Here is a 193,782-nt window from a genome sequence, read left to right on the forward strand (position 1 = left end):
TTCGGCCGGCGATTCGACCGGGCCCGACTCTGTCGAGGCGACGAATCAGTGTGGGCTGAGCATTGGCATTCGAGACATGACGGTGTGATCCCTTAGGGTGGCCAGGTGCGCCTAGTGATTGCCCGATGCCGAGTCGACTACGTAGGTCGATTGACGGCACACCTGCCCTTCGCTCGTCGACTACTACTGATCAAGGCCGACGGATCCGTGAGCATCCATGCTGACGACCGCGCCTACAAGCCGTTGAACTGGATGAGCCCGCCGTGCTGGCTCGTCGAAGAGTCGACGGACGACGGCGGAACCCTGTGGCTGGTCACCAACAAAGCCGGAGAGGAACTGCGGATCACCATCGACGGGATCGAGCACGACTCGAGTCACGAACTAGGGATCGATCCAGGGCTCGTCAAAGATGGCGTCGAGGCCCACCTTCAGGAATTGCTCGCCGAGCACGTTGAAACCCTCGGTAGCGGTTACACACTCGTACGGCGGGAGTACATGACCGCGATCGGGCCCGTAGATCTGCTGTGCAGGAACGCGGACGGCGCCTCTGTTGCCGTCGAGATCAAACGCCGAGGCGACATCGACGGCGTCGAGCAACTCACGCGTTATCTCGAACTGCTCAACCGGGATCCACTGCTGGGGCCGGTGAGCGGCGTCTTCGCCGCCCAGCAGATCAAGCCGCAGGCCAAGACCCTAGCTAGTGATCGAGGGATTCGGTGCCTGGTGCTCGACTACGAGGCGCTGCGCGGCACCGACAGCGCCGAGTTCCGGCTCTTCTGAGGAATAGGCTGGATCCGTGCCCCGCCGTAAACCGCAGCGGAAGAACTCGCGCCGCAGTGAGCCCCCGAAAACCTCCGAGGGCTCACTGTTCGGCAGTGCGCTGATTCGCCAGGAGTCGGGTCCGGCCGGTGCCTCGGATGAGAGGTACATCGTCCGTAGTGTTCCTGGGGCGCGAGCGACCAAGTCGTACCGGTGCCCGGGCTGCGACCACGAGATTCGACCGGGCGTGGCTCATCTCGTCGCCTGGCCTGCGGAATACGGCAGTGGTGAAGACCGTCGGCACTGGCACAGCGGGTGCTGGTCGGGACGTGGTACCCGGGGCCTGACGCGCAGGTGGTCCTAGTTTCCGGTCCTGGCGTTTCGCTGGTCGATCGACCGGTCGCCTGAACTCCTCTCGACCGTGGACGGGTTCGTGGTGTTTGCTTCGGAGGTGTACTCCACGTTCCCGCCGCGAGCGTTACCCGAACCAGGCCCCGCGTCCGCCGAGGCCGACGTGGAACCGTTGTTCGACTGCCCGCTCGTCGAGGAATGTGACGGTGTGTCGTCGTTCTGCGCGCCGAGAAGTTCGCTTTCGCGGTTGACCGAGGCCAACATGGCGGGAACAGAATCGAGCTGGCCTCGGATTCCCAGGAGCTGAGCCAGAATCCGACCGCGGAGCACACGAAGTTCTTCTGTGAGTTCTTTCGCGTGGGTGATCTTGCGCTCCGACTGGTCGGTCGCCGTCTGCAGCCTGCGTTCCGCCTCGTGCGTGGCTTCCGAGAGACGGCGATGCGCGTTGGCCTTGCTGGTGCTCTCGAGTTCGTTGACCTCGGCGATCGCCTTCTGGCGCCGATCGGACATCGTACGGTCGAAGTCGTCTTGCACCTGCGACCGTCGCAGTTCGGCCTCGGCGGTCAGGCGATCGCGCTCGGACTGAGCCGCCGCTACGATCCGCGCGGCCTCTGTGCGGGCTTTCGTCATAGTCTGCTCGTGCTGAACCTCGAGAGAGCTCCGGCGGTCTTCGAGTTCCGCGATCAGTGACTCGTAGTGGCCGCGGAGTTGGGCGGCTTCCTGCTCAGCGACGGAGATCGTCTCGGCCGCTTCGGTCTCAGCATTTGCGCGCACCTCGGAAGCTTCGTCGGATGCAAGACGGAGCATCCGGGAGATGCGGTCACTCATTCCCTCAGCGGTAGTCGGTGGGACGGACAGACGGTCGACGTCCTTGCGGAGATCGTCGATGTCGTCGCGCGAATCATCGAGCTGCTTGGCGAGATCCCGTGCCTGCGCCGCCGCGGCATCGCGGTCGGCAGCAGTGACGCGGAGTTCTGCGTCGAATCGCTCGAAGTAGTTGCGTACCTCGTCCCGGTCGAACCCCTTGCGCACGGTGGCGAAAGGAAGGGGGATCGAATCACGGTCCAGCTCGTTTGACATGGATGCAAATCTACCTGGCAAAAGTGGAGCGTGTCTCCATGCCTAGGGTGAGGCAGCCCGCCCCACCTTCACTGGGTTGCCGATGGCTCCACAAGTTCGATGAGAACGCCGCCGGCGTCCTTCGGGTGGATGAAGTTGATCCGTGAGTCGGCGGTCCCGCGGCGGGGAGCGTCGTACAGCAGCCGGACACCCCGACCACGAAGCTGAGCGGTGAGAGCGTCGATGTCCGCGACGCGGTATGCGAACTGCTGGAGTCCGGGGCCGCTGCGGCCGATGAACTTGGCGATGGTCGAGTTCTCGTTCAACGGTGCGAGCAGTTGCAGTGAGGTGCTGCCTTCAGGAGAGCCGGCAACGCTCAGCATCGCCTCGCGCACACCCTGCTCCTCGTTCACCTCCTCGTGCGTGGACACCATGCCGAGGTGTTCGGCGTACCACGAGACGGCGACGTCGAGGTCGGGCACGGCAATGCCCACGTGGTCTATGGCGATCACAAGGTCCGAACACAGGGGCGGCGGAATCTGAGCCGCGGAGGACTGGGTCATGCTTCTGACGCTAGTGCTATCGTTTCGATAAATCTCATCAGGATGTGACTTCGGCCGCTCCACGCTCTCCGGGCGCAGTACTGCCACCGGAGAAGTACCGCACCCGGAGAAGTAGCGTGTGGCGTATAGCACTCTAGTGAGGACTGTCTGCGGACGGTCGGGCACAATGGCTGCCATGGCGAACGCTTTTGATCTCGGTACCACGGCCAAGCGCTTCCGATTTGTCGCGATTCTGGAAGCATTCACCTGGCTGGGCCTTCTCGTCGGCATGGCCTTCAAGTACCTTCCAGCCGACGGCAACGAGATCGGTGTGAAGATCTTCGGACCCATCCATGGCTGTGTGTTCATTCTGTACGTGCTGATCGCGGTGTGGACCGCCCGCAAACTGGGCTGGAACCGGCTCACAAGCTTCTGGGCGCTCTTCGCGAGTATCCCGCCCTTCGGCACCGTCGTGTTCGAGGTCTGGGCCGCGCACAACGGCCGCATGGCAGAGCTTTCGGAGCCGCGCACCGAGAAGAGCGAACCCGTAGCGGTGTTGGTTGTCGCTGAGGGTGAGGCCGATGACGTTGACTTCGTCTGAAGACCTGTACCGAAGCTAGCCCTACTGCGCCCGATTGTCCGGCCCGCAATCCGGTGCGCGCGCGAATCGTGACAAACTGGTGAGCGTGACTCGACCAGGTTCTCGTCCCTCAGCGCGTTCCTCCTCAGTGGCCGCAGCCATGACCGGGGCAGTTGACCTCTCCGTACTCAAGGAGCGCGCGACCACCCCGCCACCGCCACCGCCTCCGGCACCCACCGGCGAGGGTGCCGCGCCGGCTACCCCGGACGGCACCGGGCTCCCTGTGGTCATCGAGGTCACCGAGGCGACGTTCGAAGCCGAGGTCCTCGTCCGCTCCCAGCAGATCCCTGTCGTTGTAGACCTCTGGGCCACCTGGTGCGAGCCGTGCAAGCAACTCTCGCCACTGCTCGAGAAGTTGGCGCTCGAGGCGGGCGGCACCTGGGTGCTCGCGAAAGTCGACGTGGACGCCAACCCGCGAATCGCGCAGGCATTCGGCGTCCAGTCCGTTCCGACTGTGGTCGCGATCGCCGCTGGACAACCTCTCGCCGACTTCCAGGGCGCACAACCCGAGCCGCAGTTGCGTCAGTGGCTTGCCGCGGTCCAGCAGGCAGTCGCCGGGAAGTTGTCCGGGCCGCCGGTCGGTGCGGGCGATCCGGACGAACCCGAGCCCGAAGACCCGCGTTTCGTGGCTGCCGAGGCCGCACTCGACGGCGGCGACTTGGCCGGTGCGGAGGCCGAGTTCCAAAAGATCCTCGACGAGGAGCCCACCAATGCGGAAGCGCTGGGTGCGATCCGCCAGGTGCGTTTCCTCGCCCGCGTGCAGTCCATCGATCCCGGCGCCGTTGGCGCTGCGGACGCTGCCCCGGAAGATCTCGAGGCACAACTGCGCGCGGCCGACGTCGAGGTCTACTCGCAGGCCCCCGATGCGGCCTTCACCCGGCTCATCGCCTTTGTCGCTCGCAGCGCCGGAGACGACAAGACCCTAGTACGGACTCGTCTGCTGGACCTGTTCGACCTGTTCGATCCCGCCGAACCCGTCGTCATGACTGCACGCCGGAAGCTGGCCGCGGCGCTGTACTGAGGCGGAACCGGGGCTCAGGGGCAAGTCTGCACGCGCTCCACTCGTCCGACGAGGAAGATGTATGAGGCGATTCCGAGTGCGGTTACCACTGTCATGTACACGAATCCGGGCGCGAAACTCTCGTCGGTGACGAGCAGACCGATGACGATGGGCGTCGCGATCGACGACAGATTGCCGATGAAGTTGAACATTCCACCGGTAAGCCCGAGCAGTCGTTCCGGTGCGAGTGCCGACACCAGCGACCAGGTGATCGACGCGAGTCCGTTGCCGAAGAACGCGATGGACAGGAACACGATCACCATCGTCGTCGAGTCGGTGAAGTTTGCGCCGATCATGGCGACCGTCAGCAACAGTCCTACGATGATCGGACCTTTGCGAGCGACTCCCAGTGATACCCCGTGCCGAAGCAGGAAGTCGGAGAACACTCCCGAGAACAGCACGCCGACAAGTGCCGCGATGAATGGCAGCGAGGCCAGGAATCCGGACTCGATGTAGTCCATTCCCCGGTAGTCGACGAGGTACGTCGGGAACCAAGTGAGGAAAAACCACAGCGTCGATGTAAGGCAGAACTGCCCCAGATAGATCCCCCACAGCTTGCGCCTGCCGAGTACGGTGGCGACATCGCTCCGGGTCACGGCCGGGCGTTGGGGTTGCTGCTTCTGCTCGAGGTCCACGAGTCCGCCACCCTCGCGGATCAGTTCGATCTCGGCCTCGTTGGCCCGCGAGTCGGTCGGTTCGCGATAGAAGGCGTACCAGGCGACACCCCAAACCATCCCGATCACACCGGTCACGATGAATACCCAGTGCCAGGACAGAACGGACTGCAGCCAGGCCAGGAATGGAGTCAGCAGGGCCAGACCGATGAACTGCCCGGAGGTATAGAAGCCGATCACCGTGCCACGTTCGCGCTCGGGGTACCAGGAGGTCGCGACCCGGTTGTTGATGGGATACGCAGGCGCCTCGAACACGCCGACCAGCAGTCGCAGAGCAATGAGCGCCACGAAGCCGCCGAAGATCCCCATGAAGGCGGTCGCCACCGACCACATGATGAGGCACACGGGGTAGAGCACTCGCGGGGGTATGCGGTCGACGAGCCATCCCCCCGGAATCTGCAGCGCCGCATACGTCCAGCCGAAGGCGGACAGCAGCAGTCCCTGCTGGGCCGTGGAGAGATCCATTTCGTCGGTGATCGCGGGCAACGCGATCGATAGATTGGCCCGGTCCATGTAGTTGATCACCACGGTCACGAACAGCATCACTGCGATAAGTACTCGCGCCTTCGACGCCTGCGCGGCGACCGGGCTGGACCGATCGCCCTTCTGGATCTGCACCATCGCCCTCACCACTCCGCGAAGGATCCATCTTGGTGACGCCACACGGGGTTACGCCAACGGTGTCCTTCGGCCGCTCGTTCGACCACGTACTCCTCGTTCACCTCGATGCCCAGTCCGGGGCCGGTCGGGATTCGGACCTGGCCGTCCGCATAGGTGAATACGGAGGGGTCGACGAGGTAGTCGAGCAGATCGTTCGAGGTGTTGTAGTGAATGCCGAGGCTCTGTTCCTGGATCGTGGCGTTGTAGCAGCCGGCGTCGATCTGCAAGCAGGTAGCCAGGGCGATCGGTCCGAGGGGGCAGTGCAGAGCGAGTGCTACGTCATAGGCCTCGGCCATGTTCGCGATTTTCCGGGACTCCGTGAGGCCGCCACAGTGTGACGGATCCGGCTGGATGATGTCTACCGCCCCGGACGCGAGGACCGATTTGAAATCCCAACGGGAGTAAAGTCTTTCGCCCAGCGCGATCGGGATCGGCGACTGTCGCAGCACATCGACGAAACCGTCGACGTGCTCGGAGAGGACCGGCTCCTCCACGAACATCAGCCGGAACGGTTCGAGTTCGCGCAGCAACACCTTGGCCATCGGCTTGTGTACTCGGCCATGGAAGTCGACGCCGATGCCGATGTTCGGGCCGACTGCATCCCGCACCGCCGCGACATTGGCCAGAGACTGGTCGACCTTCTCCCAGGAGTCGAGGTACTGCAGTTCCTCGGTGCCGTTCATCTTCACCGCGGTGAACCCGCGGTCGACCACCTCGCGCGCTGCTTTCGCCGTCTCCGAGGGGCGATCACCGCCGATCCAGGAATAGATCTTGATCCGGTCCCGGACGCGGCCGCCCAGAAGTTCGTACGCCGGTACGCCGAGGGCCTTGCCCTTTATGTCCCACAGTGCCTGGTCGATGCCTGCCAGTGCGCTCATGTGGATGCCACCGCCACGATAGAAACCTGATCGGTACATGACCGTCCACAGGTCTTCGATCTGGTTCGGATCCTGCCCTATCAGGTAGTCGGACAGCTCCTCGACCGCGGCGGCGACCGAGGCCGCTCGACCTTCGAGGACCGGCTCGCCCCAGCCGACCACACCGTCGTCCGTCTCGATCCGCAGGAACAGCCACCTCGGTGGCACGGTGTAGGTGGTGAGTGATTTGATCTTCATTGGTCCTCCTGTGCGTGGCGAAGTTGTAGGCCCCGGTGGTCGTGTGGGTCGATTCAGGCGGTTTCGGCCGACCAGATGTTCATGAGGTCGAGTGCGCGGACGCGGACGGTGTCGGCACTGTCCCCGGGTCGGTACAGGCACGTTCCGAGTCCTGCGCCTCCGGCGCCTGCGGCGGCCCAGGTGGCCAGGTTGGTTCGGTCGACGCCGCCGACGGGAAGCAATTCGACTTCTGCGGGCAGGACGGCCTGCCACGCGTTCATCCCTGTTGGCCCGACGGAGTCGGATGGGAAGAGCTTGATGCTGCGCGCTCCCGCATCGACGGCACGAAATGCCTCGGTGGGTGTTGCTGCACCCGGATACGGACGCAGTTTTCGAGCGACGGCAGCGCCGATGACATCGGCGTCGGTGTTGGGCGAAACGATGATCCGGGACCCGGCGGCCTCGGATCGGATCACATCGTCGACACTCAGTACGGTCCCTGCGCCGACGACGCACACTTCGCCCACAGCAGTCGCCAACCGTTCGATCGATTCGAACGGTTCAGGAGAGTTCAGTGGGACCTCTATTGCAGTGAAGCCTGCCTCGACGAGGGCGGAACCGACCGCGACGATCTCCTGCGGAGTGACCCCGCGCAGAATTGCGATCAATCCGGTTTGCGTTGCAGTTGCCCTGACGCTCATGGGGTCTCTTTCTCGGCGTTCTTGTGTGGCGTCGGTCGGACCAGTCCCGCGGTGACCGCAACGTGCCACAATCCCTGTGCCGCAGCTTCTTCGGCGACAGTCTCGGTGGCTACACCGTGAACTTGCAGGCCCTTGGCGTAACGTCTGCAAAGATCGGCATTTCCGCACAACAGGATTCGCCCCTCGGCGGCATAGTCCGGCAGAAGATGCCGGACTTCGTCGGCAATGATCACTCCGGAGACGTAGTCGGGAAGCGAAGCCGGATCGAGCAGTCCGTCGAGCACGAGCACTCGTGCTCCGAACAGTTCTGCGAGTAATCCGCGAGACGGAACCGACGTTCCCGTGGCGAGTCCGCGCTCGAACGCGGCGTCGTTCCGCACACCAACGGTTGCCGTGCGGCCGAGGATGCCGTGCTGCATCATCAGGCCGTACATCTCGCCAGCCAACGATGTGACGAATGAGACGATCTTGTGGTTTTCGACTCGCGTCCACTTGCTGTGGGTTCCGGGGAGGACGATGGTCAGAGGGCGTTCGGTGGGGGGGCGCTCAGTCCGGGGGAGTAGGCCCAGCGCCCCGATGATCTGCGTCTCCTCGCCTCTCATGACGTCGCCGGCCACCGAGCCGTCGGCGGCGGGGGCGACGCGCAGGCCGGGTACGAGATGCAATACCCCGCGAGGGTGGGGGACCGCGGTCAGATCTGCGGCGCCGATGGCGAGATCCGTGGGGATGGTCAGGTAGCCCGCTTCACGCCAACCTTGAGCACTGCCGACCATGCCGCAGGCGATGGCCGGGAGATCAGGATCGGCCTCGAGCCAGTCGCCGCAGGCTTCGTCGAATGCGGCTTCGTAGCCGTGGGTTCGCGATCTGGGGTCGTCGCCGGTAGCGCCGAGTAAACCGAATTCCCTTCGGCGGAAGGCCAGAATGCGGCCTCCTTCGCCGAGGAGCCAGGCACGCTGCGACGACGTACCCCAGTCGAGGGCGACCAGACGCGGCGACGATTTGCCAGCGGTTTGCTGTTTCACCCAATCCACTATGTGTGAGAAATCCCATTGTGACGAACAGCGTCCCGATATGTGGGATTCGTATCGGGAGATGTGTTAAGGACGCCTCGTGTTCGATGGTCGGCGCGATCACTGTTGGAAAGGTGGAAGAACGCTATCGGTAGCGGCCCTCGCAGGTCTCCTCGCTGCCGAGCACCCCGGTGCGGAACGCATCGACCCGGGAGAACCCGCTCGGCACGGTCCGGCCGTTGACGTCGCTGGCCGCCAAACCGTCGGTGAGTAACCCTGACACCGCCTCGTCGAGGTCGCCAGGGGAGAGCCACACGCTGCCGGCCTCCAACGTGGAGGGGTTGTCCGGACTGAGAGCGGCGGTGATTACACCGGACAGGCAGGCGGCGCGTAGAGCGGTCTGCGGTGAGTGAAGGTCGTCCCCACGCGCACTCTGCAATGCGAGAGTGTATCGGGAAGCGAGCAGGACGTACGCGTTGTAATCGCCGGTGAGTTTGGTCTGGAAGAGTTCATTCCTGCCCGTATAGCCCGGTGTGCCGCGTTGGGCGAGGTCGTCGACACTGACCCCGATCGTGTTGGTGGCAGGGCAGTACGACACCGGTTCGGTGACATCCGCATCCGCGCAGGCGAGGTCGGCACCGTTCAGGTCCAGTTCGGGCGGGTTGCTCAGATCGAAGATCTGCCGGAACGAGCTGAAGAAGGCCTCGATGGACTCCTCGGTGACGGGAAGCTCGCCGTCGTCGGATTCGTCGGCGAACCGTTGAGGCAGATCTGCGCGACGCGCTTCGATCTCGCTCTCGTCGATGCGTGTACACGACGCGGGTCCATCCGTGAACCCGATCTGCGTGGCAGTGACCCGCTCGAACGCCGAGCCGTGCACGTTTTCCGGGTCGTTGGGGTCGGCGTCGCCGATCGCCACCGCCGACGCCAATACCTTGTTCAGGCCGTCCGAGGTGTTGAGCGTGAAGTGCGGCGACTTGTCCTCCGCGATGTGCCGCATGAACGATCCCGCGAAGCAGTCGGCCTGCTGTTCCCGCACGATGCCGCCACTCGTGTTCGCGTCGGCGATGCCGGCCTTGGTCTGGACCGCGTGCCCATACTCGTGTGCCAACACGAAGACGGCGGCCACGGTGCCGAACTTCTCGGCGACCTCCGGCACCAGCAGCGCCCGGTCCCAGCCGATCGTGTGGTCGATGCTGCAATAGCCTGCATTGAGAATTTCCGCGGTGCTGTCTCCGCAGAAGCGTGGGCCGTGGGAGTTGCGAGGATCCCAGGAGATGAGCTCCGCGACCGGTTCGAAGTCGCGGTGAAACAAGGCCGGAAACTCGATGCGCCAGTAGTCCTCGATGTCGCTGACCGCGTTCGCGACCATGCGGTCGATCTCACCGCCGTCGGTGCCGGTGACGGGAAGATCTGCGTCGGGCACCCCCTTCCGAGCGCCACTGGGCCCCGAGGTGACGTCCAGTCCCGCCACCTGGAACGGGTCGTTGTAGATGGACGTAGCCTCGCCATCGATCGAAAGGGTGCACCCCGACAGGACGACCGCAGTCGAGGCGAGAAGGGCCACACCTTCAGCCCACAGTCGATGTCCGGTCAGCAAGGTCCGTCCCCCATCAACGCTCCAGACTCATCCAGATCGCGCCGTTGGCCGGTAGCGCCACCTCTGCCGAGGCGGGACGGCCGTGCCACGGCTGCGACGTTGCCGTCACTGCACCGAGATTTCCCCAACCCGACCCGGAATAGATCGCCGCGTCGGTGTTGAGAATTTCACGCCATCTGCCGGGTTCTGGCAAGCCCACACGATAATTCGCGTGCGGGGAACCCGAGAAATTGAACAGGCACGCCACGATCGACCCGTCGGTGCCATAGCGCAGGAAGCTGAGCACGTTGTTCGCGGTGTCGTTGGCGTCGATCCAGGAATATCCGCCCGGCGATGTATCGAGGGTCCACAGCGCCGGGTGCTCACGGTAAGTGGTATTGAGGTCACCGACCAGTCGGAGAAGACCGCGGTGGAGGCCCCCGGTATGAGGATCGTTGAGGTGGTGCCAGTCGAGTCCACGTTCCTCGGACCACTCTCCGATCTGCCCGAATTCCTGGCCCATGAACAGCAGTTGCTTGCCGGGGTGCGACCACATGTACGCCAGCAGGGCGCGGACCCCTGCGGCCTTCATGTAGTCGTTTCCGGGCATCCGCGTCCACAGCGTGCCCTTGCCGTGGACCACCTCGTCGTGGCTGATGGGTAGCAGGTAGTTCTCACTCCACGCGTACATCAGCGAGAACGTGATCTCGTGATGGTGGTAGCTGCGGTGGACGGGGTCGTGGGCCAGGAATCCGAGGGTGTCGTGCATCCACCCCATGTTCCACTTCATGCTGAAACCGAGCCCCCCGACGCTGGTGGCACGGGTGACGCCCGGCCAAGCCGTCGACTCTTCGGCGATGGTGACTACTCCGCGGTGCTGCTTGTGCACGGTGGCGTTCATTTCCTGCAGGAACGCGACGGCCTCGAGGTTCTCCCGCCCGCCATGGATGTTGGGCGTCCAACCGCCCTCCGGTCGGGAATAGTCGAGATAGAGCATCGAGGCGACCGCGTCCACCCGCAGGCCGTCCACGTGAAATTCGTCGATCCAGAACAGGGCGTTGGCCACGAGGAAGTTGCGCACTTCCCGCCGACCGAAATCGAACACGTACGTTCCCCAGTCGAGTTGCTCGCCGCGTTGCGGGTCGCTGTGCTCGTACAGCGGTGTGCCGTCGAAGCGGGCTAGGGCCCACTCGTCCTTGGGGAAATGGGCGGGCACCCAATCTACGATCACTCCGATCCCGGCAGCGTGCAGATGGTCGACGAACCACCGGAAGTCGTCGGGGGAACCGAACCGCGAGGTGGGCGCGTAATACGAGGTGACCTGGTACCCCCATGACCCGCCGAACGGATGCTCGGCGACGGGGAGTAACTCGACGTGGGTGAACCCTGATCCGGAGACGTGGGTGGCGAGCTGTTCAGCGAGTTCGTGATAGTTCAGGCCGGGGCGCCACGAAGCGAGGTGGACCTCGTAAATGCTCATCGGGGACTGCGCAGGCTCGGTGGTCGCGCGTTGCTCGAGCCACTTGGCGTCCTGCCAGCGGTAGGTGCTGACCGACACCCGCGACGCGGTGGCGGGTGGTACCTCGGCGGCGAAAGCCATCGGATCGGCCTTGTCGCGCACGCTGCCGTTCGGACCGTGAACCCGGAACTTGTACACCTCGCCCACCTCGACACCGGGGATGAACAACTCCCAGACACCGCTGGAGCCGAGGACCCGCATAGGGAACCGGCGTCCGCTCCATGCGTCGAAATCGCCGATGACGCTCACGCCGCGTGCGGCGGGAGCCCAGACAGCGAAGGAGGTGCCGGTGACGGTTCCGTCCGGAGTTTCGTACCGCTGCCGGTGTGCGCCCAGGATCTCCCACAGGCGCTCGTGCCTGCCCTCGCCGAACAGGTGCAGGTCGAGTTCGCCGAGGGTCGGCAGGAAGCGGTATCCGTCTGCGAAGACTTCGTTGTGACCTCCAGGCCACGTTGTAGACAGTTGGTAGTCCGCCAGATCCTCGTAGGGGGCGAGGGTTCCCCACACACCGTGCGCGATGTGCTGCAACGAGAGGGTCGTCCGGCCGATGACGGCATCGACCGACTCGGCGTGGGGGCGCAGGGCGCGGATCACCGTTCCCCCTTGGTGAGGGTGAGCACCCAGGATCGAATGCGGGTTGTAGTGCACGCCTGCAGCCAGCAGGTTGAGGTCGGCGGCGTTGGGCGCGAGTGCGGCGGGTGGTTCAACGGTCACTATCTACCTCCGCGGTAGGCCAGCTTCGTTCTGGCGGGATAGGGGACAGACGGTAGTGCCAGGATGTGGGCCACGGCCCGCCATGGTTCGAGGCGCACGAAGTTTGTCTGCCCCCAGTGATATTGCTCGCCGGTGACCTCGTCGAGCACGGTGAGGTGATCTTGCCAGTCCCGTCCCAGTGCCGGCATGTCCAGCCACAGGTTGCCCTGCTCGGGGCCGTACGGGTTGAGGTTGATCACCATTAATACGGCATCGCCGGTGCTGGCGTCGAACTTGGAGTAAGCGATGAGCGCGTCGTTGTCTACTTGATGAAAATGGATGTTCCGCAGCTGCTGCAAGGCCGCATGCTGACGTCGGATGCGGTTGAGCGTGGTGATCCACGGTTCGAGCGATTCTCCGCGAGCGGCGGCGCCCTCGAAATCGCGGGGACGCAATTGGTACTTCTCCGAGTCGAGGTACTCCTCGCTGCCAGGCCGGACCGGAAGATGTTCGTAGAGTTCGTATCCTGAATACACTCCCCAGGTGGGCGACAGTGTCGCGGCCAATGCGGCGCGGAGCGCGAACATGCCCGGACCCCCGGTCTGCAGGCTCGCGTGCAGGATGTCCGGGGTGTTGACGAAGAGGTTGGGGCGCGCCTCGTCAGCCTTGGCTGCAATCTCGTTGCCGAACTCGGTCAGTTCCCACTTCGTGATTCGCCAGGTGAAATACGTGTACGACTGGCTGAATCCGCGCCGGGCGAGTCCGTACAACCGCGCGGGACGGGTGAAGGCCTCCGACAGAAAAAGCACGTCCGGGTTCGACTTCTCGACCTCGGCGATGAGCCACTCCCAGAAGTCCGGCGGCTTGGTGTGCGGGTTGTCGACCCGGAAGATCTTCACCCCCGCAGCCACCCAGTGGCGGACGACACGCAGGACCTCGACGTAGATTCCGTCCCGGTCCTCGTCGAAGTTGACCGGATAGATGTCCTGGTACTTCTTCGGCGGATTCTCCGCGTACGCGATGGTGCCATCAGGCAGGACGGTGAACCATTCGGGGTGCCCCTGCGCCCACGGGTGGTCTGGGGCGCACTGCAGCGCCAGGTCGATGGCCACCTCCAGGTTCAGCTTCCGGGCGGCGTCGACGAACGCCGTGAAATCACGCATAGTCCCGAGGTCGGGGTGGATTGCGTCGTGGCCGCCCTCGGCCGAGCCGATGGCCCACGGCGAACCGACGTCGTCGGGGCCGGGTGTCAGAGTGTTGTTGGGGCCCTTGCGGTTGACACTTCCGATCGGGTGGATCGGCGGCAGATAGACGACGTCGAATCCCATCGACGCGATCCGGGGGAGTGCGGCGGCGGCGGTGGCGAAGGTGCCGTGCCTGGGCTTGCCGTTCTCGTCCCAGCCGCCCGTGGACCGCGGAAAGAATTCATACCAGGAACCGAATAGTGCGCGGGTGCGGTCGACCAGGACGCTGTGCTGTTCGCTCTTCGTGACGAGGTCGCGTACGGGGTGTGCCCGCAACAGTTCAGTGACGTCGGAACCGAAGACCGGGGCGACCCGTTCGGTGAGATGGCGATCGGATCGCAGCGACGCTGCCACGCCGATCAGCCGCGGCTGATCCGCGCGGGGGACGCCGTTCGCGGCCCGTTCGAACAGGCGGGCCCCGATCTCGAGGTCGTTGGACAGTTCGGCCGCACCCTGCCCGACGCCCAACTTGGCCTCTACGGCGTGCTTCCAGGTGGTGACCGGGTCGCTCCAGGCCTCGATGCGGAATGTCCAGAGGCCTTCAGCGGTCGGGGTGAAGGAACCGTCGACGGTGTCCGGAAGAGGTCCTTCCACCATGGGTACACCGAACGTTGCAGAACCACCGGACCGGGCACTGCGAGGACCCCGGACTTCGAGGGTGGCGGCCACGGCGTCGTGACCTTCACGCCACACCGTTGCTCGGACTGGAAAAACCTCGCCGACAACCGCCTTTGCGGGAAATCGTCCGCCCCCGATGTCGGGTTCCACGTCGTCGATGCCGAGTCGACCTGTCACGCTGGGCTCCATTCCATAGCCGGAAGTTGCCGGCGGCTCCTGCACGGGCCACCGATTCAACCGTAATGGAGTGCCAGGCTTCCTGTCCGTATCGCAAGACTGTGTGGCGTCTCGCCTCGATCAATCGCAGTGGCGCACGTCGTGCGTTATCGTTCGGGAAGTGAAAGCCTTGCGTCGATTCACCGTCCGAGCCCACCTTCCGGAGCGGCTCGTGGCCCTCGGTCCGCTGTCCACCAATTTGCGGTGGTCGTGGCATCCGGCCACGCAGGAGTTGTTCTCACTACTCGACGAGGACCTGTGGCGGCGGGTGGAGTTCGACCCGGTCAGGATGCTGGGTGAAGTCGATCCGTCCAGGCTGGACGAACTGGCCGATGACGATCGGTTCCTCGGCCGCCTCGGTGCCGCGGCCGCAGATCTCGACGACTACCTGTCCCGGCCGCGCTGGTACCAAAATCAGCAGCGCAGGGGAGTGTCGTTAGGCGGCGGGATCGCCTATTTTTCAATGGAATTCGGGGTCAGTGAGGTGCTGCCCAACTACTCCGGTGGGCTGGGAATTCTAGCCGGAGATCATCTGAAGGCGGCCTCCGATCTGGGGTTGCCGCTGATCGGTGTCGGTCTGCTGTACCGCTCGGGCTACTTCCGGCAGTCGCTGACGGCTGACGGCTGGCAGTCCGAGCACTACCCTCCGCACGATCCACAAGGGCTGCCACTGCGGCTACTCACCGAATCCGGGCCGGAATCGGCCGGTAGTGCGCCTGTCCTCATCCACGTCGCGATGCCAGGTGGCCGGGTCCTGCGTGCCCGGGTGTGGATCGCACAGGTAGGCCGCGTCCCACTGCTGCTACTCGACTCTGACATCGCAGAGAACGACACGGAGTTGCGGGGCGTAACCGACCGCCTGTACGGGGGCGATCAGGATCACCGCATTAGGCAGGAAATCCTCGCAGGTATCGGCGGTGTCCGCGCTGTGCGCGCCTACACTCACGCCTTTGGGCTGCCCGATCCAGGCGTGTTCCACATGAATGAGGGACACGCCGGTTTCCTCGGTATCGAACGGATCCGCGAACTGGTGACAGCGGACGGACTCGACTTCGACGAGGCTCTGGCCGCGGTCCGCGCAGGCACGGTCTTCACCACGCACACCCCCGTTTCCGCCGGAATAGATCGGTTCCCGGTCGATCTCGTGCGGCACTACTTCGGCGGTGACAACGGGCAGAACGAATCTTCACTCCTTCCGGGACTGACGATGGACCGGATCCTCGGGCTCGGCCGTGAGCCGGATCCGTCGGTGTTCAACATGGCCCACATGGGCCTGCAGCTCGGTCAGCGGGCCAACGGCGTATCCAAGCTGCACGGGAGCGTGAGCCGCGACATGTTCCGGCCGCTGTGGCCGGGATTCGATGCAGATGAGGTGCCGATCGGATCGGTGACCAATGGTGTGCATGCGCCCACCTGGGCCGCACCGGAGTGGATCGATCTCGCCATCCGGATCATCGGTCCACAACTGGTGGAGGAAGCCCGCGGATGGGAGCGGCTGCAGGATCTTTCCGGGCACGAGTTGTGGTCCACCCGCAACGCGCTGCGCGCCAAGCTCGTGACTGAGGTGCGTAGGCGGGTGCGGGCGTCGTGGATCGAGCGCGGCGCGACCGCCGCGGAGCTGAGCTGGACGGACGAGGTGTTCGACCCTCGGATCCTGACCGTCGGCTTCGCCCGCCGAGTACCCACCTACAAGCGCCTCACCCTGATGCTGCGGGACCCCGACCGGTTGCGGGCGCTCCTCCTCGACGCGGAGCGCCCAGTGCAGTTGGTGGTCGCGGGTAAGAGCCACCCCGCCGATGATGGCGGCAAGGCACTCATCCAGCAGATCGTGCGTTTCTCCGACGCCGCGGACGTCCGGCGCCGGATTGTGTTTCTCCCGGACTACGACATGTCGATGGCTCGCTACCTGTACTGGGGCTGCGACGTGTGGCTCAACAACCCGCTTCGGCCTCTGGAAGCCTGCGGGACGTCGGGAATGAAGTCGTCGCTCAACGGGGGACTGAACCTGTCGATCCGCGATGGCTGGTGGGACGAGATGTTCGATGGCGAAAACGGCTGGGCCATCCCGACCGCGGACGGCGTCGTCGACGAGGCGCGCCGCGACGATCTCGAGGCGAGCGCCCTGTATGACCTGCTCGAGCGGTCCGTTCTGCCGCGGTTCTACGACCGCGACGATGACGGCCTACCGTTCCGTTGGGTGGAAATGGTGCGCCACACGCTGCAGAATCTCGGTCCCAAGGTGCTCGCTTCCCGGATGGTTCGCGACTACGCCGTCCAGTACTACGCGCCCGCAGCCGAATCTGCTCGCATGGTGGCGGTCGACAATTTCGCAGGTGCCCGCGAGCTGGCGGAGTTCCGTCGGCGCGTCGAGGCTGCGTGGCCGACGGTGTCGGTCCTGCAGGTCGACGGTGCGGGTTTGCCTGATACCCCGGAGATTGGGGCGACTTTGGCGCTTCGTGCGCGCATCAGGCTCGGCGATCTGACGGTTTCGGATGTCACCGTGCAGGCGGTGATCGGAAAAGTGGGTCCGGACGACGAACTCACCGATGTCGTCGCGGTTGACATGACGCACTCCGAATCGGACGAGTCGGGGGAACTGTTCGTGGCGGACACCGCTCTCCCGCTGTCGGGGTCGGTCGGATACACCGTGCGGGTGCTTCCGCGGCACACACTTCTCGTCGACCCGTCGGAACTGGGTCTGGTGGCTGTGCCGAACCCGTGAGGGACCTCGTCAGCTTTCGGGCATCGCCGAGGAGTGATGATTGACGATCAGCCAGTTGCCGTCGGTGCGTTCGTAGACGAACGCGAACCGGGCTTCGACCACCTCGGGGACACCGTCGTTCTGAATCGTGATCCGGTATCGGCCCGGGTCGATCGCATGGTCCGCATCGAGCATCTCGATCACGGATTCCTCGACGACCGCGCTTGGTTTGCCCGCGAGGAAATGCACGAAGTAGTCGACGATCCCGGCGCGATCCGTGCGGATCGCATCGGATACGGCCGGGACCAGCACGACATCCGGTGCGTAGAGTGCCGCGACCGCGTCGGGGTTCCCCGTTTTCAAGGCCGAATTCCATTCGGTCAGGAAGTGGGCAATCTCTGATTCAGTGGCAATCGCCGGAACACCCTCTGCAGCGTCGGAGGAACTGCAAGCACCGACGAGACCGATCGTCGCGGCGATGACAGCCGCAGACATGGCTTTTCCGCTAGGACGCATGGTCGATACGAGAATGCCCTGGGGTTCGAGTCGGTGTGACCGAACACCTATCGACTATCCCAGCCTTTCAGGGCCGTGAGTCGCGGATCCTCCCGAGTGCCTTGCGCACCACCTCCGGATCGGACGTCTCCCAGAACGGGGGCAGCGATGCGCGCAGGTAGCCGGCGTAGCGGGCGGTCGCGAGTCGTGGATCGAGAACTGCCACCACACCCTTGTCGTCGACGCTGCGCAGCAGGCGTCCCACCCCCTGCGAGAGCAGCAGCGCGGCGTGATTGGCTGCGATGGAAAGGAACCCGTTGCCACCGCGTGACTCGACCGCCTTCTGCCGGGCGACCAGCAGCGGGTCGTCGGGCCGAGGGAACGGGATGCGGTCGAGGATCACGAGGCTCAGCGACGCGCCCGGCACGTCGACCCCCTGCCACAGCGACAGAGTGCCGAACAGCGATGTCGACTCGTCGGCGGCGAAGGCCCGGACCAGGGCGCCGGTCGAATCGTCACCCTGGCACAGGACTGGGGTGTCGAGACGATCGCGCATGGCCTCGGACGCTGCCTTCGCGGCCCGCATCGACGAGAACAACCCGAGGGTGCGCCCGCCTGCAGCCTCGACGAGTTCGGCGATCTCGTCGAGGTACGAGGGGGCGAGACCGTCGCGACCCGGCGGGGGAAGATGCTTCGCGATATAGAAGATTCCGGCGCGGGCATGGTCGAAAGGGGACCCGACGTCCAGGGCGTTCCATTTGAGCGTGCCCGCGTCCGACGGCGGTTCGTGGCCGGTCGCCATCGTGGCGCGGGCGTCGCCGGGGGCGCCGGGCGGATCGATCACCGCGGAGGACTCGGCCGGAAGCCCCCAGTTGACCGCCAATCCGTCGAAGGCACCGCCGACGGTCAGCGTGGCGGACGTGAGGATCACCGTCGATTCCTCGAACAGTCGCGACCGGAGAAGTCCGCCCACTGACAACGGCGCCATCCGCACGACCCGCCGGACCGACCCGCGATTCTCGTCGGCGGCCAGCCATACGACGTCGTGCCGCTTGGCCGGATCAGGCTCGTCGAACGCACCGAGAACGCGGACCGCGGCGTCGTGAACGTCCTCGACAGAGGCGAGCGCCGTGTTACGTGCGGCCGCTGCCTCGGGGTCGCTCAGCGCCATGCCTGGACGGGACGGACCGATGGCCGTGCGCAGCGACCACGCGGCGTCGCGCAGGGTGGCGAGCGCGGGGGCCGCACCGGGCGGCAGCGCTTCCCACCGCTCGGGTCGCAGTTCCTCGAGTAGTGCGGCCCAGCCCTCGCCGGCGGCCTCGAGGCGGTCCGCATCCTGCTCTTCGACAAGTTTCGCGCAGCGCCGTGCAGCGGCACTGATCGCCGACGCGGCCAACTCCGCGGTGGCGACATTGGTGACTCGGTCGACCAGTTCGTGTGCCTCGTCGATGACCACGACATCGTGTTCGGGAAGGATCGCGATTCCCGTGATGGCGTCGATGGCGAGAAGGGCGTGGTTGGTGACGACTACGTCGACCTGCGATGCCTCCGCGCGGGCACGCTCGGCGAAACAGTCTTCACCGACCGGGCAGCGGGACTTGCCGAGGCACTCCCGGGCCGTCACGCTGACCTGGCGCCACGCCCTGTCACTGACTCCGGGGGTGAGGTCGTCGCGGTCGCCCGTCTCCGTGTCCGAGGACCACTCGGTGAGGCGCTGGACTTCACGTCCGAGCCGAGAGACCGCGAAAGGATCGAACAGTTCGTCCGTCGGCGGCTCCTCCGCTGCCCCGGTATGGATCTTGTTCAAGCACAGATAGTTGTTGCGACCCTTGAGGATCGCGAAGTGCGGCCGTCTTCCGAGCGAATCCTCGAGTGCGTCCGCGAGCCGAGGCATGTCGCGGTCGATCAGCTGACGTTGCAACGCGATGGTGGCCGTCGAGACGATGACCGTCTTCCCTGACTGGACCGCGTGCCGCACGCTCGGCACGAGGTAAGCGAGGGACTTGCCGGTGCCCGTCCCGGCTTGCACCGCGAGATGCTCCCCGGTGTCGATCGAATGCGCCACAGCCGAGGCCATCGTGAGTTGGTGCGGTCGCTCGGCGCCGCCCAGCGACCGCACCGCCGTGCGCAACAGTTCGGGGACGTTGGGGAGGTTTTCAGGCACCCGAGCAGGTTACTCGGGGCCCACGTCGGAAATCGTCACGCGGTCCGAGGGGGTGTCGGCGCTGCGTCCCAGAAGGTGCACGCCCGCGGCACGCATCCTGGTCATCGCGGCCTCGACCGTCGTGGGCGACACTCCGACGGTGAGCGGGAGGATGACCCTCGTCGGGAACCCTGCGCCTGCCGCGTCGAGCGCCGTCGCGAGCACGCAGTGGTCGGTGGCGATCCCGACGATGTCGACCTCGATGATTCCGGCCGCGCGCAACCAATTCTCCAGGCTCTGTCCGTTTGAGTCCTTGCCCTCGAAACCGGAGTACGCGGCAGAGAACTCTCCCTTGGAGAAGACCGATTCGATGCGGCTTCTCTCCAGAGCGGGGTGGAACGCAGCGCCCGGTGTTCCCGATATGCAGTGCTCAGGCCAACTGTCCACGTAGTTCGGCTCGTCGGAAAAGTGATCGCCGGGGTCGATGTGGTGATCGATGGTGGCCGCAACGGCGTCGTACTCACACGATTGCAGGAAGCGACTGATCGCAGCGGCGACCGAGGAACCGCCGTCGACGGCGAGGGATCCGCCCTCGCAGAAATCGTTCTGGACGTCGACTAAGAGCAGCGCCCGAGAATGGTCTGTCTTCTCGAGTTCCGTCATCAAGTCCTCCGGGAGCCTGAGTCGGTGAACCGCACCGGGATCGCCGGTTCGCCGCGGGAGAGCTTCAATCCCTCCCAGGGCAGACTCACGAAGCCCGCAGCGAGGAGGGATCTGCCGCCTTCCAGGTTAGTCGTCCCGGGGGCCGGCACGCCGCCACGAACCAGCGGGATCAGCAGTTCCCGCGCCTCGAGGCCGGCAGCGTCCGGCGGATCGGAGTGGGCCGAGTACACGACCTCTTCCACGAGGGTTCCGGTGTCGCGAGAGACCCGCACCGCTCGCTTGGCACCGCCCCGCGAAGCCTTGTTGCTGCTTCGTTTCTCGACGGGGATGCCGTCCACCTCGACGAGTTTGTAGACCATTCCTGCGGTGGGGGCGCCGGACCCGACGACCACTGATGTGCCGACGCCGTAGACGTCGACAGGTTCGGAGCGCAACGCGGCGATCGCGTACTCGTCGAGGTCGCCGGAGACGACAATCTTCGTCCGTGTCGCGCCGAGGTCGTCGAGTTGGCGGCGAACCTGCCGCGCCAGGACGCCTAGATCGCCCGAGTCGATTCGGACTCCACCGAGTTCAGGCCCCGCGATCTCGACGGCAGTCTTCACACCATCGGTGATGTCGTAGGTGTCGACGAGGAGCGTGGTTCCGACGCCGAGTGCCGCGACCTGACCGCGGAACGCCGCCGCCTCGTCCGGTCGGTCCGCGGTCGTGTGCAACAAGGTGAACGCATGCGCGGCGGTGCCCGCCCCGGGAACGCCGTGCCTGCGGACCGCCTCGAGATTGGACGTAGCGGTGAATCCGGCAAGATACGCAGCGCGGGATGCCGCTACCGCGGATTCCTCGTGGGTGCGCCGAGAGCCCATCTCTATCATGGGGCGTCCGTCGGCGGCGGTGACCATTCGCGCGGCCGCCGACGCGATTGCACTGTCGTGGTTGAGGATCGACAGGCTGAGCGTCTCGAGCAGGATGCATTCGGCAAACGTTCCCCGAACGGAGAGGATCGGCGAACCGGGGAAGTAGAAGTCGCCCTCGCGGTAACCGTCGATGTCACCGGTGAAGCGAAAATCGCGCAGCCATCCGATCGTCGCGTCGTCAAGGAAGCGTGAGACAACCTCGATCTCTGCGTCGCCGAAGCGGAAGTTCGACAGCGCGGACACCAACCGCGAAGCGCCGGCCACAACTCCATACCGGCGACCGTCGGGCAAACGACGCGCGAACACCTCGAAACTGCAGCGCCGGTGCGCCGAGTCGTCGGCGAGGGCCGCTCGCAGCATCGTCAGTTCGTACTGGTCGGTGAACAGTGCGCTGCTATCTGGGGACACTCGGTTACTCTAAGCCCGGTGTCTTTGGGTCCGGTGTCTCTAAGCCCCGGTGTCTCTAAGCCCCGGTGTCTCTAAGCCCCGGTGTCTCTAAGCCCCGGTGTCTCTAAGCCCCGGTGTCTCTAAGCCCCGGTGTCGTCCGGTGGCTGCGCGTCGTACCCTGGGGGCATGGCTTCTTGCTCGACGACAGCTCCACCGGTGGCCGCGATGCCGGCCTCGCCGCAGGTCACGCCTGCAGAGTCGGAGGTTGTCGAGGTCGGCGTGGTCGAGAACAGGCCGTGGGTAACTGTTGTATGGGACGATCCAGTTAATCTGATGCACTATGTGGCCTACATATTCCAGAAGCTCTTCGGATACAGCAAGGCCAAGGCCACGGAATTGATGATGCAGGTGCATTCCGAGGGGAAGGCCGTGGTGTCGAGCGGCTCTCGCGACAAGGTCGAGAACGATGTACGCAAACTGCACGCCGCTGGCCTATGGGCCACAATGCAGCGTGACGGCAACTAGCCTTGTCGTTCCGACAGTAAGGAACTCGGTACCTGACGTGCGAATGTGGACCAGGAAGAACTCGCTCGGCGGCGTGACGTTGCGTTCGGAGTTGGACGCGCACGAGGCCACGGTGCTGCGATCGCTGGTCGCCTCCGTCGTCGGTCTCCTTGAAGAGCGGGCCTCATCCGCGCCGGAGGACGAACTCGCGGCGCTCACCGGAATGCGCACCGGTAACACGAAGGCGCCGGAGGAGGAGGTTCTCGCCCGACTCCTGCCCGATTTCCACCGGACCGATCCGGGCGAATCGGGAGATGCCCGCGAATCGGGTGACGATGCCCGGGCGGAGTCGCAGGCCGACATCAACGGGGCTTTGCGCGGACTGCATGAACCGGAGATCATCGACGCGAAACTGGCGGCGGGAGCGGTCATTTTGCACACCATCCCCGAGACCGGCGGCAAGGTTCTTCTGACGCCCGAGCAGGCTGACGCCTGGCTCAACGGAATCAACGACGTCCGGTTGGCGCTCGGCACCAACCTGGGGATCGACGCCGACACTCCTGACGAATTGGACCCTTCGGATCCTCGCGCAGCCCAATTGGACATCTACCACTGGCTGACCTGGATACAGGATTCGCTCGTCCAGGTGCTCGCGCCGTGACGGCCACGACGCCGGGTCGCACGAACTCGCTCGTCGACGTGGCAGGCCTACGCGTCGGGCACCATCACGAACTCGACGACGACGCCACGTTCGGAGGCGGGGCCGCGACCGGATGCACGGTCGTCCTGGCGCCGAACGGCGTGACCGCCGCCGTCGACGTCCGCGGGGGAGGGCCGGGCACCCGGGAGACCGACCTCCTCGATCCCAGCCACAGTGTGCGGTGTGTTCATGCGATCCTGCTGACCGCAGGCAGCGCCTACGGCCTCGCCGCTGCGGACGGGGTGATGCGATGGCTGGAGGAACATGGCCACGGAATCCCGATGGGCACGCCGGGCCAGGTGGTCCCGATCGTTCCCGGTGCGGTGATATTCGACCTTCCGGTCGGAGACTGGTGCCGACGTCCCACCGCCGAATTTGGTTACCATGCTGCCGATTCCGCGTCGTCAAATGTGCTCTCGGGCTCGGTGGGAGCGGGAGTCGGCGCGCGTGCGGGGGCACTCAAAGGCGGTGTCGGTACGGCGAGCATAGTCATCGAGGACGGTCCCGCCCGCGGTGTGACGGTTGCGGCGTTGATGGTGGCGAACCCGGTGGGATCTGTGTTCGACCCGTCCACCGGACTGCCGTGGGGGGCCGCCGCCGAGAATGCCGCCGCGTTCGGGTTGTGCCGTCCCGAACCCGACGACCTGGCGGCAGCCAACGAGCTGGTAGCGAAGGCCACCGTCCTCAACACGACGATCGGCGTGGTTGCCACGGATGCTCCACTGAGCAAGGCGTCGTGTCGTCGGGTCGCCGTCGCCGGGCACGACGGCCTGGCCCGCGCGATCCGTCCGGCACATTCGCCTCTGGACGGCGACACGATCTTTGCCCTCGCGACGGGAAGTCGCGACATCGAAACCCCCGCAGGGGTTCCGGACGCGTTTGCCGCAGACCTGCCGATCCTGATGGCGGTGTGCACCGCTGCGGCCGACGTCGTAGAGAGGGCGATTGTCGATGCCGTCCTCGCGGCGACCTCGGTGGCGGGCATCCCCACCTACCGGGATCTGTTCCCGTCGGCATTCGAACCGGGCGGTCCTGACCGCTACCGGAGTTAGTGAGGGTGCCCCGTCCTTCAGGGTCGCGGCGTACACAGGGGGCAGACTATTAAGTTTCGGCAGAAGACCAGTTCTGGAAATGAACACATCGTGGACGAGGATCGGGTCCGGCGTTACATCAATTACACCCGTTGGGTGTGGTTTACAGGCTCGGCGATCGCACTCGTAGGCGCGTCGGTCATCCTGGCGACCGGTGCCGGGACCATTGTTGTGGTGATCGTCGCGCTGACGATGGTGCAGTGCGCTCTGGCGATTCCCGCGGCATGGCTGCTGCCGCAGCGCTTTCGGTGGGCACGACTCATGTTGATTGTGCTCGGCGCTCTCAGTTTCGGGGCACTGTATCAGGCATTCGTATCGCAGGCATGGGCGTCGTTGATCCTGAATCTGTTTCTGGCGTCGACTGTCTCGGTGCTCCAGAACCGCGACGTGAAGGAAGCCTTCGCAGCCGCAGCACGCGAGCGGAAATCGGCAAACCCACTCGATCTCACGCCGGTGACTTACTGAGGCGGCAGTTGGTCGTCGATGGAATATGGGGGCGTGAGGTGGCCGACCGGACCGCCCGCACCTAGGATGGCGCTCACGGAGGTGGATGGCGTGTTGGTGATCCGATCGAATCTCGTCGAGGCGATGGTTGCGCATGCGCGCGCCGACCACCCTGACGAGGCGTGCGGAATCATCGCCGGGCCGGAGGGCTCCGACCGCCCGGAACGGCACATTCCGATGCTGAACGCGGAACGTTCTCCGACGTTCTACCGATTCGACTCCGGTGAGCAGTTGAAAGTATGGCGTGCGATGGACGACGCCGACGAGGTTCCGGTGGTGATCTACCACTCGCATACCGCCACCGAGGCGTACCCCAGTCGGACCGATATCTCCTTCGCATCCGAACCGGGCGCCCATTACGTGCTGATCTCCACTAGGGACCCCGGCGCCCACGAACTGCGCAGTTACCGGATCGTCGACGGTGTCGTTACCGAAGAACCCGTCGACGTGGTCCAGAGCTATAAGTTCGCCCACACCTCCGTGGCAGACGTCCCCGACAAGTGACGCCGCCCGCCCTTCGTGGCGGGTTCCGTGCCGGATAGACACCCCACATCCACGAGGAGCCGACCATGGCTGTCACAGTTTCCATCCCCACAATCCTGCGCACCCACACCGGTGGTGAAAAGAGAGTGGAGGCAACGGGTCTTACCCTTTCCGCTGTCATCGACGACCTCGACGGCCGCTGCGTCGGCATCAAGGACCGGCTGATCAACGACGGCCGTCTGCACCGGTTCGTCAACGTGTACGTCAACGACGAGGACGTCCGCTTCTCGGGTGGACTCGACACCGAGGTGGCCGACGGTGATTCGGTGACGATCCTGCCCGCCGTCGCTGGAGGCTGATCGCTGCCGTGGCGCGGTTCGATTCGCTGCTCGACACCCTCGGAGACACCCCCCTCGTGGGGTTGCCGCGGTTGTCGCCGAGGTGGGACGGCGCGCTCCCCGTCCGGTTGTGGGCGAAACTCGAGGACCGCAACCCCACAGGTTCGGTGAAGGATCGACCCGCGCTACGCATGATCGAACAGGCAGAGGCGGACGGCGTCCTGACGCGTGGAGCGACGATCCTCGAACCGACCAGTGGTAATACCGGAATTTCGCTCGCGATGGCGGCGAGGCTGAAGGGATACCGACTGATCTGCGTAATGCCCGAGAACACGTCGGTGGAACGCCGTCAGTTGCTGACGATGTTCGGAGCGCAGATCGTCGACTCGCCTGCGAGAGGTGGCTCGAATCAGGCCGTGGCCATGGCCAAGGAACTGTCTGCGAACAATCCCGACTGGGTGATGCTCTATCAATATGGCAATCCCGCCAACGCTCTCGCCCACTACGAGACCACCGGCCCGGAGATCTTGCGCGACCTTCCGGAGATCACCCACTTCGTCGCCGGCCTCGGCACGACGGGGACGCTGATGGGTGTCGGACGCTATCTGCGCGAGCATGTCGACGGGATCGAGATTGTGGCGGCCGAACCGCGGTACGGGGAACTGGTGTACGGTCTCCGCAACATCGACGAGGGCTTCATTCCCGAGTTGTACGACGAAGCGGTGCTCACCTCGCGCTGGTCGGTCGGCTCAGCGGAGGCGGTTCGCCGAACCCGCGAACTGATCGACAACGAGGGGATCTTCGCGGGCATCTCCACGGGCGCCATCCTTCATGCGGCCCTCGGGGTCGCACGCAAGGCGGTCAAGGCGGAACGCGCGGCGGACATCGCGTTCGTCGTCGCCGACGGCGGCTGGAAATACCTGTCGACGGGCGCCTACGACGGTACCCTCGAAGAGGCGGAACAAGCGTTGGAAGGGCAACTGTGGGCATGACGAGAGCGGTGCGTGGATCTTGAGCTATTCGTTCGATTCTTCGCGATCTCATTCGCCGGTATCCAAGGGCGGCGCATTGCCCGCGCCTTCGCAGAAGTCGCGGCCGCTGTGGCTGAAATCCGCGGTCCTCGTCGGCGGATTCACGATGCTGCTGTATGTGATCGAAATCGTGGACCAGGTGTCGAACGACAGACTCCAGCGAGGCGGTGTCGAACCGCGCTCGCTCGACGGGTTGTGGGGGATTCTGTTCGCCCCGGTCCTGCACGGCGATTGGGCCCACCTCTTCGCGAACACCGTCCCACTGCTGGTGCTCGGATTCCTAGTCCTGCTGTCCGGAATTGCCAGAGGACTCGCGGCGACGGGAATAGTCTGGGTGGTCGGCGGTCTGGGCACGTGGCTGACCGGAGGGTCGTATACCAACCACATCGGCGCCTCCGTACTGATCTTCGGCTTGCTGGCCTACCTGCTGGTCCGGGGAGTCTTCACCCGAAACTTCGGTCAGATCCTCCTCGGCATCGTGGTGTTCGTCTTCTACGGTGGCCTGCTGTGGGGGGTTCTCCCGAGCACGCCGGGAGTGTCGTGGCAGGGACACTTGTTCGGAGCAGTGGGCGGCGTCGCCGCCGCCTGGCTTCTCTCCGCCGATGCCAGGAAACAGCGGAACCGGAAGTCGGTCGGTCCGCAATCGTTCGTCTGATATCGGAGATGAGGTCGACGCGCCGAATCCGGTGGGAGCTTTTTTCAAATCGGGTCGTCGTGGCAGCATGGCGGGTATGCGCATTACCGTCCTGGGGTGTTCAGGCAGCGTCTCCGGACCAGACTCGCCTGCATCGGGCTACTTGTTGACCGCGCCGGAAACGCCGCCGTTGGTACTCGACTTCGGCCCTGGTGTGCTCGGTGCGCTCCAACGATTCGCCGACCCCGGCAAGGTCTCCGTTCTCCTCAGCCATCTGCACGCCGACCACTGCCTGGATCTGCCCGGCCTGCTGGTGTGGCGGCGCTACCACCCCCGCCCGCCGACAGGCCGCGCCCTCGTCTACGGGCCCTCCGATACCGCCCGCCGGATAGGTGTGGCGTCCGCCGAGTGCGGAGCCGACATCGACGACATCTCCGACACGATCGACGTGCACAACTGGGCGGACGGCGAGCCCGTCAGGTTCGGTGACCTCACGATCATCGCGCGTCGGGTGAACCACCCCCCGGAGGCCTACGGTCTGCGCCTGACCGACGGAGCCGGGCGCGCCCTCGTCTACACAGGCGACACCGGTATGTGTGAAGAGATCGTCGAACTGTCTCGCGGTGCCGACGTTCTACTCGCGGAAGCGTCGTGGACGCACAGCCAGGACCGCCCCAAGGGAATCCATCTCTCGGGTACCGAGGCCGGTCAGGTCGCGCACCGGGCGGGTGCCGGCGAACTGTTGCTCACCCACATTCCGCCGTGGACGTCGCGTGAAGACGTCATCGCCGAGGCCAAGGCTGAGTTCTCCGGCCCCGTCCATGCGGTGTCCGCGGGCAGCGTTTACACCATCTGACGGCACGTGGTCGGACCTCGAGGAGGGCGACTAGGCTCTCGGAGGTGACCACACGAGAAGACGGTAGGGCGGACGACGAACTCCGCGAGGTCAAGATCACCAGGGGTTTCACCACGCACCCCGCGGGATCGGTGTTGGTGGAATTCGGAAAAACCAGGGTGATGTGCACGGCCAGCGTCGAAAGCGGTGTTCCCCGCTGGCGTCAGGGTTCCGGACTCGGCTGGCTGACAGCCGAATACGCCATGTTGCCAGCTGCGACCCACACCCGCAGCGGACGCGAATCGGTCAAGGGCAAGGTCGGCGGACGCACCCAGGAGATCAGTCGACTGGTCGGCCGTTCCTTGCGCGCCTGCATAGACCTTGCCGCGATCGGCGAAAATACGATCGCCCTCGATTGCGATGTCCTGCAGGCTGACGGCGGAACGCGAACCGCGGCCATCACCGGCGCGTATGTCGCCCTCGTGGACGCGGTGTCGTACCTGCGCGCCGCGGGCCGCCTCGCCGATCCTCAGCCGATCTCTTGCGGTATCGCCGCGGTGAGCGTCGGTGTGGTCGACGGTCGCGTGCGGCTCGACTTGCCGTACGAGGAGGATTCGCGGGCCGAGGTCGACATGAATGTGGTGGCCACCGACACGGGCACTCTCGTCGAGATCCAGGGCACCGGGGAGGGAGCGACGTTCCCGCGGAGCACGCTCGACAAACTCCTGGATTCGGCATTGACCGGCTGCGAGCGACTCTTCGAGATCCAGAAGGGAGCACTCGAGCTGCCCTACCCCGGTGGTCTGCCGGAACCGGAGGTCGCGGAGACATCGAAGAAGAAGTTCGGAGGTTAGGTCGGTGTCCAATGCCATGCGTGTGTTGGTTGCCAGTCGCAATGCGAAGAAACTCCACGAGTTGCATCGAGTGCTGGAGTCGGCCGGGGTCGACGGTATCGAACTGGTCGGGCTCGATTCGGTGCCGGAATATCCCGAGGCACCGGAGGCCGGCGCGACATTCGAGGAGAACGCTCTAGCCAAGGCACGTGATGGTGCGGAAGCCACCGGATTACCCTGCGTTGCAGATGATTCCGGACTTGAGGTGGACGCCCTGAACGGTATGCCGGGTGTCCTGTCCGCTCGGTGGTCGGGCGTGCACGGAGACGATCCCGCCAATACCTCCTTGGTCTTGGCGCAGATCAGAGATGTGCCGGACGGCAGGCGGGGAGCGACCTTCGTCTCGGCGTGCGCCCTCGTGGTGCCCGGCGGCGGCGAGTCGGTGGTCCGGGGTGAGTGGCGCGGCACGATCGCCCGTGAACCCGTGGGTGACAGCGGGTTCGGTTACGATCCGGTCTTCGTGCCGGAGGCTGATTCTCGATCAGCAGCCCAGCTTTCGCCGGAAGAGAAAGACGCGTCCTCCCATCGAGGACGCGCCCTGGTTCAACTCGTTTCCGCCCTCGCGGCGCTCGCCGAACGCTGACCCCCGCCGCGGGCGGAGACCGCAATCCCCCGCCGCGGGCGGCACTGAAGTCGTGGCCTCGGTCAGAGACCGAAAGCGGTTCGGACCTGCTTGGTTCGTTGGTGCTCTACGTAGAAGGACAGGAACGGGATGGTGCCTGCGAGGAGGGTTCCGACCGTTCGGCCTGCGGGCCAGCGCACTTTCACCGCCAGGTCCAGGGTCACCAGCAGGTAGACGAAGTACACCCAGCCGTGTACGACGGCGATCCAGGTGGGCAGATTGTCGACACCGAAGACGTACTTGGCGACCATCTCGGCCGTGAGGACCAACAGCCACACGCCGGTGGCGTAGGCGAGGACGCGGTAGCGGAGGAGCGCGGGGGCGACCTTCTGCTGCTTCGCGGTGTCCCCGACCGAACTGGCGGTCTTCTCGTCTTGGCCCGTGCTCACGTGGAACTCCTATCGCTCTCGCGAGCGGACAGCTCGGCGAGATACTGGTTGTACTGCGAAATCTGTCGGCTCTCGAGGTCGTCGGGATCCGCGTCTTCGACCACAGAGGGGCGAGGGGGGAGGAGGTCCGCCGGAATCTCGTGAGGTGCGGCCGAAGGATCAGCCGGGTTCCTTGGTTGCGAGTCCTCGAGGGTCGCGTCCTCGAGTTGCACGAAACGTCGGTACGCATAGACGAAAAATGCCGCGAACAATGGCCATTGGAAGGCGTAGCCGAGATTCTGTCCGGTTCCACCCACCGCCTCGAAGCGAGTCCACTGCCACCAGCCGAGTGCAAGGCACCCCGCAGCCCCGACCAACACAAGCAGAATCAGCGCGGGGCGACGTTGCTTGTGGTTTCCGGACACGTAGTGACGGTACCTGAGTCGCTGAATGCGCTGCTAGGAGCAAGTCGGCGCTATGGCGATGGTCACAGGGTCGGCGGGGCCTGCCGGACGGACGACAGATCGCGATGAAATGTGGTGCGGGTCGAACTCAGTCGGCCTAGGTACGTCGGAGTCAGGGACTCTGCATCGGCAAGGGCTGGAAGTGCGCGAGGGGGGACTCGAACCCCCACGTCCTTTCGGACACCAGGACCTAAACCTGGCGCGGCTGCCAATTACGCCACTCGCGCGCGAGAGACAGGTTACGCCATCGTCGAGGTCTGTCCGCACGCGGTCAACGGGCGGCGTTCATCCCCGTGGCAGTGTGAATGTCCGACAAGATCCGGGTCGGGAGAAACGGTACCCGCAACGAACTTCACCTCTACATGAGCCGGACGCATCATGAGCCGGACGCCTCGTCAAGTCGGTAACGAATCGATAACGATTAATGTGAGAATATCCTCAGGTTCTTGGACGTCCACGCACCGCCTGCGTCCTGCAGGGACGTGATCTACTCACCAGTCACTTCTGGTGGAATCTGTGAGTGACATCACGGTATATCCCTCCGATGTGCGGCCGCAGGGCCCGGCAGGCTCGCGAACATGAGTAAATCCTCATGATTCTGTGTCAATCTTGAACAGCCCTAGAGAGCTGATCAGAGCGGATACAGCCGGTACACGATGCCGAGGGCGGCAGACACAGCAATCCCCACCCCCGACCAGGGGGACCAGGAGAGGACACATGCGTGACGATTGACGACACGACACCCGCAGGAAGTGGAAGAGATTCGAAGGGTTCGCGGCGCGTCGGCGTAGAACGGGGCGACACTCGGTCGTCTGGTCGGGGAACCCTTGTGGATCGTCTGCACGCAGGTGAGCCCTACGCGCTGGCCTTCGGTGGGCAGGGAGCCCCCTGGCTGAACTCGCTCGAGGAACTGAGCCGCGACAACGGACTCGAGCCCGCACTAACCAAGATCGTCAACGACGCTGCCGCCTGCCTGGCCCCCGTCGCGCAGGAACTGCTGGTTGTACGGCCGGTCGGATTCGACCCCATTGCGTGGATCCTCGAACAGGAACTTGCAGACAGGGAAGACGGCGCTCCGGCTGCCGGCCCTTCCGGCGCGGCGCTCACCTCGGCAGCGGTGTCGCTCCCCGGTGTCTTCCTCACCCAGGTTGCTGCACTGCGTGCATTGGCAGCCCAGGGCCTCGACCCCGCGGTAACGGCTCCTGTGTCGGTGATCGGTCACTCACAGGGACTTCTCGCCGCGGAAGCTGTCGCTTACTCGGGTGACAAGGATGGCGAACTCCTTGCGCTCGCTCAGCTGATCGGTGCTGCCGCCGCGCTGGTCGGGCGTCGTCGTGGCGTGATCTCTGCTGCGGACTCCACCCCCATGCTGGCGGTCTCCAATATCGACCCGGAGCGCCTTCACCAGATCGTCGAGGAACTCGCGGAAGGCCTCGAGCCCGAGCGCGCAGCCGTCCTCAGTATCCGCAACGCCCGTCGACGTGTCGTGCTGTCCGGCCCGCCTGCCCAGTTGGCGCGTGTCCAGCAACGCTGCGAGCAGATCGCGGCCGCCGAGGCCCGCGAGCGCGATGTCAAGAAACGTGGCGGCTCAATCTTCTCGCCCGTCTTCGAGGCCCTCTCCGTGGAGATCGGCTTCCACCACCCAGCTCTCGCGGAGACGATCGACATCGTCGGTCAGTGGGCTGCGCGCTGTGGTCTCGACGAGGAGAAGGCCCGTGCCCTCACGAGCGGCACCCTGGTCGATCCCGTCGACTGGGTCGCCGCCGTGGACAGCACGATCGATGACGGTGCCGCGTGGATCCTGGATCTCGGCCCGGAGGACATCCTTACCCGAATGACCTCGGCAAGTATCCGCGGCCGGGGTGTCGGAATCGTCCCGGCCGCGACTCGCGGTGGTCACCGAAACCTGCTCACCCCCGGTGCGACCCCCGAGATCCCCGCAGCGTGGACCGAGTTCCTCCCGAAGCCGGTGACACTTCCCGGTGGCCGCATCGGAGTCGAGACCGCCTTCACGAAGCTGACCGGTCGTTCGCCGATCCTGCTTGCCGGTATGACTCCGACGACCGTCGATGCCAAGATTGTCGCCGCCGCCGCCAACGCAGGCCACTGGGCCGAGCTCGCCGGTGGAGGGCAGGTTACCGAGACAATCTTCGAAGACCGTGTCGCCGAACTGAAGACGCTGCTCGAGCCAGGTCGGGCCGTGCAGTTCAACTCGCTGTTCCTCGACCCCTACCTGTGGAAGCTGCAGCTCGGAGGCAAGCGCCTCGTTCAACGCGCGCGCGCTGCGGGTGCCCCGTTCGACGGCGTCGTCGTCAGCGCCGGTATTCCGGAACTCGAGGACGCGGTCGCGCTCATCGAGGAACTCGCCGAGCTCGGCATCACCAATATTGTGTTCAAACCGGGCACGGTCGCGCAGATCCGCTCGGTGATTCGCATCGCCAACGAGGTTCCCTCGTTCCCCGTCATCGTCCACATCGAGGGCGGCAGAGCCGGCGGTCACCACTCGTGGGAAGACCTCGACGACCTGCTGCTGGACACCTACTCGGAGCTGCGCGCGCGCCCCAACCTGGTGATCTGTGTCGGCGGCGGCATCGGCACCCCCGAACGGGCGGCCGAATACCTGACCGGTCGCTGGTCGATCGAAGCAGGGTTCCCGGCGATGCCCGTCGACGGCATCCTCGTCGGTACGGCTGCGATGGCCACCCTCGAGGCCACCACCTCTCCCGAGGTGAAGCGACTGCTCGTCGACACCCCCGGAACCCCGGACTGGGTCGCCGCGGGCACTGCAGAGGGCGGCATGGCTTCGGGCCGCAGCCAGCTTGGCGCCGACATCCACGAGATCGACAACGCTGCGTCGCGCACCGGTCGACTGCTCGACGAGGTCGCCGGCGATTCCGACGCTGTGGCCGAGCGCCGCGACGAGATCATTGCGGCACTGAACATCACGGCCAAGCCGTATTTCGGTGACATCGAGGCGATGACGTATGAGCAGTGGCTCCGCCGCTACCTCGAACTGGCTGTTGGAATCGACGCCGCAAAGGGATTCGACTGCGGCACCGACCTCCAGGACGCCATCAGCGAGGCCACCACCAGCCCGTGGCTCGATATCACGTGGCGCGACCGCTTCGGCGAGATGCTTCAGCGCACCGAGTCGCGTCTGCACCCGGTCGACCGGGGACCGATCCCCACCCTGTTCGCTGACACCGCGATTCTCGAGCGCCCCGAAGCTGCCATCTGCGCGCTGCAGGGGCAGTACCCCGATTTCGGTTCCACCGCACTACATCCCGCGGACGTGTCATTCTTCGTATCGCTGTGCAAGACGCCCGGCAAGCCGGTCAACTTCGTGCCCGTCGTGGACGGTGACGTCCGTCGCTGGTGGCGCTCCGACTCCCTGTGGCAGGCACATGACCCCCGCTACACCGCGGACCAGGTCTGCGTCATCCCGGGCACCGTCGCCGTTGCGGGTATCACCCGAGCCGACGAACCGGTCGGTGAGTTGCTCGACCGCTTCGAGAAGGCTACCTATGACGAACTGCTCGCCGAAGGCGTAGCGCCCGTCGCGCTGAGCGGCCGTCGTCATCAGGACGTCGCCGGCGGACTCATCGACACAGTTCTCTCGGCGCCCGACATCGCCTGGGCCACACGCCTGACTCAGAGCCCGGTCCGCCGCCTCGGCGACCTGGACAAGTGGTCGGTCGAGTCCGACGCGTTGGCGGTCCACGAAACTACCGGTGCCGAACTCTCCGTCATCGACGACGAGCACGTGCTGCTCGCTGTTCCAATGGTGGCAGGAAAGTCCGTGACCATCCCGATCACGGTGCCCGCGTCCGTCGCCGACGGTGGTGCCCCGGTAGTCACCGTGGCCGACGCGGAGCAGTCGATGACGGCTCTCCTCACGGTTGCGGCCGGCCATGAACTGCCCACCGTCAAGGACGGCGTCGCACGCCTCAACCTCGCCTGGATGCCCGACCTGGTCGCCGACCACGCCGGTGTCACCGGTTCGGGTCTGCCCGCGACGCTGAGCGTCAGTGGCAAGGCTGTCCCGGACGTGGTCGTCGGTGCTTGCTGGCCGGCCGTCTTCGCCGTGCTCGGCGGCGCGAAGACCGAAGATTCGTTGTCGGTCATCGAGGGAATGCTCGACCTGGTTCACCTGGACCACACGGTCGCGCTTGTCGGCGAACTACCTTCGGAGCCAAGCATTCTCGTAGTCAAGGCCGCGGTCGCCTCGGTTCTCGACACCGATCTGGGTCGCGTCGTCGAGATCAAGGTCGACGTCGGCGCCATGCTCGGTGAGGGCTTGGATGCGCCGGCTGTCGCTACCCTCTCGGAGCGATTTGCGATCCGTGGCCGCACCGGCAAGGGCGAACTGACCGACCCGGCCCGCGCAGGTGGCTCGCTCAGCGGCGAGGCCATTGACACTCCGCGCCGCCGTCGCCGCGACACCACGATCGCTGCTCCCCGCAACATGGGCTCGTTCGCACAGGTGTCGGGTGATCACAACCCGATCCACACCGCCGACAACGCGGCACTGCTCGCCGGCCTCGGTAGCCCGATCGTGCACGGTATGTGGCTGTCCGCCGCTGCCCAGCAGGTCGTCACCGCGGTGGACCGCGCCGAGACCAGGACGCCGCCGCGTCGTCTCACCGCCTGGACCGCTCGCTTCCTGGGCATGGTTCGGCCGGGCGCCGAGATCGAGGTCCGCGTCGACCGAGTCGCCGTCGACCGTGGCGCCGAGATCGTCGAGGTCGGTTGCCGTATCGACGGCGAACTGGTGATGGTTGCGACGGGTCGCACCGCCGCCCCGAAGACCGTCTACGCTTTCCCCGGACAGGGCATTCAGCAACCCGGCATGGGCCTCGACGCCCGCGCCCGGTCGAAGGCCGCACGCGAGATCTGGGACCGCGCCGACAAGCACACCCGCAAGGTTCTCGGTTTCTCGATCCTCGCTGTGGTCCGCGACAATCCCACGGTCGTCAGGGCCCGGGGCGTCGAGTACAAGCACCCCGAAGGTGTCCTGCATCTGACCCAGTTCACCCAGGCAGCCATGGCAACCCTCGGCGTGGCCCAGGTAGCTGAGTTGCGCGAGTCCGGTGCTTTCGTCGAAGGCGCGATGCTGGCAGGCCATTCGGTCGGTGAGTACAACGCTCTCGCCGCCGTCGCCGGTGTGCTGCCTCTCGAGGCTGTTCTCGAGGTCGTCTTCCAACGTGGATCCGCGATGCACGCACTCGTTCCCCGCGACGAGGCCGGCCGCTCCGACTACCGGATGGCCGCCATCCGTCCGTCTCAGATCGGACTGAGCGACGACGAAGTCGTGGCGTTCGTCGCCGGCATCGCCGAGCAGACCAGTGAGTTCCTGCAGGTCGTGAACCTGAACCTTCGCGGCTCACAGTACGTCATCGCAGGCACGGTCGACGGACTCGACTCGCTCGAGCAGGAAATCGACATCCGCCGGGAGGCTTTCGGCGGCAAGCGCGCTTACATCATGATCCCGGGTATCGATGTCCCGTTCCACTCGACGGTGCTGCGTAGAGGTGTCGACGATTTCCGCGGTCGCCTCGAGGGACTTCTTCCGCAGGACATCGACCCTGCCATCCTGATCGGGCGATACATCCCGAACCTGGTTCCCAAGCCATTCAGCTTGAAGAGGGAGTTCGTGCAGGAGATCGCCGACCTGGTTCCGTCGAAGCCTCTCAACAAGGTGCTCGAGGATTTTGACTCCTGGGCGAACAAGCCCGTGAATCTCACCCGTGTGGTCCTCATCGAACTCCTGGCCTGGCAGTTCGCCAGCCCGGTGCGGTGGATCGAGACGCAAGATCTGCTGTTCGCGGACGAGTCCGACGGCGGAATGGGTGTCGAGCGGTTCGTGGAGATCGGTTTGGGTGCTGTTCCGACGGTCGCGAATCTGGCGTCGCAGACGCTGAAATTGCCGGATCGCGTCGGTCACCCGGTCGAGGTTCTGAACATCGAGCGCGAAGCATCCATCGTCTACTCCACCGACGTCGATCCGGCGCCGATCGAGGACGACGAGCTCAGCGAAGCGTCGGACAACGGTGCCGCGCCGGAAACACCCGCCGCCCCGGTGCCCGCCGCAAGTGCTCCCCCAGCAGTGCCGTCCAGCGGGCCGCGTCCCGACGACATCGCGTTCAAGGCTGCCGACGCCACCCAGGTGCTGATCAGCCTGTGGACCAAGCTTCGTCCCGATCAGGTCGGCCCCGCCGACACTATCGAGGCGCTGTGCGACGGCGTGTCCTCGCGGCGTAACCAATTACTCGTCGACCTCGGCTCCGAACTCTCCCTCGGTGCCATCGACGGTGCCGCCGACGCCGACATGCGCTCGCTGGCCGGCACGGTCGACTCCTTGGCCCGCACCTACAAGCCGTTCGGCCCGGTGCTGTCCGATTCGATCACCGATCACCTCCGCAAGGTCTTCGGCCCTTCGGGTCGGCGGCCCATGGCCATCACGGACCGCGTGAAGAAGGTTTGGGAACTCGGCGACGGCTGGGCGCATCACGTGACCGCCGAGGTGGCGCTCGGAACTCGCGACGGCTCCAGCATCCGTGGCGGTGATCTCGGCGGCGTGGCAGGTGGCGGTCTCGCCGACGGCGCGGCAGTGGACGCCGTCATCGACAGTGCCGTGGCCGCGGTGGCCTCGCGTCGAGGGATCAGCGTCTCCCTCCCGTCCTCGGGCGGCGTTGCAGGTGGCACGGTGGACGCTGCTGCTCTCGACGAGTTCACCGAGCACATCACGGGCCGTGACGGCGTGCTGGCGTCGGCTGCCCGACTGGTGCTCGAGCAACTCGGTCTCGCCGACGACACAGCTACGGCAGTGCACCCCTCCGACACCGAACTCGTCGACCTGGTGTCCGCGGAACTCGGTTCCGACTGGCCGCGTCTGGTTGCTCCCGCGTTCGACAGCGCCAGGGCGGTGCTGCTCGACGACCGGTGGGCCAGCGCACGTGAAGATCTGGCTCGTCTGTGGGTCCGGTCGAGCGCAGCAAAGGGAGACGACGCCGCCTCGTCGGACTCGGATTCTCTCGGTGTCGAGAGCTTCGCCGGTGCAGGCAAGTCCGTCGCGGCACATGCCGAGTGGTGGCAGGCCCGCGCGACCGGCGAGGGCCGTGCGGCACTCGGCGAGAAGTACGGGCGCATCGCGCAGGTGGCGGTCGCCGTCGCCGATGAGACGAGCGAATGGGCCGACCAGGTTGCCGTCGTCACCGGTGCCAGCAAGGGTTCCATCGCGGCCGCGGTCGCTGGGAAACTTCTTGCGGGCGGTGCCACGGTCTTCGTGACCACGTCGCGACTCGACGACAAGCGTCTGAGCTTCTACCGTGACCTCTACCGCAGCAATGCGCGTGCCGGTGCCGCGCTCTGGGTGGTCCCCGCGAACATGGCCTCGTACACGGACATCGATGCGCTCATCGAGTGGATCGGCGGCGCCCAGTACGAAACTGCTGGTGGGTCGAAGAAGCTCGTCAAGGATGCCGTCACCCCGACGCTCCTGTTTCCGTTCGCCGCACCCCGTGTGGCAGGTGATCTCGCCGACGCCGGTGCTCGCGCCGAAATGGAAATGCGCGTTCTCCTGTGGTCGGTGGAACGCCTGATTAGTGGACTGTCGAAGATCGGTTACGACCGGGACGTCGACACCCACCTGCACGTGGTGCTGCCCGGTTCCCCGAACCGCGGTCTGTTCGGTGGTGACGGAGCGTACGGCGAGGCCAAGGCCGCGCTCGACGCCGTGGTCGGTCGCTGGAAGGTCGAGCGCAACTGGGCCGAACGCGTCACGCTGGTGCACGCTCTCATCGGCTGGGTCCGGGGAACCGGACTGATGGGCGGCAACGACCCACTGGTCGAGGCGGTCGAAAACGCAGGGGTGCGTACCTGGTCCACCCGGGAAATGGCAACCGAACTGTTGCAGTGGTGCGAGCCCGAGGCGCGTCGCCTCGCCTCCACCGAGCCGTTGGCGGCCGACCTGACCGGCGGGCTCGCCGAGGCGAATCTGGACTTGCCGGCTCTGGCGAAGCAAACTCAGGAAGCTGCCGGGGCAGACGACGTCGCCGACAGCGCCGCCGAGTTCGACACGATTTCGGCCCTGCCCGCGCCCCCGCGGATCGCCGAATCGGTGGCAACGCAGTGGTCGGGTGTCACGGCCGTCCCCGAGGACCTCGTCGTCGTCGTCGGCGCCGGTGAGCTCGGACCGTTCGGATCCGCGCGCACTCGCTTCGAGATGGAGGTCGACGAAGAACTTTCGGCCGCGGGCGTTCTCGAACTTGCCTGGAACACCGGGCTGGTCGTGTGGGAGACCACACCGTCCCCGGGTTGGTATGACGCCGAGACCGGGGAACTGGTTGCAGAGGCGGAGATAGCGGACCGCTACCACGACACGGTCGTCGAGCGCTGCGGCATCCGCCGCTACGAAGACGATGGCGCGATGATCGATAACACCGCGCCCCTCTTGACGTCGGTGTTCCTCGACAAGGATCTGAGCTTCGTCGTCAGTAGCGAGGCAGAAGCCCTGAGCTTTATCGAGGCCGACCCGGAGAACACGGTCGCGACTCCGGTGCCCGACAGCGGTGACTGGCAGGTCACGCGCCGTGCGGGCACCGAGATTCGCGTGCCGCGCAAGATGAAGCTCACGCGCAGCGTGGGTGGTCAGATCCCGACCGGATTCGACGTCACCAAGTGGGGTATTCCGGCCGATATGGCCGACTCCGTCGACCGGGTGGGCCTGTGGAACATCGTCGCCACCGTGGACGCATTCCTCACCGGAGGGTTCACACCCAGCGAATTGCTGCGGTGGGTGCACCCCTCGCTTGTTGCCAACACCCAGGGCACCGGCATGGGCGGCATGACCTCGATGAGGTCGCTGTATATCGACACGCTGCTCGGCGAGAACCGGCCGAATGACATCTTGCAGGAGGCGCTGCCAAATGTGATTGCGGCGCATGTTGTTCAGTCCTACGTCGGCGGTTACGGCGCCATGGTCCACCCGGTTGCGGCGTGTGCCACGGCCGCGGTCTCCGTGGAAGAGGGCGTCGACAAGATCACGCTCGGTAAGGCCCAACTCGTGGTCGCCGGCGGGTTCGACGATCTCGACATCGAGGGCATCATCGGATTCGGTGACATGTCCGCGACGGCCAAGACCGACGACATGCGGGCCAAGGGCATCGACGACCGCCGATTCTCGCGGGCCAACGACCGCCGCCGCGGCGGGTTCGTCGAGTCCCAGGGCGGCGGAACCATCTTGCTGGCCCGCGGTGACCTGGCGCTCGAGATGGGTCTGCCCGTCCTCGGTGTGGTCGCCTACGCCGGTTCGTTCGCGGACGGTGTCCACACGTCGATCCCGGCCCCCGGTATCGGTGCGCTCGGTGCCGGTCGAGGGGGAGCAGATTCTCGCCTCGCCCAGTCGCTCGGCAAGCTCGGGGTGAGCGCGGATGACATCTCGGTGATCTCAAAGCACGACACCTCCACCGCGGCAAACGACCCCAACGAGGCGGAGCTACACGAACGCCTGGCCGGGGCGCTCGGTCGCAGCGAGGGTGCCCCGCTGTTCGTCGTCTCGCAGAAGAGCCTCACCGGACACGCAAAGGGTGGAGCGGCGGCGTTCCAGCTGATCGGTCTCTGCCAGGTGCTCTCCCAGGGCGTCGTCCCGCCGAACCGCAGCCTGGACTGTGTCGACGAGAAAATGTCCGAGTTCGACCACCTCGTGTGGGCTCGGGAGCCGCTGCGCTTCGGCGAGCAGTTCCCGCTGCGGGCCGGTCTGCTGACCAGCCTCGGATTCGGGCACGTTTCCGGCATGATCGCGGTGGTACACGCGCAGGCGTTCGTCGAGTCGATCCCGGCCGACATGCGGGAGGGATACCTTGAGCAGGCCCGCAAGCGCACTGTCGAGGGTCAGCGTCGTCTGGCTCGCGCGATGTGCGGGGGCGGCAGCCTGTACGAGCGTCCGGCCGATCGCCGCTTCGGTGGCGACGGCGTCCCGGCCGCAGCGTCCCGTCAGCTCGAAGCGGATGTACTGCTCACCGAGGCCGCGCGCCTGGGAGCGGACGACGTATACAGCTCGGGCCTGCCCGGCTGAAAGTAGGCTGTGATGGGAGTTCTGGGGATCGGCTTCGACCTCGTGGCGGTGTCGGAGTTCGCCGAGCAGATGGACCGGCCAGGGACGGCCATGCTCGACAACTTCACACCGGGTGAGCGTCGAGACGCCGTGACCCGGAGTTCCGATCCGGCTAGACATTTCGCCGCCCGGTGGGCTGCGAAGGAGGCAGTGATAAAGGCTTGGTCCACTTCCCTCTTCGCCAGCCCACCGGTGCTGCCCGAGATGATCCACCACCTGATCGAGGTGGTGACCGACGCGTGGGGGCGACCCAGCATCCGCTTGCTCGGAGACGTCGCCAAGCATCTGACTGACGTGAAAATCCACATCTCCCTCACCCATGACGGAGACATGGCCGGCGCGTTCGCGGTCATCGAGTCATCCTGAAGTCGGCTACGACTTGGGTGCGGACGGCCGCGATTCCTTCTCGGCGACCAACAGGTACGCCACCATCAGCCGTTTGAGTTCGGCGACGGCGTCCGCGTGGCTCTGATTGTCCTGCACCGAGAAATTGAGCATCGAGTACACCACGTGGACCAGGACTTCCGCCATCATCGTGCGGCGCTCGCGCGACGTATGAGGAGTGAGCGGGGCAAGCATCCGAGAGACCTGTTCCGCGAACGCTTTTTCGTGGAGGGCCCCGGTGGCACGGGTCGAGGGCGTCGACTGCATCGCCAGCCAGACTTCTCGCCTCGACGGGTCGGATGTCCAAAGTCCCGCCATGTGGTCGACGAAGGAATTGAGGAACCGTAGCCAGTCGAGGGACGGGACTTCACCGTCGAACTGCGCGATCTCGTGTTGAACCCCAACGAGATCTTGCCTGTTGAGTTCGCACACGATCACGTACTTGTTCGCGAAGAACTGGTAGAGCGTGCCGATCGGGACGTCGGCCCGGGCCGCTACCTCCTCGCAGGTGAACGATTCGAATCCGACGTCCACCAGCAACTCCCGCGACGCCGCGAGCAGTGCGTCGAACTTGCGGCGACTACGTTCCTGGATCGGACGTTTGCGGGGCATTAACTCCTGCGGGTCCGACTGCACCTCCAACGCTGGGTCCACACGGCGTGGCACTTGCTTGCTGGCTGAAGACTCCACCGCCCCAGGCTATCTGTCTTCCGTCAGGATTCGGAAGTTCCCTCCCGGCGATGCGCGTCGTATTCACCTGGATCAGACGATGCGTCGGGTCGCCCTGCGCTGAGCGTGTGAGCGACCACAGATGGTTTTGGGCTGCCAGTGTGGTAGGCCACGAATTCGCGAGCAGCGTGAGTCGTCGACGGGCGTGCCCCCGGATGTGGGAGTCGATGCCCCGAGGGTGGCGACTTGATTAGATATCTGTCAATATTGATGAATGTCGAATCAGGAGTCGCTGGAGAGCGGCGCATGTTGTTCGCCGTTGGTGCGGGAACCGCTGACCGAAGATTGGGCTGGTGATCTGGCCCGGATGTTCAAGGCGCTAGGGGACCCGGTCCGACTGCGGTTGTTGAGCTTGGTTGCCAGCCACGCCGGCGGCGAAGCGTGTGTGTTCGATATTTCCGAGTCGTTCGATCTGTCCCAGCCGACGATCTCACACCACCTGAAGGTGCTGCGGGCGGCCGGATTACTGGACTGCGAACGCCGCGGAACCTGGGTGTACTACTGGGTGATTCCCTCGGCCCTGCAGCAACTCTGCGCGGTGCTGCTCACTGAGAGCGGCCCTGCGGTGCCGGCCGAGGCGTGCGCCGAGGTGTCGGCATGAGCGAGGCCACGACCACCGAGGGCCCTCCAGCCGTCGGCAAACTCTCCACCCTCGACCGGTTGTTGCCGGTATGGATCGGCGTCGCCATGGTCGCCGGTCTGCTTCTGGGCCGGATGGTCCCGGGACTCGGGGACGCCCTGAGCACCTTGGAGATCGACGGCATCTCGTTGCCGATCGCCCTCGGCCTGCTGATCATGATGTACCCGGTGCTCGCGAAGGTGCGCTACGACCGTCTCGACGCCGTCACCGGCGACCGCAGATTACTGATCGGGTCGCTGCTGCTGAACTGGGTCATGGGCCCAGCGCTGATGTTCGCACTGGCTTGGCTGCTGCTGCCGGACCTGCCCGAATACCGCACCGGTCTGATCATCGTCGGCCTCGCCCGGTGCATCGCGATGGTGATCATCTGGAACGACCTCGCCTGTGGCGACCGCGAGGCAGTCGCCGTCCTCGTGGCTTTGAACTCGATCTTCCAGGTGATCATGTTCGCCGTCCTCGGCTGGTTCTACCTGTCGATCCTGCCGGGTTGGCTCGGCCTCGAGCAGACTACCGTCGACACCTCGGCGTGGCAGATCGCGAAGTCGGTGCTCATCTTCCTCGGCATCCCACTGCTCGCCGGCTACTTGACCCGCCGCTACGGAGAAAGAGTCAAGGGCAGAACCTGGTACGAGTCGAAGTTCATTCCCAGAATCGGGCCGTGGGCGCTGTACGGGTTGCTCTTCACGATCGTGGTTCTCTTTGCGCTGCAGGGTGATCAGATCACTTCCCGGCCCTGGGACGTCGTCCGGATCTCGATCCCGCTGCTGGCGTACTTCGCAATCATGTGGGGCGGCGGCTACCTCCTCGGCGCCGTGATGGGACTCGGATACGAGCGCACCACCACCTTGGCGTTCACCGCCGCCGGCAACAACTTCGAACTGGCCATTGCCGTCGCGATCGCCACCTACGGCGCCTCCTCCGGGCAGGCACTGGCTGGGGTGGTGGGGCCGTTGATCGAGGTTCCCGTTCTGGTCGGCTTGGTCTACGTGTCCCTGGCGCTGCGCAAGCGCTTTGCCCACTCCGTCGGTTTCACGCCCGAATCTGCATCTCCCGTTCCTGCATCTGTGGCCAAGGAGCACTGATGCCAGAGCGCTCTGTTCGACGCGGACCTGCTGGTGCCCCCATCGAAAGGATTGCCATGTCCACGAACCCGAGCGTGTTGTTCGTGTGTGTCAAGAACGGCGGCAAGTCGCAAATGGCGGCCGGGTTGATGCGCAAGGCTGCCGGTGAGGCCGTCGACGTGTATTCGGCCGGTACCAAGCCCGGCGCCGCGGTCAACGGGCTGTCGGCCGATGTGCTGCTCGAGGTGGGCGTGGACATCACCGGCGAAGTCCCGACACTGATCGACCCTCAGATGATCCGTGATGTCGATCTGGTCGTCATACTCGGACGCGAGGCGCAGGTCGAACCAGTGCCGGGCACTCGGTTCGAGAACTGGGACACGGACGAACCATCAGACCGGGGCATCGGGGGTATCGAACGGATGCGCCTGGTCCGGGACGACATCGTCGCCCGCGTCAACCAAAGCGCCCTCGAGTTTCACACCACTTCCCAGTCCTGATCACCTCCTCGGCTTGCGCCCGCACCGGGCGTCCGCCGATGAGTTCGTGCGTGAAGCGCTGAGTCAGCTTTGTCGCGGCAATATCGAAATCGATTCTTTTGCAGTCGAATCCGATGAACACGTGCACCGAACCAGGTTTCGAGATTGATCGCGGCGTTGCAGCAGTCGTATATGGAGTTGATGGTCAGACGGAGAGATCCCGGCGCAGCTTTGCGACGTGGCCCGTGGCGCGGACGTTGTACTGGGTGACCTCGATCTTCCCGTCTTCGTCGACGAGAAATGTGGAGCGGATGACGCCCCGCACGGTCTTGCCATACATCTTTTTCTCGCCGAACGCGCCCCAAGCCTCGAGGGTCGCCTTCTCAGGGTCGGAGAGTAGCGGGAACGTCAGCTCCTCGGTATCGCGGAACTTTGCCAGCTTTGCCGGCTTGTCGGGGGAGATACCGATCACGTCCAGGCCGGCGCCGTTCAGGGCGGCGAGGTTGTCGCGGAAGTCACACGCTTGCTTGGTGCAACCCGGCGTGCTGGCCGCCGGGTAGAAGTACACGACGACCTTGCGTCCGCGGTAGTCGGCGAGTGACACGTCGTTGCCGTTGGCGTCGGGCAACGTGAAGTCGGGGGCGGTTTCTCCGGGGGCGAGTCTGCTGTTGTCGGTCACGAGAAGTCAGGCTACCGGGAATGGCTGGACGTCGGCCGAGTGCGATTGGGGGAGACGTAGTCGCAGGTCCTTTGCTCTCGTCTACGGTTGACGGAAGTGTGGGACCGCCGCGGTAGCGTCGTTCTTGCTGATCGAACAGTCGAACAAGTTGGAGGATACGTGCCCAGGGACACCGAGAGTATCGAGCGTGAGATCGAGAACGCGCGTAATCAGCTCGCGAGCACTCTCGACGAATTGACGGTCCGCACCAATCCGAAGGTTCTCCTGGAGAACACGAAGCGGACTCTGATCGCGAAGCTGAACGAGCCGGCAGTCAAATACGGACTGATTGTCGCTGGTGCGGTGGTGGGACTCATGGTGCTTCGCAAAGCGTTGCGCTGAACGGCCCTCGCATTGCCGCTGGGATGTGAAGTTCGCGGCGACCGAACATCCCGGCGGCCCGTTCGTTAGTCTGCGTGACCGCCGCCCGTGGTGGGATGGTGAGAAAGAGAAAGACCCTCATCTTCGTGAAAAGATGAGGGTCTTCTTACAAGTGCGCCCACAGGGACTCGAACCCCGGACCCAGTGATTAAGAGTCACTTGCTCTACCAACTGAGCTATAGGCGCTCGCTCTTGCGAGACAGAACACTAGCGGTTGGCTTCTCGAGAATGCAAATCGCCTGGTGACAGGTCCGAACGGCGTGCGATTCCACCACCTGACGGGAACAGCACCCCTACTGGTCACGATTGATATTCGAACGTTACTGGGAACTCCGACGCTTGTTTGGAACTGGCCTCCGACGGCTGGCATCATAAGGAATACACGGGCTCGACGTACCGATTCCTCCTGAAGGCGAAGGACTTGCCGGCGTGAACGTGAATTCGGAGAAAGAACGTGAACGGGGTGGTGTATGAGCGTTGGGCGCAGCCGCGCGCAAGCGGTGGGATCGGTCTCGAAGACGGCGACGATTGTGGCGACATCACTCGTATTTGCACTGTCGATCGTAGGATGCACCGTCTCTGGTGCTGGCAACGTCACGTCGGAAGGTGAAGCGCTGATCGACTCCAATCCGGTCACCGAACTCATCAAGCCGAAGTTGACGCCGTCGGCTACTGACGGTGCCGTGGGCATCTCGCCCGGACAGTCCGTGACGGTGACGGTGGCCGACGGCACGCTATCGCAGGTCACCATGGTCAATCCCGACGGCGAGCCGGTGGACGGCGCGTTCGCGCCCGACGGGTTGTCCTGGGTGAACACGGAACCGCTGGGCTACGACAGGAAGTACCGGCTCGAGGCGAAGGCGAATGGTTTGGGTGGCGCTACCACCTCGACGTCGGTATTCACAACCAGCGCGCCGGGTAACGTCACCAAGCCATATGTGTTGCCGTGGGAAGGTGACGTGGTCGGCATCGGTCAGCCCGTCGCAGTGCAGTTCGACGAGGACATTCCCGACCGTGAGGCGGCCGAGGACGCGATCACGGTGACGACGAATCCACCGGTTGAGGGTGCGTTCTATTGGGTGAACAATCGCGAGGTGCGCTGGCGTCCGCAGAACTTCTGGGCGCCCGGCACCACTGTGGACGTCAAGGTCGCCGCGTACGGACTGGATCTCGGTGACGGTCTGTTCGGCCAGGAGGACGGTCGCACGGCGTTCACGATCGGCGACGCAGTAATTGCCACGGTGGACGACAACACCAAGCAGGTGACCTTCGAGCGCAACGGCGAAGTGGTCATCACGATGCCCACGTCGATGGGTAAAGACGACGCACCGACCGACAACGGCTTCTACATCATCGGTGACCGCTTCGCGAAACTCGTTATGGACTCCTCGACGTACGGTGTGCCGATCAACTCTCCAGATGGGTACAAGACGCCGGTCGACTGGGCTACCCGAATGTCGTACAGCGGCATCTTCTTCCACTCGGCACCGTGGTCGGTGGCGCAGCAGGGCTACTCGAATGTGAGCCACGGCTGCCTGAACCTCAGCCCGTCCAACGCGAAGTGGGTTTATGACAACACGAAGCCCGGCGACATCGTCATCGTCAAGAACACGGTGGGCGGCACGCTTTCGGGTACCGATGGCCTCGGCGACTGGAACGTTCCGTGGGATGCCTGGAAGGCCGGCAACGCCATAGTTTGAGGGCGACAGTGAAGACCAATCGCACGAAATAGGAAAGCCCCCGGCCGAAGCCGGGGGCTTTCCTATTTGGGGTGAGTGACGGGACTCGAACTCCCGTTCCTGGGGAAACAATGAGCTACACAGAAGAGCTCGAAACAACCTCTGAGCTGCACATAGTCGATTCGCTGACCTATCGAACACACATTTGAATACACGTTCATGCAACAGTGGTATTGCATGAAACGTTGCATGGAACCTCTCGCACGTGCGCGGCATCTTGCCAACCAACGCGGCTGACAGAGGCAGACCGACCCGCGTTCACCATCCATCCCCCTTGTCTCTTCCCCTGACGCGCATGAGGGCGTGGGGTAGGTCCCAGCATCTCGGCTTCTCTGGGATGCGTGTGCCGCCTGGGGTGGTGAGGATCTTGCCCCGGTTGGGTCGGGGGTTGTCGGGTCGCCATGAGGTGAAGTTGCCTTCGACCGCGCACATGACCTGCATGAGTGCGTCGGCGAGGTCGTCATGTCCAGCGGCTTCGGGTACCTCGATGCGGACAGCCCCGGTGGGTGTCATCTCGTACGTGAGGGCGTGGAGCTGTTTGAGTAGTTCCGCGTGTCGGGGCAGGACGATCCTGCCCTGCTGAAGCAGGACCTTGAGTGCCCCGTATCCGCTGGTCTTGCGTCGGTTGTCGGTAGTGACCGGAGTGACGGGGGTCCATTGGCGCATGAGGTGGCATTGGTTCTCGATCCTCCGGAGGAGGACTTGAGAGGGCATCTGTCCGACACCGTTGGATTCGGAGATGAGGCGCACCAGGCCATACTCGCGGGCGACGGCGGCAATGCGGTCGATGAAGTCGGAGTAGGGCATTCGGTGGTGGGCTTCAAGCCAGGGCAGGAAGTAGACCAGTTCGTCGAGGTGCTTGCCCCGGTTGAGTTCCTGATCGTCGAGGACGCCGAGGAGAACGAGGGCGTTGCTGTCGTTGAATCCCCAGTCGATTCCGGCGACGGCGGTCTGTCCGTGCGCCTGCTCGGGCGGGATCAGCGCGTAGTCGGCGACGGCGTTGTCGAGTTCCTCCATCGTGAAGTACGCGCCGGTCTCGTCGGTCCATTCGGCCTCGATCTCGGTCTTGAACTTGATGGGGGACCAGGTGCGCCGCCACTCGTCTATCAGTTCGTGGTCGGCGATCGGTGACGCGGTGGAGGGCCAGTGCCATGACCGGACACGCGCCGAGGGTGAGCCCAGCCCTTCGAGGTACTTGCTGCGGAAGAAATGGCTGGACGATCCCCAGGGCGTCGAGGCGAGGATTACGCGGCTTTCAGTCCGGGCCAGGATCGACGGTTCGGCCGCCTGCCACAGGTTCATGCTGATGAATGCGGCTTCGTCGACGATCAGTAGGTCGATGCTGTTGCCGCGTGCCCTTGCCTCGGATGCGGGGATGGACTGGATGGTCGACCCGTTGGCGAAGGTCAGTAGTTGTTTCTGGTCGTCGAGTACCGAGCCGCGCAGGAGGGGACTTCGGCGGGCCATGCCTGCGCAGTCGTCGAGGACGCGTTTGGAGGAGTCTTCGCCGTTGGAGATGACGAGGACGTGGACGTTGCTCCGAATGAAGGCAGTATGCAGGGCGCACACGGCAAGGACTCGGGACTTGCCTACCTGTCGGCCGGCACACATGACGCGGTAGCGGGCGGGGCTGCGGGCGAAGTCGGTTTGATAGTCCCAGAGTGGTTCGCCGATGACCTTCTCGGCGAAGTAGGCCGGATCGTCGATGAGCTGATCGGGGTCGATCCCGGCGAGGGTGGCGCTCATGTATCGGTGCCTTTCTCGCGGCTTTCGTTGTGCTGGGACAGCAGGGTTGCGAGGTCGACCTCGGTGGCTGCGGCGTCGCGCTGGAGCTTGGCGCGGGCAACGGGGTCCATGCCGAGGGTGGCGCGCAGGCTCGCGGCGCGTCCCTCGTAGATGGGCAACAGTTTCGCGGCGGCGGTGGCCTGCCCCCCGTCGTCGATGATGCCGTGCGTGTCGATCCACTCGTGCAACAGGTCGCACTTGGCCTCGAATCGTGCCCACGCCAACAGGGCGGGCTCGTAGGAGGGGTCGTTGAGGTAGGCGCACTGTGCGAGTGCGGTTTCCACCCAGCGGGCGGCGATGGGGGCGATTTTGCGGTCTGAGTGTGCGCCGTGCCGTGTCGACAGTGTGTGACCCTTCTCGAAGGGTGGACGCTGCCAGGACGCTACGGGGGCGGGGGTGTGTTCCCCTGCCCCCGTAGCGTCCTTGCGGGCACGCGCTTTCGGGCGGCCCACCATGTCAGACCAGCTTTACGCCGCGCAGGATGACGATGCCCTGGGGGTTGACGGGGGTTGCGTCGTAGCGGCACACAACCCGGATGGCCTGCTGGTCGTAGTCGCCGAACGTTTGGTCGAGCAGTGTGACCGTGGGTGCCATGTCGCGGGCGACGGTGATCATGGACATGTCCGCGAGGACGATGGAACTCTCGTCGGTGTCGGTGCCTTCGTTGATGGGGATGCGGTTGGTGACGACCACCGGGTGCCCGAGGAGCTGGTAAGCGCCGGACTGGGTGATGTCGGGTTGCACGATGTAGCGGCCCGAGGTGTCCTTGATTTTGCGGATCGCCACGAAGTCGCGGGAGTGCATGAACCAGCGCAGCCGGGTCGGGTCGATCTCGGCACCGAGTGCGAGACCTTCCGCGTCGTGCAGGTCGTCGAGGGTGGGGACGCCAACGGCCGCGAGCTCCTGTGTGTCGGTGTAGTTGAGGATTCCCTTGGGCTGGGTACCGCCCGCGCCGGTTCCGGCGATGAGGGTGTCGTCGATCTTGCCCGCAACATCGGTGATCATGCGGGCCTGGATTCCGCTGATGGTTTCCGCGATGGACTGACGTGCCAACTCGTTCGAGTAGCGGTGCAACGACTTGATGGATTTGATTTTGGGATCCAGAAGCAGGACTTCACCGAAGGTGGGTTCCACCTCGTCGATGAGTTCGTTCTCACCGTGCCAGCTGGGGGAGGTGGACTCGGTGAACGTCGGAATCCTGACCGGGCCGTGCGCGTCGATGATGGTGGGGCCGGCGGCGAGGAAGACGGACGCCTTCTGCAAGGGGACGGTGATGATGTTGGTGATCTGTTCGGCGGAGAGAACGGATGCGGCGCCGGAAGTGGACAATGCCATGATGTGCTCCTGAAACGTGATGCCAGGAATTAGGGGAGACCCGGCGGGGAAAGGCGTTGAACGCCAGTGGGTTTGGGCTGCGAGCGTCAAGCTCAAGCGGGCCGTGAGGTGCCGGACCTCGGGTGGAACGGGTGACAGTGGGGCACCGGGCCGAACCGTCACGGTGACAATACACGACACCCCCGACAGGTTGGGGTACCTGCCGGGGGTTACGTACTTAGCTTGCGCCTTGCACCAGGCTCACGAAGTCGGCCGTGCCGTCCGCGATCTGCTGTGTCGGGTCGTTCGTCGACGGCGGGCGAGGGGCTGGACCGCCGATCTCGTTGCCGGACCTGCCGATCGACTTACCGAGGTGGGGTCGTTCGCCGACGAGTGCGCGAGCGGCCTCGGCGTACTTGTCGGCGTCAGGCTTGCCGTCGTCCCCGACGAGTTCGGTGGTGTCCACGTACCGGCCCAGGTCCTCGGGGTCCGCGAGGACACCCGTCAGGCCGTCGAGCGCGGTCTTGGTGTGGATGCTGGACAGTTCGTCGCGAAGGCCGTCACGTTCGGTCTCCGCGGACTTCGTGGACTGACGGTGCTCGGCGGCTTCGCTGCGCAGGTCGCCAATCATCTTCTGAGCCCACTCAGGCAGGGATGCAACAGTGTTGGTATCGGTCATGGTCAGTGCTCCTCGTTGTCGTTGCGGATCCTTTTGGACTTGCGGGCGAACTCGTCCAACAGGCTGGACATCAATGCCAGCTGTGTCGGGGTGAACGTTTCCGTCCGTCTACCCAGGCCCATCAGGCGGTGACGCATGCCCGTGCGGGCCAGGTCGAGGAGATCCTTCTCGGGGTTGTTCGTCATTGCCTTCTCCTATTCTTCGGTGATGCGGGGAAGTCCGAGGTGAACGGGGACGCCATAGTGGTCACGCAACCGGATTGCCAGGTTCCGGAGCATCCTGTCGGCTTGGAGTGCCGGCACACGGTCATCGGATGTGATGAATGCCCACTTCGAGTCCCCGTAGTGGGTTGTGGGCACGAATAGTTCGCGGAGCTTGACCTCTTCGACCCGCAACTCGTCTACACCGAGAACGTCCCGTTGTAGCGGCCCAGGTACTGAGAGGACCGCGCCCCGGACATCGACCCGACCCGACACGATCACCGGCCTCTGCGGGAACCGGAAGTCGGTAGCAGCACGGATATTGTGTAGGGCCGTTTGAGCGCCGATCAGGAACAGGAAGTCATCCAGCGACGGCACCACGGCGAACCCGCACAGGCACTTGGGGTTCGGTGCCCGATGGGTGGTGCCCGGCTCGTGGCAGACTGCGCGTGCTTGCGACGCAGGCCAGGACAGTGGATGCAGGAACGGGGAGAACAGTTCCTCGCTGTGGTCCGGGAACGCGAACCAGAACCGCCAAAGTCCCTGCCTGTTCACTGAGTCAGTCGGTGGGGTGCCCTCAATGCCGGTCATCGGTTCTCTCCTGGTGTTGAAAGTGTGGAAAGTGTTGAATTGGTGGAATCGTCAGTGGTGGGAGTGTCGGTATTGAGCTGGGCATTTACCGCGCTTTCAACACTTTCCACACTTTCCACACGTCCTACGTAGATGCCGCGACCGGACTTCTCGATGTTCCCGGCGTCATACAAGCGACCCAGCAGAGTTCCGGCGGTCTTGGAATCGATACCGAGGTGCTCCGCGACTTCGCCGGGTGTCGTCTGACTGCGACTCTCGACGAACCGCAGAATCTCGATGGACCTGTCACCCAAGGCCGTTTTCTGCTGCCTGTGTTCGACTGTTGCGGCAGCATCGGTGAGGTCCATACCGTCGAGCGACCACCGACCATCCGAGGTCGTCAGGGCGTACTCGTTCTCAGGCACGTCCCTACCTGTCACCGCGAGCACCGCATCATCGGATTTCCGCTTGCGTGCCAACACGAGAATGAAGTCAGCGGACCCGGCGATGCCCTGCGTACCGGACACCGCATCCACGAAGTCCGACGACTCAGCCTTACGGGTGTGGTGCACCACCAGCAGGCTCGAACCGGACACCGCATCCACGAGGTCTTTCAGCTTGGTTCCGATCGCGTAGTCGGCGGTGTACGAGTCCTCTCCGGCACGCTTGGGCGGTTTCACCTTCCCGAGCGTGTCCAGGATGATCAGCGGAGCCTTGGCGGAATGAAGATCCAGAAACTCGGAGATCATCGCCACCACCTCGAGCGGGCGGGCCCGGACGATCAGATGAATATCCTTCGGGATCGGAATACCCTCACCGAGGATCTGACGGAACCGGCCCTGCAAGCGTCGGTGCCCGTCCTCCAGCGCCATGTACAGCACAGGGCGGCGTGACACCGATATCTTCCCGAGTGCGAGACCACCTGTGGCGCAAGCGAGTCCGATACCCGCCACGAACCAAGACTTACCGGCTTTCGGCGGGGCGACAATGAGACCGAAGCCTTCGGGGACGATGCCTTGCACGCTCCACTGCAACGGCGGGAAGCTTTGCGCGTCAAGCCAAGCGCCGTCCGCCATTCCGTCGAGGACGTGCGGTTCCCGATCGGCGTACTTTTGGCTGATCGCGATCACCTCTGCAGGTGAATTGATAACTGTCATACGTTGATGCCTCCGCATCTGTTGATGAGTTCCGCAAGGTGTGCGTCGCCGCCACCACGCCGCCACAGGGACCGCACAGCACCGATGTCGTAGCCGGTGCCAGGCATGCCTATGGCTGAGACGAGATGACGGGCGGCGGCTGCGACGACATCGGCGTCTGGGGCTGGCTTCGTGTCGCTGCACGAGCAAATCCAGGGGTCACGGTGACCGCACGGGAAGGGTTCGAGCCGCTGGGAAGCGGTAGCCCGCCTGCGGAGATATTTGGTTGTGGACATTCGGTCACCCCGCCACTGCGTCGCGGGCCGCGAGGAGCGCGGTGATCATTACGGGAACGTCTTCGGCGCTGATCTCCGCATCATTGACCAGAATTAGTCGGTCGACCTCGCCGTTGTCGTGCTGGAACAGGTGCGCCGCCACCTGAACCTCGGAATGCCCGAACGTGAACTTGGGGCCGATGTTGCGGAAGAACGGCTCGGGTGCGATGCTGTGAGACATTGGAATCTCCTTGGTGGGTGATTTCTGCAGTGGCCCTCGGCGCCCTGATCGGTGCAAACGATCAGGGAATACGTCGGGGGCTTCACTCATTTGCGCCGAAGAGCGCGAGAAACGGCAGCCTCGGGATGAGTACGCGCCGAACGAGTTTGACGCTGGGAATGGTGCCGTTCTCGATGCCTGCCGTGATGGTGCGGGGGTCGACCCTCAGCGCCTTGGCTGCTTCCGCCCGTGTGATTGTGATCGAATCTGAGTGCTGTAAGTCGCTAAGCGTGACCTGGGTGGTACTCATTGCTACTCCTGTCGTAACCCTTTGACGGTGGGTTACGACTAGCAAAGCACAGGCATATTGGTACGTCAACCCGGCGTCAAAAGGTACCGATATGCCTAGACGCGGATAGCTACATTCAGGTACGTTGCAGGCATGACGGAAGTGAAGATTCACGCAGTCGACAAAGACTTCGAAGTGATTCCAGGTCTCACGATCTGCAGGAACGCACGTGTTCAGCTCATCGACTACCGCGGATACGACGTCGACGCCATGCTCACCGTGACGGAGGCAGGGAAGCCTGAGGTTCGATCTCTGACAGTCGTGCAACGCGACGGCGGACCGCCGGTGACTGGCACCGCATTGCGCTCAATCGCGATCCAATCCGTGGTCCGCCAGTTCGTGAAGCAACAAATCGAAATCGAGCACGGCATCGAGGCGGGTGCCGAGGTCGTAGCGCTTGGCCTCCTATCGACTTCAGAGGCGCGCCAGCTGAAGAAACTTGGACCTCAGCCGGAAACGATCGAACAAGTTGCCCGCGTCTACCGCCTCGCAGAGTTCATGAGTGATGCCCCCACTAAGGCGATCGAGGATGCTTTCGAGGTGTCTCGGAGCACTGCAGGTGCCTGGATCGGGCGGGCGCGGGCCGCAGGGCTGATCGCGCCCACCCCGATCGCAGAGGAGCAATCCGATGCCACGACGTAACCGCAGAGCGGGCAAAGGATCCATCACCAGCTACACCACCAAGGCCGGCACCCGCTGGCGCTACCAACTCTGGGTGCCCGTCGATCCCGAACACCCCGACGCCGGCCTACGTCAGATCGGCGGGGCCGGATACGCCACGGCGGCTAGCGCTGACGAAGCCCTCACCAAAGCCAAGAACGACACCACAGCAGGCCTACGCCCCAACACCACCAAGACCACCCTCGGCGACTACGCCCAAACGTGGCTCGACGGACACCGCATCGCCAAAACGACCCGCGAGCAATACCAACGACACATCACCCTCCACATCACACCCCACCTCGGCACCATTACAATCCGAGCCATCACCGCAACCCGCATCGCCAAGTTCTACCGCGAGCTCGAGGCGGCAGGGCTGGGCACCAACACCATCCGCAAAATCCACGTCACCCTCACCCAAATCCTCGACGCCGCAGTATCCGACCGGCACATCACCACTAACAGAGCCCGCGACAAGGCAGCAAAACCCCCCACCGGGAAACAAGTTCGAGAAGACACCCACGAACTCGAAGCATGGAACGCCCAGCAGCTCTCAGCGTTCCTCTCCTGGGACCGCGACACCTACCAAGACGAACTACACCCCCTATGGCACAGCCTCGCAGCAACAGGAATGCGCCGAGGCGAAGCCCTCGCACTGCGCTGGACCGACCTAGACCTCAAGGACGGGCGCATCACCATCCGTCGAGCACTGGACTCCTCACAGGCAGGCAAGGGGGAAGTGAAGGGCACCAAGACAGGCCGGACCCGGGTAGTGGACATCGACCCAGCAACCGTCGACGTACTCAAAGCACACCGGGCCGTGCGGGGCAGCCTGTCACTGTCGCTCGCTCGCGGGGATGCCCTCGTATTCGGCAACGACGCCGGAGAGCCGCGCAACGTGCGGTCGGTATCCAACTCCTGGGCGCACCGCGTTCGCAAGGCACAGGGCAAGCTGGGGGTCGAAATTGTGCCGACACTGAAGCTGCATGGTCTACGTCACACTCACGCAACCCTGTTGATCGGTGCGGGGGAGTCGATCAAGGTGGTGCAGGAACGTCTCGGTCACGCCTCCATTGCGGTGACGATGGACGTGTACGCGCACGTGCTACCGGGGGCACAGAAGGGTGCGGCGGACAGGTTCGCGGCCCTGCTCGGGTAGATCGGTATTGCATATTCTGTTGCATGAAGGCAAAAAGAAACCCCCTGTGTTGCTGGTTATCCCAGCTCACAGGGGGTTTCTCTTGGGGTGAGTGACGGGACTCGAACCCGCGACAGCCAGGATCACAACCTGGTGCTCTACCAACTGAACTACACCCACCATGCGCTCCGGTCACCGCCCGAGGGCAGTAACTTCGGCAAGGAAGATACTAGCGCGTCCGGTGCCCGAGACGCCAATCGATATCTCAGGCGGGTCCGAGTTCTGCGACGACTGCAGCGATGTCGCTGGTAGACGGACCAGGATCGGTTACGAAAGCGGTCTTCCGATAGTACTTCAATTCGCGGATCGACTCTTGAATGTCGGCCAAGGCGCGGTGAGCGAGACCCTTTTCGGGCTGACCGAAGTAGATTCGCGGGTACCAGCGGCGGCACAGTTCCTTGATGGAGCTGACGTCGATCATCCGGTAGTGCAGGTAGGTGTCGAGGTCGGGCATGTCACGGGTGATGAACCCGCGGTCCGTCGCGATCGAGTTGCCGGCCAGGGGAGCGGTGCCTGCCACCGGAACGTGCTTGCGAATATAAGCGAGCACTTGCTGCTCGGCCTCGGCGAGAGTGACCGTGGACTTCCGAACCTCCTCCGTCAGTCCAGAATTCTCATGCATCTTGGTCACCACATCCGGCATGGCGGCTAGCGATTCGTCGTCGGCATGAATGACGATGTCGACACCTTCACCCAGCACATTCAGTTCGCTGTCCGTAACCAGAGCGGCGATCTCGATCAGTTTGTCGGAACCGAGCCGAAGGCCGGTCATTTCACAGTCGATCCACACAAGTTTGTCCTGCACCAGGAACACAGTAGTCACGTCGATAGCGGACTAGGTCTGCGGTGGACACTTTCTTCCGACGTGCGTGATTGTAGGAGAAGCTTTTCGATCGAGAAGTCCCTGTGTGGTTGCGAAAGGCCATGCCGCACAGTGGCGCGCATGCGTACCACTGTGCGGCATGGCCAAGGCCGGTATTCGCGGGATCTGTTTGCGGCACGTTTGACGATGCGCAAGCAGATGTCGAAACCTGCAGTCAGCCGCGATTCAAAGGCGGCCGTGTGCCCTTCGTCGACCCCTCGTGATTGCGTCGAAGGAGACCGCGGCAACCAGCACAGCGCCGGTTACCATGAACTTCACCGAGGACTCCAGTGCGAGCAAGTCCATGCCGTTGGAAATCGAGCCGATGACCAGCGCGCCGAGCAACGCCGCCCACACCGATCCGCGCCCGCCGAAAAGGCTTACGCCGCCGATGACCGCGCTCGCGATAGTCAGGAGGAGTAGGTCGCTTGCGCCGGAGTTCTGGTTAACGGCCATGAGCCGGGAGGCGAGGAGGATGCCGCCGCCCGCCGCCAAGGTGGAGGCAAGCATGAACACCAGAATGCGGACGCGGTTCACCCGGATGCCCGCGCGTAGGGCGGCTTCGGCGTTGCCGCCGACCGCGTAGACGTGACGACCGAAGGTCGACCACCGCAGCAATCCGTTGACGAGCAGCACCAGTCCGATCAGGATCAGCAGCGACAGCGGCACGCCGCGCTCCGAGCCCAGAACGGCAGTTCCGGCGACGACGGCGGCTGCGATGGCGCCCACACGGACCGCCAGCAAGGCAGGCCGGTCGACTTCGAGGTTCTCGGCGCGGCGCCGGCGGCGCCGAAGCAGTTCCCCACCGGCGACGACGGCAATGGCCAGGACCGCCAGCGTCCATCCGAATGTCGGACTCAGGAACGTGCCGGCCAACGCGGTGATGGCCGGGTCTGTGATGTTGACGGTTCCGTTGGCGCCCAGCACGGCGAGCAGGGCGCCTTGCCAGGCAAGCAGGCCGGCGAGGGTGATGACGAACGATGGAATCTGCAGGCGGGTAGCGATCGTGCCCTGTATCAGGCCGATCACTGCGCCAGCCGCGAGCGCAGCGAGAATCGCCATCCAGGCGGGCCATCCGCGCAGCACCGACGTGGTGGCCATGATGCCGCCGGCGAGGCCGCTGACGGCTCCGACGGACAGGTCGATTTCGCCGAGCAGCAGTACGAGAACCACGCCGATCGCGATCGTGCCCATTCCGGCAATCTGCAGCGCCAGGTTGGTCAGGTTGGCCGGGGACAGAAAGCGGTCGTTGGCGATGGAGAAGACGATCCAGATGAACACCAGCACGAGGAGGACGCGGACGGATCCGAGTTCTCCCTCGGCGATCTTGCGGGCCGCCGCGCGCAGGTCGAAGCTGCTTTTCGGTTGTGGTGCCGGATCGTCTGGTTTAACCGTGAGTCGTTGGGCGGGAAGGATGCTCACGATTGGTGCTCCTCGGTACTTTCGGAAGGTCTGTCGGATTGTGCACCGGTGATGGCGCCTACGACCACCTCTCGGCTGACGGAGTCGGTGCGGAAGGACCCGGCGTTGCGGCCCAGACGCAGGACGGTGATGCGGTCGGCGACCTGGAAGACGTCGGCAAGGTTGTGAGAAATGAGGACCACGCCCAGGCCACGCTCACGCAGTCGCGTGATCAGGGCAAGGACCTGCTCGGTCTGCGCGACGCCGAGTGCGGCGGTGGGCTCGTCCAGCAGCACCACCTTTGGATTGCCGAGCATCGCCCGTGCGATGGCCACGGTTTGGCGCTGGCCGCCTGAGAGACCACCGACCTCGGATCGCACCGATCGCAGAGTGCGTACGGCCAGGATGTCCAGTAACTCCCGGGAGCGGCGTTCCATCCCGATCTCATCGAGTGGGAACCCCACCCGGCCGGTCTCTTCGCGTCCGAGGAACAGGTTCGCGACGACGTCGAGGTTGTCGCACAGGGCGAGATCCTGATAGACGACCGCGATGTCGAGTTCGGCCGAGTCGTGTGGGCTGGAGATGCGAACGGGTTTGCCGTCGAAGGAGATATCCCCGGAGTCGGGCGGGCCGACGCCGGACATCACCTTGATCAAGGTCGACTTGCCGGCCCCATTGTCGCCGACCAGGGCGACCACCTCACCTGGGTGGACCTCGAAGTCGACGTCCGACAGGGCCTGCACCTGACCGAACGACTTCGTGACTCCCTTCAGTGACAGCAATGGGCAACCGGACCTGGGGTGGGCGGCGATGGGGTCTTCGGTGGTGACGGTCATGATGCAGACTCCTGGACGGGTGCCGGCATGGCGTGTGGATGCATGTGGTTCGTTCCTCTCTCGGTGCGGTAACGCAGCAGGATCAGCTGGACGCTGCCGGAGCGCCGTCGGCGCTGTCCTGCTGCCTTACCGTGGCCTACCGGACCGTTTTGCCAGTCTTCGGTCAGCCGATTCCGGCGGTCTGGCATGCCTCGACATAGAAGTCGGTGCAGATGTCTGCCGCGCTCCACCAGGCGTCGCCGATGATTTCCGTGGCGACGGCGTCATCGGTGACCGCGACCATCGGGGTGTAGATGGTGGGGATCGATCCGGCACCGTTGTCGACGGAGGCGTTCACCAGCCCGCTGGGCGGCTCCTGGCCTTGGGCGAGCGCGGCCGCGAGTTCGGCGGCGGCCTCGGCCTGTGGGGTGATCTTCTTGTAGACGGTCATGTGCTGCTCACCTGCGACGATGCGCTGGATTCCCGCGAGTTCGGCGTCCTGACCGCTGACGGGCTTCGTGGCCGGATCGATACCGGCCGCCTTCAGCGCCGCGATCGCGCCGCCGGCGGTTCCGTCGTTGGCGGCGTAAACCGCGTCGAAGCCGTCCTTGCCGACCTTCGTGATCGCCTGCTCCATCTGCGTCTGGGCCTTGTCCGGGCTCCAGTCCGGAGTGTCGTATTCGGCGACGATCTCGATACCGTTGGCGTCGAAAACATTGTGCGCGCCTGCCTTGAAATCGCCGGCGTTCGAGTCCTGTGGCGACCCATTGATCATGACGATGCGCGCAGGCTGAGGATTGGGGCTCAGCTCGTCGAGCAGCGCCTGCGCCTGCATCTCGCCGACCTTCTCGTTGTCGGTGGAAACGAAGTAGTCAATCGGCGCGTTGCTGATCATGCGGTCATACGAGATGACCTTGATCCCGGCCTGGTTGGCGCGGTTGGCCAACGCGGCAGCTGACTTTCCGTCGACGGGGTCGAGTACGAGAACTGACGCGCCCTGGGTGATAGCGGCCTCGACCTGTTGCTGCTGCTTGGACGGGTCCTGGTCGGCGTTGTAGTACAGCAACTCACAGTCGCCGCACAGTTCCTGAAACTTCTCGGTGAATGCCGGACGGTCCTTGGCCTCGTACCGTGCCGTTTTCGTCTCGGGCAGCAAGAGTGCAACCGTCGTCTGGTCGCTGTCTCCACCTCCCGAACCGCAGGCCGCGAGCGTGGGGATCGTCGCCGCTGCCACCGCGAGCAACGCTGATTTCTTCTGGAAACGCATGGTTCGCTCTCCTTCATGAGACGCATGTCGAGCGGGGCAAAGCCCAGCCGAAACGAGTCGAGCTAGTTAGCTAGCTGTATAGACGGAAGGAGTGTTGACCGTCACACGTGGTCTTGTCAAGGAATTCCTATACTCGCGTAAAGAATATGGAATACGTCCAGTTCAATGACTGCTCGACAGCCCACGGCGCCTAGTGGCTTTCGGCGGTGATTTTGCACCAAGGGGTACGGCCTCCGTCAAGGGCTGTCTAGCTGACTATGATCTAAGTCACATGAAGGGTGTGAGAATGGTAGGGGCGCGATCACCTCGCTATGTGGAAATTGCAGCCGAGTTGCGCCGCCGGTTGGGCTCTGCGGGCGCCGGTGATCCCCTGCCGAGTGAAGCCGAGCTTTCGGAAAGGTACGGCGTGAGCCGGATGACGGCCCGTCAAGCGGTCAAGTCTCTCGAGGCGGAAGGCCTGGTCTACCGGGTGCCGGGAAGCGGCACCTATGCCTCCGGTAACGAAGCTGATCGGACCATGGGAATCTTGCGTTCGTTCACCGATGACATGGCCGAACGCGGCATCGCGGTCATTTCCGACGTGCTCTTTTCGGATTGGGTCGACCTGTCGCCGGAAACTGCAGCGGAACTGGTTGCGACTCCGGGCAGTCGCGCGGTTCGCGTGATGAGGGTCCGACTGGGTGATGGACTGCCGTTAGCGCTCGAGACGGTGACCCTGCCGCCGCGCTGCTCCTTCGTTCTCGACTACGACCTCGGGACGATCTCGCTGCACCGGTTGCTCGAGGATCACGGCCTCATCCTCACCGAGGCCCGTGGAACGGTCGCCGCGACCATCGCCGACGACAACGACGCCGCACATCTCCGTGTTGCGATCGGATCGCCGTTGTTGGTCGAAAACCTGCGCGTCGAGGACCAAAACGGTGAGCGTGTCGAAGCAACTGAGACGAGATATGTTGGTAGCAAATATATTTTGGATGTGCAGTTCCGCCGTCAGAACAGATTCCCCTGAGTGCATCCTCGGAAGCACCACCGTGAGAGTTGCTAGCTGCCCAGCTTCCTGTAGAAAGTGCCCACGATGGGGGCGACGACGGCACGTGGGCTGTACTGCCCGGCAACGGACATCACCTTGCTGATGACGCCGGGCACGACCCGCATCTTGTTGTCGGCCAAGCCGTCGAGCGACACTTTGGCGGTGTGCCGGCTGGAAATCCACAGGAAGTCGGGCACCAATTTATCCACGATCGACGCGCCGGCTGGATCGGGTTCCTCGGTGCGGACCGGTCCAGGCGCGAGGAGCGTGACACTCACGCCCGATCCCTTGAGTTCGCCGCGAAGTGACTCGGAGAAGGTGTTGACGAAGGCCTTGGTGGCTGCGTACGTGGCGTTGTGGGGGATTGGCATGTTCCCGGCCGCAGAGCCCACCATCAGGATCGCGCCGGACTTGCGTTCGAGCATGCCGGGCAGCACCGCGAGCGTGAGGTCGTGCACAGCAACCGTATTCAGTTCCACCTGGGCACGCTCGTAGGAGGGGTCTAGTTCGGAGATGGAGCCGAACGTGGCGATTCCGGCGTTGTTGCACAGGACGCTGATCTCACGGCCGGTGAGTTCGGCGACCAGCGTGGCGCGCGCGTCCCGGTCCGACAGGTCGCATGCGCGCACCTCGACCTCCACGCCGTGTTCGGCGCAAAGAGTTTCGGCCAGCGACTCCATGATCTCACCGCGGCGTGCGACGAGGATCAAGGAGTGGCCACGGGAGGCCAGATCCGCGGCCAGCGCCTCGCCGATTCCGGACGAGGCGCCGGTGACGACGGCGCGGGCTGTGGGGGTGGGGTTAGGCAGGCTCACGGTCAGTCAGCCTAGTGCTTGACTTCCCCCCGGCCCTGAACGGCCGGGATTCCTACGCGGGAACACATGATGTGTTCTCCGTTCGGTGGGTTCCTGCTTCATTACTGACTGCGCACTGGCCAAACGTTTCTCCGCAGCACGCAGGTGCCGGGGTGCGGGCATCTTCTCCCGAGTGCCCGTCCGAGCGGGCAATGACCGCCAGATCCGTCAACCCCAAATCGATTCCGGCCACGGTCGGTGCCTGCGGTAACGGCTGTTCGTCTCGTTCGACGACGAACGAGACGTAGCAGCGGCCGTCCGCCTCCCGAATCACCGTCACCGACGACGGCTCCGACGGCAGATCCCGGGACCACACCAGTTCGACATCCCCGATCTTCGCCAACCGCACACCCCGAGAGGTGACCGTGAACCCGTTACGGGTCAACCGGAATGCCTGCCGGTTGTCCTTACGGGACCGCAGCCGGGGCGCCCCCACCCTGCGGCCCTTGCGTTTCCCGGACAGGGAATCGAAAAAGTTGCGGTACGCCCGCCGCTCATCCTGGCAGGCCTGCACCAGTGCCACCGAGGTCACCTCGGCCAACCATCCCCGTTCGGGGGTCGTCTTCGCCGAGGTGACCACCAGCTTCTGCACCTCGGCGTCGGAGATCTTCTCCCCCGCGACGCGGGCATCCTGTCGGCATCGGATCGCATCGTTGAATACCACCCGCACACACCCGAACGAGCGGGCCAGCATGCGCTGCTGCTCCCCCGTCGGTACCGGTAGCCGGCGATCACCCACCCAACATGCTCATGACCTACGACACACACTGATGAGTTACCCAGGCGCGGTACAACATGCGCTTTCGGTGTACACGCGCATGTGCTCTTTGTGACGAAGTACCGCCGTCACGTGTTCGCCGCCGAGCACTGTCAGTGACGGTCCAAAAGTCGGCCGATCATGCGCGGGATGTGCGCGCCGACTTCGGTGCCACCCTAGATCGAGTTCAACGGGGAAGACGACCACGTACATCTGCTGCTCGAGTACCCACCCACCGCGCAACTCTCGAAGCTGGTGAACTCACTCGAAGGGGTGTCCTCCCGGAAGTTGCGCCGGCCCCGCACCCACCGGAACCCTCTGTGCTCGCCGTCGTACTTCGCCGCATCCTGCGGTGGTGCACCCCTGTCGATCATCCGGCAGTACATGGAACAGCAGCGGAAACCGGATCAGAGCAGGGATCGGCTATCGGAGGACCTGAAGGACCGGGCCTGCACCGAAAAATCGTTGGGTCAGATTCGCGCCGCGAGACGGGTGCCCTGCTCGATCGCGCGCTTGGCGTCGAGTTCGGCGGCGACGTCGGCACCACCGATGACGTGGGTGGTGACACCGGCGACGGTCAACTCGTCAACGAGGTCACGCACAGACTCCTGACCTGCGCAGATGACGACGTTGTCGACGGGGAGGGTACGCGCGTTCTCACGCTTCTCGCCGAACGTGATGTGCAGGCCGTCGTCGTCGATCCGCTCATAGTTGACGCCGGAGAGTTCCTGCACGCCCTTGTTCTTCAGTGCGGCGCGGTGGACCCAACCGGTGGTCTTCGCGAGGCCTGCCCCGATCCGGCCGGCCTTGCGCTGCAACAGGTACACCTCGCGCGGGGACGGTGAGGGTTTGGGTGTGGTGAGGGCACCCGCTGCGGCTTCGGGATCGGTGACACCCCACTCCTGCTTCCACTCCTTCAGGTCGAGGGTGGGGGAGTGCTCGTGAGTGAGGAACTCGCTGACGTCGACGCCGATACCACCGGCACCGATCACCGCGACCGACTTTCCGACGGGCCTGCCACCCCTCACGACCTCCGGATATGTCAGGACCTTCGGGTGGTCGATACCCGGGATGGTCGGGACGCGCGGCGTCACGCCGGTTGCGACGATCACCTCGTCGAAGTTGCCGACGAGTTCGGCTGCGCCGACACGAGTGTCGAGGCGGACGTCGACGCCGGCGAGAGGAAGTTGGCGGTTGTAGTAGCGGATCGTCTCTGCGAACTCCTCCTTGCCGGGAATCTTGCGGGCGATCCCGAACTGGCCGCCGATCTGCGAGTCCGCCTCGAAGAGCGTCACCGAGTGGCCTCGCTGGGCCAGGCCCAGGGCGGCGGATAGCCCGGCGGGGCCGGCTCCGACGACGGCGACACTCTTGGTGGTTCTGGTGGGGGAGAGGATGAGTTCCGTTTCGCGGCCCGCGCGTGGATTGAGTAGGCAGGACACGTGCTTGCGGGCGAAGGCGTGGTCGAGGCAGGCCTGGTTGCAGGCGATGCACGTGTTGATCTCGTCTGGGTGTCCAGCCTCGGCCTTGCGAACCCAGTCGGGGTCGGCAAGCATCGGACGGGCCATCGAGATCAGTTGGGCGTCACCGCGGGTGAGGATTTCTTCCGCGACCTCGGGCATGTTGATCCGGTTCGAAGCCGCCACCGGGATGCTCACGTGCTTCTCGAGCTTGCCGGTGATGTCGGCGAACGCGGCCCGGGGCACCGACGTCACGATCGTGGGAATACGGGCCTCGTGCCAGCCGATGTCGGTATTGATGATGGTGGCGCCGGCGGACTCGACTTCCTTTGCCAGCGCGACGATCTCGTCCCACGTCTGGCCACCCTCGACGAGGTCTGCCATCGACAGGCGGAAAATGATGATGAAGTTCGGGCCGACTGCGGCACGGGTGCGGCGGACGATTTCGACAGCCATCCGACGACGGTTCTCAGAGGTGCCACCCCACTTGTCCGTGCGCTTGTTGGTGCGCTCGCACAGGAACTGGTTGATGAAGTAGCCTTCGCCGCCCATGATCTCGACGCCGTCGTAGTTTGCCTTCTGTGCTAACCGCGCGCAGCGCACATAGTTGCGGATTTGCCAGCGCACACCCCGGTCGGTGAGTCTACGAGGGCGGATCGGGTTGATTGGGGCTTTGATCGACGAGGCGGAGACGCTGAACGGCTGATAGCTGTAGCGGCCGGCGTGCAGGACCTGCAGGGCGATCTTGCCGCCCTCGTCGTGCACCGCTTTGGTGATCGCGAGGTGCCGTCGGGCCTCGAAGCGGTTGCTGAGCTTGGCGCCGAACGGTGCCAGCCAGCCCGTGCGGTTGGGAGCGTATCCGCCGGTGACGATCAATGCGACACCGCCGCGGGCGCGCTCGGCGAAGTATTCGGCCAGCCGTGGGACGTCCTTGGCGCGGTCTTCGAGACCCGTGTGCATCGAGCCCATGATCACTCGGTTCTTCAATGTCGTGAAGCCGAGGTCCAGGGGGGCGAGGAGTTGGGGGAACTGTGTCATTGCGGCGTGTCCTTACTGTGAGAGCGCGTCGAGTACTTCTTGACACCAGTCGGCGAACCCCTCTTCTACGCGGATCCCACCGCGTAGGACGAGGTACTGGTGGAGGGTCGGCCCGGAAAGCTGGTTTGGGCTGGGAAAGTCGCGCTTTTCGATCATGCGGTAGACCTCGAGCCGGGCCGCGTGGCCGTCACGGTGGCGGGCGACCTCGGCGGTGAGCGCGGCGAGGTCACCGTGCCGGGCTGCGCGAATCTTTACGGCCAGTTCGTTGCGCAGGTGGTTGGGTTCTGTCGGCTCGGCGATCCAGCGTTCGAGTTCCGCATTCCCGGCGGCACTGACCCGATACACCTTCTTGTCCGGTCTGCTGTCCTGCGCCACGACCTCGGCGTCCACCCATCCGGACTCGTCCATACGCTTGAGCACGCGATAGATCTGCTGGTGGGTGGCGGTCTGGAAGAAGCCGATGGACTTGTCGAACCGGCGCGCCAATTCGTAGCCCGACCCGGAATGTTCGGTCAGGGAGACGAGCAGCGCATGTTCGAGTGCCACGAGCAGAAGTATGTATGCAACGAGGTGAGTATGCAACCCGGTGCACAGGTTTTGGGATTCGCCGGACGGTCGAAGCTTCAGATCTGCCCGAACGTCCCTTCCGCTCGCCTAGGCTCGCGGGCATGAGCACCGACGTTCGTCCGCCGGCCGGCATCGGCGAGGTCGCGACGCGCCGGCAGGTTGTCGCCTGGGGCTTGTGGGACTGGGGTTCGGCCGCGTTCAACGCCGTGATTCTGACGTTCGTCTTTTCCGTCTACCTCACCGACTCCGTGGGGAAGGATCTGCCGGGATCCATCTCCGCGAGCGCCTGGCTCGGGTGGTCGCTCGGGATCGCGGGATTCTTCATCGCCGTGCTCGCGCCCGTCACGGGACAGCGATTCGATGCTGCAGGACGACGAAAGTGGGCGCTCGGCGCCCTCACGTTCGCGACGGTCGCCTCCATGGCGGCGATGTTCTTCGTGCGCGACTCCTATCAGTACCTGTGGCTCGGTTTGGTGCTACTCGCCGTGGGTTCGGTGATCTTCGAACTGGCCAACGTTCCCTACAACGCGATGCTCCGCCAGGTGTCGACGCCGGCGAATATCGGCCGGGTATCCGGGTTCGGCTGGTCGATGGGTTACTTCGGTGGCATCGTGCTCCTGCTGCTGTGCTATTTCGGATTCATCGCCGGCGACGGCGATCACCGGGGGTTTCTGGGGCTGACCACCGACGGCGGGATGAACATCCGGATGGTGGCGTTGCTGGCCGCCGTCTGGCTCGCGGTGTTCGCGATTCCGGTGCTGCTGAAGGTTCCCGAGTTGCCCCGTCCGCAGGCCGATCCCGGCGCAGACAAGGCGGGTTTCGTCGAGTCGTACCGGGTGCTGGGCCGAGATCTGCGCGAGCTCTGGTCCGCCGACCGGCGCACCGTCTATTTCCTGGTGGCCAGTGCGCTGTTTCGGGACGGGTTGGCGGGTGTCTTCACGTTCGGTGCAGTTCTGGCCGTCAACGTGTACGGCATCGGCGTCGCCGACGTGCTGCTGTTCGGCGTCGCGGCCAACGTGGTCGCCGCCATCGGCGCCCTGACGGCGGGGCGCTTCGACGACAAGGTCGGGCCCAAGACGGTGATCGTGACCTCGCTGATCGCGATGCTAGTTGTCGGCGTCGTCCTGATGCTGGTGTCGGGCCCCGCAATGTTCTGGCTCTTCGGACTGCTTCTGTGCGTGTTTGTCGGTCCGGCGCAGTCATCGTCACGCACGTTCCTGGCCAGGATCACGCCGTCCGGCCGCGAGGGGCAGATGTTCGGTCTCTATGCGACGACCGGGCGTGCGGTCTCGTTCCTGTCGCCGAGCCTGTTCGGGCTGTTTGCATACTGGTTCGCGGCGGACCGCGGCGGCATCCTCGGCTTGCTGGTCGTGATCGCGATCGGACTCGCCGCGCTGTTGGTAGTGCAGGCGCCGGGCCGCGACTAGCGCTTCGCCCGGTCGTCGTCGATGCGCAGTTTGTCCGGGAAGAGTCGCCGTTGCGTAAACCAGCCTGCGGTCGCCAGCGCGATCCAGATCAGCGTCGTGAACACCTGCTCGGCGCCCTCGTTCGGGTCGTCAAGGAAACTCAAGGGGCTGATGGCCAGGCCGAGTCCTGACGCCACCATGCTGGCTCCACCGAGCGCGGTCAGCCACAACAGCGCTCGCGCGCGGTACCGGTCGGCGGTGAAACCGCAGGCAACGGCCAGCGCGACGATTACGACTCCGCTCAGAAGCCAACTGGCGTCATCCGGTTGAAGGACGCGACTCAGCTTCGCGCCGATCACGGCACCGGTGATGATCCCGATAAAGAATGCGGCGAATTTGAAGATCAGCGTGGTGGCCGCCCACGCCACGACCGCACCGATCAACCCGACCAAGAACGTCGTCCCGATCGACAGCGACAACAGGTCAGCCAGGAGCCAGCCGAGTCCGAAACCGGAGGCGAGAACCGCGATGTGCAGTGAACCGATACCGGCGAAGCACAGAACTGCTCCGACCAACAAGATTGCGATACCACTCATGATTCCCTCCCCGGGTGCGCGAGACGCGTACTGACATCAAACCAGAAGGAACGCCCTGGAGTGGGAACGTCGGACTTCAGTCGGGTGTGGTCCCGGTGCGCTTCAGGATCGCCTTCGCGAGTTCGTCCGGTCGCTGCTCGGGAATCCAGTGCGTAGCGTCTTCCAGCACGATGAATTCGTACGGTGCATCGACGAACTCGCCACACATCTCGGCTCCCGCGCGCCCCAGTGCCGTGTCGCCGGTGCTCCAGAGGTAGGTGGTGGGGACTGTGACGGCGGGGGTCTGGTCGAGGTCGCGCGACATGGCGCGGTAATAGTTCAGCGCGCCGGTCAGGGCGCCCGGTTGGGTGAGCAGTGCGACGTGCTCGTCGACCAACCTCGGTGCGACGGCGTCACCGAACATCGCGCGCAGGCGACGTGCGTTCTCGTCGAGGAGGACCTGCTCGGCCTTGCCTTCCATTCTCAGGAGACCTATGTAGCTCGAGCGCTCCTGCTGGTCCTTGTCCTCACGCAAAGCCCGGCCGAATGCGGCGAGATGCGGTACGGAGACGGCGGTGAGGGATTTGACGCGGTCGGGGTGCCGGGCGGCGACGGCCCAGGCGACGGTGGCACCCCAGTCGTGGCCGACGAGATGAGCGGTGTCGAGATCGAGGGCGTCGAGGAGTCCGATGACGTCGGCGACGAGATGGTCGATCCGGTACGCGTCGACGCCCTCGGGCCGCGCACCGGCCGAGTACCCGCGCTGGTTCGGCGCGTAGGTCCGAAGACCGGATCCGCCCAGCAGTTCGGTGACCGGTTCCCACGCCGCGGCACTTTCCGGAAACCCGTGCAGGAGAACGACGGCGTCACCGTCAGCCGGACCGTTGATGACGACATCGAATGTCAGGTCGCCGACGGCGATCTGGGCGTGTTCAGAGGTTGACAGCATGCCGACACCTTACGACGTTGGTGCTGGGGTCGGTCGCGATTCCAGCGGGCCGCGCCGAGGACGGTCCGCCTCCGTGGACATGTTCGATGTGTGGTCAATCAGTTGGCTCCGCCACAGGCTCCGCCGCCGGTTTCGTTCCGGGGGTGGGCCATAGGGCCATGCGGTCGAGGATGCGGTCGCGGATCACGAGGGTGTGGAACAAGATCGCGCACATGTGGGCGGTGAATGTCGCGAACAGCAGGTACGCCAGGGTTGCGTGGGAATACCACAGCACGGCGTACACGCTCGTGTTGTGCGGTGCGATTCCCGGAAGGTGCAGTTGTCCGAAGAGCACGATCGGAACTCCCGCGCTCGAGAGCATGGCCCATCCGACCAGCGGCTGTACGACCAGCAGTGCGTAGAGCAGCTGTTCCGACCGTGTCGCCACACGACGTTCCCAGGGGCGCATCGTGGACAGGAATGGGGGTGGCTTGTGCAACAGCCGGTTCCCGATGCGGACCACGACGAAGATCAGGATCGCGATCCCCAGCGGCCGGTGGATGGCCTGCAGCAGGTTGTAGTTGGCCAGCGAGGCCACCATGGTGACGCCGATGAAGAGCTGGGCGATGACCATGACCGCCATGGCCCAGTGCAGCAGTCGGGAAGGGAGAGCGAACCGTGGGGTTCGGCCGATCGGCTTATCGTTCATCGAGCACCCTCTCGACGTTGACTTCGCTGGGCTGTTTGGGCTCACTGGACCTGCGCAAGAAGGATCTGGCGTAGACCGCCGACCGTGCGCTGAGCAGTGGATCGTCCGACCGCGCGATGCCGTCCGGAAGAATGAGCGGGTCGAAGTTGATATCCCGCGCGTTGCCCTGCTCTTCGGTCTGTACCGAGTCGATTGTCACTCTGCCGGCGTCGATGGAGTGCCGGTGTGGCGGCCATGGCGCGGTGGCGTCGTTGGTCGGGTCGCCGGGTTGGCCGATCGTGAGAATCAGGCGCCAGTGCAGGGGTGTGTTCGCGACCGTGCGGATCAGGGCGTCGAAGAGGTAATCCCTGCCGGGCGGTGGTACCGGGTCCGCGGGCACGAACGGTTGCTCGGGGACGACCATCCAGCGCACCGGACGGATGGCCCCGGCGCTGTCGGTGAAGCGGAACGCGTTGAGCCCATGGAAGGTGCTGTTGTCGAATCCGGAGCTGCGCGGTTGTTGTCCGATGATTTCCATCGCTGCGGCGGTCTCGGGATGCCTGGCCAAGAACGCCGCCATTTTCTCCGGATCGGGTCTTCCGGTGTCCGGATCGGTCTTGGATGCGAGTATTCGCTCGAAGAACCCTTCCGGGGTGTTGTCTAGGAAGACCGGGATGTTGACCATCGCGGTGCGCCACTGTTCACCGTTGGGCAACGTGAACAGCAAGCCCAGACCTCGTACGGTGGCATTCGCGTCAGCCACGTCGGGAACGCCGCCGGACAGCGAGAACCGGCCCTCCACCGGGAACTGGCCGGGCCGGAAGACCACCGCCTTGGATATCTCGGCCCCGGCCCCGTTGCTGGTGAAGTATCCGGAGGCGCTCAGTCCCTTGGCATGATTGCGCCGGAACCCGTCGTGCTTGCCGAATACCTGCTCGAATCGATCGGTGAATCGTGGCGGAGTCAACCTACCGGGCGTCAACCAGCCTCCCGCGTACAGGAAACCGCCTACATCCACTGCGGCGATTCCGCCTAGAGCAGCGAGACCGATCAGGACGCTGCGGCGACCGAGTGCCGAGGGCGCATTTCGTTTACTGTCATCGCTCATGGATTCTCCCTGCCACTCTCGCGGCGGTGACAGTCACCGCGAGCCCTGCACACCGGATCATGTCGCGATATCTGCTCACGTCAATTCTCCCTCAGTCGACCGACCGGCGTAGGCGATATCGTCTTGCCAGCCGGAGGTGGTCGGCGCCGACTGCCCGGGAAAATCTAGCCTACGTGCCGGTCTCCGGCGATGGCTTCGCCGCCTGCTTGACCAGGTGAGATGTGCTCGGCAACCGCCGCTGACGGTGAGCACCGAGATTGCGATGCCATCCCTGCCGGATTCGTAGGCGATTCGGTGGGCTTGCGGGACCAGCCAATAAGGCGAGGCTGCGCTAATCTCGTAGGCGGCGATGAGGCGTGATGTCCAGCCGCCTAAGTCACGGCTCCCCTCATCACGGGCCTTCGTTGCCGTCCGCTTCTGGTCCACCCGACGCGCATAAGGATGACGCAGTGGCAGTTTCGAATCCGAGCACCACGCCACCGACGGTCGACGTGGGACCTCTGATCGAACAGCAGAAACCCGGCCGCTTCTGGTTGTCGCTGTTCGTGGTTTCCTGGGTCATCACATTCCTGGTCGGGTTCGATTCGCAGATCACCTCGTTCGCCGGAAGGTACATCAAGGCTTCGTTCGAACTGAGCGACTCCGAGCTCGGGATGCTGGGGACGGTGGGACTGCTCGGCACGCTCATCGGTTGTCTGTCGCGGGGGTACCTCGGTGACCTGATCGGTCGGCGGCCCTCGATCATGGTGTCGATCGTGGGCTTCGGCGCCTTCGTGCTGCTGCTGGCCCTGTCCCAGAACTACGCCCAGTTGGTGACCCTGAGGTTCGCCGCCGGTTTCTTCCTCGGCGGCGTCCTGCCACTCATCTGGGCGCTGAACACCGAGTTCGCCCCGTCACGCTTCCGGTCTACCTCGGTGGGGATCATCATGCTCGGCTACAGCCTCGGCAGCGCCACCGGTGCCCCGGTGTCGAATCTGCTGATCCCGCGCTTCGGTTGGCAGTCGGTGTTCGTCGCCGGGGGGATCGTGTCGCTTCTGGCGGTGATCCCGGTGGCGCTGATGCTTCCCGAGTCGGTGAAGTTCCTGGCGCAGCGGGGGATGAGTCAGCGGCGGATCGCCGAGATCATGACCCGGGTGCTACCCGGGTCCCGCTTTCCGGAGGGCACCAGGTTCGTGGTGGGCTCCGGCGAAGTGGACGACGGGCGGTTCACTCCCGCGCAGCTGTTTCGGGGTCCGCTGGCCCGGATCACCTCGCTGATGTGGATCGCGTACGCCTGCTCCGCGGCGGTCATCTTCTACCTTGCCTTCTGGGGACCGATTCTCAATGAGCGGCTGGGCTATTCCATCGGTGCGGCGGCGACGATCGCTGCGGCGACCGCCATCTCCGGCGCCGTCGGTCAGCTGGTGATCAGCAGGTTCCTCGACAACAAGGGCATCGGCACGATTGCGGTCGTGCCGATGCTGGCGGTGCCCTGCCTGCTGCTGATCGGGCTGCTTCCGCTGGGGCCGACGGCGTACATCGTCGTCTTGCTGGTGGCGAACTTTCTGGTAATCGGGGCGCACGGCGGTATGCACAGTCTCTCGGTGATCTTCTATCGGCCGTCGCTGCGTGCGAACGGAGGCGCCTGGGCGCTGTCGGTCTCCAAGGTGGGGGCGATGCTCGGCCCCTGGCTCGCCGGCGCCATCATGGACTGGGGGTTCAGTGCTCAGTCGACGTTCTTCGTGTTCGCGCTGTTCCCAATAGTCATGTCCGTGATGCTGTTCGCGCTCGGGCGGTTACAGCGAACGCTGCCGCCCGACGCCGAGGGAGCGTTGGTGACCTCGTCCTACGCCACTGAACCCTGTGACCTCACTGTTCGGTGCCCCCGGCAGGATTCGAACCTGCGACCAAGAGATTAGAAGGCTCTTGCTCTATCCCCTGAGCTACGGAGGCGCGGAACAAATATTACCTGCCGCCCCGAGCGCTCCGATCGGGCTGTGCCGTGTGTGTCGTCAGCCGATGGTCGGCGCAGGCAGTAGTAGTTCCAATGAGCATCGGAAAGAAAGCCATGTCAGCCTCGCTTTCCCCGTGGACGGCTACACATCCAGGTTAGCTCGCACACTCGCGTCTCCGACGTGTTGTCGTAGGTCCTACCCTTGTTGCATGGCTACACCCCTGCTCGCGAAGTCCGATGCGGAATCACTGCCCCCGAACCGGGGCGATTCGTCCGCCCTGTTCGTTGTCGGCGGACTCATCGCCGGCCTGGTCGCGGCTATCGTGGTCGGTCTTTCCGCTGCGCAGGCGCTCGTACTGCTGGGGATTCCGGACCCTGGCCCGATCACCACCTATGGGCTGCCGGCGATGCGGGCAGTGTCGGAGATTGCCGCCGTCATCACGATCGGGTCCCTGCTACTTGCGGCGTTTTTCGTGCCACCGCAGAAGTCGGGGGTCCTGGACGTGGACGGCTACCGTGCGGTCCGGACGGCGTCGCACGCCGCGATCGTGTGGGCTGCGACCGCTCTGGTCCTGGTCCCGCTTTCGCTGTCGGATACGTCCGGACAACCCTTCTCCGAGGCGGCCAAGCCGAGCAACGTCTTCAGGTCGATCGATCAGGTCGAACTCGCGAGTGTGTGGCGCTGGACCGCGATCATCGCCATCGTCGTCGCGATCGCGTCGCGGCTGGTGCTGCGCTGGTGGTGGACGCCGATTCTCCTGGCAGTCGCGATCCTCGGCCTGATGCCGCTGGCGTTGACCGGGCACTCGTCTGCGGGCGGTTCGCACGATATGGCGACGAACAGCTTGATTCTCCACCTCGTCGCGGCGTCGCTGTGGGCAGGCGGACTTTTCGCGCTCCTGGCCCATGCGCGGCGAGGTGGTGCGTACACCGAAGTCGCGGCGCGACGGTTTTCTGCGGTCGCCGGTATCTGCTTCGTCGTCATGGCCGTCAGCGGAGTGGTGAACGCGCTCGTTCGCGTCCCGATCGGTGACTTCTTCGACACGACGTACGGCCGCCTCGTGGTGGCCAAGGCTGTGGCCCTCGTCATCCTTGGCATATTCGGCTGGGCGCAGCGCCGTCGGGCTCTGCCCGCGCTCCAGAAGGATCCGACGAGCCGAGGCAACCTGATCCGGTTCGCGGGCGCCGAGGCCATGGTTTTCGGCGCGACGATCGGTCTCGCCGTCGGGCTCGGCCGCACACCTCCACCCGCACCCAGTGCCGTGCCTACCCTCGCCGAGGTCGAACTCGGCTACAACCTGCCAGGGCCGCCGACGTTCGGGCGCCTGATGCTGGACTGGCGATTCGACCTCCTCTACGGCACTGCGGCGATTGTGCTCGCCCTCGTCTACGTGCTCGGATTGCGGAAACTCCGCCGCCGCGGCGACAGTTGGCCGGTTGGTCGGACCGTGGCGTGGATGTGCGGGTGCGCGGTGCTGCTCGTCGCGACCTCGTCCGGTGTGGGTCGCTACGCACCTGCGGTGTTCAGCGTGCACATGGGTTCGCACATGGCGTTGTCAATGCTGGCACCGGTTCTGCTGGTCCTCGGAGCGCCGATCACGCTTGCCTTACGTTCGCTCGATCCGGCAGGTAAGAACGGTGTGCCTGGTCTGCGTGAATGGATCCTGACGGCTCTGCACAGCACGTTCTCCCGGTTCATCACCCATCCCGTGGTCGCCGCCTCGCTGTTCGTGGGCGGCTTCTACGCGCTGTACCTCGGGGGGATCTTCGGCGCCACCGTGGACTCGCACACCGCGCACGTCCTGATGAACCTTCACTTCCTCCTGAGCGGGTATCTATTCTACTGGGTCGCTGTCGGCATCGACCCGTCACCACGCAAGTTGATGCCGGTGACGAAACTCGCGATGGTGTTCGGATCTCTGCCGTTCCACGCATTCTTCGGCGTCGCGCTGATGAGCATGAATACGGTCATGGGCGAGTCGTTCTACCGTTCACTCGGCCTCGGCTGGAACTCCGACCTATTGGGTAACCAGCAACTCGGCGGCAGCATCGCATGGGCGACGGGCGAGATTCCCCTGATGTTGGTGATGATGGCGCTGCTCATTCAATGGTCCCGCAGCGACGGTCGCACCGCACGGCGCGTCGACCGGGCTGCCGATCGCGACGACGACGCGGATCTGGCTGCGCACAACGCGATGTTCGCCGAGTTGGCGCGCCGCGATCGAGAGTCGTGACTGGACCCCGTAGCACGCGCTTGCGACAGGTTTCGAGTTTCTGCGACGTTCGTCGGCGGGTTGTGCACACCCCGCCGACTTCTCCACAGATTCCGGGCGACGGTCGAAACGGCGGGTGGCGGAAGGCACGCTGTGAGAGAAGGTAACCAGCCACACTCACAGGGGGATTCGCATGTACGAAACCCACGGCACCGTCGTCGGAACGGTCATCACCGGCCCTGTCGCACGGGCGAACACGGCGGGCGAAGAGTTCCTGAGCTTCCGGATGGTGAGTACGGTCCGGCGGCGCGACTTCACGACGGGGGAGTGGCGCGACGGCAGCACGCTGTACCTCGCAGTGACCTGCCGGCGGCGGCTGATGGCAGGTGTCGTCCGGTCGATCGCGAAAGGTGATCCCGTGATCGTCACTGGTGAACTGCGCACCACGGAGTACACGACGCGTGACGGTATCGCCCGATCCGGCCTCGAGCTCAGCGCAACCGCCATCGGACCCGACCTCTCGCGGTGCGTCGCCGTCGTCGAACGGGAGCGCCGAAAGGGTTCCGCCGACGCCGCTCAGCTTGATACCGCACCCGACGACACCGCACCCGACGACACCGCACCCGACGACACCGCACCCGACGACACCGCACCTGGCGACACCGCACCTGACGACACCGCACCTGACGACACCGCTCACCACGACACCGCCCCTGAAGACACCGCGGTCACGGACGCGGAAACTTCGGCGAGCGAGTCGCTCGTCGCATAGCCTGCGCGAGGGTGCCGGCGTCTCCCGCGACGTCCGGGGCGCCGGTGCTTACCCGGGAAGTGCCTGATCATGTCGTCGACCCTCCGCGATGCGGGATCGCTGCGCCACACCACTAGGCTGGCCCCATGGCTGAGTTCATTTACACGATGAAGAAGGTGCGCAAGGCGCACGGTGACAAGGTCATCCTCGATGACGTCACGATGAGCTTCTACCCCGGCGCCAAGATCGGTGTGGTCGGACCGAACGGCGCGGGTAAGTCCAGCATCCTCAAGATCATGGCGGGGCTGGATCAGCCGGGCAACGGTGAAGCATTCCTCGCTCCGGGTGCGTCCGTCGGGATCCTCATGCAGGAGCCGCAACTGGACGAGACCAAGACGGTTCGTGAGAACGTCGAGGAGGGCATGGGCGAGACAATGGTCCAGCTCAAGCGGTACAACGAGATCGCCGAGCTGATGGCCACCGACTACTCCGACGAACTGATGGAGGAGATGGGCGAGCTTCAGGAGAAGCTCGACCACGCCGACGCCTGGGAGATCGACTCCCAACTCGAGCAGGCGATGGACGCGCTGCGTTGTCCGCCGCCGGAAGAGATGACCACTCACCTCTCCGGTGGTGAGAAACGCCGCGTCGCACTCTGCAAGTTACTTCTCAGCAAGCCCGATCTGCTCCTGCTCGACGAGCCCACCAACCACCTCGACGCGGAGAGCGTCCTGTGGCTCGAGCAGCACCTGGCGGCGTACCCCGGCGCGATCCTGGCCGTCACGCACGATCGGTACTTCCTCGACCACGTCGCGCAGTGGATCTGCGAGGTCGACCGCGGCCGCCTGTTTCCGTACGAGGGCAACTACTCCACCTACCTGGAGCAGAAGTCTGCCCGCCTCGAAGTCCAGGGCAAGAAGGACCAGAAGCTACAGAAGCGACTCAAGGATGAGCTCGCATGGGTCCGGTCGGGCGCGAAGGCACGCCAGGCCAAGAACAAGGCCCGCCTCGACCGCTACGAGGAAATGGCCAACGAAGCGGAGAAGACCCGCAAGCTCGACTTCGACGAAATTCAGATCCCTGCACCGCCGCGCCTGGGCGACGTGGTGGTCGAGGTCTCGAATCTCGACAAGGGCTTCGACGGCCGGGTCCTGATCAAGGATCTGTCGTTCACCCTGCCCCGCAACGGCATCGTCGGCGTGATCGGTCCCAACGGTGTGGGTAAGACCACGCTGTTCAAGACGATCGTCGGCCTCGAGGAGCCCGACGGCGGCGAGGTGAAGGTCGGGCAGACCGTGAAGCTGAGCTACGTCGATCAGAACCGTGCGGGCATCGATCCGACCAAGTCGGTGTGGGAGGTCGTGTCCGACGGTCTCGACCACATTGTCGTCGGTCAGACGGAGATGCCCTCGCGCGCGTACATCAGCTCGTTCGGTTTCAAAGGTCACGACCAGCAGAAGCCGGCGGGTGTGCTCTCCGGTGGTGAACGCAACCGCCTGAATCTTGCGATGACGCTCAAGCAGGGCGGCAACCTGATCCTGCTCGACGAGCCGACCAACGACCTCGACGTCGAGACTCTCGGCTCGCTCGAGAACGCGCTGGAACTGTTCCCGGGCTGTGCCGTCGTGATCTCCCACGACCGCTGGTTCCTCGACCGCACATGCACGCACATCCTCGCGTGGGAAGGTGGCTTCGGTGATAACGAGGCTGCCTGGTACTGGTACGAGGGCAACTTCGAGGGCTACGAGGCCAACAAGGTCGAGCGTCTCGGACCGGACGCAGCGCGTCCGCATCGCGTCACCCACCGGAAGCTGACGAGGGACTGACCCAGTGAAATCAGACCCGGTGAAAAAGAGGGTCTTCACGTATGAGATCCAGGTCCGGTGGGGCGACTCCGACCGGCTGGGTCATGTCAACAACACTCGATTCGTGGAGTATATGCAGGAAGCGCGGGCGCACTTCCTGTCGTCGGAACTGGCGGCCGTCGGCGCCCGTGCCGGGGCCATGGTGGTGCGCAAGATGGACGTGGATTTTCTGCGCCCGATCAGCGACGACTCCGGGCCGCTGAAGGTGGACGTCACGGTGGTGGATGTCGGTACGTCGTCGTACACGATCCACCACGTCATCACGAACAGGCACGGCGCCGTCTGTGGGACGGGAGACGCTCTCTTGGTCGCGTTCGACGTGAAGAAGGAACGTTCGCGCCCACTGTCGGATGCGGAGCGGGCCGGACTCGAGCGTTACCTCGCGCCGGTCCGCGTCTGCTGACGCAAGGCGGCGGCCGACACCCGATGTCCACTGTTCGTTCCGTTTGCGGAGGCTACCCTCGTGGAGAGTTGCCCTCTGCAAACGGAACGAAGAGAAAGTGAGCATTGATGACGGACTCGGTAGCACTGAGCGATGCGCAATGGGCACGGGATCTGCCCGACGGGCTGAGGTCTCAGGTGCCGACGCTCGCCGCCATGTACTTTCGTCATGTCGACCGCGGCGACAGCGACAGTGCACTCAACGGCACCTCTGACGCCGTACTCGCTGCGCATCTCAAGCTTGCTCTGCAGCGTCACCCGGGACAAGCGGTGACCCGGGTCTACCGTCCGGGCGACGGGCACGATCTGGGTGCATCCGTGCAGATCGTCACAGACGACATGCCATTGCTTGTGGAATCGATTACCACGCTGCTCAATCGACTCGGCATCGGCATCAGTGAATTCGTCCACCCCATCATCTCCGTGCAACGCGAACCGGATGGGGGACTTCACGGAATTCTGTTGGGCGACAGGGGTAAGGGTGCAGGTGAGGGCAGCACCACCGAATCGTGGATTCATGTGCAGCTCGATCCGCGAACCGAATCCGCAGTTCTCGACAGCCTCGACAAGGAAATCGGCACCATCCTCGAAGACGTGCGTCAGGTGGTTCTCGACACCGACACCATGCGCAAACTCGAACGCGATCTTGCCGACGACCTCGAGCGGTCCGCGCCGCGTCCCGGGACGACGAAAGAGGACCTCGAGGACTGTGCCGACCTTCTCCGGTGGATGTCGCAAGGCAATTACGCGGCGCTGGGATACCGACGATTCGAGCTCGGTGAGCCGGACAGTTCCGGGGAGCGGCGCCTGCATGTCGTGCCGGGCAGCGGACTCGGATTGTTGCGCTCCGACTCGGTTACCGAGGGACCGATGAGCCTCCCCCCGGCCGCCCAGATTCCTGACCGTCCACTGCTGGTGCTGACCCAGGGTTCGTTCCCCGCCACCGTCCATCGTGCGGTCTACCCGTTCTTCGTGGGTGTGAGCATCCTCGGCGAGGAGGGGGCCATCGTCGGTGAGCACCGCTTCCTCGGTGTCTTCACCGTGACCGCCTTCCATGAGAACGTTCTCGACATTCCGGTGATCGCACGTCGCGTGCGCACGGTGATCGAGCGTGCCGGATTCCAGTTGAACTCGTTCTCGGGGCAGGCCATGCTCGAGGTGATCCAGTCGTTCCCGCGCACCGAACTTTTCTCGAGCAGCGCGGACACACTGTTCGACACGGTCACCGCCGTGCACAGCATCGGATTGCGGCGGCAGGTCCGACTGTTCCTGCGGGAGGACTTCCTCGGCCGCTTCGTCTCGTGTCTGATCTACCTGCCGCGTGACCGCTACACCACACGGGTCAGATTGGCCATGCAGGATATTCTGTTGCAGGAATTCGGTCCCGGCACATTGGAATACACTGCGCGCGTTACCGAATCCGATCTGGCACTTCTGCACGTCACTATCCGTAAGAGCGCCGGCGAGGAGGGGGACAAGCTCGACCTTTCGCACGCCGACCGGGAACGGGTTCAGGGATTGCTCGAGGAGGCGAGCCGGAGCTGGGACGAACATCTGGAGGATCTCCTGAAGGTCACTCCTGATGTGAATCCCGTTCTAGCGCAACGCTATGCCGAGGTGTTCCCGGAGAGCTACAAGGAGGATTTCGAAGCGTCGCGCGCACTGGCCGACCTCGCTCGGTTGGAGGCACTCACCGCCGGGGCGATCGATCTGCTCCTCTACCGCGACCCGGACGCCCGAGTCGGGCACTGGCGTCTGACCTTGTACGTGGGCGGCGACGGAATCTCGCTCAGTCAGGTCCTTCCGGTGTTGCAGAGCCTGGGGCTGGAGGTCCTCGACGAACGCCCCTATTCGATTCCTCGACCAGACGGCATGACCTGCTGGATCTACGATTTCGGACTGTCGGTGCCGGCGGAACTGCTCCGGTTGTCGGTAGGGGAGGATCTGGATGCCGAGTTGGCGGCGGAGGGAGAGACGGCGGCACCGCGACTGCAGCAAAGGGTGACCGAGGCGTTCGCCGCCGTGTGGTTCGGGCGGGCCGAAGCCGACCGCTTCAACGAACTGATTCTGCGTGCTGGAATGGACTGGCGCCAGGCAGTGATCCTGCGCACGTACGCAAAGTATTTGCGCCAAGCGGGGTTTCTCTACAGCCAGTTCCACATCGAGGGCGTCGCCCTGTCCGATCCTCGTTCGGCGCTCACCCTCGTCGAGTTGTTCGAGGCCATGTTCGACCCCGAGACGCCGTCATCCGATCGGGTGGCCGAACTCGAGGATCGGATGAAGAAGTACATCGACGCCGTCGTCAGCCTGGACGCCGACCGCATCCTGCGCGGTCTGTTCGGATTGATCAAATCCACGCTACGCACCAACTACTTCGTCACAGACGAGGCGGGTGAGCGGCGCAAGTACCTCTCCTTCAAGCTCGATCCGACCGCGATCCCGGAGTTACCGAAACCCCGGCCGAAGTATGAGATTTTCGTCTACTCACCCCAAGTCGAGGGCGTGCACCTGCGGTTCGGGTCCGTCGCACGGGGCGGTCTTCGTTGGTCCGACCGGCGAGAAGACTTCCGCACCGAAATTCTGGGACTGGCGAAGGCGCAGGCAGTGAAGAACGCCGTCATCGTTCCGGTCGGCGCGAAAGGCGGTTTCGTCGTCAAGAATCCGCCGTCGGAGTCGGGCGATCCGGCCACGGACCGGGTGGCGGCACTGCAGGCGGGTCAGGACTGCTACCGGACGTTCATCTCGGGACTGCTCGACCTCACCGACAACGTCGATCACGCCACCGGTGCCGTGGTCCCACCCGATCGGGTCGTGCGCCGCGACGGCGACGACCGCTATCTCGTCGTCGCCGCGGACAAGGGCACCGCAACGTTCTCGGACCTCGCCAATTCCGTTGCCGAACGATACAACTTTTGGCTGGGCGACGCATTCGCGTCCGGCGGGTCGGCGGGCTACGACCACAAGAAAATGGGCATCACCGCGCGCGGTGCCTGGGAAAGCGTAAAACGGCACTTCCGTGAGATGAGTCTGGATACCGAGACGCAGGAATTCACCGTGGTCGGTGTCGGCGACATGAGCGGCGACGTGTTCGGAAACGGCATGCTGCTGAGCAGGCATATCCGACTGGTCGCCGCATTCGACCATCGGCACATCTTCCTCGACCCCGATCCCGACGCCGAAAGGTCCTTCGCGGAACGCTCCCGGATGTTCGTCCTACCGCGCTCTTCCTGGGCCGACTACGACAAGAGCGTCATCAGTGAGGGCGGGGGAGTGTGGGACCGGACTCGCAAGTCGGTCCCGATCAGCGCTTCCGCGAGAGCGGCGCTCGGGCTCGACACCACCATCACCGAACTCTCGCCCCCGGAACTCGTCCGGGCGATCCTACAAGCTCCGGTGGACCTGCTGTGGAACGGCGGGATCGGTACTTACGTCAAGGCGTCGACCGAGACCAACGCGGCGGTGGGAGACAAGAGCAACGACTCCGTGCGCGTCGACGGTATCGACGTTCGGGCCAAGGTGGTGGGAGAGGGCGGCAACCTCGGATTGACCTCCCTCGGGCGGATCGAGTACAGCCAGAACGGCGGACGGATCAACACTGACGCGATCGACAACTCGGCGGGCGTCGATTGCTCCGACCACGAGGTGAACATCAAGATCTTGCTGGACTCGTTGGTCAGCAGCGGCGAACTGCGCGAGGACGAACGTAATCCTCTGCTGGCGTCGATGACCGACGAGGTCGCCGACCTGGTGCTTGCCAACAACATCGCCCAGAACGATCTCCTCGGTGTCGCCCGCGCCCACGCGGTTACGAGGCTCAGTGTCAATCGACGCCAGATCGAGCACCTGGCGTCGCAGCGCGGACTTGACCGGAAACTCGAGGCTTTGCCCACCGATGAGGACATCGCCCGCCGAAAACAGGCAGGGCAGGGACTGACGTCCCCGGAACTCGCCACTCTCACTGCGCACGTGAAACTCACGCTTGAGGATGATCTCCTGGCGACGGATCTACCCGACAGCGAGACGTTCGCGCCCCGGCTCCCGCGGTACTTTCCGACCGTACTGCGAGAGCGTTTCCGCACTGCGATCAAGGCGCATCCCCTGCGCAGGCAGATCGTGGCCACGATGCTCGCGAACGAGACCATCAACAATGGCGGTATCACCTACGCGTACCGACTGGCCGACGAGGCCGGCGCGAGCAGCACCGACGCTATCCGCGCCTACGCCGCGGTCACCGAGATCTTCGCTCTGCCCGCCGTGTGGGGCAGGATCCGTGCGGCGAACATGCCGGCCGACATCGAGGACGAGTTGATCATCGAGTCCAGCCGGGTTCTCGACCGCGCGTCGCGCTGGTTCTTGACCAACCGCCCGCAGCCCCTTGCGGTCGGGGCGGAAATCGCCCGGTACTCGGCAAATTTCCGAGCGCTCGCACAGAAGGTGCCCAAGCTGGTGAAGGGGCACCAGCTCGTGGATCTGGAGGCACGTTCGGGGCCTCTCATCGTCCGTGGAGCGCCGGAGAACATCGCATTCGAGGTGTTCCGGCTGCTGGACCTCTTCTGCCTGCTCGACATCAGCGATATCGCGGACATCGCCGAGCGCGACATCGACGAGGTGGCCGAGCTGTACTACGAACTCGACGCCCACCTCGGGATCGACTGGCTGCTCACCGCCGTGTCCAAGCTCGCCCGCGGGGACCGCTGGCATTCGCTGGCCCGCCTGGCGTTGCGCGATGACCTCTACGGTTCGCTCCGCCAGCTCACCATGGAAGTGCTCATGGGCGGCGAACCCCACGAGACCCCGCAGGAAAAGATCGACGACTGGGAATCGACGAACGCGTCACGGCTGGGCAGGGCTAGGTCCGCCCTCACCGAAATTTTCGAGTCTGGAACCCTTGACCTCGCGACGCTCTCGGTGGCGGCGCGTCAGGTACGCAGCATGGTGCGAGGTGTGGGCACCCGATCGGAGGTACGACGTTGAGCGAGGGTTATCACGCTGAGGGCTATCACGCTGAGGTTGAGGTTCGCTGGTCGGACATGGACGTCTTTCAGCACATCAACCACGCTCGAATGGTGACGTTGCTGGAAGAGGCACGGATTCCGTGGCTGTTCGAGGACGATCGTCCGACTGTCACCTTGCGTGACGGTGCGGTCGTCGCGGATCTACACGTGCGGTACCGCGGGCAACTTCGGCACAGCGATTCGCCGCTCGACGTGCTGATGTGGGTGGAGAAGGTTCGGGCCGTCGACTTCACGATCTGTTACGAGGTCCGTCCCAAAGGCGTCGGCATCTCGGTTCCTCCATCGATCATCGCTTCCACGCAGATCGCGGCGTTCGACGTCGACACTCAGCGGTTGCGCAGGCTCACCGACGGCGAACGCGGATACCTGAAGAGTTGGCAGCGTGTATGAGCGCGTTCTGTCGATCCCGGATCCCGCGGAGCGCGGTGATCTCGCCACGTTCGTGGGACGGGTCGTCAGGTTGGATGAATCGGCGGTAGTCCGGCTCTGTCAGCGTGGCCCCGGCCGACTGACCGTGTGGGCGGCAACCGGTTTCGACGCACTCGTGGTGCGCACCGTGGGCGGGACGATCATCCCGGACGACACGTCCGCGGCGGGCGATCAACTGCTCGCAGCTCTCGAATCCGCGGTGGGTCGCGATATCGATCCGGGATTCTCGATGGATTCGGCATGGCGGGGCACCCTCCCACCGGCAGAAGGGTTCGTCCACGTCGACGATGTCCCGGCCCGGGTTCTGGTGGACCTCGCGCAGCGTGGGGCCGCGCTGGCCCAGGAGCACGGCAGCAGCCACGGACCACCTGCGTCTCTACTCGATCAGGAGGTGCTGCAGGTAGAGGGCGCAAACCAGAAGGCCGGCATTCCGATGCGGGTGGTGTTCGCGCTCACCGCGATGGGGTTCATCCCGCACGCGGGTTCGGACCGGTTGACGGCCGACATCGAACTCGAGCGCATCGCCGCCGCCGAACTGGTGCGAGTTCGAGCGACGCCGTCGTGGCTGAGGGTGGACGCCAGGTTCGGGTCGGTATATCGCCGCCGGGGCGGTGGGATCCCGCTGTCGGTGAAGCGTTAGGGCGGGGTCAGGTCGTCCGGAGCGTGCTGGTTGCGAGGACGGCCGGCGACACGACGTCAGCCGTGACGGCGGGGCTGCGCGTCAGATCAGCCACGCCGCCGCGTTCGGCGGAAGTTGTTCGTCGACGAGGGGCGAGCTGCTCAGTAGTACTCCACCGGGAGGCAGTGAGACGGGCGCTTCGCTGGCGTTGAGGGCGCAGATCAGTCCACCGTCCCTGCGATAGGCGAAGCAACCCGACGGGCTCCCGTACCAGTCGACTCCGGGGCCGGAGAACTCAGGATGGAACGACCGAAACTCCAGCGCGGCCCGGTAGAGGGAGAGTACCGAGTCGACGTCCTCGAGTTGTGCCTCAGCCGTGAGAGCCGACCACTCGGGGGGCATCGGGAGCCAGCTCGCCTTCCCCGTACTGAACCCGAACGGGGGCTCGGTACCTTCCCACGGAATCGGCACGCGGCACCCATCGCGGCCGCGTTCGGTATGGCCGGACCTCTCCCACACCGGGTCCTGTAGCGCGGACTGGGGCAGTTCGACATTCGGCAGACCCAGTTCGGCGCCGTTGTAGAGGAACACGGCACCCGGCAACGCGAGTTCGACGAGCGCCATGGCGCGCGCCCGAGCGATGCCGATATCGCCACCGCCGTAGCGGGTGACTTCCCGTTCGACATCGTGATTCGACAGGGTCCAGGTCGGGGTGCCGCCCACCTGTTCGACCGCGTCGAGCGAGTTCTCGATGGCTTCCCTGACTCGTTCCGCCGAGAACTCGGCCTCGGCGAGCCGGAAGTTGAACCCGAGATGCAGTTCGTCGGGGCGGATGTAGTCGGCGAAACGCTTGTTGTCGCGAACCCAGATTTCACCCACGGCCATGGTGCCCGGGTATTCGTCGAGAACCTTGCGGATGCCGCGGTGGATGTCATGGACGGCGGGGTTGTCGAACCGGGGATCGTCGTCGGTGTTCTGCAGCAGTTTGTTGGACGACCAGTCGTGGTCCGGCAGCCCGTCGGGCTTGGCCATTCCGTGCGCGACGTCGATGCGGAACCCGTCGATTCCCCGGTCCAGCCAGAACCGGAGAGTCTCCGCAAGGTCGTCGGCGACCTCCGGGTTGTCCCAGTTCAGGTCCGGCTGCTCTTTCGCGAAGATGTGGAGGTACCACTGGCCGGGCTGTCCGTCGGGCTCGGTAATCTGCGTCCATGCCGGGCCACCGAAGATGCTCGGCCAGTTGTTGGGCGGCTCCGATCCAGACTCGCCGCGGCCGTCGCGGAAGATGTATCGATTGCGTTCGGGACTGTCCGGAGACGACCGTAGAGCGGCCCGAAACCACTCGTGCTCGACGCTGGTGTGGTTGGGCACCAGATCCATCGTCACTTTGATCTGACGGGCGTGTGCGGCCTCGATCAGTGCGTCCATCGCTGCGAGGTCGCCGAACAGTGGATCGATGTCGCGGGGATCGGACACGTCGTAGCCGTGGTCGGCCATCGGTGAACGCATCACCGGGCTCAGCCAGAGTGCGTCGACACCGAGCAGTTCGAGGTATCCCAGTTTGTCCCGCACTCCTTCGAGGTCGCCGACACCGTCACCGTTCGCGTCGGCGAACGAGCGGGGATACACCTGATAGAAGACAGCTTCAGACCACCAGGGCGCCGACAGCGTGCCGTCGGCGGGCAATTCGACGGGAGTGCTCACAAGTGCCCATCGTGCCAAAGGTTTCGCACCATTACGACTCGACCGTGGATCGGTGTGGGCTGATTTGGTGTGGCCTGGATCGGCGTGGGGCACATCAGAAGGCCGAGTTCACCATGGACGCCGCAGCCATGTCCATGTACTCGGTGAGGGCTCGGCGGTGAGCGTCGTCGAGAGTGTCGGAGTCGATCGACGCGATGGCCGTGTGCATGCACCGAAGCCACGCGTCACGCTCGAGCGGGCCGATCTTGAACGGCTGGTGGCGCATCCGTAAACGCGGATGGCCACGCTCTTCGGAGTAGGTGTGCGGCCCGCCCCAATACTGCTCGAGGAACATCCGCATCCGGCGTTCGGCCGGGCCCAGATCTCTCTCCGGGTACAGCGGACGCACGATGTCGTCCTTGGCGACTTCTTGGTAGAACCGCTCGGTGAGTCTGCGGAACGTCTCGGCTCCGCCGACTGCCTCGTAGAAGGTTTGCTGCACATCAGTCATGTCGCCAACCATTGTGCACGTGGGCGGGTGAACGGTCTCTCCGGCCGTCCGTTCACCAAAATGTCCTGCATTTTTGTCCGTAATGGACGTGCGCGAGCAGGAATTTCGTGGTCCACTAGGTGGCAATCTCCTGGAGGTCGCATGAAGAACCGACACAGTGCTCGCACGCACCGACAACTTGTGCCCACTGATACCCGGAGTGCCGGGTCTTCAGGGGCGTTTGCTTTACAAGTGATCACCGAAGGCTCCGCGCAGTGCGCCGGGCCTTCTTTTCCTGGCGGCGGCGGCGCGGTTCCACTCTGGATCAAACGTCGGGTGCTTCTCCTGAACGTCACCTATGAACCGCTTACCGCCCTTCCCGCTCGACGCGCCGTGGTCCTGATGACCTGCGGAAAGGCCGACACCGTCCACGAGGACCCCCAGGCCCCCGTCGTTCACTCGGAGCAATGGTCGGTTCAGGTGCCGTCCGTGATCCGCCTGCGAAATTACGTCCGCGTCCCATATCGCGCACGCATCCCGATGACTCGCGCAGCCCTCATGCACCGCGACCGGTTCAGGTGCGGATATTGCGGTGTAAAGGCCGAGACGGTCGATCACGTCGTACCGCGCAGTCGTGGTGGTGAGCATTCGTGGGAGAACTGCGTGGCATGCTGCGGACCTTGCAATCATCGCAAGGCCGACAAGATGCTCAGCGAACTCGGGTGGACGCTACGGACTGCCCTGGTACCGCCGTCGGGTCCGCACTGGAGACTGCTCGCATCCAACAGGGACCTCCATCCGTCCTGGATGCCGTATCTCGGTGAAGGTGCCGCCTGAGCGTCCCGTTGGTTCGGTACTCGAACTTTGGCCCTGACGCTTTCCTCCGCACCGTTCTGGGCTACCGTTTGCTTCGTGAGCATTCTCGAGACAGTGCTGATATTTGTAGGACTTCCGGCGTTGATCACCGCCTTCTTCGCGGCGACGTCGTACGTCGGTAAGAAGACGTCGGGTGCCGTGCCGCCCCCGTTCCGCCTCGGCGAGGAATGGACGCACGCACCGGTGCTGTGGAGCGCAGTCGACGAGGTGACCACACACGGTCATCACGGCGGGCACCACGCGGCCCCGGCCGACTCGGCAGATCTGATTGGAGGCTCGGCAAGTGGCAAGTGGTGACCTGATTTCTGCATCCGCAACATCCGACGAAAGCCTGGCCGCCGGCAGGGTGGAAAGCCTTCCTGTCGGCAGCGTCGTGACCGCGAGTGGCCGCATCTCGGGTGTGCACCGCGCCGGCGAGCCGTTCGTCGACGACCTGCCGTTCACGTCGGACGAGCTCGTCCGCCTCGACGTTGCGCTCACCGAGTGCACCCGCAAGACCAAGGTGCGGTTCAACGTCTACATCGGCGATCTCGGTGACGACACCGCGGCCGGAGCCGACGCGATGTTCTCCACGACACCCGAGGCGGAGCGTTCCGTTCTCATCGCGGTCTCGCCCAACCAGCGCACGATCGAGATCCGCAGTGGTCGCGCCGTGGCCGGCCGGGTCACCGATCGCGTGGCCCAACTCGGCACCGCAGCTGCCGTCTCGTCGTTCGGGGACGGCGATCTCATCGACGGTCTGGTGAGTGCCACCCGCGTGATGAGCGCGGCGATCACCAGGCCGTAGCCCGTGCTCGAACCGACGGGAATCTGGCGGTGCGGGTTCCCCTCGGTGCAGTGATTCCCGACCTCTGCCGGACAGGGCAGAGGTCGGCGACGGATCAGCTCGCGTCGAACTTTCGCGCTGCGAGCGACCGGACGATTCCCGCGCGGCCTTCGAGGACGAGCCGGCGCAGGGCCGGCGGGTGGTCACCTGCGAGGAACTTGTCTGCGGCTGCGGCGGACTGGTCGCTGATCGACCACGACGGGTACAGCCCGACCACGACGGTCTGAGCGACCTCGCTCGACCGCCGGTCCCACACCGCCGGGATGTCGGCGAAGTAGCGGGTCACATACGGTTCGAGGATTTCGGACTGCCCGTGACCGGCAAATCCACCGATGATCGAGCGGGCGGTGATGTTCGGTAGGGAATCATCGCCCACCACCCGGTTCCACGCCTGTTCCTTCACCGCGGCCTGTGGTCGGAGCGCGGCTGCCGCGGCGGCCAAACGGGCGCCGGCCGCGGTCGGGTCGCGTTCGGCTTCGGTGTCGATGAACGGAGTCTCGATACCGTCGGCGTCGATCTCACCGGCCCCGGCGAGTGCGGCGACGATGCGCCAGCGCAGATCGGTGTCCACGACCAGCCCCGGCAGCCCGACCGTCTCGGGTGCGGCGTCGAGCAGTTCCTCTAGCACCTCAGTGTGCCACGCGGACAACTGGGCACCGGTGAGCGCGTTCATGAACGCCAGCTGATGGTCCGATCCGGCGTCGGCTTCCCGGGCTAATTCGAGCAGCCGGTTCGCGTAATCGGGCCAGCCGTGTTCGGTGGCCCAGCCGGGTTCGGCGTAGCTGTGCAGCGCGGTCTGTGCCTGCATCAGCAGGCGCGTGACCACACCCACCTCGGTTTCCGCGTCGATACCCCTCTGAACAAGTGCGACGAAGTCGCGTGCCTTGAACTCCGACTGACGCGTCATCTCCCAGGCCGCCGACCACACCAGGGTACGGGGGAGGGATTCGGCGATGTCGCCGATCCGTTCGATGGCGGTTGCGAGTGACTCGGGATCGAGTCGCACCGAGCAATAGGTGAGGTCGTCGTCGTTGACGAGGATCAGCGGGCCGCGATCGACTCCGACGAGTTCGGCCACCTCGGTGCTCTCGGCGGCGTCGAGGTCGAGTTCTACCCGCTTCGCGCGAACGAGCTTGCCGTCGCGGTCCTCGTACACGCCGATCGCCACACGGTGCACCCGTCGTTCCCCTGCGCCCGGCGCGGCGCCGTCCTGCAGTACCGCGAACCGGGTGAATTTTCCGTCCGCGTCGACGTCGAAATCGGGGCGCAGGATGTTGAGCCCGGTGGTCTTGAGCCACTGGGCGCCCCAGCCCGACAGGTCGCGGCCTGAAGACTTCTCGAGTGCGCCGAGCAGGTCGTCGAACGTCGCGTTATCGAATGCGTGCTCACGGAAGTACTCGCGCAGTCCGGAAAGGAAGGGCTCGAGCCCGACGTACGCAACGAGTTGCTTGAGGACGGACGCACCCTTGGCGTACGTGATGCCGTCGAAGTTCACTTCGACGGCGGCGAGGTCGGGGATGTCTGCGGCGATGGGGTGCGTCGACGGCAACTGATCCTGCCGGTACGCCCACGACTTCTCGATGTTGGCGAACGTGGTCCAAGCGCCGGTGTATTCGGTGGCCTCGCTCTGGCAGAGCACGGAGGCGAACGTGGCGAAGGACTCGTTGAGCCAGAGGTCGTCCCACCAGCGCATGGTGACGAGGTCGCCGAACCACATGTGCGCCATCTCGTGCAACACGGTCTCGGCGCGACGTTCGTACGACGCCCGTGTCACCTTGGACCGGAATACATAATCCTCGAGGAACGTCACCGCCCCGGCGTTCTCCATCGCGCCCGCGTTGAATTCCGGGACGAACAGTTGGTCGTATTTTCCGAACGCATAGGGAATGCCGAAGTTGCGGTGGTAGAACTCGAAGCCCTGCTTGGTCTCTGTGAACAGGCGCTCGGCATCCATGTGCTCACCGAGGGATGCGCGGCAGTAGATCCCGAGGGGGATGTCGCCGTGCTCGTCGGAGTAGGTGTCGGTCCACTCCGCGTACGGACCTGCGACGAGGGCGACGAGGTAGGTGCTCAACTTCGGGGTTGTGCGGAAGATGTGCCGGCCAGGGTCGGCCGCAACCCTGTCGACGGTCGGCGAGTTGGAGATCATCTTCCAATCGGCCGGAGATGTGACGTGCACGTCGAACGTCGCCTTCAGGTCGGGTTGGTCGAAGCAGGCGAACATGCGTTTGGCGTCAGCAGTTTCGAACTGCGAGTACAGGTAGACCGCGTCGTCCGTCGGATCGACGAAGCGGTGCAGCCCCTCACCGGTGTGCGAGTATTCGCAGTCCGCCTCGACGACCAGTTCGTTGCGCTCTGCGAGTTCGGTGAGCGTGATGCCGGTGGACTCGTCGTAGTTCGAGACGTCGACGGGCGCGCCGTTCAGCGTGGCCGAATGTACATGGGCCGCGACGATGTCGACGAAACTGGACGCGCCGGGTTCGGCGGCGAACGTGATGGTGGTCCGCGAAGAGAACGTTTCCGTTCCGGGTTGACCTGTTCCGTCGGTGAGGTCGAGTTCGATGAGGTAGTTGTCGACGGTCAGCAGCCCGGCTCGTTCGGCTGCCTGTTCGCGGGTCAGGTTCGGTGGGGCCACGGAGGTCTCCTCGTGATCGGCGGCGGTGCTCGTACCATCCCATCACGAGTGGGGCGGAGGCGTTAGCCTGGCAGGTCGGTCAGCGGCACCGCTGGGTCGGCCAGGCGGTCGGGGTCGATCGGCGCAGAGGAAGACACCAGTTGCCGGATCTGATCGGTGGCGTCCCAGATATTGACGTTCATGCCCGCGAGGACGTGGTTGTCTGCGTCGAGCCAGAACGCGAGGAATTCCCGTCCGGGAAGATCACCGCGCACGACCACCCGTTCGTAGGAATCGGGTGGCGCATAGCCCGTGTACTCCATGCCCAGGTCGAACTGATCCGTGAAGAAGTACGGCAATTTCGCATACTCGGCCTTGCTTCCCAGCATGGTGGCTGCGGCCACCGCCGGCTGGTTGAGCGCGTTCGCCCAGTGTTCGACCCGGATCCGAGAATCCAGTTGCGGATGGAGTTGCGCGGCGATGTCGCCCACCGCGACAACGTCTGGGTCGCTTGTCTGCAGCCCCGCGTCGACGAGGACTCCGCCGTCGACCTCGAGTCCTGCTCGCTCCGCGAGTTCGATGTTCGGGGCGGCGCCAACGGCCACCAGGACGGCGTCGGCGGGGAGGACGGTTGCATCACCCAGTCGCACGCCGATCGCCCGCCCGTCCTCGACCACGATCTCGTCGACCTTCGCACCGAGATGCAGCTGAACGCCGTGTTCATGGTGCAAATCCGCGAATACCTTGCCCATCTCGCGGCCCAGCGAGCCGCTGAGCGGAGTTTCGGCGGCTTCCACCACCGTCACCTCGGCACCCTTCTGGCGCGCAGAGGCCCCCACCTCGAGGCCGATCCAGCCCGCACCGATCACCACCAGTCGTGCGCCGCCGGCGACGGCCTCGATCAGACGGTCCGATTCGTCGACGCTGCGGAGATAGTGGACGCCCTTGGCGTCGGAACCGGTGATCGATGGTCGGCGCGACCGCGAACCCGTGGCGAGAGCGAGCTTGTCGTACCCCAGCGTGGAACCGTCCGGCAGCGTGACGGTGTGGGCGGCGAGGTTCAGGTCGGTCGCGGTGGTGCCGAGCCGCAGATCCACGTGGTGATCCCGATACCAGTCCCCGTGGTGGACGGTGAAATCACCGAGAGACTTCTTGCCCGCGAAGTACTCCTTGGAGAGGGGAGGCCGCTCGTAGGGGAGATGCTCCTCTTCCGAAAGCAGGACGATTGAACCGTCGAAATCTTTGTCACGCAATGCTTCCGCTGTCTTGGCCCCGGCGAGGCCACCGCCGACGACGACGAACGTGCGAGTGGACGTCATGTGAGAGCGCTCCCTTCTGGTCGACCGCTTTCGACAGTACTGCCGCGTGCGAGGTCCGCGGGAAGGGTTCTCGTCGGGGAGGTGTTGACACTGTAGGAACTGTTTACATTACCTATAGGGAGCAATTACGTGAGTGCTGGTACGAAGGTTGGGACTTTCGAGTCTGGAACTGTCAAGGACACTGCGGACTTCTGGTTCGACCCGGTGTGCCCGTGGTGCTGGATCACGTCGCGATGGATTCTCGAGGCCGCCGAGGTGCGGGACATCGAGGCGAGGTTCCAGGTGATGAGCTTGGCCGTGCTGAACGAAGGTCGTGACCTGTCCGAGGAGTACCTCGAGCTGCTGGAGAAGGCATGGGGGCCGGTGCGCGTGTTGATCGCGGCCGCGCAGAAGCACGGTGACGAGGTCCTGTCGCCGCTGTACACGGCGATGGGCACCCTCATCCACGACGATGGAAACAAGGATCTCTCATATGTCATCGAGAAGTCGCTCGCCGAGGTCGGACTTCCGCCCGAACTGGCGGCGGCCGCCGAATCGACTGAGTACGACGCCGCGTTGCGCGAGAGCCACGCCGCAGGGATGGACGCAGTCGGACCGGACGTCGGAACCCCGACCATCCACGTCAATGGTGTCGCGTTCTTCGGGCCTGTCCTGTCGCGCATCCCGCGGGGTGAGGACGCAGGCAAGGTATGGGACGGCGTGGTCGCGCTGGCCGGTTACCCGCACTTCTTCGAACTCAAGCGCACCCGAACCGAGGATCCCCAGTTCGACTGAGCGGGCAAGATCGATCGAGAGGGACTCACCGTAGCGCGGGCCCGACCGGATCTGCCGTGTACTGCAGTTGCTGCGGGTCGCGATAGATCTGGTCGGGTTTCGTGAACAGGTGTCCGTGCCGGTTCTGTTACGCGGGGCTGCGGCGCGCCAGGTCGGTACCGGGTGCTCAACCCGACTGCTCCGCTCTGCGACCGCGCCTGACAGAATCACCTGTCATGCGCGTATACCTCGGTGCCGACCATGCCGGATTCGAACGTAAGAACGAGATCATCGAACACCTCACCGCTGCCGGACACGAGGCGGTCGACTGCGGCGCTCACGTCTACGACGCAGTCGACGACTACCCCGCCTTCTGCATCGAGGCGGCCCGCCGCGTCGTCGCGGACGAGGGCAGCCTCGGCATCGTGCTTGGCGGCAGCGGCAATGGTGAGCAGATCGCGGCCAACAAGGTGCCCGGTGCGCGGTGCGCGCTGGCGTGGAGCGTGGAGACCGCGCAACTCGCGCGCCAGCACAACAACGCCCAGCTGATCGGCATCGGCGGACGCATGCACACGCTGGAGGAGTCCCTCGCGATCGTGGACGCCTTCCTCGCCGCCGAGTGGTCGGGCGAGGAGCGCCATCAGCGCAGGATCGACATCCTGTCCGATTACGAGAAGACCGGCGTCGCGCCGGCGCTGCCGGAGGCCTGATCACACGTGCCTGAGGGGCACACACTGCACCGACTGGCACGCCTGCACCAACGCAGATTCGCCGGCGCACCCGTGCGGGTGCTCAGTCCACAGGGCAGATTCGCAGGCGATGCGAAGCTCGTCGACGGACGCGTTCTCGTGAAGTCGGAGGCCTGGGGTAAGCACCTGTGGCACCACTACGAGTCGGGGCTCGTGGTGCACGTTCACCTCGGCCTGTACGGAGCGTTCACGGAGTCGGCGGTTCCGATGGAGCCGCCGGTCGGGCAGGTCAGGATGCGGATGATGGGTGCCGAATTCGGTACCGACCTGCGCGGCCCGACAGCCTGCGAGGTCCTTCATCCGCCGCAGGTCGCCGCCATCGAGGCGCGGCTCGGACCGGACCCGCTACGTAGGGACGCAGACCCCGAAAGGGCCTGGAAGCGCATCTCGGCATCCAGTGCCCCGATCGGGGCACTGCTGATGGATCAGGCGGTCATCGCGGGAATCGGCAACGTGTATCGGGCGGAGTTGCTGTTCCGGCATTCGATCAACCCCGAGCGGCCCGGACGTGCGCTGTCTCGCGCCGAGTGGGAAGAACTGTGGGCCGATCTCGTCGCCCTGATGAAGGTCGGGGTGCGTCGCGGCAAGATGCACGTCGTGCGGCCGGAAGACGACCACGGCGAGCCGGCGTACGCAATGGACCGTCCCCGGACCTACGTCTACCGGCGCGCGGGCTCACCCTGCAGGATCTGCGGCACTGCCGTAGTGCACGCCGTCCTGAAGGGGCGCAATCTCTTCTGGTGCCCGGTCTGCCAGCCATCCTGACCGGGCCTGCCCCTCAGAAGTCCAAACCGTCGAAGAGACCCCCGCCGCCGTCGTCCATACCGCCGGCGTCGCCGAAGCCGCCGCCGCCGTCGATACCGCCGCCGCCGTCGATACCGCCGGCGTCGCCGAAGCCGCCGCCGTCCATGTCACCACTTTCGCCGGCTCCGCTCTCGAACGCCTGGGCGTCGTATCCGACTCCGGACATTCCGGAAAACATTGCAGAGAACAGGAACATCGACCCCATTCCCCAGGCACCGGCCACGAGGGCAGGCTTCCACCACGGCTCGGAGTACCAACCGGCTGGGACCGGGCGTCCGGCGACGCGGCCGCCCGGGTAGTAGTTGGGGGTCGTCGACGAGGGGTTGGGTGACGCCGCGACCTGCCGTCCCTCGAACTCGACCTCGCGGTCCTCGGTGACCTGGCCCGCGGATTTCTGGCCGTCGATCGAGGGAATCTCCGGGCCGGGGTCCATTCCCATCGCAGTTCGGGCGGCGCGGATGTAATACAGGCCCTCCAGTGCGGTCTGCTTGGCGAGCCGGGCCTGTACGGGGGTGCTTGCCTGATCGATCTGCGAGCCGGCAGCCGTGTAGCGCTCGGAAGCGTCCGCCAGGGCCTGTTGCGAGGCGGCGTCGGACCCGACGAGTTGGTAGACCTGGCCGCCGAGACGCTCGATGGGCTGACGGGCGTCCGCCTTGGCGTCGTCGAGCTGGTTGGCCGCGTGTCCGGCCCGGTTGTTGCGGCTCTTGACCACCAGGAAGGCCGCCGCTGCCACGATCACGACGATGAGGATGAGTTCCACGTGGCGCCTCCAGAGCTTCGCTAGCCGTGAGTCCGGGACGAATCGGACATTCGCCAGAGTACCGACCCGCTGCGGTGTTACGCGCTAGGCGAACATCCTGTGACCGCACGGGAGTGGCAGTCGGGACCTGTAACAGCTCAGCTGTGACGCATGTCATGCGGGAATATCGGTGCGACCGGTCGCTTGCGGTGAAAGAAAAAGGAGCGCCCCATGAAAAGAGGACGCTCCAGTTGAGGGGATGACGGGAATCGAACCCGCGTAATCAGTTTGGAAGACTGAGGCTCTACCATTGAGCTACATCCCCGCGCATATGACTAGCTGGATTACAAGCATGTCGTCTGCGATGTCAGACTGTACCCAACCTCGCTTTGGATTTCATAATCGGGGGGCCGTAGGATTCTTCCTCGGGTCCTCGCGAGGTTGGCGAGATCCGGCTTCGACCGGGGTGTAGCGCAGCTTGGTAGCGCATCCGCTTTGGGAGCGGAGGGTCGCAGGTTCAAATCCTGTCACCCCGACCAGAACCACAGGGCAGGAAACTGCCGCACAGTAGAAGCACGACCACACGAAGGAGCCAGTCCGTGAAGAGCACCGTCGAGCAGCTCAGCCCGACGCGAGTCCGTATCAACGTTGAGGTGCCCTTCGAGGAGCTCAAGCCTGATTTCGACAAGGCCTACAAGGCCCTCGCGCAACAGATCCGTCTCCCAGGCTTCCGCCCAGGTAAGGCACCGGCCAAGTTGCTCGAAGCTCGTGTCGGTCGCGGCGCCGTCCTGGAGCAGGTCGTCAATGACGCACTCCCGTCCCGTTACTCCGACGCTGTCGCCAGCGCTGCGGTAAAGGCCATCGGTCAGCCCGAGATCGAGGTCACGAAGATCGAGGACGGCGAACTCCTCGAGTTCACCGCCGAGGTCGACGTGCGTCCCGAGATCGCGCTGCCCGACTACAGCACGCTGAGCGTTACCGTCGATCCGATCGAGATCACCGAAGAGGCCGTCGAGGAGCAGCTGCTGTCGCTGCGCCAGCGTTTCGGCACCCTCACCGGCGTCGATCGCGCCGTCCAGGACGGAGACTTCATCTCCATCGACTTGGCGGCCACCGTCGATGGTGAGGCAGTTCCCGAGGCCACCGCCAGCGGGCTGTCGCACGAGGTCGGTTCCGGTCAGCTCATCGAGGGCCTCGATGAGGCCGTCGTCGGCGTCAAGGCCGGTGAGTCCAAGGAGTTCACCTCCACGCTGGTCGCCGGTGACCACGCCGGTACGGAGGCGGTGGTTACCGTCACCGTCGGTACCGTCAAGGAGCGCGAGTTGCCTGCCGAGGACGACGAGTTCGCTCAGCTGGCGAGCGAGTTCGACACCCTGGACGAGTTGAAGGCTGACCTGCGTGAGCGTGTCGGACGTGTCCGCAAGGTCGAGCAGGCCGGTGAGATTCGTGACAAGGTCCTCGACAGCCTGCTCGGGACCGTCGAGGTACCGCTGCCCGAAGCTGTCGTCAAAGCCGAGGTCGACGCCGCGCTGCACGACGCCGTTCACGGTCTCGATCACGACGAGGAGGCGCTGAACAAGCTCCTCGAAGATCAGGGCACCAGCCGCGAGGAGTTCGACAAGGACGCGAAGGAGAGCGCCGAGCGCTCGGTAAAGACCCAGTTGCTGCTGGACGCCATCGCCGACGCCACCGACGTCACCGTCGGTCAGGACGAACTCACCGAGCGCATCCTGTTCCAGGCGCAGCGTTACGGCATGGCGCCCGAGCAGTTCATCCAGCAGATCCAGCAGGCCGGTCAGCTCGGCGCCATCTTCGCCGACGTGCGTCGGGGCAAGGCTCTCGCCGGTGTCGTCGAGCAGGCGACCGTCACTGACACCTCGGGTGCCGCAGTCGACACCGCCGAGTTGTTCGGCAAGGGTGAGGCCGAGACCGCCGAGTCTGCGTTGGATTCAGCCGAGGGCGAAGACCAGAAATAGTGCTGGTCGCGGGGGATTTCCCGCGTATTCGGTAGCGGATCGTTTTCCGCTTTCAGCGAAGTAGGGCGGCACCGGGACTCCGGTGCCGCCCTACTTGGTTAGTGTCTGTGTCAGCAATCAACGATATACGGAGAAGGCAGGTACCGTGACTTCCAATCACCTGGAGACTTTGCAGAGTCCCGCCATGACTTCAGCCACCGCTGGGTTGAACCTCAGCGATTCGGTGTACGAGCGCCTGCTGCGAGAGCGCATCATTTTCCTCGGTACCCAGGTCGATGACGACATCGCGAACAAGCTGTGCGCTCAGATCCTGCTGCTGTCGGCAGAAGATGCCGACAGGGACATCTCTCTCTACATCAACTCGCCGGGCGGTTCGGTCAGCGCCGGCATGGCGATCTACGACACGATGCAGTTCGCCGAGTGCGACGTCGCCACCTTCGGAATGGGTCTGGCCGCCTCGATGGGTCAGTTCCTGCTCTCGGCCGGTGCGAAGGGCAAGCGCTACGCCCTCCCACATGCCCGGATCATGATGCATCAGCCGTCCGCCGGAATTGGTGGTACCGCCAGCGACATCGCGATCATGGCCGAGCAGTTCGCGCACACCAAGCGTGAGATGGCCGAGTTGATCGCTGAGCACACCGGTCAGACGGTCGAGCAGATCACCACCGATTCCGATCGTGACCGCTGGTTCACCGCGGCGCAGGCTCTCGAGTACGGCTTCGTCGACCACGTCGTCTCCCGCGCGGCGCAGGCGGGCGGAACCGGGCTGTAGTCCGGCCTGCCCACTTCCGCTCCCACAATCCTTTGGAGAACTGATGACCAACCTGTTCGATCCTCGCAGCCTGGGAGGCCAGGCGCCCGCCACTCCGCAGTCGCGCTACATCCTGCCGTCCTTCATCGAGCACTCCAGCTACGGGGTCAAGGAGTCCAACCCGTACAACAAACTGTTCGAGGAGCGCATCATTTTCCTCGGCGTGCAGGTGGACGACGCGTCGGCGAACGACGTGATGGCTCAGCTGCTCGTCCTCGAGTCGCTGGATCCCGATCGCGACATCACCATGTACATCAACTCACCGGGTGGTTCGTTCACCTCGTTGATGGCGATCTACGACACGATGCAATATGTGCGCGCCGACATCACGACGGTGTGCCTGGGTCAGGCGGCCTCGGCTGCCGCCGTGCTGCTCGCCGCCGGCAGTCCCGGCAAGCGGCTGGCCTTGCCTAATGCGCGCGTTCTCATCCACCAACCCGCGACGGCTGGCATCCAGGGGCAGGTCTCCGATCTCGAGATTCAGGCCGCCGAGATCGAGCGGATGCGTCGCCTGATGGAAACCACCCTGTCGAAGCACACCGGCAAGACCGCCGAGGTGATCCGCAAGGACACCGACCGCGACAAGATCCTCACCGCCGCCGGTGCCAAGGAATACGGGATCATCGACGACGTGCTCGAGTACCGCAAACTCAGCGCCCAGAAGTGATTCCCGGCCCCCGGCCCGGGCGACACGCCGTGAGTGCGTGGCAGCCAGGAGCCGGGGTCTGCCCGGTCGGGTCGACGTTCGGCGGAAGATCGGTGAGCGAATCGCCGACAACCAGTCGACCTTGCTCACAATGTGCGGGTACGGTCACATGACGGGCATTCGTTCGATTGGTGTATGTACCGCGTGGGATCGGTTCGATGGTTGCACGGAGACGTAGGTCGATAGTTGCACGGAGACGATGGAAGTAGGGACCTGAAGAGATGGCACGCATAGGTGACGGCGGGGATCTGCTCAAGTGCTCTTTCTGCGGTAAGAGCCAGAAGCAGGTCAAAAAGCTCATTGCGGGGCCCGGGGTTTACATCTGCGACGAGTGCATCGACCTGTGCAACGAGATCATCGAGGAGGAGCTGGCAGAGTCCAGCGAGGTGAAGCTCGACGAGCTGCCGAAGCCGGCCGAGATCCGGGATTTCCTCGAAAACTACGTGATAGGACAGGACTCGGCGAAGCGGACGCTCGCCGTCGCCGTCTACAACCATTACAAGCGCATTCAGGCGGGCGACAAGGCTCGCGACGCGCATGGTGAGACGGTCGAACTGGCCAAGTCGAACATCCTGATGCTCGGGCCTACTGGCTGTGGCAAGACGTATCTGGCACAGACGTTGGCGAAAATGCTCAACGTCCCCTTCGCGATCGCCGACGCGACGGCGCTGACGGAAGCCGGCTATGTGGGCGAAGACGTCGAGAACATCCTCCTCAAGCTGATCCAGTCCGCGGACTACGACGTCAAACGTGCCGAGACGGGCATCATCTACATCGACGAGGTCGACAAGATCGCCCGCAAGAGCGAGAATCCGTCGATCACACGGGACGTGTCAGGCGAGGGTGTACAGCAGGCGTTGCTGAAGATCCTCGAAGGGACGCAGGCCAGCGTGCCGCCGCAGGGTGGACGCAAACACCCGCATCAAGAATTCATTCAAATCGACACCACAAATGTGCTGTTCATCGTGGCCGGCGCATTCGCCGGACTCGAGCGGATCGTGTCCGATCGTGTCGGCAAACGCGGTATCGGCTTCGGTGCCGAGGTGCGGTCCAAGGCCGAGATCGACACTCAAGATCATTTCGCTGAGGTCATGCCGGAAGACCTGATCAAGTTCGGGTTGATCCCCGAATTCATCGGTCGCCTGCCCGTCGTGGCGTCGGTGACCAATCTCGACAAGGAATCGCTCGTTCAGATCCTGTCGGAGCCGAAGAACGCTTTGGTCAAGCAGTACACCCGACTGTTCGACATGGACGGTGTGCAGTTGGAGTTCACCGCTGATGCACTCGAAGCTATCGCTGACCAGGCGATCCTGCGTGGTACCGGTGCTCGTGGACTGCGTGCGATCATGGAAGAGGTTCTTCTTCCCGTCATGTATGACATTCCGAGTCGCGACGATGTCGAGAAAGTCGTGGTCAGCGGCGAGACCGTTAACGATAATGTGCTTCCGACCATCGTTCCGCGCAAGCCGGAGCGTGGTGAGCGTCGCGACAAGTCCGCCTGACGGAAGGTTAAGCGCGCGATGACCGCTCCCGGACCGATCTTTGTTCTCAACGGCCCCAACCTGAATCTGCTGGGTCAACGGCAGCCTGACGTGTACGGGCACGAGACGCTTGCAGACGTGGTGGAGTTGTGTCGAACCGCCGCCTCCCGGGCTGGACGTGAAATCGTCCCGCGGCAGTCGAATCACGAGGGCGCCCTCATCGACTGGGTGCACGAGGCGCGAACGACGGCATCGGGGGTGGTGATCAACCCTGGTGGATTCACCCACACGTCGGTGGCGCTGCGTGATGCACTGGTGACGCTGGCGGTGCCGCTCGTCGAGGTTCACATCAGCAACGTTCACGCTCGCGAGGAATTCCGGCAGCACTCGTACGTCTCCGGTGTCGCGACCGGAGTGATTGCCGGATTGGGCATCCTCGGTTACGGTCTCGCTGTCGAGTTCATCTGCCATAAGGGCTGAAGGCATCGTGACGCAGGCGCCGTGTGGTTGCGTGAAGGTGCATAGGTTAGGTGCAGATGCCGGGAATCAGACTCGCTCGAACACCGCTGCAAGGCCCTGCCCGCCACCGATGCACATGGTCTCGAGTCCGTAGCGGGATTCGCGACGCTCCATCTCCCGCAGGAGGGTGGCGAGAATTCGGGCGCCGGTGGCCCCCACCGGGTGGCCGAGGGAGATACCGGAGCCGTTGGGGTTGAGACGCTCGTCGGCAGGGTCGAGATCCCAACTGCGAAGGACGGCAAGGGTCTGCGCGGCGAAGGCCTCGTTCAGTTCGATGACGCCCATGTCGGACAATGACAGCCCCAGTTGACCGAGCGCCCTTTCCGTCGCGGGCACCGGGCCGATGCCCATGGTGCGCGGCGCGACACCTGCCACGGCCCACGACGCCACCCGTGCAAGGGGTTCGAGTCCCAGTTCCTTCGCCCTCTCTGCTGTTGTGACGATGCAGACGGCGGCGCCGTCGTTCTGTCCGCTCGCGTTACCGGCGGTCACGGTGGAGGCGGAGTCGATCTTGGAGCGGATGGCGCGGAGCCTCGACAACGATTCCATTGTGGTGTCGCCGCGCGGGTGCTCGTCCTTGTTGACGACGATTGGGTCCGATTTCCGTTGCGGTACAGTCACTCCGACGATCTCCTCGGCGAAGCGCCCCGATTCCTGCGCCGCGACGGCCCGCTGGTGTGACTGCACGGCGAGCGCGTCCTGGTCTTCGCGGCTGATGTCGAACTCGGCACGGAGGTTTTCGGCGGTCTCGATCATGCCGCCCCGCACGGGGAAGTTTTCCCCGCCGGCGGTGACGCGGGCGCGTGCGAGACGGTCTGCAAGTTGCACGCCTTCCCCTTTGACACCCCAGCGGATGTTCGGGTTCGTGTAAAACTCGGCCTGGCTCATCGATTCGGCACCACCGGCGAGTACTAGATCGTTGCCGCCGGACGCCACCTGCAACACCGCGGTGATGACTGCCTGCAGCCCCGATCCGCAGCGGCGATCCACCTGCATGCCGGGGACGTCGATACCGAGTCCTGCGTCGAGCGCGGCGATCCGGCCGATGGCCGGAGCCTCCCCGCCGGGCGTCGACTGGCCCAGGATGACGTCGTCGATTTGGCTGCCCCCGATGCCGGTTTGGTCGACGAGCGCCGAAATCGCAGTGGCGGCGAGGCTCTGGGGCGTGATGTCCTTGAACACTCCTCCGAAGCGCCCGACCGGCGTTCGCAGAGGCTCGCAGATGACGACGTCACGCATGAAAAGACCTTTCCTGAAGATTCCTCGGGTACTGCATCATCGATTGACGATGGCGAGGTCCTGTTCGATATCGGCGGCGGTGACTCGCAGCGGCGGGATGAGATCGGAATGCAGATTCGCGAGGCTGTATCGCGCCGCCGGAGTGGAGATGTTCACTGCCGCGACGGTGAGCCCGGCGGCATTGCGGATGGGGGCGGCGATCGACCGCAGTCCTGCCTCGAGTTCCTGGTCGAGCACACAAATCACGTTTTCACGCGCGCTGACAATGGCGGCGCGTAGATTGTCGCGCGCGGTGATCGTGTGCTCGGTGAGACGCTGGATGTCGAGCTTTTCCAGGTAGGCGTCGAGTTCGTCATCGGACAGGCCCGCCAACAGCACCCGGCCCATGGACGTAGCGTAAGCGGGGAGGCGTGTGCCGATGGTGATGCCCACCGTCATGATCCGGCTGACGGCGACACGGGCGACGTACACGATGTCCGCCCCGTCGAGGATCGATACGGAAGACGATTCGTGGACCTTGTGACTCAGCTTCTCGAGGTGGGGTTGCGCGACTTCCGGCAGCGACAGGCTCGACAGGTAGCTGTATCCGAGTTCGAGAACCCGCGGGGTGAGCCAGAACGTGGAACCGTCCGTGGCGACGTACCCGACCTCGGCGAGTGTGAGCAGGAACCGTCGCGCTGTGGCGCGGGAGAGTTCGGTGGCGCGGGCGACGTCACTGAGCGTGCGGCGCTGATTCTGCTGGTCAAAGCACCGGATCACGGCGAGCCCCCGGGCCAGCGACTGCACGTACTCGGGGGACGGGAGGATCTTCTCGGTCGGCTCGGTCGGCTCGGTCGGCTCGGTTGCGGTCATGTACGGAAATCCTCCTCCGTGTCGGAGACGCGCTTGTGGCCGGTGTCGGAGACGCGCGTGTGGCCGGTGTCGGTCGAGGACAGGTCGGCGAGGGCCCTTTTCCCGAGGGCGAACCCGAGATTACTGTTGGGCACGCCGGCGTAGACGGCGGTGTGGAGGAGCACCTCGCCGATCGTGTCGGAGTCGACACCTGCACGCAGGGCGGCCCGGATGTGCATGTCGAGTTCGTGCTCGTTCCCGACCGCGGTGAGGACGGCGATCGTCAGCAGTCGCCGCATCTCGCGGTCGAGTCCGGGGCGTGACCAGATGTCGCCCCATGCGGTGCGGGTGATGAAGTCCTGGAAGGGTGCCGTGAACTCTGTGACCTCCTCGACTGAGCGATCGACATGGCCGTTACCGAGGACCGAGCGGCGCACCTTCATGCCCGCGGCATGTGCGGCCAGGCGTCCGGGTGCATATACCCCGCCGACGATGTGTTCGCGCAGCAGTGCCGTAACGGCTCCCGCCTGTTCGAGATTCGCGAGGTGGGCGGCGCCCGGCAGCACCTCGAACCGGGCGCCGGTGATGCCGTCCGCCAGGATCTGCATGACAGAGGGCGTCGTGGACGGATCCTGTTCGCCCGCGATGACCAGCGCCGGCGCCGTGATGCGCGACAGATCCGCGGTGAAGTCCCAGTCGCCGAGGGCGTCGCAGCAGGCGGCGTATCCCTCGGCGGGGGTTGATGCGATCATGGCGCGATACCGAGCGACGAACTCCGGATCGCGTTCGGCCAATTCCTCGCTGAACCACCGTGCGACAACAGAATCGGCGAGCGATGCGGGACCGTCGGAGCGCGAGGCAGCGGCCTGTTCGATCCAGGCCTGCGGCTCCCCGAATTTCGCAGCCGTACACAGCAGCGACAGCGACAGCACCCGGCGGGGAGCGTTCACGCCCAGCCATTGACCGATCGCACCCCCCATCGACAGCCCTACGATATGCGCGGCGTCGACTCGGAGGGAGTCGAGGAGGGCAAGCACGTCCTCGGACAGTTCGCGCACTGAGTACGGGCCGTCTGGAACCGGCGACTCTCCGTGGCCGCGCTGATCTACTGCGACGACCCGGCATTCATCCGACAGTGCGGCGACCTGCGGGTCCCACATGGATCGGTTTGAGCCCAGCGATCCGAGCAAGACCACTACGGGGGCGTTCGCCGACCCGTTCCGAGGTCCGGAGATTTCGTGTGCGAGTGCGATTGTCATCGCGTTCCTTTCGGACCGCGAGCCACTGTGTCCAGTGCACGGTCGACGATGTCTTGAGCGTGACCGAGATAGCCGGCCGGGTCGAGTAGGGCGCGGATCTCTTCCGCCTGCAGGTATTCGAGGAGTCTCGGATCCTCGTCGAGAGGGTGTTCACTCCTACATGCGGCGGTGACGAGATCGCGCGCGGAGTCGGTGTGGGCGGACAGGTGGCCGGTGACCCGTTCGGCGAGAATTGAGCCGCCAGTGATGTCGAGATTGCGGGCCATGGCCTCGGGGTGGACGGTCAGCCCGCCGAGTGAGTCGGCGATGCGCGCCACCGCACCGCCGGTGAGGCGCAGGAGATCCGTGAGCGTTTCCCATTCGGCGTGCCAGGCACCCGAGGCGCGCTGCTGCTCGTGATCCATCGAGCCGAGGATCGTGGCGACGAGTCCGGGGATGCGCCGCGCCGCCGCGCGGGCCGAGATCGCGGCCACCGAATTGCGTTTGTGCGGCATCGCGGAGGACCCGCCGGGCAATCCCTCGCTGATCTCGCCGACCTCGGTCGACGAGAGGAATACGATGTCGGCGGCAATTTTAGACACTGCTCCGGCCACCGTTCCGAGCGCCGACGCGAGCAGCGCGATGCGGGTGCGGTCGGTGTGCCAGGGCACGTCCTGACGGGGCAGTCCCAGTTCGTCGGCGAGCGCGTCGGCCACGTCGAACCCGTGGGGATATAGCGCGGCGGAAGTTCCCGCCGCGCCGCCGAGTTGCACGGGCAGGGCGACGAGTGCATCGAACAGTGCCCGAGAAGCCCTGTGCAGCGCGGTCATCCATCCGGCTGCGAGCACCCCGAACGTGGTTGGAACGGCCTGCTGGCCGAGTGTGCGACCGGCGATCGGGGTGGTGCGCTGGGCCCGCGCGAGCGCCTCGGCGCAGAGGACGGCCTCATCCAGCGACGCGAGGATGTGCGCACCCGACCGACGGCACAGCAGCACCAGCGCAGTATCGAGAATGTCCTGACTCGTCGCGCCCTTGTGCAGGTGATCGGCAGGCACACCGGGGTAGGCTGCGGCGACGGCGCTGCGGAGCAACTTCACGAGGGGGATGACGGGATTGCCGCCCGCTGCGGCTGCCACGCCGAGGGCGCCGATGTCGACGGTGTCGGCCGAGACGATCCTTCCGAGGACCGAGGAGATGGTGTCGGCGGACGCCACGGGGATGACATCGCATTTCGCCTCCGCGCGGGCCAGTGCCGCCTCGACCTCGACCATCGCGGTCACCCAGGCCCGGTCGGAGAGCAGGGACGACAACTCGCCGGCACCGAACGTTGGATCGAACAGGGCGCCACGAGATGGTTCCGGGGGGTTCATGCGCGTCGCCTTCCTCTGGTTTCGACCGGCTACAGGGCGAAGAACGGGGTCTCCCGGCCGTTCGTATTCTGTACGTGGATCGTCAGGTGGTATCCACGATCGGTCTTCTCCGCGATCAGCTTCGAGCGATCGGCTTCCGGGACGGCGGCGAGCACCGGGTCCGACGCGTGCGCGTCGGTGTCCTCGGGGAAGTAGATCCGCGTGTAGAGGCGCTCGAGCATGCCGCGCGCGAACAATCCGACGTTGATGTGCGGGGCTTCTGTGTTGCCGTCCTCGGCAGGGAGGGCGTCGGGCTTGACTGTGTGCACCACGATCGTGCCGTTGTCGTCGGCGAACACCCGCGCCAGGCTGCGGAATCCGGCGGGGGTTGCCTCGGCCTCGCCTCGCGGATCGGCGGGACTGTTGAACCGGCCCTCGGCGTCGGCCTGCCAGGTCTCGATCATGGCGTCGGCAATAGGTTGGCCGGCGCCGTCGATGACTGTGAAGGACACGTCAATTCGTCCGGGCGCGTCCTCAGGGAGGGCGGCGGCGCTGTTTTCCCACGCGGGGTACAGGCCGATGTGGACGTACGGGCCGACGGTCTGGGACGGGGTGACGCCGAACGGCACCTCGTCCTGGCTCCTGGCGAAGACCGGGTACCGGGGTGCGTCGGGGTTCTGGGTGTCGATCATCAGTGGCCCTTGCGGTCGTTGAACGGCGTGTCCTCGAACGGGGTTGGGTCCTGACCGCGTAGGACGATGTCGAACTTGAATCCAACGGCCCAGTTCTCACGGGTCTGGTCGTAGTCGAACGCGGCGATCATCCGTTCGCGGGCAGCCTCGGGTACCGAGTTGTAGATCGGGTCCTGGAAGAAGAACGGATCGTCCGGAAAGTACATCTGCGTGACGAGGCGTTGGGTGAATGCCTGACCGAACAGGGAGTAGTGGATGTGGGCTGGGCGCCATGCGTTGTGGTGGTTGCCCCACGGGTACGCACCCGGCTTGATAGTGGTGAATTCGTAATGCCCTTGTCGGTCCGTCATGCAGCGCGCAACTCCGTTGAAGTACGGGTCGAGCGGCGCCGGCCAGGAATCGTTCTTGTGGCGGTAGCGGCCGCCAGCGTTGGCCTGCCAGACCTCGATGAGGGTGTCGGGAATGGGTCTCCCGACACTGTCGAGGACCCGGCCGTGAACGACGATGCGCTGGCCTTGCGCCTCGCCTCCGTTGGCCCGGGTCATATCGTTCTCACCCTTGGTGACGTCGGCTTCGCCGAAGACCGGACCGGTGATCTCACCGAGGCGTTGGGGGATCATGATCAGGTCGTTCTTGGGGCTGCGCAGGCGAGTCGTCTTGTACTCGGCGAAGAGCAGCGGGGCATCGGCTTCGTGCCCAGCTTGGTAGTGGACTGGCAGTTGCAGCATGAAACAAGTCCTCACGTTCTTGATGTGAACAGTTGGCCGCTAGTCGCACATAGTAGCCCTAGCTTTGTGATCTGGCCAACAGAAGAAGGCGATATGTTCGCGATGTGGAACTCTGTTCACTTGTCGAACATAATGGGGTAGCGTGGCGCGCATGGTCAACAAAGTCCTCGCAACGGCGGCCGAGGCCGTTGCCGACGTCCCGGATGGCGCCACCCTCGCAGTGGGCGGTTTCGGCCTCGTGGGTATCCCCTCGGTCCTCATCGAAGCTCTCCTCGAACAGGGTGCGACCGATCTCGAGACGGTCAGTAACAACTGTGGTACCGACGGCTTCGGTCTGGGTCTGTTACTCGAGAAGCACCGGATTCGCCGCACGATCAGCTCGTACGTCGGTGCCAACCAGGAGTTCGCGCGTCAGTACCTCGGCGGCGAACTCGAGGTTGAGCTGACTCCGCAGGGAACCCTTGCCGAGCGCATGCGTGCGGGCGGCGCCGGTATTCCAGCCTTCTACACTCCGGCCGGCGTCGGAACACAGGTGGCCGACGGTGGCCTGCCGATCCGATACGACGGCCGGGGCGGAGTCGCCGTCGCGAGCAGTCCCAAGGAGACCCGCGAGTTCGACGGTGAGGTCTACGTCCTCGAGCGGGCCATCCGCACGGACTACGCACTCGTACACGCATGGAAGGGTGACCGTTTCGGCAATCTCGTCTACCGGGAGACGGCCCGCAACTTCAATCCGGACGCAGCGGGCGCCGGACGCGTCACCATCGCACAGGTCGAGTACCTCGTGGAACCCGGCGAGATCGACCCCGCCGAGGTGCACACCCCCGGTATCTTCGTTCAGCGCGTGGTCGAGATCGGCAAGCAGGAAACGGGAATCGAGAACAGGACGGTGCAGGCATGAGTTGGACGCGAGACGAGATGGCGGCCCGGGTCGCTGCCGAACTCGAGGCCGGGCAGTACGTCAATCTGGGCATCGGAATGCCGACCTTGATCCCCGGCCATATTCCGCCCGGCATGGACGTAATCCTGCACTCGGAGAACGGCATTCTCGGCGTGGGGCCGTACCCTGCCGACGGCGAGTTGGACCCCGAACTGATCAACGCGGGTAAGGAGACCATCACCGTGGTTCCGGGTGGCGCTTTCTTCTCGTCCTCCGACTCGTTCGGGATGATCCGCGGCGGCAGCGTCGACGTCGCAGTCCTCGGTGCCATGCAGGTCAGCAGCCGCGGCGACCTGTCCAACTGGATGGTCCCGGGCGCCATGGTCAAAGGTATGGGCGGTGCGATGGACCTCGTCCACGGCGCCGGCAAGGTCATCGTGATGATGGATCATGTCACCAGGAAGGGTGAGCACAAGATCCTCGAGGAATGCACGTTGCCGTACACCGGCAAGTGCTGCGTCCAGACGATCGTCACCGACCTTGCCGTCATCGACGTCACCCCCGAAGGCTTGAGGCTCGTCGAGACCGCCCCCGGCCACAGCAGCTCGGAGGTCCAGGCGGCCACCGGAGCGACATTGTTGGTCGACGTCACCGTCTAGTCGAAGCCCGTTCATCAGACTCCTTAGGATAGGCTCGCCAAGCTTTGACGAATGGAAACGTACACCGGGCAGACGAGAGGTCGACGCATGAACAAGGGTGAACAGGGGATCGGTCTGACTCGGCGTGGTTTCCTCGTGGGCGCCGGGGGAGCGCTGCTGGCGTTCGCCGCGGCCTGCAGCAGTTCGGACGGCGACGAGACCGTCGTAGAGGCAGGCGGACCCCTCGTCGCGCACAAGTACGGCGAGACCCGAGTGCCGGTCGATCCGCAGCGCATCGTGAGCGTCGGTTACAACGACCAGGACACCATCCTCGCTCTCGGTGGCACCCTGGTCGGCACGTTCGACTGGTACGGCGACTACCCCTACGGTGTGTGGCCGTGGGCTCAGGATCTCCTGGGTGACTCGGAACCGGAGATCGTCGGTGCGGCGTCCACCGGAATCAACTTCGAGAAAGTTGCGGCGGCCAACCCCGATCTGGTGGTCGGCACCTATTCCGGTCTCACCCAGGCGCAGTACGACACTCTGACCGCGATCGCGCCGACGGTGGCGCAGCCCAAGGGCTTCGCCGACTACGGTGTCCCGTGGCAGGACCAGACGACGATGCTCGGCGACACCCTTGGCAAGAGGGAAAAGGCCGCCGAGTTGGTGTCCGCCGTCGAGAGGCAGTTCGCGGACGTCCAGGCCGCCAACCCGGCGTTCGCCGGCAAGACTGTCCTCGTGGGCGCTCTCAAGGGTCCGGGTCAGTTCGGCGTGTACGGTTCCGAGGACCCGAAGGTCCGCTTCTTCACGGAACTCGGATTTGTCAATCCTGCTGTGACGGAACAGATCACCGGAAACTTTGCGGAGATCAGCACCGAGCAGTTGTCGCTGGCGGATGTCGACCTCCTCGTGTGGTACGCAGGCGGAGGATTTGGTGACAAACTCCGAGCGGAACTCGACAAGACGCCGATCTATCAGGAGTTGGACGTGGTCAAGGCCGGCCGCACCATCGTCCTCGAGGACGATGCCGCCGAGGCGATGGCATGGAGCACAGTGCTGAGCCTGCCCTACGCGTTGAACGAGATCCCGCCGCGGGTGGCGCCCCTGCTTCCCTGAGTCCCTGCTCCTCTCAGGCTCGGATGCTCTCGCGGTGTCGACCCCCGTGTCGTAGCCTCGGATCATGAGAATTTCCGTACGGCCGGGACGCAGATCCGACGTCAATGCGTTGTCGACTGTGCTGAGCGATGCTTTCGACGACGACCCGGTGATTTCCTGGCTGTACCCGGACGAGAAGGAGCGCCGGGTCGGTCTACCGCGACTCTTTGCCGCGTTCACTCGACATCACCACCTTGCCGGTGGCGGCGTCGAAGTGGCTGTCGGCGACGACGGCGCTATCGGTGGCGCGACTCTGTGGGATCCGCCCGCTGGCTGGCAGCATTCGCGGCTCTCGAACTGGATGATGACGCCGGCGCTGATCCGCGCTCTGCGTGGGCGCCGGCAAGTCGGCGAAGACATCGACACCGCTCTCCACACGGCTCATCCGGCCGAACTCCACTGGTATCTCGCGACAATCGGTACGGGGACCGCGGTCCGTGGGCGTGGATACGGGCAGGCGCTGCTGGCCTCGCGGCTCGAACGTTGTGACCGCGAACTCGTCCCGGCCTACCTCGAATCCAGCAAGGCGAGCAACATCCCCTATTACGAGCGGTTCGGCTTCGAGGTCACCGGTGAGATCGTGATCCCTGGCGGCGGTCCCACCCTGTACGCGATGTGGCGCGACCCTCGGTGATGTCCGACACCGCGCGACGGTTCGTGATACGAACGACTCGTGACCGCGATTCCTGAACTTCACGCCGGAACCCCATTCGACGACCTCGATGACTATCTCGCGCTCGGCCGAGTCAGCGGGCTCGCGCTGTCTCCGGACGGGCAACGACTCGTCGTCGCGCAGGCGACGCTCGACAAGAAATTGACCAAATACGTCACCGCCCTCTGGGAGATCGACCCTGGTGGAGAGGTTGCGGCGCGCCGGTTGACACGGGGCCGAACCGGGGAGTCCAACGCGACGTTCACCAGCGACGGCGATCTCCTCTTCACAGCTTCCCGTCCGGCGCAGGACGAGGACGCGGCGCCCGACGCTCTGTGGCGACTGCCCGCCGACGGGGGTGAGGCGGTGATCATCGCCTGCCGCGGCGGAGGAATTGCCGGTGTCCGCGCAGCGCGCGGCGCCTCCCGGTTCGTCGTCACCACCGGCATGTTGGGGCCATCGGGCGAGGTTGCCGACGACGAACGGGTGCGCGCCGAACGCAAAGACAAGAAAGTGTCGGCGATCCTGCACTCGGGATTCCCGATCCGCTACCGGGACCACGATCTCGGCCCGGATGTGCCTCATCTGCTGTCTGCCTCACTGGACAAGTTTGATGAGACCGGGGACGAGTCCGAATTGACCGACCTGACTCCGATGCCGGGTTCGGCCCTGCGGGAGGCGAACTATGCGCTGAGTGATGACGGCACCTTCGTCGTCACCTCGTGGGCGGTTCCAGGTCCGGCGGCGTCGATTCGGAACACCCTGGTGCGCATAGACACCGAGACGGGCGCCCGCATCGTCCTCGTCGACGACGACGCAGCAGACGTGTCGGACCCGGCGATCTCGCCCGACGGACGGCACGTCGTGTTCACGAGGGAATCGCATGCGACGGCGGACTCCGCGCCTCGATTCACCCTGCACCGGTACAGCTTCGACACCGGTTCGGTAAGCGAGGTCGCGTCGGGGTGGGATCGGTGGGCTACCTCCGTTTCCTGGCTGCCGGACGGGTCCGGGCTCGTGGTGACGGCCGACGATCATGGTCGTGGTCCGATCTTCGTGATCCTCGAGGGTTCGGATCCCACCCCGGTGACGGCCGACGACTTCAGCTACACCGATCTTCAGGTAGCTCCCGACGGCTCCACCGTATTTGCGCTTCGGGCTTCCTACGTGGCGCCACCGCACCCAGTTCGTATCGACATCGGCACCGGCACGGTGTCGCTACTCGAAGCGCCGGCAGAATTTCCGGAACTGCCGGGTACGTTGAGCGAGATCGAGACCGTCGCCCCCGACGGCGCCACCATCCGGGCATGGGTGGCGATGCCGACCGGAGCCGCAGCGCACGCGCCGGTTCCCTTGGTGCTGTGGGTGCACGGCGGGCCACTGGGGTCGTGGAACACGTGGGCCTGGCGGTGGAACCCGTGGTTGCTGGTGGCGCGCGGATACGCGATCTTACTGCCTGATCCGGCTCTGTCCACCGGTTACGGGCAGGAGTTCGTCGAGCGGGGTTGGGGTAAATGGGGGAGAGCCCCGTTCACGGATCTCATGGCGATCACTGATGCGGCGGTAGCGTTGCCGGAAATCGACGACAAGCGCACCGCTGCGATGGGCGGGTCGTTCGGTGGGTACATGGCCAACTGGATTGCCGGCCACACCGATCGGTTCAAAGCGATCGTCACACACGCGAGCCTATGGGCGCTGGACCAGTTCGCTCCCACTACCGACGCCGCGTGGTATTGGCAGAGGGAGATGACACCCGAGATGGCGGTGGAGAACTCGCCACACCTGTATGTTGCGGATATTATCACTCCGATGCTGGTGATTCACGGCGACAAGGACTTTCGAGTACCGATCAGCGACGGGCTGAGGCTGTGGTTCGAGTTGCTGTCCGAGTCGGGGTTGCCTGCCGACGACGAGGGCCGCACCGACCACCGCTTTCTTTACTTCCCGGACGAGAACCACTGGATCCTCAGCCCGCAGAACGCGAAAGTTTGGTACCAGGTCGTGCTCGCGTTCCTGTCGGAGCATGTGCTGGGGGAGGACGCGGCGCTACCCGAGGTCCTCGGGTAGCAGCCTGGCGCGGTCGCGCTCGACACCGTGGATTTCCCGACAATCCGACACTCCGATACGGCACGGGGGCCCGACGATCTCTCGACAATTGTGGTCAGATTGGACTGTGGCCGGAGCGCTGTCGAATCGAACGGGATGTGCGACACGTCCCAAGGATGCAGTGAAGAAGCGGTTCTCTCGCTACGGTGTTCGATACGTACCCCGAATGTGTTCGATACGTACCCCGAATGAAGGAGAAATCGTGGCACTTCCTCAGCTCACTGACGAACAGCGGGCCGCTGCTCTCGAGAAGGCCGCAGCCGCTCGACGTGCACGCGCAGAACTCAAGGACAAGCTCAAGTCCGGTGACATCACTCTCAAGCAGGTCCTTTCCAAGGCGGCTGTCGATGACATCATCGGAAAGACCAAGGTCAGTGCCATTCTCGAGGCTCTTCCGAAGATCGGCAAAGTGAAGGCGCAAGAGATCATGGCGAACCTCGAGATCGCTCCTACGCGCAGGCTCCGCGGTCTCGGCGACCGTCAGCGCGACGCCCTGTTGGCTCACTTCAGCTGATGCTCTCACGGGTGCCCGCACGCGTCATGACGCAAATGTGCGGGCACCCGGTTTGTTTCCCGGCACTCGGCGATGCCGGTGCAATCTGGCGCCAACGCAGATCCGGAGTGGCTTCGTCGCCGCAGTGAAGACCGCTGCAGTGAAGGTTGACGTGCCGCATAGCGCGTCGTTCCCCGAGTCCGCCGCCGAAGACTGCTCGGGCCTTTCGATCACCGCAGTAGTCGCGTGAGGCAGTCTGGAATCGCAGACCACTCACACGGCAATGCCCGCGCTCGGCAATGCCCGCGCACTTCAATGCGACAGCACAAGTGGACCGTCGGGCATCGGACCCGCCTCCCGTCGGTCTGTCGGGGACGCCGGGTCGCTGCGGATCGGCAGCAAGTTTCCATGCACACTCCACATTCTCGAGTGGTTGCCGCTACAGACGCGGCAGACGAACCGGAGGAACCCTTGAACGACCACAACCCGCAGCTCTTCTCTGAGTTGCACACGATTGTAGGATCCCCAGCGGGCGGAGAAAGCGAAGCCGAGTCGCAAGATCCTGTCGTTCGCGAATGCCGCACTGCTACCGAGGTGCACCGAACGTTGTTCAGCGACCCGTGATGACCTCGCAGCCCTGAGAATCCCTTCCGCCACTTCTTTGCGGATATACCGCGTGGCGAGTTACTCGACGGCGGCGCAGTCATGGTAGCGGCGTCGTCGGCCTACTGCGCGTTCATTAGACTCGACGGGTGACCCGTGCAGCTCCCGAAAATCCCCAGAACCCCGCCGATGCCCTCCCGAGGAGCTGGGACCCCAGTTCCGTCGAGGCCGATCTGTATCAGGGCTGGGTAGACGCCGGTTACTTCCGCGCGGATCCCCACAGCAGCAAACCTGGATACTCCATTGTCCTGCCTCCGCCTAACGTGACCGGCAGCCTGCACATGGGTCACGCACTCGACCACACCCTGATGGATACTCTGAGCCGTCGCAAGCGGATGCAGGGTTTCGAGGTGCTGTGGTTGCCTGGCATGGACCACGCGGGTATTGCGACCCAGACCGTGGTGGAGAAGCAACTCGCCGCCGACGGCAAGAGGAAAGAGGACCTCGGTCGCGAACTCTTCATCGATAAGGTGTGGGACTGGAAGCATGAGTCGGGCGGCACCATCGGCGGGCAGATGCGCCGCATCGGCGACAGCGTCGACTGGAGCCGTGACCGCTTCACCATGGACGACGGGCTCTCTCGTGCCGTGCATACCGTCTTCAAACGGATGTACGACGACGGGCTGATCTACCGTGCGGAGCGGCTGGTCAACTGGTCCCCGGTGCTGCAGACTGCGATCTCCGACATCGAGGTGAAGTTCGAGGATGTCGAGGGTGAACTGGTTTCGCTGCGGTATGGGTCGCTGAACGACGACGAGCCGCACGTAGTGGTCGCCACAACCCGTGTCGAGACGATGCTCGGCGACACCGCAGTGGCCGTGCATCCCGACGACGAGCGATACAAGCACCTGCTCGGGACGACCCTGGAGCACCCGATCACCGGACGGGACATTCCGATCATCGCGGACGAGTACGTCGATCCTGAGTTCGGCAGCGGTGCCGTCAAGATCACCCCGGCGCACGACCCCAACGACTTCGAGATGGGGCTGCGGCACAACCTGCCGATGCCGACCATCATGGATGAGGCGGGCAAGATCGCAGACACCGGAACGCAATTCGACGGACTCGACCGCTTCGAGGCGCGTGTCAAGGTGAGAGAAACGCTGGCAGCGCAGGGGCGAGTCGTCGCTGAGAAGCGACCCTATCTGCACAGCGTCGGACATTCGGAGCGAAGCGGAGAATCCATCGAGCCGCGCCTGTCGTTGCAGTGGTGGGTGAGGGTGGAGACCCTTGCGAAGGCTGCCGGTGATGCGGTGCGCAATGGCGACACCGTGATCCACCCGACCAGTCAGGAACCGCGCTGGTTCGCCTGGGTCGACAACATGCACGACTGGTGCATCTCGCGTCAATTGTGGTGGGGTCATCGAATCCCTGTCTGGTATGGCCCCGACGGTGAGGTGGCCTGCTTCGGCCCGGACGAGACGGCACCCGAGGGTTGGGTGCAGGACCCCGACGTCCTCGACACCTGGTTCTCCGCCGGTCTGTGGCCGTTCTCCACCATGGGCTGGCCCGACAAGACCCCGGAGCTCGAGAAGTTCTATCCCACAAGTGTTCTCGTCACCGGCTATGACATTCTCTTCTTCTGGGTGGCGCGGATGATGATGTTCGGCACCTACGTGTCGGAGGATGACGCGATTACGGGGCGGGGCGAGCGAAGCGAAGGAATATTCAGCGAAGGCAAGTCTGGACCGCAGGTGCCGTTCGACGACGTCTTCCTGCACGGGCTCGTGCGGGACCAGTTCGGCAAGAAGATGTCGAAGTCGCGCGGCAACGGTATCGACCCGCTCGACTGGGTCGACCGCTTCGGTGCCGATGCGTTGCGCTTCACCCTGGCCCGCGGCGCCAACCCCGGTAGCGACCTGTCGGTGGGCGAGGACCACGCGCAGTCTTCGCGGAACTTCGCTACCAAACTATTCAATGCCACCAAGTTCGCGTTGATGAACGGCGCCGCGCCGGCCCCACTGCCCGGCCGCGGGGAACTCTCGGACGCTGATCTGTGGATTCTCGACCGCCTCGAGCAGGTCCGAAGTGACGTCGACTCCGCCTTCGACCGCTACGAGTTCAGCAAGGCATGCGAGACGCTGTTCCACTTTGCGTGGGACGAGGTCTGCGACTGGTACCTGGAGTTGGCCAAGGTGCAGTTCGCCCAGGAGGACACGGTCGCGGCGAATACGAGGACAGTGCTCGGCAACGTCCTCGACGCTCTACTGCGCCTGCTCCACCCGGTGATCCCATTCGTGACGGAGACCCTGTGGAAGGCACTGACCGGCGGTGAATCTGTTGTGGTGGCACAGTGGCCCGAGGCCAGCGGTGCGGCGGCGGATCCCGTTGCGGCCCAGCGGGTCGAGGACATGCAGCGGCTGGTGACCGAGGTGCGTCGCTTCCGCAGCGACCAGGGGCTCAAGCCGTCGCAACGGGTGCCCGCGCGCGTCAGCGGCATCGCGGCAGCGGATCTGGATACTCAACTCGCCGCAGTCACATCGCTGGCGCGTCTGACGGACCCGGCGGAGGACTTCACTGTGTCCGCCTCGGTGGAGGTGCGCCTGAGTAAGGCAACTGTCACCGTCGATCTCGACACGTCCGGGAACGTCGACCTCGGCGCCGAGCGTGCGCGGTTGGACAAGGACCTTTCGGCCGCGCGGAAAGACCTTGCCGGTACCACCGCCAAGCTGTCCAACGAGGCGTTCCTGGCCAAGGCTCCCGACGCCGTCAAGGAGAAGATCCGTACTCGTCGACAGATAGCGGCCGAAGAAATCGAACGCATCACCAAGCGAGTGAAGGAGCTGGAAGGCGCGTGACCTCGCCCGATTTTCCGCCGAAGGAAGTCAGCCCGGTCGACCTCGCAGAACTGGCATTGGTCGAAGCGGAACTCGACGAGCGGTGGCCTGAGACCAAAATCGAACCGTCGCTGAACCGGATCTCAGCGTTGATGGACGTGCTCGGATCGCCGCAGCAGGGCTATCCGGCCATCCATGTCACGGGCACCAACGGCAAGACGTCGGTGACGCGGATGATCGACTCGCTGCTGACGGCACTGCACAGGCGAACCGGCCGCATCACCAGCCCACACCTGCAACTCGCGACCGAGCGCATCAGTATCGACGGCCGCCCGGTGTCACCACGTCGGTACGTCGACACCTACCGCGAGATCGAGCCGTACATCCAGATGATCGATCAGCAGTCGCAGGCGGCCGGCGGGCCGGCGATGAGCAAGTTCGAGGTGCTGACCGCGATGGCTTACTCGGCGTTCGCGGAGGCGCCCGTTGACGTGGCGGTGGTCGAGGTGGGTCTCGGCGGACGTTGGGACGCAACCAATGTCATCGACGGCGAGGTCGCCGTGATCACCTCGATCGGTCTCGATCATGCGGACTATCTCGGCGACGATCTCGCGGGTATCGCCGCGGAGAAGGCCGGCATCATCAAGAAGGGGCGAGAGGATGCGCTGATGCCACGCGACGCCGTCGCGATCATCGCTGAGCAGACGCCGGAGGTTATGGATGTTCTGCTGCGCCGTGCCGTGGAGGTAGATGCGGCAGTAGCACGTGAAGGCGCCGAGTTCACGGTACTGGCTCGTCAAGTCGCCGTCGGTGGTCAGCAACTGGAACTCCAGGGTCTCGGCGGGGTGTACACCGACATCTTCCTGCCCCTTCACGGAGAGCATCAGGCGCGCAACGCTTCCCTTGCTCTGGCTGCCGTGGAGGCGTTCTTCGGTGCGGGCCCGGAGAAGCAACTCGATCAGGATGCGGTTCGCCAGGCGTTCGCGTCGGTCGTTAGTCCGGGACGCATGGAACGGGTCCGCACTGCCCCGACCGTCTTCGTCGACGCCGCGCATAACCCCGACGGGGCTCGTGCGCTTGCCGCCGCGCTGACCGACGAGTTCGACTTCCGCAAACTTGTCGGCGTCGTGAGTGTGATGGCAGACAAGGACGTAGAGGGCATCCTCTCGGCGCTGGAGTCTGTGTTCGACGAGTTGGTGGTGACGAACAACGGGGCACCTCGGGCGATGGACGTCGACGATCTCGCCGGCCTGGCGGTCGCGAAGTTCGGTGATGAGCGCGTTGTGGTGGTGCCTACTCTGACGGACGCGCTGGAGACGGCGATCGCGCTGGCAGAAGAAGTCGCCGAACCTGGTGAGGCGGTATCGGGGGCGGGTGTCGTGGTCACCGGATCCGTGGTGACCGCCGGTGCTGCCCGCACTCTCTTCGGAAAGGACCCAGTGTGAGCGAGTCGAACTCGAACTCGAATGCTTCGGAACCGGAGTACGGTCCTCCGACCAAGGACCCCTGGAAGGGCTTCCGCGGAGTGGTCGCCGGATCGCTGATCCTGGAAGCGATCGTGGTGCTTCTCGCCCTGCCGGTCGTTGCGAACGTCGGGGGTGGACTGACCTGGCTGTCCGGAACGTATCTCGTGGGGTTGGCGGTACTGATGATCCTCGGGGCGGGGCTGCAGGGCCGCTCATGGGCGATGGCGTACAACCTGTTGCTGCAGGTGGCGTTGATACTCGGGTTCTTCGTGAACGTATCGATCGGCGTGGTCGGCGTGGTTTTCGCGATCCTTTGGGGTTACATTCTCTACTTCCGCAGGAACGTCCGCCAGAGAATGGAGCGGGGCCTGCTTCCAGGTCAGCGCGACTGACCATTTAGGCTGTGCGCCGTGACTGAGCGCACCCTTGTACTGATCAAGCCCGATGCCGTTGCCCGCGGATATGTTGGAGAAATCCTCGGCCGTATCGAGCGGAAGGGGCTGACCATCTCCGCGCTCGACTTGCGCACCGCACCCGGCGACATCGCGGCCGCCCACTACGCCGAACACGAAGGCCGCCCGTTTTACCCGAGCCTGCTCGAATTCATCACGGGTGGCCCTCTCGTGGCCGCGGTACTTGAAGGACCGCGCGCGATCGCGGCGTTCCGGCAACTCGCCGGTGGCACCGATCCGGTGGAAAAGGCGCTTCCGGGAACGATCCGCGGTGATTTCGCGCTCGAACCCCAGCAGAACTTGGTCCACGGTTCGGACTCGGTCGAGGCGGCTGAGCGCGAGATTGCCCTTTGGTTCCCTGACCTCGCCGGGAATTAGCTCACCCACCTATCCATGCCCCACCTATCCATGCCCCACCCATCCATGACGATGGGTGCACCCGGTGCTTCTTCCGCATGGATGGGTGCGCCGCTGGCACGTTCTGTTGCAGACGTATGGGATACTGGGAGGGTCGGACCGCAATAGTGCTTCACGTGGCTTCGACCGGATGGCACCACGGCTCCATGCCCTTCATCGCTGCCCCTGCGTCAACAGGAAATACCTGGGCGTTTCGGCACGCTGGATGATCAGGCGCTTGCACCGCGGAGGATCGCCATTCGAAGGCGCCACACGGGTACGCAGTGAAAACGGCACTGCATGCGATGTGTGGAGCGAGACCAAACAATCTTGCGCTCACATCGGGTGCGAGTACACACACAGCGTCCCCGAGTGGCCGCGTGACATGCCTAGATAAGGGATGGACGCGCCCGGGGGCTGAGGAGATTACGTGGCCGATCAAGCGCCGCCCACAAATTCAGAGCCAAACGAGATGGCTACCGCGCAAAGTGCGGTTCCCGCTCTTCCTGAGAAGATTCGCGTACACGCGCTCGCGAAAATGCTGGGCGTCACGAGTAAACAGGTACTCGCCGAGGCAGCGGCCCTCGGAACCGAATTGCGCAGCGCGCAGTCGAGCCTGCAACGCGACATCGCCGAGCGCGTTCACACAACTTTCGCTCTCGCGGAGCCTGCTCCGACGGCTGTGCCTACCGAGGCCGAACCGCCTGCGCCCACCGAGGCCGAACCGCCTGCGCCCACCGAGGCCGAACCGCCTGCGCCCACCGCGGAGCCCGTCGTGGAGGCAGCTCGGGAATCGGTCGCCGAGCACACGGCGGCCTTCGAGTCGGACCTCGGCTCCAGCCTCTTCACCACCAGTGCCTACGAAGTCGTGGCTCCTGTCGCCGAGCAGACGCCTGCGGCTGCGCCTGCAGTCGCTGAGGTTCCGTTGTTCCTGCAACCCGACCTCGCCGCGGTCGAGACCGCGCCGCGCCGCCGACGCGGACGCCGGGACGCCGGGGCATCCGACGCGAACGCCGAACAACCAGTCGTCGCAGAGACGGGTGACAAGGCCGCCGAATCCCGGGACACCGAATCCCGGGACACCGAATCCCGGGACACCGAATCCAGGGGCGACGGACCCGGGGAGACCGAACGCAGGGAGACCGAACGCAGGGACACCGAACGCAGGGACACTGGGTCGGCTGACAGCGGGGTGGCCGAGACCGAGTCGGAGGAGTCCGATGTCGACGGCGATCAGCCGCGTCGTCGCCGCCGTGGGCGCCGTGGGCGCGGAAGGGGACGGGGCGAACAGCAGAATGAGCAGGGCGCCGAGTCGGGAACCGACGGCGAGTCAGACCGTGCGGAGGCCCAGGACTCTGCCCGAGACGAGAAGGGCGAATCCGCGCCCGGCAAGAAGGGCGTGGACGAATCTGACGAGAAACCCGAAAAGGAGTCCGAGGGGAGGTCCTCGGACGTCGAACAGTCGGAATCCGACCAGACCGTATCCGACCAGGCCGAATCCGACCAAACCGGGGACGAGGAGTCGGGCGACGGAGACGCCGACGGTTCGAGCCGTCGCCGTCGCCGTCGCCGTCGCCGCAAGTCCGCTGGTGAGGCCACCGGTGACGCCAACTCCGAGGATGATCCGCCGAACACGGTGGTTCACGAACGGGAGCCCCGGAACAAGAGCCGCTCCAAGGACGAGGTTCAGGGCATCACCGGTTCCACGCGGCTCGAGGCAAAGCGTCAGCGTCGCCGCGACGGGCGTGACGCTGGCCGCCGTCGCCCGCCGATTCTGACCGAATCGGAGTTCCTGGCCCGCCGTGAGGCCGTCGACCGCGTCATGATCGTGCGCGACCGAATCGCCGCCGGCCAGCCACACGCGACCACCCAGGTTGCGGTACTCGAGGACGGCGTCCTCGTCGAACACTTCGTGACGACATCGGCGTCAGCGTCCATGGTCGGTAACGTCTACCTCGGGCGCGTCCAGAACGTCCTGCCGAGCATGGAAGCGGCGTTCATCGACATCGGCCGCGGACGAAACGGCGTGCTGTACGCCGGTGAGGTCAATTGGGAGGCCGCCGGACTCGGCGGCAACTCCCGCAAGATCGAGCAGGCGCTCAAGCCAGGCGATCAGGTGCTTGTCCAGGTCAGCAAGGATCCGGTCGGACACAAGGGTGCACGACTGACCACGCAGATCAGCCTCGCCGGCCGATTCCTCGTTTACGTGCCGGGTGGTACGTCCACGGGTATCAGCCGCAAACTGCCCGACACCGAACGCAAACGACTCAAGGACATCCTGCGCGATATCGTTCCCTCGGACGCCGGAGTCATCATCCGGACGGCCTCGGAGGGCGTGAGTGAGCAGGAACTTGCTCGAGATGTCACGCGTTTGCGGGAACAGTGGGCCGGGATCGAGGAACAGGTCGGCAAGGCGAAGTCCGGCAAGTCCGGGAACCCTGAGGCGCTCTACGAGGAACCTGACCTTCTGGTCAAGGTCATCCGCGACCTGTTCAACGAGGACTTCTCCAAGCTGGTCATCGAGGGTGAAAAGGCTTGGACGACGGTCGAGTCGTACATCACGTCCGTTGCTCCTGACCTGCTGCCGCGGCTCGAGCAGCACACCGTTGCCAACGGCGGCATCGATGTCTTCGAGGCACACCGCATCGATGAGCAGTTGGCCAAGGCGCTCGACCGCAAGGTGTGGTTGCCGTCCGGGGGCACACTCGTCATCGACCGCACCGAGGCGATGACGGTGGTCGACGTCAACACGGGCAAGTTCACCGGTGCGGGCGGAAACCTCGAAGAAACCGTCACTCGGAACAACCTCGAGGCCGCCGAGGAGACAGTCCGACAGATGCGCTTGCGCGACATCGGCGGCATGATCGTCGTCGACTTCATCGACATGGTACTCGAGTCGAACCGCGACCTCGTGCTGCGTCGCCTGACCGAGGCCCTTGGCCGCGATCGAACCCGCCACCAAGTCTCCGAGGTCACCTCGCTCGGCCTGGTTCAAATGACGCGCAAGAAGTTGGGCACCGGATTGGTCGAGGCGTTCTCGACGAATTGCGAGCACTGTCACGGTCGGGGAATTATCGTGCATGCGGAGCCGATCGAGACGAAGTCCTCCGCGGACGACGGTTCGCGCGGGTCCTCGCGGGCTGAATCAGGGGGGAGCCGGAAGAAGCGCGGACGCGACAAGTCGTCCGGTGGTGAGTCGCCACCTACCCCCGTGCCCGAGGAAGCCCTGGCGGTGGATGCGACCGTCAAGCGGGCGCACCCGGTCGCCCTTGCGATGGCGCATCACCATCACGAGGAAGAAGCCGCACCCGCCGACGCGAAGCATGACGAGTCGGCTCAGCCGGACGATGTCGCCGCCATGGAGACTCCCGAGCAGCTCGCGGACGCTCCAGGGCCGGTGCAATCGACCGTGATGACGCGTGCTGTCGACCTGACAGAGTCCGAAAAGGCCGTGGTCGAGGCGCGGGAAGCGGTCGTCGAGCCCGAACCCGTGGCCCCGCCGCGTCGCCGGAGTCGCCGGGTGTCTCGGGCGGCGGCAGCGCCGATGGCCGAAACCCCAAGTGCCGGAACGGTGTTCGTGATTCCCACACCGGAGGGTGAGACAGAATCCGCTCCGGAACCGGAGCCGGCTACGTCTGCAAACTCGGTAAGCGACCCACCCTCATCCGCGCAAAATGGTGTGGAAGAGCAGGCCGCGCCGCGAAAGGCACGCCGCCGTGCGGCGGGCCGGCCGGCGGGCCCGCCGGCGGACGCCGATCACTGACGAAGAACGTGGGGAAGGCGATCGCTGCCGGTTTGTACGGAGCGGTTGCCTTCCTGTAACCTTGACCAGTCGCTACTCGGCGATGAAGGTTTGCTGTGCCCTTACATTTGAGGGCTGCGCGACCTCGACCGAGCTAGCCGTCACACCAGACCAGTCGTGCACTCCGTTGTGCGAGCAAGTTCGAAGAAGCAAGGGGTAGCCCTCCGATGGCAACGTACGCGATCGTCAAGACCGGCGGAAAGCAGTACAAGGTCTCTGTTGGGGACCTCGTCAAGGTCGAGAAGATCGAGGGTGAGCCCGGCACTGCTGTCTCGCTTGCTCCCGTTCTCGTCGTCGACGGATCCGATCTGACGACCGACGCTGACAAGCTGGCCAAGATTTCGGTCACCGGCGAGGTCGTCGAGCATACCAAGGGCCCGAAGATCCGGATCCACAAGTTCAAGAACAAGACCGGATACCACAAGCGCCAGGGCCACAGGCAGAAGCTGACGGTCCTCAAGGTCACCGGTATCAAGTAGCTAGAGCTTCAGAGCTGATCTCACCCGAGGAGGGTCAAGAACATGGCACATAAGAAGGGTGCATCCAGCTCCCGTAACGGTCGCGATTCAAATTCTCAGCGACTCGGAGTGAAGCGTTTCGGCGGCCAGTCCGTCAGCGCCGGCGAGATCCTGGTCCGTCAGCGCGGAACCCACTTCCACCCCGGTGTCAACGTCGGGCGTGGCGGCGACGACACGCTCTTCGCACTGTCGGCCGGTGCTGTCGAGTTCGGCACCAAGCGTGGACGCAAGACCGTGAACATCGTTCCGGCCGCGGCAGAGGCCTAGTCCTGCCGACAGCATGCATCGTCCCGTAACGGGACCTGCCAAGCTCCCAATAGGGGCGGACCTGGGTCTAGATACCCGGTCCGCCCCTATTGCTTTTTTACAGGTGATTTCTCGCAAGTGAGATCAACACAATTGGCTGAGGAAGGATCCGGCAGTCATGTCCCGATTCATTGACCGCGTCGTGCTGCACGTCAACGCAGGAAAAGGCGGCAATGGCTGCGCCTCCGTACACAGGGAGAAGTTCAAGCCCCTCGGTGGCCCGGACGGCGGTAATGGCGGGCGTGGCGGTGACGTCGTTCTCGAAGTGGACGGCAGTATTCACACCCTCCTCGACTTCCATTTTCATCCCCATGCGAAGGCAACCAACGGCAAGCAGGGGATGGGTAGTAACCGTGACGGCGCCCAGGGCGATGACCTGATACTCAAGGTCCCCGACGGCACCGTCGTTCTCGACAAGAACGGCCGGATCCTCGCGGACCTGATAGGGGTCGGCACGCGATTCGAGGCAGCTCAGGGTGGTCGTGGCGGACTCGGAAACGCTGCCCTGTCCTCGAAGGCGCGAAAAGCGCCGGGCTTCGCGCTGCTCGGTGAGGATGGGATCGAGCGCGAACTGGTCCTCGAACTGAAGTCAGTCGCCGATGTCGGGCTCGTCGGATTCCCGTCGGCGGGCAAGTCGTCGCTGGTGTCGGTGCTCTCGGCCGCGAAGCCGAAGATTGCTGACTACCCTTTCACCACTCTCGTCCCGAATCTGGGGGTCGTCTCGAGCGGCGACACCACGTTCACAGTGGCCGACGTGCCCGGGCTGATCCCCGGTGCGAGCGCCGGACGCGGACTGGGACTGGACTTCCTGCGTCACCTCGAGCGGTGCGCAGTGCTGGCCCACGTGGTCGATTGCGCGACGCTGGACCCCGGTCGCGACCCGATCTCCGACATCGATGCGTTGGAGGCTGAACTCGCCGCGTACAACGGCGCGCTCACCGGTGACACCGGACTCGGTGACCTCGCGGATCGTCCCCGCATCGTGATCCTCAACAAGGCGGACGTGCCGGAGGCCGCCGAACTCGCGGAAATGGTCACCCCTGATCTCGAGACCCGCGGGTGGCCGGTTTTCACGATTTCCGCTGTCAGCAGAGAAGGTTTGCGCCCGTTGACGTTCGCGCTGGCGAAGTTGGTGAAAGAATATCGTGAGGCGAATCCGAAGGCTGTGCCGAAGCGTCAGGTGATCCGACCCGTCGCGTCCAACGAGAACAGTTTCAGCGTCATCGCCGATCCGGAGGTACCCGGTGGGTTCATTGTCCGAGGCACCCGGCCGGAGCGCTGGGTGCGGCAGACCCAGTTTGCCAACGACGAGGCAGTCGGTTACCTCGCCGACCGACTGGCGCGGCTCGGTGTGGAGGACGCGCTGGTCAAGCAGGGTGCCAAGCCGGGCGCTTCCGTGACTATCGGCGACGTGAGTTTCGACTGGGAGCCCCAGACGCCGGCCGGTATCGACCTCACCAGAACCGGGCGCGGTACCGACCCACGCCTCGAGCAGGTGGAGCGCATCGGCGCGACAGAGCGCAAGCACGCATCCAGGATTCGTCGCGGGCTCGAGGGCCTCGACCCTGAAGACCAGTGAGCGTCACCCGGCGGACGATCGCGTCTGCGGGCAGCATCGTTGTGAAGATTGGCTCAACAGCGCTCACCAGCCTGGTCGGTGGCCTGGACACGAGCCGACTCGACGCACTCACTGACGCGATCGAGGCACGCATGCGCGCCGGTTCCGACGTGGTGGTCGTGTCCTCCGGGGCCGTGGGCGCCGGATTGGCACCGCTGGGTCTGACCAAACGGCCACGCGATCTGGCGACAAAGCAGGCCGCCGCAAGCGTCGGTCAACTCGCGCTGGCTCACGCCTGGGGTACGTCGTTCGCCCGTCACGGCCGCACGGTGGGACAGGTTCTGCTCACCGCCGACGACATCGCGCGCCGAGCGCAGCACCGGAACGCTCAACGTACCCTCGACAGGCTGCGGGCTCTGCATGCCGTCGCGGTCGTCAACGAAAACGACACCGTCGCCACCGCGGAACTACGATTCGGCGACAACGACCGGCTTGCGGCACTCGTCGCCCACCTGGTCGGCGCCGACGCTCTCTTGCTGCTCTCGGACGTCGACGGTCTCTACGACGGGGATCCCCGCAAGGGCGGCGCCACCCTGATTCCTGAGGTGAACGGCCCTGAAGATCTCGACGGAGTGGTCGCCGGTTCCGGTGGAGCGCTCGGTACCGGTGGAATGGCGTCCAAGCTTTCGGCCGCACGCCTCGCTGCCGATGCGGGTGTGCCCGTGTTGCTCGCCGCCGCTTCCGAAGCCGATGCAGCGCTGAAGGATGCGGGCGTAGGGACGGCGTTCGCCGGCCGGCCGGCGCGGCTGTCGGCTCGTAAGTTCTGGGTCCGCCACGCCGCGGACGAGCAGGGAATCCTGCACCTCGACGAGGGTGCAGTCCGTGCGGTCGTCACCAAGCGGCGTTCACTGTTGCCCGCCGGGATCACTGCGGTGTCGGGACGATTCTACGGTGGCGACGTCGTCTCCCTTCTCGGTCCAGAGGAACGCCCGGTAGCCAGGGGAGTGGTTGCCTACGACTCCGCCGAGATCACCGACATCCTCGGCAAGTCGACGCAGGAGTTACCCGCGGACCTGCAGCGCCCGGTGATCCATGCCGACGACCTGGTGCCGCTGTAGTGTTCACGTAGGAACCGCGCGCCGTGCGGTGAGCAGTGCGGTGAGTGCCTCCGAACACCCGGCGGCCAGGGTGAGGGTTGCGAACTCGTCGCCTCGCGTCGCACCTCTGTTGACGATAACGATAGGGATCCCGCGTCTGGCAGCGTGCCGGACGAACCTCAGTCCCGACATTACGGTGAGCGACGAGCCTGCCACCAGCAGTGCCTCGGCCTCGTCCACTAGAGCGTAGGCAGCCGCGACCCGCTGCTTGGGTACCGACTCACCGAAATAGACGATGTCGGGCTTGAGTAGGCCGCCGCAGACCTCACAGTCCAGCGTCCGGAAATGGTCGGTGCTGGTGATTTCGGCGTCCGCATCCGGTGCGATTTGCACACCCTCAGCGGCGATCAGGGTGTCGGCGAAACCGGGGTTCGCATGTTTGAGTCGGTCGTCGAGTGTTGCGCGGGAGATCAGCGCCTCGCAGTTCAGACACCGGACCTGGGCGTAGGTTCCATGCAGATCGATCACGCGGCGACTGCCCGCCTTGGTGTGCAGGAGGTCGACGTTCTGCGTGATGACCGCGCCCACGACACCGCTCCGTTCGAGTCCGGCGAGAGCGCGATGTCCGGTGTTGGGACGTGCTGCGTCCATATGCCGCCAACCGAGGTGGTTCCGCGCCCAGTAGCGGCGGCGAAAATCGGGGTCTCCGATGAACTGCTGGAAAGTCATCGGGTGACGCGGCGGAGAATTCGGGCCCCGGTAGTCGGGGATGCCGGAGTCCGTGGAGACGCCGGCGCCAGTGAGTACGCACAGGCGCCGATCACCGAGTGCATCGATCAGTCGGGCGAACACGAACTCCAGCGTAGCGCCGGCTCAGTATCCGACTGCGGGATCGATCAGTGCGGTGAGTTTCTCACCTGACACGAAGCGGGTGACGTTCAATGCCACGTGGTCCGCGAATGCCTGGGGACGGACCGACGGTGGGTTGGAATCGTGCGGTGTGATGATCACGTTGGGCAGTTCCCAGAGCGGGTGGCCGTCGGGCAGGGGCTCGGGATCGGTCACATCCAGCCCGGCACCTCCGATGGTGTTATCCCGCAGCGCTTTCACCAGTGCGGTCGTGTGAATGAGGGAGCCGCGGGCGACGTTGATCACCCACGCGGTCGGCTTCATTTGAGCGAGCTCCGCTGCTCCGACGAGGTGGTGGGTGGCGTCGGTGGCAGGTGCCCCGATCACGAAGTGGTCCGCACGGGCCCACACCTCACCGACGCGGGTTGTGGGCAGTGTCTCGATCGCGCCCGGTACCGGACTGCCGGAGCGATTCACCGCGATGACGTCGGTCCCGACCCCGGCGAGCATCGGAATCAAAGCGCGGCCGATGCCGCCCGCACCCACTATTGCAACCGTGGCGCCGCGCAAGGTGCCGACCTTCGAGAAGAACTCCTGCTGGCGCCACGTCTTCGCTTCGAGGTGCTCGGGCAGCGCGCGAACCCCAGCCAGAAGTAGCGCCAGTGCGTGCTCGGCCACGGTGGCGGCGAAGGCGCCGGCTGCCGACGTCCATACTATCGAGGTATCCGGGGTGATCACCCTCTCGGAGAACCACTCCTCGATACCCGCGGCGCCGAGTTGCACCCAGCGGATGTTCTCGGGAAGCGGGTCTGGGAAACCGACCGGGTTCGCGGTCCACACGAGGGCGTTGGCGGACTCGAGGGGTGCCGAACGCGCGCCACCCCGGCGCACCGCCTCCTCGAGAAGCGGGTCCGGGGTGGGTCCGATGGCAATAGCTGGGGCATCGTCGGCCATAGATCGAACCTACGCGGGAACCTCGACCAATGGGTAGACGCCGTTCTCGTCGTGCACCTCACGCCCGGTGACGGGAGGGTTGAATACGCACAGCATCCGCATGTCGGTGTCCGGTTCGACACGATGGCGTTCGTGACCATTGAGCAAGTACATCGAACCGGGGCCGAGTTCGTAGACCTTGTCGTTGTCGAGGTCGACCAATTTTCCGGTCCCCTCGACCAGCCAAACCGCTTCGATGTGGTTGGCGTAGTGGAATTCGTTGATCGATCCCGCTTTGATCGTGGTCTCGTGGAACGAGAAGCCCACTTTGTCGCCGCCGAGGATGATGCGCTTGCTGCGCCAATTGCCGTCCTCGCTGGTGACGTCGCAGTCTGTGTCGGTTATCTCGGCGGTTGTGCGAACGATCATGTTTGCTCCAGTCCTTCCTCTAGCTTCAGTCCTTCCTCTAGCTGCAATCCCTCTAGCTGCAAACCTTGGCGGTGGCGTCGGCGAGAATTGCGAGGCCGTGGTCCAACTCGTCATCGGTGATCGTGAGCGCAGGTAGGAGCTTGACCACCTCATCGGACGGTCCAGAGGTCTCCGCGAGCAGTCCTTCGTCGAACGCCAGTTTGCATACTTTTGCAGCAAGGTCCGACTCTTCGAACACGAGGCCCTGAACGAGTCCGCGACCGCGGGTGGAGAGGGAGCCCTCGAATCGTTTCGTCAGTTCGGTGAACGCCTGGTGGATCTTCTCACCTTTGCTTGCCGTCGACTTGTGAAGCTTGTCGTCGGACCAGAAATGCTCCAGCGCCACCTTCGACGTGACGAATGCCGGGTTGTTGCCGCGGAACGTGCCGTTGTGCTCGCCCGGCCCCCAGACGTCGAGTTCACGCTTGAACAACGTCAAGGCCATCGGGAGTCCGTAGCCGCTGATCGACTTCGACAGGCAGACGATGTCCGGTGTGATGCCGGCCACTTCGAACGAGAAGAACGGGCCGGTACGTCCGCAGCCCATCTGGACGTCGTCGACGATCAGCAGGATGTCACGCTCGGCGCACAGGTCCGCGAGGGCGCGTAGCCACTCGGGGCGAGCGACGTTGACGCCGCCCTCTCCCTGCACGGTCTCCACGATCACGGCGGCCGGACGGTTCAGGCCGCTACCCGAGTCATCGAGCACACGCGAGAACCAGTGGAAGTCCTCGGTGACGCCGTCGAAGTAGTTGTCGAATGGCATCGGGGTGGCGTGCACCAGTGGGATTCCTGCGCCGGCGCGTTTCATCGAATTGCCGGTCACCGACAGGGCGCCCAGCGTCATGCCGTGGAAAGCATTGGTGAAGTTGATGATCGACGAACGACCGGTCACCTTGCGGGCAAGTTTCAGTGCGGCCTCGACGGTGTTGGTGCCGGTCGGCCCGGGGAACTGGACCTTGTAGTCGAGTCCACGCGGCTTCAGGATGGTGTCCTGGAACGTCTGAAGGAAGTCGCGTTTGGCCACGGTCGACATGTCGAGACCGTGCGTGATGCCGTCGCCGACGATGTAATCGACCAGGGCCGACTTGAGCACCGGGTTGTTGTGGCCGTAGTTCAGTGAACCGGCACCGGCGAAGAAGTCGAGGTAGTCGCGGCCGTCCTCGTCGCGGATCCACGATCCGGATGCGGACTCGAACACGGTCGGCCACGCGCGGCTGTAGCTACGGACCTCGGACTCAAGGATGTCGAAGATGTTCGTATCCATGTTTGTCATGTTTTTCCATTCCTCCGGGGCATGTTCTCAGCCGATCGTGTATAGATCTTCGGCTTCGTGTCCATCGGGAAAATTATTGGGGGAGAATAGTTCCTGCTTGGTGATCGCCGTATCTCGGCGACGCGCCAATGCGGTGAACAGCGCGATCGAGGCCTCGTTGTCGGGGCTGATCGTCGTTTCGAGGCGGGTAATCCCGTCGGATGCAAGTCGATCGAGCAATGCGCTCAGCATTCGCCCTGCAATTCCTTTGCCCCGCTGGTCTGCGTCTAAGGCAACTTGCCAGACAAACAGTGTTGCCGGGGATTCGGGGCGGATGAAGCCCGAAACAAATCCCACAGTACGCCCATCGACGACTGCGACGACCGATGAGTGGCTGAAATCTCTACACCACAACAGATATGCGTAACTCGAATTGAGATCGAGTACTTCCGTGTTCGCGGCGATCTCCCAGAGCCGGACTCCGTCGGCTATCTCTGGACTTCTGAACAACACCGCGTCCGGCGCGGTGGTCGGGATGGCACTCTTCTGGACAGGCTTCATTGGAGCATCGAACCTAACAACGATCCCCGTCGATTTCACGTGCCTCGAGCAATTGGTCGGTTCAGGTGGCAGGGTTTCGCAGGTGAGACGTATAAAGTGATGCTCGTCACATTGCATGGATTCTGAATGAGCTGTATTTGGCAGGCTTGCCTATTTGAGACCCGCCAGTGCGAAAGGAAGGACCGACGTGACACCAGAGGCGCGGAGCGTGCGAGTAGCCATGGTCAAGGTCCAGCCGGTGTCTGTGAGGCTGTCGACGAGAAGCACCGGTCCGGTTCCGTTCGGAACGGAGGGAGGCTCCCACGCGTCCACGAGACCGGCCACCCGGTACGCGGAGTTGGCCGCGGACACCGGCGGGCGCCCGGGCCGAAGTCTCAGAACACCCAGGTGATGTAGGTGACCGACGTCTGCGAGCCGATCGGCGAGCGATGCCGAGAGGATGGGGTGGGTGGCTGAATCGACGGCCATCACGGAGGTGGGCCGCTCGGCCCAGTCCCAGGACGCGAGAACCTCGATGCAGGCCTTCAGGACTCCGTCGGGGACGGGGCCGTCCGGTTCGTCGAGCAGCGCTCGGAGGCGCTGACCCCAGCCGAGGTCGGACAGTCGGCCCAGGGTGCGCCCGGGTACAGGGCCGTCCGTGATTTTCCCGGACAGTTTCACGCCGAGCTTGGCGAGCCCGGTGGGCCACTGCTTGCGGGGGGCCAGGTCGACGCCTGGCCGCTCGAGACGTGATCTGGTCTGCCGTACCGCCTCGGCATCGACGGTTGTGTCGTGGCGGACGCCGGTGCAGTTGTCGCACCGGCCGCAGTCCGAGGTGCCCGACACCAGATCCGGATCGTCGAGTTGTTCGCGTAGGAACGCCATCCTGCAGGTCGTGATCCGTTGGTAGTCGATCATCGCCTGTTGCTCCGACTCGCGGGCGCGCTCGAGACGTTCGTAGCGGTCTGTGTCGTACGTCCACGGTTCCCCGGTGCCTACCCACCCGCCGCGCACGCGTCGCACGGCGCCGTCGACGTCGAGGACCTTCAGCACCATCTCGAGGCGGGTACGGCCCAGCTCCACCAGCGGTTCGAGTGCCGGGGTGGACTGAGGCCGATCCAGGTCGAGGACCTCGATCACCCTGCGCACCACGTGCTCCCGAGGAAACGCCACAGACGCGAAGTAGCTCCAGATTTGTTTGTCCTCCGAACCTGGGAGCAAGATCACGTCGGCGCGATCGGTGGAGCGTCCGGCGCGCCCGACCTGCTGGTAGTAGGAAATCGGGGAGGACGGCGCGCCGAGATGCACGACAAATCCCAGGTCGGGCTTGTCGAATCCCATGCCGAGAGCGGACGTCGCCACGAGAGCCTTGACGCGGTTGCCGAGGAGGTCCTGCTCAAGTGCCTCCCGTTCCGCGGCATCGGTTTGCCCGGTGTAGGCGGAAACGGCGTGACCCCGCTCGGACAGCAGGCTCGCCACGTCCCGTGCGGCCGACACGGTCAGCGCGTAGATGATCCCCGAACCCGGGAGGCTGTCGAGTTGCTCGGCGAGCCAGGCGGCGCGGGCGGTGGCTTCGGGGATCTGCACGACCGAGAGGTGCAAGGATTCGCGCTCGAGGCCGCCGCGCAGGACGAGCGCCTCCGCTCCACCCACACCGAGTTGGGTGGAGACGTCCGAGACCACCCGGTCGTTTGCCGTGGCGGTGGTGGCGAGCACCGGTATGCCCTCGCCGAGTTCGGCGATCAGCGTACGAATCCTCCGGTAGTCGGGACGGAAGTCGTGACCCCAGTCGGAGACGCAGTGAGCCTCGTCGACGACGACCAACCCCGCGTCTGCGGCCAGTGAAGGAAGAACCTGATCGCGGAAGTCGGGATTGTTGAGACGCTCGGGGCTTACCAACAGCACGTCCAGTTCGTTTTCGGCTACTCGCGCGTGGATCTCCTCCCACTCGGTGACGTTCCCGGAGTTGATTGTGGCGGCCCGGACGCCCGCCCGCTCCGCCGACGCGACCTGGTTGCGCATGAGGGCGAGGAGGGGCGACACGATGATCGTGGGACCGTGCCCGTGTGCCCGCAGGAGTTTCGCGGCAATGAAGTAGACCGCCGACTTGCCCCAGCCTGTCCGTTGGACGACCAGTGCCCGTCTGCGGTGTACCACCAGAGCCTCGATAGCCGTCCACTGATCGTTCCGCAGGGCGGCGTGCTCACCTGCCAGTTCGCGCAGCAGCCGTTCGGCTTCGTCCCGGAGTGCGGGCTCGGTGGCGTTCGTCATGGCCCTATGGTGCACGACTGTGGTGACACCGAGGGGGCCGCGATCAGGAAGGTGCTGCACACCGGGCGAGTGCGGCTTCGATTTCGACGAGGGTGGGGGACGACGTTGCGCCTCGACGGGTGGTCGCGAGGGCGCCCGCTGCGCATGCGAACGAGAGGGCGGCGGCCGACCCTCGTAGCCACGACACGGCCAGAGCGCCCGCGAATGCATCTCCGGCACCCGTCGTGTCCACTACAGAGACCTTGGGGGATTCGGCGTGCAGAACGGTGCCGTCAGAGGCCGCGCAGTCGGCGCCTGAGCCGCCGAGCGTGGTCACGACGTGGGGGACGGCGGACGCGACGCCGGCCCCAACTGCGCATATTCGGTCTCGTTGACGAGGAGTACATCCACCGACGCCAACAAGCCCCAGGTAGCGGCTGTGCCGGTGACGGATTCAGTATGACCATGGTGTCGTTGGCCGCCCCGTGCGCAGCCGCCGCCACTACGGTGCCCAGGGGAATCTCGAGTTGGCAGAGCAGGACATCGGCGCCCGCGACGACCGCGAGTTCGGGGGGAGTGAGATCCACCACGGTGCTGTTCGCCCCCGGAACCACGACGATACTGTTCTGGCCCCCGGCGTCGACGGTGATCGTCGCGATCCCGCTCGGTCCGTCGACCTCGCGCAGATACCGGGCGTCCACGTCGGCCTCCGCCAGTGCCCGCCGCAGTTCGAGGGCGAATGTGTCGGAACCGACGGAACCGATGAACGTCACGTCGCCACCAGCCCTCGCGGCGGCGATCGCCTGGTTCGCGCCTTTGCCGCCAGGGATGGTGGAAAACTTGGTGCCCAGGATCGTCTCTCCCGGTCCGGGGAGTCGCTCGGTCGTCGTCAGTAGGTCCATGTTGACGCTTCCGACCACGGCGATCTTGCTGGCGGGCAAAGCCCGAGACTAGCCCGCGCCGCCAGACCTCGTCTCCTGTCCGGAGGCCGTGGAAGCGTCGACCCTGCGGCGAAGACTGGTCAGGATGAGGCGGGCCTCGTCGTCTGTGGTGACGGAGGGTGGCGAACCCTCGAGTGGTTTCCCAGCGGTTTCGGCGATGAGTAGAACCGTGAGTCCTCCGACGACCGCCGCGACCATCATGTACATGGGCGCGACGAGATCACTGCCCGTCGCGCTTTGCAGCGCGGTGAGAACCAGCGGTGTCGTGCCACCGAAGATGGACACGGCGAGGTTGTATCCGATCGACATGCCGCCGTACCGGATTCCTGTGGGGAACAGCGAGGGGAGCACCGCCGGAAAGACGCCGACGAGCAGCAGCAGGAGACCGCCGAGTATCGCGAGTCCGAGGAATACAGTGACGTAGTGGCCGACACCGATCAGGAGATACGCGGGCAGCGACAACGCGAAGAATCCGGCGAAACCTGTCAGCAGCAAGGGTTTACGGCCGACTCGGTCGGAGAGTTTTCCGACGAAGCTGATCAACATAATCATGATGAGCATTACGAGGATCATCAGGAAGAGACCATGCGACTCGTCGTAGCCCAGGGTGACCGACAGATACGTCGGCATGTAACTGAGCAGGCCGTAGTACACGATGTTGTAGGAGGCGACCAGGATGACGCACAACACCAGCGGCCGCCAGTTCACCATCAGGGTCTCGCGTAGTTTGCCTTTCGTGGACTCGGCTGCCAGCGAATGTTCTTCGGCCCGTTTCATCTGCTCGAATGCGGGCGTCTCCTCGAGTCTCAGCCGCAGGTAGAGGCCGATCAGGCCCAGCGGACCCGCGAGTAGGAACGGAATTCGCCACGCCCAGTCGACGAGAGCGTCGGCGCTGACGACGCTGGTGATGATGGTGACCAGGCCTGCGGCCGCGACGTACCCGGCGAGGGTTCCGAACTCGAGGAAGCTCGCGAAGAAGCCGCGGCGTTTGTCCGGCGCGTACTCGGCAACGAACGTGCTGGCCCCGCCGTACTCGCCGCCGGTCGAGAATCCCTGCGCGAGCCGAAAGAGCACCAATAGAACGGGTGCTGCGATGCCGATCGATCCGTAACTCGGGATCAGGCCGATGGCGAAGGTGCTCCCCGCCATCAGAATGATCGTCGTGGCGAGCACCTTCTTGCGGCCGATCCGATCACCCAGCGGGCCGAAGAACAGTCCACCGAGAGGCCGGACGATGAAGGCCGCGGCGAAGATCGCGAACGTCGACAGTAGCTGTGCGGTACCGCTGGCTTCGGGAAAGAAAACCTTGCCGATGGTGGTCGCCAGGTATGCGTACACGCCGAAGTCGAACCATTCCATGGCGTTGCCGAGCATGGTGGCTTTGACTGCCCGACTGACGGAGGCCTGGTCGGTGACGGTGACATCAGGTGAGTCGGCCAACTCGGCCGAGGTGATCGAGTGGTCTGGTGCATTCATGTCGTGCGCTCCGCAGCGCGGTTATCGTCCGCGCGGGGCGCGTACCTGATGTACGCATCTTTTCGTCGCCCGCACAACGATCGCTGGTTGAGTGAGACAGCACGTGGCCCTTTGCCGCGATGGCGCCCCCGCCGATCGGCTCTGGCTCAGGGCTTGGCCCCGCTCCACCCTCCGAGGCGCGGGACTACCAGCAATAGAAGTAATCACCGTAGCAAAGAATACGGGAGTTCGTCGGCCCGAGCTCGAAACCATTGGTTTGACAGCGGGTACGCTGCTCTCCGACTTCGGCGACTACTCGATCAGGTCCACCTGCATCGCCGACGGATCCGTAGGTCGACTGGTGTCGGCCTACGTGCTCATCGACTGAATCCTTCTCTTCGTCGTGCCGCTGTCCGCCGGCGGATGGTCGAATCCAATGAAACGGCCTGCACCCCGAGCGTCTCGGCGTTGTGGTTGCCGTTGCCGTAGGGAATCACGCGCGATCTCAGTCTCAGACTGAGACGGTTGTGGCGTGGATCACGGGGTTGAATCGATCTCACATCGTCCCCGAAGACGGCAAGAGGCCGACTCTCGATCCAGGAGGCACCGTGAGCAGACAGAGTTTGACCAAGGCTCACAAGAAGATCACCGAATTGTCGTGGGAGCCGACGTTCGCTACTCCGGCCACCCGGTTCGGAACCGACTACACGTTCGAGAGAGCCCCGAAGAAGGATCCTCTCAAGCAGATCATGCGGTCCTATTTCCCCATGGAGGAGGAGAAGGACAACAGGGTCTACGGCGCCATGGATGGGGCGATCCGCGGAAACATGTTCCGTCAGGTGCAGCAGCGTTGGTTGGAATGGCAGAAGCTGTTTCTGTCGATCATCCCGTTTCCGGAGATTTCGGCTGCCAGGGCGATGCCGATGGCCATCGACGCGGTGCCCAACCCGGAGATCCACAACGGGCTTGCGGTGCAGATGATCGACGAGGTTCGGCACTCGACGATCCAGATGAACCTCAAGAAGCTCTACATGAACAACTACATCGATCCTGCCGGATTCGACATGACGGAGAAGGCGTCCGCGAACAACTACGCGGGCACCATCGGCCGGCAGTTCGGTGAAGGATTCATCACCGGTGACGCGATCACCGCGGCCAACATCTACTTGACCGTCGTGGCGGAGACCGTATTCACGAACACTCTGTTCGTGGCCATGCCCGACGAGGCGGCAGCCAATGGCGACTACCTGCTGCCCACGGTGTTTCACTCGGTGCAGTCCGACGAGTCGCGGCACATCTCCAACGGATACTCGATCCTGCTGATGGCGCTCGCCGACGAGCGCAACCGTCCGCTGCTCGAGCGGGATCTGCGCTACGCCTGGTGGAACAACCACTGTGTGGTCGATGCCGCGATCGGCACTTTCATCGAGTACGGCACCAAGGATCGACGCAAGGACCGGGAGAGCTACGCCGAGATGTGGCGGCGGTGGATTTACGACGACTATTACCGCAGCTACCTGATCCCGCTGGAGAAGTACGGCCTGACCATTCCGCACGATCTGGTCGAGGAGGCGTGGAAGCGCATCGTCGACAAGGGCTACGTCCACGAGGTGGCTCGGTTCTTCGCCACCGGTTGGCCGGTCAACTATTGGCGGATCGATGCCATGACCGACAAGGACTTCGAATGGTTCGAGTACAAGTATCCCGGCTGGTACTCCAAGTTCGGCAAGTGGTGGGAGGAGTACAACCGCCTTGCCTACCCCGGCCGGAACAAGCCGATCGCATTCGAGGAGGTCGGGTACCAGTACCCGCACCGATGCTGGACCTGCATGGTGCCCGCGCTGATCCGCGATGACATGGTCGTGGAGAAGGTGGACGACCAATGGCGGACCTACTGCTCGGAGACCTGTTACTGGACCGACGCCGTCGCGTTCCGTGAGGAATACCAGGGAAGGCCTACTCCGAACATGGGACGGCTCACGGGGTTCCGTGAATGGGAGACCCTGCACCACGACAAGGACCTCGCCGACATCGTGAAGGATCTCGGATACGTCCGCGACGACGGGAAGACCCTCGTCGGGCAGCCGCACCTGCAGTTGGACGACCCGAAGAAGCTGTGGACCCTCGACGACGTCCGGGGCAACACGTTCCAGAGCCCTAATGTGCTCTTGAACCAGATGTCTGATGACGAGCGCGAGGCGCACATAGCGGCGTACCGGGTCGGCGCCACTTCGAGGTGACTCAGGCACGGTGGGTGGCGCCGTGGAATCGCCGGCGCCACCCAACGCTTCCAGCGCAATCCTCACCTGCAGCGTAGCCCTAACCTCCAGCGCAGTCCTCACCCAGTCCAGGAGTCACTCGTGGCCGACATTCATCGAATCAATTTCGAGCCCGTCGACATCGAGATGGAGGTCGGCGAAGAGGAGAGCATCCTCGATGCTGCCTTCCGGCAAGGCATTCACCTGATGCACGGCTGCCGCGAAGGACGATGCTCAGCCTGCAAGTCCTACATCCTCGACGGCGATATCCAGATGGTGAACTACTCGACGTTCGCGTGCAACGACGCCGAGGCCGAGGAAGGGTATGTACTGCTCTGCCGTTCACATGCCTTCAGCGACTGCACGATCGAACTGCTCAACTTCGACGAGGACGAACTTCTCGGGGGCATACCCATCCAGAATGTGCGCACCCGTGTGACCGCACTCGAGCCGATGACCAAGGACATCGTCTCTTTGCTCCTGCAACCCGTCGAACCCGAGATATTCGAATTCAAACCAGGCCAGTACGCCGACCTGCAGATTCCGGGCACCGACGAGCATCGCTCCTTCTCGATGGCGACGACGCAATCTACTCCGGGGCAGGTGGAGTTCCTGATCAAGAAGTACCCCGGCGGAAAATTATCCGGCCTGTTGGAGAGCGAGATTTCGGTCGGCGACGAACTCTCACTGGCCGGCCCGTACGGGTCGTCCACCCTCAAGGAGGGCCACGTCATTCCGGTCGTCTGCATCGGCGGCGGGGCGGGAATGGCGCCGATCCTCTCATTGCTTCGGCACCTGAGCGAAACAGGAAGTGCCCGGCAGGTGCATTTCTACTACGGGGCACGCACGTCGCAGGACCTGTTCTATCTCGACGACATCATCGAGCTGGGCAAGAACCTGAGGGATTTCGCGTTCGTCACCTGCCTCTCGGAAGCGATGGACCAGCAGTAATCGGGCCCGATCATCGTCGAAGAGGGCAACGTCACCGATGTTGTAGATCGCCGAGAATCGGCGATCTACAAGTCCGACGTCTACATGTGCGGCCCCCCGCCCATGGTCGATGCCGCGCTCGCATTGCTCGAGGCCAACGCCGTACCGAAGGACCAAGTCTTCTACGACAAGTTCACCAGCCCGGCGTTCGACTAATCGATGCAGGTATTCCCCCATTACATCTCCACCGACAGGAACCGAGAGAAGATGACCGCAACCAAAGGGGCCAGGCAACGCAGCTTCCCCAAGATCGAATTCACCGACTCCGAGGCCGGTGCCCTCGAATTCCCGAGCTCGAAGAGCAGGAGCTACAACTATTACGAGGCGGCGAAACTGCGGGCGACGATGTACGAGGACGTGACCGTCGACGTGCAGCCGGACCCCGAGCGTCACCTGTCGCAGGGCTGGATTTACGGCTTCGGCAACGGTCCCGGTGGATACCCACAGGATTGGACGGCGGTGAAGTCGTCGAACTGGCATGCCTTCCTCGACCCCAACGAGGAGTGGGAGCAGACCATCTACCGCAACAACACCAGGGTGGTGAACCAGGTCCAGCTGTGCCTGTCCAATGCCAAGCGTGCACGGGCCTACGACGGATGGAATTCGCCGTGGATGAAGTTCATCGAACGCAACCTCGGTGCGTGGATGCACGCCGAGAACGGTCTGGCATTGCACGTGTTCACCGCGATCCAGCGTTCCGGCCCGACGAACATGATCAATACCGCTGTCGTCGTCAATGCCGCCCACAAAATGCGGTTCGCGCAGGATCTCGCCCTGTTCAATCTCGACCTGTCCGAGACATCCGAGACATCCGGGACCTTCGATGGTTCCGCACACAAGGAGGTATGGCAGTCGGCGCCGGAATGGCAGCCCATCCGTGAGGTCGTCGAACGACTGACTGAGGTTCCGGACTGGTGTGAGCTGCTCTTCGCTACCAACATCGTGTTCGAACAGTTGGTGGGCTCGCTGTTCCGCAGCGAACTCGTCATGCAGATCGCCGCCCGCAACGGTGACTACATCACCCCGACGATCGTGGGCACCGGGGAGTACGACTACGACCGCGACCTCGCCTACACGCGGAATCTCTTCCAGTTGCTGGCCCGTGACCCCGAGCATGGGGCGTCCAACAAGGAACTGTTCGGCACGTGGCTGACCACTTGGGTGCCGCGGTGCATCCATGCGGCGCGCGCTCTGCAACCGATCTGGTCGCAGCCGGCAGACAAGGCGGTCACCTTCGCCGGCAGTTTCGACGCAGCCGCGGCGAAGTTCCGTTCGCTGCTCGAGGACCTGGGCTCGACATCCCCGAGGAGTTGGACAAGTGAGCATGCAATTCGGATCGTCCGTCGAGTTCTCCAACATGTGTGGCGTCACCCTGATGAACACTCCGACAGGCCGCGTCGTCGCGGAGGTGATGGGCGCCAAGGACGGTGTGGAGCTGACTGAGTATCCATCGATGATCCGCGTCGATGCCCACCGTCTCCTCAGCTTCGACTACGACGAACTCACCGACGCCCTCGGCTCGGAGTTCGACGGCTCCATCTTCGAGGAGATCAGCTCCACCCACTACGGGCGCATGGTCCACCTCGACGACAAGACGATCTTGTTCGCCAGTCCTGAGGACGCCGCCGAATACATCGGCTTCGATCTCACGGCGAATTGACGGCGACCAGCCCCTGTAGGTGACCCACCTGCAGGAACAAACCCGAGCGAGGGAATTGATGTATCAGAAAGATGGGCAGAAGTACTTCATCGTGGACGGGCACGTGCACCTTTGGGACGGCCGCGAGTCGAACCACAAAAACGTGCATGGCAAGCAGTTCATCGACTGCTTCTACGACTACCACAAGAACCTCAGCCCCGAAGAGTACGTCTGGGACTACGACACCTACACCTACTACGGCGAAGAGCGCCTGCTCCGGGACCTCTTCGTAGACGGATACGTCGACCACGCAATCTTCCAGGCCACCTTGCTGAGCGACTTCTACGTCACTGGATTCGGGCAGACCGAGGACGCCTTGAGTCTTACCCGCAAGCATTCCGACAAGCTGACCTACAATCACGCCTACGACCCTCGTCACGAGAAAGCCGGTCTCGAGCAACTGCGTAGGGACGCGGCTCGGATGAACCTGCAGGGTGTCAAGCTGTACACGGCTGAGTGGCATGGCGACTCTCGCGGCTACGAACTCGACGATCCGTGGTCACGGCGGTACCTCGAAGAGTGCATCGAGCTGGGCATCAGGAATATTCACGTTCACAAAGGACCGACGATCCGGCCGCTGGACCGCGATGCCTTCGACGTCGCGGACGTCGACAAGGTCGCCACCGACTACCTGGACCTGCGTTTCATCGTCGAGCACGTTGGCCTGCCGCGGCTCGAGGACTTCTGCTGGATCGCGACCCAGGAGTCGAACGTCTACGGCGGCCTGTCGGTGGCACTGCCCTTCATCCACACCCGCCCAAGGTATTTCGCGCAGATCATCGGGGAGCTTCTCTACTGGCTCGGTGAGGACAAGATCGTGTTCGGGAGCGACTATGCGCTGTGGACCCCGTAGTGGCTGATCGAGAAATTCGTCGACTTCGAGATCCCCGAGGACATGCTGACCGACTATGCCCCGATCACCGTCGAGCAGAAGAAGAAGATCCTCGGACTTACCGCGGCCGGCCTGTACGACATCGACGTTCCCGCGGATCTGCGCCTGCCCGCGCAGGCGGGGCAAGATGGTGTCGAGATCGCGTTGGGGCGAAGGAGGTCGCATCGTCATGACCGCGCCCGCCGTCTGCTCGGAGGCGGACGTCCTAGAAGCGCTCGCGACGGTTGCCGACCCTGAGTTGGACGAGCCGATCGGGGATGTTCGAGTCGATGCACCAGGTGAGAAACGTGTGCAGCCGATTCCGGGTCAGGCCCGGATCACCACCGGTACGCACCGAGGAGAGCAGCGTACGTAGTTCCTCCTTCGCGATGTACGCCGAGAGGATCTGCGCGCTCGGGTCCTCGTCGACGATGGCATTTCACATACGCGCGAAGTTCTTGTTCGACCGGTGTTCCCGTGCGGTGATCAACCGGCGACGGTTGGCCCATTCCGGGTCGATCGTGCCGCCGCGCCGGTCTTTGAGTTCCCAGGTGACCCGGCGGCGGACCTTGGTGACTGTGTCGTTGGCGAGCGTGACGAGGTGGAAGTGATCGACCACCAGGGTGGCACCCGGCAACAATCCTTCGGTGCGGATCGCCGCCGCATACACCGCCGCGGGATCGATCGCCACGTATTCGAATTCCCTCCCGGAACTCGGGGGTGCGCTCACGCAGCCATTCCACGACTGCCGCGGTGGTCCGTCCTTCCCTCTGGCCCAGCAAACCTTGGTCACCGCCGAGGTCGACGAACCCGGTGTCCCACGGGTCGACCCGCACCCACCTTCCGGTGTCCCGGCACCGCTCCCACCGGGGCTTCCCGCGTCGGGTTTCGTCGATGCCGAGGACCGCACCGGGGCCGGCTCGATCAGCAGTGCTTCGGCGCGGGCGATGAACGCCCGGTGCGCGGTCGGCCAGGACACACTGTGGGTGGCGGCGACCTCGGCCACCGAGCGGGCGGCGTCACCGATCGCCGCCCCGATCTGGGTGCGCAGCCGGCCGGTGGTGCGGGCACGGCGTGGGATCTGTTCGATCACCTCGGTGAACGATCCGCGGGTGCAGTATTCCTCTCGGCATCGCCACCGGGTCTTGCTCCAGTGAACAATGATTCGGTCGGAACCGTACGGGATGTCCTTGGGAAACGTGATCACGCGTTCCTTGGTGGAAGTAGAGAACACTCCGCACCCCGGGCACGCCGATGCACGCTCGTCATCGGTGACCACATCGACGATCCTGGTTCCATCTGGTTTTCGGGACACGTTCGTCACCCGCAGTCCGGGTAGCCCGAACAACAGTGTCGTACTCTCGACCACGCCCTTGGTTCTCCTTCGGTCCGAATGCTTCGCAACACTCAGACTTCAGGAGGTCAAGGGCTTCGTACTGGTAGGCGCGCCGAACACCCTCAAACCGTAGGTTGCCCGCTCAAGATCGAAGAACCATCATCATGCGGTAGCACTCGATTCCAATGGAAATCGCCTCTACGACAAAGAGTTTCCTCAGGACGAGACGCGACTCCGGGAGCCGTTCACCGATCTGGGCCAGCATGGCCCCGTCATGGTGATCGCCGACCAACCCCATAGCATCGGCGCACTGCCGGTCTCGGTCGCCCGCAATGCGGGATTGGTGGTGACCTACCTCCCGGGTCTGGCGATGCGACGGATCGCGGACCTGCACCCGGCAACGCCAAAACCGATGCCCGCGACGCGTTCGTCATCGCCGAGGCCGCACGCACCCTACCGTCGACCCTGCGACTGAACAGCACTGACGACGAAGAGATCGCCGACCTGAGGATGCTCGCCGGCTTCGACGACGACCTCGCGGTCGAGGCCACTCGGTTGACCAACCGGATCCGCGGACTACCGGTCGACGTCCACCCCGCACTCGAACCAGCCATCGGCCCCTACCTCGACAAAACAGTCGGCCCGGATACTCGCTCGCTGCTCGCCGCTCGGGCAGAAACGGTACTTGTACGCCCGCTTCACCACCCTGGATGCAACAGGTGAAAAGTAACCCATGACATGCTCACACGTTGCCAGATCGGCTATCCCGGACCCGAAGTGCCGGGTTCGCGCCGAAGATTCCGGGGTCATGTGTGTGAAGCACGATGTAGGTGTGAAACGCCCCTACTTCGGGATCGCCTCGTAGGCGGCAACAGCGTTCTGGAGCCGTGTGAGGGCCGCTCCATAAGCCGTGAAGTCACCACTACTCTGAGCGGCGGTCAGCGCATCCAACGATGCGTTGAGTTCAGTGATCGCAGCCGCAGCATCAACCGTTGGCACTGCCGCGGGAACCGGTTCCGCCGCCTCCGCGGGTGGCGGCGGCGCACCCGCCTCGGTTTCAGACAGAACCGCCTCATCGCTGGGCTCCGTCGCCACAGAGGCAGTACCGGCACCGAACACCTGACTGAGCGCCTCCGCCAACGTCGGCGCGTAGCCGACCCGGATACCGTTGGTGTCGCTGAAGCTCACCAGGACACGTGCGAGTTGCGGGAAGGCGTTCGCGGAGTTCCGCTGGGTATACAGCGGCTCCACGTAGAGGATGCCGCCATTGGCAATAGGTAGCGTGAGCAGGTTTCCGAATTGAATCCTGTTCGACTGCCGCAACAGCGACAACTCGCTGGCAACCGTCGAATTGGAGGTCATCGCACTCTGTGCCTGCTGCGGCCCCTGAGTCTGCGTATCCGTCGGTAGCTCGAACACGGTGAACTTGCCGTAATCCTCCGGATCGGCGACTACCGAAATGTATGCGGACAGCAGCTCACGGTTGTAACCCACCATCGGGCTCGTCAGACGGAACTCGGGCTCTGCCGTGTCCTTATCGCCGACCAGGACGTAGTAGGGAGGCTGATTGGCGCTCGTATCGATCGTGGGATCACTCGGTACCGACCAGAACGCGTTGTTCGTGAAGAACTCATTCGGATTGTCCACGTGATACTTGGCCAGCATCTCCCGCTGAACCTTGAACAGGTCTTCGGGGTAGCGGAAGTGCGCCTGGAGGTCCGCGCTGATCTCACTCTTCGGCTTGACGGTGTCGGGAAACACACCCATCCACGCCTTCAGCACGGGGTCGTTCTCGTCCACCTGATACAGCGTCACCGTGCCGTCGTACGCATCGACTGTGGCCTTCACCGAGTTACGAATGTAGGACACCTCCTTGCGCGGAATCAATCGGCCGGTGTTCTGATCGATGCTGTCCTCGACCAACCCGTCGAGTGAACTGCGCTGTGCATAGGGGTAGTTCTCGAGCGTCGTATAGCCGTCGACGATCCATTGGACCTTGCCGTCGACCACGGCCGGGTACACGGAGCCGTCGGTGGTCAGCCACGGCGCCACCTGACTCACCCGGTCGCGAGGGTCACGGTTGTAGATGATCTTCGAATCCGACCCGATCGCCCCGGAGAACAGGATGTTTCGCTCGGTGAACTTGGCTGCGAAGGCCAATCGGTTGAACCAATTGCCTATCGGCACTCCGCCGGAACCGGTGTAGGTGTAGTTGGAGGTGTCGGTGTCGTATTCTCGCGGAGCCTCTCCCTGCGCGGCCCCGACGATGGCGTAGTCGGGATCGGATTCGGCGATCAACTCGCCGTAATAGATTCGGGGATTGTCCACCTGAAGGGCCGGATCGGCGGGCTGCGAATTGAGATCGCTCACGTTGTAGAGCGGGTATCCGCCGGTGTTATCGCCCTCCGCCGCAGTCACCTGGTTGGCTTGCGCAGCGATGAACCCGTTGCCGTGGGTGTAAACGGTATGGCGGTTGATCCAGTCCGTCTGGTTTCCGGTCAGGTTGGCCGGCGCGAGTTCGCGCGCCGCAACAACGTAGTCGCGCAGTTGACCGTCTGTCTCATACCGGTCGACGTTGAGCGTCGTGGGGAACCCGTAGAAGTTCTTCAACTGCTGCTGGGCGGTAAAAGTGGGTGACAGGATATTCGGGTCCAGCAAACGCGCGTTGGCGATGGTCGTCACGTCCGCAGGCACGTCCTGAGGCTGTTCGGTGCCGACACCAGGGTAGTCCGCGTACTCGACGTTGTCGGAGGTAATCCCGTACGCCTGCCGGGTCGCCTGGATGTTCCGCTCGATGTACGGGCTCTCCTTCTGGGCTGCGTTCGGCTTGACCGAGAACTGTTCCACCACCAGTGGCCACACCGCGCCAACCAGAACCGACGAGAGGACGAGAAGCGCTGTCGCCATCGCCGGGATCCGCAGATCACGCAGAAATATCGTGGCGAAGAATGCAACCGCACAGATCACCGCGATGGCCAGCAGGATCATTTTGGCCTGCAGCACCGCATTCATGTCGGTGTAGCTGCCGCCGCTGAACGTAGGTTCCTTCCTGCTGCTCGAAAGCAGGGAGTACCGGTCGAACCAATAGGCGACAGCCTTGAGGAGGATGAACGTTCCCGCCAGCACTGCCAACTGAACACGCGCCGCATTGGTGAGTGTGCCTCCCCGACCGGCCAATTTCAGCCCGCCGAAGATGTAGTGCGTCACCAGGCTGGCGAAGAACGCCAGCAGAACCGCCACGAACAGCCAGTTGAGAACGAACCGGTAAAACGGCAGGTCGAAGGTATAGAAACCGACGTCCAGACCGAATTCCGGATCGGTGACGCCGAATGCGCCACCATTGAAGAACAGCTGCACCGTCACCCAACTGGACTGGGCGATCAGTCCGGCGAACAGTCCGATCACGATCGGAATTACCAGACCGAACAGGCGCAGGCGCGTCATCACCGTGGTGCGGTAGCGCGCGACCGGATCATTCGGTCCGGACACCGGGACGAAGACCGGCCGCGACCGGTAGGCGAGCAATAGTGCCAGCCAGACGATCAGGCCGACAACGACGCCGACCACCAGGAAGAGTATTAGACGCGTGAGGAGAACCTTGGTGAAGACGCTGCGGAATCCGACCTCGCCGAACCACAACCAGTCGGTATAGGTACTGATCAGGCGGGGACCCACCAGCAACAGCACGGCAGCGACTAACGCCGACACCAGCAGCACACGACTGCGTTTGGACAATGATGGTAATCCTGCGGGGGGCCGCATGCCCACTAGCCACACTCCAAGAACTCGGCGACGCTCACACGCCGCGATCGACTGCGCGATCAGTCTCCCACACCCCAACAGCGAGTGTGTGACCGTTTCGTCCCACCTTACGTAACATCCGCGAGATGCGGCCCTCGGTCCCGTTACCGGGGTGCAAAGATGAGTCCGTGAGTGAAAAGAATGTGAGCCGTGAGACGGACACCCTTGCCCGCTGTGTGCGTGAGGTGGTCGAATTCGTCGACGCCGGAGAATGGGATCAACCCCCTCAGATGTTCGCGCTCGTCCCGACCGAATTGCTCGCCGCGGCCGAACCGAGCCTGCTCGACCAACTTCTCGAGGGTTCGGAATTGACCCCTGTGGCGCAGGACCCTTTTCCGGACGACATCGATGGCGGGTCACGTGCGCTCGACGAATTCCTGGCCACCACCAGCTGGCCAGAGTCCGTCGTCGGCTGCGCACTCGTTCAGGAGATCGTCGTCCTCCCACCCGAAGCAGAGTCCGATCTCGACGATGCACTCGTCCCACTGCTCTACGACCGCGACGCCGCAGACAATGCCGGGCGCGCCGCGGCCGAGTCGCATCCGGACCGCAAGTCGGGCCGGTTGATCGCAGCCGTTCTGCGCGACGGTCCGTCGCTGTGCGTGATGCAATTGCGCCCCGACGACGACGCCGACCCCTACGCCGGAATCGAACTGCTCACCTACGAGGACCTGGCTCCGAATCTCGTCAACGCGCTGTACGCCACGTTCGACGCGACCGAAGACGACTAGCTCTTCGGCGCAACGACATCTTCAGCACAGCGGTGCAGCGGCGCCCGCGTTGACTGCTTCGAGGGCGTCGATAGCTCCGTCGAGGTTCTCGACCTTCACCAACCGGAGTCCGTCGGGCGCACCCTGACGGGCCTCGTCGCAATTCTGCGCGGGAACGAGGAACGTCTCGGCACCGGCCTCGCTCGCGGCGATCAACTTGTACTTGATGCCACCGATCGGACCGACTTCGCCATCAGAGTCGATAGTGCCGGTTCCGGCAACGAACTTGCCGCCGTTGAGGTCACCCGGGCTTAGTTTGTCGATCACAGCAAGGGCGAACATCAGGCCGGCCGAAGGTCCCCCCACGTCGGCGAGATTGAAGTCGATCGTAAACGGAACGTCGGGAACCTCCTCGGGGGTTATTCCGAGATAGCCCTTGGAATTGTCGTCCGGGCGGGGCCCGAGCACCACTGGCACCGTCGTCTCGACGGCGTCCCGAGTGACAACGATCGACACCTCCGTGCTCGGGGCCACGGCCGCCACAGCTTGCTGCACGTCACCGACAGTCGAGACCGCAGCGCCGTTCACGCTGACCAACTGGTCGCCCGCTCGCAGAACGTCGGTGGAGGGGCCATCATCAACCACCTGGGAGATCCGGAGGTCCACCGGCTCACCCAGGAAATGGAGTGCGGCGAGTTCGGCACTGTCCTCCGACCGCTGGAAGTCGGCTTCGTTCTCCTGCTGGACCTCATCCTTCGATCTGTCCGGCGGATACACTTCCTCGCGAGGCACGATGCCCTGACGCCCGCTCGCCCACAGTCCGAAAGCCTCGAACACATTGAGGTCGTCGCGCACCGCGACGGTCGTCATGTTGAGATGACCAGATGTCTCGTCCACATCGGTTCCCTCGATGGCGACGACTTCCTCACCGCCCACTTCCCCGAGAGTGTTGAAGGTGGGGCCCGGCCCGAGCGCCACGTACGGCACCACGGTCACCGTGCCGAAGACCCCGAGTACCACAATCGGGCCCAGCGCAGCCAGAAGCGTCACGATCCGTCGATTCACCTGGACCAGCGTAGAGCGCGATCCCGCGGACGCTTGTGTCGGCTGTCGGCATGTTCGCCATCAGCGTGACACGGTGGACACCTGTGAATGCCTGCGCCTTGTAACGTTGGGGTATGAGCAATACGCCGTTCGGCTTCTCCAACTCCGACGATCCCGACCGAGAAAACGACACCGGGGATCAGAGTGGGTCCGACCGTGACAAGAACGCGGGCGGTCCCGGCGACTTCGGTTTCGGGGCGGGTGGGTTCCCACAAGGCGGCTTCGATCCGGCTGCTCTCGGCCAGATGCTCACCCAGTTCGGCCAGCTGCTGAGCGGGATGGGTACGTCGATGGGGTCGGGTGAGCAGAGCGGCCCGGTCAACTACGACCTCGCCAAAAAACTCGCCCGCCAGCAAATGGGTTCGGTCACACCCGTCACCCAGGGCAATTCCGAGGCCATAGCCGATGCGACTCGGCTCGCCGAACTATGGCTCGACGCCGCGACGACATTGCCCGCGGGTGCGTCGAAGACGCTCGCGTGGACGCCCAACGACTGGCTCGACAATACTCTCGACACGTGGAAGCGGCTGTGCGATCCCGTCGCGGAGAAGGTATCCGGCATGTGGGCACAGGGTCTGCCCGAAGAGGCACGGCAGATGGCCGGACCCATGCTCGGCATGATGAGCCAGATGGGCGGTCTCGCGTTCGGCTCACAACTGGGCCAGGCTCTCGGCCAGTTGTCGAAGGAGGTTCTCACCTCCACCGACATCGGACTCCCGTTGGGCCCGGCCGGCACGGGCGCCCTGCTTCCGGCCGCGGTCGGAAGGTTCAGCAAGGGCCTCGAACAGCCCGACCGGGAGATCCTCGTCTTTCTCGCTGCCCGTGAAGCCGCCTACCAGCGCCTCTATAGCCACGTCCCGTGGCTCCGCCAACGCCTCCTCGCCACGGTCGAGGAATACGCCCGCGGGATCACGATGGACTTCTCCGCCATCGAGGACATGGTCAAGGGGCTCGATCCGTCAGCACTGGGTGATCCCTCGCAGCTCGAGAACATCCTGCAGCAGGGTGCGTTCGAACCCCAGACCACGCCGGAACAGAAGCAGGCCCTCGAGCGTCTCGAGACGCTGCTCGCCCTCGTCGAGGGCTGGGTCGAGGTCGTTGTGGCTTCAGCGCTGCACGACCGGCTCCCCGGCGTCGCGGCCCTCAGCGAGACACTGCGCCGTCGGCGTGCAACCGGCGGACCGGCAGAACAGACGTTCGCGACGCTCGTCGGACTCGAATTGCGACCCCGCAAGGTACGTGAGGCGGCGCAGCTGTGGAATCGGCTTACCTCCGAATCCACCATCGATTCTCGCGACAGAGTGTGGGCCCACCCCGACCTGCTACCCGACTCGTCCGATCTCGACAATCCCGACGCATTCGTCGATCGTGTCCTCGGAGGTGGCGAGGATGGCGGCAACTTCGACAATCCGATGGCGCAACTTGAGGCCACCGAGGCTCGCGAACGTGCTGAAGAAGCCGAGCGGGGCGGCGGGAATCGGGATGACGAACCCCAGCCCTGACGCGCTGATCGACACAATCTCCTCGTAGCGAAATATCCACAGGTCGGAAAGCTTTTCGGCCTGTGGATAACTCGTCTGTGACGGCTTCTCGGTTAACCGCGGCCTGCCATCATCTGCGGGTGAGCTTCCAGAACCCACGCGCCGTTGGCGCTACCCTCGATCCTCGAATTCCCGTGCTCGTCCGTCGCGACGGCCGCGTCCAGCTCGGCTGGGATCCCGAGCACGCACTGGTTCTCGCACTGCCGCCCGGTGTTCACACCGACCAACTCCTCGCCGTCCTCCGACTACTCGACGGCAGGAACTCACGCCCTCACATCCTGTGGACCGCGGTGGGGCTCGGCATGGCTCCCACTGACGTGGCCAGACTTCTCAGCGATCTCGATCGGGCAGGACTGATCGACGTCGCCGGTCCGCCAACCGTCGCGGCAACCCCGGCGATCCGGGTGCACGGGCGCGGGCCGCTGTCGGATGCGGTGTCGCGCGCCCTGACCGACGGCGGGAATCGGGTGATGCGTTCGTACCGGTATTCGGCGGAGAGCGACGTCACGCGGTGGAACGCCGCGTGCGTCGTGCTTTCGGACGATCTAGTGGCGGAGCCCCGCCTCGTTGCGGACCTGGTCCGGAACGGGATACCTCACCTTCAGGTTCGGCTCCGCGACGGTCGCGGGGTGGTAGGCCCGCTCGTGTTGCCCGGCCACACCAGTTGTCTCCGGTGCGCCGACCTCCTCCGTGCCGGATACGACGACGACTGGCCACACCTGTCCGCTCAGCTCCTCGGGGCCGTCGGGCACGCTAGCCCTGCCGTGATCATGGCTACGGCTGCAGTCGCGCTCGGTCAGCTGGAGGCCGTGCTGTCCGCCCCTCGAAGCGCGCCGCCGAGCAGTCTTGGCGCAACCCTCGAGATCGACCTCGCGGCCCACCGACTAGTGACCCGGCACTGGCCCCGGCAGGTGAGCTGCAGCTGCACATATCTGGCACCCGCCGCAGGCGACCCCGGCCGTCTTCCGTCATGATGGTGTGGTGTCCGACATCCCTCGCAGGAGTTCTGCCCGCACCGCCAAACTCGCGAGCATTCCCTTGGGAATCGCGGGGCGTGCGGCGATGGGTCTCGGCAGGAAACTGACCGGGGGCGACAAGGACGCCATCGACGCACAGTTGAGCGCGAAGGCCGCCGAGCAACTGTTCGCCGTCCTCGGAGAACTCAAGGGCGGCGCAATGAAGCTGGGGCAGGCCCTGAGCGTGATGGAGGCCGCGATCCCAGAGGAGTTCGCCGAGCCCTATCGCGAGTCGCTGAACAAACTGCAGGCGCAGGCTCCTCCTCTGCCTGCGCGGGCCGTGCACAAGATGCTCGACCAGCAATTGGGCACGAAGTGGCGTGATCGGTTCGAATCGTTCGACGACACCCCCGCTGCATCGGCCAGTATCGGGCAGGTACACCGCGCAGTCTGGTCCGATGGCCGCGAGGTCGCAGTCAAGGTTCAATACCCCGGTGCAGACGAAGCCCTGCGAGCCGATCTCAAGACCCTCGGCCGCTTTGCCGGCCTGTTCGCATCGGCGATACCAGGGGTCGACGTTCGCCCGGTCATCGACGAATTCACCGCCCGGACCGAAGAGGAACTCGACTACCGGATAGAGGCGAACAATCAGCGCCGGTTCGCCACGGTCTACGAAGGAGATCCACAGTTCGCGATCCCGCACATCGTCGCCAGCGCCCCCAAGGTTGTGGTGAGCGAGTGGATGTCGGCCAAACCCTTGTCGGCCATCATCGCCGACGGCACGCCGGAGGAGCGCAACACCGCAGGAGCGCTGTTGGCCGAGTTCCACTTCGCCTCCCCCACCCGGGTCGGCCTGCTCCACTGCGACCCGCACCCAGGAAACTTCATGCTGCACAGCGACGGCCGCCTCGGCGTCATCGATTTCGGTGCCGCCGCGCCCTTTCCGCACGGGCTTCCACCGGTCCTGGGAGCCATGGTCCGACTGGCCCTGCACGAGCAATTCGACGAACTGACGGAGTTGCTGCACACCAACGGATTCGTCCTGCCCGGCAAAACGGTCACGGACCAGGAAATTGCAGACTACCTGCGCCCCTTGACCGATCCGATCCGATCCGAATCGTTCCATTTCACCCGCGCATGGCTGCAGAATGCCGCTGGAACCGCAACCTACTTCAACAGTCCCCAGTTCCGCACAGCTCGGGCGCTGAAACTGCCGGCCGAGTATCTGATGATCTTCCGGGTGCTCGTGGGGTCGGTCGGGATCTGCGCTCAACTGGACGCGTATGCGCCGTACATGGCCATCCTCACGCGTTGGCTCCCCGGGTTCGCCGATACTCCCGAGGACCAAGACACCCTCTGATCGCGACGAGACAGAGCGTGCGTCCGCCCGGCTCACTCGTCCGATCTGCCGGGCGGGCGCACGAATTCCCCTGCCCTGCACTGGACTCTAGGCGCAAACGAGCGTCTGAGTCTTAGGCGGGCGTCCCCGAGAACGCTTTCGAGCGATCACGGCGCCCTGATCGAAGATCTCCCCACCCCACACACCCCAAGGCTCACCTCGATCGAGCGCCGCGTCGAGGCAACGGGACCGAATCGGGCAGGGCGCGCAGAGCGCCTTGGCCTGTTCCAGGCGGGCAGGCGAGTCCGCGAACCACAGGTCCGGGTCGTCGGCCCGGCACGGGAGGTCCCCACGCAAGGACGCTATCTCAACAACTCCGCTTGTGGCGGTATAGGTTTCGGATACCCCTCGGCATGTCTCGGTAGACACGTCCTTCTCCTCTGCTCTTCATGACGATCGTTCTGTTCGGTTCGATGGAGTGGTCGCGAACCAGAGCCGAGGCTGCGAGCGGGGAAGTGCTCGAACTGCAAAGGCCACGGTCCGCGTTGCGGGTCCGTGGCCTTGAAAAGACGGTGGGAGTGTTCTATCGAGGAATTCCTCGACAACTCCGATACACGGACTCGACTGCTGCTGCGGGATGACGACTGGCCGCTGACCAGCAGATCGCCAGCACCGTTTCCGCCGCGTTCGTCCCGAACAGCGGGGAGGCAGCAGCGACTGTCATCTGATGTGCTTGATACTTCGTCATTTCACCGCCACCTCCATTTCTTCTAGATCCCATGCGAACCGCACGAGCCTCCCTCGCGCTGGAACCACACTAGGCAACTCGCCGGAACCGCACAACCCATTTTTGACCTGCGGGGACACGAACCACCTGATCCTGGCAGGTCGGTGAGTGCCAACACACGATCCGACCAGCAGTTCATATGTCATCAACGTTTATCACGCTGTGTTCGTCATGCCCCACGACCGCCTGGTCTGGGCCGAAGGACGATACGCCGGCAGACTGATCAGGCGGTCGAAACATGTTCTGTCGCTGGCAGCTCAGGTTGTCAAACATGCCGACGTCAGGACGGGATTCACGGTCCTTCCCCGAAGGCTGATGGTCTAGTTTTCAAACGCGCTCAGGGGCTCGCGTTTCCCTTGATTACAGCGAGGACCTCTTCGCCGTATTGCTCGAGTTTCTTCGCACCGATCCCAGGAATCGCAACAAGCCCTCGATCGTCCCGTGGTCTCTGCTCGGCGAGAGCTGTCAGCGTGTTGTCGGTGAAAATCACGTAGGCGGGCATCTTCAACTCCCGCGACTTCTCGAGCCGCCACGACCTGAGCGATTCGAGGAGTTCGACGTCCACGTCGGACGGGCACCCCTCACATCGTCCCAACATGGTGGGGGTGGATCCGATCAGCTGCTTTCCGCACAACCGGCACCGAGGAGGCTTCTTGTTGCTCTTGCCAGGCGCGGCGATCCGCGACGCGGGCGAGTCGTCAGGGATGAGACCGTGCAGGAACCGTGAACGACGCCGTGACTTACGGCCACCCTCGTTGCGCGAGAGCGCCCAGGACATCTGCAGGTGCTCACGCGCGCGTGTGACACCGACATACAGCAACCGGCGTTCCTCCTCGACGGCGGCATTGTCGGGCCCAGAGTTGGCGTCGCCGAGCACGTGCTGGATGGGCAGTGTGCCGTCGGTGAGACCCACGAGGAACACCGCGTCCCATTCCAGCCCCTTCGCTGCGTGCAGTGAGGCGAGCGTCACGCCCTGCACGACGGGTGGGTGGCGCGCCTCGGCTCGCAGGCTCAGCTCGCGCAACAGCGCCTGAAGGGTCAACTCGGGGTCCTGGGCCAATTGTTCCTCAGTGAGTGCGACCAGCGCGGACAGTGAGGACCAGCGCTCCCGGGCCTGCGCACCCGCAGGTTCGGTGTCGGTCAGTCCGAGCGGCACGAGCACGGCGCGGACGAGCGTCACCAGATCTGCCCCGACCGCGTCCGGCAGGTCATCTCGGCCCGCAGCCTTGCGCAGCTCCGACAGTGCCTGCCGCACCTCGGTTCGGGTGAAGAAGCCCTCGCCCCCGCGAACTTGGTACGGGATACCGAGTTTCGTCAACGCCTGCTCGTGTACCTCGGACTGGGCGTTGATCCGATAGAGGACCGCAATCTCCGCTGCCGGGGTACCCGCGGCGATGAGCCGTTTGATCTTGCCCGCCACGCCGGCGGCCTCCGCCGGCTCGTCGTCGAACTCGGCGAAACCCGGCTCCGGCCCCGGGTCGCGTTGCCCGATCAGCTGCAGTCGAGTGCCGGCGATCCTTCCCTTGGCCGCACCGATGACCCGGTTCGCCATCGACACGACCTCGGGGGTGGAGCGGTAGTCGCGCTCGAGGCGCACGACGGTGGCCTCGGGGAATCGACGCGAGAAACCCAGCAGATACTCGGGTGTGGCGCCGGTGAACGAATAGATGGTCTGGTTGGCGTCACCGACCACCGTGAGGTCGTCTCGCTCACCGAGCCAGGCGTTGAGAACACGCTGCTGAAGTGGGGTGACGTCCTGGTATTCGTCCACGACGAAGCATCGGTAGCGGTCACGAAACTCCTCGGCGACGGCCGAATGCTCTTCGAGTGCGGCCACAGTGTGAAGGAGGAGGTCGTCGAAGTCGAGGAGCATCCCGTCCTGGTTGCGAGTCTTGAGTTCTTCGTAACCCTGGTAGACCTCGGCGACCTTCGCGGCGTCTACCGGCGGTTCCCTGCGCATCCGGGCCACCGCATGCGGATAATCCTCGGAAGCGATCAGGGACGCCTTGGCCCATTCGATCTCACTCGCCAAATCACGGACGCTCTCGGTGCTGGTGGACAGGCCTGCCCGCCCGGCCGCGGAGGACACGACCGCGAACTTGCGGTCCAGCAGGCGCCAATCCGTGTTGCCGACCACCTGCGGCCAGAAGTACCTCAGCTGCCGCAGAGCGGCGGCATGGAAAGTCCGCGCCTGGACCTGAGTTCCGCCTTCGCCGATCCCCAGGCTGCGAAGCCGGCCCCTCATCTCACCGGCCGCTCGCGCCGTGAACGTCACTGCCAGCACCTGCCCCGCGGCGACGTGCCCGGTCTCCACCAGATGCGAGATACGACGGGTGATCGTCCGGGTCTTCCCTGTTCCCGCGCCCGCCAATACACAGACCGGCCCACGCGGTGCGAGCACGGCTGCGGACTGTTCAGGGTCGAGACCGGTATTCGTCACCTCTGCTGGGGCTTTGGCCGACATGCCGTCCATCATGACAGGGACAACCGACAGAGCGTGCAGCGGACGACCGCCGAGAGATGTCGCTGCAGTGGGAACATATTACGTTCCCGTGGTGTTGTAGCCGCCGTGACCGCAACTGATACTCCCGCCCTGACCATCTACTCCACCACGTGGTGCGGCTACTGCCGGCGTCTGAAGACGCAACTGGACGAGTCCGGTATCGGCTACGTGGAGATCGACATAGAGAACGATCCGGTGTCGGCTGATTTCGTCGGCAGCGTCAACGGCGGCAACCACGTCGTCCCCACCCTTAAGTTCGCCGACGGCAGCACCGCGACCAACCCTTCGCTCGCGCAGGTCAAGAAACTCCTCGACGTCTAGGACGCCCATGTTGCTCCCGCCCAGGATTCGATGATCCCCCGCGCGATGGAGATCGAGCCCGGGAGCAGTAGCGGAGCATCATCATCCGACGCCCAATCACCGAGCTCGAGCGCCGTGCGCACCTCGTCCCGGGTGAACCATCGGGCCTCGGCGATCTCGCCGTCCGTGAACGTGAACGGGACGTCGGGATCGCCGACCGCGGCGAATCCGATCATCACCGACCGCGGGAACGGCCACGGCTGGCTGCCCAGGTAGCGCACCCCGCGGACATCGATTCCCACTTCTTCCTTGATCTCTCGGACCACGCAGGCCTCGAGGGATTCACCGGCCTCGACGAACCCGGCCAGGAGCGAGTACCGCCTCGGCGGCCACGTGGACTGCCGAGCCAGCAGGACGTGGTCTCCGCCGTCGTGGACAAGGCAGATGATCGCGGGATCAGTGCGGGGGAACTCCTCGTGTCCGGTGCTCGTCGAGATCCGCGACCACCCCGACATTGTCGGTTCCGAGGCCGCGCCGTCGAGGGCGCTGAAGCCTGCGCGGTCATGCCAGTTCAGCATTGCGAGCGCACTGGTGAGCAGACCGGCATCCGCATCGTCGAGCGTTTCGCCCAACGATCGGAGATCGTCCAGTTCACCGGTGAGTGCCGGCACCCGCACCGCCCACACGTGCCGGCCCTTGCGGACGCCAAGGAAAATCGCTCCACGCTGTGGTTCGGGACCGAGTTCAGTGGCGTCCGCAAACACCAGGCCGGCATCGTCAACCCGGACCTGCCCCCGGTGATTGACCCGCAGGAGAAGCGATTCCGGCCATCCCGCACGCAAAGCGTCCGCGTCTGAACGCAGTTCCTCGGCTCGGCCGACAGCGGAGCGGGACAGGAGCGGGGTCTCGTTCAACTGGAATGCAGTCACGACGTCGACACTACTGCCGATCAGTTAGCGGCCCTACGGATATACAGCAGACGGTCGTTCTCCTCAACCGAATCGACCTCCGCCGAGCCGACCCGCACCAGTCGCCCGTCGCGGACGACACCGAGCACGATGTCGGACAAATGACGCGGAGAGCCGCCGATCTCGTCCCGTTCCACGGCGCGTTCGGCGATGGCGAACCCGGCCTCCGGCGTGAGTAGATCCTCCATCATCTCGACCACGCTGGGGGTGGTCGTGGCGATGCCCAAAAGTCGGCCCGCGGTCTCGGAGGACACGACGACCGAGTCGGCACCGGACTGCCGCAGCAAATGCGTGTTCTCCGACTCTCGGATGGCCGCGACTATCTTCGCCTTCGGTGCGATCTCGCGCGCCGTCAGAGTCACGAGCACCGCGGTGTCGTCTCGGTTGGGCGCAACGATGATGGCCGCTGCATTCTGCGCGCCCGCCAACCGCAGCACATCCGACTTGGTCGCGGATCCGTGGACTGTGACCAGCCCCTTTCCCGCAGCCAAATCGAGCACTGACTGATCCGTGTCCACCACGACAATCTCCGACGGAGGGACGTCGTCACCGAGCATCGCGTCGATCGCGGTGCGCCCCTTCGTTCCGTAACCGATCACCACGGTGTGATTGCGCACGTGCCGCCTCCAACGCTGAATTTTGAACGTCTGACGCGAGCTCTCCGTGAGTGCGGAGAGGGTCGTACCGACGAGGATTATGAGGAAGAAGATTCGAAGGGGCGTGATCAGCAGGACGTTGAGAAGTCTCGCGGACTCCGTGATGGGGATGATGTCGCCGTAGCCCGTCGTCGACAACGACACCGTCGCGTAATAGATGCAGTCGAGGAGCGACAACTCGCCGCCCTGCGAATCCTGATAGCCGTCCCGGTCTAGGTACACGATAAAGACGGCCAACCCCAACGCCGCCAGGGCATACCCCACCCGGCGATAGATCGCCCGCGCCGGACTGGTCTGCAATTCCGGAATCCGGAGAACCCCCACCAACGCGAAGTCCGGCCGGTCGGTCAAGTTGTCCGACCTGCTCAATCTCTCACGCAGCCTACCGGCCATTTCTTCGTCCCCACGTTGTATAGAACTATGTCATCGGCTGGCAGCCTATCGCCGATTCGCCCACCAATGACACGTCGACGCCCCGGTGTCGCCGATCGCACGGTCAGGGTTGGCGCCGATCGCACGGTCAGGGTTGGCGACAACCCGGCGATTCATGCAAGCTGTCGGCATGCAACAAGAAAGCCAAACACCACGACAGAGCCAGAGGCCCGCGCTGCGTCTGGCCACAATATTGCTCGGTTCCGGCACCATGCATTTCGCCAAGCCCGAGTTCTTCGACAACCTTGTCCCGACACAACTGCCGGGCGACGCCCGCACGTACACCAATGTATCGGGGGTCGCCGAACTCGCCATTGGCACCGCGCTGCTCGTGCCGCGCACCCGCAGGCTCGGCGGTGGCCTCGCCGCACTCCTGTTCGTCGCCGTGTTCCCTGCCAATATCAACATGGCTGTGGACTGGCTGAGGAGCTCCAAGACCACGAACGCACAGAAAGCCCTTGCACTGCTACGCCTTCCACTGCAGATTCCGTTGATCACCGAGTCGCTGAAGGCTCGCCGTCGCGCCTGAAGTTTGCGGTCGGTCCACCGATATTTCAGCATCTTCGGCCCCTGCCCTGCGGATGAGACGCGCCAGCGAGTCGGCGTCGGGCAGGTGGTCAGGCGCAATCGTTCGCCCGGACCGCACGTAGTGGAATGCGGCGCGAACCCGCTCGACGGGAGCGCCCATCAGTTCGGCCCAGGCCAACCGGTAGGCGGCCAGTTGCATCACGACGGCTTTCTCGTTCGCCTCGCTCGGCTCCGCGCCGGTCTTCCAGTCGATCACCGTCCAGCCGCCGTCGGGGTCGGTGAACACCGCATCGATCCGCCCGCGCAACACCGTTCCCGCCAACGACGTCTCGAACGCCACCTCGACGTCGGTCGGGTTTCGGTGCGCCCAGGACGATCGCAGGAATGCTTCCTGAAGGGTCACGAGATCCGATTCGGGGCCGGCTCCCGTGTCTGCAGCGCCGGGCAACTCGTCGAGGTCCAGCAGTCGGGTGGCTCCGAATCGGCGCTCCACCCAAGCGTGGAAGGCCGTACCCCGCCGCGCGAGCGGATTGGGTGGGTACGGCAGCGGACGCCGCAATCGCGCTGCCAGCGCGTCCGGGTCGGCCTCGAGTTCTACCAACTGACTCACCGACAACTGGCTGGGCAGCACCACCTCCGCGCGAGCATTCATGCGCGCTTGCCTCTCCTCGAGGAGTGCATCGACGTCGGCGGCCCAGTTCTCGGGGTCGCCGATCTCGCTTTCCGTGGCAGGCTCTCCGGCGCCCTTCAGAGCCTCGAGCACCAGCGACGCGCCGCGATCGACCGATTCACGCCGGAGTCCGAGCGGATCCCGCGGCCACTGCGCCGACTTGGGCTCGCTGGTGAGCGGGTTCTGTTCCTCGGGTCCGGGGGCCGGGGACCAGATGTCGACGATCCCGGTCCCCTCATGCTCCTCATTGGTCACCATGTCGCGCAGTTCCGTGAGGAAATCCGACGGCCCCTTCGGCTCGGTTCCCGATTCTGCCCAGTGATGGCCCGAAGCGAACAGCACCCGTTCGGTCCTCGTGATAGCGACGTAGAACAACCGCCGGTCCTCGTCGAGTCTCCGCGCTGCCAACGCCGCCTTGTGCGCCTTCACCGCATCCTCGAGATCCTTCCGGTCGTATAGATTCTCTAGGTCGAGAACCGGCACGCCGTCGGCCGACTCCCCCACCCGAGCACGGTCGCCGCGCAGCGAAGGCGGCAGTTCACCGATGGCACCGAGCCAGGTCCCGGAAGCAGCCCCCGACGGGAACACTCCGGCGGTGAGGTGCGGTACCGCCACGACTTCCCACTCCAGCCCCTTGGCCGAATGCACCGTGAGCACTTGGACGCGGTGCGGGTCCACTTCAACTTCTCCCGGTGCCAAGCCCTTCTCGATCGATTCGGCGGCCGAGAGGAACCCGAGGAGCCCGGTCAGTGTGGCCGCCGAACGACTCGAGTAGCCGGAGACGACGTCGGCGAATGCGTCGAGATGCTCGCGCCCCGCACTCCCGCGCCCCGACTGGCGGGTCCGAGCCTGCGCCTCGATGCCGACACCCACCACTCGCTCGACTTCGGCCACCAGTTCGGTGAGCGGCTGCCCGATCCGCTCTCGCAGAGAAGCCAATTCCCTCGCGACGGCGGCGATCCGCGCGTATCCGACCGGCGAATAGCGTTCGGCTGAACCGGGATCCGCCAGTGCGTCCGCAAGCCCGGCCTGATCGGCCTGCTCACCAGGCAGGACCTCACCGACGGCATCCGCCAAAACGGACGGATCGGTGACGGCACCGGTGGCGCCGTATCCGGTTCCGATGGCCAACTCGGACGCCCGACGCGACAGTGCCAACAGGTCGGAGGCCCCGATCTGCCATCGCGCTCCGGTCAGCATGCGCACGGCGGCACTGCCCGCCATCGGGTCGGCGACCACTCGCAGCATCGCGATCACGTCGGCCACCTCAGGCGTGTGGAGCAGTCCACCGAGTCCGACCACTTCGACGGGTAGCCCTCGGGAGCGAAGCACCTCCGCGATCGGTGCGGCATCCGCGTTGCGGCGGATCAACACTGCCGCGGTCGGCGGGTCCTCTCCCTCGCGCGCGGCGGCCGCGAACTGCTCGGCGATCCGGTCGGCCACCCACTCGCGTTCCTGTCCGACGTCGCCGGTCATCGCCAGACGGACATCGCCCTTTGTCGCACCCACTTTTTTCGCCTCGAGCTTGCCGACCGGCACGCCCCGCTCTCGCAGGGACGCCGACACCATGTTCGCGAGGGTCAGGGCCTCCGGCGGATTGCGCCAACTCGTGAGCAGTTCCAGTGTCGGCGCCGGTTTGCCGTTGGTCAGCGGGAAGTCCGTCTCGAACCGGGGAAGGTTGGCAGCCGACGCACCGCGCCAGCCGTAGATCGACTGCATGGGGTCGCCCACCGCGGTAAGTGCGAGATCGCCGTCGAGTCCGCCGCCGAACAGCGACGACAGCAACACCCGCTGTGAGTGCCCGGTGTCCTGGTACTCGTCGAGTAGCACAGCTCGGAAGCGGTGGCGTTCGGCGAGTCTGACCTCGGAGTGGTCCGAGGCCACCCTGGCCGCCAACGACATCTGGCTGCCGAAGTCCAGGGCACCCTCCCGGCGCAGAGTGTCGGCCAGACGCCGCACCAGAGGGAGCAGTTCAACCCGCCGATGCTGGGTGTCGAGGACATCGAGCAGTTCCTTGCTGGGACCGCCGCGTTGGCGCGGACCGGCGGGAAGGGCATGAATCAGCTTGTCGAGTTCGGTGTGCGCCTGTCGCAGGTCGTCCGGTTCGACGAGGTGCTCTGCCAGCTGACCCGACAGTGCCAGCACAGCTTCGGTGACGGACGCCGGATTCCGATCGGTGTCGAGATCACCGTCCCACGAGCTGACCACCCGGTGCCCGAGCTGCCACAATTCCGTCTCCGACAGCAGCGTGGCGGAGGGTTCGATGGGCAGCAGAAGACCGTGCTCGGACAGCAGTCGTCCAGCGTACGAGTGGTAGGTGCTGACCTCCGGCTCGCCGTTGAGGATCCGCGACCTGAGATCACCGCTCGGGTCGAGTCTGCGGAGCAAGTCCGAACCCGCCAACCGGGCAAGGTGCTTCCTGATCCGCTTCGTCAACTGCTGCGCTGCCTTCCGGGTGAAAGTCAGACCCAACACGGCCTCCGGATCGACGAGGCCGTTGGCCACCAGCCATACGACGCGCGCCGCCATCGTCTCCGTCTTTCCCGCGCCCGCACCCGCGACGACGAGGGTCGGGCCGAGATCCGCGGCGATGACCGCGGCTTGCTCCTCGGTCGGCGGATGCTCCTGACCCAGGCCCTCCGCCAGTTCCATCGGATCGATCCGGATGTTCATTCCGACGTCACCTGCCGTCCCTCGTCGTGCGCCGGGCAACTCGTCCGCACCGGGCAGTGCCTGCAGCCGTCGTTGACGCGGGCGAGGAACTGAGGCCCCTTGGTGGCCGCCGCGGCCGCGTGGATGACGGCGAGCCACACCTCGAGGTCCTCGTCCGACAGCGGCGCCTGCACCCGCTGGGTGGCGCCCTCCTTTTTGTTCGGCTTGGCCACGAAGACCAGGCGCGCACCGCCGGGTTTCGACGCCGGCTCCCCCTCGATCGCACCGGTCGACGCCGCCACCTGATAGGCCGCCAACTGGGCATGTCGCTGGGCTTCGTCCTTGCTGACAGGTGCGCGCGCCGTCTTGACATCGACGATCACGGGCCTGCCTTCGGCGTCGCGCTCGAGGCGGTCGATCCGTCCACGCAACCGAATCTTCGGAGCGCCCTCTTCCCGCGGTTCCAAGATGCCGTCCACCGCTACCTCGACACCGATCTCGGTGAGTTCGGACCGCGTGTTGCCGAGCCATGCCGTGAACGTGGCGAGCATGTCCCGAGTGCGGTCGAGTTCGCGCCGTGAGTACCACCGAGACCCCAGATCGATAGATTCCCAAGCATTCTCGAGTGCCTGTTCCACCTGGTCCGCTGGAATGCGTCCGGCAAGGGCCTGCACCAGCGTGTGCACCAGCGTTCCAGCGACGGCGTGAGTGTTGTCGCCGTCGGTTCCGCCGTGGCGTTCGAGCAGCCACCGCAACGGGCAGGTGTTGAGCAGTTCTACGGTGGACGGCGAGAGGGAGACGGGACCGTCCTCCTCCTTCCACAGCGCGGCGCCGGTACTCGGCTCGGCTCGGCCGTACCACTGGTCGGGATGTGCGCCGCGAACTCCGGCCTCGGCGAGACGTGCAAGTTGACGCGCTGCGCGCTGCTGCCGCGCTGGGTCGGATTCCGCAACATCGGGATCGCAGATCACGCTGCGTAGCTCAGCGACCAGTGCGGGTAACGCGAGAATCCTGGTAGCCGGACCCTCGGTCTGTACCGGCCCCTCCTCCCCGTCCGGGTTCTGGTCCCTGGCGAGCAACTCGTCGACGAAACGTGAGTGAACGAGATCGGTTTCCCCACTGGCTGATTCGACGGCCGTGACGAGTAGCGAGTGCCTGGCCCGACTGCACGCAACCAAGAACAGCCTCCGTTCCTCGGCCAGAAGTGGCGCGGTGCGCGACATCCGGTCGGCGGCGGCCTCGCTGCCGTCCGACACCCCGTTGGCGAGGTCGATCAGGGCCTCGGTGCCGAGCAGGCTCCCACGTCCGCGCAGGCTCGGCCAAAGCCCTTCCTGCACACCCGCCACCACGACGACGTCCCACTCACGACCGGCGGCCGAGTGAGCGCTCAGCACCGACACTGCCTCAGTCTGGACGACGGAGACGCTGCGTGAACTGTTCGGAATCGCCTGCCCGGTGAGATAGTCGACGAACCCCGCGAGTTGAGCACGCGGAAGACGGTCGACGTAGCCTGCCGCAGCGTCGAACAGAGCCACGACGGCATCGAGGTCACGGTCGGCCTGCGCGCCGATCGGGCCGCCGTGGGCCGACGCTGCCGACCATCGGCGTTCGAGTCCTGTGGCCTGCCACGCCGCCCACAGCACCTCCTCGATCCCGCGACCGCGGTCCAACGGCACCTTCGCCTTTCGCAGAACAGACAGCACCCGTTTCAAAGATGCCGCCTCGACGTCGGTCAGTTTGGCGATGACTCGGTGAGTGCTGCTGGTGGTGTCGCCGACGACCATGAGTCGGAGGAGTTCCGCAGAATCGCGGTCTCCGCCGGACGCGAGTTCGGCCCGCCGCAGACCTCGGCGAAGACGCCTGAGCGCCACAGGTTCTGCGCCGCCGACCGGTCCGGCGAGCAGAGCGAGCGCATCGTCGCCGGTGAATTCTTGCCCCGACAGCGCGCGCAGCACGAGCAGCAGCCCCGACACCCCGTGCTGACGGGCCAACGGCAGTTCGGATGCCGCCGTGGTGACGGGAACGCCTGCACCTAGGAGTGCGCGACGCAGCGGAGCCAGCGCACGCGGCACCGAACGGACGATCACCGCCATCTTCGACCACGGCACCCCGTCGAGAAGATGCGCGCGACGCAGGGTATCGGCGATCAGCGCGGCTTCCTTGGCAACAGTACTCAGGACTTGGACGGAGGTTTTTCCGCCCTCGCGTGACGAAGTCCAGATTCGATGCGGCGGATGGCCCGGAAGCCGAGAGGTTATCCGTGCCACCGTCGCCGCCACCTCCGTCGAACTGCGGAAGTTTTCCGGCAGCACCACCCGGCGCGGGTCCGCCTTGTCTGCCAGACCGGCGAGGAACGACGGGTCTGCGCCACGAAATCCGTAGATCGATTGGTCCGGATCGCCGGCAACGACGGTGGTGCGGGTACCGGTACCGATCAATCGGACCAGTTCGGCGGCCTGCGGATCCAGATGCTGAGCGTCGTCGACGAGTAGGTGCCGGATACGGGTTCGTTCCCTGCGTAGCAGGTCGGGATCGGTGGCGAACGCGGTGAGGGCCGCCCCGACCAATTCGGCGGCGTCGAGGGCTGGTGCCGTGGCCTCGGGCGCCTCCACACCGACGGCCCCGCGTAGCAGCATGCCGTGCTCGTACCGTGCGGCGAACTTCCCCGCCGCGACCCACTCTGGCCGCTCGTGGCGGCGACCCAGCTTGATCAGGTCTTCGGGGCCCAGGCCGCGCTCGCTCGAACGCAGCATCAGGTCGCGTAGTTCGTTGGCAAACCCACCCAATGCCAGTGCAGGGCGCAGTCGTTCGGGCCACATCTCGCCGCCGTCAGCGATGTCGCCGTGGAGCATCTCGCGCAACACGGCGTCCTGCTCGGCGCCGGTGATGAGGCGCGGAGGCGGGTTACCGTGAGCCGCCGCCTGCAATCGCAGAACCGCGAAGGCATAGGAGTGCACGGTCCGGACAAGTGGCTCCCGCGTCGCCCGTGGCCCGTGCTGTTCGTCGTGACCGATGAGCGCGGACGTAACGTGCTCGCGCACCCGTCCCGCCGCCCTCCGCGACTGCGTCAGCACCAGCACGGACTCGGGGTCTTCCCCGCCGGCGATCCGATCGACTGCGAGGTCGACGAGTAGCGACGTCTTGCCCGTTCCCGGACCGCCGAGGACTTGCCACGGATTCCAGCCCAGACCCAGCGGCGCAGTCGAGAAAACCCGCTGTGTGGACTCGTCCCAGATCCGGTTCGCCCGGTCGGGGCCGCGACGGTGCACCAGCCTTACCCGAGGACTCGACGTTTGGGTACGCGCCGCCCCGGTGCGCACCGCCGAGGTACGCGCCGCCGATTCCGTCATGGGTGGCATTTCACCAGACCCCCCCGACATCCGGCATCATGGGTCACGTGTCAGTACTGCATACGTATCTGTTCGGCGCCGAGGACGGCCCGGAGATCCTCGCCCTTCACGGTGTCACCGGTCACGGCAGACGATGGGAGGCGATGGCCGCCGACCAGTTGCCCGACGCCCGGTGGATCTCACCCGATCTGCGCGGTCACGGCCGATCCACCTGGGCACCGCCGTGGAACCTCGAGGCTCATGTCTCGAGCCTGATCGACACGCTCGACACTCACGCGCGCGGACCGGTTCTGGTAGTCGGGCATTCTTTCGGCGGGGCACTGGCTCTGCACCTGGCCCGTGCCGTGCCAGACAGGGTCAGAGGTCTCGTCCTCCTCGATCCCGCGATCGGGCTCGATTCCGAACTGATGCGGACGGTGGCAGATCTCACCATCTCCTCCCCCGACTACACCGACCTCGAGGAAGCCCGCTCCGAGAAGATCGGCGGGGCATGGGGTGAAGTGCCGCGCGACGTGCTCGAGACCGAGATTGCCGAACACCTCATACCTCTCGAGAACGGCCGGGTCAACTGGCGGCTGTCCACTCCCGCTCTCGTCACTGCGTGGGGCGAGCTCGCGCGCGACCCCGTGCTCCCACCAGCGCATTTGCCGACCGTCCTGGTTCAGGCCTCGAAGGTGCAACCGCCGTATGTCACTCCCGTTTTCCGCCGTGCCCTCGCCGAGCATCTCGGCGACAACCTCACCGCCGTCGATATCGAGTGCGATCACATGGTGCCGCAGGCCAGACCGGACGAGGTGGCCGCACTCGTCCGCAAGCTCCTCTGATGGTCGCGACGACGGAGGAACAGGTCGAACGTGTGCGAGCACTCGTCGCGTCGATTCCCTCCGGTCGGGTGGCCACCTACGGCGACATCGCCGCGACCGCGGGACTGTCCAGTCCCCGGATCGTCGGCTGGATCATGCGGACGGACTCTGCCGATCTCCCCTGGCACCGCGTGCTGGGCGCATCGGGCCGTCCGTCTCCGCATCTCGCACGTCGTCAGATCGCCAGGCTCGAACTAGAGGGCGTGCCGATCAAGGACGGCCGCGTGGATCTCAATGCGGCACGGCACCGATTCGATTGCGCCGACTGATCATCCGGCCGCTCAGCACGTGCTGGGCGCGGGTTCACCACGGAACCGGGCGTCCAGCCAGTTCAATGCCTGCGGCAGACCGAGTGCCGCCGGCGACAGGTGGTCCGGTGCCGGAGTGAGCAGGATCTGCACCGGTGTGCCCGCGTCGCAGTAGCGGCGCAACGTGGTGTCGATCGAGTCGACGGGGACCAGCACATCGGTGGGACTGTGCCAATCGAAAATCGGGACGGTGGGGACTCCCGGATACAGTTCGAGGCTGTTCTCCTCCATCACCTTCCTCACTTCCGCATCATCCAGGAAGTTCTTGTTGTCGGTCATCTGAGCGGCGCTACGGCCGGCCCCGAGCGCGATGATCTCGTACGTGCAGCCGTTGCCGATCATCTGCTTCATCCGGCGCCCCTCGTCGTTCAGTTGACCCGTGACGTTGACGCGGGCCGGATACTCGCGCTCGAGCCCCAGCGCGGCGGCCATCGCAAGGCCGAACACGGGATGCGGATCGGCGCCCAGGGTCTCCCCCATCTTCACCAGATTCATCGGGGTTCCACCCTCTGCAGCGCCGACGATGTCGAGTTCGGGTGCGTACGTGGGCGCCAGCGCGGCCGCCCACGCCGTCGCCATACCGCCGCCGGAATACCCGCCCAAGCCGATCTTGCTGTGCGTCGCCTGCAGCTCGGGGACTCGTTGCACGGCACGGATACCGTCGAGGGTGATCTGGCCACCGAGCTTGGCAGCGCCGTACGCCATCCGCGGGCCCAGATGGTCGGGCAACGCCACGGCCCAACCGCGCGCGAGCGCAAGGTTGAGGCCGACCGCTTCGCGAAGCTTGTACATCGGATCGCTGGTGTACAGAGCGTTGGCGATCTTGCACTGGCTACCGAGCGCATTGATGATGTGCTGGTAGGACACCACCGGACCGTCCGGCACGTGGTTCGGTGGGCGCACGTACGTGGTGTTTGCCGCGATCGGCCTGTCCTGCGAGTCCGTGCTGCGGAACGACACTTCCCACACCTCGCTTGCGGGGAAGTAAGGGGACGCCGGTAGCTGACGGACCTTGAGGACGTCGCCGGGCGCGTAGCCGGCAACATCCGGCGGCGGTTCGTAGAAGGGGTCCGGATCAGGGATCGGGAATCCCACATCAGGTGTGGGCGGTGGAGGCAATGCTGGTTGCGCCACGGAGGTACCGGCGCCCACGAGTGCGGCAGTCAGCGCAAGAATCGAGCCGAGTGCGGCAGTGTGAAAAGATCTGCGAATCAACAAGCCCATGGCATACCTCACATTTCGGCAACCGGGTCAACGGACCCGACTATGCCAGAGCGTCGGGGGGGATCCGCACCTTTCGCGGAACCGAACAGATCCTAACTGACACTCGGTGGTGATCGAGCGACGCTGCCGCGTGAGTGGTCTGCCGTCGCCACGCCGCGGAGTCGCCAGACCTGCGGGGTGGTACCCCTGCTGGAGCATGAAGCGGGGCAAGTCGTCGGCGGCATCGAGGTAGACCTGCCGGAGTTCGGGGTCCGCGGCGGATGGGGACTTGACTGGAGCGTGTCTGCCAAATATTGGCGGTTGGACGCTCGATGCTGTCCCTATGTTGTCTGCCGACGAGATTTCCGACGACCTGTGTCCTGTGATGGAAACCTTTCTCCTGCTCTAGTCGGGGCTTAGGGGACGTCCGTGGAACGATCATCGGGTGACCCTGGATCGAATTGCCTAGCGGTATCGGACGGGGTTGCATGGTGTGACGTACCCCGATACTTCGACGTATAGCAGTCGATCTGGGAACGACACCACCGCTGGCCGGACGACGGCACCTACATGCGAATGTTCCAGGCTCTTCGTCAACAGCCCCGAACGCGACATCGCGCTCGAACGTCGCGTGAGTCCGGGAAGAACCACAACCCGCGGAGCCTGCTTGGAGGGAAGGCGAGATCAAGCGTGCTGGCCGGGCTTCCGAGACCGTCCTGGCCGGGCTTCCGAGACAAGGAGAACTACCGGACCGGCATTGTTGGCGACGGCGATCATAGGTCACGATGACGTATGGTGGGGCTGGAGAGAACACGATCACTTCTCGGCTTATTGTTCGGGCTCAAAAGAACTCGTCTACGGCTCCCCTGCAGAATAGAACCGCGGTTTCGCAACACTCCGACATGACGAGACGTCACGAGGGTCTGCTGTTGTGAGCGGCGAAACGCTCGGAGACGGTCGACCAGTAGAAGCGGTCGTGAGGAATGCGCGGGCTTGGACTCTGAGCCCTTTCCGGAGGTACCGCGCCCTTTCCGGAGGTACCGCGCAGTTTCACACTCATCGGAAGAGAGATGCTCGTGCACATTCAGATCAATACCGACGGCAACTTCGACGACAGCTTCGACGACAATGACGAACTGGTCCGCCGGGCGGAATCAGAGATCGCTTCCGTCCTCGAGCGTTTCACCGAACAGATCACCCGCGTCGAGGTACACCTCAGTGACGAGAACGCCGGTAAAGGGGCGCCGGCTGACAAGCGTTGCATGTTGGAGGCGCGCCCAGCCGGTCAGCCACCGGTCGCCGTCACCAACCACGCCACGACGACCGAGGAAGCCTACTCCGGCGCTGCTCACAAACTCGCGAGCCTGCTCAACAGTCGGTTCGGTCGATTGAACGAGGCCAAAGGCGGCACGTCGATCAGGGGCCACGACACGGTCTGAGGCAGTTCTCCGCGACGTCGAAACCCCCGCCCTCACGTCAAACCTCCACCCGGACATCATTGACCGAGAAAGAATGGCTCATGTTCGCACGATCCGACCTGTCGCAGTTGATCGCTACCGCACCTGATCGCGGTATCTCGATATATATGCCAACCCACATCCGCGGGGAGGAAACGAGGCAGGATCCGATTCGCTTGCGCAACCTAGTCGCCGAGGCTCGCGACCGGCTGACGGGGGCCGGTGTCGACAAGTTCGATGCCGGTGCGCTCGTGGCTCCGGCGACCGCGCTCATCGAGAATTACGGATTCTGGCAACACCAGGATCAAGGCCTTGCACTCTTCCTCGGTGACGGACAGGCACACCGCTATCGGGTGCCGATTCCTTTCGCCGAGCAGGTCTTCGTCGGGCCGGGATTCTACGTGAAACCTCTGCTCCCTCTCCTCGCCGCTGATGGCGCATTCCACCTCCTGACGATCACCGCGGACAAGGTGCGATTGTTCGACGCATCCCGATTCTCGCTGACCGAGGATCTCGACGCCGACCTGCCGCGCGACATCAGCGAGTGGCTGGGGGAATCCGATTACGAGAACCCGGTACAGGCCAGCCCGGTAGCGCGGCCCAACACCGGTTCGGTCGATATCAGCAATGCGCAGGTGTACGGCGACAGCCCCGCCGAATGGCGGAAAGGGCGACTCGTGGAGTTCGTCGGAAAGGTCGCCGCGGCATTCGATCGCCATGCCGCCGGCCATCCGATCCCTGTGGTCGTGGCTGCCGACCCGGAGATCGCCGGGCACTTCAAGAAGCAGACGTCGCTGGGTTCCTGGCTCGTTGGGTCCATTCTCCTCAACCCCGAGGCGATCGACGCGAGGCAACTACACGAAGCCGCGTACAACTTGGTACGGCCGCGTTTCGAATCCGATTGTCATGAAGCGGTTGAGCGTCTTTCTGCCTTGCTCGGGACGAACGACCGTCGGGCAATAACCACGATCGACGACATTGTCCGAGCCGCGTACCGCGGACAGATCAACACGCTTCTTCTGACTGACAGTGCTCCCCTGTGGGGCCGCTACGACGAGGAGACCGGCTCAGTAGAAACTCACTCGACCCGTGCCGATGCGGACACCGATCTGTTCGAGTCCGCGGCGGTACAAACGCTCGAACAAGGAGGAACCGTGCACATACTCGATCGCGGACACATGGCCGATGTACTGGACGGCCATACCTCAGATGCGAGCACTTCCGAATGCACGGCCCTTCTTCGCTACTGACTCTCGCCGGTGCGTGCGCACCCGATCTGCACTCCTCGGCGAAAGCCCTTTCTCCCACAGAGGGCTGACGAGTGCGATCCAATCGACTCCCACAACGTAGACGTTGTTGGCGATTGGAATCCTCGTCGCCCTCATTCTGGTCTCGGTGGCCGGGATCCGGTGTCCTTACTGACTAGGGCGAACGGTCGGGGCACTCCCGGCCCTCCGGGCCTCAGTGCAGGTACTTGCACAGAGACCGGGCGTGTGCGGCAACATGGGGGAATGGATTCCGTGGCACCCGTTCACGCCATCGTCCTCGCGGGTGGACGAGCGACTCGGATGGGCGGCGTCGACAAACCGGCAATCGTCGTCGGCGGCCGCCGGATGCTCGACACCGCACTCGACGCCGTCGACGGTTGTACGCGCATCGTCGTCGTCGGACCTCCGCGCGGCGACGTCGATTCGCCGGTCCTGCAGGCTCAGGAGACTCCGCCGGGCGCAGGTCCGGTGGCCGGCGTGGCCGCTGGGCTCGCCGTGCTGGACGCGAACCCGTCGGATCGGGTGATTCTCCTCGCCTCGGATCTGCCGTTCCTGGAACCCACGTCGGTCGAGGTCCTCGCCGACGCACTGGACGACGCAGATGCCGTCTTCGCGGCCGACGAGTCGGGCCGCCTGCAGTTCCTACTGTCGGCGTGGAGGGTCGCCGCGTTGAGCGACCGAGTCCGCGCCCTCGGTTCCACCGTCAATCAGCCGATGAAGGCGCTCGTGCCGGAACAGTTCAGCACCGTCACTATGCACGGCATCACCGATTGCGATACGCCGGAAGACGTCGAACGAGCCCGCAGCACAGCCACCGATACACCGGTCACGATCAGCGAGGCCCGGCGGGCAATCCTCGACACGGTTCCCCCGCTAGCACCGCGAGTCGCGCCGCTCAGCACTGCACTCGGCGCCACGCTCACCGAACCGTTGCTCGCCGCCGAGTCACTGCCGCGCATCGCGGTGTCCGCGATGGACGGATACGCGGTCGCGGGTGAAGAACCGTGGTTGCTGCGCGGCGACATTCGCTACGCGGGGGGCTCGGAGGAACTCGAACTGGCAGAGGGTGAGGCAGCACGGATCGCGACCGGTGCGCACTTGCCCAGCGGCGCCACCACTGTCGTGCGAGATGAGTTCGCTGTCGCGACAAGTACTTCCGACGGTCCGCGACTACGCCGCAAAGAGGGCGCGCCCGTGCGCGACGACGTGCGGCGGCCCGGCGAGGACTGGTCCGAGGGTCATCGCCTGGCCGCGAAGGGAACAGCCGTCACGCCGGCACTCGCCTCGGCGGCCGCGAGCGCGGAGGCGGCTACCGCGGAGGTTCGGGGACCCGTGCACGCGCATGTCGTGGTGACCGGGGACGAGATTCGACGGGACGGCCCACTACGCAGGGGGCAGACCAGGGACGCGCTGGGTCCCGTTCTCCCCCAATTTCTCTCGTGGTGCGGAATCCGTACGATCGCCGACACGCACCTGCGCGACACATCCGACGGCTTCGACGAATTACTCAGAGAAGTACGCCGACCCGATCTCATAGTGATCGCGGGCGCCACCGGTGGCGGCGCCGCCGACCAGTTGCGGGCGGCGCTCGACCGTGCTGCGGCACAGATGGTGGTGAGGAGAGTCCGGTGCCGGCCCGGCGGTTCCCAGCTGACCGCTCTGCTACCGGATGGTCGCGTAGTGCTTGGTCTGCCCGGAAACCCCTATGCCGCCGTCGCGACGCTCCTCACCACGGTTCCGTCGATTGTGACCGCCCTGACCGGTCGCGGACCGGCCCCGGTCGCGTTCGGTCGCATCACGAACGCTTCGGAGGTCAGCGGCGACGCAGTACGCATCTTGCCCGTCGTTCCGGAACCGGACGGCACCTGGCGAGCCGACCCCGCAATCCGGACCGCTCATCTCGCCGGCCTGATCGGTCGCGAAGCACTGGCACTGGTACCTGCCGGCGCCGCCGACGGGGATCTCGCCGAACTGGTGTGGCTACCTCGCTGACCGCCCCGCGGGGAGGCGGATCAGCGCCGGAGTGACAACGCTGGAGTTCAGAACGCCGGTGCGATAGCGGTCGGTCATCAGGCCGACGATCGCCGGGTCCACACCGAGCGGTTCCGCGACTCCGTCCGCGCCGGCATCGGCGAGACGCGCGTGGAACAGTCCGTGTGCCAGCAGGTAAGACGCGATGAACACCCGTTTCTCGCCCTGCACACGCAGTCCGGCCACGACGTCCGGTACACGTGGTTCGGCTGTGTCCACGTAGCCGATCCGGACCCGGGAGCCCGTGAGTTCGGACAGCATCACCGCGGCGCGGCGCACGTCGCTGAGTGCGCGCGGATCGGACGAACCGGCCGCAGCGAGCACGACCGCGTCGCCGGGTTGCCACCCCGTCTCGACGAGTCGGCGCAACAGCACGTCCGCGAGGACCGGATCGGGACCGAGCCCCCGCGTCACGGACACCGAGTGGTGGCCGCTGTCCGCGACCTCCCGCGGAACGTCGGTGTGGACGTGATAGCCGGAGGCTAGGAACGCCGGGACCACCACCGCCGGCGCCGTGATGTCGCGCAGAACCTCGGCAGGCGAGGGCCCGAGAACGTCCACGAAGGACACCCGCGTAAATCCCACTTGCTCGGAGACTGCGTCCGCGAGCGCGGCGATCATCTCCACACCCCGGGGACTGCGCGTTCCGTGTGCCACCAGCACCAGTGCTGTCTCGTTCAACGCTGTCTCGTTCAACGCTGTCTCGTTCATTGCTGTCTCGTTCAACACAGTCCCTCCGCGCGTAGATCGAGGTGGTCGACGGGTTCGAGAGCGAGCCGGTATCCTCGCTTGACTACCGTCTGCACTGCCTTCGGCGCTCCCAACGATGCGCGCAACCTCGCCACCGCCATCTCCACCGCGTGGGTGTCCTCGCCGCCGCCTGGCAGCGCCGCGAGCAAGTCGTCCCGCGGGACGACCCGTCCGGGCCGGGCGCCGAGTGTGCGCATCAGCGACATCCCGGCGGGGGGCAGTTGCCGCACTTCACCATCGACCACGACGCATCCGCCGCGAATGCTCAGCTCGTGACCGGCGGCATGAATCTTGTTCGCCCGCAAGGGCAGTTCGTCTTCGATGTGCCGGGCTAAAGCGCCGAGTCGCGAACGCGCCGGAATGGTGGTCGGTACTTCGAGTTCACGCAGCGGTCCGGCGGCGACTGATCCGACGCACGCGGCGAGGACACGATGCCGGAACGAGTGGAGCACCAGCTCGATCATTCCGATCTCCTCGGCTCTTTTCAGTAGCGTCGACACCGCGGGTGCGCTGGTGAAGCTGACGGCGTCGAGTCCGCCGGTGGCGACGAGTTCGATCATTCGGTCCATCGGGGCTCGGTCCTCGAGCGGAGTCCACCGGTAGACGGGGACGGCGATTACTTCGGCGCCCGCGCGGCGCAGTACCTCGCAGAAGTCCGCGACCAGTTCCCGCTCGAGGCCGGCGCCGGACAACTGGGCCGCCTCGAGGCCGGCACCGTGCAACTGGACCGCGATACGTTGTCCTTCGACGCCCTCACCGAGAAGGCGATCGAGCACCTCCGCAGAGGACTCGGAATCCGGTGACCATTCCTCCCCCAAGCCGGCGGCCCTGATCTCGCCCTTGGCCTTGGCGCCTCGGGCCAGCAGCCTGCTCGATGCCAGTGCCAGGCCCAGTTCCTCCGCCTGCCCCCAGCCGTCCGCGGCCGCCATCCAGCCACGGAAACCGATTCCCGTCGTCGCGACGACGATGTCCGGCGGATTGTCGATGATCTCGCGTGTCACACGCTCGAGTTCCCCATCGTCGGCCGACGGGACGATGCGGATCGCCGGAGCTTGCATCACTGACGCGCCCCGTCGCGTCAGCAAGGTCGCGAACTCCTCCGCACGCCGGGACGCGGTGATCCCGATCGTGAACCCGCTCAGGGGCGTCGCTGCCTTCACGCGTTCGTAGTGTGAACCTGGACGCTGTGAATCTGGACGACGCCGGCCCACACACGCACGTCGTACAGGGCGAGTCGAACCCTCTCATCGTCGAGACAGCGGCCGTCAACCAGCGAAAATACCTGCTTGAGCAGCGGCGATGCCACGGTGGGCTCCCCCGCTCGGTCACCTACGAGGCCCCGGGACATCACGGCTGCACGGCCGAACGGGTCGATGTTGCTGACGGCGTGGAGAGATCCATCCTCTAGCAGAAAGAGAGCCACCTGCTCCCCGCTCCGCAGCAACACCGCCACCCCGAGGCCGGGAATCAGCTGGCTGAGCGGGCACGCCGAGGTCCACTCGAGACGGCCCGACGTGACGCTATCGCGCCTGGTTCCACTGGCACCGTGAACGTTCATATCGATGACGGTCATTCGAGTCCTTCCTTCGCGCTGTCGCGTATCCGTTCTCAAATACATCGTCCAGGGTGGGTGTTTCCTCGTCGTTAAGCGGGGATTACTCCGATGTAGAAGCTGAGAATTCAGGCATTCCCATCAGAACGGGAACCTTTCGCACGCCGGTGTCGTCGAACGAGACGGTCGGATCGGCCTCCTCCGGTGCGTTGACGAACGAGACGAACCGTGACAGCTTCTCCGGGTCGTCGAGGACACCCGACCACTCGTCCCTGTACCCGTCGACGTGCTTGGCCATGGCTGCTTCGAGTTCCGCGGCGATGCCCAGGCTGTCTTCACACACCACCTCCATGAGGTGGTCGAGGCCTCCGTCGAGGGACTCCAGCCACGGCGCGGTCCGCTGCAACCGGTCTGCGGTGCGGATGTAGAACATGAGATAGCGGTCGATATAGCGGACCAGCGTTGCGTCGTCGAGGCCTCCGGCGAGGAGCTGTGCGTGCTTCGGCGACTGGCCGCCGTTGCCACCGACGTACAGATTCCAGCCGTTCTCGGTGGCGATGACGCCGACGTCCTTACTTCGGGCCTCCGCGCATTCTCGGGCGCAACCCGAGACCCCGAACTTCAGCTTGTGCGGAGAGCGCAGACCGCGGTATCGGTTCTCCAGGTCGACCGCCATGCCCACCGAATCCTGCACGCCGTACCGGCACCAACTCGATCCGACACAACTCTTCACGGTGCGCAGCGACTTGCCGTACGCCTGACCCGACTCCATCCCGGCGTCGACGAGACGCTTCCAGATGGCTGGCAACTGCTCGACGCGAGCGCCGAACAAGTCGATGCGCTGACCGCCGGTCACCTTCGTATACAGACCGAAGTCGCGGGCCACCTCACCGATGACGATGAGTTGCTCGGGGGTGCACTCGCCGCCGGGCATCCGCGGCACCACAGAGTAGGTGCCGTTCTTCTGGATGTTGGCCAGAAAGTGGTCGTTCGTGTCCTGCAGGCCCGCCTGGTTGCGATGCAGAATGTGATCCGAATCGGTGGACGCAAGGATCGACGCGACGACGGGCTTGCAGATGTCGCAGCCCGACCCCTTGCCGTAGTTTGCGATCAGTGCGGAGAACGTGCGGGTGTCGGTGGCTCGAACGATCTCGAAGAGTTCCGCGCGGGACTGCTCGAAGTGCTCGCACAGCGCCTTCGACAACACCACACCGGACGACGCCAGCAGCTGCTTGATCGTGGGGAGGCAGCCACCACACGTTGTTCCGGCATTCGTGCAACTCTTGACCTGCGCAATGTCGCACGCACCTTCGGCGATGGCCCCGCAGATCGCGCCCTTGGTGACGCCGTTGCACGAGCACACCTCGGCGTCGTCGGGCAACGATCCGGCGCCGGCCTTCTCCCCCGCCGGCGAGATCAGCGCCGCGGGGTCACCCGGGAGTTCACGGCCCACCAGGGGTCGCAGCGACGCGTACGCCGACGCGTCGCCGATCAGGATGCCGCCGAGTAGCGTCTTCGCGTCGTCGGAGACGACGAGCTTGGCGTAGGTGCCCTTCGAAGCATCGCTGAGCACGACCTCGAGCGCGCCGGGGGCGTGCGCGTGAGCGTCACCGAAACTGGCGACGTCCACACCCATCAGCTTGAGCTTGGTGGACAGGTCGGCGCCCGGGAACTCCGCCTTGCCGCCGAGCAATCGGTCCGCGACGATCTCGGCGGTGGTGTAGCCGGGGGCGACCAGGCCGTAGCACCGGCCCTCCACCGCGGCGCACTCGCCGACCGCGTAGATGTTCTCGTCGGACGTCCCGCAACCGAGATCGGTAACGATCCCGCCGCGCTCCCCCACGTCGAGTCCGGTATCGCGGGCCAGTTGGTCCCTGGGACGCACCCCAGCGGAGAACACCAGCAGCGCGGCGTCGATCACCGAGCCATCTGAGAGTTCGACACTGACGCCTGCGGGACCTTCGGCGATCGAGGCGGTGCCGACCCCCGTGTGGACGGTGAGACCGAGGTCGGTGACGAGGTCGGTCAGAATTGCTCCACCGCCCTCGTCCACCTGCAGCGGCATCAGCCGCGGAGCGAATTCCACCACGTGTGGCGTCATGCCCATCAGCTTCAGGGCGTTGGCAGCCTCGAGACCGAGCAGGCCACCGCCGACCACGACACCGACGGCGCCGGGACCGGCGGCCTCTGCGCGTGTCCGGATACCGTCGAGGTCGGCGAGAGTCCGGTAGACGAAGCACTCGGGACGGTCGTGGCCGGGGATCGGCGGCACGAACGGGTACGAACCGGTGGCCATCACCAGGGCGTCGTAGTCGAAGACCTCACCGGAGTCTGTCGTGACCTTGCGGAACTCACGATCGATCGAGGCCGCGCGGCTGCCTACCCGGAGGTCGACGAATGCGTCACCCAGGTAGTCGTTGCCTGTGAGGGCGAGTTCCTTGTGGTCCCAGGCGCCCACGTAGGACGAGAGACCCACACGGTCGTACGCCGGAATGGGCTCCTCGCACAGCACGGTCACCGACCAGTCGTTCGACTCGTCACGTTCCCGCAATGCCTCGACGAACCGGTGTCCGACCATGCCGTGTCCGATGACTACCGCTGACCTGCTACTCATGCCGTCGCTCCTTCGTACCCGTCGGGTCGATGCCGCAGATCTCGGTCGCCATGAACAACGACATGACCGATCAGATCAGGTGGGAGACCCAAACGTAGAAAACAGGTGTTGCGACGGTGCTGCGGTGCGTGACCGCAGCGTCAATTGATGCTCACTTATCGACGGGACCGAAGTGAGGTTTCGGGAATGTTTCCTAGGCGTATCTTTCCTAGGCGTATCGAGGAGCCGCTTCGGGCTCCGAAGCCGCGGGCCAACTGTCCTCGAGCATCCGCGGCTTGCAAGCCTGGAAGGCCGCCACGAGGAGAACAACCACGCCGAGCGTCAGGAACCCGAACGACATCGCCCAACCCTCGGACGCTTCGTGGAACACCCCGAACAGCAGCGGACCGAGGCAGGCCGCGGCATAGCCAATACCCTGCGTGAAGCCGGACAGCGTCGACGATCCGACGTGGCTGCGCGTGCGGAGGTTGATCAGCGTCAACGACATCGGGAACGTGCTGGGCCCGAGTCCGAGAAGCACGATCCAGAGGATCGGCGCGCCCATCGGGGCGAACAAGAGCCCACTGAACGCCACCAGATAGCAGACGGCACACCCGACCACGATCGGGAACGGGTTGCGCACCCGCGCACACAAAGTAGGAGCGCCGAAGGCCGCAACAAGTCCCATGAACGAGAACAGCCCCACCATGGAACCGCCGAACGCTTCACTTGCGCCCGCGTCTGCGAGGATGTCGGGAATCCAGGTGAACATCGAGTACGTGATCATCGAGGTCATCCCGAACATACCGGCCATTCCCCAGCCCAGCGGCGACCTCCAGGCGTTTCCTTGGGGATGTCCCACCGGAGCGTCCGCCGGCGGCGTCTCGGCTGCGACGGTCACACCACGTCGCCGGCCCCGGAAGAGGACGAACATCCACGGCACCGCAGCGACGAAACCGAATAGTGCCCAGACACCGATCGAGACGCGCCAACCGAACGCCTCCGCGAGCGGGACCGCGACGAAGGCAGGCGCGATGGTGCCGATCTGGACGCCGACGATGTACACGGAACTCATCACGGCGAGACGATCTGAGAAGTAACGCTTCACCAGTGGTGGAATGACCACGTTGCCTATTCCCATCCCGGCGAGGGCGAGAGCCGACAGCGCCAGCAACGACCACGTGTCGCTCATCAGGGCCCGAGTCAGCATTCCCACTCCAGCCATCAGCATCGCAGCGAGCGCGGTCAGTTCCAGCCCCCACCGCTTGGCGATGAGCGGCGTCCCCAGCCCGGAGAGTGCAAACATAGCCGTCGGAACCATCCCGAACACTCCGACGATCGCGGGTGAGAATCCGACGTCCTCCCGGATCTGGCTGGCCAGCGGGCTGAACGAGGTGACCGCAAGTCGGAGGACGAGAGCAGACATCGCGATCGCACAGAAGACGAGAAGGCGACCGTGCAGAAGTTTCACGCGAGAAATCATAGGATGACCGGATGACTTTCGGAAAACCCGTTCGACGCGCGAGCCTCATCTCGCAGGTCACCGATCAGCTGCGTGACGACATCCACAATGGAAACTGGGCCGTCGGGGAGAAGATTCCCACCGAAACCGCACTGTGCGAACTGACCGGGGCAGGACGCAACACCGTCCGCGAGGCCGTCCAGGCCCTCGTCCACGCCGGAATGCTCGAACGGCGGCAGGGGTCGGGTACGTACGTGATTGCCACCTCCGACGTCGGGGGCACGCTCGGCAAATACTTCTCGGGCGCCCATGAGCGCGATGTCACGGAACTGCGCCAAGCCCTAGACGTGACGGCCGCTGCTCTGGCCGCGCGGCGGCGCACACCGGACGACGTCAACCGACTCGAAGAGCTGTCCGACGAGCGTTATAGCCGGTGGACCGAATCCGATACCAGGGCGGCGATCGCCGCCGACATCGCATTGCACCGCGCAGTCGTCGAAGCAAGCCACAACAACGTTTACCTCGAATTCTACGATTCGCTGCTGCCCTCGATCGAGCAGACCGTGAACCTGCACGTGCATGCCACCGGCCAGGGATTCCACGACGAGCACTCGCGCTTGATCGCCGCCGTGGTCGAGGGAGACGAACTCGGCGCCACCGAGGCCGCGCGCGACCTGTTCACCGAGTTGTTGTCTTAACGTCTATATAGACCTCATGCTCCTTCAATCGGAGGAGGAGATGCACGTACGGCACGGCTACCCGCAACGTCTTTCGGCGTTGCGGGTTTGACCGTGTCCCACACCGACGCTTGTGGTGCAGGAACAGGGTTCGGGGTCACCCCCGCTCGACTGACTACAGGTGCGGGCAAGCTGTTCCGGACGCGGCGGTGCCGCCTCAGAGGTCGGGGCGGGGTCGGCGCGATCTTGTCGCGGCTCCGAGCCACGGGCGCATGGTCGGCGACCCGGACGGTGGGTATCTGACCGCAAAGCCGGGTGGCCTTTCCTCGGCCGAGCTGCGCACGTTTGGCTCTGTTCACCGAGGCGACGTGATCCCGGTTGCCGCCGACTTGACAGGGCGGGCACCACGCGGTGTGGTATCCGCCAGGGCGGGTGAGGTCCTCGTTGCAGCCGGGGCGCACAGGGCGGACGTACCTCGGGCGGGGACCGAGAGCACGGTGATATCGGAGCAGGCGGCGGTGTGCGACAGCTTCCCGTGGAGCCTGAGACCCGGCAGTACCACGCCTCCACCCTCTCGCGAGTCGACGACGTCTGCGCGGGACGCCTGAGATAGGCGTCCAGGTCCTCACGGTCGAAGACCCGTTGACCCGAAGCGGTACGGCGGCACGGTAGCCGTCCCTCCGATGCAGCCTTACGAACGCCCGCTACCGACATACCCAGGTACTCGGCGGCTTCACCAATACGCATTCCTCTCGGCCGTGAACGTCGGTCGTGAATGGCCGGGATTCCTACGCGGGAACGCATGACACGTTCTCCATTCGGTGGGTTCCTGCTTCACCGCTGACTGCTCCGGCGAGCCGGAGTCTGGTGTCAGTGATTCGTGGGGTGGCCCAACAAAGAATTGTGCTCCGAACAGGAAAATCGACTTGCCTAAGGTGTGGATATCGATGCGAGACAGCCGATTCAGGCGGCAGCGGACGAGGGCCGCGTACAAGGTCGAGGCCGGTGACGATGCGTCAGGCAAGCAGCAGTCGCCCGCGTGGAGTCGGTGATACGCAACCCCGCCATCCTCGGCGGCACTTCACCCCCGATTAGGCAGACCGTAGTGCGCTCAAAGACGATCCAGTACTTCGCTCAACTTTGACAGACAGACCTTCCATCCTCGTTCCAGAGCATTGCGCGCCATTTTCTCGCGCTTGTTGTCGATGTCGAAACCACTGTGAGTGAGCAACAGTCGTGTTCCACGCCCTTGTGGTTGCACCGTCCAGGTGACTATCCAGCGTGCCGGCTGCGGTGCACGCATATCCACCCAACTCCATGTCATAGCCACCCCCGGAGTCACTTCCAAGACCTCGCATGCAATCTCGCTCGGTGGACTCGATGGCACTGACAAGAGGAAATGAGTTCCTACCCGTGCCCCTTCGAATCCCGTTGATGCCATCAACCACCGCTCGACAAGAGTTGGGTCGGTAAGCGCCTGCCAGACAACTTCACGCGGATGGGGATAAAAGGTACCGACCTCGACTCGCGACGGATCTAGCTCGGGCTCGATTGTCACTGGGCGACCTCATGGACAACAGCACCGCCGGCCGAGTCTGAAATCGGAGTATGAGACCAACGAGAACGTTGAAGTATGAACATCGATTTCTCCCCTAATGGCCTCTGAACGGCGATCGTACGCATGTTCGCAACCTCCTCGTTCGGAAATCTCCAACCGCGAAGCACGTCACCTGCCGCACCTGTACGGACTACTTGGCAGCAGCCGAGGCAGGCACTCCAGTGCACCTGGCCAGCCCCCTAGAGAAGCAGGCGCACGACGTCGGCTGTGCGGGCGAGTCCCGGAAACGCCTCGGCCGTGGACCTTGGATGTAGTACGTGGACGGAGAGCCGGAACAGTACGGCGCGCAACAGCATCTGCGGCCACTCGAGGAGATCGTCCCAACGTGAGATGAGCGCCTCGTCGGCTCCACCCCAGGAAATGGCGTCCACGACGGCCACCGCAGCGGCCCACGACGCGGGGCGCCAGTACGGAGTGATGTCGGTGATGCCGGGCGCAAGTGCGCCAGAGAAGAGAACGGTACCGAAGAGATCCCCGTGCACCAACTGATCTGTGCTGGTGACGGACTTACGAAGTGTGGCGAGCCCGGTGATCAGCTCGAGGCTCATGCGGCCATCGGGCGAGGGTGTCTCGAGTTGTTCGGCGCCCTTGGCGCCGCGAAGGGGTGCCTTCTCCCACGCGGCGCGGTCCGCGGCCGCGAATACATCGACCTCCTCCCACGGCGCCATCGGTGGTTGCGCCAGGAATCGGGGGCGGTCGAGCTTCGAAGTGGCCGCGTGGAGTCGGCCCGACATCGACACGACCTCGTCGTGCCGCGGTTCCGGAGTGCCCTCGATGAATGTATCGGCACGCCAACCCGAGACCACGTACCGGCCGTCCGTGGAACGGACAGGACGGGCGAGCCGCAACCCGTCCACTTCCAAGTTCTCGCGAACCTTGGCGGACCACGCTGCGCGCGCGTGGTCGGTGACAGACGACAGGACTACGTCTCCACAGAGCCACCCGCCGTCCCAGTCCGCACCGAGTGCAACGGGCTCGACTTCCCGGAGGCCGAACGTGGAGCACACGTGCTGAGGTGGTTGGCCTGTGCTCACGGCGCCAACGCTACCGCCGACCAGCCCGCCCACCGTGGAAGGCGCGCTGGCCGGAGGTCCGCAATCCTGCGCGGCCAACTGGTCCAACTGCGGCCGACCGGCTAGGCGTCTCGGTCCAACTACTCGGGGATCCAACTACTCAATAGACCGGAAGGCTGGTGTCCACCTGCTTCGCCCACGCCATGACGCCGCCCTGTAGATGTGTGGCGTCCGAAAAGCCCGCTTCCTTCAGCGCCGCCAGTGCCTCGGCGGACCTGACTCCCGTCTTGCAGTGCAGGACGATCTGTTTGTTCTGTGGAAGCTCGGACAGCGCTTCACCCGAAAGGATGCGGTCCTTGGGGATTAGCACCGCGCCCGGCAGGTGGACGATGTCCCACTCGACAGGCTCGCGCACGTCGATCAGTTCGATTTCCGTGCCGGAGTCGAGAAGCTCAGCCAACTCTGTGGCAGTGATGGTCGATCCGGCCACCGCTGCCTGACCCTCCTCGGACACCACGCCGCAGAACGCGTCGTAGTCGATCAACTCTGTGATCGGTGTCCGCGCCGGGTCTCGTCGCAACGTTATGGTGCGGTAGGTCATATCGAGTGCGTCGTACACCATCAGCCGGCCGAGCAACGATTCGCCGATGCCGGTGATCAACTTGACCGCCTCGGTTGCCATGATCGAACCGATCGATGCGCACAGCACGCCGAACACGCCGCCCTCGGCGCACGAGGGCACCATGCCAGGCGGCGGCGGCTCCGGGTACAGGTCGCGGTAGTTGAGTCCGCGCCCGTTCGGCGCGTCTTCCCAGAAGACGGACGCCTGACCTTCGAATCGGTAGATAGAACCCCACACGTACGGCTTGTGCGCAAGCACGGCAGCATCGTTGACGAGATACCGGGTGGCGAAGTTATCGGTCCCGTCGAGGATCAGGTCGTACTGTCCGAACAAGGCGACGGCATTGTCGGGTTCGAGGCGGAACTGGTGCAACCGGACATCGACGGTGTCGTTGATCTCGTGGATGGAGTCGCGGGCACTCTCCGCCTTGCTGCGGCCCACATCCGACTGGCCGTGGATGACCTGGCGTTGCAAATTCGACATGTCCACCTCGTCGAACTCGACGATGCCGATCGTGCCGACACCTGCGGCCGCGAGATAGAGCAACGCCGGCGACCCGAGACCGCCCGCCCCGATGACCAGGACCTTCGCGTTCTTGAGGCGCTTCTGTCCCACCATGCCGACGTCCGGAATGATTAGGTGCCTGCTGTACCGCGCGACCTCGTCGCGGGACAGTTCGGCGTCCGGTTCCACCAATGGCGGCAGCGCGTCGGCGGTCTTCACAGAACGGTCAAGCGACACGGTTCACTCCTGACGATTGCGCGACGGCTTCCAACGTATCGGTACGCCCTTGTTCCAACGCCCGGGCTGGGTCCATTCTTCCCTCGAACGGTCGCCCGAGTTCACGGCGACGCCAGTCAGGCGCGGGGGAACGGCCAAGGGTTGAAACGACAGGTGAGACCGTTCATCGGCACCACACCCTCGGGGTCGAGTTTCGCGATGTCGTCGTTCGTTGTCCCGAAGGTCTGCTGCATCATCACTGGCGCGAGACCGTCCTCGGTCTCACACGGTTGGTGGCTCTGATAGCCGATGGCGTGACCGACCTCGTGGTTGATCTGATACTGGCGGTACGAGCCTATGTCCCCTTGGAAGTCAATCGCACCGCGCACCCAGCGGGGCTCGTTGAGCAGCACCCGGTCGATGCTGGGGTTGTAGCAGGAACCCTCGATTTCGATGTCGTATCCGCAGGCTTCGCGCACCGTCATCTGAGAGGTGAGCGAGACGCGGAAGTCCGGGTCGCCCCCATCGACGCGACGGAATGCGAAACGCGGGTCCTTCGTCCAACTCTTCGGGTTCGACAGCGTCTGGTCGACCATCCGGGCGAAGGACTCGTCACCGCCGAACCCGGACGTGTCGACTCCGTCCTCCACCTCCACCGTGTACGTGAACTCTCGTTCGGTACCTTCACCGACCTTTGGTCCGCTGCCCGGAACTAGGTGCCACGTACCCGCGCCCCCAGCCGTGAACGGGCCGCCGGCAGGCAGCGCACCCGCCGGCAGTTCGACGGCGAAGTTGCCATCGGCCGCGGGCGGGCTGCCGATGATGCCGGAACCTCGCGTGTCGTGCGAGAGGGTTCCAAATCCCGGGGTGTCGAACTGGCCCATGGACTCGTCCGTGCCGGCGCTCCGGGCCGCATCAACCATGACGAGAACGGTGACGACCAGCAGGATCGGTATTGCGTAGGCGCGCCAGCCGTACATCGAGACGAACCGGCCGATCCAGCTCTGCTTCCGCGCTTGTCGTACCGGGCGCGGATTCCGTGGCTTACCTAGATCGCGCCTGGTCGGGTCCCATTGCGCACGAAGTGGTTGATGCGACTGTTGTTGTTGTGGCTGTTGTTGTGGCTGTTGTTGATACCCCCGCGCCGGAGACACCCGCGAAGCGCGAGAGTGGGCATCACGCTGGTCGGCACTGCGCGATCGCTCCCCCGGTGATGGCTTCCCAGCGTCGAAACTCTCGGGAGCCCGGCCGCGCACGCGCGATCCTCCTCGGTCAGTCACCCGACCAGAATCTCACAGTTCGGCATCACCTCGACCCAGTGCTCGGCCCGCCGATCATTCGGCGTGTCACCACGAGGCCATCCGCAATACCGTGGCTACCTCTTCAACAGGCATGAATGATGGCTATTGGTCTTCAGTTATGTTGTAGTTAACCCCCTCGACCTTGCGAGCCTAGCGAGTCCGCAGTGATAGGCCACTTACGCGCGGGTATCGTTCACACAGTTACCACAGAATGTGACGAGGTCTACTTGTGCAGATTGGACAGTGCTATGACTGAACTCGCGGACCGGACCAACTCCGATCGCGACACCACCACCGGAAAGGGCACCGGGGCACGTCGCAGCGCGCGACTTCCCCGCGACGCCCGGCGACTTCAGCTACTGGCCGCTGCCAGCGAAGTTTTCGTCACGCGCGGGTATCACGCTGCCGGAATGGACGAGATCGCAGAGTGCGCCGGAGTGAGCAAGCCGGTCTTGTACCAGCACTTCCCCGGCAAGCTCGAACTGTACGTCGCGGTGCTGCAGAGTCATGTCGACAGCCTGATCTCCGGTGTCCGGCAGGCACTGCGCTCGACCACCGACAACAAGCAGCGGGTTCGTGCCGCCGTGCAGGCGTTCTTCGACTTCGTCGACAACGACTCGCAGGGCTTCCGTCTTGTATTCGAGTCAGACCTCATGGGTGAGTCGCAGGTGCAGAGTCGCGTCGAGCACGCCACCGAGGCCTGCGTGGATGCCGTCTTCGACCTCGTCAGCCACGACTCAGGTCTCGACCCCTACCGCGCCCGCATCCTCGCCGTCGGTCTCGTCGGCGCCAGCCAGTTCACCGCGCGGTATTGGCTGGAGGCCGCGCGGCCGATCCCCAAGGAGGAAGCGGTCGACACCACTGTCACCCTCGCATGGGGCGGCCTGTCCCGCGTTCCGTTACATCCCGAGCAAGGCTGAGCCGAGCAAGGCTGAGCAGCGAATACGAGAAAGGGCCCGCAGTCGTCTCGACTGCGGGCCCTTTGCCTGCGCTCACTTGGTGGGAGCGAATCCGACTTTGCGAATATCGGACGGGCCAATCTCCACGTAGGCGATCTTGCTGGACTGAATGAGGTACTTGCGTCCTTTGTCATCCTGCAGAGACAGGATCCCGCCGCCGTCGAGGGCGCCCGAGACCAACGCCTCGACCTCGTCCGGTGTCTGTTCACTGCTGACGATGAGCTCACGCGGGCTGTCGATTACACCGATCTTGACCTCCACGGTCAACCTCCGAACTCTCCGAGAAACATCAGCTGTCCTGGCCAGGCTAATGCAGCGGAGTCCGCCGGTGCGCGTCCGCGTGCTGTGCCCTGAGCGAACACACTAGCGGTGCCGTCACACGAGTCCCAGCACTTCCATGCGTTCAGCGTGCATTTGCTGCATGCGGTCGAACAATGCCATGACGCCGTTGAGATCGCCGGACGCCGAGATGACGAGGTCGGTGAGTGCTTCGCGCTGCGCCAGGACGAACTGCGCCTGGGTGACAGCCTCACCGAGCAGTCGCCGGCCCCACAGCATGAGGCGATCCTTGTCGCGATTGCTGGCCTTGATCGCCTGCTGCACCTCGTGCACGACGAACTCTGAGTGGCCGGTTTGCGAGAGCACTTCCTCGACTGTCCCCGCGGCCTCCGCGGGCAGCGAGTGCCCGATCTCGCGATAAAAATCCGCAGCGATCCCGTCGCCGACGTACGCCTTCACCAATGCTTCGAGCCACGTCGACGGGGTGGTGGATGCGTGGTAGCTGTCCAGGGCACGGACGAAAGGATCCATTGCCTCGTAGATGTCGAACCCACGCGCGGTCAAGGCCTCCTCGAGCATCTCGAAGTGCCCCATCTCGGCAGCTGCCATGCTCGCGAGCGCCACTTTCCCCCGCAGGGTCCGGGCCATCTGAGCGTCCTCGGACAACCGGTAGAAAGCAGAGATCTCGCCGTACGCGAGAACAGCAAAGAGCTCGCCGACGCCCGGGTGATCGGCGGGAATGACGGGGTCGGAGGATGCAGGCGTGTTGGGCTCCATGTCGCCAAAGCCTAGCGTGTCGGGCGGTGATGTTTGCCATGCGCAAGCGTGAATGGGACGTTCTCCGGCTACAATGATCGTGGGTAACCACTCGTCAACACGTTCACCGTCACGGGGAACGTTGGTTTAGTGATGATCGCGATCACGATCCGATCAGCGGTTCCCACCGATAATGTGCGCGCACCTGATCGAAGTTCCCAGCCGCGCCTCGCCGAAATCTCCGATTTCTGCGCTGAGGCAGAGGCAGGAACTACTCGGAAGAGGACATCGACGAGCGTCGACTGGGAAATCGGGCCGACCAGCGGCCCCGCCCTTACCTCGTACGTGCGTGCAGCTACGAGGAAGGCCAGTCCCCTGAGCAAGATCACCGTCGACCATGAAGATGACGCAACCGAGACCACGCTGTCTGCGCAACTCGACTCCACCCACGTCGCCCCCACCTTCGCCGAACTCGGAGTCGACGAAAACATCGTCCGCGCCCTCGACGAGATCGGTATCGAGCGCACATTTGCAATCCAGGAATTGACGCTGCCACTCGCCCTCGCCGGGGACGACCTGATCGGTCAGGCCCGCACAGGCATGGGCAAGACATTCGGTTTCGGCGTGCCGTTGCTCCACCGCATTTCCACCGGGACCACTGGGACCGTCGCCCTGGACGGCACACCCCGCGCACTCATCATCGTTCCCACCCGCGAGCTGTGCATCCAGGTCACCAAGGACCTCGAGAACGCCGCGAAGTACCTGAAGGGCCAGAAGCACGCGCTCGAAGTACTCGCCATCTACGGCGGCCGCCCTTACGAGACCCAGATCGCAACCCTGCAAAAGGGCGCCGACGTGGTCGTGGGTACGCCGGGTCGCCTCCTGGACCTGGCCAATCAGGGCCACCTGATCCTCGGCAAGGTCGAGGTACTGGTGCTCGACGAGGCGGATGAGATGCTCGACCTCGGATTCCTCCCTGACATCGAGCGCATTCTCGGGATGGTTCCGGACAAGCGTCAGACGATGTTGTTCTCCGCCACCATGCCGGGCCCCATCATCACCCTCGCCCGCACGTTCCTCAGCCAGCCGACGCACATCCGCGCCGAGGAAGCCGAGTCCTCGGCCATCCACGAACGGACCAGCCAGCACATCTACCGCGCCCACGCACTCGACAAGGCGGAAATGGTGGCCCGGGTGCTGCAGGCGGACGGCCGCGGCGCGACGATGATCTTCACCCGGACCAAGCGCACCGCTCAGAAGGTCGCCGATGAACTTGCCGAGCGTGGATTCGCCGTCGGTTCCGTACACGGCGACCTCGGCCAGATCGCCCGCGAGAAGGCCCTGAAATCGTTCCGGTCGGGCAAGATCGACGTCCTCGTCGCCACCGACGTCGCGGCGCGAGGTATCGACATCGACGACGTCACCCACGTCGTCAACTACCAGTGCCCAGAGGACGAAAAGACCTACGTTCACCGGATCGGCCGCACCGGCCGCGCAGGGCGCGCAGGCATCGCCGTGACACTCGTGGATTGGGATGACATCCCGCGCTGGAAACTCATAGACCAGGCGCTCGGCCTCGGACTGCCCGATCCGGTCGAGACCTACTCCAGTTCCCCCCATCTGTACGAGGAATTGTCGATCCCCGCCGAGTCGACCGGCACCGTCAAGAAGGCGTCCACGGAAAGGGCAGCGCCCGCCCGGGAGAACGAACGCTCGGACCGCACCGAGCGTCCAGAGCGCACCGAGCGCACGCGCAGCCGCCGCCGCCGCACTCGTGGTGGCCGTCCCGTGGACCCCGCGAGCCCCAAGTCTGTGTCGCCCGAACCGACCGCACCCGCCGAATCCACGCCTCCGGGCGCGGAAACCGACGGCGAAGGCGCGTCCAAGCCCCGGCGTCGCCGTCGTAATCGGACCCCGAAGGTCGGCGCCACCACGAACGCGGAGTAAACAACCGCCGTGCTCGCACCTGAGCGGCGCTCGCGCGCCGATCTCGTCGTTGCTGCCGGTATCGCACTGGCAGTCCTGGTCGCTTTCACCGTGGTTTGGCTTCGTAGCGATGCCCGCAACACCATCTCGGTCACCGCTGCGGCGCCGCCACCCGCGCTCGCTACCGCTCAGGCGGTGCCGCAGACATTGAGCCCGGCCTGGGAATCGCCGAGTTCCGCCACGACGGCACCGCTTAGCGCGGGCAGTGCCGTCGTCACCGCGGAGGGCGGAGACGTCGTGGGACACGACGCCGTCTCCGGTGCCGAGCTTTGGCGCTACCATCGCAATCTTGCCCTGTGCGGTGTGACAGCCGCGTGGGAGAAGATCGTGGCCGTCTACCGTGACGACCGAGGATGCTCCCAGGTCACCGAACTCGACGGGGGCACCGGTCGGCGTTTGGCCGAGCGGACCAGCGACGCCGATCCCGAAGTGACTGTGAAGTCGGACGGGACATATGTGTCCTCCCTCGGCGACAGCAGGCTGGAACTGTGGCGTTCGGACTTGGTGCGCACCGTCGAGTATGGCCGGGTCGACGCGCCCGTGAACCCGGGGAAACAGCCGCGCAGCGGATGCGAACTCGTCGACGCGGACTCGAGCAGCAGCCGACTGTCCGTCCTCGAACGCTGCCCCGGCGAGGTCGCCGACCGACTGACGGTCATGAATCCCTCGCCCAAGGACAATCAGGAACCCGAGGAGTACGGCTCGAGCGTCCTCGCCGGAATCGACGCCGGCGTCGAAGGTGCTCGCATCCTCGGCGTGTCCGGCGAGACCACCTCCGTATATCTACCCGAGGGAAGAATCAACGGACCGCGGATCGGATGGTTCGACGGAACCGGCAACGCCCTATCTGAGTATGTGCTCCCCGTCCAGGTGAGTTCGGATCAGGCGACCGAGACGAGTGGTTCGGTGGTCACCTGGTGGACCGGCACGGACGTGGTCACCCTTGGCGCCTCGGACCTCGCGCCGCGCTGGACTTTCCCCGGCGCTCTCGGTCCCGGCGCCGTGATGGCCGGGAACCTGCTGGTTCCGGTGGATTCCGGCATCGCCGTGCTCGATCTGTCGAGCGGTGCACTGGTAAGAACGATCCCGGTGGCGCGCGACTCGGAGTCGGGGCCGATCACCACCACCGTCGCCGGGGAAATCGTCCTCGAACAGCACGGTGATCGCGTCGTGGCCCTGAGCTGAACCTCCACCGAACTCTGCATTCCCGCGTACTGCAACGTGTTCTAATTCACGTCATGGCAAACTATGTGATCACCGGCTCGGCCTCCGGCATCGGAGCGGCCAGCCGCCGCAAGCTCGAGTCGGACGGCCACACCGTCATCGGCGTCGACGTCGCAGACACCGATGTTGTGGCAGACCTGTCGACCCCTGGCGGCAGGAGCGCTGCGGCGGCCGCTGTCGACGAAGCGAGTGGAGGTGTCGTGCACGGCCTCGTCTGCTGCGCCGGACTCGGTCCACTCTCCCGCCTGCCCGGCGGCAAACTCGTCGCCGTCAATTTCTTCGGGGCCGTAGACCTCGTCACCGCGCTGAAGCCCGCCCTCGAACGTGCCCGCAACGCCTCTGTAGTGGTGATTTCGTCGAGCAGTACCACGACGCAGCCCGGGATCCCCGAGAACCTAACGACGGCGTGCCTCGACGACGACGAGGCCGAAGCCGTCCGCATCGGCGACGAGGTGACCGCGATCCCCGCATACCCGGCGTCGAAGCTAGCGCTGGCCTGGTGGATTCGTCGCGAGGCGGTGCGCGCCGAATGGATCGGCAAGGGCATCCGCCTCAACGCGATCGCACCGGGCATGATCGACACGCCGATGACCAGTGGCGCGGACCCCGAACTGGCAAAGGCCCTGGACTTCTACCCGATGCCGCTAGGCCGCCGTGGACGCCCGGACGAGATCGCGGCGCTCATCGAGTTCCTCCTCGGACCGGGCTCGACGCTGTTCTGTGGAAGCGTGGTCTTCGCAGACGGCGGTACGGACGCCCAACTACGCCAACAGGATTGGCCTGCCGCGTGGATTCCCACCACGGACGAACTTACACGCCACTTCAAGGCGAATACGTAACGAGTTCAGATCCCGCCCAGTGCTTGGCCAGGTTCTCGGCGAGGTCCTGATATGCCTGGGCACCCTTGTTCTTGCGCCCCATCAAAACTGTGGCACCGGATGCCGTCGCCTCCGCGAACCGCACCGTACGCGGAATCGGCGGTGCGAGCACCGGAAGATCATAGCGGTCGGACACATCGGACAGGACGTCCCGGCTGTGCGTCGTGCGGGCGTCGTACAGCGTGGGGAGCGCCCCGAGCAGCACCAGATCGGGGTTGGTGATCTGCTGCACCTCGCTCACCGTGCGCAGCAATTGTCCTACGCCGCGGTGCGCAAGGGTCTCGCACTGTAGCGGCACCAGCACTGCCTGCGCCGCTGTGAGCCCGTTCAGCGTCAAAACGCCGAGCGACGGCGGGCAGTCGATGATCACGGTGTCGTAGTCGTCCAGCAGGGGCACCAGCGCACGCTTGAGCGCGAACTCACGGCCGGGACGCATGAGGAGCAATGCCTCCGCACCGGCAAGGTCGATGGTCGCGGGCAGGAGAGACACTCCATCCTCGGTGTCGATCACCGCGTCCCGCGCTGCGAGATCGCCCGTCAGCACCTCGTGGACTGAGCCGTCCAATCGGTCGGGGTTGTGCCCGAGAGAGAAGGTGAGGCACCCCTGAGGGTCGAGATCCACCACCAAAACTCTCTCCCCCAGCGCGACCAGCGCTGCACCGAGAGAAGCGACCGTGGTGGTCTTTGCGACCCCACCCTTCTGATTTGCTACTGCGAGAACCGTCGTCACGGCTTGATCCTTACCTACTTCGTCCCGACAGGCGAGCCAATCCGCAATTTCACTTCCGGGATTTCACTGACATGATGGATGGATGCCACCCAGTGATTCGCCGCGCGGCCGACGAATCGTCCTCCTCCGGCACGGCGAAACGGAATGGGCGCGTTGGGGTAAACACACCGGCCGAACCGATGTTCCGCTCACCGAAGCGGGCAAATCTCAGGCGCGGGGAGTCGGCTCGGCACTGGATGCCCTCGAGTTGCGCGAGCCCCTCGTTATCGTCAGCCCCCGGCAACGTGCCCGCGAAACAGCGCAACTGGCAGGATTGGCGATCCAGCGATCATGGGACGCGCTGGAAGAATGGGACTACGGCATCTACGAAGGCATGGCGACGCCCGAGATAAGACAGCAGGTGCCGGACTGGACGGTGTGGACCCACCCCTGCCCACGGGGTGAACAGGCCGAGCAGGTACACACCCGATGCGACCTCGTCCTGTCCGTCGCGCATTCGCAGCTCGCCGACCGGGATGTCATCCTCGTCGGGCACGGACACTTCTCCCGCGCCCTCATCGCGCGTTGGGCCGAGCTACCCGTCAGCGAAGGCCGACGATTCGCGATGTCACCCGCCGCGTATTCCGTCCTCGGTTTCGAGCACGGCACGCAGCAGGTGATAAGCCACAACGTTTCAGCCGAAGAAGGTTTCAGATGATCAGACGCGCAGTGCCCGAGGACGTTTCCGCGATCACCGACATGATCTACGAGCTCGCTGAGTATCAGAAGGCCCGTGACGAGTGCACTGTCACCGCCGACCAGATGCGCGACGCCCTGTTCGGCCCTCAGCCGTCCACCTTCGCGCACGTCGCGGTGGGCGACGGCGGCCGGGTCGTCGGAATCGCGGTCTGGTTCCGGAACTTCTCGACTTGGGACGGAACCCACGGCATCTACCTCGAAGACCTGTTTGTCAGCCCGGCCGAGCGCGGTTCCGGACATGGCAAGGCTCTACTCGCCACCCTGGCGAAGGAGTGCGCCGACAACGGCTATACGCGGCTCTCCTGGTCGGTGCTCAACTGGAACACAGCGTCGATTGCGTTCTACGAGTCGCTCGACGCCCACTCGCACGACGAGTGGATCACGTACCGGCTCACCGGGGATCCACTCGGTCGGCTCGCGTCCGTGGTGAGCTAACGGTCCGACGGTTCGCCGGTCTCAGGGTCCTCGCCGTACTCGGCTGCCAACCACCTCGAGGTGGGACTGCTGAACAGGCAGCCGAGTGCCGCGAACACGACAACTGCGAGGAGAACACCGAATAACGTTTGATGGGAATCGGTGAGCAGCGACCACGCGACGGGGAGCAAGAGTAACTGGGCGACGATCGCGATCGCCCGACCCCAGCGCCGGCCAAAGATCAGGGCGAGGCCGGCCGCGAGCACCGCACCACCAAGAATCGCGAACCAGGCAGCGGTTCCATATCCACTGGTGACGTTCTGGTCGTGCCCGAGAAGCCCGCGCGCGACCAACACGACGGCCACGCCGACGGCGACTGCGCCCTCGAGCGACACCATGGCACCTGCGACGCGGACCGTGGTGGGCGTTGACTTACTGAGAGACGGCTTCGACACGCGGCAAGCGTAGAACACACCGTCACCGGCAACCCGGGGGCGGTGACACCGACCCACCGCTAGGCTTCTGTTCCGTGCGCGCACTGCTGATCGTCAACCCCAATGCCACGTCGACGACCCCAGCGGGGCGTGACCTCCTTGCGCACGCGCTGTCGAGCAGGGTGCAATTGACGGTGACACACACAACCCATCGGGGCCACGCCGCCGAACTCGCCCAGCAGGCCCACGTGGACGGGATGGGTCTGATCATCGTTCACGGCGGCGACGGTACGGTCAACGAAGTGGTCAACGGACTCCTCGGCGCCCCCACACCCCAGTCGATGCGAGCGGTGACGGTAGGACCCATACCCCTGATCGCTGTCGTACCCGGCGGGTCGGCGAATGTCTTCGCACGCTCGCTCGGCATCGCACCCGACCCGGTGGACGCCACCAACCAACTCATCGATCTCCTGGCACACAGACAGCGGCGAAGGATCGGCCTCGCCCACTGCGACGGGCGTTGGTTCACATTCAACGCCGGAGTCGGCTGGGACGCGCAAGTGTGCGAGGCGGTCGACGCGCATCGCAAGCACGGACGTCCGGCCTCGCCCGCGCAATACGTGCGCGCGGCGGTGCGCATCTTCTTCCGGTCGAAGAACGCCGAGCCGACGCTGACCGTCCGAGTTCCCGGCCACGAACCGGTCGAGGGCGTTCATTACGCGTTCGTGTCGAACTCGAGTCCGTGGACCTACTTGAACACACGAGAGGTCCGTACAAATCCCGACATCACCTACGATACGGGTCTCGGCGTTTTCGCGATGAAATCGACGGCTCTCGTCACCACACTTCGGGTGGTCCGGCAACTGCTCACCCCGGGTACCCGCCCGAACTCGGGGAAGCTGGTCCGAGTCGATGACGTTCCGTCAGTACGGATCACGGCGTCCGAGCCGATCGGACTGCAGATGGACGGCGACTACATCGGTCTCCGCAAGTCTGTCGAGTTCATTTCGGTGCCCGATGCGCTGGATGTGGTTGCGCCACCACAACCCTGAGTAATACGTGAGAATCCCCATAGCACCCTAGCGAGAAGTGCATTCATTGGGGTAGAACAGATGACGCACCTGCACATTGCAGCCACGCTGAGTGAGCCTGCCCACGGTGCGGCGGATTTTGGTTGACATCCCGCCGGTTCGTGAAAGCATTCACAAGCAACGGTGCGTCGGCAATCGCGACGCACAGATGAACTCACCAAGACGATGAATTCACTAAACAAGACGGTGCAAGACGCACCCAGTTAAGGAGCAGAAGGATGGACTGGCGCCACGAGGCAATCTGTCGCGACGAAGACCCCGAGTTGTTCTTCCCTGTGGGAAACAGCGGGCCGGCTCTCGCACAGATTGCTGATGCCAAGGTTGTCTGCAATCGCTGCCCTGTGACCGCCGATTGCCTCGCATGGGCGCTCGAGTCGGGTCAGGACGCCGGCGTTTGGGGTGGAATGAGCGAGGACGAACGGCGCGCACTCAAACGTCGGAACGCTCGCACACGAGCCCGCACCACCGTCTGATACATCAGGGATATGGGCCCGGCACCGCATGGTGCCGGGCCTTTTCTTGCACAGACGGCCTCACCCACGGATGTCACCGGCTTGGTACCGCGGTGCGCGGCGCCCGAGCGGAACCCGCAACACCGCATCCGTCCCGCCGTCGGCCCCCGGATGCAATCCGAGGGAACCGTTCAACTCTGCGGCCACCAGCGTCCGGACGATCTGCAGGCCGAGACGATCGGACCGTTCCAGACTGAATCCTGGGGGCAGTCCCCTGCCATCGTCATGGATGACGACATCGAGCCATCGCGCGGACCGTTCGGCCCGTATCGTGACCGTGCCCGGAACCCCGGGTTCGAAAGCGTGCTCGATCGCGTTCTGCACGAGTTCGGTCAGCACCATTACCAGCGGGGTGGCGCGTTCGGCCGAGAAAACTCCGAGACTGCCGTCACGGCGGACTTTGATCGGTGTACCGACTGTCGCTACGTCGGACAGGATGGGCACCAACCGGTCCACGACCTCGTCGAGGTTCGCTTCCTCGTCCACCGACATCGACAGGGTGTCGTGCACGAGCGCGATAGACCTCACACGGCGCACCGATTCACTCAGCGCCTGACGTGCTTGCTCATTGTCGGTGCGCCGAGCCTGTAGTCGCAGGAGCGCGGCGACCGTCTGCAGATTGTTCTTAACCCGGTGGTGGATCTCTCGGATCGTCGCATCCTTGCTGAGGAGAGCCCGATCGCGGCTCTTGACCTCGGTGACGTCCCGAACGACCACCGCGGCGCCCACCCGCTGCCCACCAGGTTTGAGAACGAGCGCACGGAGCAGGACCGTCGCCCCCCTGGCCTCGATCTCCATGCGGCGGCCAGGCTTGTCGGCAATGGTGTCGCGGATGTATCCGGCCACTTCCTGTGACTCGAACGGGTCGGTGACCAGGGATCTGGTGGTCGCTGCGAGATCACGGCCGATCAGATCAGAGCTGAGACCCATGCGGTGATAGGCCGACAGCGCATTGGGACTCGCGTACACCACGCGACCGTCGGTGTCGAGACGGATGAAACCGTCTCCAGCACGGGGACTCGAGTTCGTGTCCGATCGTGCTTCACGGGTCGGGAAGGTGCCGTCGCTGATCATCTGGCACAGATCAGCTGCACAGTCGAGATAGGCGACCTCGAGTGGGCTCTGTGCCCGCTGGTACGAAAGGTTGGTGTCCCGACTCATGATCGCGATCACCTCGCCGTCCCAGCGAACCGGAACTGCCTCACTGCTTGCGGGAAGGTCGGTGTGACCGCCGCCGCCCTCGGGGCAGACGACGCGCCCCTCGACCAGCGCCTGCAGCACCTGCGGGTGTTCAGACTCCGACACGACGGTCCCGACGACATCGTTGGGGAATGCGGTCGACGCGGTAGTGGGTCTGCAGTGCGCCACGCAGATGACGGCGCCCGTGCGGTCGGTGGCGGCGGGATTCGTTCCGACCCAGAGCAGAACATCCGCGAACGACAGGTCCGCGAGTAGTTGCCACTCACCGACGACGCGCTGGAGATGGTCGACGGCATCGCCGGGCAGGTCAGTGTGTTCTGCCAGCAGATCGCTCAGGGTGGACATTGCGGCCGGGTCGGTTCAGCTCAGGAGATGACTGCGATGAGGTCGCCCTGCTGGATCACGTCGCCGACCTTGACATCCACGGATGTGACCCTGCCTGGTTCCTCTGCGATCACCGGGATCTCCATCTTCATGGACTCCAGGATGACAAGGGTGTCGCCTTGCCTCACCTCGTCACCCGCGCTCACCACAACTTGGAACACCGTCGAAACCATTTCGGCGCGCACGTCTTCTGCCATCGTGATCCTTCACTCCCTGATGTCGACACTGGGTGTCAACGCTGAGTGTCGACGCTGAGTGTCGACCAAAACCCTGTTGCACAGACACCCAACCACACGTGGAAGACTGTAGTGAATACGAAGGGAGATCTACTTATGGGCAAGCGTGGTCGTAAGAAGCGCAGTCGCAAGGGCAACGCCGCAAACCACGGCAAGCGTCCCAACG

General features: G+C 64.7%; 166 protein-coding genes, 6 tRNA genes and 8 pseudogenes. 90 read left to right on the top strand and 90 right to left on the bottom strand.

Features of this window, described 5'->3' with window-relative positions:
- Window positions 1-105: 105 nt before the first annotated feature.
- Together nucS and RM2_RS25060 are read left to right on the top strand one after the other, a co-directional pair.
- On the top strand, window positions 106-780 hold the full coding sequence (gene nucS / locus RM2_RS05005; RefSeq protein ID WP_072687755.1) for an endonuclease NucS: 675 nt from the start codon (window positions 106-108) through the stop codon (window positions 778-780).
- Between the two features lie 16 nt (window positions 781-796).
- Window positions 797-1,123, top strand: a complete 327-nt coding sequence (locus tag RM2_RS25060) for an Rv1322 family protein (protein WP_072687756.1) — start codon at window positions 797-799, stop codon at window positions 1,121-1,123.
- Here the strand turns inward: RM2_RS25060 and RM2_RS05015 are convergent.
- Window positions 1,120-2,190, bottom strand: coding sequence for a hypothetical protein (locus tag RM2_RS05015; RefSeq protein WP_072687757.1), 1,071 nt, complete (start codon window positions 2,188-2,190; stop codon window positions 1,120-1,122). The genes RM2_RS25060 and RM2_RS05015 overlap by 4 nt on opposite strands.
- 68 nt (window positions 2,191-2,258) lie before the next feature.
- Window positions 2,259-2,732, bottom strand: coding sequence for a methylmalonyl-CoA epimerase (mce, locus tag RM2_RS05020; protein ID WP_072687758.1), 474 nt, complete (start codon window positions 2,730-2,732; stop codon window positions 2,259-2,261).
- Window positions 2,733-2,898: 166 nt separating this feature from the next.
- Between mce and RM2_RS05025 the strand changes: the two genes are divergently transcribed.
- Window positions 2,899-3,312 carry a DUF3817 domain-containing protein gene (locus tag RM2_RS05025; RefSeq protein WP_072687759.1) on the top strand — a complete coding sequence of 138 codons (414 nt, stop codon included), beginning with the start codon at window positions 2,899-2,901 and terminating at the stop codon, window positions 3,310-3,312.
- 139 nt (window positions 3,313-3,451) lie between these two features.
- Window positions 3,452-4,372: a tetratricopeptide repeat protein gene (locus tag RM2_RS05030; RefSeq protein WP_072687895.1), complete on the top strand. Its 921-nt coding sequence runs from the start codon at window positions 3,452-3,454 to the stop codon at window positions 4,370-4,372.
- A gap of 14 nt (window positions 4,373-4,386) precedes the next feature.
- Here RM2_RS05030 and RM2_RS05035 read toward each other — a convergent pair whose 3' ends face one another.
- The 7 genes from RM2_RS05035 to RM2_RS05065 form a co-directional block, all read right to left on the bottom strand.
- The gene (locus RM2_RS05035) at window positions 4,387-5,706 is read right to left on the bottom strand and encodes an MFS transporter (RefSeq protein WP_072687896.1); all 1,320 of its coding nucleotides are present in this window, start codon (window positions 5,704-5,706) and stop codon (window positions 4,387-4,389) included.
- Window positions 5,707-5,711: 5 nt separating this feature from the next.
- On the bottom strand, window positions 5,712-6,860 hold the full coding sequence (gene dgoD, locus RM2_RS05040) for a galactonate dehydratase (protein WP_072687760.1): 1,149 nt from the start codon (window positions 6,858-6,860) through the stop codon (window positions 5,712-5,714).
- 53 nt (window positions 6,861-6,913) lie between these two features.
- On the bottom strand, window positions 6,914-7,540 hold the full coding sequence (locus RM2_RS05045) for a 2-dehydro-3-deoxy-6-phosphogalactonate aldolase (protein WP_072687761.1): 627 nt from the start codon (window positions 7,538-7,540) through the stop codon (window positions 6,914-6,916).
- Window positions 7,537-8,562: a 2-dehydro-3-deoxygalactonokinase gene (locus RM2_RS05050; protein WP_072687762.1), complete on the bottom strand. Its 1,026-nt coding sequence runs from the start codon at window positions 8,560-8,562 to the stop codon at window positions 7,537-7,539. Before RM2_RS05050 ends, RM2_RS05045 begins: the two co-directional genes overlap by 4 nt.
- A 133-nt stretch (window positions 8,563-8,695) precedes the next feature.
- Entirely contained in the window at window positions 8,696-10,117 is a 1,422-nt protein-coding gene (locus RM2_RS05055; RefSeq protein WP_084721643.1) for a neutral zinc metallopeptidase, read from the bottom strand.
- Window positions 10,118-10,163: 46 nt separating this feature from the next.
- Complete coding sequence (gene glgB / locus RM2_RS05060) at window positions 10,164-12,362, bottom strand: 1,4-alpha-glucan branching protein GlgB (protein ID WP_072687763.1); 2,199 nt, start codon at window positions 12,360-12,362, stop codon at window positions 10,164-10,166.
- A complete protein-coding gene (locus RM2_RS05065) occupies window positions 12,362-14,380 on the bottom strand; it encodes a maltotransferase domain-containing protein (RefSeq protein ID WP_072687764.1) in 2,019 nt (672 codons plus the stop codon). Before RM2_RS05065 ends, glgB begins: the two co-directional genes overlap by 1 nt.
- A gap of 160 nt (window positions 14,381-14,540) precedes the next feature.
- Here RM2_RS05065 and glgP point away from each other — a divergent pair, with 160 nt between their 5' ends.
- A complete protein-coding gene (gene glgP / locus RM2_RS05070) occupies window positions 14,541-17,141 on the top strand; it encodes an alpha-glucan family phosphorylase (protein ID WP_072687898.1) in 2,601 nt (866 codons plus the stop codon).
- Window positions 17,142-17,150: 9 nt separating this feature from the next.
- Here the strand turns inward: glgP and RM2_RS05075 are convergent, their stop codons facing one another.
- The 4 genes from RM2_RS05075 to RM2_RS05090 form a co-directional block, all read right to left on the bottom strand.
- Window positions 17,151-17,615 carry an SgcJ/EcaC family oxidoreductase gene (locus tag RM2_RS05075; RefSeq protein ID WP_169846676.1) on the bottom strand — a complete coding sequence of 155 codons (465 nt, stop codon included), beginning with the start codon at window positions 17,613-17,615 and terminating at the stop codon, window positions 17,151-17,153.
- Window positions 17,616-17,703: 88 nt separating this feature from the next.
- On the bottom strand, window positions 17,704-19,779 hold the full coding sequence (locus RM2_RS05080; RefSeq protein ID WP_072687766.1) for an ATP-dependent DNA helicase: 2,076 nt from the start codon (window positions 19,777-19,779) through the stop codon (window positions 17,704-17,706).
- Window positions 19,780-19,788: 9 nt separating this feature from the next.
- Window positions 19,789-20,421 (bottom strand): isochorismatase family protein, encoded by a 633-nt coding sequence (locus RM2_RS05085; protein ID WP_072687767.1) that lies wholly within the window; start codon window positions 20,419-20,421, stop codon window positions 19,789-19,791.
- A complete protein-coding gene (locus RM2_RS05090) occupies window positions 20,421-21,740 on the bottom strand; it encodes a nicotinate phosphoribosyltransferase (RefSeq protein ID WP_072687768.1) in 1,320 nt (439 codons plus the stop codon). Before RM2_RS05090 ends, RM2_RS05085 begins: the two co-directional genes overlap by 1 nt.
- A gap of 165 nt (window positions 21,741-21,905) precedes the next feature.
- Between RM2_RS05090 and clpS the strand changes: the two genes are divergently transcribed.
- The 11 genes from clpS (at window position 21,906) to rdgB (ending at window position 29,315) form a co-directional block, all read left to right on the top strand.
- The gene (clpS, locus tag RM2_RS05095; RefSeq protein ID WP_072687769.1) at window positions 21,906-22,244 is read left to right on the top strand and encodes an ATP-dependent Clp protease adapter ClpS; all 339 of its coding nucleotides are present in this window, start codon (window positions 21,906-21,908) and stop codon (window positions 22,242-22,244) included.
- Between the two features lie 37 nt (window positions 22,245-22,281).
- Window positions 22,282-22,884 (top strand): oxidative stress transcriptional regulator AosR, encoded by a 603-nt coding sequence (gene aosR, locus RM2_RS05100; RefSeq protein WP_072687770.1) that lies wholly within the window; start codon window positions 22,282-22,284, stop codon window positions 22,882-22,884.
- Complete coding sequence (locus RM2_RS05105) at window positions 22,881-23,975, top strand: P1 family peptidase (RefSeq protein ID WP_072687771.1); 1,095 nt, start codon at window positions 22,881-22,883, stop codon at window positions 23,973-23,975. Before aosR ends, RM2_RS05105 begins: the two co-directional genes overlap by 4 nt.
- A gap of 90 nt (window positions 23,976-24,065) precedes the next feature.
- The gene (locus RM2_RS05110; RefSeq protein WP_072687772.1) at window positions 24,066-24,479 is read left to right on the top strand and encodes a hypothetical protein; all 414 of its coding nucleotides are present in this window, start codon (window positions 24,066-24,068) and stop codon (window positions 24,477-24,479) included.
- A 66-nt stretch (window positions 24,480-24,545) separates the two neighbouring features.
- On the top strand, window positions 24,546-25,022 hold the full coding sequence (locus tag RM2_RS05115) for a M67 family metallopeptidase (RefSeq protein WP_139277676.1): 477 nt from the start codon (window positions 24,546-24,548) through the stop codon (window positions 25,020-25,022).
- Window positions 25,023-25,087: 65 nt separating this feature from the next.
- Entirely contained in the window at window positions 25,088-25,360 is a 273-nt protein-coding gene (locus RM2_RS05120; protein ID WP_072687773.1) for a MoaD/ThiS family protein, read from the top strand.
- 8 nt (window positions 25,361-25,368) lie between these two features.
- On the top strand, window positions 25,369-26,331 hold the full coding sequence (locus RM2_RS05125; RefSeq protein WP_072687774.1) for a PLP-dependent cysteine synthase family protein: 963 nt from the start codon (window positions 25,369-25,371) through the stop codon (window positions 26,329-26,331).
- A 19-nt stretch (window positions 26,332-26,350) separates the two neighbouring features.
- The gene (locus tag RM2_RS05130; protein ID WP_072687775.1) at window positions 26,351-27,025 is read left to right on the top strand and encodes a rhomboid family intramembrane serine protease; all 675 of its coding nucleotides are present in this window, start codon (window positions 26,351-26,353) and stop codon (window positions 27,023-27,025) included.
- A 76-nt stretch (window positions 27,026-27,101) separates the two neighbouring features.
- Entirely contained in the window at window positions 27,102-27,860 is a 759-nt protein-coding gene (locus RM2_RS05135) for a cyclic nucleotide-degrading phosphodiesterase (RefSeq protein ID WP_072687776.1), read from the top strand.
- 44 nt (window positions 27,861-27,904) lie between these two features.
- Window positions 27,905-28,693 (top strand): ribonuclease PH, encoded by a 789-nt coding sequence (rph, locus tag RM2_RS05140; protein ID WP_072687777.1) that lies wholly within the window; start codon window positions 27,905-27,907, stop codon window positions 28,691-28,693.
- A 16-nt stretch (window positions 28,694-28,709) separates the two neighbouring features.
- The gene (gene rdgB / locus RM2_RS05145; protein ID WP_072687778.1) at window positions 28,710-29,315 is read left to right on the top strand and encodes an RdgB/HAM1 family non-canonical purine NTP pyrophosphatase; all 606 of its coding nucleotides are present in this window, start codon (window positions 28,710-28,712) and stop codon (window positions 29,313-29,315) included.
- Between the two features lie 62 nt (window positions 29,316-29,377).
- On the opposite strand, the gene RM2_RS05150 is transcribed toward rdgB, so the two are convergent.
- The 3 genes from RM2_RS05150 to RM2_RS05160 all read right to left on the bottom strand — a co-directional run bounded on the left by RM2_RS05150 (window position 29,378) and on the right by RM2_RS05160 (window position 30,413).
- Entirely contained in the window at window positions 29,378-29,743 is a 366-nt protein-coding gene (locus RM2_RS05150; protein WP_072687779.1) for a DUF3817 domain-containing protein, read from the bottom strand.
- Window positions 29,740-30,147, bottom strand: a complete 408-nt coding sequence (locus tag RM2_RS05155) for a transcriptional regulator (protein WP_072687780.1) — start codon at window positions 30,145-30,147, stop codon at window positions 29,740-29,742. The genes RM2_RS05150 and RM2_RS05155 overlap by 4 nt, the downstream gene beginning before the upstream one ends.
- A 182-nt stretch (window positions 30,148-30,329) precedes the next feature.
- Window positions 30,330-30,413 (bottom strand) — tRNA-Leu (locus RM2_RS05160).
- Between the two features lie 494 nt (window positions 30,414-30,907).
- On the opposite strand from RM2_RS05160, the gene RM2_RS05165 reads away from it, so the two are divergent.
- Both RM2_RS05165 and acpS read left to right on the top strand, forming a co-directional pair.
- Entirely contained in the window at window positions 30,908-40,261 is a 9,354-nt protein-coding gene (locus tag RM2_RS05165; RefSeq protein ID WP_072687781.1) for a type I polyketide synthase, read from the top strand.
- Between the two features lie 12 nt (window positions 40,262-40,273).
- Entirely contained in the window at window positions 40,274-40,666 is a 393-nt protein-coding gene (gene acpS, locus RM2_RS05170) for a holo-ACP synthase AcpS (RefSeq protein WP_072687782.1), read from the top strand.
- Between the two features lie 6 nt (window positions 40,667-40,672).
- On the opposite strand, the gene RM2_RS05175 is transcribed toward acpS, so the two are convergent.
- Entirely contained in the window at window positions 40,673-41,296 is a 624-nt protein-coding gene (locus RM2_RS05175; RefSeq protein WP_373863286.1) for a TetR/AcrR family transcriptional regulator, read from the bottom strand.
- Between the two features lie 331 nt (window positions 41,297-41,627).
- Here RM2_RS05175 and RM2_RS05180 point away from each other — a divergent pair, with 331 nt between their 5' ends.
- The 3 genes from RM2_RS05180 to RM2_RS05190 are packed head-to-tail and all read left to right on the top strand — an operon-like array spanning window position 41,628 to window position 43,614.
- Window positions 41,628-42,014, top strand: coding sequence for an ArsR/SmtB family transcription factor (locus tag RM2_RS05180; protein WP_072687784.1), 387 nt, complete (start codon window positions 41,628-41,630; stop codon window positions 42,012-42,014).
- Window positions 42,011-43,135, top strand: coding sequence for an ACR3 family arsenite efflux transporter (gene arsB / locus RM2_RS05185; RefSeq protein ID WP_072687785.1), 1,125 nt, complete (start codon window positions 42,011-42,013; stop codon window positions 43,133-43,135). The genes RM2_RS05180 and arsB overlap by 4 nt, the downstream gene beginning before the upstream one ends.
- A gap of 56 nt (window positions 43,136-43,191) precedes the next feature.
- Window positions 43,192-43,614: an arsenate-mycothiol transferase ArsC gene (locus tag RM2_RS05190; protein ID WP_072687786.1), complete on the top strand. Its 423-nt coding sequence runs from the start codon at window positions 43,192-43,194 to the stop codon at window positions 43,612-43,614.
- 184 nt (window positions 43,615-43,798) lie between these two features.
- Here the strand turns inward: RM2_RS05190 and bcp are convergent, their stop codons facing one another.
- Entirely contained in the window at window positions 43,799-44,272 is a 474-nt protein-coding gene (bcp, locus tag RM2_RS05195; protein ID WP_072687787.1) for a thioredoxin-dependent thiol peroxidase, read from the bottom strand.
- Between the two features lie 159 nt (window positions 44,273-44,431).
- Between bcp and RM2_RS05200 the strand changes: the two genes are divergently transcribed.
- A complete protein-coding gene (locus RM2_RS05200) occupies window positions 44,432-44,653 on the top strand; it encodes a DUF3618 domain-containing protein (RefSeq protein WP_072687788.1) in 222 nt (73 codons plus the stop codon).
- 152 nt (window positions 44,654-44,805) lie between these two features.
- Here the strand turns inward: RM2_RS05200 and RM2_RS05205 are convergent.
- A tRNA-Lys gene (locus tag RM2_RS05205) sits at window positions 44,806-44,878 on the bottom strand.
- 284 nt (window positions 44,879-45,162) lie between these two features.
- On the opposite strand from RM2_RS05205, the gene RM2_RS05210 reads away from it, so the two are divergent.
- A complete protein-coding gene (locus RM2_RS05210) occupies window positions 45,163-46,392 on the top strand; it encodes a L,D-transpeptidase (protein ID WP_072687789.1) in 1,230 nt (409 codons plus the stop codon).
- 297 nt (window positions 46,393-46,689) lie between these two features.
- On the opposite strand, the gene RM2_RS05215 is transcribed toward RM2_RS05210, so the two are convergent.
- From RM2_RS05215 to RM2_RS05260, 10 genes are all read right to left on the bottom strand, one after another.
- Window positions 46,690-48,177 carry a terminase large subunit domain-containing protein gene (locus RM2_RS05215; RefSeq protein WP_072687790.1) on the bottom strand — a complete coding sequence of 496 codons (1,488 nt, stop codon included), beginning with the start codon at window positions 48,175-48,177 and terminating at the stop codon, window positions 46,690-46,692.
- Window positions 48,174-48,671 (bottom strand): hypothetical protein, encoded by a 498-nt coding sequence (locus RM2_RS05220; protein ID WP_174553825.1) that lies wholly within the window; start codon window positions 48,669-48,671, stop codon window positions 48,174-48,176. Before RM2_RS05220 ends, RM2_RS05215 begins: the two co-directional genes overlap by 4 nt.
- Window position 48,672: 1 nt before the next feature.
- A complete protein-coding gene (locus RM2_RS05225; protein ID WP_072687791.1) occupies window positions 48,673-49,551 on the bottom strand; it encodes a phage major capsid protein in 879 nt (292 codons plus the stop codon).
- A 217-nt stretch (window positions 49,552-49,768) separates the two neighbouring features.
- The gene (locus tag RM2_RS05230) at window positions 49,769-50,209 is read right to left on the bottom strand and encodes a hypothetical protein (RefSeq protein WP_072687792.1); all 441 of its coding nucleotides are present in this window, start codon (window positions 50,207-50,209) and stop codon (window positions 49,769-49,771) included.
- Between the two features lie 2 nt (window positions 50,210-50,211).
- Entirely contained in the window at window positions 50,212-50,394 is a 183-nt protein-coding gene (locus tag RM2_RS05235) for a hypothetical protein (protein ID WP_072687793.1), read from the bottom strand.
- Between the two features lie 9 nt (window positions 50,395-50,403).
- Entirely contained in the window at window positions 50,404-51,000 is a 597-nt protein-coding gene (locus RM2_RS05240) for a hypothetical protein (RefSeq protein ID WP_072687794.1), read from the bottom strand.
- Entirely contained in the window at window positions 50,997-52,136 is a 1,140-nt protein-coding gene (locus RM2_RS05245) for an AAA family ATPase (RefSeq protein WP_072687795.1), read from the bottom strand. Before RM2_RS05245 ends, RM2_RS05240 begins: the two co-directional genes overlap by 4 nt.
- Complete coding sequence (locus RM2_RS23740) at window positions 52,133-52,411, bottom strand: hypothetical protein (protein WP_072687796.1); 279 nt, start codon at window positions 52,409-52,411, stop codon at window positions 52,133-52,135. Before RM2_RS23740 ends, RM2_RS05245 begins: the two co-directional genes overlap by 4 nt.
- A gap of 4 nt (window positions 52,412-52,415) precedes the next feature.
- On the bottom strand, window positions 52,416-52,631 hold the full coding sequence (locus tag RM2_RS05255; protein ID WP_072687797.1) for a hypothetical protein: 216 nt from the start codon (window positions 52,629-52,631) through the stop codon (window positions 52,416-52,418).
- An 82-nt stretch (window positions 52,632-52,713) separates the two neighbouring features.
- Window positions 52,714-52,920: a helix-turn-helix domain-containing protein gene (locus tag RM2_RS05260; protein WP_072687798.1), complete on the bottom strand. Its 207-nt coding sequence runs from the start codon at window positions 52,918-52,920 to the stop codon at window positions 52,714-52,716.
- A 132-nt stretch (window positions 52,921-53,052) separates the two neighbouring features.
- On the opposite strand from RM2_RS05260, the gene RM2_RS05265 reads away from it, so the two are divergent.
- Together RM2_RS05265 and RM2_RS05270 are read left to right on the top strand one after the other, a co-directional pair.
- A complete protein-coding gene (locus RM2_RS05265) occupies window positions 53,053-53,601 on the top strand; it encodes a hypothetical protein (RefSeq protein ID WP_072687799.1) in 549 nt (182 codons plus the stop codon).
- Entirely contained in the window at window positions 53,588-54,778 is a 1,191-nt protein-coding gene (locus RM2_RS05270) for a tyrosine-type recombinase/integrase (RefSeq protein WP_072687800.1), read from the top strand. Before RM2_RS05265 ends, RM2_RS05270 begins: the two co-directional genes overlap by 14 nt.
- A gap of 83 nt (window positions 54,779-54,861) precedes the next feature.
- On the opposite strand, the gene RM2_RS05275 is transcribed toward RM2_RS05270, so the two are convergent.
- From RM2_RS05275 to RM2_RS05295, 5 genes are all read right to left on the bottom strand, one after another.
- Window positions 54,862-54,937, bottom strand: a tRNA-His gene (locus tag RM2_RS05275).
- Window positions 54,938-55,022: 85 nt separating this feature from the next.
- The gene (orn, locus tag RM2_RS05280) at window positions 55,023-55,622 is read right to left on the bottom strand and encodes an oligoribonuclease (RefSeq protein ID WP_072687900.1); all 600 of its coding nucleotides are present in this window, start codon (window positions 55,620-55,622) and stop codon (window positions 55,023-55,025) included.
- Window positions 55,623-55,865: 243 nt separating this feature from the next.
- Window positions 55,866-57,101, bottom strand: coding sequence for a sugar ABC transporter permease (locus RM2_RS05285; RefSeq protein WP_245813738.1), 1,236 nt, complete (start codon window positions 57,099-57,101; stop codon window positions 55,866-55,868).
- On the bottom strand, window positions 57,098-57,916 hold the full coding sequence (locus tag RM2_RS05290) for an ATP-binding cassette domain-containing protein (RefSeq protein ID WP_072687801.1): 819 nt from the start codon (window positions 57,914-57,916) through the stop codon (window positions 57,098-57,100). Before RM2_RS05290 ends, RM2_RS05285 begins: the two co-directional genes overlap by 4 nt.
- Before the next feature lie 163 nt (window positions 57,917-58,079).
- Complete coding sequence (locus tag RM2_RS05295; protein WP_072687802.1) at window positions 58,080-59,162, bottom strand: ABC transporter substrate-binding protein; 1,083 nt, start codon at window positions 59,160-59,162, stop codon at window positions 58,080-58,082.
- Window positions 59,163-59,475: 313 nt separating this feature from the next.
- Here RM2_RS05295 and RM2_RS05300 point away from each other — a divergent pair, with 313 nt between their 5' ends.
- Window positions 59,476-60,171 (top strand): GntR family transcriptional regulator, encoded by a 696-nt coding sequence (locus RM2_RS05300; protein ID WP_169846677.1) that lies wholly within the window; start codon window positions 59,476-59,478, stop codon window positions 60,169-60,171.
- A gap of 32 nt (window positions 60,172-60,203) precedes the next feature.
- Here the strand turns inward: RM2_RS05300 and cmrA are convergent, their stop codons facing one another.
- The gene (cmrA, locus tag RM2_RS05305; protein WP_072687804.1) at window positions 60,204-61,007 is read right to left on the bottom strand and encodes a mycolate reductase; all 804 of its coding nucleotides are present in this window, start codon (window positions 61,005-61,007) and stop codon (window positions 60,204-60,206) included.
- A gap of 52 nt (window positions 61,008-61,059) precedes the next feature.
- On the bottom strand, window positions 61,060-61,785 hold the full coding sequence (locus RM2_RS05310) for an RNA-guided endonuclease InsQ/TnpB family protein (RefSeq protein WP_139277669.1): 726 nt from the start codon (window positions 61,783-61,785) through the stop codon (window positions 61,060-61,062).
- Between the two features lie 81 nt (window positions 61,786-61,866).
- Between RM2_RS05310 and tnpA the strand changes: the two are divergent.
- A pseudogene (gene tnpA / locus RM2_RS23365) lies at window positions 61,867-62,211 on the top strand (IS200/IS605 family transposase); the annotation flags it as partial.
- A 62-nt stretch (window positions 62,212-62,273) separates the two neighbouring features.
- Here tnpA and RM2_RS05320 read toward each other — a convergent pair.
- Together RM2_RS05320 and RM2_RS05325 are read right to left on the bottom strand one after the other, a co-directional pair.
- Window positions 62,274-64,298: an NADPH-dependent 2,4-dienoyl-CoA reductase gene (locus tag RM2_RS05320; protein WP_072687807.1), complete on the bottom strand. Its 2,025-nt coding sequence runs from the start codon at window positions 64,296-64,298 to the stop codon at window positions 62,274-62,276.
- A gap of 12 nt (window positions 64,299-64,310) precedes the next feature.
- Complete coding sequence (locus RM2_RS05325) at window positions 64,311-64,844, bottom strand: PadR family transcriptional regulator (RefSeq protein ID WP_072687902.1); 534 nt, start codon at window positions 64,842-64,844, stop codon at window positions 64,311-64,313.
- A 14-nt stretch (window positions 64,845-64,858) separates the two neighbouring features.
- Between RM2_RS05325 and RM2_RS05330 the strand changes: the two genes are divergently transcribed.
- The gene (locus tag RM2_RS05330) at window positions 64,859-66,292 is read left to right on the top strand and encodes an MFS transporter (RefSeq protein ID WP_373863287.1); all 1,434 of its coding nucleotides are present in this window, start codon (window positions 64,859-64,861) and stop codon (window positions 66,290-66,292) included.
- Here RM2_RS05330 and RM2_RS05335 read toward each other — a convergent pair.
- The 4 genes from RM2_RS05335 to RM2_RS05350 form a co-directional block, all read right to left on the bottom strand.
- On the bottom strand, window positions 66,289-66,867 hold the full coding sequence (locus tag RM2_RS05335) for a type 2 periplasmic-binding domain-containing protein (protein WP_072687809.1): 579 nt from the start codon (window positions 66,865-66,867) through the stop codon (window positions 66,289-66,291). The two genes, RM2_RS05330 and RM2_RS05335, sit on opposite strands and share 4 nt — an antisense overlap.
- 76 nt (window positions 66,868-66,943) lie before the next feature.
- Complete coding sequence (locus RM2_RS05340) at window positions 66,944-67,795, bottom strand: alpha/beta fold hydrolase (RefSeq protein ID WP_072687810.1); 852 nt, start codon at window positions 67,793-67,795, stop codon at window positions 66,944-66,946.
- A 94-nt stretch (window positions 67,796-67,889) separates the two neighbouring features.
- Window positions 67,890-68,483 (bottom strand): cytochrome b, encoded by a 594-nt coding sequence (locus RM2_RS05345; protein ID WP_072687811.1) that lies wholly within the window; start codon window positions 68,481-68,483, stop codon window positions 67,890-67,892.
- Entirely contained in the window at window positions 68,473-69,570 is a 1,098-nt protein-coding gene (locus RM2_RS05350) for a catalase family peroxidase (protein WP_072687812.1), read from the bottom strand. Before RM2_RS05350 ends, RM2_RS05345 begins: the two co-directional genes overlap by 11 nt.
- Window positions 69,571-69,929: 359 nt before the next feature.
- Here RM2_RS05350 and RM2_RS25840 point away from each other — a divergent pair, with 359 nt between their 5' ends.
- On the top strand, window positions 69,930-71,468 hold the full coding sequence (locus tag RM2_RS25840) for an MFS transporter (protein WP_084721653.1): 1,539 nt from the start codon (window positions 69,930-69,932) through the stop codon (window positions 71,466-71,468).
- Here the strand turns inward: RM2_RS25840 and RM2_RS05360 are convergent.
- Window positions 71,430-71,502, bottom strand: a tRNA-Arg gene (locus RM2_RS05360). The two genes, RM2_RS25840 and RM2_RS05360, sit on opposite strands and share 39 nt — an antisense overlap.
- Window positions 71,503-71,712: 210 nt before the next feature.
- Here RM2_RS05360 and RM2_RS05365 point away from each other — a divergent pair.
- From RM2_RS05365 to RM2_RS05395, 7 genes are all read left to right on the top strand, one after another.
- Window positions 71,713-73,737 carry a bifunctional copper resistance protein CopD/cytochrome c oxidase assembly protein gene (locus RM2_RS05365; RefSeq protein WP_072687813.1) on the top strand — a complete coding sequence of 675 codons (2,025 nt, stop codon included), beginning with the start codon at window positions 71,713-71,715 and terminating at the stop codon, window positions 73,735-73,737.
- A gap of 172 nt (window positions 73,738-73,909) precedes the next feature.
- The gene (locus RM2_RS25070) at window positions 73,910-74,488 is read left to right on the top strand and encodes a single-stranded DNA-binding protein (RefSeq protein WP_084721647.1); all 579 of its coding nucleotides are present in this window, start codon (window positions 73,910-73,912) and stop codon (window positions 74,486-74,488) included.
- 125 nt (window positions 74,489-74,613) lie between these two features.
- Entirely contained in the window at window positions 74,614-76,293 is a 1,680-nt protein-coding gene (ettA, locus tag RM2_RS05375) for an energy-dependent translational throttle protein EttA (RefSeq protein WP_072687814.1), read from the top strand.
- 19 nt (window positions 76,294-76,312) lie between these two features.
- Complete coding sequence (locus RM2_RS05380) at window positions 76,313-76,735, top strand: acyl-CoA thioesterase (protein WP_072687903.1); 423 nt, start codon at window positions 76,313-76,315, stop codon at window positions 76,733-76,735.
- A 107-nt stretch (window positions 76,736-76,842) separates the two neighbouring features.
- Window positions 76,843-81,747 carry an NAD-glutamate dehydrogenase gene (locus tag RM2_RS05385; protein ID WP_072687815.1) on the top strand — a complete coding sequence of 1,635 codons (4,905 nt, stop codon included), beginning with the start codon at window positions 76,843-76,845 and terminating at the stop codon, window positions 81,745-81,747.
- Entirely contained in the window at window positions 81,744-82,178 is a 435-nt protein-coding gene (locus tag RM2_RS05390) for an acyl-CoA thioesterase (protein ID WP_281250400.1), read from the top strand. The genes RM2_RS05385 and RM2_RS05390 overlap by 4 nt, the downstream gene beginning before the upstream one ends.
- Window positions 82,171-82,857 (top strand): DUF8010 domain-containing protein, encoded by a 687-nt coding sequence (locus tag RM2_RS05395; RefSeq protein WP_072687817.1) that lies wholly within the window; start codon window positions 82,171-82,173, stop codon window positions 82,855-82,857. The genes RM2_RS05390 and RM2_RS05395 overlap by 8 nt, the downstream gene beginning before the upstream one ends.
- An 81-nt stretch (window positions 82,858-82,938) precedes the next feature.
- Here the strand turns inward: RM2_RS05395 and RM2_RS05400 are convergent, their stop codons facing one another.
- Together RM2_RS05400 and RM2_RS05405 are read right to left on the bottom strand one after the other, a co-directional pair.
- A complete protein-coding gene (locus tag RM2_RS05400; RefSeq protein ID WP_072687818.1) occupies window positions 82,939-84,537 on the bottom strand; it encodes a glycoside hydrolase family 13 protein in 1,599 nt (532 codons plus the stop codon).
- 94 nt (window positions 84,538-84,631) lie between these two features.
- Window positions 84,632-85,027 carry a globin gene (locus RM2_RS05405; protein WP_084721654.1) on the bottom strand — a complete coding sequence of 132 codons (396 nt, stop codon included), beginning with the start codon at window positions 85,025-85,027 and terminating at the stop codon, window positions 84,632-84,634.
- Between the two features lie 141 nt (window positions 85,028-85,168).
- Between RM2_RS05405 and RM2_RS05410 the strand changes: the two genes are divergently transcribed.
- The 3 genes from RM2_RS05410 to RM2_RS05420 all read left to right on the top strand — a co-directional run bounded on the left by RM2_RS05410 (window position 85,169) and on the right by RM2_RS05420 (window position 86,669).
- Window positions 85,169-85,843, top strand: coding sequence for an HNH endonuclease (locus RM2_RS05410; RefSeq protein ID WP_174553827.1), 675 nt, complete (start codon window positions 85,169-85,171; stop codon window positions 85,841-85,843).
- A gap of 75 nt (window positions 85,844-85,918) precedes the next feature.
- Window positions 85,919-86,179, top strand: coding sequence for an aa3-type cytochrome oxidase subunit CtaJ (gene ctaJ / locus RM2_RS05415; RefSeq protein WP_072687904.1), 261 nt, complete (start codon window positions 85,919-85,921; stop codon window positions 86,177-86,179).
- The gene (locus RM2_RS05420) at window positions 86,166-86,669 is read left to right on the top strand and encodes a DUF5130 domain-containing protein (protein ID WP_072687821.1); all 504 of its coding nucleotides are present in this window, start codon (window positions 86,166-86,168) and stop codon (window positions 86,667-86,669) included. The genes ctaJ and RM2_RS05420 overlap by 14 nt, the downstream gene beginning before the upstream one ends.
- 94 nt (window positions 86,670-86,763) lie before the next feature.
- Here the strand turns inward: RM2_RS05420 and pepN are convergent, their stop codons facing one another.
- Window positions 86,764-89,343: an aminopeptidase N gene (gene pepN / locus RM2_RS05425; protein WP_072687822.1), complete on the bottom strand. Its 2,580-nt coding sequence runs from the start codon at window positions 89,341-89,343 to the stop codon at window positions 86,764-86,766.
- 62 nt (window positions 89,344-89,405) lie between these two features.
- On the bottom strand, window positions 89,406-90,641 hold the full coding sequence (locus RM2_RS05430) for an NAD(P)/FAD-dependent oxidoreductase (RefSeq protein WP_072687823.1): 1,236 nt from the start codon (window positions 90,639-90,641) through the stop codon (window positions 89,406-89,408).
- 129 nt (window positions 90,642-90,770) lie between these two features.
- Between RM2_RS05430 and RM2_RS05435 the strand changes: the two genes are divergently transcribed.
- From RM2_RS05435 to RM2_RS05445, 3 genes are all read left to right on the top strand, one after another.
- The gene (locus RM2_RS05435) at window positions 90,771-91,415 is read left to right on the top strand and encodes a mycothiol-dependent nitroreductase Rv2466c family protein (protein ID WP_072687824.1); all 645 of its coding nucleotides are present in this window, start codon (window positions 90,771-90,773) and stop codon (window positions 91,413-91,415) included.
- Between the two features lie 215 nt (window positions 91,416-91,630).
- Window positions 91,631-92,104 carry a ribose-5-phosphate isomerase gene (locus RM2_RS05440; RefSeq protein WP_072687825.1) on the top strand — a complete coding sequence of 158 codons (474 nt, stop codon included), beginning with the start codon at window positions 91,631-91,633 and terminating at the stop codon, window positions 92,102-92,104.
- A 6-nt stretch (window positions 92,105-92,110) separates the two neighbouring features.
- Window positions 92,111-92,908 carry an Fpg/Nei family DNA glycosylase gene (locus RM2_RS05445; protein ID WP_072687826.1) on the top strand — a complete coding sequence of 266 codons (798 nt, stop codon included), beginning with the start codon at window positions 92,111-92,113 and terminating at the stop codon, window positions 92,906-92,908.
- Window positions 92,909-92,921: 13 nt separating this feature from the next.
- Here RM2_RS05445 and RM2_RS05450 read toward each other — a convergent pair whose 3' ends face one another.
- Window positions 92,922-93,707, bottom strand: a complete 786-nt coding sequence (locus RM2_RS05450; RefSeq protein ID WP_072687827.1) for a hypothetical protein — start codon at window positions 93,705-93,707, stop codon at window positions 92,922-92,924.
- A gap of 233 nt (window positions 93,708-93,940) precedes the next feature.
- A tRNA-Gly gene (locus RM2_RS05455) sits at window positions 93,941-94,011 on the bottom strand.
- A gap of 137 nt (window positions 94,012-94,148) precedes the next feature.
- On the opposite strand from RM2_RS05455, the gene RM2_RS05460 reads away from it, so the two are divergent.
- The 6 genes from RM2_RS05460 (at window position 94,149) to aroQ (ending at window position 99,140) form a co-directional block, all read left to right on the top strand.
- A tRNA-Pro gene (locus tag RM2_RS05460) sits at window positions 94,149-94,225 on the top strand.
- 60 nt (window positions 94,226-94,285) lie between these two features.
- A complete protein-coding gene (tig, locus tag RM2_RS05465; protein ID WP_072687828.1) occupies window positions 94,286-95,662 on the top strand; it encodes a trigger factor in 1,377 nt (458 codons plus the stop codon).
- A 184-nt stretch (window positions 95,663-95,846) separates the two neighbouring features.
- Complete coding sequence (locus RM2_RS05470; RefSeq protein ID WP_072687829.1) at window positions 95,847-96,434, top strand: ATP-dependent Clp protease proteolytic subunit; 588 nt, start codon at window positions 95,847-95,849, stop codon at window positions 96,432-96,434.
- Window positions 96,435-96,477: 43 nt separating this feature from the next.
- Window positions 96,478-97,140 (top strand): ATP-dependent Clp protease proteolytic subunit, encoded by a 663-nt coding sequence (locus RM2_RS05475; RefSeq protein ID WP_072687830.1) that lies wholly within the window; start codon window positions 96,478-96,480, stop codon window positions 97,138-97,140.
- Window positions 97,141-97,400: 260 nt separating this feature from the next.
- Window positions 97,401-98,681, top strand: coding sequence for an ATP-dependent Clp protease ATP-binding subunit ClpX (clpX, locus tag RM2_RS05480; RefSeq protein WP_072687831.1), 1,281 nt, complete (start codon window positions 97,401-97,403; stop codon window positions 98,679-98,681).
- An 18-nt stretch (window positions 98,682-98,699) separates the two neighbouring features.
- Window positions 98,700-99,140 carry a type II 3-dehydroquinate dehydratase gene (aroQ, locus tag RM2_RS05485; protein ID WP_072687832.1) on the top strand — a complete coding sequence of 147 codons (441 nt, stop codon included), beginning with the start codon at window positions 98,700-98,702 and terminating at the stop codon, window positions 99,138-99,140.
- Between the two features lie 66 nt (window positions 99,141-99,206).
- Here the strand turns inward: aroQ and RM2_RS05490 are convergent, their stop codons facing one another.
- From RM2_RS05490 to pcaH, 6 genes are read right to left on the bottom strand one after another with little or no spacing between them, the layout of a single operon-like run.
- Window positions 99,207-100,418 carry an acetyl-CoA C-acetyltransferase gene (locus RM2_RS05490; protein WP_072687833.1) on the bottom strand — a complete coding sequence of 404 codons (1,212 nt, stop codon included), beginning with the start codon at window positions 100,416-100,418 and terminating at the stop codon, window positions 99,207-99,209.
- Window positions 100,419-100,454: 36 nt separating this feature from the next.
- The gene (locus RM2_RS05495) at window positions 100,455-101,270 is read right to left on the bottom strand and encodes an IclR family transcriptional regulator (protein WP_072687834.1); all 816 of its coding nucleotides are present in this window, start codon (window positions 101,268-101,270) and stop codon (window positions 100,455-100,457) included.
- The gene (gene pcaDC, locus RM2_RS05500; protein WP_072687835.1) at window positions 101,267-102,508 is read right to left on the bottom strand and encodes a bifunctional 3-oxoadipate enol-lactonase/4-carboxymuconolactone decarboxylase PcaDC; all 1,242 of its coding nucleotides are present in this window, start codon (window positions 102,506-102,508) and stop codon (window positions 101,267-101,269) included. The genes RM2_RS05495 and pcaDC overlap by 4 nt, the downstream gene beginning before the upstream one ends.
- Window positions 102,505-103,857 (bottom strand): 3-carboxy-cis,cis-muconate cycloisomerase, encoded by a 1,353-nt coding sequence (gene pcaB / locus RM2_RS05505; protein WP_072687836.1) that lies wholly within the window; start codon window positions 103,855-103,857, stop codon window positions 102,505-102,507. Before pcaB ends, pcaDC begins: the two co-directional genes overlap by 4 nt.
- A gap of 29 nt (window positions 103,858-103,886) precedes the next feature.
- Window positions 103,887-104,528 (bottom strand): protocatechuate 3,4-dioxygenase subunit alpha, encoded by a 642-nt coding sequence (gene pcaG, locus RM2_RS05510; protein ID WP_072687837.1) that lies wholly within the window; start codon window positions 104,526-104,528, stop codon window positions 103,887-103,889.
- Window positions 104,528-105,256 (bottom strand): protocatechuate 3,4-dioxygenase subunit beta, encoded by a 729-nt coding sequence (gene pcaH, locus RM2_RS05515; RefSeq protein ID WP_072687838.1) that lies wholly within the window; start codon window positions 105,254-105,256, stop codon window positions 104,528-104,530. Before pcaH ends, pcaG begins: the two co-directional genes overlap by 1 nt.
- A gap of 151 nt (window positions 105,257-105,407) precedes the next feature.
- On the opposite strand from pcaH, the gene RM2_RS05520 reads away from it, so the two are divergent.
- The 15 genes from RM2_RS05520 to proB all read left to right on the top strand — a co-directional run bounded on the left by RM2_RS05520 (window position 105,408) and on the right by proB (window position 124,236).
- Window positions 105,408-106,157 (top strand): CoA transferase subunit A, encoded by a 750-nt coding sequence (locus RM2_RS05520; protein WP_072687839.1) that lies wholly within the window; start codon window positions 105,408-105,410, stop codon window positions 106,155-106,157.
- Entirely contained in the window at window positions 106,154-106,795 is a 642-nt protein-coding gene (locus RM2_RS05525; protein ID WP_072687840.1) for a 3-oxoacid CoA-transferase subunit B, read from the top strand. Before RM2_RS05520 ends, RM2_RS05525 begins: the two co-directional genes overlap by 4 nt.
- Before the next feature lie 87 nt (window positions 106,796-106,882).
- Window positions 106,883-107,890 (top strand): iron-siderophore ABC transporter substrate-binding protein, encoded by a 1,008-nt coding sequence (locus RM2_RS05530; protein WP_072687841.1) that lies wholly within the window; start codon window positions 106,883-106,885, stop codon window positions 107,888-107,890.
- 64 nt (window positions 107,891-107,954) lie between these two features.
- The gene (locus RM2_RS05535) at window positions 107,955-108,563 is read left to right on the top strand and encodes a GNAT family N-acetyltransferase (RefSeq protein ID WP_072687842.1); all 609 of its coding nucleotides are present in this window, start codon (window positions 107,955-107,957) and stop codon (window positions 108,561-108,563) included.
- A gap of 39 nt (window positions 108,564-108,602) precedes the next feature.
- Window positions 108,603-110,648: a S9 family peptidase gene (locus RM2_RS05540; RefSeq protein ID WP_072687843.1), complete on the top strand. Its 2,046-nt coding sequence runs from the start codon at window positions 108,603-108,605 to the stop codon at window positions 110,646-110,648.
- Window positions 110,649-110,889: 241 nt separating this feature from the next.
- Window positions 110,890-111,201, top strand: a complete 312-nt coding sequence (mihF, locus tag RM2_RS05545; protein ID WP_072687905.1) for an integration host factor, actinobacterial type — start codon at window positions 110,890-110,892, stop codon at window positions 111,199-111,201.
- A gap of 731 nt (window positions 111,202-111,932) precedes the next feature.
- Window positions 111,933-114,641 carry a valine--tRNA ligase gene (locus tag RM2_RS05555; protein WP_072687844.1) on the top strand — a complete coding sequence of 903 codons (2,709 nt, stop codon included), beginning with the start codon at window positions 111,933-111,935 and terminating at the stop codon, window positions 114,639-114,641.
- Window positions 114,638-116,065: a bifunctional tetrahydrofolate synthase/dihydrofolate synthase gene (gene folC, locus RM2_RS05560; protein ID WP_072687845.1), complete on the top strand. Its 1,428-nt coding sequence runs from the start codon at window positions 114,638-114,640 to the stop codon at window positions 116,063-116,065. Before RM2_RS05555 ends, folC begins: the two co-directional genes overlap by 4 nt.
- Window positions 116,062-116,478 carry a DUF4233 domain-containing protein gene (locus RM2_RS05565; RefSeq protein ID WP_072687846.1) on the top strand — a complete coding sequence of 139 codons (417 nt, stop codon included), beginning with the start codon at window positions 116,062-116,064 and terminating at the stop codon, window positions 116,476-116,478. Before folC ends, RM2_RS05565 begins: the two co-directional genes overlap by 4 nt.
- Window positions 116,479-116,496: 18 nt before the next feature.
- The gene (ndk, locus tag RM2_RS05570; protein WP_072687847.1) at window positions 116,497-116,916 is read left to right on the top strand and encodes a nucleoside-diphosphate kinase; all 420 of its coding nucleotides are present in this window, start codon (window positions 116,497-116,499) and stop codon (window positions 116,914-116,916) included.
- Window positions 116,917-117,364: 448 nt separating this feature from the next.
- Complete coding sequence (locus tag RM2_RS05575; protein WP_072687848.1) at window positions 117,365-120,697, top strand: translation initiation factor IF-2 N-terminal domain-containing protein; 3,333 nt, start codon at window positions 117,365-117,367, stop codon at window positions 120,695-120,697.
- A gap of 206 nt (window positions 120,698-120,903) precedes the next feature.
- Window positions 120,904-121,215 carry a 50S ribosomal protein L21 gene (gene rplU, locus RM2_RS05580; protein WP_072687849.1) on the top strand — a complete coding sequence of 104 codons (312 nt, stop codon included), beginning with the start codon at window positions 120,904-120,906 and terminating at the stop codon, window positions 121,213-121,215.
- A 42-nt stretch (window positions 121,216-121,257) separates the two neighbouring features.
- Window positions 121,258-121,521 (top strand): 50S ribosomal protein L27, encoded by a 264-nt coding sequence (gene rpmA, locus RM2_RS05585; RefSeq protein ID WP_072687850.1) that lies wholly within the window; start codon window positions 121,258-121,260, stop codon window positions 121,519-121,521.
- Window positions 121,522-121,678: 157 nt separating this feature from the next.
- Window positions 121,679-123,139, top strand: a complete 1,461-nt coding sequence (gene obgE, locus RM2_RS05590; RefSeq protein ID WP_072687851.1) for a GTPase ObgE — start codon at window positions 121,679-121,681, stop codon at window positions 123,137-123,139.
- The gene (gene proB / locus RM2_RS05595; RefSeq protein WP_072687852.1) at window positions 123,136-124,236 is read left to right on the top strand and encodes a glutamate 5-kinase; all 1,101 of its coding nucleotides are present in this window, start codon (window positions 123,136-123,138) and stop codon (window positions 124,234-124,236) included. Before obgE ends, proB begins: the two co-directional genes overlap by 4 nt.
- 3 nt (window positions 124,237-124,239) lie before the next feature.
- Here proB and RM2_RS05600 read toward each other — a convergent pair whose 3' ends face one another.
- From RM2_RS05600 to RM2_RS05630, 8 genes and pseudogenes are all read right to left on the bottom strand, one after another.
- The gene (locus tag RM2_RS05600) at window positions 124,240-125,067 is read right to left on the bottom strand and encodes an NAD-dependent protein deacetylase (RefSeq protein ID WP_072687853.1); all 828 of its coding nucleotides are present in this window, start codon (window positions 125,065-125,067) and stop codon (window positions 124,240-124,242) included.
- Between the two features lie 21 nt (window positions 125,068-125,088).
- Window positions 125,089-126,018 carry a D-isomer specific 2-hydroxyacid dehydrogenase family protein gene (locus RM2_RS05605; protein WP_072687854.1) on the bottom strand — a complete coding sequence of 310 codons (930 nt, stop codon included), beginning with the start codon at window positions 126,016-126,018 and terminating at the stop codon, window positions 125,089-125,091.
- A gap of 9 nt (window positions 126,019-126,027) precedes the next feature.
- On the bottom strand, window positions 126,028-126,426 hold the full coding sequence (locus RM2_RS05610) for an ectoine synthase (protein ID WP_072687855.1): 399 nt from the start codon (window positions 126,424-126,426) through the stop codon (window positions 126,028-126,030).
- 52 nt (window positions 126,427-126,478) lie between these two features.
- The gene (ectB, locus tag RM2_RS05615) at window positions 126,479-127,741 is read right to left on the bottom strand and encodes a diaminobutyrate--2-oxoglutarate transaminase (RefSeq protein WP_139277671.1); all 1,263 of its coding nucleotides are present in this window, start codon (window positions 127,739-127,741) and stop codon (window positions 126,479-126,481) included.
- 27 nt (window positions 127,742-127,768) lie between these two features.
- The gene (ectA, locus tag RM2_RS23760) at window positions 127,769-128,281 is read right to left on the bottom strand and encodes a diaminobutyrate acetyltransferase (protein WP_139277677.1); all 513 of its coding nucleotides are present in this window, start codon (window positions 128,279-128,281) and stop codon (window positions 127,769-127,771) included.
- Between the two features lie 150 nt (window positions 128,282-128,431).
- The gene (locus tag RM2_RS05620; RefSeq protein WP_072687906.1) at window positions 128,432-130,531 is read right to left on the bottom strand and encodes a RecQ family ATP-dependent DNA helicase; all 2,100 of its coding nucleotides are present in this window, start codon (window positions 130,529-130,531) and stop codon (window positions 128,432-128,434) included.
- A 43-nt stretch (window positions 130,532-130,574) separates the two neighbouring features.
- Window positions 130,575-131,412 (bottom strand): annotated as a pseudogene (locus tag RM2_RS05625) (ribokinase).
- Between the two features lie 48 nt (window positions 131,413-131,460).
- Window positions 131,461-132,927 carry an MFS transporter gene (locus RM2_RS05630; protein WP_072687856.1) on the bottom strand — a complete coding sequence of 489 codons (1,467 nt, stop codon included), beginning with the start codon at window positions 132,925-132,927 and terminating at the stop codon, window positions 131,461-131,463.
- 587 nt (window positions 132,928-133,514) lie between these two features.
- Here RM2_RS05630 and RM2_RS05635 point away from each other — a divergent pair.
- The 5 genes and pseudogenes from RM2_RS05635 (at window position 133,515) to RM2_RS05655 (ending at window position 138,982) form a co-directional block, all read left to right on the top strand.
- Window positions 133,515-135,146, top strand: coding sequence for a ferritin family protein (locus tag RM2_RS05635; RefSeq protein WP_072687907.1), 1,632 nt, complete (start codon window positions 133,515-133,517; stop codon window positions 135,144-135,146).
- Between the two features lie 120 nt (window positions 135,147-135,266).
- Window positions 135,267-136,310 (top strand): annotated as a pseudogene (locus RM2_RS05640) (2Fe-2S iron-sulfur cluster-binding protein).
- 51 nt (window positions 136,311-136,361) lie between these two features.
- Window positions 136,362-137,476 (top strand): annotated as a pseudogene (locus RM2_RS05645) (aromatic/alkene monooxygenase hydroxylase subunit beta).
- Window positions 137,473-137,814, top strand: coding sequence for a propane 2-monooxygenase effector subunit MimD (mimD, locus tag RM2_RS05650; RefSeq protein WP_072687857.1), 342 nt, complete (start codon window positions 137,473-137,475; stop codon window positions 137,812-137,814). The pseudogene RM2_RS05645 and the gene mimD overlap by 4 nt, the downstream one beginning before the upstream one ends.
- 58 nt (window positions 137,815-137,872) lie before the next feature.
- Window positions 137,873-138,982: pseudogene (locus RM2_RS05655) on the top strand (amidohydrolase family protein).
- 181 nt (window positions 138,983-139,163) lie between these two features.
- Here the strand turns inward: RM2_RS05655 and RM2_RS23770 are convergent.
- The gene (locus tag RM2_RS23770; protein WP_169846679.1) at window positions 139,164-140,093 is read right to left on the bottom strand and encodes a transposase; all 930 of its coding nucleotides are present in this window, start codon (window positions 140,091-140,093) and stop codon (window positions 139,164-139,166) included.
- Between the two features lie 118 nt (window positions 140,094-140,211).
- Here RM2_RS23770 and RM2_RS23775 point away from each other — a divergent pair.
- Window positions 140,212-140,687, top strand: a pseudogene (locus tag RM2_RS23775) (IS110 family transposase); the annotation flags it as partial.
- A gap of 216 nt (window positions 140,688-140,903) precedes the next feature.
- Here RM2_RS23775 and RM2_RS05680 read toward each other — a convergent pair.
- Window positions 140,904-143,828, bottom strand: coding sequence for a UPF0182 family protein (locus RM2_RS05680; protein ID WP_072687860.1), 2,925 nt, complete (start codon window positions 143,826-143,828; stop codon window positions 140,904-140,906).
- Window positions 143,829-143,947: 119 nt separating this feature from the next.
- Between RM2_RS05680 and RM2_RS05685 the strand changes: the two genes are divergently transcribed.
- Window positions 143,948-144,592, top strand: coding sequence for a PPA1309 family protein (locus tag RM2_RS05685; RefSeq protein WP_245813741.1), 645 nt, complete (start codon window positions 143,948-143,950; stop codon window positions 144,590-144,592).
- 21 nt (window positions 144,593-144,613) lie between these two features.
- Here RM2_RS05685 and RM2_RS05690 read toward each other — a convergent pair whose 3' ends face one another.
- Window positions 144,614-145,636 (bottom strand): YlbL family protein, encoded by a 1,023-nt coding sequence (locus tag RM2_RS05690; protein ID WP_072687862.1) that lies wholly within the window; start codon window positions 145,634-145,636, stop codon window positions 144,614-144,616.
- A gap of 113 nt (window positions 145,637-145,749) precedes the next feature.
- On the opposite strand from RM2_RS05690, the gene RM2_RS05695 reads away from it, so the two are divergent.
- From RM2_RS05695 to RM2_RS05705, 3 genes are all read left to right on the top strand, one after another.
- Window positions 145,750-147,177, top strand: a complete 1,428-nt coding sequence (locus RM2_RS05695; protein WP_072687863.1) for a zinc-dependent metalloprotease — start codon at window positions 145,750-145,752, stop codon at window positions 147,175-147,177.
- A 119-nt stretch (window positions 147,178-147,296) separates the two neighbouring features.
- Window positions 147,297-148,190, top strand: a complete 894-nt coding sequence (locus tag RM2_RS05700) for a hypothetical protein (RefSeq protein ID WP_072687864.1) — start codon at window positions 147,297-147,299, stop codon at window positions 148,188-148,190.
- A gap of 7 nt (window positions 148,191-148,197) precedes the next feature.
- The gene (locus tag RM2_RS05705) at window positions 148,198-149,532 is read left to right on the top strand and encodes an ABC1 kinase family protein (RefSeq protein WP_072687908.1); all 1,335 of its coding nucleotides are present in this window, start codon (window positions 148,198-148,200) and stop codon (window positions 149,530-149,532) included.
- Window positions 149,533-149,619: 87 nt separating this feature from the next.
- Here the strand turns inward: RM2_RS05705 and RM2_RS05710 are convergent, their stop codons facing one another.
- Both RM2_RS05710 and RM2_RS05725 read right to left on the bottom strand, forming a co-directional pair.
- Window positions 149,620-149,940: a WhiB family transcriptional regulator gene (locus RM2_RS05710; protein WP_072687865.1), complete on the bottom strand. Its 321-nt coding sequence runs from the start codon at window positions 149,938-149,940 to the stop codon at window positions 149,620-149,622.
- Between the two features lie 695 nt (window positions 149,941-150,635).
- Window positions 150,636-152,774, bottom strand: coding sequence for an ATP-dependent DNA helicase UvrD2 (locus tag RM2_RS05725; protein ID WP_072687867.1), 2,139 nt, complete (start codon window positions 152,772-152,774; stop codon window positions 150,636-150,638).
- A 93-nt stretch (window positions 152,775-152,867) separates the two neighbouring features.
- On the opposite strand from RM2_RS05725, the gene RM2_RS05730 reads away from it, so the two are divergent.
- Window positions 152,868-153,122, top strand: a complete 255-nt coding sequence (locus RM2_RS05730; RefSeq protein WP_072687868.1) for a mycoredoxin — start codon at window positions 152,868-152,870, stop codon at window positions 153,120-153,122.
- Here the strand turns inward: RM2_RS05730 and nudC are convergent.
- Window positions 153,119-154,030 (bottom strand): NAD(+) diphosphatase, encoded by a 912-nt coding sequence (nudC, locus tag RM2_RS05735; RefSeq protein ID WP_072687869.1) that lies wholly within the window; start codon window positions 154,028-154,030, stop codon window positions 153,119-153,121. The two genes, RM2_RS05730 and nudC, sit on opposite strands and share 4 nt — an antisense overlap.
- 20 nt (window positions 154,031-154,050) lie before the next feature.
- A complete protein-coding gene (locus RM2_RS05740; RefSeq protein ID WP_072687870.1) occupies window positions 154,051-155,118 on the bottom strand; it encodes a potassium channel family protein in 1,068 nt (355 codons plus the stop codon).
- Between the two features lie 169 nt (window positions 155,119-155,287).
- Between RM2_RS05740 and RM2_RS05745 the strand changes: the two genes are divergently transcribed.
- Window positions 155,288-155,686, top strand: coding sequence for a DoxX family protein (locus tag RM2_RS05745; RefSeq protein ID WP_072687909.1), 399 nt, complete (start codon window positions 155,288-155,290; stop codon window positions 155,684-155,686).
- On the opposite strand, the gene RM2_RS05750 is transcribed toward RM2_RS05745, so the two are convergent.
- Complete coding sequence (locus RM2_RS05750) at window positions 155,624-159,028, bottom strand: ATP-dependent helicase (RefSeq protein ID WP_084721651.1); 3,405 nt, start codon at window positions 159,026-159,028, stop codon at window positions 155,624-155,626. The genes RM2_RS05745 and RM2_RS05750 overlap by 63 nt on opposite strands.
- Complete coding sequence (locus tag RM2_RS05755; protein ID WP_072687871.1) at window positions 159,025-162,357, bottom strand: ATP-dependent helicase; 3,333 nt, start codon at window positions 162,355-162,357, stop codon at window positions 159,025-159,027. Before RM2_RS05755 ends, RM2_RS05750 begins: the two co-directional genes overlap by 4 nt.
- A gap of 38 nt (window positions 162,358-162,395) precedes the next feature.
- Here RM2_RS05755 and RM2_RS05760 point away from each other — a divergent pair, with 38 nt between their 5' ends.
- The gene (locus RM2_RS05760; protein ID WP_072687910.1) at window positions 162,396-163,181 is read left to right on the top strand and encodes an alpha/beta fold hydrolase; all 786 of its coding nucleotides are present in this window, start codon (window positions 162,396-162,398) and stop codon (window positions 163,179-163,181) included.
- The gene (locus RM2_RS05765; RefSeq protein ID WP_072687872.1) at window positions 163,181-163,489 is read left to right on the top strand and encodes an MGMT family protein; all 309 of its coding nucleotides are present in this window, start codon (window positions 163,181-163,183) and stop codon (window positions 163,487-163,489) included. The genes RM2_RS05760 and RM2_RS05765 overlap by 1 nt, the downstream gene beginning before the upstream one ends.
- A gap of 12 nt (window positions 163,490-163,501) precedes the next feature.
- Here the strand turns inward: RM2_RS05765 and RM2_RS05770 are convergent, their stop codons facing one another.
- A complete protein-coding gene (locus RM2_RS05770; protein WP_072687873.1) occupies window positions 163,502-164,752 on the bottom strand; it encodes a lipase family protein in 1,251 nt (416 codons plus the stop codon).
- Window positions 164,753-165,801: 1,049 nt separating this feature from the next.
- Between RM2_RS05770 and RM2_RS05775 the strand changes: the two genes are divergently transcribed.
- The 3 genes from RM2_RS05775 to RM2_RS05785 all read left to right on the top strand — a co-directional run bounded on the left by RM2_RS05775 (window position 165,802) and on the right by RM2_RS05785 (window position 169,448).
- The gene (locus RM2_RS05775) at window positions 165,802-166,170 is read left to right on the top strand and encodes an HPF/RaiA family ribosome-associated protein (protein WP_139277674.1); all 369 of its coding nucleotides are present in this window, start codon (window positions 165,802-165,804) and stop codon (window positions 166,168-166,170) included.
- Window positions 166,171-166,250: 80 nt separating this feature from the next.
- Window positions 166,251-167,438, top strand: coding sequence for a baeRF3 domain-containing protein (locus RM2_RS05780; RefSeq protein ID WP_072687874.1), 1,188 nt, complete (start codon window positions 166,251-166,253; stop codon window positions 167,436-167,438).
- A 261-nt stretch (window positions 167,439-167,699) separates the two neighbouring features.
- Entirely contained in the window at window positions 167,700-169,448 is a 1,749-nt protein-coding gene (locus RM2_RS05785) for an NTP transferase domain-containing protein (protein ID WP_072687875.1), read from the top strand.
- Here the strand turns inward: RM2_RS05785 and RM2_RS05790 are convergent.
- From RM2_RS05790 to RM2_RS05810, 5 genes are all read right to left on the bottom strand, one after another.
- Window positions 169,437-170,168, bottom strand: coding sequence for a sirohydrochlorin chelatase (locus tag RM2_RS05790; protein WP_072687912.1), 732 nt, complete (start codon window positions 170,166-170,168; stop codon window positions 169,437-169,439). The two genes, RM2_RS05785 and RM2_RS05790, sit on opposite strands and share 12 nt — an antisense overlap.
- A gap of 41 nt (window positions 170,169-170,209) precedes the next feature.
- On the bottom strand, window positions 170,210-171,397 hold the full coding sequence (locus RM2_RS05795) for a uroporphyrinogen-III synthase (RefSeq protein WP_072687876.1): 1,188 nt from the start codon (window positions 171,395-171,397) through the stop codon (window positions 170,210-170,212).
- A complete protein-coding gene (gene nirD / locus RM2_RS05800; RefSeq protein WP_072687877.1) occupies window positions 171,394-171,810 on the bottom strand; it encodes a nitrite reductase small subunit NirD in 417 nt (138 codons plus the stop codon). The genes RM2_RS05795 and nirD overlap by 4 nt, the downstream gene beginning before the upstream one ends.
- Before the next feature lie 82 nt (window positions 171,811-171,892).
- Window positions 171,893-174,403, bottom strand: a complete 2,511-nt coding sequence (nirB, locus tag RM2_RS05805; RefSeq protein WP_072687878.1) for a nitrite reductase large subunit NirB — start codon at window positions 174,401-174,403, stop codon at window positions 171,893-171,895.
- 208 nt (window positions 174,404-174,611) lie between these two features.
- Window positions 174,612-175,865 (bottom strand): MFS transporter, encoded by a 1,254-nt coding sequence (locus tag RM2_RS05810; protein WP_072687879.1) that lies wholly within the window; start codon window positions 175,863-175,865, stop codon window positions 174,612-174,614.
- Between the two features lie 11 nt (window positions 175,866-175,876).
- Here RM2_RS05810 and RM2_RS05815 point away from each other — a divergent pair, with 11 nt between their 5' ends.
- Window positions 175,877-176,542, top strand: coding sequence for a FadR/GntR family transcriptional regulator (locus RM2_RS05815; protein ID WP_072687880.1), 666 nt, complete (start codon window positions 175,877-175,879; stop codon window positions 176,540-176,542).
- 14 nt (window positions 176,543-176,556) lie between these two features.
- Here RM2_RS05815 and RM2_RS05820 read toward each other — a convergent pair.
- The 6 genes and pseudogenes from RM2_RS05820 to RM2_RS05840 all read right to left on the bottom strand — a co-directional run.
- Window positions 176,557-177,050 (bottom strand): annotated as a pseudogene (locus tag RM2_RS05820) (zinc ribbon domain-containing protein); the annotation flags it as partial.
- A gap of 83 nt (window positions 177,051-177,133) precedes the next feature.
- Window positions 177,134-177,325, bottom strand: a pseudogene (locus RM2_RS25735) (helix-turn-helix domain-containing protein); the annotation flags it as partial.
- Window positions 177,326-177,632: 307 nt separating this feature from the next.
- Window positions 177,633-178,079, bottom strand: coding sequence for an SRPBCC family protein (locus RM2_RS05825; protein ID WP_072687882.1), 447 nt, complete (start codon window positions 178,077-178,079; stop codon window positions 177,633-177,635).
- 239 nt (window positions 178,080-178,318) lie between these two features.
- Window positions 178,319-179,173: a TIGR02569 family protein gene (locus RM2_RS05830; protein ID WP_072687913.1), complete on the bottom strand. Its 855-nt coding sequence runs from the start codon at window positions 179,171-179,173 to the stop codon at window positions 178,319-178,321.
- Window positions 179,174-179,312: 139 nt separating this feature from the next.
- A complete protein-coding gene (gene moeZ / locus RM2_RS05835; protein WP_072687914.1) occupies window positions 179,313-180,497 on the bottom strand; it encodes an adenylyltransferase/sulfurtransferase MoeZ in 1,185 nt (394 codons plus the stop codon).
- A gap of 134 nt (window positions 180,498-180,631) precedes the next feature.
- On the bottom strand, window positions 180,632-181,648 hold the full coding sequence (locus RM2_RS05840) for a DUF3152 domain-containing protein (protein ID WP_373863289.1): 1,017 nt from the start codon (window positions 181,646-181,648) through the stop codon (window positions 180,632-180,634).
- Window positions 181,649-182,043: 395 nt separating this feature from the next.
- Between RM2_RS05840 and fasR the strand changes: the two genes are divergently transcribed.
- Entirely contained in the window at window positions 182,044-182,715 is a 672-nt protein-coding gene (fasR, locus tag RM2_RS05845; protein WP_072687884.1) for an HTH-type transcriptional activator FasR, read from the top strand.
- A 72-nt stretch (window positions 182,716-182,787) separates the two neighbouring features.
- Here the strand turns inward: fasR and RM2_RS05850 are convergent, their stop codons facing one another.
- Both RM2_RS05850 and RM2_RS05855 read right to left on the bottom strand, forming a co-directional pair.
- The gene (locus RM2_RS05850; RefSeq protein WP_072687885.1) at window positions 182,788-183,015 is read right to left on the bottom strand and encodes a DUF3107 domain-containing protein; all 228 of its coding nucleotides are present in this window, start codon (window positions 183,013-183,015) and stop codon (window positions 182,788-182,790) included.
- Window positions 183,016-183,129: 114 nt separating this feature from the next.
- Complete coding sequence (locus tag RM2_RS05855; protein ID WP_072687886.1) at window positions 183,130-183,810, bottom strand: ferritin-like fold-containing protein; 681 nt, start codon at window positions 183,808-183,810, stop codon at window positions 183,130-183,132.
- Between the two features lie 324 nt (window positions 183,811-184,134).
- On the opposite strand from RM2_RS05855, the gene RM2_RS05860 reads away from it, so the two are divergent.
- The 3 genes from RM2_RS05860 to RM2_RS05870 are packed head-to-tail and all read left to right on the top strand — an operon-like array spanning window position 184,135 to window position 187,838.
- Window positions 184,135-185,736, top strand: coding sequence for a DEAD/DEAH box helicase (locus RM2_RS05860; protein WP_072687915.1), 1,602 nt, complete (start codon window positions 184,135-184,137; stop codon window positions 185,734-185,736).
- 9 nt (window positions 185,737-185,745) lie between these two features.
- Window positions 185,746-186,960 carry an Rv3212 family protein gene (locus RM2_RS05865; RefSeq protein WP_072687887.1) on the top strand — a complete coding sequence of 405 codons (1,215 nt, stop codon included), beginning with the start codon at window positions 185,746-185,748 and terminating at the stop codon, window positions 186,958-186,960.
- Between the two features lie 53 nt (window positions 186,961-187,013).
- Complete coding sequence (locus RM2_RS05870) at window positions 187,014-187,838, top strand: SDR family oxidoreductase (protein WP_072687888.1); 825 nt, start codon at window positions 187,014-187,016, stop codon at window positions 187,836-187,838.
- Here the strand turns inward: RM2_RS05870 and RM2_RS05875 are convergent.
- On the bottom strand, window positions 187,822-188,607 hold the full coding sequence (locus RM2_RS05875) for a ParA family protein (protein WP_072687889.1): 786 nt from the start codon (window positions 188,605-188,607) through the stop codon (window positions 187,822-187,824). The genes RM2_RS05870 and RM2_RS05875 overlap by 17 nt on opposite strands.
- Window positions 188,608-188,689: 82 nt before the next feature.
- On the opposite strand from RM2_RS05875, the gene RM2_RS05880 reads away from it, so the two are divergent.
- Complete coding sequence (locus tag RM2_RS05880) at window positions 188,690-189,304, top strand: acid phosphatase (protein ID WP_072687890.1); 615 nt, start codon at window positions 188,690-188,692, stop codon at window positions 189,302-189,304.
- Entirely contained in the window at window positions 189,301-189,780 is a 480-nt protein-coding gene (locus tag RM2_RS05885) for a GNAT family N-acetyltransferase (protein WP_072687891.1), read from the top strand. The genes RM2_RS05880 and RM2_RS05885 overlap by 4 nt, the downstream gene beginning before the upstream one ends.
- Here RM2_RS05885 and RM2_RS05890 read toward each other — a convergent pair.
- Window positions 189,777-190,214: a hypothetical protein gene (locus RM2_RS05890; RefSeq protein WP_072687916.1), complete on the bottom strand. Its 438-nt coding sequence runs from the start codon at window positions 190,212-190,214 to the stop codon at window positions 189,777-189,779. The two genes, RM2_RS05885 and RM2_RS05890, sit on opposite strands and share 4 nt — an antisense overlap.
- Before the next feature lie 74 nt (window positions 190,215-190,288).
- On the opposite strand from RM2_RS05890, the gene RM2_RS05895 reads away from it, so the two are divergent.
- Entirely contained in the window at window positions 190,289-191,245 is a 957-nt protein-coding gene (locus tag RM2_RS05895; protein WP_072687892.1) for a diacylglycerol/lipid kinase family protein, read from the top strand.
- A 257-nt stretch (window positions 191,246-191,502) separates the two neighbouring features.
- A complete protein-coding gene (locus tag RM2_RS05900) occupies window positions 191,503-191,757 on the top strand; it encodes a WhiB family transcriptional regulator (RefSeq protein ID WP_070378030.1) in 255 nt (84 codons plus the stop codon).
- A 60-nt stretch (window positions 191,758-191,817) separates the two neighbouring features.
- Here the strand turns inward: RM2_RS05900 and RM2_RS05905 are convergent, their stop codons facing one another.
- Together RM2_RS05905 and RM2_RS05910 are read right to left on the bottom strand one after the other, a co-directional pair.
- Window positions 191,818-193,341, bottom strand: a complete 1,524-nt coding sequence (locus RM2_RS05905; protein WP_072687893.1) for a sensor histidine kinase — start codon at window positions 193,339-193,341, stop codon at window positions 191,818-191,820.
- A 20-nt stretch (window positions 193,342-193,361) separates the two neighbouring features.
- Window positions 193,362-193,577, bottom strand: a complete 216-nt coding sequence (locus RM2_RS05910) for a biotin/lipoyl-binding carrier protein (RefSeq protein ID WP_072687894.1) — start codon at window positions 193,575-193,577, stop codon at window positions 193,362-193,364.
- Between the two features lie 135 nt (window positions 193,578-193,712).
- Here RM2_RS05910 and RM2_RS25845 point away from each other — a divergent pair.
- A partial coding sequence (locus RM2_RS25845; protein WP_139277682.1) for a 50S ribosomal protein bL37 occupies window positions 193,713-193,782 on the top strand: 70 nt, incomplete at its 3' end.

This window comes from Rhodococcus marinonascens NBRC 14363, from assembly GCF_001894885.1.
GTDB lineage: Bacteria > Actinomycetota > Actinomycetes > Mycobacteriales > Mycobacteriaceae > Rhodococcus_F > Rhodococcus_F marinonascens.

What these genes read in the sequence shown, in the direction of transcription:
- RM2_RS05430 (WP_072687823.1), bottom strand. Translation starts at nt 90,641, where the DNA reads ATGACGTCCACTCGCACGTTCGTCGTCGTCGGCGGTGGCCTCGCCGGG.
- RM2_RS05785 (WP_072687875.1), top strand. Translation starts at nt 167,700, where the DNA reads ATGGATTCCGTGGCACCCGTTCACGCCATCGTCCTCGCGGGTGGACGA.
- RM2_RS05775 (WP_139277674.1), top strand. Translation starts at nt 165,802, where the DNA reads ATGCTCGTGCACATTCAGATCAATACCGACGGCAACTTCGACGACAGC.
- RM2_RS05695 (WP_072687863.1), top strand. Translation starts at nt 145,750, where the DNA reads ATGAGCAATACGCCGTTCGGCTTCTCCAACTCCGACGATCCCGACCGA.
- RM2_RS05260 (WP_072687798.1), bottom strand. Translation starts at nt 52,920, where the DNA reads ATGAGTACCACCCAGGTCACGCTTAGCGACTTACAGCACTCAGATTCG.
- RM2_RS05610 (WP_072687855.1), bottom strand. Translation starts at nt 126,426, where the DNA reads ATGATCGTTCGCACAACCGCCGAGATAACCGACACAGACTGCGACGTC.
- RM2_RS05175 (WP_373863286.1), bottom strand. Translation starts at nt 41,296, where the DNA reads ATGCCCCGCAAACGTCCGATCCAGGAACGTAGTCGCCGCAAGTTCGAC.
- RM2_RS05520 (WP_072687839.1), top strand. Translation starts at nt 105,408, where the DNA reads ATGGTCAACAAAGTCCTCGCAACGGCGGCCGAGGCCGTTGCCGACGTC.
- RM2_RS05605 (WP_072687854.1), bottom strand. Translation starts at nt 126,018, where the DNA reads ATGGCCGACGATGCCCCAGCTATTGCCATCGGACCCACCCCGGACCCG.
- RM2_RS25070 (WP_084721647.1), top strand. Translation starts at nt 73,910, where the DNA reads ATGTACGAAACCCACGGCACCGTCGTCGGAACGGTCATCACCGGCCCT.
- RM2_RS05525 (WP_072687840.1), top strand. Translation starts at nt 106,154, where the DNA reads ATGAGTTGGACGCGAGACGAGATGGCGGCCCGGGTCGCTGCCGAACTC.
- ettA (WP_072687814.1), top strand. Translation starts at nt 74,614, where the DNA reads ATGGCTGAGTTCATTTACACGATGAAGAAGGTGCGCAAGGCGCACGGT.
- pcaH (WP_072687838.1), bottom strand. Translation starts at nt 105,256, where the DNA reads ATGCTGCAACTGCCAGTCCACTACCAAGCTGGGCACGAAGCCGATGCC.
- RM2_RS05225 (WP_072687791.1), bottom strand. Translation starts at nt 49,551, where the DNA reads ATGGCATTGTCCACTTCCGGCGCCGCATCCGTTCTCTCCGCCGAACAG.
- RM2_RS05340 (WP_072687810.1), bottom strand. Translation starts at nt 67,795, where the DNA reads ATGCTGTCAACCTCTGAACACGCCCAGATCGCCGTCGGCGACCTGACA.
- RM2_RS05365 (WP_072687813.1), top strand. Translation starts at nt 71,713, where the DNA reads ATGGCTACACCCCTGCTCGCGAAGTCCGATGCGGAATCACTGCCCCCG.
- RM2_RS23740 (WP_072687796.1), bottom strand. Translation starts at nt 52,411, where the DNA reads ATGTCCACAACCAAATATCTCCGCAGGCGGGCTACCGCTTCCCAGCGG.
- RM2_RS05255 (WP_072687797.1), bottom strand. Translation starts at nt 52,631, where the DNA reads ATGTCTCACAGCATCGCACCCGAGCCGTTCTTCCGCAACATCGGCCCC.
- RM2_RS05755 (WP_072687871.1), bottom strand. Translation starts at nt 162,357, where the DNA reads ATGACGGAATCGGCGGCGCGTACCTCGGCGGTGCGCACCGGGGCGGCG.
- rpmA (WP_072687850.1), top strand. Translation starts at nt 121,258, where the DNA reads ATGGCACATAAGAAGGGTGCATCCAGCTCCCGTAACGGTCGCGATTCA.
- arsB (WP_072687785.1), top strand. Translation starts at nt 42,011, where the DNA reads ATGAGCGAGGCCACGACCACCGAGGGCCCTCCAGCCGTCGGCAAACTC.
- obgE (WP_072687851.1), top strand. Translation starts at nt 121,679, where the DNA reads ATGTCCCGATTCATTGACCGCGTCGTGCTGCACGTCAACGCAGGAAAA.
- RM2_RS05045 (WP_072687761.1), bottom strand. Translation starts at nt 7,540, where the DNA reads ATGAGCGTCAGGGCAACTGCAACGCAAACCGGATTGATCGCAATTCTG.
- acpS (WP_072687782.1), top strand. Translation starts at nt 40,274, where the DNA reads ATGGGAGTTCTGGGGATCGGCTTCGACCTCGTGGCGGTGTCGGAGTTC.
- RM2_RS05760 (WP_072687910.1), top strand. Translation starts at nt 162,396, where the DNA reads ATGGGTCACGTGTCAGTACTGCATACGTATCTGTTCGGCGCCGAGGAC.
- mce (WP_072687758.1), bottom strand. Translation starts at nt 2,732, where the DNA reads ATGACCCAGTCCTCCGCGGCTCAGATTCCGCCGCCCCTGTGTTCGGAC.
- RM2_RS05385 (WP_072687815.1), top strand. Translation starts at nt 76,843, where the DNA reads ATGACGGACTCGGTAGCACTGAGCGATGCGCAATGGGCACGGGATCTG.
- RM2_RS05235 (WP_072687793.1), bottom strand. Translation starts at nt 50,394, where the DNA reads ATGACGAACAACCCCGAGAAGGATCTCCTCGACCTGGCCCGCACGGGC.
- RM2_RS05345 (WP_072687811.1), bottom strand. Translation starts at nt 68,483, where the DNA reads ATGAACGATAAGCCGATCGGCCGAACCCCACGGTTCGCTCTCCCTTCC.
- RM2_RS05630 (WP_072687856.1), bottom strand. Translation starts at nt 132,927, where the DNA reads ATGAATGCACCAGACCACTCGATCACCTCGGCCGAGTTGGCCGACTCA.
- RM2_RS05135 (WP_072687776.1), top strand. Translation starts at nt 27,102, where the DNA reads ATGCGCATTACCGTCCTGGGGTGTTCAGGCAGCGTCTCCGGACCAGAC.
- ectA (WP_139277677.1), bottom strand. Translation starts at nt 128,281, where the DNA reads ATGAAGCCTGTCCAGAAGAGTGCCATCCCGACCACCGCGCCGGACGCG.
- ectB (WP_139277671.1), bottom strand. Translation starts at nt 127,741, where the DNA reads ATGACAAACATGGATACGAACATCTTCGACATCCTTGAGTCCGAGGTC.
- RM2_RS05905 (WP_072687893.1), bottom strand. Translation starts at nt 193,341, where the DNA reads ATGTCCACCCTGAGCGATCTGCTGGCAGAACACACTGACCTGCCCGGC.
- RM2_RS05270 (WP_072687800.1), top strand. Translation starts at nt 53,588, where the DNA reads ATGCCACGACGTAACCGCAGAGCGGGCAAAGGATCCATCACCAGCTAC.
- RM2_RS05535 (WP_072687842.1), top strand. Translation starts at nt 107,955, where the DNA reads ATGAGAATTTCCGTACGGCCGGGACGCAGATCCGACGTCAATGCGTTG.
- pcaDC (WP_072687835.1), bottom strand. Translation starts at nt 102,508, where the DNA reads ATGACAATCGCACTCGCACACGAAATCTCCGGACCTCGGAACGGGTCG.
- RM2_RS05765 (WP_072687872.1), top strand. Translation starts at nt 163,181, where the DNA reads ATGGTCGCGACGACGGAGGAACAGGTCGAACGTGTGCGAGCACTCGTC.
- rplU (WP_072687849.1), top strand. Translation starts at nt 120,904, where the DNA reads ATGGCAACGTACGCGATCGTCAAGACCGGCGGAAAGCAGTACAAGGTC.
- RM2_RS05320 (WP_072687807.1), bottom strand. Translation starts at nt 64,298, where the DNA reads ATGACACAGTTCCCCCAACTCCTCGCCCCCCTGGACCTCGGCTTCACG.
- RM2_RS05880 (WP_072687890.1), top strand. Translation starts at nt 188,690, where the DNA reads ATGCCACCCAGTGATTCGCCGCGCGGCCGACGAATCGTCCTCCTCCGG.
- rdgB (WP_072687778.1), top strand. Translation starts at nt 28,710, where the DNA reads ATGCGTGTGTTGGTTGCCAGTCGCAATGCGAAGAAACTCCACGAGTTG.
- RM2_RS05075 (WP_169846676.1), bottom strand. Translation starts at nt 17,615, where the DNA reads ATGTCTGCGGCTGTCATCGCCGCGACGATCGGTCTCGTCGGTGCTTGC.
- RM2_RS05530 (WP_072687841.1), top strand. Translation starts at nt 106,883, where the DNA reads ATGAACAAGGGTGAACAGGGGATCGGTCTGACTCGGCGTGGTTTCCTC.
- RM2_RS05015 (WP_072687757.1), bottom strand. Translation starts at nt 2,190, where the DNA reads ATGTCAAACGAGCTGGACCGTGATTCGATCCCCCTTCCTTTCGCCACC.
- RM2_RS05180 (WP_072687784.1), top strand. Translation starts at nt 41,628, where the DNA reads ATGTCGAATCAGGAGTCGCTGGAGAGCGGCGCATGTTGTTCGCCGTTG.
- RM2_RS05350 (WP_072687812.1), bottom strand. Translation starts at nt 69,570, where the DNA reads ATGAGCGATGACAGTAAACGAAATGCGCCCTCGGCACTCGGTCGCCGC.
- RM2_RS05725 (WP_072687867.1), bottom strand. Translation starts at nt 152,774, where the DNA reads ATGATGGACGGCATGTCGGCCAAAGCCCCAGCAGAGGTGACGAATACC.
- RM2_RS05290 (WP_072687801.1), bottom strand. Translation starts at nt 57,916, where the DNA reads ATGACCGTCACCACCGAAGACCCCATCGCCGCCCACCCCAGGTCCGGT.
- RM2_RS05215 (WP_072687790.1), bottom strand. Translation starts at nt 48,177, where the DNA reads ATGAGCGCCACCCTCGCCGGGATCGACCCCGATCAGCTCATCGACGAT.
- RM2_RS05085 (WP_072687767.1), bottom strand. Translation starts at nt 20,421, where the DNA reads ATGACGGAACTCGAGAAGACAGACCATTCTCGGGCGCTGCTCTTAGTC.
- RM2_RS05330 (WP_373863287.1), top strand. Translation starts at nt 64,859, where the DNA reads ATGCAACGAGGTGAGTATGCAACCCGGTGCACAGGTTTTGGGATTCGC.
- RM2_RS05745 (WP_072687909.1), top strand. Translation starts at nt 155,288, where the DNA reads ATGCAACAAGAAAGCCAAACACCACGACAGAGCCAGAGGCCCGCGCTG.
- RM2_RS05855 (WP_072687886.1), bottom strand. Translation starts at nt 183,810, where the DNA reads ATGGAGCCCAACACGCCTGCATCCTCCGACCCCGTCATTCCCGCCGAT.
- nirB (WP_072687878.1), bottom strand. Translation starts at nt 174,403, where the DNA reads ATGAGTAGCAGGTCAGCGGTAGTCATCGGACACGGCATGGTCGGACAC.
- nirD (WP_072687877.1), bottom strand. Translation starts at nt 171,810, where the DNA reads ATGACCGTCATCGATATGAACGTTCACGGTGCCAGTGGAACCAGGCGC.
- RM2_RS05210 (WP_072687789.1), top strand. Translation starts at nt 45,163, where the DNA reads ATGAGCGTTGGGCGCAGCCGCGCGCAAGCGGTGGGATCGGTCTCGAAG.
- RM2_RS05410 (WP_174553827.1), top strand. Translation starts at nt 85,169, where the DNA reads ATGAAGAACCGACACAGTGCTCGCACGCACCGACAACTTGTGCCCACT.
- RM2_RS05025 (WP_072687759.1), top strand. Translation starts at nt 2,899, where the DNA reads ATGGCTGCCATGGCGAACGCTTTTGATCTCGGTACCACGGCCAAGCGC.
- RM2_RS05115 (WP_139277676.1), top strand. Translation starts at nt 24,546, where the DNA reads ATGGCGCTCACGGAGGTGGATGGCGTGTTGGTGATCCGATCGAATCTC.
- RM2_RS05740 (WP_072687870.1), bottom strand. Translation starts at nt 155,118, where the DNA reads ATGGCCGGTAGGCTGCGTGAGAGATTGAGCAGGTCGGACAACTTGACC.
- RM2_RS05885 (WP_072687891.1), top strand. Translation starts at nt 189,301, where the DNA reads ATGATCAGACGCGCAGTGCCCGAGGACGTTTCCGCGATCACCGACATG.
- clpX (WP_072687831.1), top strand. Translation starts at nt 97,401, where the DNA reads ATGGCACGCATAGGTGACGGCGGGGATCTGCTCAAGTGCTCTTTCTGC.
- RM2_RS05120 (WP_072687773.1), top strand. Translation starts at nt 25,088, where the DNA reads ATGGCTGTCACAGTTTCCATCCCCACAATCCTGCGCACCCACACCGGT.
- RM2_RS05035 (WP_072687896.1), bottom strand. Translation starts at nt 5,706, where the DNA reads ATGGTGCAGATCCAGAAGGGCGATCGGTCCAGCCCGGTCGCCGCGCAG.
- dgoD (WP_072687760.1), bottom strand. Translation starts at nt 6,860, where the DNA reads ATGAAGATCAAATCACTCACCACCTACACCGTGCCACCGAGGTGGCTG.
- RM2_RS05240 (WP_072687794.1), bottom strand. Translation starts at nt 51,000, where the DNA reads ATGACCGGCATTGAGGGCACCCCACCGACTGACTCAGTGAACAGGCAG.
- RM2_RS05490 (WP_072687833.1), bottom strand. Translation starts at nt 100,418, where the DNA reads ATGCGTGACGTCGTCATCTGCGAGCCTCTGCGAACGCCGGTCGGGCGC.
- RM2_RS05770 (WP_072687873.1), bottom strand. Translation starts at nt 164,752, where the DNA reads ATGGGCTTGTTGATTCGCAGATCTTTTCACACTGCCGCACTCGGCTCG.
- aroQ (WP_072687832.1), top strand. Translation starts at nt 98,700, where the DNA reads ATGACCGCTCCCGGACCGATCTTTGTTCTCAACGGCCCCAACCTGAAT.
- RM2_RS05780 (WP_072687874.1), top strand. Translation starts at nt 166,251, where the DNA reads ATGTTCGCACGATCCGACCTGTCGCAGTTGATCGCTACCGCACCTGAT.
- RM2_RS05190 (WP_072687786.1), top strand. Translation starts at nt 43,192, where the DNA reads ATGTCCACGAACCCGAGCGTGTTGTTCGTGTGTGTCAAGAACGGCGGC.
- RM2_RS05475 (WP_072687830.1), top strand. Translation starts at nt 96,478, where the DNA reads ATGACCAACCTGTTCGATCCTCGCAGCCTGGGAGGCCAGGCGCCCGCC.
- RM2_RS05810 (WP_072687879.1), bottom strand. Translation starts at nt 175,865, where the DNA reads ATGATTTCTCGCGTGAAACTTCTGCACGGTCGCCTTCTCGTCTTCTGT.
- pcaB (WP_072687836.1), bottom strand. Translation starts at nt 103,857, where the DNA reads ATGAACCCCCCGGAACCATCTCGTGGCGCCCTGTTCGATCCAACGTTC.
- RM2_RS05220 (WP_174553825.1), bottom strand. Translation starts at nt 48,671, where the DNA reads ATGGTGGGCCGCCCGAAAGCGCGTGCCCGCAAGGACGCTACGGGGGCA.
- clpS (WP_072687769.1), top strand. Translation starts at nt 21,906, where the DNA reads ATGGCTTCTTGCTCGACGACAGCTCCACCGGTGGCCGCGATGCCGGCC.
- RM2_RS05620 (WP_072687906.1), bottom strand. Translation starts at nt 130,531, where the DNA reads ATGACGAACGCCACCGAGCCCGCACTCCGGGACGAAGCCGAACGGCTG.
- RM2_RS05295 (WP_072687802.1), bottom strand. Translation starts at nt 59,162, where the DNA reads ATGCGTTTCCAGAAGAAATCAGCGTTGCTCGCGGTGGCAGCGGCGACG.
- RM2_RS05870 (WP_072687888.1), top strand. Translation starts at nt 187,014, where the DNA reads ATGGCAAACTATGTGATCACCGGCTCGGCCTCCGGCATCGGAGCGGCC.
- RM2_RS05230 (WP_072687792.1), bottom strand. Translation starts at nt 50,209, where the DNA reads ATGACCGATACCAACACTGTTGCATCCCTGCCTGAGTGGGCTCAGAAG.
- RM2_RS05685 (WP_245813741.1), top strand. Translation starts at nt 143,948, where the DNA reads ATGCGGCCCTCGGTCCCGTTACCGGGGTGCAAAGATGAGTCCGTGAGT.
- RM2_RS05750 (WP_084721651.1), bottom strand. Translation starts at nt 159,028, where the DNA reads ATGAACATCCGGATCGATCCGATGGAACTGGCGGAGGGCCTGGGTCAG.
- fasR (WP_072687884.1), top strand. Translation starts at nt 182,044, where the DNA reads ATGACTGAACTCGCGGACCGGACCAACTCCGATCGCGACACCACCACC.
- RM2_RS05470 (WP_072687829.1), top strand. Translation starts at nt 95,847, where the DNA reads ATGACTTCAGCCACCGCTGGGTTGAACCTCAGCGATTCGGTGTACGAG.
- RM2_RS05405 (WP_084721654.1), bottom strand. Translation starts at nt 85,027, where the DNA reads ATGACTGATGTGCAGCAAACCTTCTACGAGGCAGTCGGCGGAGCCGAG.
- RM2_RS05900 (WP_070378030.1), top strand. Translation starts at nt 191,503, where the DNA reads ATGGACTGGCGCCACGAGGCAATCTGTCGCGACGAAGACCCCGAGTTG.
- pcaG (WP_072687837.1), bottom strand. Translation starts at nt 104,528, where the DNA reads ATGATCGACACCCAGAACCCCGACGCACCCCGGTACCCGGTCTTCGCC.
- RM2_RS05495 (WP_072687834.1), bottom strand. Translation starts at nt 101,270, where the DNA reads ATGACCGCAACCGAGCCGACCGAGCCGACCGAGCCGACCGAGAAGATC.
- RM2_RS05440 (WP_072687825.1), top strand. Translation starts at nt 91,631, where the DNA reads ATGCGCGTATACCTCGGTGCCGACCATGCCGGATTCGAACGTAAGAAC.
- RM2_RS05815 (WP_072687880.1), top strand. Translation starts at nt 175,877, where the DNA reads ATGACTTTCGGAAAACCCGTTCGACGCGCGAGCCTCATCTCGCAGGTC.
- RM2_RS05910 (WP_072687894.1), bottom strand. Translation starts at nt 193,577, where the DNA reads ATGGCAGAAGACGTGCGCGCCGAAATGGTTTCGACGGTGTTCCAAGTT.
- RM2_RS25840 (WP_084721653.1), top strand. Translation starts at nt 69,930, where the DNA reads ATGTCCAGCCGCCTAAGTCACGGCTCCCCTCATCACGGGCCTTCGTTG.
- RM2_RS05265 (WP_072687799.1), top strand. Translation starts at nt 53,053, where the DNA reads ATGACGGAAGTGAAGATTCACGCAGTCGACAAAGACTTCGAAGTGATT.
- RM2_RS05245 (WP_072687795.1), bottom strand. Translation starts at nt 52,136, where the DNA reads ATGACAGTTATCAATTCACCTGCAGAGGTGATCGCGATCAGCCAAAAG.
- RM2_RS05335 (WP_072687809.1), bottom strand. Translation starts at nt 66,867, where the DNA reads ATGAGTGGTATCGCAATCTTGTTGGTCGGAGCAGTTCTGTGCTTCGCC.
- RM2_RS05030 (WP_072687895.1), top strand. Translation starts at nt 3,452, where the DNA reads ATGACCGGGGCAGTTGACCTCTCCGTACTCAAGGAGCGCGCGACCACC.